At 72.5% G+C, this 229,389-nt stretch carries 191 protein-coding genes, 3 tRNA genes, 1 pseudogene and 1 riboswitch (2 of these 196 running past the window's edge); of the genes and pseudogenes, 105 read left to right on the top strand and 90 right to left on the bottom strand.

Features of this window, described 5'->3' with window-relative positions; all coding sequences use genetic code 11:
* Both ACIGXO_RS19320 and ACIGXO_RS19315 read left to right on the top strand, forming a co-directional pair.
* A protein-coding gene (locus ACIGXO_RS19320) for a serine/threonine-protein kinase (protein ID WP_399787923.1) crosses the window boundary here: on the top strand, positions 1 to 1,348 show its 3' portion. Its footprint begins 521 nt before the window's first position; the window shows 1,348 of its 1,869 coding nt (coding positions 522-1,869); its start codon lies beyond the left edge, outside the window; the stop codon is at positions 1,346 to 1,348.
* Positions 1,349 to 1,653: 305 nt separating this feature from the next.
* Entirely contained in the window at positions 1,654 to 4,695 is a 3,042-nt protein-coding gene (locus tag ACIGXO_RS19315; protein WP_399787920.1) for a serine/threonine protein kinase, read from the top strand.
* Here ACIGXO_RS19315 and ACIGXO_RS19310 read toward each other — a convergent pair.
* A complete protein-coding gene (locus tag ACIGXO_RS19310) occupies positions 4,662 to 6,266 on the bottom strand; it encodes a class I adenylate-forming enzyme family protein (RefSeq protein WP_399787917.1) in 1,605 nt (534 codons plus the stop codon). The two genes, ACIGXO_RS19315 and ACIGXO_RS19310, sit on opposite strands and share 34 nt — an antisense overlap.
* Positions 6,267 to 6,423: 157 nt before the next feature.
* On the opposite strand from ACIGXO_RS19310, the gene ACIGXO_RS19305 reads away from it, so the two are divergent.
* The 4 genes from ACIGXO_RS19305 to ACIGXO_RS19290 all read left to right on the top strand — a co-directional run bounded on the left by ACIGXO_RS19305 (position 6,424) and on the right by ACIGXO_RS19290 (position 10,650).
* Entirely contained in the window at positions 6,424 to 7,614 is a 1,191-nt protein-coding gene (locus tag ACIGXO_RS19305; protein ID WP_399787914.1) for an amidohydrolase family protein, read from the top strand.
* A 7-nt stretch (positions 7,615 to 7,621) separates the two neighbouring features.
* Positions 7,622 to 8,776 (top strand): acyl-CoA dehydrogenase, encoded by a 1,155-nt coding sequence (locus tag ACIGXO_RS19300; RefSeq protein ID WP_399787911.1) that lies wholly within the window; start codon positions 7,622 to 7,624, stop codon positions 8,774 to 8,776.
* A gap of 2 nt (positions 8,777 to 8,778) precedes the next feature.
* On the top strand, positions 8,779 to 9,753 hold the full coding sequence (locus ACIGXO_RS19295; protein ID WP_399787908.1) for an acyl-CoA dehydrogenase family protein: 975 nt from the start codon (positions 8,779 to 8,781) through the stop codon (positions 9,751 to 9,753).
* Positions 9,754 to 10,167: 414 nt separating this feature from the next.
* Positions 10,168 to 10,650 carry an ATP-binding protein gene (locus ACIGXO_RS19290; RefSeq protein WP_399787905.1) on the top strand — a complete coding sequence of 161 codons (483 nt, stop codon included), beginning with the start codon at positions 10,168 to 10,170 and terminating at the stop codon, positions 10,648 to 10,650.
* Positions 10,651 to 10,908: 258 nt separating this feature from the next.
* On the opposite strand, the gene ACIGXO_RS19285 is transcribed toward ACIGXO_RS19290, so the two are convergent.
* Positions 10,909 to 11,844 carry a cyclase family protein gene (locus ACIGXO_RS19285; protein ID WP_399787902.1) on the bottom strand — a complete coding sequence of 312 codons (936 nt, stop codon included), beginning with the start codon at positions 11,842 to 11,844 and terminating at the stop codon, positions 10,909 to 10,911.
* 102 nt (positions 11,845 to 11,946) lie between these two features.
* On the opposite strand from ACIGXO_RS19285, the gene ACIGXO_RS19280 reads away from it, so the two are divergent.
* The 3 genes from ACIGXO_RS19280 to ACIGXO_RS19270 all read left to right on the top strand — a co-directional run bounded on the left by ACIGXO_RS19280 (position 11,947) and on the right by ACIGXO_RS19270 (position 15,379).
* Positions 11,947 to 12,858 (top strand): SDR family oxidoreductase, encoded by a 912-nt coding sequence (locus ACIGXO_RS19280; RefSeq protein WP_399787899.1) that lies wholly within the window; start codon positions 11,947 to 11,949, stop codon positions 12,856 to 12,858.
* 60 nt (positions 12,859 to 12,918) lie between these two features.
* A complete protein-coding gene (locus ACIGXO_RS19275) occupies positions 12,919 to 13,986 on the top strand; it encodes a Zn-dependent alcohol dehydrogenase (RefSeq protein WP_399787896.1) in 1,068 nt (355 codons plus the stop codon).
* An 88-nt stretch (positions 13,987 to 14,074) separates the two neighbouring features.
* A complete protein-coding gene (locus ACIGXO_RS19270; protein ID WP_399787892.1) occupies positions 14,075 to 15,379 on the top strand; it encodes an MFS transporter in 1,305 nt (434 codons plus the stop codon).
* Here the strand turns inward: ACIGXO_RS19270 and ACIGXO_RS19265 are convergent.
* Positions 15,369 to 16,079 (bottom strand): flavin reductase family protein, encoded by a 711-nt coding sequence (locus ACIGXO_RS19265; RefSeq protein ID WP_399787889.1) that lies wholly within the window; start codon positions 16,077 to 16,079, stop codon positions 15,369 to 15,371. The two genes, ACIGXO_RS19270 and ACIGXO_RS19265, sit on opposite strands and share 11 nt — an antisense overlap.
* A 212-nt stretch (positions 16,080 to 16,291) precedes the next feature.
* Between ACIGXO_RS19265 and ACIGXO_RS19260 the strand changes: the two genes are divergently transcribed.
* On the top strand, positions 16,292 to 16,861 hold the full coding sequence (locus ACIGXO_RS19260; protein WP_399787886.1) for an RNA polymerase sigma factor: 570 nt from the start codon (positions 16,292 to 16,294) through the stop codon (positions 16,859 to 16,861).
* 220 nt (positions 16,862 to 17,081) lie between these two features.
* Complete coding sequence (locus ACIGXO_RS19255) at positions 17,082 to 17,633, top strand: hypothetical protein (protein WP_399787883.1); 552 nt, start codon at positions 17,082 to 17,084, stop codon at positions 17,631 to 17,633.
* A gap of 73 nt (positions 17,634 to 17,706) precedes the next feature.
* Here the strand turns inward: ACIGXO_RS19255 and ACIGXO_RS19250 are convergent, their stop codons facing one another.
* Positions 17,707 to 18,576, bottom strand: coding sequence for an enoyl-CoA hydratase/isomerase family protein (locus tag ACIGXO_RS19250; protein WP_399787880.1), 870 nt, complete (start codon positions 18,574 to 18,576; stop codon positions 17,707 to 17,709).
* Positions 18,577 to 18,649: 73 nt separating this feature from the next.
* Positions 18,650 to 20,920 carry an acetate--CoA ligase family protein gene (locus tag ACIGXO_RS19245; protein ID WP_399787876.1) on the bottom strand — a complete coding sequence of 757 codons (2,271 nt, stop codon included), beginning with the start codon at positions 20,918 to 20,920 and terminating at the stop codon, positions 18,650 to 18,652.
* Between the two features lie 234 nt (positions 20,921 to 21,154).
* On the opposite strand from ACIGXO_RS19245, the gene ACIGXO_RS19240 reads away from it, so the two are divergent.
* The 3 genes from ACIGXO_RS19240 (at position 21,155) to ACIGXO_RS19230 (ending at position 22,696) form a co-directional block, all read left to right on the top strand.
* Positions 21,155 to 21,607, top strand: a complete 453-nt coding sequence (locus ACIGXO_RS19240; protein ID WP_399787874.1) for a DoxX family protein — start codon at positions 21,155 to 21,157, stop codon at positions 21,605 to 21,607.
* Entirely contained in the window at positions 21,604 to 22,128 is a 525-nt protein-coding gene (locus ACIGXO_RS19235; RefSeq protein ID WP_399787871.1) for a Zn-ribbon domain-containing OB-fold protein, read from the top strand. Before ACIGXO_RS19240 ends, ACIGXO_RS19235 begins: the two co-directional genes overlap by 4 nt.
* Before the next feature lie 79 nt (positions 22,129 to 22,207).
* Positions 22,208 to 22,696 carry a GNAT family N-acetyltransferase gene (locus ACIGXO_RS19230; RefSeq protein ID WP_399787868.1) on the top strand — a complete coding sequence of 163 codons (489 nt, stop codon included), beginning with the start codon at positions 22,208 to 22,210 and terminating at the stop codon, positions 22,694 to 22,696.
* Positions 22,697 to 22,794: 98 nt separating this feature from the next.
* Here the strand turns inward: ACIGXO_RS19230 and ACIGXO_RS19225 are convergent, their stop codons facing one another.
* Positions 22,795 to 23,499, bottom strand: a complete 705-nt coding sequence (locus ACIGXO_RS19225; RefSeq protein ID WP_399787864.1) for a pyridoxal 5'-phosphate synthase — start codon at positions 23,497 to 23,499, stop codon at positions 22,795 to 22,797.
* Between the two features lie 95 nt (positions 23,500 to 23,594).
* Here ACIGXO_RS19225 and ACIGXO_RS19220 point away from each other — a divergent pair, with 95 nt between their 5' ends.
* Positions 23,595 to 24,485, top strand: coding sequence for an alpha/beta fold hydrolase (locus ACIGXO_RS19220; protein WP_399787862.1), 891 nt, complete (start codon positions 23,595 to 23,597; stop codon positions 24,483 to 24,485).
* Between the two features lie 20 nt (positions 24,486 to 24,505).
* On the opposite strand, the gene ACIGXO_RS19215 is transcribed toward ACIGXO_RS19220, so the two are convergent.
* The 3 genes from ACIGXO_RS19215 to ACIGXO_RS19205 all read right to left on the bottom strand — a co-directional run bounded on the left by ACIGXO_RS19215 (position 24,506) and on the right by ACIGXO_RS19205 (position 27,814).
* Positions 24,506 to 25,576, bottom strand: a complete 1,071-nt coding sequence (locus ACIGXO_RS19215; protein WP_399787859.1) for an aldo/keto reductase — start codon at positions 25,574 to 25,576, stop codon at positions 24,506 to 24,508.
* Positions 25,577 to 25,690: 114 nt separating this feature from the next.
* On the bottom strand, positions 25,691 to 26,887 hold the full coding sequence (locus tag ACIGXO_RS19210) for a thiolase C-terminal domain-containing protein (RefSeq protein ID WP_399787856.1): 1,197 nt from the start codon (positions 26,885 to 26,887) through the stop codon (positions 25,691 to 25,693).
* 279 nt (positions 26,888 to 27,166) lie between these two features.
* Positions 27,167 to 27,814: a TetR family transcriptional regulator gene (locus tag ACIGXO_RS19205; protein ID WP_399787853.1), complete on the bottom strand. Its 648-nt coding sequence runs from the start codon at positions 27,812 to 27,814 to the stop codon at positions 27,167 to 27,169.
* Between the two features lie 297 nt (positions 27,815 to 28,111).
* On the opposite strand from ACIGXO_RS19205, the gene ACIGXO_RS19200 reads away from it, so the two are divergent.
* Both ACIGXO_RS19200 and ACIGXO_RS19195 read left to right on the top strand, forming a co-directional pair.
* Positions 28,112 to 28,876: a VOC family protein gene (locus ACIGXO_RS19200; protein ID WP_399787850.1), complete on the top strand. Its 765-nt coding sequence runs from the start codon at positions 28,112 to 28,114 to the stop codon at positions 28,874 to 28,876.
* A gap of 619 nt (positions 28,877 to 29,495) precedes the next feature.
* Positions 29,496 to 32,126, top strand: a complete 2,631-nt coding sequence (locus tag ACIGXO_RS19195; protein ID WP_399787846.1) for a PQQ-binding-like beta-propeller repeat protein — start codon at positions 29,496 to 29,498, stop codon at positions 32,124 to 32,126.
* Positions 32,127 to 32,169: 43 nt separating this feature from the next.
* Here ACIGXO_RS19195 and ACIGXO_RS19190 read toward each other — a convergent pair whose 3' ends face one another.
* Positions 32,170 to 33,126 carry a hypothetical protein gene (locus tag ACIGXO_RS19190; RefSeq protein ID WP_399787843.1) on the bottom strand — a complete coding sequence of 319 codons (957 nt, stop codon included), beginning with the start codon at positions 33,124 to 33,126 and terminating at the stop codon, positions 32,170 to 32,172.
* Positions 33,127 to 33,253: 127 nt separating this feature from the next.
* On the opposite strand from ACIGXO_RS19190, the gene ACIGXO_RS19185 reads away from it, so the two are divergent.
* Complete coding sequence (locus ACIGXO_RS19185; RefSeq protein ID WP_399787840.1) at positions 33,254 to 33,769, top strand: hypothetical protein; 516 nt, start codon at positions 33,254 to 33,256, stop codon at positions 33,767 to 33,769.
* Between the two features lie 4 nt (positions 33,770 to 33,773).
* On the opposite strand, the gene ACIGXO_RS19180 is transcribed toward ACIGXO_RS19185, so the two are convergent.
* The 3 genes from ACIGXO_RS19180 to ACIGXO_RS19170 form a co-directional block, all read right to left on the bottom strand.
* Complete coding sequence (locus tag ACIGXO_RS19180; RefSeq protein WP_399787837.1) at positions 33,774 to 34,544, bottom strand: enoyl-CoA hydratase/isomerase family protein; 771 nt, start codon at positions 34,542 to 34,544, stop codon at positions 33,774 to 33,776.
* Complete coding sequence (locus tag ACIGXO_RS19175; protein WP_399788498.1) at positions 34,541 to 35,005, bottom strand: Zn-ribbon domain-containing OB-fold protein; 465 nt, start codon at positions 35,003 to 35,005, stop codon at positions 34,541 to 34,543. The genes ACIGXO_RS19180 and ACIGXO_RS19175 overlap by 4 nt, the downstream gene beginning before the upstream one ends.
* Before the next feature lie 135 nt (positions 35,006 to 35,140).
* Positions 35,141 to 36,292: a lipid-transfer protein gene (locus ACIGXO_RS19170; RefSeq protein ID WP_399787833.1), complete on the bottom strand. Its 1,152-nt coding sequence runs from the start codon at positions 36,290 to 36,292 to the stop codon at positions 35,141 to 35,143.
* 189 nt (positions 36,293 to 36,481) lie between these two features.
* On the opposite strand from ACIGXO_RS19170, the gene ACIGXO_RS19165 reads away from it, so the two are divergent.
* Positions 36,482 to 38,179 (top strand): FadD3 family acyl-CoA ligase, encoded by a 1,698-nt coding sequence (locus ACIGXO_RS19165; protein WP_399787830.1) that lies wholly within the window; start codon positions 36,482 to 36,484, stop codon positions 38,177 to 38,179.
* On the opposite strand, the gene ACIGXO_RS19160 is transcribed toward ACIGXO_RS19165, so the two are convergent.
* From ACIGXO_RS19160 to ACIGXO_RS19120, 9 genes are all read right to left on the bottom strand, one after another.
* The gene (locus tag ACIGXO_RS19160; RefSeq protein ID WP_399787827.1) at positions 38,166 to 39,389 is read right to left on the bottom strand and encodes a cytochrome P450; all 1,224 of its coding nucleotides are present in this window, start codon (positions 39,387 to 39,389) and stop codon (positions 38,166 to 38,168) included. The genes ACIGXO_RS19165 and ACIGXO_RS19160 overlap by 14 nt on opposite strands.
* Positions 39,314 to 40,744: a cytochrome P450 gene (locus tag ACIGXO_RS19155; protein WP_399787824.1), complete on the bottom strand. Its 1,431-nt coding sequence runs from the start codon at positions 40,742 to 40,744 to the stop codon at positions 39,314 to 39,316. The genes ACIGXO_RS19160 and ACIGXO_RS19155 overlap by 76 nt, the downstream gene beginning before the upstream one ends.
* A complete protein-coding gene (locus tag ACIGXO_RS19150; RefSeq protein ID WP_031051120.1) occupies positions 40,741 to 41,313 on the bottom strand; it encodes an ATP/GTP-binding protein in 573 nt (190 codons plus the stop codon). Before ACIGXO_RS19150 ends, ACIGXO_RS19155 begins: the two co-directional genes overlap by 4 nt.
* A 70-nt stretch (positions 41,314 to 41,383) precedes the next feature.
* Positions 41,384 to 41,743 (bottom strand): DUF742 domain-containing protein, encoded by a 360-nt coding sequence (locus ACIGXO_RS19145; RefSeq protein ID WP_031051121.1) that lies wholly within the window; start codon positions 41,741 to 41,743, stop codon positions 41,384 to 41,386.
* On the bottom strand, positions 41,740 to 42,168 hold the full coding sequence (locus tag ACIGXO_RS19140; RefSeq protein WP_223734894.1) for a roadblock/LC7 domain-containing protein: 429 nt from the start codon (positions 42,166 to 42,168) through the stop codon (positions 41,740 to 41,742). The genes ACIGXO_RS19145 and ACIGXO_RS19140 overlap by 4 nt, the downstream gene beginning before the upstream one ends.
* Positions 42,165 to 43,724: an ATP-binding protein gene (locus ACIGXO_RS19135; protein ID WP_399787819.1), complete on the bottom strand. Its 1,560-nt coding sequence runs from the start codon at positions 43,722 to 43,724 to the stop codon at positions 42,165 to 42,167. The genes ACIGXO_RS19140 and ACIGXO_RS19135 overlap by 4 nt, the downstream gene beginning before the upstream one ends.
* Before the next feature lie 215 nt (positions 43,725 to 43,939).
* On the bottom strand, positions 43,940 to 45,577 hold the full coding sequence (locus tag ACIGXO_RS19130; protein WP_399787816.1) for a class I adenylate-forming enzyme family protein: 1,638 nt from the start codon (positions 45,575 to 45,577) through the stop codon (positions 43,940 to 43,942).
* Positions 45,578 to 45,784: 207 nt separating this feature from the next.
* Positions 45,785 to 46,015: a hypothetical protein gene (locus ACIGXO_RS19125; protein WP_399787813.1), complete on the bottom strand. Its 231-nt coding sequence runs from the start codon at positions 46,013 to 46,015 to the stop codon at positions 45,785 to 45,787.
* 287 nt (positions 46,016 to 46,302) lie between these two features.
* Positions 46,303 to 49,248 (bottom strand): BTAD domain-containing putative transcriptional regulator, encoded by a 2,946-nt coding sequence (locus ACIGXO_RS19120; protein WP_399787810.1) that lies wholly within the window; start codon positions 49,246 to 49,248, stop codon positions 46,303 to 46,305.
* A 208-nt stretch (positions 49,249 to 49,456) separates the two neighbouring features.
* Here ACIGXO_RS19120 and ACIGXO_RS19115 point away from each other — a divergent pair, with 208 nt between their 5' ends.
* From ACIGXO_RS19115 to ACIGXO_RS19085, 7 genes are all read left to right on the top strand, one after another.
* Entirely contained in the window at positions 49,457 to 50,728 is a 1,272-nt protein-coding gene (locus tag ACIGXO_RS19115) for an amidohydrolase family protein (RefSeq protein WP_399788496.1), read from the top strand.
* 38 nt (positions 50,729 to 50,766) lie between these two features.
* A complete protein-coding gene (locus tag ACIGXO_RS19110; protein ID WP_399787807.1) occupies positions 50,767 to 51,678 on the top strand; it encodes an LLM class F420-dependent oxidoreductase in 912 nt (303 codons plus the stop codon).
* A 72-nt stretch (positions 51,679 to 51,750) separates the two neighbouring features.
* Positions 51,751 to 52,536, top strand: coding sequence for an SDR family NAD(P)-dependent oxidoreductase (locus ACIGXO_RS19105; protein ID WP_399787804.1), 786 nt, complete (start codon positions 51,751 to 51,753; stop codon positions 52,534 to 52,536).
* A 129-nt stretch (positions 52,537 to 52,665) separates the two neighbouring features.
* Positions 52,666 to 53,790 carry an LLM class flavin-dependent oxidoreductase gene (locus ACIGXO_RS19100; protein WP_399787801.1) on the top strand — a complete coding sequence of 375 codons (1,125 nt, stop codon included), beginning with the start codon at positions 52,666 to 52,668 and terminating at the stop codon, positions 53,788 to 53,790.
* A gap of 31 nt (positions 53,791 to 53,821) precedes the next feature.
* Positions 53,822 to 55,561 carry an amidohydrolase family protein gene (locus ACIGXO_RS19095; protein ID WP_399787798.1) on the top strand — a complete coding sequence of 580 codons (1,740 nt, stop codon included), beginning with the start codon at positions 53,822 to 53,824 and terminating at the stop codon, positions 55,559 to 55,561.
* On the top strand, positions 55,558 to 57,045 hold the full coding sequence (locus ACIGXO_RS19090; RefSeq protein ID WP_399787795.1) for an aldehyde dehydrogenase family protein: 1,488 nt from the start codon (positions 55,558 to 55,560) through the stop codon (positions 57,043 to 57,045). Before ACIGXO_RS19095 ends, ACIGXO_RS19090 begins: the two co-directional genes overlap by 4 nt.
* A gap of 270 nt (positions 57,046 to 57,315) precedes the next feature.
* Positions 57,316 to 58,884, top strand: coding sequence for an APC family permease (locus ACIGXO_RS19085; RefSeq protein WP_399787792.1), 1,569 nt, complete (start codon positions 57,316 to 57,318; stop codon positions 58,882 to 58,884).
* Between the two features lie 65 nt (positions 58,885 to 58,949).
* Here the strand turns inward: ACIGXO_RS19085 and ACIGXO_RS19080 are convergent, their stop codons facing one another.
* The gene (locus tag ACIGXO_RS19080; RefSeq protein ID WP_399787789.1) at positions 58,950 to 60,464 is read right to left on the bottom strand and encodes a CehA/McbA family metallohydrolase; all 1,515 of its coding nucleotides are present in this window, start codon (positions 60,462 to 60,464) and stop codon (positions 58,950 to 58,952) included.
* Between the two features lie 109 nt (positions 60,465 to 60,573).
* Positions 60,574 to 60,936, bottom strand: coding sequence for a hypothetical protein (locus tag ACIGXO_RS19075; RefSeq protein WP_399787786.1), 363 nt, complete (start codon positions 60,934 to 60,936; stop codon positions 60,574 to 60,576).
* A 96-nt stretch (positions 60,937 to 61,032) separates the two neighbouring features.
* Here ACIGXO_RS19075 and ACIGXO_RS19070 point away from each other — a divergent pair, with 96 nt between their 5' ends.
* Together ACIGXO_RS19070 and ACIGXO_RS19065 are read left to right on the top strand one after the other, a co-directional pair.
* Positions 61,033 to 61,857, top strand: a complete 825-nt coding sequence (locus ACIGXO_RS19070) for a TIGR03619 family F420-dependent LLM class oxidoreductase (protein ID WP_399787783.1) — start codon at positions 61,033 to 61,035, stop codon at positions 61,855 to 61,857.
* 158 nt (positions 61,858 to 62,015) lie between these two features.
* Positions 62,016 to 64,670: a bifunctional FO biosynthesis protein CofGH gene (locus ACIGXO_RS19065; RefSeq protein WP_399787780.1), complete on the top strand. Its 2,655-nt coding sequence runs from the start codon at positions 62,016 to 62,018 to the stop codon at positions 64,668 to 64,670.
* A 74-nt stretch (positions 64,671 to 64,744) separates the two neighbouring features.
* Here the strand turns inward: ACIGXO_RS19065 and ACIGXO_RS19060 are convergent, their stop codons facing one another.
* Positions 64,745 to 65,002 (bottom strand): hypothetical protein, encoded by a 258-nt coding sequence (locus tag ACIGXO_RS19060; RefSeq protein WP_399787777.1) that lies wholly within the window; start codon positions 65,000 to 65,002, stop codon positions 64,745 to 64,747.
* A gap of 235 nt (positions 65,003 to 65,237) precedes the next feature.
* Between ACIGXO_RS19060 and ACIGXO_RS19055 the strand changes: the two genes are divergently transcribed.
* Entirely contained in the window at positions 65,238 to 66,359 is a 1,122-nt protein-coding gene (locus tag ACIGXO_RS19055; protein WP_399787774.1) for an ADP-ribosylglycohydrolase family protein, read from the top strand.
* 116 nt (positions 66,360 to 66,475) lie between these two features.
* On the opposite strand, the gene ACIGXO_RS19050 is transcribed toward ACIGXO_RS19055, so the two are convergent.
* The 5 genes from ACIGXO_RS19050 to ACIGXO_RS19030 form a co-directional block, all read right to left on the bottom strand.
* Positions 66,476 to 68,029: a sodium:solute symporter family protein gene (locus ACIGXO_RS19050; protein ID WP_399787770.1), complete on the bottom strand. Its 1,554-nt coding sequence runs from the start codon at positions 68,027 to 68,029 to the stop codon at positions 66,476 to 66,478.
* A gap of 371 nt (positions 68,030 to 68,400) precedes the next feature.
* Positions 68,401 to 69,669 carry a PLP-dependent aminotransferase family protein gene (locus ACIGXO_RS19045; RefSeq protein ID WP_399787767.1) on the bottom strand — a complete coding sequence of 423 codons (1,269 nt, stop codon included), beginning with the start codon at positions 69,667 to 69,669 and terminating at the stop codon, positions 68,401 to 68,403.
* Positions 69,670 to 70,035: 366 nt separating this feature from the next.
* The gene (locus ACIGXO_RS19040; protein ID WP_399787765.1) at positions 70,036 to 70,245 is read right to left on the bottom strand and encodes a DUF397 domain-containing protein; all 210 of its coding nucleotides are present in this window, start codon (positions 70,243 to 70,245) and stop codon (positions 70,036 to 70,038) included.
* Between the two features lie 190 nt (positions 70,246 to 70,435).
* Positions 70,436 to 71,302, bottom strand: a complete 867-nt coding sequence (locus ACIGXO_RS19035) for a helix-turn-helix domain-containing protein (RefSeq protein WP_399787762.1) — start codon at positions 71,300 to 71,302, stop codon at positions 70,436 to 70,438.
* 799 nt (positions 71,303 to 72,101) lie between these two features.
* Complete coding sequence (locus ACIGXO_RS19030; protein ID WP_223734875.1) at positions 72,102 to 72,863, bottom strand: GPP34 family phosphoprotein; 762 nt, start codon at positions 72,861 to 72,863, stop codon at positions 72,102 to 72,104.
* Positions 72,864 to 73,087: 224 nt separating this feature from the next.
* Between ACIGXO_RS19030 and ACIGXO_RS19025 the strand changes: the two genes are divergently transcribed.
* Both ACIGXO_RS19025 and ACIGXO_RS19020 read left to right on the top strand, forming a co-directional pair.
* Entirely contained in the window at positions 73,088 to 75,751 is a 2,664-nt protein-coding gene (locus tag ACIGXO_RS19025) for a hypothetical protein (protein ID WP_399787758.1), read from the top strand.
* A gap of 192 nt (positions 75,752 to 75,943) precedes the next feature.
* Positions 75,944 to 77,524, top strand: coding sequence for a hypothetical protein (locus ACIGXO_RS19020; protein ID WP_399787755.1), 1,581 nt, complete (start codon positions 75,944 to 75,946; stop codon positions 77,522 to 77,524).
* Between the two features lie 59 nt (positions 77,525 to 77,583).
* Here ACIGXO_RS19020 and recQ read toward each other — a convergent pair whose 3' ends face one another.
* The 3 genes from recQ to ACIGXO_RS19005 all read right to left on the bottom strand — a co-directional run bounded on the left by recQ (position 77,584) and on the right by ACIGXO_RS19005 (position 81,479).
* On the bottom strand, positions 77,584 to 79,677 hold the full coding sequence (gene recQ / locus ACIGXO_RS19015) for a DNA helicase RecQ (RefSeq protein ID WP_399787752.1): 2,094 nt from the start codon (positions 79,675 to 79,677) through the stop codon (positions 77,584 to 77,586).
* Positions 79,678 to 79,847: 170 nt separating this feature from the next.
* A complete protein-coding gene (locus ACIGXO_RS19010) occupies positions 79,848 to 80,525 on the bottom strand; it encodes an excalibur calcium-binding domain-containing protein (RefSeq protein WP_399787749.1) in 678 nt (225 codons plus the stop codon).
* A gap of 183 nt (positions 80,526 to 80,708) precedes the next feature.
* Positions 80,709 to 81,479 carry a VC0807 family protein gene (locus ACIGXO_RS19005; protein WP_399787746.1) on the bottom strand — a complete coding sequence of 257 codons (771 nt, stop codon included), beginning with the start codon at positions 81,477 to 81,479 and terminating at the stop codon, positions 80,709 to 80,711.
* Between the two features lie 147 nt (positions 81,480 to 81,626).
* Between ACIGXO_RS19005 and ACIGXO_RS19000 the strand changes: the two genes are divergently transcribed.
* Positions 81,627 to 82,223: a helix-turn-helix transcriptional regulator gene (locus ACIGXO_RS19000; protein WP_399787743.1), complete on the top strand. Its 597-nt coding sequence runs from the start codon at positions 81,627 to 81,629 to the stop codon at positions 82,221 to 82,223.
* A gap of 127 nt (positions 82,224 to 82,350) precedes the next feature.
* A pseudogene (locus ACIGXO_RS18995) lies at positions 82,351 to 82,509 on the top strand (terpene synthase family protein); the annotation flags it as partial.
* A gap of 10 nt (positions 82,510 to 82,519) precedes the next feature.
* Here ACIGXO_RS18995 and ACIGXO_RS18990 read toward each other — a convergent pair.
* The 4 genes from ACIGXO_RS18990 to ACIGXO_RS18975 all read right to left on the bottom strand — a co-directional run bounded on the left by ACIGXO_RS18990 (position 82,520) and on the right by ACIGXO_RS18975 (position 84,059).
* Entirely contained in the window at positions 82,520 to 83,173 is a 654-nt protein-coding gene (locus tag ACIGXO_RS18990) for a GPP34 family phosphoprotein (protein ID WP_399787740.1), read from the bottom strand.
* A gap of 243 nt (positions 83,174 to 83,416) precedes the next feature.
* Positions 83,417 to 83,489, bottom strand: a tRNA-Arg gene (locus ACIGXO_RS18985).
* Between the two features lie 121 nt (positions 83,490 to 83,610).
* A complete protein-coding gene (locus ACIGXO_RS18980) occupies positions 83,611 to 83,904 on the bottom strand; it encodes a hypothetical protein (RefSeq protein ID WP_399787737.1) in 294 nt (97 codons plus the stop codon).
* The gene (locus ACIGXO_RS18975; RefSeq protein WP_399787734.1) at positions 83,901 to 84,059 is read right to left on the bottom strand and encodes a hypothetical protein; all 159 of its coding nucleotides are present in this window, start codon (positions 84,057 to 84,059) and stop codon (positions 83,901 to 83,903) included. Before ACIGXO_RS18975 ends, ACIGXO_RS18980 begins: the two co-directional genes overlap by 4 nt.
* Positions 84,060 to 84,197: 138 nt before the next feature.
* On the opposite strand from ACIGXO_RS18975, the gene ACIGXO_RS18970 reads away from it, so the two are divergent.
* Complete coding sequence (locus ACIGXO_RS18970; RefSeq protein ID WP_399787731.1) at positions 84,198 to 84,827, top strand: TetR family transcriptional regulator; 630 nt, start codon at positions 84,198 to 84,200, stop codon at positions 84,825 to 84,827.
* A gap of 148 nt (positions 84,828 to 84,975) precedes the next feature.
* Here the strand turns inward: ACIGXO_RS18970 and ACIGXO_RS18965 are convergent, their stop codons facing one another.
* The gene (locus tag ACIGXO_RS18965) at positions 84,976 to 86,427 is read right to left on the bottom strand and encodes a M6 family metalloprotease domain-containing protein (RefSeq protein WP_399787728.1); all 1,452 of its coding nucleotides are present in this window, start codon (positions 86,425 to 86,427) and stop codon (positions 84,976 to 84,978) included.
* 317 nt (positions 86,428 to 86,744) lie between these two features.
* On the opposite strand from ACIGXO_RS18965, the gene ACIGXO_RS18960 reads away from it, so the two are divergent.
* Both ACIGXO_RS18960 and ACIGXO_RS18955 read left to right on the top strand, forming a co-directional pair.
* Positions 86,745 to 87,398, top strand: coding sequence for a TetR/AcrR family transcriptional regulator (locus ACIGXO_RS18960; protein WP_399787725.1), 654 nt, complete (start codon positions 86,745 to 86,747; stop codon positions 87,396 to 87,398).
* Positions 87,399 to 87,583: 185 nt separating this feature from the next.
* Complete coding sequence (locus ACIGXO_RS18955) at positions 87,584 to 89,110, top strand: MFS transporter (protein WP_399787722.1); 1,527 nt, start codon at positions 87,584 to 87,586, stop codon at positions 89,108 to 89,110.
* A gap of 231 nt (positions 89,111 to 89,341) precedes the next feature.
* Here ACIGXO_RS18955 and ACIGXO_RS18950 read toward each other — a convergent pair whose 3' ends face one another.
* Positions 89,342 to 89,839: a MarR family winged helix-turn-helix transcriptional regulator gene (locus ACIGXO_RS18950; RefSeq protein WP_399787720.1), complete on the bottom strand. Its 498-nt coding sequence runs from the start codon at positions 89,837 to 89,839 to the stop codon at positions 89,342 to 89,344.
* Between the two features lie 188 nt (positions 89,840 to 90,027).
* Here ACIGXO_RS18950 and ACIGXO_RS18945 point away from each other — a divergent pair, with 188 nt between their 5' ends.
* On the top strand, positions 90,028 to 90,453 hold the full coding sequence (locus ACIGXO_RS18945; protein WP_399787717.1) for a pyridoxamine 5'-phosphate oxidase family protein: 426 nt from the start codon (positions 90,028 to 90,030) through the stop codon (positions 90,451 to 90,453).
* A gap of 138 nt (positions 90,454 to 90,591) precedes the next feature.
* Entirely contained in the window at positions 90,592 to 91,035 is a 444-nt protein-coding gene (locus ACIGXO_RS18940; RefSeq protein ID WP_399787714.1) for a pyridoxamine 5'-phosphate oxidase family protein, read from the top strand.
* Between the two features lie 53 nt (positions 91,036 to 91,088).
* On the opposite strand, the gene ACIGXO_RS18935 is transcribed toward ACIGXO_RS18940, so the two are convergent.
* Positions 91,089 to 91,508, bottom strand: coding sequence for a hypothetical protein (locus tag ACIGXO_RS18935; protein ID WP_399787711.1), 420 nt, complete (start codon positions 91,506 to 91,508; stop codon positions 91,089 to 91,091).
* A gap of 53 nt (positions 91,509 to 91,561) precedes the next feature.
* A complete protein-coding gene (locus tag ACIGXO_RS18930) occupies positions 91,562 to 92,176 on the bottom strand; it encodes a GNAT family N-acetyltransferase (protein WP_399787709.1) in 615 nt (204 codons plus the stop codon).
* Positions 92,177 to 92,363: 187 nt separating this feature from the next.
* Here ACIGXO_RS18930 and ACIGXO_RS18925 point away from each other — a divergent pair, with 187 nt between their 5' ends.
* The 4 genes from ACIGXO_RS18925 to ACIGXO_RS18910 all read left to right on the top strand — a co-directional run bounded on the left by ACIGXO_RS18925 (position 92,364) and on the right by ACIGXO_RS18910 (position 97,582).
* Positions 92,364 to 93,365 (top strand): RNA polymerase sigma factor RpoD/SigA, encoded by a 1,002-nt coding sequence (locus tag ACIGXO_RS18925; protein WP_399787706.1) that lies wholly within the window; start codon positions 92,364 to 92,366, stop codon positions 93,363 to 93,365.
* A 300-nt stretch (positions 93,366 to 93,665) separates the two neighbouring features.
* Positions 93,666 to 94,427, top strand: a complete 762-nt coding sequence (locus ACIGXO_RS18920) for a DeoR/GlpR family DNA-binding transcription regulator (RefSeq protein WP_399787703.1) — start codon at positions 93,666 to 93,668, stop codon at positions 94,425 to 94,427.
* Entirely contained in the window at positions 94,424 to 95,371 is a 948-nt protein-coding gene (gene pfkB / locus ACIGXO_RS18915; protein WP_399787700.1) for a 1-phosphofructokinase, read from the top strand. The genes ACIGXO_RS18920 and pfkB overlap by 4 nt, the downstream gene beginning before the upstream one ends.
* 123 nt (positions 95,372 to 95,494) lie before the next feature.
* Positions 95,495 to 97,582, top strand: a complete 2,088-nt coding sequence (locus tag ACIGXO_RS18910) for a fructose-specific PTS transporter subunit EIIC (RefSeq protein WP_399787697.1) — start codon at positions 95,495 to 95,497, stop codon at positions 97,580 to 97,582.
* A gap of 127 nt (positions 97,583 to 97,709) precedes the next feature.
* Here ACIGXO_RS18910 and ACIGXO_RS18905 read toward each other — a convergent pair whose 3' ends face one another.
* On the bottom strand, positions 97,710 to 98,993 hold the full coding sequence (locus ACIGXO_RS18905; protein WP_399788493.1) for an Ig-like domain-containing protein: 1,284 nt from the start codon (positions 98,991 to 98,993) through the stop codon (positions 97,710 to 97,712).
* 79 nt (positions 98,994 to 99,072) lie between these two features.
* Positions 99,073 to 100,260 (bottom strand): CaiB/BaiF CoA transferase family protein, encoded by a 1,188-nt coding sequence (locus ACIGXO_RS18900; protein ID WP_399787694.1) that lies wholly within the window; start codon positions 100,258 to 100,260, stop codon positions 99,073 to 99,075.
* A 505-nt stretch (positions 100,261 to 100,765) separates the two neighbouring features.
* Here ACIGXO_RS18900 and ACIGXO_RS18895 point away from each other — a divergent pair.
* On the top strand, positions 100,766 to 101,023 hold the full coding sequence (locus ACIGXO_RS18895; RefSeq protein ID WP_399787692.1) for a hypothetical protein: 258 nt from the start codon (positions 100,766 to 100,768) through the stop codon (positions 101,021 to 101,023).
* Positions 101,024 to 101,138: 115 nt separating this feature from the next.
* Here the strand turns inward: ACIGXO_RS18895 and ACIGXO_RS18890 are convergent, their stop codons facing one another.
* From ACIGXO_RS18890 to ACIGXO_RS18880, 3 genes are all read right to left on the bottom strand, one after another.
* Positions 101,139 to 101,744, bottom strand: a complete 606-nt coding sequence (locus ACIGXO_RS18890) for a YIP1 family protein (protein ID WP_399787689.1) — start codon at positions 101,742 to 101,744, stop codon at positions 101,139 to 101,141.
* A gap of 97 nt (positions 101,745 to 101,841) precedes the next feature.
* Positions 101,842 to 103,002 carry a P1 family peptidase gene (locus ACIGXO_RS18885; RefSeq protein WP_399787686.1) on the bottom strand — a complete coding sequence of 387 codons (1,161 nt, stop codon included), beginning with the start codon at positions 103,000 to 103,002 and terminating at the stop codon, positions 101,842 to 101,844.
* Between the two features lie 54 nt (positions 103,003 to 103,056).
* Complete coding sequence (locus tag ACIGXO_RS18880; RefSeq protein WP_399787683.1) at positions 103,057 to 103,881, bottom strand: hypothetical protein; 825 nt, start codon at positions 103,879 to 103,881, stop codon at positions 103,057 to 103,059.
* Positions 103,882 to 104,211: 330 nt separating this feature from the next.
* Between ACIGXO_RS18880 and ACIGXO_RS18875 the strand changes: the two genes are divergently transcribed.
* On the top strand, positions 104,212 to 104,847 hold the full coding sequence (locus tag ACIGXO_RS18875) for a group III truncated hemoglobin (protein ID WP_399787680.1): 636 nt from the start codon (positions 104,212 to 104,214) through the stop codon (positions 104,845 to 104,847).
* 43 nt (positions 104,848 to 104,890) lie between these two features.
* Here the strand turns inward: ACIGXO_RS18875 and ACIGXO_RS18870 are convergent, their stop codons facing one another.
* The gene (locus tag ACIGXO_RS18870) at positions 104,891 to 105,988 is read right to left on the bottom strand and encodes a methyltransferase (protein ID WP_399787677.1); all 1,098 of its coding nucleotides are present in this window, start codon (positions 105,986 to 105,988) and stop codon (positions 104,891 to 104,893) included.
* 271 nt (positions 105,989 to 106,259) lie between these two features.
* On the opposite strand from ACIGXO_RS18870, the gene ACIGXO_RS18865 reads away from it, so the two are divergent.
* Positions 106,260 to 107,510: an amidohydrolase gene (locus ACIGXO_RS18865; RefSeq protein WP_399787674.1), complete on the top strand. Its 1,251-nt coding sequence runs from the start codon at positions 106,260 to 106,262 to the stop codon at positions 107,508 to 107,510.
* A gap of 138 nt (positions 107,511 to 107,648) precedes the next feature.
* Positions 107,649 to 108,746, top strand: coding sequence for a MerR family transcriptional regulator (locus ACIGXO_RS18860; RefSeq protein WP_399787671.1), 1,098 nt, complete (start codon positions 107,649 to 107,651; stop codon positions 108,744 to 108,746).
* 139 nt (positions 108,747 to 108,885) lie between these two features.
* Here the strand turns inward: ACIGXO_RS18860 and ACIGXO_RS18855 are convergent, their stop codons facing one another.
* Positions 108,886 to 110,127, bottom strand: coding sequence for an FAD-dependent oxidoreductase (locus tag ACIGXO_RS18855; RefSeq protein WP_399787668.1), 1,242 nt, complete (start codon positions 110,125 to 110,127; stop codon positions 108,886 to 108,888).
* 297 nt (positions 110,128 to 110,424) lie between these two features.
* Here ACIGXO_RS18855 and ACIGXO_RS18850 point away from each other — a divergent pair, with 297 nt between their 5' ends.
* Both ACIGXO_RS18850 and ACIGXO_RS18845 read left to right on the top strand, forming a co-directional pair.
* Positions 110,425 to 110,937, top strand: a complete 513-nt coding sequence (locus ACIGXO_RS18850; RefSeq protein WP_399787665.1) for an AMP-binding protein — start codon at positions 110,425 to 110,427, stop codon at positions 110,935 to 110,937.
* A 111-nt stretch (positions 110,938 to 111,048) separates the two neighbouring features.
* The gene (locus tag ACIGXO_RS18845; RefSeq protein ID WP_399787662.1) at positions 111,049 to 111,267 is read left to right on the top strand and encodes a hypothetical protein; all 219 of its coding nucleotides are present in this window, start codon (positions 111,049 to 111,051) and stop codon (positions 111,265 to 111,267) included.
* Between the two features lie 44 nt (positions 111,268 to 111,311).
* On the opposite strand, the gene mscL is transcribed toward ACIGXO_RS18845, so the two are convergent.
* The 5 genes from mscL to ACIGXO_RS18820 all read right to left on the bottom strand — a co-directional run bounded on the left by mscL (position 111,312) and on the right by ACIGXO_RS18820 (position 117,061).
* Positions 111,312 to 111,854, bottom strand: coding sequence for a large conductance mechanosensitive channel protein MscL (gene mscL / locus ACIGXO_RS18840; RefSeq protein WP_399787659.1), 543 nt, complete (start codon positions 111,852 to 111,854; stop codon positions 111,312 to 111,314).
* A gap of 757 nt (positions 111,855 to 112,611) precedes the next feature.
* Positions 112,612 to 113,445, bottom strand: a complete 834-nt coding sequence (locus ACIGXO_RS18835; RefSeq protein WP_399787656.1) for an S-methyl-5'-thioadenosine phosphorylase — start codon at positions 113,443 to 113,445, stop codon at positions 112,612 to 112,614.
* A gap of 98 nt (positions 113,446 to 113,543) precedes the next feature.
* On the bottom strand, positions 113,544 to 113,873 hold the full coding sequence (locus ACIGXO_RS18830) for an FmdB family zinc ribbon protein (protein ID WP_399787654.1): 330 nt from the start codon (positions 113,871 to 113,873) through the stop codon (positions 113,544 to 113,546).
* A 68-nt stretch (positions 113,874 to 113,941) separates the two neighbouring features.
* Entirely contained in the window at positions 113,942 to 115,162 is a 1,221-nt protein-coding gene (locus ACIGXO_RS18825; protein ID WP_399788490.1) for an MFS transporter, read from the bottom strand.
* Between the two features lie 393 nt (positions 115,163 to 115,555).
* Positions 115,556 to 117,061, bottom strand: coding sequence for a potassium/proton antiporter (locus ACIGXO_RS18820; protein ID WP_399788487.1), 1,506 nt, complete (start codon positions 117,059 to 117,061; stop codon positions 115,556 to 115,558).
* A gap of 195 nt (positions 117,062 to 117,256) precedes the next feature.
* Here ACIGXO_RS18820 and ACIGXO_RS18815 point away from each other — a divergent pair, with 195 nt between their 5' ends.
* Positions 117,257 to 119,971, top strand: coding sequence for a penicillin acylase family protein (locus ACIGXO_RS18815; RefSeq protein ID WP_399787651.1), 2,715 nt, complete (start codon positions 117,257 to 117,259; stop codon positions 119,969 to 119,971).
* Between the two features lie 68 nt (positions 119,972 to 120,039).
* Here the strand turns inward: ACIGXO_RS18815 and ACIGXO_RS18810 are convergent, their stop codons facing one another.
* On the bottom strand, positions 120,040 to 120,672 hold the full coding sequence (locus ACIGXO_RS18810) for a 5-formyltetrahydrofolate cyclo-ligase (protein WP_399787648.1): 633 nt from the start codon (positions 120,670 to 120,672) through the stop codon (positions 120,040 to 120,042).
* Between the two features lie 56 nt (positions 120,673 to 120,728).
* On the opposite strand from ACIGXO_RS18810, the gene galU reads away from it, so the two are divergent.
* The 7 genes from galU to ACIGXO_RS18775 all read left to right on the top strand — a co-directional run bounded on the left by galU (position 120,729) and on the right by ACIGXO_RS18775 (position 126,208).
* Positions 120,729 to 121,631, top strand: a complete 903-nt coding sequence (gene galU, locus ACIGXO_RS18805; protein ID WP_399787645.1) for a UTP--glucose-1-phosphate uridylyltransferase GalU — start codon at positions 120,729 to 120,731, stop codon at positions 121,629 to 121,631.
* A 4-nt stretch (positions 121,632 to 121,635) separates the two neighbouring features.
* Positions 121,636 to 122,952, top strand: coding sequence for a gephyrin-like molybdotransferase Glp (gene glp / locus ACIGXO_RS18800; protein ID WP_399787642.1), 1,317 nt, complete (start codon positions 121,636 to 121,638; stop codon positions 122,950 to 122,952).
* 130 nt (positions 122,953 to 123,082) lie between these two features.
* Positions 123,083 to 123,586 (top strand): cyclic pyranopterin monophosphate synthase MoaC, encoded by a 504-nt coding sequence (gene moaC, locus ACIGXO_RS18795; protein WP_399787639.1) that lies wholly within the window; start codon positions 123,083 to 123,085, stop codon positions 123,584 to 123,586.
* Positions 123,583 to 124,113 carry a molybdenum cofactor biosynthesis protein B gene (locus ACIGXO_RS18790; RefSeq protein WP_399787636.1) on the top strand — a complete coding sequence of 177 codons (531 nt, stop codon included), beginning with the start codon at positions 123,583 to 123,585 and terminating at the stop codon, positions 124,111 to 124,113. The genes moaC and ACIGXO_RS18790 overlap by 4 nt, the downstream gene beginning before the upstream one ends.
* A gap of 14 nt (positions 124,114 to 124,127) precedes the next feature.
* Complete coding sequence (locus ACIGXO_RS18785) at positions 124,128 to 124,742, top strand: GNAT family N-acetyltransferase (RefSeq protein ID WP_399787633.1); 615 nt, start codon at positions 124,128 to 124,130, stop codon at positions 124,740 to 124,742.
* 151 nt (positions 124,743 to 124,893) lie between these two features.
* The gene (gene glpR, locus ACIGXO_RS18780; RefSeq protein ID WP_399787630.1) at positions 124,894 to 126,060 is read left to right on the top strand and encodes a gephyrin-like molybdotransferase receptor GlpR; all 1,167 of its coding nucleotides are present in this window, start codon (positions 124,894 to 124,896) and stop codon (positions 126,058 to 126,060) included.
* 75 nt (positions 126,061 to 126,135) lie between these two features.
* Positions 126,136 to 126,208: transfer RNA gene (locus ACIGXO_RS18775), tRNA-Ala, on the top strand.
* Between the two features lie 98 nt (positions 126,209 to 126,306).
* Here the strand turns inward: ACIGXO_RS18775 and ACIGXO_RS18770 are convergent.
* The 3 genes from ACIGXO_RS18770 to ACIGXO_RS18760 form a co-directional block, all read right to left on the bottom strand.
* Complete coding sequence (locus ACIGXO_RS18770; protein WP_399787627.1) at positions 126,307 to 127,179, bottom strand: DUF2637 domain-containing protein; 873 nt, start codon at positions 127,177 to 127,179, stop codon at positions 126,307 to 126,309.
* A gap of 76 nt (positions 127,180 to 127,255) precedes the next feature.
* Positions 127,256 to 127,456 (bottom strand): hypothetical protein, encoded by a 201-nt coding sequence (locus ACIGXO_RS18765; protein ID WP_399787624.1) that lies wholly within the window; start codon positions 127,454 to 127,456, stop codon positions 127,256 to 127,258.
* Positions 127,457 to 127,899: 443 nt separating this feature from the next.
* Positions 127,900 to 128,445, bottom strand: a complete 546-nt coding sequence (locus ACIGXO_RS18760) for a M23 family metallopeptidase (protein ID WP_399787621.1) — start codon at positions 128,443 to 128,445, stop codon at positions 127,900 to 127,902.
* A 199-nt stretch (positions 128,446 to 128,644) separates the two neighbouring features.
* Between ACIGXO_RS18760 and ACIGXO_RS18755 the strand changes: the two genes are divergently transcribed.
* Positions 128,645 to 131,692: an alpha-mannosidase gene (locus ACIGXO_RS18755; protein WP_399787618.1), complete on the top strand. Its 3,048-nt coding sequence runs from the start codon at positions 128,645 to 128,647 to the stop codon at positions 131,690 to 131,692.
* Here ACIGXO_RS18755 and ACIGXO_RS18750 read toward each other — a convergent pair.
* Positions 131,689 to 132,129, bottom strand: a complete 441-nt coding sequence (locus ACIGXO_RS18750; RefSeq protein ID WP_399787615.1) for a hypothetical protein — start codon at positions 132,127 to 132,129, stop codon at positions 131,689 to 131,691. The two genes, ACIGXO_RS18755 and ACIGXO_RS18750, sit on opposite strands and share 4 nt — an antisense overlap.
* On the opposite strand from ACIGXO_RS18750, the gene ACIGXO_RS18745 reads away from it, so the two are divergent.
* Positions 132,128 to 133,192, top strand: coding sequence for a helix-turn-helix domain-containing protein (locus ACIGXO_RS18745; protein WP_399787612.1), 1,065 nt, complete (start codon positions 132,128 to 132,130; stop codon positions 133,190 to 133,192). The two genes, ACIGXO_RS18750 and ACIGXO_RS18745, sit on opposite strands and share 2 nt — an antisense overlap.
* Here the strand turns inward: ACIGXO_RS18745 and ACIGXO_RS18740 are convergent.
* The 6 genes from ACIGXO_RS18740 to ACIGXO_RS18715 form a co-directional block, all read right to left on the bottom strand.
* Positions 133,189 to 134,457 (bottom strand): glycosyltransferase, encoded by a 1,269-nt coding sequence (locus tag ACIGXO_RS18740; protein ID WP_399787609.1) that lies wholly within the window; start codon positions 134,455 to 134,457, stop codon positions 133,189 to 133,191. The genes ACIGXO_RS18745 and ACIGXO_RS18740 overlap by 4 nt on opposite strands.
* Positions 134,454 to 135,245 carry a MerR family transcriptional regulator gene (locus ACIGXO_RS18735; protein WP_399787606.1) on the bottom strand — a complete coding sequence of 264 codons (792 nt, stop codon included), beginning with the start codon at positions 135,243 to 135,245 and terminating at the stop codon, positions 134,454 to 134,456. Before ACIGXO_RS18735 ends, ACIGXO_RS18740 begins: the two co-directional genes overlap by 4 nt.
* A 119-nt stretch (positions 135,246 to 135,364) precedes the next feature.
* Entirely contained in the window at positions 135,365 to 135,751 is a 387-nt protein-coding gene (locus ACIGXO_RS18730) for a GntR family transcriptional regulator (RefSeq protein WP_399787603.1), read from the bottom strand.
* A 61-nt stretch (positions 135,752 to 135,812) separates the two neighbouring features.
* Positions 135,813 to 136,778, bottom strand: coding sequence for an ABC transporter permease subunit (locus tag ACIGXO_RS18725; protein WP_399787600.1), 966 nt, complete (start codon positions 136,776 to 136,778; stop codon positions 135,813 to 135,815).
* Positions 136,775 to 137,704 carry an ABC transporter ATP-binding protein gene (locus ACIGXO_RS18720; protein ID WP_399787597.1) on the bottom strand — a complete coding sequence of 310 codons (930 nt, stop codon included), beginning with the start codon at positions 137,702 to 137,704 and terminating at the stop codon, positions 136,775 to 136,777. Before ACIGXO_RS18720 ends, ACIGXO_RS18725 begins: the two co-directional genes overlap by 4 nt.
* A 100-nt stretch (positions 137,705 to 137,804) precedes the next feature.
* The gene (locus ACIGXO_RS18715) at positions 137,805 to 138,281 is read right to left on the bottom strand and encodes a GNAT family N-acetyltransferase (RefSeq protein ID WP_399787594.1); all 477 of its coding nucleotides are present in this window, start codon (positions 138,279 to 138,281) and stop codon (positions 137,805 to 137,807) included.
* Between the two features lie 68 nt (positions 138,282 to 138,349).
* Here ACIGXO_RS18715 and ACIGXO_RS18710 point away from each other — a divergent pair, with 68 nt between their 5' ends.
* Together ACIGXO_RS18710 and ACIGXO_RS18705 are read left to right on the top strand one after the other, a co-directional pair.
* Complete coding sequence (locus tag ACIGXO_RS18710; RefSeq protein WP_399787591.1) at positions 138,350 to 139,147, top strand: exodeoxyribonuclease III; 798 nt, start codon at positions 138,350 to 138,352, stop codon at positions 139,145 to 139,147.
* 212 nt (positions 139,148 to 139,359) lie between these two features.
* Positions 139,360 to 140,301, top strand: a complete 942-nt coding sequence (locus ACIGXO_RS18705) for a hypothetical protein (RefSeq protein ID WP_399787589.1) — start codon at positions 139,360 to 139,362, stop codon at positions 140,299 to 140,301.
* A 52-nt stretch (positions 140,302 to 140,353) separates the two neighbouring features.
* On the opposite strand, the gene ACIGXO_RS18700 is transcribed toward ACIGXO_RS18705, so the two are convergent.
* Positions 140,354 to 141,196, bottom strand: a complete 843-nt coding sequence (locus tag ACIGXO_RS18700) for a MerR family transcriptional regulator (RefSeq protein WP_399788484.1) — start codon at positions 141,194 to 141,196, stop codon at positions 140,354 to 140,356.
* Positions 141,197 to 141,408: 212 nt separating this feature from the next.
* Here ACIGXO_RS18700 and ACIGXO_RS18695 point away from each other — a divergent pair, with 212 nt between their 5' ends.
* The 4 genes from ACIGXO_RS18695 to ACIGXO_RS18680 all read left to right on the top strand — a co-directional run bounded on the left by ACIGXO_RS18695 (position 141,409) and on the right by ACIGXO_RS18680 (position 145,046).
* The gene (locus ACIGXO_RS18695) at positions 141,409 to 142,944 is read left to right on the top strand and encodes a flavin-containing monooxygenase (RefSeq protein WP_399787587.1); all 1,536 of its coding nucleotides are present in this window, start codon (positions 141,409 to 141,411) and stop codon (positions 142,942 to 142,944) included.
* On the top strand, positions 142,941 to 143,933 hold the full coding sequence (locus ACIGXO_RS18690) for an alpha/beta fold hydrolase (protein ID WP_399787584.1): 993 nt from the start codon (positions 142,941 to 142,943) through the stop codon (positions 143,931 to 143,933). Before ACIGXO_RS18695 ends, ACIGXO_RS18690 begins: the two co-directional genes overlap by 4 nt.
* Entirely contained in the window at positions 143,930 to 144,811 is an 882-nt protein-coding gene (locus tag ACIGXO_RS18685; protein WP_399787581.1) for an SDR family oxidoreductase, read from the top strand. The genes ACIGXO_RS18690 and ACIGXO_RS18685 overlap by 4 nt, the downstream gene beginning before the upstream one ends.
* A gap of 88 nt (positions 144,812 to 144,899) precedes the next feature.
* Positions 144,900 to 145,046, top strand: coding sequence for a hypothetical protein (locus ACIGXO_RS18680; protein WP_399787578.1), 147 nt, complete (start codon positions 144,900 to 144,902; stop codon positions 145,044 to 145,046).
* A 56-nt stretch (positions 145,047 to 145,102) separates the two neighbouring features.
* Here the strand turns inward: ACIGXO_RS18680 and ACIGXO_RS18675 are convergent, their stop codons facing one another.
* Complete coding sequence (locus ACIGXO_RS18675) at positions 145,103 to 148,378, bottom strand: S41 family peptidase (RefSeq protein WP_399788481.1); 3,276 nt, start codon at positions 148,376 to 148,378, stop codon at positions 145,103 to 145,105.
* A 436-nt stretch (positions 148,379 to 148,814) separates the two neighbouring features.
* Here ACIGXO_RS18675 and ACIGXO_RS18670 point away from each other — a divergent pair, with 436 nt between their 5' ends.
* From ACIGXO_RS18670 to ACIGXO_RS18655, 4 genes are all read left to right on the top strand, one after another.
* Complete coding sequence (locus tag ACIGXO_RS18670; RefSeq protein WP_399787575.1) at positions 148,815 to 149,969, top strand: energy-coupling factor ABC transporter permease; 1,155 nt, start codon at positions 148,815 to 148,817, stop codon at positions 149,967 to 149,969.
* A gap of 1 nt (position 149,970) precedes the next feature.
* Complete coding sequence (cbiQ, locus tag ACIGXO_RS18665; protein WP_399787572.1) at positions 149,971 to 150,732, top strand: cobalt ECF transporter T component CbiQ; 762 nt, start codon at positions 149,971 to 149,973, stop codon at positions 150,730 to 150,732.
* A complete protein-coding gene (locus tag ACIGXO_RS18660; RefSeq protein ID WP_399787569.1) occupies positions 150,729 to 151,487 on the top strand; it encodes an energy-coupling factor ABC transporter ATP-binding protein in 759 nt (252 codons plus the stop codon). The genes cbiQ and ACIGXO_RS18660 overlap by 4 nt, the downstream gene beginning before the upstream one ends.
* A gap of 102 nt (positions 151,488 to 151,589) precedes the next feature.
* Entirely contained in the window at positions 151,590 to 152,798 is a 1,209-nt protein-coding gene (locus ACIGXO_RS18655) for a serine hydrolase domain-containing protein (protein WP_399787566.1), read from the top strand.
* A 25-nt stretch (positions 152,799 to 152,823) separates the two neighbouring features.
* Here the strand turns inward: ACIGXO_RS18655 and ACIGXO_RS18650 are convergent, their stop codons facing one another.
* The 4 genes from ACIGXO_RS18650 to ACIGXO_RS18635 all read right to left on the bottom strand — a co-directional run bounded on the left by ACIGXO_RS18650 (position 152,824) and on the right by ACIGXO_RS18635 (position 157,884).
* Positions 152,824 to 153,675, bottom strand: coding sequence for an EamA family transporter (locus tag ACIGXO_RS18650; protein ID WP_399787563.1), 852 nt, complete (start codon positions 153,673 to 153,675; stop codon positions 152,824 to 152,826).
* Complete coding sequence (locus ACIGXO_RS18645; protein ID WP_399787561.1) at positions 153,672 to 154,160, bottom strand: YbaK/EbsC family protein; 489 nt, start codon at positions 154,158 to 154,160, stop codon at positions 153,672 to 153,674. Before ACIGXO_RS18645 ends, ACIGXO_RS18650 begins: the two co-directional genes overlap by 4 nt.
* 90 nt (positions 154,161 to 154,250) lie before the next feature.
* Positions 154,251 to 155,906, bottom strand: a complete 1,656-nt coding sequence (locus tag ACIGXO_RS18640) for a penicillin-binding transpeptidase domain-containing protein (protein ID WP_399787558.1) — start codon at positions 155,904 to 155,906, stop codon at positions 154,251 to 154,253.
* 196 nt (positions 155,907 to 156,102) lie between these two features.
* Positions 156,103 to 157,884 (bottom strand): dolichyl-phosphate-mannose--protein mannosyltransferase, encoded by a 1,782-nt coding sequence (locus ACIGXO_RS18635; protein WP_399787555.1) that lies wholly within the window; start codon positions 157,882 to 157,884, stop codon positions 156,103 to 156,105.
* A gap of 98 nt (positions 157,885 to 157,982) precedes the next feature.
* Between ACIGXO_RS18635 and rsmI the strand changes: the two genes are divergently transcribed.
* The 9 genes from rsmI to ACIGXO_RS18590 all read left to right on the top strand — a co-directional run bounded on the left by rsmI (position 157,983) and on the right by ACIGXO_RS18590 (position 168,686).
* Positions 157,983 to 158,852 carry a 16S rRNA (cytidine(1402)-2'-O)-methyltransferase gene (gene rsmI, locus ACIGXO_RS18630; RefSeq protein ID WP_399787552.1) on the top strand — a complete coding sequence of 290 codons (870 nt, stop codon included), beginning with the start codon at positions 157,983 to 157,985 and terminating at the stop codon, positions 158,850 to 158,852.
* Between the two features lie 168 nt (positions 158,853 to 159,020).
* On the top strand, positions 159,021 to 159,452 hold the full coding sequence (locus ACIGXO_RS18625; RefSeq protein WP_399787548.1) for a hypothetical protein: 432 nt from the start codon (positions 159,021 to 159,023) through the stop codon (positions 159,450 to 159,452).
* 31 nt (positions 159,453 to 159,483) lie between these two features.
* Positions 159,484 to 160,353, top strand: coding sequence for a TatD family hydrolase (locus tag ACIGXO_RS18620; RefSeq protein WP_399787545.1), 870 nt, complete (start codon positions 159,484 to 159,486; stop codon positions 160,351 to 160,353).
* Positions 160,354 to 160,455: 102 nt separating this feature from the next.
* Positions 160,456 to 161,913 (top strand): ubiquitin-like domain-containing protein, encoded by a 1,458-nt coding sequence (locus ACIGXO_RS18615; RefSeq protein WP_399787542.1) that lies wholly within the window; start codon positions 160,456 to 160,458, stop codon positions 161,911 to 161,913.
* On the top strand, positions 161,910 to 162,791 hold the full coding sequence (gene rsmA, locus ACIGXO_RS18610) for a 16S rRNA (adenine(1518)-N(6)/adenine(1519)-N(6))-dimethyltransferase RsmA (protein ID WP_399787539.1): 882 nt from the start codon (positions 161,910 to 161,912) through the stop codon (positions 162,789 to 162,791). The genes ACIGXO_RS18615 and rsmA overlap by 4 nt, the downstream gene beginning before the upstream one ends.
* Positions 162,788 to 163,702: a 4-(cytidine 5'-diphospho)-2-C-methyl-D-erythritol kinase gene (locus ACIGXO_RS18605; RefSeq protein ID WP_399787536.1), complete on the top strand. Its 915-nt coding sequence runs from the start codon at positions 162,788 to 162,790 to the stop codon at positions 163,700 to 163,702. Before rsmA ends, ACIGXO_RS18605 begins: the two co-directional genes overlap by 4 nt.
* A 96-nt stretch (positions 163,703 to 163,798) precedes the next feature.
* The gene (locus tag ACIGXO_RS18600) at positions 163,799 to 165,595 is read left to right on the top strand and encodes an ABC-F family ATP-binding cassette domain-containing protein (RefSeq protein ID WP_399787533.1); all 1,797 of its coding nucleotides are present in this window, start codon (positions 163,799 to 163,801) and stop codon (positions 165,593 to 165,595) included.
* A gap of 257 nt (positions 165,596 to 165,852) precedes the next feature.
* A complete protein-coding gene (locus ACIGXO_RS18595) occupies positions 165,853 to 167,712 on the top strand; it encodes a PQQ-binding-like beta-propeller repeat protein (protein ID WP_399787530.1) in 1,860 nt (619 codons plus the stop codon).
* A 266-nt stretch (positions 167,713 to 167,978) separates the two neighbouring features.
* On the top strand, positions 167,979 to 168,686 hold the full coding sequence (locus ACIGXO_RS18590) for a LuxR C-terminal-related transcriptional regulator (protein WP_030617335.1): 708 nt from the start codon (positions 167,979 to 167,981) through the stop codon (positions 168,684 to 168,686).
* A 12-nt stretch (positions 168,687 to 168,698) separates the two neighbouring features.
* On the opposite strand, the gene ACIGXO_RS18585 is transcribed toward ACIGXO_RS18590, so the two are convergent.
* Together ACIGXO_RS18585 and ACIGXO_RS18580 are read right to left on the bottom strand one after the other, a co-directional pair.
* A complete protein-coding gene (locus ACIGXO_RS18585; RefSeq protein WP_399787527.1) occupies positions 168,699 to 169,010 on the bottom strand; it encodes a hypothetical protein in 312 nt (103 codons plus the stop codon).
* Between the two features lie 19 nt (positions 169,011 to 169,029).
* Complete coding sequence (locus tag ACIGXO_RS18580) at positions 169,030 to 170,700, bottom strand: sodium:solute symporter family protein (RefSeq protein WP_399787524.1); 1,671 nt, start codon at positions 170,698 to 170,700, stop codon at positions 169,030 to 169,032.
* A 249-nt stretch (positions 170,701 to 170,949) separates the two neighbouring features.
* Between ACIGXO_RS18580 and galT the strand changes: the two genes are divergently transcribed.
* From galT to ACIGXO_RS18560, 4 genes are all read left to right on the top strand, one after another.
* On the top strand, positions 170,950 to 171,996 hold the full coding sequence (gene galT, locus ACIGXO_RS18575; RefSeq protein WP_399787521.1) for a galactose-1-phosphate uridylyltransferase: 1,047 nt from the start codon (positions 170,950 to 170,952) through the stop codon (positions 171,994 to 171,996).
* Positions 171,993 to 172,964: a UDP-glucose 4-epimerase GalE gene (gene galE / locus ACIGXO_RS18570; protein ID WP_399787517.1), complete on the top strand. Its 972-nt coding sequence runs from the start codon at positions 171,993 to 171,995 to the stop codon at positions 172,962 to 172,964. The genes galT and galE overlap by 4 nt, the downstream gene beginning before the upstream one ends.
* Positions 172,965 to 173,039: 75 nt before the next feature.
* Complete coding sequence (gene galK, locus ACIGXO_RS18565; protein ID WP_399787514.1) at positions 173,040 to 174,239, top strand: galactokinase; 1,200 nt, start codon at positions 173,040 to 173,042, stop codon at positions 174,237 to 174,239.
* 447 nt (positions 174,240 to 174,686) lie between these two features.
* Positions 174,687 to 175,493 (top strand): LuxR C-terminal-related transcriptional regulator, encoded by an 807-nt coding sequence (locus tag ACIGXO_RS18560; RefSeq protein WP_399787512.1) that lies wholly within the window; start codon positions 174,687 to 174,689, stop codon positions 175,491 to 175,493.
* Between the two features lie 105 nt (positions 175,494 to 175,598).
* Here ACIGXO_RS18560 and ACIGXO_RS18555 read toward each other — a convergent pair whose 3' ends face one another.
* From ACIGXO_RS18555 to ACIGXO_RS18545, 3 genes are all read right to left on the bottom strand, one after another.
* Complete coding sequence (locus tag ACIGXO_RS18555; RefSeq protein WP_399787509.1) at positions 175,599 to 177,602, bottom strand: beta-galactosidase; 2,004 nt, start codon at positions 177,600 to 177,602, stop codon at positions 175,599 to 175,601.
* Positions 177,603 to 177,699: 97 nt separating this feature from the next.
* The gene (locus ACIGXO_RS18550; protein WP_399787505.1) at positions 177,700 to 178,503 is read right to left on the bottom strand and encodes an SDR family NAD(P)-dependent oxidoreductase; all 804 of its coding nucleotides are present in this window, start codon (positions 178,501 to 178,503) and stop codon (positions 177,700 to 177,702) included.
* Between the two features lie 138 nt (positions 178,504 to 178,641).
* Positions 178,642 to 179,139 (bottom strand): MarR family winged helix-turn-helix transcriptional regulator, encoded by a 498-nt coding sequence (locus ACIGXO_RS18545; RefSeq protein ID WP_223734037.1) that lies wholly within the window; start codon positions 179,137 to 179,139, stop codon positions 178,642 to 178,644.
* Positions 179,140 to 179,272: 133 nt separating this feature from the next.
* On the opposite strand from ACIGXO_RS18545, the gene ACIGXO_RS18540 reads away from it, so the two are divergent.
* Together ACIGXO_RS18540 and ACIGXO_RS18535 are read left to right on the top strand one after the other, a co-directional pair.
* Positions 179,273 to 180,097 carry a trans-aconitate 2-methyltransferase gene (locus ACIGXO_RS18540; RefSeq protein WP_399787501.1) on the top strand — a complete coding sequence of 275 codons (825 nt, stop codon included), beginning with the start codon at positions 179,273 to 179,275 and terminating at the stop codon, positions 180,095 to 180,097.
* 4 nt (positions 180,098 to 180,101) lie between these two features.
* Positions 180,102 to 180,464 (top strand): VOC family protein, encoded by a 363-nt coding sequence (locus ACIGXO_RS18535; protein ID WP_399787498.1) that lies wholly within the window; start codon positions 180,102 to 180,104, stop codon positions 180,462 to 180,464.
* A gap of 70 nt (positions 180,465 to 180,534) precedes the next feature.
* On the opposite strand, the gene ACIGXO_RS18530 is transcribed toward ACIGXO_RS18535, so the two are convergent.
* Positions 180,535 to 181,221 carry a TetR/AcrR family transcriptional regulator gene (locus tag ACIGXO_RS18530; protein WP_031051412.1) on the bottom strand — a complete coding sequence of 229 codons (687 nt, stop codon included), beginning with the start codon at positions 181,219 to 181,221 and terminating at the stop codon, positions 180,535 to 180,537.
* 7 nt (positions 181,222 to 181,228) lie between these two features.
* The gene (locus ACIGXO_RS18525; RefSeq protein ID WP_399787493.1) at positions 181,229 to 182,230 is read right to left on the bottom strand and encodes an acyl-CoA desaturase; all 1,002 of its coding nucleotides are present in this window, start codon (positions 182,228 to 182,230) and stop codon (positions 181,229 to 181,231) included.
* 344 nt (positions 182,231 to 182,574) lie between these two features.
* Here ACIGXO_RS18525 and ppc point away from each other — a divergent pair, with 344 nt between their 5' ends.
* Positions 182,575 to 185,262 carry a phosphoenolpyruvate carboxylase gene (gene ppc / locus ACIGXO_RS18520; protein ID WP_399788478.1) on the top strand — a complete coding sequence of 896 codons (2,688 nt, stop codon included), beginning with the start codon at positions 182,575 to 182,577 and terminating at the stop codon, positions 185,260 to 185,262.
* Positions 185,263 to 185,364: 102 nt separating this feature from the next.
* Here ppc and ACIGXO_RS18515 read toward each other — a convergent pair whose 3' ends face one another.
* From ACIGXO_RS18515 to ACIGXO_RS18490, 6 genes are all read right to left on the bottom strand, one after another.
* Positions 185,365 to 185,886, bottom strand: a complete 522-nt coding sequence (locus ACIGXO_RS18515) for a hypothetical protein (protein WP_399787490.1) — start codon at positions 185,884 to 185,886, stop codon at positions 185,365 to 185,367.
* 81 nt (positions 185,887 to 185,967) lie between these two features.
* Complete coding sequence (gene pth / locus ACIGXO_RS18510; RefSeq protein WP_399787487.1) at positions 185,968 to 186,561, bottom strand: aminoacyl-tRNA hydrolase; 594 nt, start codon at positions 186,559 to 186,561, stop codon at positions 185,968 to 185,970.
* A 128-nt stretch (positions 186,562 to 186,689) separates the two neighbouring features.
* Positions 186,690 to 187,283, bottom strand: a complete 594-nt coding sequence (locus ACIGXO_RS18505) for a 50S ribosomal protein L25/general stress protein Ctc (protein ID WP_399787484.1) — start codon at positions 187,281 to 187,283, stop codon at positions 186,690 to 186,692.
* A gap of 267 nt (positions 187,284 to 187,550) precedes the next feature.
* Complete coding sequence (locus tag ACIGXO_RS18500; protein ID WP_399787481.1) at positions 187,551 to 188,525, bottom strand: ribose-phosphate diphosphokinase; 975 nt, start codon at positions 188,523 to 188,525, stop codon at positions 187,551 to 187,553.
* Between the two features lie 106 nt (positions 188,526 to 188,631).
* Positions 188,632 to 190,113 (bottom strand): bifunctional UDP-N-acetylglucosamine diphosphorylase/glucosamine-1-phosphate N-acetyltransferase GlmU, encoded by a 1,482-nt coding sequence (gene glmU / locus ACIGXO_RS18495; protein WP_399787479.1) that lies wholly within the window; start codon positions 190,111 to 190,113, stop codon positions 188,632 to 188,634.
* 129 nt (positions 190,114 to 190,242) lie between these two features.
* Positions 190,243 to 190,317: transfer RNA gene (locus ACIGXO_RS18490), tRNA-Gln, on the bottom strand.
* Between the two features lie 197 nt (positions 190,318 to 190,514).
* Here ACIGXO_RS18490 and ACIGXO_RS18485 point away from each other — a divergent pair.
* Positions 190,515 to 191,876: a sensor histidine kinase gene (locus ACIGXO_RS18485; RefSeq protein ID WP_399787476.1), complete on the top strand. Its 1,362-nt coding sequence runs from the start codon at positions 190,515 to 190,517 to the stop codon at positions 191,874 to 191,876.
* Positions 191,877 to 191,928: 52 nt separating this feature from the next.
* Here ACIGXO_RS18485 and ACIGXO_RS18480 read toward each other — a convergent pair whose 3' ends face one another.
* Positions 191,929 to 192,450, bottom strand: coding sequence for an SUKH-3 domain-containing protein (locus ACIGXO_RS18480; RefSeq protein ID WP_399787473.1), 522 nt, complete (start codon positions 192,448 to 192,450; stop codon positions 191,929 to 191,931).
* A gap of 8 nt (positions 192,451 to 192,458) precedes the next feature.
* On the bottom strand, positions 192,459 to 193,034 hold the full coding sequence (locus ACIGXO_RS18475) for a YwqJ-related putative deaminase (protein ID WP_399787470.1): 576 nt from the start codon (positions 193,032 to 193,034) through the stop codon (positions 192,459 to 192,461).
* A 328-nt stretch (positions 193,035 to 193,362) separates the two neighbouring features.
* Between ACIGXO_RS18475 and ACIGXO_RS18470 the strand changes: the two genes are divergently transcribed.
* The 4 genes from ACIGXO_RS18470 (at position 193,363) to ACIGXO_RS18455 (ending at position 199,396) form a co-directional block, all read left to right on the top strand.
* Positions 193,363 to 194,340, top strand: a complete 978-nt coding sequence (locus tag ACIGXO_RS18470) for an SMI1/KNR4 family protein (protein WP_399787467.1) — start codon at positions 193,363 to 193,365, stop codon at positions 194,338 to 194,340.
* Between the two features lie 5 nt (positions 194,341 to 194,345).
* Positions 194,346 to 196,892: an SUKH-4 family immunity protein gene (locus tag ACIGXO_RS18465; RefSeq protein WP_399787464.1), complete on the top strand. Its 2,547-nt coding sequence runs from the start codon at positions 194,346 to 194,348 to the stop codon at positions 196,890 to 196,892.
* Positions 196,893 to 197,128: 236 nt separating this feature from the next.
* Positions 197,129 to 198,064, top strand: coding sequence for an LCP family protein (locus ACIGXO_RS18460; RefSeq protein WP_399788475.1), 936 nt, complete (start codon positions 197,129 to 197,131; stop codon positions 198,062 to 198,064).
* A 174-nt stretch (positions 198,065 to 198,238) separates the two neighbouring features.
* Entirely contained in the window at positions 198,239 to 199,396 is a 1,158-nt protein-coding gene (locus tag ACIGXO_RS18455; RefSeq protein ID WP_399787461.1) for a cellulose-binding protein, read from the top strand.
* A 10-nt stretch (positions 199,397 to 199,406) separates the two neighbouring features.
* Here ACIGXO_RS18455 and ACIGXO_RS18450 read toward each other — a convergent pair whose 3' ends face one another.
* A complete protein-coding gene (locus ACIGXO_RS18450) occupies positions 199,407 to 200,909 on the bottom strand; it encodes an MFS transporter (RefSeq protein ID WP_399788472.1) in 1,503 nt (500 codons plus the stop codon).
* Between the two features lie 447 nt (positions 200,910 to 201,356).
* Between ACIGXO_RS18450 and mfd the strand changes: the two genes are divergently transcribed.
* The gene (gene mfd / locus ACIGXO_RS18445; RefSeq protein ID WP_399787458.1) at positions 201,357 to 204,893 is read left to right on the top strand and encodes a transcription-repair coupling factor; all 3,537 of its coding nucleotides are present in this window, start codon (positions 201,357 to 201,359) and stop codon (positions 204,891 to 204,893) included.
* Between the two features lie 53 nt (positions 204,894 to 204,946).
* On the opposite strand, the gene ACIGXO_RS18440 is transcribed toward mfd, so the two are convergent.
* Positions 204,947 to 206,413, bottom strand: a complete 1,467-nt coding sequence (locus ACIGXO_RS18440) for a DUF2079 domain-containing protein (protein WP_399787456.1) — start codon at positions 206,411 to 206,413, stop codon at positions 204,947 to 204,949.
* A 350-nt stretch (positions 206,414 to 206,763) separates the two neighbouring features.
* Here ACIGXO_RS18440 and ACIGXO_RS18435 point away from each other — a divergent pair, with 350 nt between their 5' ends.
* Positions 206,764 to 207,477 carry an HNH endonuclease family protein gene (locus ACIGXO_RS18435; RefSeq protein ID WP_399787453.1) on the top strand — a complete coding sequence of 238 codons (714 nt, stop codon included), beginning with the start codon at positions 206,764 to 206,766 and terminating at the stop codon, positions 207,475 to 207,477.
* Positions 207,478 to 207,673: 196 nt separating this feature from the next.
* Here the strand turns inward: ACIGXO_RS18435 and ACIGXO_RS18430 are convergent, their stop codons facing one another.
* Positions 207,674 to 208,498 (bottom strand): DUF4190 domain-containing protein, encoded by an 825-nt coding sequence (locus tag ACIGXO_RS18430; protein ID WP_399787450.1) that lies wholly within the window; start codon positions 208,496 to 208,498, stop codon positions 207,674 to 207,676.
* 263 nt (positions 208,499 to 208,761) lie between these two features.
* Between ACIGXO_RS18430 and ACIGXO_RS18425 the strand changes: the two genes are divergently transcribed.
* From ACIGXO_RS18425 to ACIGXO_RS18360, 14 genes are all read left to right on the top strand, one after another.
* Positions 208,762 to 210,969, top strand: coding sequence for an N-6 DNA methylase (locus ACIGXO_RS18425; protein WP_399787447.1), 2,208 nt, complete (start codon positions 208,762 to 208,764; stop codon positions 210,967 to 210,969).
* A gap of 243 nt (positions 210,970 to 211,212) precedes the next feature.
* Complete coding sequence (locus ACIGXO_RS18420; protein WP_399787444.1) at positions 211,213 to 211,932, top strand: hypothetical protein; 720 nt, start codon at positions 211,213 to 211,215, stop codon at positions 211,930 to 211,932.
* Positions 211,929 to 213,665 carry a protein kinase gene (locus ACIGXO_RS18415; protein WP_399787441.1) on the top strand — a complete coding sequence of 579 codons (1,737 nt, stop codon included), beginning with the start codon at positions 211,929 to 211,931 and terminating at the stop codon, positions 213,663 to 213,665. Before ACIGXO_RS18420 ends, ACIGXO_RS18415 begins: the two co-directional genes overlap by 4 nt.
* A gap of 190 nt (positions 213,666 to 213,855) precedes the next feature.
* Entirely contained in the window at positions 213,856 to 214,485 is a 630-nt protein-coding gene (locus ACIGXO_RS18410; protein ID WP_399787438.1) for a SurA N-terminal domain-containing protein, read from the top strand.
* Positions 214,486 to 214,556: 71 nt separating this feature from the next.
* Positions 214,557 to 215,522, top strand: coding sequence for a nucleoside triphosphate pyrophosphohydrolase (locus ACIGXO_RS18405; protein ID WP_399787435.1), 966 nt, complete (start codon positions 214,557 to 214,559; stop codon positions 215,520 to 215,522).
* Between the two features lie 159 nt (positions 215,523 to 215,681).
* Positions 215,682 to 217,013, top strand: a complete 1,332-nt coding sequence (locus tag ACIGXO_RS18400; RefSeq protein ID WP_399787432.1) for a cytochrome P450 — start codon at positions 215,682 to 215,684, stop codon at positions 217,011 to 217,013.
* A 275-nt stretch (positions 217,014 to 217,288) separates the two neighbouring features.
* Positions 217,289 to 218,215 carry a transglycosylase family protein gene (locus ACIGXO_RS18395; protein ID WP_399787430.1) on the top strand — a complete coding sequence of 309 codons (927 nt, stop codon included), beginning with the start codon at positions 217,289 to 217,291 and terminating at the stop codon, positions 218,213 to 218,215.
* A 233-nt stretch (positions 218,216 to 218,448) separates the two neighbouring features.
* Positions 218,449 to 218,661: riboswitch (cyclic di-AMP (ydaO/yuaA leader) on the top strand.
* Between the two features lie 3 nt (positions 218,662 to 218,664).
* The gene (locus ACIGXO_RS18390; protein WP_399787427.1) at positions 218,665 to 219,336 is read left to right on the top strand and encodes a transglycosylase family protein; all 672 of its coding nucleotides are present in this window, start codon (positions 218,665 to 218,667) and stop codon (positions 219,334 to 219,336) included.
* Between the two features lie 356 nt (positions 219,337 to 219,692).
* Complete coding sequence (eno, locus tag ACIGXO_RS18385) at positions 219,693 to 220,973, top strand: phosphopyruvate hydratase (protein ID WP_399787424.1); 1,281 nt, start codon at positions 219,693 to 219,695, stop codon at positions 220,971 to 220,973.
* A 132-nt stretch (positions 220,974 to 221,105) separates the two neighbouring features.
* Positions 221,106 to 221,495, top strand: a complete 390-nt coding sequence (locus ACIGXO_RS18380; protein WP_399787421.1) for a septum formation initiator family protein — start codon at positions 221,106 to 221,108, stop codon at positions 221,493 to 221,495.
* 43 nt (positions 221,496 to 221,538) lie between these two features.
* A complete protein-coding gene (locus ACIGXO_RS18375) occupies positions 221,539 to 222,084 on the top strand; it encodes a DUF501 domain-containing protein (protein WP_399787418.1) in 546 nt (181 codons plus the stop codon).
* Positions 222,081 to 223,022 carry an exopolyphosphatase gene (locus ACIGXO_RS18370; RefSeq protein WP_399787415.1) on the top strand — a complete coding sequence of 314 codons (942 nt, stop codon included), beginning with the start codon at positions 222,081 to 222,083 and terminating at the stop codon, positions 223,020 to 223,022. Before ACIGXO_RS18375 ends, ACIGXO_RS18370 begins: the two co-directional genes overlap by 4 nt.
* A 422-nt stretch (positions 223,023 to 223,444) precedes the next feature.
* A complete protein-coding gene (locus tag ACIGXO_RS18365; protein ID WP_399787412.1) occupies positions 223,445 to 224,827 on the top strand; it encodes an NAD(P)/FAD-dependent oxidoreductase in 1,383 nt (460 codons plus the stop codon).
* 268 nt (positions 224,828 to 225,095) lie between these two features.
* On the top strand, positions 225,096 to 226,409 hold the full coding sequence (locus ACIGXO_RS18360; protein ID WP_399787409.1) for a class I SAM-dependent methyltransferase: 1,314 nt from the start codon (positions 225,096 to 225,098) through the stop codon (positions 226,407 to 226,409).
* A 65-nt stretch (positions 226,410 to 226,474) separates the two neighbouring features.
* Here the strand turns inward: ACIGXO_RS18360 and ACIGXO_RS18355 are convergent, their stop codons facing one another.
* Both ACIGXO_RS18355 and ACIGXO_RS18350 read right to left on the bottom strand, forming a co-directional pair.
* A complete protein-coding gene (locus ACIGXO_RS18355; protein ID WP_399787406.1) occupies positions 226,475 to 229,006 on the bottom strand; it encodes an ABC transporter permease in 2,532 nt (843 codons plus the stop codon).
* A gap of 57 nt (positions 229,007 to 229,063) precedes the next feature.
* Positions 229,064 to 229,389, bottom strand: the 3' portion of a protein-coding gene (locus ACIGXO_RS18350; RefSeq protein WP_399787404.1) for an ABC transporter ATP-binding protein. Its footprint extends 457 nt past the window's final position; 326 of the gene's 783 nt are visible here — the last part of the coding sequence; the start codon falls outside the window, past its right edge; it ends in the stop codon at positions 229,064 to 229,066.

Genomic DNA, 229,389 nt, shown 5'->3' with positions numbered 1-229,389 from the left:
CTCGGTCACCTCCACCGGCATGCTCGTCGGCGCGCCCTCGTACATCTCCCCCGAGCGGGCCCGCGGCCAGAAGCCCGGCCCGCCGTCCGACCTGTGGTCGCTGGGCGGCCTGCTGTACGCCTGCGTCGAGGGCGTGCCCCCGTACGACAAGGGCTCCGCGATCGCCACCCTGACCGCGGTGATGACCGAGCCGGTGGACCCGCCCAAGAGCGCCGGCGCCCTCGAAGAGGTCATCTACGGCCTGCTGGTGAAGGACCCGGCCGGGCGGCTGAGCGACGAGGCCGCCCGCGCGCTGCTGACGGCCGCGGTCAACGCGCCCGAGGAGACCGCCGAGCCGGCCGAGAAGCCCGCCGAGGCCACCCGCATGATGGCGCTGCCGGCCCTGCCGCCGGAGCCTGCGGCGCCGCCAAGACCCTCCGCCGCCACCGCGGGCGCGGCCGCCGAGCCGGCCAGGGAGCGGATGCGCGGCGCCCTGAATTCCGTACGCAACGCCGCGGCGGCCGCCGCGGCCGCCCGCTCCGCGCCGAAGCCGGGCGGCACGCCGGCGTCCGGCCGGCCGGCCTCGGACACGACCCGGGCCTCGCTGACCGACGTCGTACCGAAGCGCACGCTCGTCATCGTCGCGGTGGTCGCCGTCCTCGTGGTCCTCGGCGCGGTGCTGGCCTTCGCGCTGAGCGCCGGGGACGACACCCCGGGCAAGGACACGGCCAAGGAGGCCGGGCCGAGCGCCGACGCGGCCCCCGCGTCCGACAAGCCGCAGGGCGAGCGGAACGCGAGCCCGCAGGCGAGCGACGGGACACCGGCCGAGCGGACGAGCGCGCCGTCCGAGGGCGACGCGAGCGACGGCAAGGACGACGCGGAGAAGGGCGACGACAAGGGCGGTGACGCCCTCCCGGACGGCTTCAAGAAGATCTCCAACGGCCGGTTCCACTTCACGATGGCGATGCCCGAGGGCTGGAAGCAGACCGGCACGGCGGGGCAGAACTCGGGCGGCATCTACAGCGCGTCCGGCGGGTTCCCGCGCATTCAGGTCGACTTCAACTCCAAGCCGAGCAACGACGCCGCCGCGGCCTGGCGCAGCCTGGAGCCCGCGGTGCGCGGCAGCAGCTCCGGCTACCACCTCATCGGCATCAAGAAGGCCGACTGGCGGGACTACCCGACCGTCGCCGACTGGTCGTTCACCCGTGAGCAGCGCGGGCAGAAGGTGCGCATACTGAACCGCGGCTTCAAGGTCGACGGCGGCCACGGTTACGCGATCATGATCACCTGCAAGGCGGGGACCTGGCCGGACAAGGAGTGCCGCCAGCTCCGGGAGACGGCGTTCCGCACGTTTGCTGTGAAGGACTGACGGGCTTCGGCCTTGGGGGAGAGCCGGCCTCTGATTCCGGCACCCGCGTAACTGCTGTCCCGCGCGTCCGTATGAGGGACTGATCATTCCGCCCGCTCCGGTGGCAGAAAGCCGCCGGGGCGGGTGATTGCTGTTGCGCCGAGCGGTCCCCAGGTGGACCCGGGACACGTATCGTGGCCTCACATAGACCGTACGCGGCCGCATTTCGGCAGTATTGCGACTGGAACCGACCACGGACCGCTGTGCCGGGGGGAAAGAACGGTCCAGCGGTTGGCCGCGGGCATCGCGCGCACTGGGGAGGCGTCGTGGACGAGTACGCGGGGCGAGTGCTCGCCGAGCGCTATCGCCTTCCTGTGCCGCCGCCGGACGCGCCCGAGCCGCTCCTGACCCGCGCGCTGGACACGCGCAGCGGGCAGCAGGTGCTGGTCCGTCAGGTGCCGCTCCCGGAGGTCGTGGACGCGGAACTGGTCGACGAGTACGACACGGGGGCCGGGGGCGGCCAGGGGTACGGCGGTGAGGGGCGTGGGCGGCGTACGGGTGCCGGTGCCGGTGCCGGTTTCGGGGCCGGTTCGGGCGGGGGCTCGCGGGCCGACCGCGATCCGTCCGATCCCGTGGTGCGGCGCGCCCTGGAGGCCGCGAAGGCCGCCGCGCGCATCCCGGACCACCCTCGGCTCGACCAGGTTTTCGACGTCTTCGCGCAGGACGGCAGCCTGTGGATCGTCAGCGAACTGATCCCGGCCCGGCCGCTGTCGGCGCTGCTCGCCGACCGCACGCTGTCCCCGCACCGCGCTGCGGAGATCGCCGCCGACCTCCTCACCGCCCTGCGCACCGTGCACGCGCACGGCTGGACGCACCGCAACATCACCCCGCGCACGGTCCTGGTCTGCGACGACGGCCGCGTCGTCCTCACGGGCCTGGCCGCCGGCGCCGCGGAGGAGGCCCTGTGCGGCTACGACCCGGTCCCCCGCGAGTCGGAGCCGCCACCGGGGGCGGTACGCCCGGGCGTCGTACGGGAGTGGCGCGCGGGAGGCGGGGCTGCGTCCGGTGGGGGCGTGCCGGGTTCGGCTGCGCCTGGTGGGGCTGTGTCGGGAGGGGCTGCTCCTGGTGGGGCTGCTCCTGGTGGGGCTGCGCTGGGAAGGGCTGTGCCCGGTGGGGCTGCGCCGCAGGGTGCGGCGCCCGGTGGGGCTGCATCGCAGGGTGCGGCGCCCGGTGGGGCTGCGCTGGGAAGGGCTGTGCCCGGTGGGGCTGCATCGCAGGGTGCGGCGCCCGGTGGGGCTGCATCGCACGGTGCGGCGCCCGGTGGGGCTGCATCGCACGGTGCGGCGCCCGGTGGGGCCGTGCGTGGCGGCTCTGCTGGGGTGCCCGGGGCGCGTACGCCTTCGGAGGCGGGGCCGCGGGTGTCCGCCGCGTCCGGTGGGGGACGCGGTGGGGTGACGCAGGCGGTGCCGGGGCCCTCCGGGGGGCCTGAGCGCGATGACTCGGGGCGCGGCGCCGCGGGGGCCGGTGCGGCGGAGGACGATCCGCGGCGGGCGCGTGCCGGGGCGATCGCCGCGTACCGGGCGGGGGCCAGGGCCGCGGCGGCGCGCACGGCCGGTCCGGGGAACCGTTCCGCCTTGCCGCCGGGGCCGCCGGGCGTACCGGGCCGCCCCGGCCCGTCCCAGGGCCAGCCCGCCGCAACGCAGGGCCGCACCGCCGTCCCGCCGGGCCCGCCGGGCGTGCCGCCGAGGCCCGCGGGCGCGCCGCAGCACGGGCGGCCCGGTGCCGTGCCGCCCGCTCCCCGGCAGCCGGCCGCGCCGGGCAGTGCCGCGTACGGAGGCGGGCTGCCGGGCCCGGTGCGCAGGCCGCAGGGCGGCACGCACGCGCTGCCGACCGGTCCGCAGAACCGCCCCGCGGGCTCGGCCGTGCCGCCGCAGAACCGTCCCGCCGGTACGGCGACCGGCGTGAAGGGCGTGGAGGGAGGGCCGGGCACCGGTGTGCACCCCGGCGCGGCGCCGGGGAACGCGCTGGAGGCCGAGCGGGCGCGCCAGGCGCGGATCACGATGGTCGGCGCGGTCACCGAGCGCTGGGCGCCCGAACAGGCCGGCCCCGTCCACGCGAACTGGCAGCTCGCGCCGCCCGTCGGCCCGCCCGCCGATCTCTGGGCACTCGGCGCCCTGCTCTTCCGCAGCGTGCAGGGCCACGCCCCGTACGCCGAGGAGAGCGCCGCCGAACTGGTCCAACTGGTGTGCGCCCGCCCGCCCGCGCACGCGGAGGAGTGCGGCGCGCTGCGCCCGGTCGTGGAATCGCTGCTGCGCCAGGACCCCACCGAACGTCCCGACTTCGAGGAGCTGCGCGGCTGGCTGCGCTCCCTGGTACGCGCGGCACCGGAGCCGGAGGCCGGCCGCGCGGTCGTGACCGTACCGGCCTTGGAGCGGGGCGCCGACCCGCGCCGGCTGCCGATCGTGCGCCGCCGCGGCGAGCTCGTACGACGCGGCCGGCACAAGAAGCCGCGCCCGCGCCGCGAGCGCCCGCACGGTACCGCGGCGCCCACCGCCCACCCGGCGCCACCACCTCCCGCGCGCCCGGCACGGCCCCCACGCGCCTACGACGACGCCCGTGACCACGACCGCACCCGGCAGCGCGAGCCGCGGCCGGACCGCGACCGGACGCCCCGCGGCGGCCCGCGCCGCCTCGGCATGCTGCTGCTCGGCCTCGTGCTCCTGCTGGTCGTCGGCGCGGTGGTGGTCGCCGCGGTCTTCCTGCCCAGCAACGGCACGGACCCGGAGGGCGCGGGGAACACGCGGAGCAGCGTGCCCAGCGGTACTGATACCGGCGCGCCCGCGCCCGACCCGGCGCAGTCGCAGCCGGACAGCGCGGACCCGAGCAGTACCCACCCCCGGACCACCGCACCGGACGGCCTGGCCGACGGCTTCAAGATGCGCGACGACCCCGAGGGCTTCCGGATCGCCGTGCACGAGGGCTGGCAGCGGCACGCCAAGAACTCCGAGGGCCAGGTGCGCTACACGAAGGGCGCCTTCACGCTTCTGGTGGTGCCGGGCCGGGACACCGCGAAGCGGTTCGGGTCCGACCCGATGGCGTACCAGCAGGACAAGGAGGCCGAGCTGGCGCCGTTCCGCGACGCGAACTGGACCTCGTCCTCGGGGCTGCGGCGCACCGACGTCGGCCGGACGGCCATGGCGGAGGGCACCTTCACCTGGGGCGAGGACAGCGGCTCCGCCACGTACGCGCGCAACATGGCGCTCCTGGAGGGCGGCCGCTACCACCTTGTCCTGGTGATCGGCCCGGACCGCGACCGGGCCGAGGTGGACCGCTTCTACGAACAGGCGTCGACGTCCTTCCGCCCCTGAGCACCGGAGCCGGAGCCGGAGCCGGAGCTGGACCCGGAGTCGGCGCAGGCGGCACCGTGCGCGCCCGGTGCGAACCGGGCGCGCAGCTCGCCCTTCAACACCTTGCGCAGCGTCGCGCCCCGGGGGAGCGCGTCCACCCGCTCCACCCGTTCGGGCACCTTGTGCGGCGCCAGCCCGCGCTCTCGTAGCCACGCGCCCAGCGCCTCCGCCGTTACCGGGAGCGCGCCGTCCCGCTGTTCCACCACCGCGCACACCAGTTCCCCGCGCTCGGCGTCCGGAAGCCCGATGACCGCGGCGTCCCGGATGTCCGGATGCGGCTGCAGCAGGTCCTCGATCTCCCGGGCCGAGACGTTCTCGCCCTTGCGGATGATGATGTCCTTGAGCCGCCCTGTGACGACGAGCCGCCCCTCGGGGGTGAGCCGCCCGAGGTCGCCGGTGGGCAGGAACCCGTCGGCGTCGAACGGGTCCGGCTCGCCGAGGTACCCCTGGCACACGGCGGGGCCGCGCAGCCGTATCTCGCCGTCCGCGCCGATGCGGATCTCCATGCCGGCCGGCGGCCGCCCGTCGGCCGTGGCCAGGTCCGCGTCGTCGTCGAGCGGGTCGCCCATGGTCACCATCGGGGCCTCGGTCAGCGCGTACCCGTGGGTGAGGGCGCAGCCCAGCTCGCGGACCACCTCGTAGTACAGCCCGGGAGGTTTGGGCGCCCCGCCGCCCGCCAACAGACGCAGGTCGGGGAGGAGCGGTCCGGAGCCGGCGGCCCGGCGCCGCTGTTCGGCGAGGAAGAGCTGGTAGAAGGCGGTGGAGCCGCCCGCGATGGTGACGCCGTGCCGGCGGTACGCGCCCAGCGCTTCGGGCAGCGCGAAGTGTTCGAAGAGGACGGCCGGGATGCCGTGCCGCAGCAGCATGACGGTGTAATCGGGGCCCGCGACGTGCGCGTACGGGAACGCCATCGAGCCCACGTCGCGCGCCCGCACGCGCAGCGCGCGCCCGAGGTCGGTGCCGGCGGTGAGCAGCGCCCGGTCGCAGTGCAGGACGCCCTTCGGGCCCGCGGTGGTGCCCGAGGTCCAGTAGATCCAGCGGGTCTCCCCGGGGTCGGCGGGCGGCGGCGGCAGGCTGCCGGGGTCGCCGTCGGGCAGCACGTCGTACACGTCGGCGACCGTGAGCGGTCCGGGGCGCCGGGCGGCGATCCGGTGGCCCATGGCGGTGTGGTCGAAGCCGCGCCAGGTGCCGGGCGTGAGGAAGAACTCCGCTTCGGTGCGGCGCAGTACGTGTGCCACCTCGTGGTCGCGGTAGAGCGGGACGACCGGGCTCTGGACGGCGCCCAGCCTGGCCAGGGCGAGGGTGAGCAGCACCGTTTCGATACGGGTCGGCAGCTGCCAGACGACCCGGGTGCCGGCGCGCACGCCGCGCGCGTTCAGCCCGGCCGCGACCCGTTCCGCGCGGGCGCGCAGCGCGCCGAAGCCGATGGATACCTCGCTTTCCGGAACGTCCCTCGCCTGTATGAGCGCGGTGGCCTCCGGAGTGCGGTCGGCCCGGTCCACGACCAGCCCCCACAGGGTCTCGCCCGCCATACGCCCTCCAGGTGTACCGGTAACTGACGCTCCATCAGATTCTGGCCGGAGCGTAAGGGCGTGTGCCTTGTCGGTCCAGGGGGCGGGGGCTAGCCTGCGTCCAGTAACTGACTACCCGTCAGATATTCGTCGGGTGACGAGGGGACAGGGGACTCCCATGGAGCTACCGCGCATCATCAGCGTCGACGACCACGTGATCGAGCCCGCGCACCTCTTCGAGACCTGGCTGCCGGCGAAGTACCGGGACCGCGGGCCCAGGCCGCTCACCGCCGGCATCGGCGAGCTGGCGTACGTGGGCGGCAAGTACGTCATCACCATGGACCCGGACGGCCCGCCCACCGACTGGTGGATCTACGAGGACCTGAAGTTCCCGTACAAGCGCAACATCGCCGCCGTCGGCTTCGACCGCGACGAGATGACGCTGGAGGGCATCACCCGCGCGCAGATGCGCCCCGGCTGCTGGGACCCGGCCGAGCGCCTGAAGGACATGGACCTCAACCACGTCGAGGCGTCCCTGTGCTTCCCGACCTTCCCCCGTTTCTGCGGCCAGACCTTTGCGGAGGCGCACGACAAGGAGGTCGCGCTGGCGTGCGTGCGGGCGTACAACGACTGGATGGTCGAGGAGTGGTGCGGCGACAGCGGCGGCCGGCTGATCCCGCTGTGCATCGTGCCCCTGTGGGACATCGGCCTCGCCGTCCAAGAGGTGCGGCGCAACGCCGCGCGCGGGGTGCGGGCGGTGACGTTCAGCGAGATCCCCACCCACCTCGGACTGCCGTCCATCCACAGTGGCTACTGGGACCCCTTCTTCGCGGCCTGCGAGGAGACCGGCACGGTCGTCAACATGCACATCGGGTCCAGCTCCCAGATGCCGGCCGCGTCCCCCGACGCGCCGCCCGCCGTGCAGGCCGCCCTCTCGTTCAACAATGCGATGGCGTCGATGATGGACTTCTTGTTCAGCGGCGTCCTGGTGAAGTTCCCGCTGCTGAAACTCGCGTACTCCGAGGGGCAGATGGGCTGGATCCCGTATGCGCTGGAACGGGCGGACGACGTGTGGGAGGAGCACCGGGCCTGGGGCGGGGTGCGCGACCTGATCCCCGAGCCGCCCTCGACGTACTACTACCGGCAGATCTTCTGCTGCTTCTTCCGGGACAAGCACGGCGTCGCCTCACTGGACGCGGTCGGCCGGGACAACGCGACCTTCGAGACGGACTACCCGCACGTGGACTCGACCTTCCCGCACACCAAGGAGGTGGCGCTCGACCACGTGAAGGGGCTGGACGAGGAGACCGTGTACAAGCTGATGCGGGGCAACGCGATCCGGATGCTCGGCCTCGGCCTGGACAAGTGAGGCCCGGGTGGACCTCACGTACACGGACGAGGAGGAGGACTTCCGGGCCCGGCTGCGCGCGTGGCTGCGCGAGGTGCTGCCGAAGCTCCCCGCCCGGCCCGCCGCCGCCGACTGGCCCGGCCGCAGGGCCTACGACACGGCCTGGCAGCGGCTGCTGTACGACGCGGGGTACGCGGGGCTGCACTGGCCCGCGGACGCCGGCGGGCAGGGCGCGACGCCCACCCAGCACCTGATCTTCCTGGAGGAGACCGAGCGGGCGGGCGCTCCCTACGTAGGCGCGAACTTCGTCGGGCTGCTGCACGCCGGGCCCACCATCGCCGCCGAGGGCACCGAAGAGCAGCGCGCCCGCTGGCTGCCCCCGATACTGCGCGGCGAGGAGATCTGGTGCCAGGGCTTCAGTGAGCCGGACGCCGGTTCGGATCTGGCGGCGCTGCGTACGAAGGCGGTGCGGGACGGCGACGCCTACGTGGTCAGCGGCAGCAAGATATGGACCTCGCACGCCGAGGTCGCCGACTGGTGCGAGCTGCTGGTGCGCACCGACCCCGAGGCGCCGCGGCACAGGGGCATCAGCTGGCTCGCGATGCCCATGGACGCGCCCGGCATCACGGTACGGCCGCTGCGCACGCTCACGGGGACCGCCGAGTTCGCGGAGGTCTTCCTCGACGAGGTGCGGGTGCCGGTGGCGAACCGCCTCGGGGCCGAGCACGACGGCTGGCGGGTGACGATGGTGACGCTCTCCTTCGAGCGCGGCACCGCCTTCGTGGGCGAGGTGGTGGCGTGCCGCCGGGTGCTGGCGGAACTGGCCCGCGCAGCGCGGCAGAACGGCCGCTGGGACGATCCGGTACTGCGGCGCAGGCTGGGGCGGCTGGCCGCGGAGTTCGCCGCGCTGTGGCGGCTCACGCAGTGGAACGTCAGCGAGGCACAGCGCAGCGGCGGTGTGCCCGGCGCCGGCGGCTCCGTCTTCAAGCTGCGGTACTCGCACGCCCGGCAGGAGCTGTACGACGCGGCCGCCGAGGTGCTGGGCGCCGGGTCGCTCGACGCGGACCAGGAGTGGATCGCCGACCGGCTCTCGGCCCTCTCGTACACGATCGCCGCCGGCACCTCCCAGATCCAGCAGAACATCGTGGCCGAGCGGCTCCTCGGCCTCCCGAAGGGACGCTGACCGTGGACTTCCACCTCACCGACGACCAACGGGCGCTGCGCGCGGGCGTGCACGAAGTGCTGGCCCGGCGCTTCCCCCGGGAGCGGCTGCGCGCGGCGGTGGACGCCTGCGAAGCGGCGGACGGCGGACCTGTACTGGACCGCGCCCTGTGGCGCGAGCTGGCGGCCGCGGGCTTCTTCTCGCTGCTGCTGCCCGAGGCGGACGGCGGCGCGGGGCTCGGGCTGCCGGAAGCGGTCCTGGTGCTGGAGGAGGCCGGGCGGGCGCTGCTGCCGGGGCCCTTGGTGGCCGGGGTGCTGCTGGCCGGTGCGGTGGACGGGGCGGCGGCCGGCGAGCGGGTCGCCGGGCTGTGCGACGCGGCGTCGGCCCCGGCGCTGTGGGAACACCCGTCCGACTGCGATGAGGTCATCGTGGTGGCGGAGCGCGCTGCGTACCGGTGTGCGCCGGACGGTCTGCGGACGGCTCCGGTGCGCTCGGTGGACCCACTGACGCCGCTCGCCCGGCTCCTCGATGGCCCGTCCGGCGCACCGTACGCGGCGGACGTCCCCCGCTTGCGCCGCGAGGCGGTGCTGCTGACCGCCGCGCAGCAGCTGGGCGGGGCCGCGCAGGCCCTGGAGGCGGCGGTGGCGTACGCGCGGCAGCGGGAGCAGTTCGGGGCCCCGATCGGCTCCTTCCAGGCGGTCAAGCACCTGTGTGCGCAGATGCTGGTACGGGTGGAGCTCGCCCGAAGTGCCGTCTATGCGGCCTCTGTCACCGAAGATCCGGCCGAGGTGTCCGGTGCGAAGCTGCTCGCCGACGACGCCGCCGTACGCAACGCCCGCGACTGCCTTCAGGTGCACGGCGGCATGGGATTCACCTGGGAGGCGGACGTGCACCTGCTCCTGAAGCGGGCCTGGCTGCGCGCGGAGAGCTGGCAGTCGGCGGCCGCGGGGGAGGAAGCGCTGGCGACGGCGTTGGCCGACGGTCATATCGCTGTGTGACGGCCGTTGAGCGGAATGTCGGACTCCGCACGGATGAGCGGTCACGCTGCGTCGATATCGGGTTGTGTCCTTCGCGTGACTCGTTACGCGGGGGAGTCGGTGCGGCGCTCGGGTACGCTCGCTCGGGTGCGAGTGGTTCTGAGGCGCAACTGTCCCGGCGTTGCCTGCGAGGCATCTCCGGGGCGCGGGATGCGTACCGCTCGTGCCGGGCAGGGGCCCGCGAATCCCCTGCGTTCGACTCCCCGCACTGCGCGTCGCACAGTATGCAGCACGCATACTCCCTTCCGCTGGAATATGCCTGAAGCGCTTGTTGGGGTGACTGAACGTCAACCATGCTGTGCTTCATCGGGATCACGCACCGTGATCCCGTGGAGGCGCGAGGCGATGTTTCCGCCGGTTCGGATGGTGTGAGCGGTGCAGGTGCTTCAGGTGCAGTTGGAGGTGCGGCCCGACCCCGCTGAGGTGGGGCGGGCCCGCAGGTGGGCCCGGTCGCGGCTGGCCGGGTCCGGCATAAGGGCCGACGAGCCGCTGGCGGAGACGCTGATCCTGCTGGTCTCCGAGCTCGTCACCAACGCCGTGGTGCATGCCGGCTCGCACGCCGAGCTGCGGCTGCGCTTCTCCGGCGCGGGGCCCGTGGTCGGGACGGTGCGGCTGGAGGTCGTGGACGGCAGCGCCCGCCCGCCGAGGCCGCGGCGTGCGGAGGGCGACGACACCAACGGCCGCGGCCTGGAGCTGGTCGACGGGCTGGCCGACCGCTGGGGCTGGCAGCCCGAAGGGCCGGGCAAGCGCATCTGGTGCGAGGTGGACCGCGGCCGGTCGCTGCTGATGGCGACGGGGTCCGAGCCGGGCGCGTTGGGGGCGTACGAGCAGCCGTGTGCCGTCACAAACAGGATGTAACGGAAAAAGTCCAGACCAGGTGTTGACGAGACGTGGCACCTTGATCACGCTTGGGGCAGCGATTCGCCGCGAGGGGACGCCGAGGGTACGGGGGAGACGCCCCCTTGGCGAGTGCGGGTCGCGCCCGGAGCCGGGTGGCGGTCCGCGGTGCCGCGCTCGGGGTGCGCATGAGCGCACCGCCACCTTGGCCGGGCGGCCCTTCCGCGGGCCCGCCGCGGACGGCTCCCGCTGGAGCACCGCTACGGGGCCGGGCTCCCGCTAGAGCACCGCTACGGGGGCGACCGGCGCCCCGGAGCCGCCGACGAATGGCTCCGCCACCGCCGAGAGCAGGAAGGCGTAGCGCCCCTCTGTGGCGCAGGCCGCCGACAGCTCCTCCAGGTTCCAGTTCTGGCCCTGCAGCAGACCCATCTCCACGAGGTGCAGCGCGTGCACGGGCATCCACAGGTCCGCGATCTCCGGCGGGAAGATCTCGAAGGTGAGGGTGTCGTTGGCGACCGCGGCCACGTCGCGGGCGTGGAACCACTCAGGAGTACGGACCGACAGCCCCGGTGAGGGGAACGCGTACCCCTGCTTGTCGCCCGCCAGGTAGCGCCGCAGCTGCCCGGTGCGTACGAGGACGACGTCACCGGCGCGTACGGCCGTGCCGGCCAGCTCCTCGGCGGCCTCCAGGTCCTCGGGGGTGACGGCGTGCGCGCCGTCCAGCGGCCGGTCGCCGCCGCCGTCCCGTACGCGCGCCACGTCCAGCAGCACGCCGCGGGAAAGCACCGGAGGGGCCTTCTCGATGCCGAGCGCGGTGGCGCCGGCGTGGGCGGTCACGGCGGTGGCCGGGCGGCCGTTGTAGAGCTTCCCCGAGTGCGAGACGTGCGTGAGGCCGTCCCAGTGGGTGGCTGCCTGCAGGCCCATGGTCACCACGTCGTCGCTGGTCGCGACCGTGTCCGGGCCGAAGATCTCATGGTTGACCGCCACCATCGTGTGCAGCGGGTTGACCCGCCCCGGTATGGCGCCGGTCTGCACGCCGTCCTGCAGAAGCGGCAGCGCGAGCGGGATGCGCAGGCCGCTGCGGACGGTCGCGGCGGCGGCGCGCACCACGTCCGCGGTGATCAGGTTCAGCGTGCCGATCTCGTCGTCCGGCCCCCACCGCCCCCAATTGTTCACACGTCGGGCGATCTCGTGGAACTCCGGCGGCAGGGGCATGTGCCCTCCTCGGGGGATTCGGTCGGGTCGTGGGGCTTGTCTTCGTACCGCGCCTGCTCAAAAATCTAACGGTCCGTCAGAAACTGCGGGAAGGGGCGCGGCATGGGGAACTTCTTGACCGGCAAGGTGGTCGCCGTCACGGGGGCGGGCCGCGGCATTGGGCGGGCCGTGGCGCTGGCGGCCGCGGCCGAGGGCGCCAGGGTGATCGTCAACGACTACGGCGTCTCGGTGGACGGCAGCGAGCCCGGCAGCGAGGTCGCCGCCGGGGTGGTGAAGGAGATCGAGGCGGCCGGCGGCGAGGCCGTCGCGGTCGCCGACGACGTCGCCACGATGGACGGCGGACAGCGCATCGTGGACACGGCCCTCGCGCGCTACGGGCGCATCGACGGCGTGGTGTGCGTGGCCGGCATCCTGCGTGAACGGATGCTGTTCAACATGTCCGAGGCGGAGTGGGACCCGGTGATCGCGACGCACCTCAAGGGCACGTTCACGGTCTTCCGGGCGGCCGCCGCGGTGATGCGGCGCCAGAAGGCGGGCACCCTCATCGGCTTCACCAGCGGCAACCACCAGGGCAGCGTCTCCCAGGCCAACTACGCCTCGGCCAAGGGCGGCGTCATCTCCCTCGTACGCAGCGCGGCGCTGGGGCTGCACAAGTACGGCGTGACCGCGAACGCCGTGGCGCCCGTCGCGCGCACCCGTATGTCCGCCGGCGTCCCCATGGAGCTCAAGGAGATCGGCGAGCCCGAGGACGTCGCTGCGCTCGTCGTCTACTTGCTGAGCGAGCGCGCCAAGGGGGAGGGGATCACCGGTCAGGTGTACACGGTGGCCGGGCCGAAGATCGCGGTCTGGGCACAGCCCCGGGAGCTGCGCGCGGCGTACAACGAAGGCCCGTGGACGCCCGAACGGATCGCCGACTTCCTCCCGGGGACGGTCGGCACCGACCCCATGCCGCTGCTGGACCGCCTGGAGGCGATGGCGGCCGCCGCGGCCGCGAAGGAACGCCCGAATGCGTAGCCGGGCCACGGCGGCCCAGAACAGCTTTCCGGGGGACTTGGCGGGGGAGAGGCGGGCGTCGTGCGGGGTGTGATCTTCGATGGCGAGGCGCCGCGGTTCGTGACCGACCTGGAGGTGCGCGCTCCGGGGCCGGGCGAGGTCCTGGTCGGCATCCGCGCGGCGGGGCTGTGCCACAGCGATGTGTCAGTGGTCGATGGGACGATTCCCTTTCCGGTGCCGGTCGTGCTGGGGCACGAGGGCGCCGGGGTCGTCGAGGCCGTGGGGGAAGGGGTTTCGCATGTGGTGCCGGGGGATCATGTGGCGCTGTCCACGCTCGCCAACTGCGGGGCGTGCGCGGAGTGCGACCGGGGACGGCCGACGATGTGCCGGAAGGCGATCGGCATGCCGGGCCAGCCCTTCCGGCGCGGTGATACGCGGCTGTACAGCTTCGCCTCCAACTCCGCGTTCGCCGAGCGCACGGTGGTCAAGGCCGTCCAGGCGGTGAAGATCCCCGCCGGCCTCCCGATGGCCTCCGCCGCGCTCCTGGGGTGCGGCGTGCTGACGGGCGTCGGGGCGGTGCTCAACCGCGCCCGGGTCGGCCATGGCGAGTCGGTGGTGGTGATCGGGTCCGGCGGCATCGGGCTGAACGTCCTGCAGGGGGCCCGTATCGCGGGTGCGTCGACGATCGTCGCGGTGGACGCGAACGCGGCGAAGGAGGCGGTGGCACGGCAGTTCGGCGCGACGCACTTCGTGGACGCGTCGGCGCCGGCCGGCACCGTGGCGGCGGTGCGCGACATCCTGCCCACGGGCGCCGACCACGCCTTCGAGTGCGTGGGCAGCGCCCGGCTGATCCGGCAGGCGGTCGACCTGCTGGACCGGCACGGCCAGGCGGTGCTGCTCGGCGTCCCGCCGGCCGACGCGGAGGCGTCCTTCCTGGTGTCGTCGATGTACCTGGACAAGGCGATCCTGGGCTGCCGGTACGGCTCGTCGCGGCCGCAGCGGGACATCGCGCTGTACGCGGAGCTGTACCGCACGGGGCGGCTGCTCCTGGACGAGCTGGTCACCCGGACGTACCCGGTGGAGGACTTCGCGAAGGCGGCGGCGGACGCGGTGGAGGGGAGGCTGGCGCGGGGAGTGCTCCTCTTCTGATCCTTGAGTGGCGTGCCTGGCCCGATCCTGATGGATCGTGGCCATCTGGCCACTCGAGGGTGGCGGGTCGCTGCCCGAAACTGATCGGGTGACGCAGACTCCTCCCGAGCTCCGAGAAGCCATTCCGGCGGCGACGCCTCCCACGCGCCGCCGCCCGCACCGCGCGTGGTCCGTCGCCGCGGTCACCTTCCTCACCCTCATCGGCGCCGCCGGCTTCGCCTCGTTGCCGGGCCTGCTCATCGAGCCGCTGCACGAGGAGTTCCACTGGTCGCGCGGCACCATCGGGTTCGCGGTATCGGTGAACCTCGCGCTGTACGGGCTCACCGCCCCCTTCGCGGCCGCGCTCATGGACCGGTTCGGCATCCGCCGGGTCGTCGCCGCGGCGCTCGCCGTGATCGCGGCCGGCGCCGGGCTCACCGTGGTGATGACCGCCTCCTGGCAGCTGATCCTCTACTGGGGCGTCCTCGTCGGCCTGGGCAGCGGCTCCATGGCGCTGGCCTTCGCCGCCACCGTCACCGGGCGCTGGTTCGTCCAGCGGCGCGGCCTGGTCACCGGCATCCTCACCGCCGCGGGCGCGTCCGGCCAGCTGATCTTCCTCCCGCTGCTCTCCTGGATCGTCGAGGGCCACGGCTGGCGGCCCGCGGCCGTCACGGTGGCGCTGACCGCCGTGGCCGTCGTGCCGCTGGTGTGGCTGCTGCTGCGCGACCACCCTGCGGACGTGGGCGTGGCACCGTACGGCGCGACGGAGCTCGTACCGCGCCCCGCTCCGCAACGAGGCGCCGCCCGGCGCGCGCTCGGCGCGCTCGCCAACGCCGCGCGCACGGGCCCCTTCTGGCTCCTCGCCGGTACCTTCGCGATCTGCGGCGCCACCACGAACGGCCTGGTCAAGACGCACTTCGTGCCCGCGGCCCACGATCACGGCATGCCGATGACGCTCGCCGCCTCGCTGCTCGCCGTCATCGGGATCTTCGACATCCTCGGGACGGTCGCCTCCGGCTGGTTCACCGACCGCTTCGACAGCCGCCGGCTGCTCGCCGCGTACTACGGGCTGCGCGGCGTCTCCCTGATGTTCCTGCCCATGCTGCTCTCGGACGCGGTCCACCCGCCGATGCTCTTCTTCATCGTCTTCTACGGCCTGGACTGGGTCGCGACCGTGCCGCCCACAATTGCGCTGTGCCGCGAGCACTACGGGGACGACGCCGCGATCGTCTTCGGCTGGGTGCTGGCCTCCCACCAAGTGGGCGCCGCCCTCATCGCCTTCGCCGGCGGCCTCGCCCGGGACGCGCTCGGCACGTACGACCCGGTCTGGTACGCCTCCGGAGCCCTGTGCGCCCTGGCGGTCCTGATGGCACTGGTGATCCGGCGGCGCACGGAGCCGCAGATCAGCCCCTGAACTCGCGGAACTCCCCGAACATCCCCCGGTGGAACAGCAACGGCCCCGCGGCGGCCGCCGCCTCGTCCGTGCCGAGCGCGTCCACCCGGCCCACGACGACGAGGTGGTCGCCACCCGTGTGGACGGCCTGGACGGTGCAGTCGATCCAGGCCGGTACGTCCTCAAGCCGCGGGGAGCCGCTCACCGGCGCCGGCACGTGCCGTACCCCGGCGAACTTGTCGGCGCCGCTGACCGCGAAGCCGCGGCACAGCGCGCTCTGGCCCGCGCCCAGGATGTTGACGCAGAAGACCCCGGCCCGGGCGATCCGCGGCCAGGTCGTGGACGTGCGCGCCACCATGAAGGCCACCAGCGGCGGGTCCAGGGAGAGCGAGGCGAACGACTGGCAGGCGAAGCCGGCGGGCGCGGGACGGTCCGGGTCGCCGGGTGCGAGGCCGGCCGCGTCACACGGTTCGGGTCCGGTCGCGTCGCCCGGCGCCGTGATGACCGTGACGCCGCTCGCGAAGTGGCCCAGCACGCGCCGGAATTCGTCCCGGCCGACCGGGGCCCGCTCGTCCTCGCGTACGGCCCGCAGAGGCGCCCTGGAAGCCGTTCCCTGGGCATCGGGCACAGCGGACCCGGACGCCGCCGTGGCCGAGGCCGTGGCGCCGGCCGCACGCAGATAACGCACCGCTGTGGCCGCCATGCCGGCATGTCCCATCATGCTGCGCTCCCTTCCACGCCCTCATTGAATCTGATGGGCCGTCAGATAGGAAGGGTGGGGCGCGCGGGGCCGGGCGGGCTGCGCGGGCGGCGCCCGGTGGCGGATCACCGGCGGATCGAATAATTGTCGGTATTCGGTCGGTTGGCGGCGGATCATGCCGGGTATCTCCCTCACGGCCGCACCCGTATCGGATCCGGGGAGAGTTCCGCCGCATGACCGATGCGATGGCGTCGTCGTCCCTCCCGTCGCCGTCCTTCGACGACGTCTTCTGCGGGCTGCTGCCGCGGCTCTACCGCAGGGCGGTGCTGCTTGCCGGGTCCCGGCAGGCGGCGGAGGACATCGTGCACGAGGCGTACTTGAAGCTCGCCGGGCGTCCATACCGCTTCCTGGACCATCCGGAGCCGTACGCCCGGGCCTTCACGGCCCTGCTGAGCGTCGCCCGGGAGGCGCACCGCAGGGAGCGCCGGCAGGCGCTGATCGGCGAGGGCGGCCCGGAGGACGGGCCCGGCAGCGGCGCCCTCATGCGGGAGCTGCCCGGCGCCGGCTGGGACGGCGCACGGGAGCGCCGTCAGGCCGAGCTGGAAGCGGTACGGATGCTGAGCCGGCTCTCGCACCGCCAGGCCGGCCTGGTCATCCTCGTCGACCTGGACGGATACACCATCGGCAAGGCCGCCAGGATCATGAAGGTGCAGCGGTGCACGGCGGCCCGGCACCGGGCCCGCGCCCTGGACCGGCTGCGCGACTACCTCGCCGCTTCGCCGTACGACCTCACGGGGAGGTGAACACGCCGTGGAGAGAGACGACTTCGGGAACACGCACGTGGCCCCTGGGGACGGGCGGGACGAATCCGGGGACGGCCGGGGATGCTCCGGGGACGGGCAGTGGTGCCCCGGGGGCGGGCAGGGACATCCCCGCAGTGACCGCGCGCGCCTCCGGGGCGGGCGGCGGAACCCCCGCAGCGGTTACCGGAACGGGCCGGGACGCCGGAGTGCCGAAACGATATTGCGGGAACGTCTCCGGGCGGCCGACGCGGAAATCCAGCCACCGCCCGGGCTGTGGACCCGGATAGCCGAGTCCGCGCCCGCACCCGGCGCGCCCCGCAGCCCCCTGTCGTTCCTGCGCCGCCGGCCGCAGCTGATGACGGTGCTCTTCGCCGTGGCGGCGCTCGCCCTGGGCCTCGGCGTGTGGCGGCTCGTGGGAACGGGCAGCGAGCGCCCGGCGCCGCCCGGTCCCGGGACGGGGCTGGAGGTCACGGTGTACAACAGTGAGCCGGCGTGCGAGAAGTCGCGCACCGTACGGTGCGCGCTGCGCCTGGCCCGGGACCCGCACCAGGCGTACGCCGCCCCGGGGAACGCCGCGGGCCGCGTCTGGAACGGCGACCGGCTGGCCACGGAGTGCGTCCTCACCAACGGACGCCTCGTGCGGGACAAGGCGGGCACGGTATCCCACCGCTGGTACCGGGTGACCTCCGCGGAGGGCGCCGAGGGCTGGCTGCCGGGCGTCCACACCCGCGACGTCCACCAGGTACCGCTCTGCCCCAGTGGGGAGTCCTAGGCGCCCGCCCCGGTGGTGAGCGCTGGGCGGCTGCCTCAGTGGTGAGTTCCGGCGGGAAGCGGGCCCCTCGGGGTCAGCGGCCGCGGTACTCCGGTGTGCGGCGTGCCACGAAGGCCGCCACCCCCTCCTGCGCGTCCGCCGTCGTCATGTTGATCTCCTGAGCGGCGGCCTCGGCGGCGAAGGCCGCGCCGCGGTCGGTGTCCAACGAGGCGTTGACCAGCTGCTTGGTGAGGGCCAGCGCGCGTGTCGGGCCGGCCGCCAGCCGGTCGGCCCAGGCGGCCGCGGTCTTCGCCAGTTCGCCGTCCGGTACCACCCTGTTGACCAGCCCGAGCCGCTCGGCCTCGGCGGCGGGCAGCGCGTCGCCGAAGAACATCAGCTCCTTCGCGCGCTGCGGACCGATCAGCCGGGGCAGCAGATACGCGCCGCCGGCGTCGGGGACCAGGCCACGGCGCACGAACACCTCGATGAACGTGGCCGATTCGGCGGCCAGTACGAGGTCGCAGGCGAGGGCGAGGTGCGCGCCGAGTCCCGCGGCGGTGCCGTTGACGGCCGCGATCACCGGTTTCTCGCAGTCCATGACCGCGGTGATCAGCCGCTGGGCGCCCTGCCGGATCATCCGTGCGACATCGCCGGCGATCCGCTCGCTGCCGGTGCCGGTGCCGGTGCCGCTGCCGGTGCCAGTGCCGCTGCCGTTGTCGCCGGGCCGGGGCCGCAGGTCCGCGCCCGCGCAGAACGCGCGGCCGGCCGCGGTGATCACCACGGCGCGCACGGCCGGGTCGCCGGAGACTTCCGCGAGCCGCGAAATGATGCGTTCGCGCTGGTCGGGGGTGAGAGCGTGCATCGCCTGCGGGCGGTTGAGAGTGATCCACGCCACGCCATTGTCAGTGGTGTGGAGTATCAAGGATTCGGAGGTCCCGTCGGGACCGTCGGGGGAGGTCGTCATGGTCAAGCTGCTCCAGCTTCTGGCGTCGGCGTGGACACGGCTGCCGGTGCGGCAGGGAAGCGGACGCCGGCGTTCAATGGCAGACGGCGAGCGCGTCGAGGGCCACGGCGCCCTGGCCCTTGGGGAGGACGACCAGCGGGTTGATGTCGAGCTCGGCCAGCTGACCGTCCAGCTCCAGCGCCATCCGCTGGACCCGCAGCATGACCTCGACCAGCGCGTCGGTGTCGGCCGGCGGCGCCCCCCTGACCCCCTCCAGCAGTGCGTGGCCCCGCAGCCGGCCGAGCGCCGCGCGCGCCTGGTCCTCACCGAAGGGCGGCACGGCCACCGCGGTGTCCCGCAGTACTTCGACGAGGACGCCGCCCAGCCCGACGGTCACGGTCGGCCCGAAGAGCGGATCGGGCGTGACGCCGACGACCATCTCCACACCCGGCTCGACCAGTTGGCACACGAGTACCCCGTCCAGCGTGACGTCTTCGTAGCGCGCGATGTCCGTCAGCTCGCGGTAGGCGTCCCTGACCTGGCTGGCCGAGGTCAGACCGATCCTGACCAGGCCCAGTTCGCTTTTGTGGGCCAGCCGCGGCCCGGATGCCTTCATGACGAGGGGGTAGCCGACCTGGGCCGCCGCCCGGACGGCCCCCGCCGCGCTGGTCACGAGCTGTTCGCGGGGCACGCGGATGCCGTAGGCGCGCAGCAGCTGCTTCCCGGCGTGCTCGCTGAGCTGTTCGCCCGGGCGCAGCAGCGCCTGCGCCTTGCGCGCGGACGGCGAGGGGGTGCGCGGCGCCTCGTCGAAGGGGGAGCGGTAGGAAGCCGTGAAGCGGTGGTGTTCGAGATGGGCGCGGACGGCCGTGACGCAGTTGGCGAAGGTACGGAAGGTGGCCACCCGCGAGGAGCCGAGCAGGGTCCGCCGGTAGGCGTCCTCGGTGCCGACCGGCGAGCCCCACACCACGCACACCAGCTTGTCCGTGCGCTCCGCCGCGTCCACCAGGTCCTGCGCGAGCTTGTCGCTCATCGGCGGGAAGGGCCCGGTGATCGGGCAGATCAGGACGCCCACGGACGGGTCGGCGAGGATCGCGTCGATGATCTTCCGGCCGCGCCAGTCACCCACGGGGTGCCCGCCGTTGTCGATCGGGTTGGCGACGTTGAGGTAGTCCGGTATCCACTGGTGCAGCTCGCGCTGCCGGTCCTCGCCGAGCGTCGGCAGGTGCAGGCCGGCCGCCGTCGCCAGGTCGGCGAAGTGCGCGCCGGTGCCGCCCGATATCGAATAGACGGCGACGCCCTCGGCGGCCGGCGGGCGGGCCCTGGCCAGCAGCGCCGCGGTGTCCTGCAGCTCGTCCAGCCCGTCGACGCGGACCACGCCGAACTGCCGCATCGCCGCGTCCACCACCTCGTCGGCGCCGGTGAGCTTGCCGGTGTGCGAGGCGGCGGTGCGGGCGCCGGTCTCGGTGCGGCCGACCTTGACCGCGACGACCGGGACCTTGTTGCGGGCCGCGCGGTCGGCGGCGAGCAGGAAGCCGCGGCCGTCCTTGAGCCCTTCCACATAAGCGGCGATGGCGCCGACCTCGGGACGGGAGGCGAAGTAGGAGAGGAAGTCCGCGGTCTCCAGGTCGGCCTCGTTGCCGGTCGGGGCCCAGTGCGAGAGGCGGATGCCCAGCTCCTGGAGGGCGAAGACGGGGCGGCCCTGGTGGCCTGACTGCGTGATCAGCGCGATCGCCGGCCCGTCCAGGTCCTCGCGGAACGTCTCGAACGCGTTGAGGTTGGTGTTCGGGCCGAGCAGCCGGATGCCGGAGCGGGCGACGGCCGCGGCCAGCCGCTCCTGCGCGGCCGCGCCGTCGGCGCCGGTCTCCGCGAAGCCGGCGGCGAAGGCGACCGCGAACTTCACCTTGACGTCGGCCAGTTCCTCGATGACCGGCAGTGGATCGGCGACCAGCAGTACGGCGAGATCGACCTGTTCCGGCAGGTCGGAGACGGAGGTGTGACAGGCCAGCCCGAAGACGGAGGTGCGGCCGGGGTTGACCGGGTGCAGCCGGGCGCCGACCCGCTCGGCCCAGTCGATCAGTCGGCGGGTGATGCCGGTATGGGGCCGTCCCTCGCCGTCCGAGGCGCCGATGACGGCCACGGACCGGGGGCGGAAGAAGCGGTCCAGGTCCGGCACGGCCGCGGACAGCGGTCGCCCGCTCACGTCCAGGTCGCCGGTGCCGTCCCGGCCGCCGCCCGCGCCGGGGCCGCCGCCGACCTGCTCCGGGCCGGCCGTCCCGTGCACGGCCTGCGGTGTCGGGCCTCCGCAAGCCACGACCCGGGCGGGCCGCGAGTGAGTGGTGAGGGTGCCATGAGTGGATCCCAGCATCGCTACGCCGCTCCCGTCTGACCGCCGATTGGTACCTGACGCTCAGTCAGGTTACAGAACTGACGGCCAGTCAGGAATGGCCTGTGCTGGCCTTACTGGTCGTGCGCCACGGAGTTGCGCGGTAAGGGGAGCGCCTCCCGCCCCTTGCGCGCCGGCCGCTCTCTCCGCTGAACTGGCTCGTGTGACTGACGCACCGTCAGAAACGGTCAGCGGTCAGCGGCCCGGGAGGACGCGATGCAGACGATCTGGCTCGGCGGGCCCGAATGGCTCGCCGTACTCCGTATCGGCCTGGGGCTGTGGTGGCTGGAGAGCTGGCGGCACAAGGACAAGAAGGGATGGTTCGAGCGGGGTACGGGCATCGCGTGGGCCGCCGGTGTGGCGGCGGAACACCGCTGGGCCGGGGTGCGCCGCGGCTTCGACCTGGTCGTACGGCCGCGCCCGAAGGCGATGGCGTACGTCGTCGTGTACGCAGAGCTCGCCCTCGGGGCCGGTCTCGTCCTCGGCTTCCTCACGCCGGTCGCGCTGGCCGGCGGCCTGCTGCTCAACCTGCTCTACCTCGTACTGATGATCCACGACTGGGCCGAGCAGGGGCAGAACGCGATGATGGCCCTGATCTCGCTCGTCGCGCTGGGCGCGATGAGCTGGCAGACCTGGTCGCTCGACGCCGCGATGGGACTGTTCCGATGACGACGACTTCGGGAACCACGACTTCGGGGACCACGACTCCGAGTACTGCGACTGCGAGGACCGCGACTGCGAGGACCGCGACTCCCGGGACCGCGGCCGAGGCCCGGTACGACCTGCCCGAGGCCGACGCCTTCACCCGCCCGTACTGGGACGCGGCGGCGGAGGGGCGGCTGCTGATCCGGCGCTGCCGGTCCGCCGGCTGCGGAGCCGCGCATCACTACCCCCGGGAGTTCTGCCCGCGCTGCTGGAGCGAGGACGTGGTCTGGGAGGCGGCGAGCGGCCGCGCCACGCTGTACACGTGGTCCGTGATGCACCGGAACGACCTGCCGCCGTTCGGTGGCCGCGTCCCGTACACGGCCGCCGTCGTGGACCTCGCCGAGGGCCCCCGGATGATGACCGAGGTCGTCGACTGCCCCGAGGCGGAGTTGCGCATCGGCATGGACCTGCGCGTCTGCTTCCGCGCCGACGACGAGGGCGGGCCCGCCGTCCCGGTCTTCCGGCCCGCCGCCGGCGCGCCCTGACCCACCGCACGCCCCGGGCCCCACCCCCCCGCAGCAAAATCCGGTGGCGACGCGCGGAGCCCGGAGGCACCCTGGGCGGGTGCTGATCAGAGAAGCCACCACCGAGGACTGGGACGCCATCTGGCCGTTCTTCCGCGCGATCGTCGCCGCCGGGGAGACGTACACCTACCCGCGCGACCTCGACAAGGAGGCGGGCCGCGCGCTGTGGATGCTCAGCCCGCCGGGCCGCACCGTCGTCGCGGTCGACGGGGACGGCACGGTCCTGGGCACGGCCAAGATGAACCCCAACCACATGGGCGGCGCGGCGCACATCGCCGGGGCCAGCTTCATGGTCGACCCGTCGCACGGCGGCAAGGGCGTAGGCCGCGCCCTGGGCGAGTACGCACTGCGCTGGGCCCGCTCCGAGAGCTACCGGGCGATGCAGTTCAACGCCGTCGTGGAGACCAACACCCGTGCCGTCGCGCTCTGGCGGTCACTCGGCTTCGAGATCATGACGACCCTGCCGGAGGCGTTCCTGCACCCGGAGAAGGGCTACGTCGGGCTGCACATCATGTACCAGCGGTTCTGAAGCCGGTGCCGGGACCGGCCCGGAGCCCGAACCGGCCCGGTGCCGGGACCGGCCGGTGCCTGAACCGGCCCGGTGCCCGAAGGCCCGGCCCGTCGGCGTCACGGCCACAGCAGTTCCCGCTGCCACCGCTCGCCCGCCCGGTCGCCCGCCGGCTCGTCCGACAGCCGGTAGCGCAGCCGTACGTGCCGGCGGCGCGCGTCGCCCTGGAAGAACTCCACCTCCGTGGGGCGCAGCACGTACGCCGTCCAGCTCTCCACCTCCGCCTCCGGCTCGCGCTGCGCCCGCTCCCACGACGCGTCCGCCGCCCGCTCCAGCTCCGCGTACGAGTCCAGTACCTCGCTCTGGTGACCCACGAGCGCGGCGGCCAGCGCGCCCGGTGAACGGCGGTGCAGATCGGCCGAGCTCTCCTCCGGGGTGCCCGTCATGACCTCGCCGCCGACCCGGACCTGGCGCGCCACCAGCGGCCAGTAGAAGCACAGCGAGGCGCGCGGCCGGGCGGCCAGCTCGCGGCCCTTGCGGCTGCCGCGGTGGGAGGCGAAGTGCCAGCCGTTCTCGTCGGCGTCGTGCAGCATCACGATGCGCACGGACGGGTTGCCCGCCGCGTCCGCGGTCGCCAGCGCCATCGTGTGCGGCTCCGGCACGCCCGCGGCGGCCGCCTCGCCCAGCCACTGCCGGAACAGCGGCAGCGGCGCCTCGGGGACGGCGTACGGATCGAACGCGGGCAGTTCGCCCGTCCAGACCCGCAGGCTGCGCAGCAGGTCACGGAAGGCGTGGGCTTCGGGGGAGTCGTCCGTCGTGGTCATGCCGGGCAGCGTACGTCCGCCGCGCCGCCCGCGTCCCTCGCGCCCCGTCGGCAATTCGGTTGCGGTGGGCGGCACCGGGGACGGAGGCTGGTGCCATGTCTGCGATCTCGGCCGGAGCGGCCGTCGCCGTGCCCGCGCCTGCCCGGCGAGGGGCCGTCCGGCTGGCCGACGGGCGACGGCTGGCCTGGGGCGAGTGGGGGGCCGAGGACGGGACGCCGGTACTGCTCTGCCCCGGTGCGGCCACGTCCCGGCGGCTCGGTTTCGGCGCGGCGGCGGTCGAGGAGCTGGGCGTACGGCTGATCTCCGTGGACCGCCCCGGGCTGGGCGCCTCCGACCCGTCGCCCGGCCGGACGCTCACCGGCTGGGCCGCGGACGTACGGGAGTTCGTCGCACTGCGCGGGCTCTCGGGGCTGCGCGGCGTCGGCTTCTCCCAGGGCGCGCCGTTCGCGCTGGCCTGCGCCGCCGCCGGGCTGTTCACCCGGCTCGCGGTGGTCTCCGGTACGGACGAGCTCGCGGCGCCCGCGTTCGACGCGCTGCTGCCGGACGAGGTGCGGTACCTCACCGAGCGGGCCGCGGCCGACCCGGTGGCCGCCGAGCGCTCGTTCGCCGGCTTCGGCAGCCCGGAGGTGCTGTACGAGCTGGTCGCCGCGGGCAGCGGAGCGCCCGACCGCGCCCTTCTGGAACAGCCCGCGTTCGCCGCTGCCTTCAAGGAGGCGATGACCGAGGGCTTCGCGCCGGGTCCGGCGGGGTATGCGCGCGACACGCTGCTGGCCATGAGCCACTGGCCGTTCGATCCCGGGGTGATCCGGGTGCCGGTCGACCTCTGGTACGGCGCGCTGGACACCGCCCCCACGCACTCACCGGACCACGGCGCCCGGCTCGCCACCCGTATACGCACCGCGCGACGACACCTCGTACCGGACGCGGGCGGCATGCTCCTGTGGACACATGCCCGTCCCGTCCTCCGGGCGCTGCTCGAGGACTGACGCCGCGGAGCGGCGGACCGCTAGCGGACCTCGTGCGCCGTGCGCCGGTAGGTGGAGCGCCGGTCGTCGATGTCGGCCCAGCGGTCGCCGTACACGTTCTCGGTGATCGCCGGTTCGCGCAGGAACTCGTGCGGGAAGCCGAGCGGTACCGCGCTCACCTCGTCCAGCCGCGCCATCGCGTCGGCGTCCAGTGCCACGTCGACCGCGGCGAGGTTGTCCAGGAGCTGGCTCTCCTTGGTGGCGCCGACGAGCGGGACGATGTTGCCGGGCCGCTGCCGCAGCCAGGCCAGCGCCACCTGGGCCGGGCTCCAGCCGCCCTGTTCGGCGATCTCCAGGACGGCGCTGATGATCGCCTCTTCCTGCTGGCCCGTGCCGTTCTCCGCACTGTTCTCCGTGCCGAGGACGCGCAGTCGGCCGGATTCGCCGCGGCGGTACTTGCCGGTGAGCTTGCCGGCGGCCAGTGGCGCCCATGCGAGTACGGCCAGGTCGAAAGCGCGGGCTTGCGGGAGCAGTTCGCGCTCCGGCGTGCGCTCCAACAGGTTGTAGCGCAGCTGCGACCCGGCGAAGGCGGTCCAACCGCGCAGCTCGGCAAGGGTGTTCGCCTGCGCGATCTCCCAGGCCGGCCAGTCGGACACCCCGACGTAGAGCACCTTGCCGGCCCGCACGATGTCGTCCAGGGCCCGCATGACCTCCTCGACCGGGGTGAAGTTGTCGCGCGCGTGCACCCAGAGGATGTCCAGGCGGTCGGTGCGCAGCCGGTCCAGGCTCGCCTCCACCGACTGCACCAGGTTCTTGCGGTGGCTGCCGCCGGCGTTCACGTCCCCCTTGCGGATGGCGCAGGTGTACTTGCCGGCCAGGACGTACTGGTCGCGGCGGCCGGCGAGCAGCTCGCCGAGGATCCGCTCCGAGCTGCCGTCCGTGTAGTTGTTGGCGGTGTCGAGGAAGTTGCCGCCCGCGTCGGTGTACGTGTCGAGGATCCGCCGGCTGGTGTCCTTGCCGGCGCCCCACCCCCAGTCTTCGCCGAACGTCATGGTGCCCAGGCTCAGTTCGCTCACCCGGAGACCGGTCCTGCCGAACAGTGTGTACCGCATGGCTCCCCCTTTGGTCGGGTCGTGAGCCCGACGCTAGGAGCTGGAGCGCGCTCCAACGCAACCTTCACGCGCCGTGCGGTACGGCGCCCACGCCTTCACTCCGCTCCCGGTCGCTCACTCCGCCCCCAGCACCACCGTTCCGGACGAGCAGAACCACCCACCGGTGCCCGAGGCGACCGCGAGACGCGGCAGCCGGCCGCCCGCCTTCCGTACCTGACGGCCCTCGCCGGCCTCGCCGCGCAGCTGCCGCACCGCTTCGACCAGCAGAAACAGCCCGCGCATACCGGGATGGCAGGCGGCGAGGCCGCCGCCGTCGGTGTTCGTCGGCAGCGCGCCGTCCCGGAGCAGCCGCCCCTTCTCGACGAACGCGCCGCCCTCGCCCTTCGCGCAGAAGCCGAGGTCCTCCAGCGTCACCAGCGTCATGTAGGTGAACGCGTCGTAGATCTGGGCGAGGTCGATCTCGTCCGGGCGCACGCCCGCCCGCTCAAAGGCCAGCCGCCCGGAGACGGCGGCCGGCGAGACGGTGAAGTCGTCCCACTCCGACATCGCGGTGTGCGAGACGGCGCTGCCCGAGCCGAGCACCCAGACCGGCGGCCGGGCCAGGTCCGGTACCCGGTCCTCGGCGACCAGCAGGACCGCGCAGCCGCCGTCGGAGCGGACGCAGCAGTGCAGCTTGGTGAACGGATCGGCGATCATCGGCCCGGACAGCACGTCGTCGGTGGTGATCGGGTCCCGGTACATCGCGTCAGGATTGGCCGCCGCGTTGGCGCGCGCCTGAACGGCGACCTCGGCGAGCTGTTCCAGTGTCGTGCCGTACTGGTGCATGTGGCGGCGCGCGGCCATCGCGTACTTGGCTATCAGGGTGTGGCCGTAGGGCACTTCGAACTGCAGGGGGCCGCGGGCCCCGAAGGAGAGGTCGGCGGTGCGGCGCCGCGCCTTGAGGTCGGCGCGCGCGGTCGAGCCGTACACCAGCAGGACCGCGTTGGCATGGCCCGCGGCGATCGCGTCGGCGGCGTGCGCGGCCATGACCTCCCAGGTGGAGCCGCCGACGGAGGTGGAGTCCACCCAGGTGGGGCGGAGTCCCAGGTACTCCGCGACCTCGATCGGGGTGAGCGTGCCGAGCCCGGCGGAGGCGAAGCCGTCGATCACCGAGCGGTCCAGCCCGGAGTCGGCCAGCGCGCGGCGGGCGGACTGTGCGTGCAGGGCGTAGGGGGTGGCGTCGTCGACGCGTCCGCAGTCGGCCAGCGCCACTCCGGCGACGGCGACCCTGCGCGTGCCTGACGGAGGAGTCGTACCGGTCCCGGTAGTCATGAATCTGACGGTACATCAGATAAACGCGTAGGGGCAGGGCGTATCCGTGGTCGGAGGCAAGCCGTATCCCGTAGTGACGAGCCGCCCTACGGGGAGCGCACCCTGTCCGGATACGCCTCGGGCACCGTCCGGCTCTCCGTGGGAGTCCGGGCGGTGCCCGAGGCGTATGCAGATATGGCAGGACGAAGGGCGGGCCGGCAGGGGGCGCGAGCGCGGCAGGACGTGTGCGGTCCTGGCGGCGCGTCGTACCGGGGGCGGCGGTCGCTCGCCGCGCCCCGGCTACTTGGCGGGCTTCTTGCCCGTCACGCCGAGATGGACGAGCAGCGCGAGGTTCGGCTTGAGCTCGGCCTGCTTGACGCCCCAGCTGGTGAAGCCCTTCTGGTGACCGGCGACCGCGGCGAGCATGGCGACCAGCGAGCCGGCCATCGCCGCGGGGCTGACCTCCTTGTCCACCTTGTTCTTGGCCTGGAGCTCCTTGATGGAGTCCGTAAGGGAGTTGGTGACGGCGTTGAGGATCTTCATGCGGATCTTGTAGAACCGCTTGTCGCCCTCCGCCGCGCCGAGGTCGACGACGCGCAGGATCGCGTCGTGCTTCCGCCAGAAGGAGAGGAAGCCGTCGACCAGCTCCTCGGCCGTCTGCCGGCCCGACTTGCCGACCCAGGAGCGCCCGGCGACCAGTTCGGTCAGGCTCGCGCCCTCCTTGGCCATCTCCTCGGCGATCTCGAGAACGGCGCCTTCGACGTCGGGGAAGTACTGGTAGAACGTCGCGGGGGAAGTGCCCGCCTTGCGTGCGACGTCGATGACCTTGACGTCCCGGTAGGGGGACGAACTGAGCATCTCGCTGAGGCAGTCGAGGAGCTTCTGCCGGGTCGCCTGCCCGCGGCGGCCGGCGACTCTGCCGTCGACGGTTCGAACTTGTCCTGTCATGCCGTCAGCTTACCGAGGGGTGATCGGAGCGCGATTTGGCTGCCTGCAAATGGGGATGGGGCGAATCGGGCCGGAAATGGGCTTTCGCCGCACGGTTTCGGGGGCTCTGATCCATCTCGGCGGCACTGGCCTGATCAAGTGAATCATCTTATCAACAGCCTGTGGACAACTTCGGTGGACAACCGCCCGGGGGTATGTGCGAGGGGTCTGCGCAGGGCTGCGTGGGGAGGTCGGTACGGAGGCGTGCGCGGCGGTACGCGCCGGGCGCGCGCCGGAAAGCCCGGCTACTTTGTCCGTATGACGGCTTTTGCGGAGGGTGCCCCCTGCTGGGCGGACGCGATGCTGCCGGACCTCGAAGCGGGCAAGCGCTTCTATGGGGAGCTGTTCGGCTGGACCTTCTCGGACAGCGCCCCCGAGTTCGGCGACTACACGACGGCCCTGCTCGACGGGCGCAAGGCCGCCGGCCTGCTGCCCAAGAAGGACGGCCGGATGCCCACCGTATGGGGCGTCTACTTCGCGACGTCCGACCTCAACGGGACCGTCGCCAAGGTCCGGGAGGTGGGCGGCCAGGTGATCTCCGACGGCACGCCGCTCGGTGACCTGGGCACGATGATGCTGGGCGTCGACCCCGGTGGCGCGGTCTTCGGCGCCTGGCAGGCCGGCCGGCACCAGGGCTTCGAGGTGCAGGCCGAGCCCGGCGCGTACGCATGGATGGGGCTCAGCACGCGCGCCCCGGAGGCGGTCGACGCCTTCTATGGGGACGTCTTCGGCTTCGAAGGGGTGACCGAGGGGCCGATGACGAGTCCCACGTTTCTGCCGTGGCGGATCGCCGGGGTGGAGCGCGAGATCGGCTGCCGGATCGTGCTGGACGCGCGGGCGCCGGCCGAGCTGCCGGCGCACTTCACCGTCTTCTTCCTGGCCGAGGAGATGGAGGCGGCCCTGCGGACGGCGGTCCGGCAGGGCGGCAAGGTCCTCAGCGAGCCCCAGGGGACGCCCGGCGGCCCCCTCGCGCTGGTCGTCGACAATCAGGGGGCGGCCTTCGGGCTGATGGCGCCGAAGTAGGGACGGAAGTAGGGACAGGGGAGACGGGCATAAGTCGTCACCTCGGCCCAAAACGGTCCTCCTCTTGCGAAGTAGGCGTACCGATCCGCCAATTAGTTCGTGGTCATGGCCCCCGAATGCCGTTCGGCACAGCAGAATTGGGAAGAGGCTGCTCCCGCTGCCGGGCCGCGGGCGGCGCGGCCCGGCAACGGGTCCGCGGGCTCGGCGGCAGGCCGGTGAGCGCGCGGGACAGAACAGTACATACGGGGATGGGAATGGCGACGACGGACCGCACACCGGGGCACGGACCGGCGTCCGAGGAGGGCCGGCAGGTGCGCCGGGCCGTGACGTCGGCCACCCGGTGGTCATCGGACATATGTGCGGTCGGCGCATGAACGGGACCCGACGTGCTCCCGTATGCGGGGTGTAACGGCAGGTAACGAGCCCTGCGTGTACCGCCCGGCGGGACACGGGACACGACGGGAAGCCCCCGGGTTCGCAACCGTCGGCTTCGCCAGGAAGAATCAGCATGCGTACGGCCGAATCGGCCAGGCGGTGAGACGCTGCTCGGGGCAGTGGCTCTCGGCGGCTCTTGGCTTTTGAGGGTCTCTTTGACGCCCCACGGGGAGGTGGCAGGCAAGTGGTGGAGCAGCTGACGCAGCACGATCCCCGGCGGATCGGCCCGTTCGAGGTGCTCGGCCGTCTCGGTGCCGGCGGTATGGGGCTGGTGTATCTCGCGCGTTCGGCGTCCGGCCGGCGGGTGGCGATCAAGACGGTCCGTACCGAGCTCGCCGAGGACCAGCTGTTCCGGGTCCGCTTCACGCGCGAGGTGGAGGCGGCGCGCGCGGTCAGCGGCTTCTACACCGCCGCGGTGGTCGACGCCGATCCGCGCGCCGCGGTGCCCTGGCTGGCGACCGCGTACGTCCCCGCTCCCTCCCTGGAAGAAATAGTCAATGAGTGCGGGCCGCTGCCGGCCCAGGCGGTGCGCTGGCTGGCGGCCGGCGTCGCCGAGGCCCTGCAGTCCATCCACGGCGCGGGCCTGGTGCACCGCGATCTGAAGCCGTCGAACGTGCTGGTCGTCGAGGACGGTCCGCGCGTGATCGACTTCGGCATCGCCAGCGGTGTATCGAACACGCGTTTGACGATGACGAACGTCGCCGTCGGCACGCCGGCGTACATGTCGCCCGAGCAGGCGCGTGACTCGCGCAGCGTCACGGGGGCCAGCGACATCTTCTCGCTCGGCTCCACCCTGGTCTTCGCCGCCACCGGACACGCCCCCTTCCACGGTGCCAACCCGGTCGAGACGGTCTTCATGCTGCTGCGCGAGGGCCCGGACCTGGAGGGCCTGCCGGACGAGCTGCGGCCGCTGATCGAGGCCACGATGCAGATGGCGGCCGAGAACCGCCCCAGCCCCGCGGACCTGCAGTCCCAGCTGGCGCCGCACCTCTTCGGCTCCGGTACCGACGACAGTGGCACGGCCTCGGCCTGGCTCCCGGGGAACGCCGTGGGCCTGATCGAGAGCCGGCGCGGCGGCCGGGTGACGGCCGCCCGGCAGCCCGCCCAGCGCGCCGCGGCCTCCTCGGGGCGCGCAGCCAGGGGCGGGTACTCCGCACAGCCGGAGCGGCCGCCCGCCGCCCCGCCCGTACCGTCCGCGCCGCCCCCGGCGCCGCCCGCCTCCCGGCCCGCGCCGCAGCACCAGGAGAGCGCGCCGATGCCCGCGCCCACCGGAGACCCCGGCTGGGCCGCTTCCGCGGCGGTCGGACCGGGTGCACGCCGGATGGGCGACCCGCGCGGCGGCGCACCGCTCGCGCAGACGGCGCCCACCGGCCCGGTCGCGCCCGCGCCCACCGGTCCCGTCGCGCCCGCGCCGCCCCAGGAGGTGGAGGGCCCGGACGGCTCCGTACGGCTCGGCGGCGCGGTGGCCCCGATAAGGCCCGGTCCCCGGGCGGCGGAAGGTCACGCCCCGCAGGCGCAGCCCGCTCCGACGACGAACTGGGTACGGCCGCCGGCCGGAGTGCAGGCGCCGGGGCCCGCGGGTCCGCCGCCCGCCGTGCCTCCGCAGCCCGCACCGGGCGCGCAGGGCGCCCACGGCGCGGCCGCGGCCGGCGGGCCGGGCGACCCCGCGGCGCAGGGCGGCCCCGGCCGCTGGCGCCCCTGGCGCTTCCGCATGTCCAACGATGTGTGGGGCACCCCGGTCGTCTCCGGTGACCTGCTGTACGTCACGTCCTTTGAGGTGCACGCGCTCGACGTGGCCAGCGGGCGGCGCCAGTTCAAGACCCGCGAGGTCGCCTGGGCGATGGCCGTCTCGGACGGCCGGATCCACGCCTCGGACGGCCCGAGCCTGTACGCGCTGGACGCCGCCGACGGCTCCGAGCTGTGGCGGCTGAACACCGAGGGCTGGGTCTACAGCCTCGGAGTCGACCGCGGCACGGTCGTCACCGGCACCCGCGGCGGCGGCGTACAGGCGTGGGAGGCGGCCAACGGCGAGCTGCTGTGGGAGATCGGCGGCGCGCAGACCGACTTCGAGACCGCCGAGTCCGGCCCCGTCGTCCACGAGGGCACGGTGTACGTCTGGGCGGACGCCCGGCTGAAGGCGCTGGAGGCCCGTACGGGCGCCGAGCGCTGGTCGTACCCGGTCGGGGACGCGGCGTCCTGCGGCGGGGTGCCCGTGCGGCTGCTGACCGCCCCGGACGGCGTGGTCTACGTCGCGGCCGGCACGCGCGTCCTGGCCATCGACAGCAACCGCGGCGACGTCCGCTGGCACTTCGAGGCGCCGGCGGTCTTCCTGGCGCCGCCCGCCTACGCCCCCGGGCCCGCCGTCACCGGCGGCGGCATCTACCTCGCGGACTACCTCGGCACGGTCTACGCGCTGGACGCGAACGACGGCCGGGACCGCTGGCGGATCGCCACCGAGGCGCGCCAGTCGACCGAGCCGGTACTGGTCGCCGACGGCGCGGTACACCTGGGCAGCGGCAACGCCCTGTACACGCTGGACGCGGTCTCGGGCACGCCCCGCTGGCGCTTCCAGGCGGGCGGCGAGGTCATCGGTGCGCCGGTGGCCGCGGACGGCCGGGTGCACTTCGGGTCCGCCGACCACTGCCTGTACACGCTGGACGCGATGGGCGGCCAGCTGCGCTGGAAGCTGGCGACCGGCGGCGAGATCACCGGTACCCCGGTGGCCGCGGCCGGCGTCGTCTACGCCTGCAGCAAGGACCGCTGCGTGTACGCGCTGGACGCCGCGAAGGGCACGGGGCAGGCGCGGCGCTCCTAGGGCCGCGCCTGTGTTCCGGCCGAGAGGCTGAGCCTGCGTTCCGTTAGCGCTCCTCGGGCGGGCGGTCCCGTCCGGGCTTCCGGTCGCCGCCGAGCACGGGCGGCAGCGGCTGCGTACGGTCGGCCGGCGCGGGCGGGTGAGGGTGCGCGTCCTCGGTCGGCGGCTCGTTCCGGTACGGGTCCTGGCCCTGGTCCTGGCCCTGGTACGGGCCCTCGTTCCGGTACGGACCCTGGGGCGGGGCCGTCGGCGTACCGGCCGGCGGGGTCGTGCCGTCGTGCGTCGTCGGGGGCCACGGCTCGCGTCCGGGGTCGTCGGCCGAGGACCCGCCGGCGCCCGGCCACTGGACGGTCTGCTGAGCGGGCTGCTGTTCGTACGGAATGTGCGGCGGCTGTCCGTAGGGGCCGTTCGGCTGCTGTCCGTAAGGGGCGTCCGGACGCGTCGCATACGGGGGCTGGTCCGGCTGTCCCTCATAGGCGTACGGCGCGCCTCCGGGCTCGCCGTCGTACGCGTACCGCTCGTCGGGCTCTGCTCCATACGGGGCGGGCGCGTACTCCTCCTCGCGCTCCCGCGCCTTGCGGCGCCGTACGGCCCGGCGGCCCCTCATCAGCAGCGCGCCCAGCAACAGCAGGACGCCACCGCCCAGCGCCACCGCCACTCCGAGGCCCAGGCCGCGGCCCCCGCTCCCCACGGTGAGGCTGCCGGCCGCCTGCCCCTGCCGGACCATCCACAGGACGGTGAAGCCCAGCACGACCAGCCCTGCCAGCGTGATCACCAGGCGGGACCGCAGCACCACGCCGATCAGTGTCAGCACGGCCGCGGCCAGCATCGGCAGCAGGAGTGAGCGCATGACGTCGGCGCCGCTGCCGGTGATCCCGTTGAAGAGGTCCGCGATGCGGATGTCCGCACCGTGACGGCCGTCGTACCAAGGACGGAAGGGGCTCCATACGGCGGCCGCCGCTCCGATGAGGGCGATCAGAGAGCCGATTACGTTGCGCACCACAAGCGTTGCCTCGCTTCGCATCGTCCTGATGCCTCCACAGCCGACGCTACGCCGTGCCGCCGCGGGCCGCCACGGCAATCCGGGCCCGGTATCGTGACGTGCGCTCGTCAACGAATCGGGGGATCTCATGGCACGCCGTCATCTGCGGCTCACGGCCGTCGTGGCCTTTGTTCTGCTCTCGCTCACCGGCTTCCGCCCGCACGGCCACAGCAGCCACGGGGGCAGCAGCGGTGGCGGCGGCTGCAGCGCCCACTCCAGCAGCAGCGGCTACCACGGCAGCAGCAATCACTACGACGACGATGACGATGACGACGACTACTCGGGCAGTGGCGACTCGACGTACGACCCGTATGCCGAGCGGCGGGGCAAAGTCGTCGGCTGTGTCAGCGACGACCGGGACGCGGCGAAGCCCGGGGCCAAGGTGGAGCTGGTGGTCGAGGACCCGAACGAGGACGTGACGGTCACGGTCGAGTTCCGCGGCGCCGACCGCACGACTGTGGACACCGCGCGCGTCACCGTCAATCCGTATATGGATGCCCTCTACGGGTACGACTCGTCGGAGGACACCGTGGTCGCCATTCCGATGGCCCACCCCGCCCGTGCCGGCAAGGTCACCGACTGCGTGCTCACCGGCCTGCGCTGAGCCATCACCGCATCCGGTACTCCTTTCCGCGCTCTCCGAAGAGCTCCGCCTGTCGCTCCGTCGGCAGGTTGCCCAGCGCGATGAGGTGCGGGGCGTGTGCCAGGGCCTGGCTGCGGGCCGCCTCCTTCGCCGACCACAGGGCCCGTACGGTGCCCTGTACGGCCTCCGTGGGCTGCGCCGCCACGGTCTCGGCCGCGCGCAGGGCGGCCGGCAGCGCCTCGCCCGCCGGCGTCAGTTCGGAGACCAGTCCCACCTCATGCGCGCGACGGGCGCCGAGCCGCTCGGCGGTGCCCATCAGAGCGAGCCGGGCGATCTCTCCGTACGGCATCCGCTGCGCCATGAGGACCGACTCGTACGCACTGACCATCCCGTAGGTCGTGTGCGGGTCGAAGAACGTCGAGGTCTCGGAGGCCACGATGAACTCGCACTCGCCCAGCAGGTAGAACGCGCCGCCGCAGGCCATGCCGTCGACCGCGGCGAGCACCGGCTTCCACAGATCGGCCGCCTTGGGGCCGATGCGGAGCAGCGGGTCGTCGAGGGAGTACGGGGATGCGGGCTGCGGCACGTCCACCGAGCGGTCCACGCCGGTGCAGAAGGCGCGGCCGCCAGCGCCGGTGACGACCGCCGCGCGCACGGTGTCGTCGAAGCGCAGGGCACGCCAGGCGCCCGCCAGTTCCCCGGCGGTCGCCAGGTCGATGGCGTTGAGGCGGCCGGGCCGGTCGAGGGTGATCAGGGCGACGCCCTCGGCGGCCCGGGTGTCGACGCGTACGGTCACGGGCGCTCCAGCAGCCACCGGGGCACGGTCACGCCGTCCGCCATCTCGTGGAACGTCACCTTCACCGCCGCGCCGATGCGGATCCGTTCCGGGGGTACGGAGTTCAGCGCGGCGTCCGGCGCGCTGACGAGGTTGCCGACCAGCCGGATGCGCGGCGCTTCGGCCAGCTCCACGACGATGGCGTTGTACGGCGCGAGGGCGGCGTACGCGGGCAGCAGCGGCGGGTGCGGCAGGACGTAGGACCAGATGCGGCCGCGGCCGGACATCCGCCGCCACTCGCTCGCGAAGGACTGGCAGTGCGGGCAGCAGGGGCGGGGCGGAAAGCGCGGTTCGCCGCAGTCGGCGCAGGCTTGGACGCGCAGTTCGCCGCGTGCCGCGTACGCCCAGAACGGCGCGCCGTCGTCGTCGGGGACGGGGAGCAGGAAGCCGTCGGCGGGGTCGGGGCGGCCGTTGCCGGGGATCGGCCGGCCGTCGGCGGGGGCCGAGTCCGCGGCGGGTTCCGCGGCGGTCGTCGCGGAGTTATCCACAGGCGTGGCGGACGCGGTGCGGTTGTCAGTGGCGGCTGTCACACTCGGTTTCATGAATTTCACGGACGGTCAACTCCTCAGCAAAAGCGCGGAAGTCGGGACGCCCTCGCCCGCGGTGACGAGGCAGGTCGTGGCGTCGGGCACCTGCGCGGTGCTGGTGCCGCGCAGCTGCTTGACGCCCTCGGTGATCAGGTTGAAACCGTGGACGTATGCCTCGGAGAGGCCACCGCCGCCGGTGTTCAGCGGGAGGCGGCCGCCGATCTCCAGGGCGCCCTTCTCGGTGAAGGCCGCGCCCTCGCCCCGCCCGCAGAAGCCGTAACCCTCCAGGGAGAGCGGTATGAGCGGGGTGAAGGCGTCGTAGATCTGCGCGACGTGCACGTCCTGCGGGCCGAAGTCGGCGGACTTCCACAGGTGCCGGGCGGCGGTCCAGGCGGGCCCGGTGAGCGGGTCGTCGTTCCAGTAGTTGACCATGCCGTGGTGCTGGGCGGGCAGGCCCTGGGCGGCGGCGTGGACGTAGACGGGGGTGCGGCGGCAGTCGCGGGCGCGCTCGGCGGAGACCAGGACGCAGGCCAGCGCGCCGTCGGTCTCCAGGCAGTTGTCGAAGAGGCAGAGCGGCTCGCTGATCCAGCGGGAGGTCATGTACATCTCGCGGGTCAGCGGCCGGTCGTACATGACCGCCGCCGGGTTCTGGTTGGCGCGGTTGCGGCAGGCCAGCGCGACGTTGAAGAAGTGGTCGCGGGTGGCTCCGTACTGATGCATGTAGCGACGGGCGAGCATCCCGATCTCGTCGGCCGGGCGGAGCAGGCCGAAGGGGCGGGTCCATTGAGCGGGGGTGGGGAGTTGAACGGCGGTGTTCTTCCAGGGGCGGGGGCCGGAGCCGCGCTTGCGCGAGCGCCAGGCGACGCCGACGGTGGCCTGACCGGTGGCGATGGCGGCGGCCAGATGCGCCACGGTGGCGCAGGAACCGCCGCCGCCGTAGCCGGCCTTGGCGAAGAAGGTGACGTCGCCCGCGCCGATGGCCTTGGCGACCTCGACCTCGTCGGTCTCCTCCATGGTGTAGGAGGCGAAGGCGTCGACCTCCGAGGGGGCGATGCCGGCGTCGGCCAGGGCGGCCGTGATCGCGCGGCAGGCCAGCGTCTTCTCGGACTCGGGAAGGCGTTTGGCGAAGGGTGTCTGTCCGATGCCGGCTATCGCCGTAGCGTCCTTGAGGGTCGCCCCCATCGCCACCTCCGTGGTCGGTCGTCCGGCCGGTCGTCCGTACTGACAGCCGAGGAGGCTACCGCTAATCTGACGACCAGTCAGCTAACTGGCACAGGGTTCTCCCGGCCGGTACGCGCCGCACGGCCCCCGGGCGGGCTCCCGGACACCGCCTGCGGCCCGCCCCGGCGCCGGGGGAGAAAGGCAGGCGCGATGCCCGGCGAGGTGCGGCGGCAGAGTGACGGCATGGAGGGCGAGCCGTCCGATCCGCGGGCTGATCTGGAGTTCGGGTCCATTCCGCGGTTGGTGCGGGCGGCGGCCGCTCGGTACGGCGGGCGGGAGGCGGTGGTCGAGGGGCGGGCCCGCGTCTCGTACGAAGAGCTCGGCGCGCGGGTCGAGCGCGCGGCCGCGGCCTGCGTCGCCGCCGGTGTCGCGCCCGGCGACCGGGTGGCGGTCTGGGCGCCGAACACCGCGGACTGGATCGTCGCCGCGCTCGGCGCGGTGTCGGCGGGCGCGGTCCTGGTGCCGGTCAACACCCGCTTCAAGGGCGCCGAGGCCGCCGACGTCCTGCGCCGCACCCGCGCCCGGCTGCTCTTCGTCACCGGCACCTTCCTCGGCACGTCGTACGTCGCCTCGCTGCGCCGGGCCACCGCGGACGGCACGGGGCGCGGCCCGTTGCCGGGCCTGCCGGACCTGCGGGACGCGGTGGTGCTGGCCGACGACGCGCCCGTCGGGTTCCGCACATGGCGGGAGTTCCTGGCCGGGGGCGACCAGGTGCCGGCCGCGGCCGTACGGGAGCGCGCGGACGCCGTGGCGCCCGACGCCCCCTCGGACATCGTCTTCACCTCGGGCACCACGGGGCGGCCCAAGGGCGCCGTGATCACCCACGCCCAGACGCTGCGCGCGTACGGCGTCTGGAGCGAGCTGGCGGGGCTGCGGGAGGGGGACCGCTATCTGATCGTCAACCCGTTCTTCCACACCTTCGGCTACAAGGCGGGCGTGCTGGCCTGTCTGCTGCGCGGCGCGACGATGGTCCCGCAGCCGGTGTTCAGCGCCGACACCGCGCTCGCCAACATCGCCGCCGAGCGGATCACCGTGCTGCCGGGGCCGCCGTCCCTGCACCAGCAGCTGCTGGACCATCCCGCGCGCGCTCGGCACGACCTCTCGTCGCTGCGGCTGGTGGTGACCGGCGCCGCGGTGGTGCCGCTGCAGCTGGTCGAGCGGCTGCGCGGGGAGCTGGGGATCGCCACGGTACTGACCGCGTACGGCCTGTCGGAGAGCTCCGGGGTGGTCACGATGTGCCGGCGCGGCGATCCGCCCGAGGTGATCGCCGGTACGTCGGGCCGGGCGATACCGGACACCGAGGTGCGGGTGGTCGACGCCGAGGGCCGCGTGGTGCCCCCGGGCCGGCCCGGCGAGGTGCGGGTGCGCGGCTATCACGTGATGACGGGCTACTTCGAGGATCCCGAGGGCACCGCCCGCGCTGTCACTCCGGACGGCTGGCTGTGCACGGGGGACGTGGGGGTGCTGGACGAGGCGGGCAATCTGCGGATCACCGACCGGATCAAGGACATGTTCATCGTCGGCGGGTTCAACGCCTACCCGGCCGAGATCGAGCAACTGCTCCTGCGCCACCCGGACATCGCCGACGCCGCCGTGATCGGGATACCGGACGCCCGGCTGGGCGAGGTCGGCCGGGCGTATGTGGTGCGGCGTCCCGGCGCGACCGTGTCGGCGGACGAAGTGCTCGTCTGGTCGCGCCGGGAGATGGCCAACTACAAGGTGCCCAGGGAGGTGATGTTCCTGCCCGAGCTGCCGCGGAACGCCGGCGGCAAGGTCCTCAAGGAGAGCCTGCGCTCAGTGGCCACCGGCGCCAGCCCGGCCACCGGCAGTCCGTTCACCGGTCGTTGAGGCGGACCGGGAGGGACTGCAGGCCGTTGCCGATGAACGAGCCGGTGGCCCGCAGTTCGGACGCGGGCACGGCCAGTTCCAGGTCCGGGAAGCGGTCGAAGAGCGCCGGCAGCGCGGTGCGGGCCTCCATACGGGCCAGCGGCGCGCCCAGGCAGAAGTGCACCCCGTGCCCGAAGGCGAGGTGCTCCCGGTCGGGACGGCGCAGCTCGAAGGAGTCGGCGTCCGCTCCGTGCCGCTCGGGGTCCCGGCCGGCCGCGGCGTAGGCGGCGAGGATCGGGTCGCCCTGCCGGATGACCGTGCCGTCCGCCAGCGGGATGTCCTCGACGGCGTACCGCAGCGGCAGGTTGGCGATGCTGGGCGCCCAGCGCAGCGTCTCCTCGATGACGTCGTCCCAGCCGGCCTGCCCGGAGGCCAGCAGGGCGCGCTGCTCGGGGTGGGTGAGCAGGGCGTGGACGGCGTTGCCGATGAGGTTGACGGTCGTCTCGTAACCGGCGCCGATGACCAGCAGGAGGGTGTCGAGCAGTTCCCGTTCCTCCAGCCGGGAGCCGTCGTCGTCCCGGGCGGAGACCAGCACGCTGGTCATGTCGTCGCCGGGCTCCCGCCGCTTCAGGGCGATCAGGTCGCCCAGTACCGCGGCGATCTTCGCGGCGGTCGCGGACGCCTGCTCCGGGGTGGCGGAGGTGTCCATGACCTCGTCGATGACCGCGCCGACCTCGACCCGGGACTCCTCGGGAATGCCGAAGAGTTCGCAGATCATCCGCATCGGAAGGGGGTGCGCATAGGAAGAGATCAGATCGACCGGCTCGCCGGCGGGCGCCGCCTCCAGGTCCGCCATCAGCTCCTTGGTGATCCGCTCGACGCGCGGGGCCATCGCCTCGGTGCGCCGACCGGTGAACGCCGGTGCCACGAGCTTGCGCAGCCTGCGGTGGTCGGCGCCGTAGGCGGTGAACATGTTCGTGACGCCGACCCAGGACTGCAGCCAGCTGTCGTGGTGTTCGCCGTTCCGCCAGGCGGGCCAGTGCTGCCGCGGGTCCTTGCTCACCCGGTCGTCGGCGAGCAGCCGCTTGAGCAGGCCGTGGCCGCCCACCGACCAGGCCCGTATGCCGCCGGGCAGTTCGACGAGCGCTGCGGGGCCTATCGCGCGGAGGCGGGCGGCCTCGCCGGGGAGGTCGGTGCCGGCCGGGTCGATGGCGACGGGCTGCTGTCCCATGGAGTAGCTCCTGCCTGGTCGGGAGTGAGGGGGGTGAAGCGGGCCGGGAGCGCGGCCAGCGCGCGGTGGAAGGCGCCGACCCGCCACTCCAGCTGATCGAAGGGCACGGTGAGTTCGATGTCGGAGAGCCAAGCGGTGAGCCGCTCGATGGCGGTGGTCGCGATGAGCAGCGCGGTGTTGCGTACGGGGCAGGCGTGCGGCCCCGCTGCCCAGGACAGGTGCGCGCCGCCGCCCGCGCCGGGCTGCTCCAGCGGGACGGTGCCGAACTGCGCGTTGGCCGCGGCGTACGAGACCATCGTGAGCTGGCCCGCGCGGATCCAGGTGCCGTGGAAGAAGACGTCCCGGCGGGGGAAGTGGGCCGAGTAATTGCCGAGCGGCGGGTCGTTCCACAGCACGTCGTTGATGGCGTCGCGCGCGGTGAGCGCGCCGCCGGACAGGGTGCTGTAGTAACGGTCGTCGGAGAGCATGCGGGCGAGCGCGTTGCCGATGAGGTTGGTCGTCGGCTCGTGCCCGGCGCCCATGGTGAGGACGATCTGGTGGATCAGTTCCTCGTCGGTGAGGCCCGCGGGGTGGTCCATGAACCAGGAGGTGAGGTCGGGGCCGCGGCGCTCCTTCTTGGCGGCGACCAGCTCCATGACGTAGCGCGTGAAGTCCTCGTTGGCCCTGGCCGCTTCCTCGGGGCTGCGGCCCTCCAGCATCCCGGCGAGCGCGGAGATCAGCCGGTCGCTGTAGGAGTCGGGGAGCCCGAAGACCCGGTTGAAGATCATCAGCGGCAGCACGCGCGCGTACTGGGTGATCAGGTCGGCCCGGCCCTCGGCGCCGAACCGGCTGATCAGCGTGTCGGCCGCGCCCTGCACGTAGCCGCGCAGCTCGTACGGTTCGAGCAGGGCGAAGCTGTCGGTGATCACCTTGCGGTAGCGGTCGTGCGCCTCGCCGTCGCTGAAGAACACGTTGGGCCGCCAGGCGAGCATCGGCATGACCGGGGAGTCCTGGCGCACGGTCGGCATCCAGGCGCGGGAGTCCTTGGACCAGGTGGCGTCGTCGTTCAGCAGTTCCAGCGCCGCGCGGTAGTCGGTGACCAGCATCGCGGGCACGCCCGGCGCGATCTCGACCTGCGCGACGGGCCCCTGGCGCCGCAGCACGGCGTAGATGCCGTGCGGATCGGCCGCGAAGTCCGGCCCGTACAGCCGCACGGCATCCTGCGCCGGTGCGTAGGGCGCGGCGTGCGGGGAAGCCGGCGGAGCCGGTTCCTGTGCGGCGTGCGCGGACGGCGGAGGAGCCGGTTCGGTGGCCGGGTGGGCATGGGCGGGGCAGCCCGGGGGCGGCATGGCCCCGGGCCGGTGGGGGGAGGTCACGGGTTCTCCATGGGCGTGTGGTCCAGGACGTGTCCGACGAGGGCGATCAGCGCGTCGAGCGACTGGTCGCGGTCGCGGGCGTCGCACAGCACCAGCGGGGTGTCCTCGTGCAGATCGAGGTGGTCGCGCAGGGTCTCGACGGAGTGGTCGGGAGCGTCGGGGAAGGTGTTGACCGCCACCGCGTAGCGCAGCCCGGCCTCCTCGATGATGTCCATGACCTCGAAGGAGTCGGCCAGCCGCCGGGTGTCGGCCAGTACCAGCGCGCCGACCGCGCCGCGCGCGATGTCCTGCCACAGCGGCCGGAACCGCTTCTGGCCGGGCGTGCCGAAGAGGTACAGCACGAGGTCGCCCGCGAGCGTGATCCGCCCGAAGTCGATGGCGACGGTGGTCGTGGTCTTCTCGCGGACCCCGGCGAGGTCGTCGACGAACGCGCCGGTCTGCGTCATCACCTCTTCGGTGTGCAGCGGCGGGGTCTCCGACAGGGCCCGGATGAACGTGGTCTTGCCGACCCCGAAGGGCCCCGCGACCAGCAGCTTCACCAGGGTCTGGTCGGTACCGGACAGGTACATGGCGCCGGCGTCGGCGCCCTCGGCGGTGCTGTGCGTGCCGCCCGCCGCGCCGGGGCCCGAGAGTGCTGCGCTAGGACTTGAGAGTGCGGAGTCCATCGAGGACCCTCTCCAGAATCTGCCGGTCGATCTGCTCGGCTTCGGGGATGGGGGAACGGGCGTGCAGGTGCCCGGCGTCGACCAGGTCGGCCACCAGTACCTTCACGACGCTGACCGGCAGCCGCAGGTGGGACGCGGTCTCGGCGACGGTCAGCGCGCCCGGCCGCAGCAGCGCGAGGACGCGGAGCGCCTCGGGGCGCAGCCCGGCGGGCGCGGTGACGGTCGCGCCGTACAGGACGGTGAGCCGGTCCAGGGTGTTGCGGCTGGGGCGGGCGCGGCCGCCGGTCGCCAGATAGGCCGGTACGAGACGCCGGTTGCTCTGGCGGGGCGTCATGCGGGCGAACCCGCTTCCCGCGGCGGCGAGCCCATCGCCTTCGCGCCCAGCGTGGCGACCTGGACCTGCATCTGGTGGGAGACCACGCCCATGTTGACGTCGGGTCCCGCGAAGACCGCGAGGCAGGTGTTCTCGCCGGCCGGGATGGCGATCACCCAGCCCTCCGCCGACTCCACGACGGTCTGCCGCAGCCGGGCGTCGTCCTGGCCGGCGAACGCGGCGGTCACGGCGCGGCCCGCACCCTGCAGCGCCGACATCATGGCGGCCACGCCCTCGGCGGCCTCGCGGGCGAGGCCGGGGGAGGAGCCTTCGATGAAGCCGTCGCCGGAGATGACGGCCGCGTGCAGGACGTGCGGCAGCTCCAGCAGCGGTGCCAGCACCCAGGACTGGTCCTGTGTGACGCGGCGGCGGACAGGGGTGCTCATCCTTGGTCGTTCCCTTCGGGGCGCGGGGTTCGGTACTCGGCTTCGGCCCGCCCGGAGAGGGTGCCGCTCTGCAGGGCGGCCCAGCGGGTGGCGGACTCCTCTGGACTGCGCTCGGCGACGGGTTCCGTACGGGGGAGGGGGCGCTCGGGCTCACCGACGGGCCGGCGCCGCCGGCGACGCGGGAGCCCGTCGTCGGACGCGGAATCGGGCGCGTGCGCGGGCTCGGCCTCCGGCGTGTAAGCGGGCGCGGGCTCCGGCGTACGGGCAGGCTCGGCCTCGGGCGCGCGAGCGGGCGTGTGCCCCGCGCCAGCCGCCGGAGCCGCGGCCGCTGGCCCCACAGCCGTCGGCGTCGCGGCCACGGGCTCCGGCGACGGCGCGCCCCCCGACAGGCTCTGCGACATGCCCCCCGACACGCCCGTCGGCACCCCCAGCGGTGTCGAGTGCGCGTGCAGCATCTGCGGCGGCAGCGGGGCCATGGCCGACATCGGCTGTGCGGTCTCGTCCAGCAGTGTCAGGAGCGGATCGCCCGGGATGTAGATGACGGCCCGGACGCCGCCGTACGGCGAGGACTCGACGTGCACCGTGAAGCCGTACTGGCGCACCAGCTGCCCGACGGCGGCGAATCCGGACCGCGGCGGGTCGCCCAGCTCCGTGAGCAGCACCTGCTCCCCGCCGCTCAGCAGCCGCGTCGCGTACGCGATCTCGTCGGCGTGCATGCCGATGCCGTAGTCGTCGACGATGACGGACGCGCCGCGGTTGCCCTGCTGGAGCGTGACGGCGACGGGCAGTTCGTGGTGGGAGTGGTGGAGCGCGTTGGCCAGCAGCTCGGTGAGCGCGATCGCGACCGGCTCGACGGCGCGCGCGACCACGCCCACCGGGTCCCGCAGCAGATTGCTGACCTGGACGCGCTCGTACCCGCGCAGCCGCGACATCGCGCCGACGACGAGGTCGGCGAGGTGCGAGTCCTCGCGGGTCAGTCCCGGCCAGGCGCCGCAGACCACGCCGGTGGTCTGCACCCGGCGCAGCGCCTGTTCGTTGAGGAAGTCGGCCTGCAGCAGGTCCTGGGCGACGGCCTGGTCGTCGTACCGGTGCTGCATCTCCTGGAGCAGCGTCTGCAGCCGGTACAGCAGCGCCTGGATGGTGGTCGTGGCGCCGCGCATCGTGGCCTGCGCCGCCTCGTCGACCCGGGTCCGTTCCTTTCCGACCGCCTGCGTGAGCTGGTCCATCGCCGCGGTCAGCGCACGGTCCACGTCGGTCCCCGTGAAGCGGGGGTCGCGCAGGCCGCGGACGGTGACGTGCGGGTGGGCCAGCGAGGTGGCGAGGTCGGGGAGCCGGGCCTCGGCGAGGTGGCGGAGTTCGTCCTCCGTGGCGCGCAGTTGGGCGGCGAGCTCGGTGTGGCCGCGTTCGGCGGCGGAGCTGCGGGCCTCGGCCGTGGCCAGGTGCCGACGCAGGGCCTGGGTGCCCTGCCGCATCCGGACCAGGAAGAAGATCATCACCACCGCGGCGGCCGTTCCCGCGCTCAGGCACCACAACAGTGTCGCCGGTATGGAAGTCATCGAGGTCCTCGTGTGGGGGGTGAACATGGCGACGGCGTACGAACACCTGCTCGCCGCCGCGATGTTACCCACGAAGTGACCTTTTGCGCGGCCGAGTGGGAAAGCGGCATTCCGTGTGGACAAGATCACTCCGTTTCGCCGGCGATCACGTCGGATACACCCGGAATGTCATGTCCCAGTTGTGAACTCCCTTTGCACAGCCGCCAGTTGACACGTCAGTCCGCGTACCACTCCCGCAGTGCGCCCTTCAGTACCTTGCCCAGCGGCCCGCCGCGCGGCAGCTCGGCCGCGATCTCCAGCTGCTCCGGGAGCTTCTGCGTCATCAGTCCGGCCCGGCGCAGATGGTCCGCCAACTCCCCCAGCGTGAGCGCCGATCCGCCCGGATCGGCGAGCGTGACCACCGCGCACACCCGCTCCCCGCGTTCCCGGTCCGGCAGCCCGATCACTGCCGCGTCCGCCACGGCCGGATGGCCCCGCACCAGGTCCTCGACCTCCTGCGCCGAGATGTTCTCGCCCTTGCGGATGATGATGTCCTTCAGTCGTCCGGTCAGCACGAGATGCCCGTCCGCACGCAGAAACCCCAGGTCACCGGTGTGGAACCAGCCGTCCGCGTCGAACGCGGCGGCCGTCAGCGCCGGGTCCGTGTACCCCTGGCAGACCATCGGCCCCTTGAGCGTCACCTCGCCCGGCTCCCCGGCCGGCAGCGCCCGCCCGTCCGGCCCGGCGATCCGCACCTCGGCACCGGCCACCGGCCGCCCCACCGTCCGCGACAGCTGCTCGTCGGTGTCGTACGGGGTGCCCATCGCGATCATCGGGCACTCGGTCATGCCGTACCCGTGCAGCACCTCGCACTCCAGCTCGCGGCCCGCTTCGAAGTACAGCTCCGGCGGCAGCGGCGCGCCCCCGCCGGACAGCAGCCGCAGCGAGGGGATCAGCTTCCCGCCGTGCGCGCGCCGCAGTTTCCCGCCGTCCGCGCATCGCTTGTCGTCGTCCGCACGCCGTTTCCCGTCGTCCGCGCGCCGCCGCGACTCCTCCAGGAACGCCTGGTAGAAGGCGGTGCTGCCGCCCGCCATGGTGACGCCGAGCCGCGCGTACGTGTCCGCGGCCGCGCCCGGCGCGAACGTCTCCAGCACCACCGCCGGAAAGCCGCTCACCAGCATCGCGATGACGTAGTCGGGGCCGGCGATGTGCGCGTACGGGAAGGCGATCGACCCGATGTCCGCCGCCGACATCTCCAGCGCGGTCGCCAGGCCCACACCGCCCGCGATCAGCGACGCGTCCGTGTGCCGCACGCCCTTCGGGTCGGCCGTCGTCCCGGAGGTGTAGTAGATCCACGAGGTGTGCTCCCGCTCGTGGGAGCTCGCCCGCTCCCGCGCGTGCCCCGGCGCGAACTCCGGCAGCCCGGCCGGGTCCCCGTCCGGAAGCCCCGCCCCGCCCCGCACGGTGACCACCCGCGTCCCGTCCGGCGCCGCCTTGCGGGCCATCGCCGTGAAGTCGACGTCCCGCCACACCCCCGGTACCAGCACGAACTCCGCCTCGGAAGCGGCGAGTACGTACCCGACCTCGCGCTCCCGGTGCAGATGGACGATGGGTATCTGCACGGCGCCCAGGCGGGCCAGCGCGAGCGAGGCGAGCACCGTGGAGACCCGGGTGGGCAGCTGCCACGCGACCCGCGTCCCGGCCCCGATGCCCAGCTCCCGGAAGCCGGCCGCGGCGCGCAGCGCCCGCTCGCGCGCCTCCCCGAAGGTGACGGTCCGCCCGTCCGGCTCGTAGAACATGACCGAATCCGCCGACGCGGCGGCCCGGTACTCCACCAGTTCCCAGAGCGTACGTATCCGACCGGACTCATACACGGCGCGCCTCCCGGCAATGGGCGGGACGGGACGGAACGGGATGTGGCGCGACTGTAGCACCGTACCTGACGAAGCGTCAGGTACTACGTCCCGGTCGGTCGTCTCCCGAACACGCCGCAGGGACCGGCCCCGACGGCATCCCCTCCGTGCCGTCGACGCCGGCCCCTGCGATCCCCCGGATGGTGGCTCAGCGGGCCGTGCGCGCGCTCAGTGCTCCAGCTTCGGCTCGGCGATCGGCCGGTGGCTGTCCTGCGGCGCGATCGTGCCGTCGCCGGCGACCGGCCGCTGCCCCTCCTGCGCGGCCAGCACCTCGTCGCCGATGACGGGCCGGTGGCTGTCCATGGTGACGATCTCGTCACCGATGATCGGCCGGTGGCTGTCGAGCGGCCTGATGATGTCCTGGTCGTCGGTCTGCGGAGCCTTCTTCTCGGTGCTCACAGTGATCAACTCCTGTGTGTGGGCGCTTGCGGTCCACCGCCCGGCGACTCCCCCGTGGGTCGCCGGACGGGTGAACCAGGGCCGGACACCATGACGGTGGGGCCGCGTCACCGAGCCGCTTGCCCCCCGAGGCGGCGGTTCGGTACGTAGAAGAGTGACGCGCCGCGATGAACGATCGATAAACGGCGACGATTACCTCGCCGACCTGCGGCGATAACAGGCCGAGCTGCCGGTGGCGGCGCTGCCGAATCCTGGCGCCGGCCTCGCCGGCCCCCGGTGATGTCCGGTCAGGCGACGGCGGCGGGCGAGAGCAGCTGCTGCACCTGGGCGCTCTCCGCCGCTCCGAGGCGCTCGTAGCTGGACAGCGCCTCCTGCCAGCACACCCGGGCCCGCCCGGTGTGCCCGACCTGGCTGAGCGCACGCCCCAGCGTGGTCAGCGCGTTGGCCCGCCAGAGCTCGCCGCCGACGCCGCGCAGCGCGGTCAGGGCCTGCTCGGCATAGTTGGCGGCGCGCGCCGGACGCTGACCCGCGAGGTCGACCTCGGCCAGCCGGAAGTACGTCATGCCCTCCCAGAACGGCTGCCGGCTGTCCTGGAAGATGGTGAGCGCGGCGTTCAGCTGCTGCGCCGCGTCCTCCAGGCGCCCGGCCGCGGTGAAGGCGAGCGCCAGCGCGTACATCCCGTTGGCCAGCCGCCGGGTGGCGCCGATTCTGCGGTAGATCGCGACGCCTTCCTCGGCCAGCTCGATGGCGCTGTCCACCCGGCCGGTGTCCAGGTGGACCCGCGAGAGGTTGCACAGCGCGCTCGCCTCGGACTGCTGGTTGCGGTCGTCGCGGAACGCGGTCAGCGCCTGGCTGAGGTACGCCTCGGCGTCCGCGTGCCGCCCCTGGGCGCCCGCGATGATGCCGCGGTCGTTGGGCGCGTAGGACGAGGAGATCGGGTCGTTCGTCGCGAGCCCGAGGAGCATCGCCGACTTGGCGTGCTCGTCGGCGTCGTCCAGCCGCCCGGCCAGGGTGCGGATGTAGGCGAGCGAGGTGTGGATACGGGCCTGGGCGTGCTGGTCGCCGAGGGCGCGGGCGGCGGCGAGCAGCGTCGTATTGGCCTGGTCGTGCTGGCGCGCGTCGGCGCCGGACTCGGCCAGGTCCTTGGTGAGCAGGAGCAGGTCGGCGGCGCGGCGCACGGTGTCGGCGCCGGTGGACTGCTGGGCGCAGGCCAGCAGACAGCCCGCCTCGCTGAACAGCCACTCCAGCGCCACCGCGCGGTCCTCGAACTCCAGCCCGGGATAGCGCGTGCTCTCCATGTGGTCCACGAGGCGGTCGCCCGGGCGCTCCAGGGCGTACATCCGGGCCGCCGAGGCCAGGTAGAAGTCCAGCAGGCGGGAGAGGGCCGCGGTGCGCTCGGAGGGCGGGTGCTCGTCGCGCTCGGCGCAGGCACGCGCGTAGAGCCGGACCAGGTCGTGGAAGCGGTAGCGGCCGGGGGCCGCCGATTCGAGGAGCGAGGCGTCGACCAGGGACTCGATCAGCTCTTCGGCCTCGTCCACGTCCATGTCCAGCAGCGCGGCGGCCGCGCAGAGCGAGATGTCGGGCCCGTCGGCCAGCCCCAGCAGCCGGAACGCGCGGGCCTGCGCCGGCTCCAGCTGCCCGTATCCCAGCTCGAAGGTGGCCTTCACCGCCAGGTCGCCGGCGCGCAGCTCGTCCAGCCTGCGCCGCTCGTCGGCGAGCTTGCGGGCCAGTACGGACACGGTCCACGTGCGGCGGGAGGCGAGCCGGGAGGCGGCGATGCGGATGGCCAGCGGCAGGAAGCCGCAGGCGCCGACGACGTCCATGGCGGCCTTGCGCTCGGCGCCGACCCGCTCCTCGCCGACGATGCGGGTGAAGAGCGTCAGCGCTTCCTCGGGGCTCATCACGTCGAGGTCGATGAGGTGCGCGCCGGCCAGGTCGATCATGCGGGCGCGGCTGGTGATCAGCGCGGCGCAGCCCTCCGTACCGGGCAGCAGCGGCCGTACCTGGGCGGCGTCCCGCGCGTTGTCCAGCAGCGCGAGCACCCGGCGCCCGGCGAGCGTGGAGCGGTACAGCGCGGCCCGCTCCTCCGTGCCGTCCGGGATGGAGGAGTCCGGTGTGCCGAGCGCACGGAGGAACGCGCCGAGCACGGCCTCCGGCTCGGCGGGGGTGTGGCCCGCGCCCTGCAGGTCGACGTAGAGCTGGCCGTCGGGGAAGTGCTCGCGCGCCGCGTGCGCCACATGGACGGCCAGCGTGGTCTTGCCGACGCCGCCGATGCCGGTGAGCGCGGAGACCGCCATGACGCTGCCCTCGGCCGTGGCGAGCTGCTCGCCGAGCTCCGCGACGAACGCGGCGCGCCCGGTGAAGTCCGCGACGGTGGCCGGGAGCTGCCGGGGGCGCAACACGGTGGGGCCCGCGCCGGCGTGCTCCTCCTCCGGCGGCGGGCTCGGCGCCTCCAGGCCGGCGTCGGCCCGCAGGATGCGCTGGTGCAGTTCGGCGAGCGAGGCGCACGGGTCGACGCCCAGCTCGTCGTCGAGCAGACGGCGGGTATCGGCATAGACGGCCAGCGCCTCGGCCTGCCGTCCAGAGCGGTACAGCGCGAGCATGAGGAGCTCGCGGAGCCGTTCACGCAAGGGGTGGGCGGCCGTGAGGGCAGTCAGCTCGGAGACCGCCTCGGCGTGGTTCCCGAGGTCCAGGTCGAGGTCGAGGCGGGTCTCGGTGAGGGAGAGCCGCCATTCCTCCAGGCGGGTGCGCTGATTCTCGGCGTACGGGCCGGGGACGTTCGCCAGCGGTTCGCCGTTCCACAGGACGAGGGCGGCGTCCAGCAGGTCGCGGGCGCGGCAGCGGTCGCCGCTCGCGCGGGCCTTCTCGGCCTCGGCGGCGAGCGCCTCGGCGCGGTCCAGGTCGAGGTCGAGCGCGCCCGGCAGCGCGGTCCGCAGGGCGTAGCCGCCGGACTCGCTGACCAGCGCGTCCGCGTCCTCGCCCAGCGCCTTGCGCAGCCGGGAGGCGTAGGTCCGCAGGGCCGCGAGCGCGGCGTGCGGGGGCTCGTCGCCCCAGATGGCGTCGACCAGTTCGGCGGCGGTGGCGGTGCGGCCGCCGCGCAGCAGCAGGGCGGCGAGCAGGGCACGCTGCTGCGGGGTGCCGGCCGCGAGCGGGGTGCCGTCCCGCCAGGCCCGTACGGGACCGAGCACGGTGAAGCGGAGCTGCCGCGGCCCCTGCCCCGGACTCTCGTCCATGGTGTCCCCCTGCCTGTGCATCTCGTTCGCATCGGCCAGTCTGCCTTGTCGGCGGCCCCTGCGTCAGTAGGGGTCTGGTCTGTGCACAATCCCTCCTCTTGTGATCCAGCGGGCCGTACCGCGGCCCCGGAGGGAAACAGTCCGCTTCTGTGTGGCCGACAGGTAGCTGACGGTTCGTCAGATAGGCGCTACCGTCAGGGACATGGCGATGCACACGGAGACGCAGCCGTCGGAGGCGCTGGTGCCGGACGCAGCGGAGACCTTTCCCAGGATCATCTCGGTGGACGACCACACGGTGGAGCCGCCGCACGTCTGGCGGGACCGGCTGCCCGCCAAGTACCACGACACCGGACCGCGCGTGGTGCGTGCGCCCCTGAAGGAGATGACCTTCGTGGGCGGGAAGTTCGCCCCGAAGATGGGCACACCGGGCGACGACGGACCACTCGCCGACTGGTGGGTGTACGAGGACCTGCACCGCCCCCTCACCCGCCTGGACACCGCGGTCGGCTACTCCCGGGACGAGATCAGGCTGGAGGGGATCACGTACGAACAGATGCGCCCCGGTTCGTACCGCGTCCCGGACCGGCTGGCGGACATGGACGTCAACCATGTCCAGTCGGCGCTGTGCTTCCCCACCTTCCCGCGCTTCTGCGGCCAGACGTTCACCGAGGCCAAGGACCATGAGCTGGGGCTGCTGGGCGTGCGCGCGTACAACGACTGGATGGTGGAGGAGTGGTGCGGCCCCGAGGCGCGCGGCCGGCTCATACCGCTCACCCTCATCCCCCTGTGGGACGCGGAGCTGGCGGCCGAGGAGGTACGGCGCAACGCGGCCCGTGGCGTGCGCGCCGTCTGCTTCAGCGAGATCCCGCCGCACCTCGGCCTGCCCAGCATCCACACCGATTACTGGGACCCCTTCCTGCGGGCCTGCGACGAGACCGGCACGGTCATCGCCATGCACATCGGCTCGTCCTCGAGGATGCCGTCCACCTCGGCGGACGCGCCGCCCGCCGTCGGCTCCACGATCACCTTCGCCAACTGCTGCTTCTCGATGACCGACTGGCTGATGAGCGGCAAGTTCGACCGCTTCCCCAACCTCCGGATCATGTACGCGGAGGGCCAGATCGGCTGGATCCCGTACATCCTGGAACGCGCCGACGTGGTCTGGGAGGAGAACCGCGCCTGGGGCGGCGTCGCCGACAAGGTCCATCGGCCGCCCTCCGAGCTCTTCGCCGAGCACGTCTACGGCTGCTTCTTCGACGACGCGTTCGGCCTGAAGAACCTCGACGCGATCGGCGTGGCCAACGTCCTGTACGAGACGGACTACCCGCACTCCGACTCCACCTGGCCGAAGTCGAGAGAGGTCGGCGAGAGCCAGATGGGCCACCTCGCCCCGGACGTTATCGAGCGGATCGTGCGCGGCAACGCCATCGACCTGCTGGGACTCACGGCGGACGGACTGTGGGCGGGGGCGGGCGGCTGATGGTGTGGGCGCCCGAGGCGGGGCGGCTCGTGTGTGGCATGCAGTTGCCCGTGCAGTCGCAGAGCACGCTGTACGCCGAGTCCTGGGAGGCGGGGGCCGGGCCGCGTGATCTGGTGGAGATCGCCAGGGCTGCCGACCGGCACGGCTTCGCGTATGTGGCGTGCTGCGAGCACGTCGCGATCCCGCGCCGGCTGGCCGGGGCGATGAGCACGGTCTGGTACGACCCGGTGGCCACGCTCGCACACCTCGCGGCCGTGACGGAGCACGTACGGCTGCTGAGCCATGTCGCCGTGGTCGGGCTGCGGCACCCGCTGCTCACGGCGAAGCAGTACGCCACGCTGGACGCGCTGTCCGGCGGGCGGCTGATCCTCGGGGTGGGCGCCGGGCACGTACGGGAGGAGTTCGAGGCGCTGGGGGTGGACTTCGAGCGGCGGGGAGCCGTACTGGACGAGACGGTGGACGCCTTGAAAACGGCCCTCGGGCCCGAGGAGTTCCCGGAGTTCGCGGGGGAACGATTCTCCTTCGAGGGGCTGGGCCAGGCGCCGCGGCCCGTGCAGACGCCCCGCCCGCCGCTCTGGGTCGGCGGCTCCTCACCCGCCGCCGTACGCCGGGCCGCCGAGCGCGGTGACGGCTGGCTCCCGCAGGGCGACCGCAGGGACCGGCTGCCCGGGCAGATCGCCAAGTTGCGGGCGCTGCGCGAGAAGGCCGGCGTGCGCGAGCCGCTGGTGATCGGCGCGATCGCCGAGCCGCTGTACGTGGGCGAGCCCGGCTGGGACACCGGCAAGTGGACGCTCACCGGCTCCCCGGAGCGCATCGCGGCCTCGCTGCGGGAGTACGCGGCCATCGGCGTGCACCAGCTCCAGGTCCGTTTCCGCAGCCGCAGCCGGGCCGAGCTGACCGATCAGATGGCGGCCTTCGGGACGGACGTGGCACCGCTGCTCACCGGCTGACCCGATCCGGCCGCGGCGTACCGATTCCGACGGGGCGTACCGATTCCGGCGAGGCGTACGAGGAGTGCACGCATGGGCAAGCTCGACGGGCGGGTCATCATGATCACCGGCGCCGCACGCGGACAGGGCGAGCAGGAGGCGCGGCTGTTCGTGGCCGAGGGCGCCCGGGTCGTCCTCGGTGACGTACGGGACGAGCAGGGGCGGGCGCTGGCGGACGAGCTGGGCGGGGACGCCGCGCGCTACGTCCATCTGGACGTGGCCAGTGAGGAGGACTGGACGGCCGCCGCGGCCGCCGCCGAGGACGCCTTCGGCGGGATCGACGGCCTGGTCAACAACGCCGGGATCCTCCGCTTCAATGAGCTGGCGAAGACGCCACTGGCGGAGTTCCAGCAGGTCGTGCAGGTCAACCAGGTCGGCTGCTTCCTCGGGATACGTACCGTCGCGCCACGGATCGCGGCGGCCGGCGGCGGCACGATCGTCAACACCGCCTCGTACACCGGCCTCACCGGCATGGCGCTCGTCGGCGCCTACGCGGCGAGCAAGCACGCCGTACTCGGGCTGACCCGGGTCGCCGCGCTGGAGCTGGCGCCCCGCAACATCCGGGTGAACGCGGTGTGCCCGGGCGCCGTGGACACCCCGATGACCAACCCGGCCGCGCTCGACCCGGCGGCCGACCCGGTCGCGTCCCAGCAGGCGGTGGACGAGCTGTACCGGAAGCTCGTGCCACTGGGGCGCGCCGGCCGGCCCGAGGAGGTCGCGGCCCTGGCGCTCTTCCTGTCCTGCGCGGACTCCTCGTACATCACGGGGCAGCCGTTCGTGGTGGACGGCGGGTGGCTGGCGGGCGTCAGCCTCTTCTGACGCCGGGCTGACACCGGGACCGGCACGTGGGCTGACGGGTCATCAGGTATTGACCGGTCCGGCCGCCGGTGGGACAGTCGGCTCCATCCGATCTGACGGTACGTCAGATAATCAGGGAGGGCAGACCCCTTGGAATTCGGGCTCTTTGTACAGGGATACGTACCGGCGGCGCGCGCCAAGGCCGACCCCGAGGCGGAGCACAAGGCGCTGATCGAGGAGACCGAGTACGTCATCCAGGCGGACCGCTCCGGCTTCAAGTACGCCTGGGCCTCCGAGCACCACTTCCTGGAGGAGTACTCGCACCTCTCCGCCAACGACGTCTTCCTCGGCTACCTCGCGCACGCCACCGACCGCATCCACCTCGGCTCCGGCATCTTCAACCCGCTCGCCCCGGTCAACCACCCCGTCAAGGTCGCCGAGAAGGTCGCCATGCTCGACCATCTCTCCGGCGGCCGCTTCGAGTTCGGCTCCGGGCGGGGCGCCGGCAGCCACGAGATCCTGGGCTTCATGCCGGGCGTCACCGACATGAACCACACCAAGGAGATCTGGGAAGAGACCATCGCGGAGTTCCCCAAGATGTGGCTCCAGGACGAGTACGTGGGCTTCAAGGGCAAGCACTGGGAGCTGCCGCCGCGCAAGGTCCTGCCCAAGCCGTACGGGAAGGCCCACCCGCCCATGTGGTACGCGGCGGGCTCCCCCTCCTCGTACGCCATGGCCGCCAAGAAGGGCCTCGGCGTCCTCGGCTTCAGCGTGCAGAAGGTCTCCGACATGGAGTGGGTCCTGGAGTCCTACAAGTCGGCGGTCAAGGACGCCGAGCCGGTCGGCGCGTTCGTCAACGACAACGTGATGGTGACCTCCACGGCGATCTGCGCCGAGACGCACCAGAAGGCCGTCGAGATCGCCGTGCACGGCGGCCTCAACTACCTCCAGTCCCTGCTCTTCCGCTACCACGACACCTTCCCGCGGCCCGAGGGCATACCGGAGTGGCCCGAGCTCCTCCCCGAGTACACCGAGGAGCTCATCGAGCTGCTGATCGCCGAGGAGCTGATGATCTGCGGCGACCCGGACGAGGTGCTGCGGCAGTGCAAGCGCTGGGAGCAGGCCGGCGCCGACCAGCTCTCCTTCGGCCTGCCCGTCGGCGTCTCCCGCGAGGACACCCTCACCACGATCGAGCTGATCGGCGAGCACGTCATCCCGAAGATCGACACGGACCCCGTGCACCGCACCACGCGCTTCCGCCGGGCGGCCGGCTGACCACCCCACGTCCGAGAGGAGTACCGGCACCATGCTCGACCACCTGATCAAGGGCGCGACCGTCGTGGACGGCACGGGCGCGCCCTCGTACGCCGCGGACGTCGGCATCCGGGACGGCCGCATCGCCGTACTCGCCGAACCGGGCGCGGTCGCCGAACCGGCCCGGACGAGCGAGGACGCCGAAGGACTCGTCCTCGCACCGGGTTTCATCGACCCGCACACGCACTACGACGCGCAGCTCTTCTGGGACCCGTACGCCACCCCGTCCATGCACCACGGCGTGACGACGGTCGTGGGCGGCAACTGCGGCTTCACCCTCGCTCCACTGCACCCCGACCGCCCCGGGGACGCCGACTACACCCGCCGGATGATGAGCAAGGTCGAGGGCATGTCCCTGGTCGCGCTGGAGGAGGGCGCGCCCTGGAACTGGCACACCTTCGGCGAGTACCTCGACGCGCTGGACGGGCGGACCGCCGTCAACGCCGGCTTCATGGTCGGCCACTGCGCGCTGCGCCGCCACGTCATGGGCGCCGACGCGATCGGCGGACAGCCCACTCCCGGGCAACTCCAGGACATGCTGCGCCTCTTCCACGAGGCGATGGACGCGGGCGCCTGGGGCCTCTCCACCACCCAGTCCTCCTCCCACTCCGACGGCGACGGGGCGCCCGTCGCCTCCCGGCACGCCGGCCCCGACGAACTGCTCGCCCTCTCCCGCGCGGTCGCCGACCACGAGGGCACCCAGCTGGAGGCCATCGTCGCCGGCTGCCTCGACCAGTTCTCGGACGCCGAGATCGACCTGTTCGTGGCCATGTCGGCGGCCGCCGGACGGCCGCTGAACTGGAACGTCCTCACCATCGACGCCGCCGTACCGGAACGGGTGCCGCGCCAGCTCCTCGCCAGTGAACGGGCCCGCAAGGAAGGCGGCCGGATCGTCGCCCTCACCATGCCCATCCTCACCCCCATGAACATGTCCCTGGGCACCTTCTGCGCCCTCAACCTCATCCCCGGCTGGGGCGAGATCCTCGGCCTCCCCGTGCCCGAACGCCTCGCCAAGCTGCGCGACCCGGCCGTACGCGAAGAAATGCTGCGCCGCGCGCACAGCAAGGAGGCGGGCGTCTTCCGGAGGCTGGCCCGCTTCGACCGGTACGTCATCGGCGACACCTACTCGGCGGCGAACGAGGGCCTCACCGGGCGGGTGGTGCGCGACATCGCCGCCGAGCGCGGTCAGGACCCCTTCCGCACGCTGGTCGAGATCTGCGCCGCAGACGACCTCCGTACCGTCCTGTGGCCCATGCCCACCGACAACGACCCCGCCAGCTGGGAACTGCGCCGGGAGACCTGGGAACACGAGGACGTCCTGCTCGGCGGCTCCGACGCGGGCGCCCACCTGGACAGGATGTGCGGCGCGCCGTACACCACCCGCTTCCTCGGCGACTGCCTGCGCGGCCGCAGGCTCGTCGGCCTGGAGCGGGCCGTGAAGATGCTCACCGACGACCCGGCGCGCCTCTTCGGGCTGCGCGACCGCGGCCGGATCGCCGAGGGGTACCACGCCGACCTGGTCCTCTTCGACCCCGAACGGATCGACGCGGGGCCCGCCACCCTCGTCCACGACCTGCCCGGCGACAGCCCCCGGCTCGACTCGCGGGCGCTGGGCGTGGTGAGCGTGCGCGTCAACGGCGTGCAGACGCTGCGCGACGACACACTGACCGGCGCCGTACCGGGGACCGTGCTGCGCTCCGGGCGGGACACCGAGACGGTGAGCACCCGGTGACGCGCGACGGTGACGGTGCGCACTCGGTGGCGCGCGGGGAGCGGCTGTTCATCGGGGGCCGGTGGGTGGCCCCCGAGCTGGGCCACTACGAGGTGACCGACCCGGCCACCGAGGAGGTCGTGGGGCTCGCTCCCGAGGCGAGTGAGGGACAGGTGTACGCGGCGGCAGCGGCGGCCCGCGAGGCGTTCGACGGCTGGTCGCGCACCGCCCCCGAGGAGCGCGCCCGCATCCTGGCCCGTACCGCGGAGATCATCCGGGACCGCGCCGGGCCGTACGCCGAACTGGCCCGCGCCGAGTCCGGCGCCACCACCGCCACCGCACGCGGCATGCAGGTCGCGGTGGGTGCCGCGCGCTTCGAGCGGTACGCGCGCGGCGCCCTGGAGCCGGTCGAGGAGGCGCTGCCGCCACAGATCAACGAGGCCGGGCCGATGGGCAGGGCGGGCGTCCTCGGCGCGCTCGCCGTCCGCCGCCCGGTCGGCGTCGTCACCTGCATCACCTCCTACAACAATCCTTGGGCCAACCCGGCGGGTAAGATCGCGCCCGCCCTCGCCATGGGCAACACCGTCGTGGTCAAGCCCGCGCCACAGGACCCGCTCTCCGTCTTCCGGATGGCGGAGGCGCTGGCCGAGGCCGGAGCGCCGCCGGGCGTGGTGAACGTGGTGACCGGCTCGCGCCCCGAAGTGGGCGAGGCGGCGGTCGAGGCGCCGGACGTCGACATGGTCAGCTTCACCGGCAGTACGGCGGTCGGCCGGGCCATCGCGGCGGCGTGCGGCCGCGGCATGAAACGCCAGCTTATGGAGCTGGGCGGAAAGGGCGCCGCGCTCGTCTTCGACGACGCCGACCTGGCGGCGGCCGTCACCGGCATCGGGACCACGTTCTCCTTCTACAGCGGCCAGATCTGCACCGCGCCCACCCGGGTGCTCGCCCAGCGCGGCGTGTACGAGCGGGTGGTCGAGGGGCTCGCGCGGTACGCGGGCGCCCTGAAGGTCGGCGACCCGCGCGCGAAGGACACGGTCGTCGGCCCGCTCATCTCCGCCGCCCACCGCGACCGCGTCGAGGCGTACGTCGCGCTCGGCCGCAAGGAAGGCGCCCGGCTGGTCACGGGCGGCGAGCGGCCGGCGCTCGACCGCGGCTGGTACGTCGCCCCCACCCTCTTCGCCGACTGCACCCCCGATATGCGCGTCGTCCGCGAGGAGATCTTCGGCCCGGTCGTCTCCGTCCTGCCCTTCGACGACGAGGAGGAAGGCATCGCGCTCGCCGACGACAGCGAGTACGGACTGATCGACTACGTCTGGTCCGGCGACGTGGCCCGCGCCTTCCGGGTCGCCCGCCGGCTGCGCGCGGGCGGCGTCGGCATCAACACCGTGGGCCGCAACATGGAGGCCCCCTTCGGCGGCTTCAAACAGAGCGGCGTGGGCCGCGACGTCGGCTCCTACGCCCTGCGCGCGTACGGCGAACTCCAGTCGCTCGTCTGGCCGGGGTGATCCGTAGGTGGTCCCCAGGTGATCCGTACGGCGGCGCGTCGAGTCCGGATAGCGGACACTCAAGGGAAAATTTTGAATCCCAACAAAACGGACACGGCTGCGGTTCCCGTAATTCGGATCTCAACTATTGGACCTTGCTGTTGTGTGGTGCCGCGGGCCTGACGCCTGTCTAATGACAGGCTTGTTCGCCGATTCCCCTTCATAAGTAAGGTTCAGGCGGCGGAGTTCGATCATCCGGATACGAATACAGCAGGGCTTAACGTCCTGTTCATGGTTCAGGTAGACCCCCGGCCCCCGGCCGGAGACACGGTGACGAGCGTCAACGGCGACGCATCGGGCGACACCCGCAGCAAGGGCCTCAGCGGCAACTCCGTCGGCCTGCTCGGCAGTGCCGTCATCGGTGTGTCCACCGTCGGGCCCGTCTACTGCCTGACCTCGACCCTCGGCCCCACCGTCGGCGAGGTCGGCCTCCAGATGCCCGCGGTCTTCCTCGCGGGCTTCCTGCCGATGCTGCTGGTCGCCTTCGCGTACCGCGAGCTCAACAAGGCCGTACCGGACTGCGGTACCTCCTTCACCTGGACGGTGAAGGCGTTCGGACCGCGCGTCGGGTGGATGTGCGGCTGGGGCCTGGTGATCGCGACGATCATCGTGCTCTCGAACCTCGCCGGCGTCGCCACCTCCTTCTTCTACCTCCTCCTCGGACAGCTCACGGGCAGCGACTCCATAGCGGCGCTGGACGGCAACAAACCCGTCCACGTCCTGACCTGCCTGGCCTTCGTCGCCATCGCCACCGCGATCAGCTACCGCGGCGTGACCACCACCAAGGGCCTGCAGTACGCGCTCGTCGGCCTCCAGCTCGCCGTCCTGGTCGTCTTCGTCGCCATGGCGGTCGGCAAGGCGCGGGCCGGTGACTTCGCCGGGTCCATCGACTTCCACTGGTCCTGGCTGAACCCCTTCGAGGTCAAGTCCTTCGCCTCCTTCACCGCGGGACTCTCCCTCTCGATCTTCATGTTCTGGGGCTGGGACACCTGCCTCACCGTGAACGAGGAGACCTCCGGCAGCGAGAAGACCCCCGGCCGCGCCGCGATGCTGGCCATGGTCGTGCTCATCGGCTCGTACCTGACCACCGCGGTGGCCGCGCAGATGTTCTCCGGCGTCGGCACCAAGGGCCTGGGCCTGGGCAACCCCGACACCTCCGACAACGTCTTCGCGACCCTCGCCGGGCCCGTCATGGGCTCAGCCCTCGGCGTGCTGCTCTTCGTCGCCGTGCTCGCCTCGGCCGCCGCCTCCCTGCAGACCACGTTCATCCCGGTCGCCCGCACGGTCCTGGCGATGTCGACGTACGAGGCGCTGCCCGCCTCCTTCGCCCGCATCCACCCGCGCTTCCAGTCGCCGGGCCGGGCCACCATCGCGGCGGGCGTCGCCACCGGCGTCTTCTACGCCGTGATGACCTTCCTCAGCGAGAACGTCCTCGTCGACACGATCTACGCGCTCGGCCTCATGATCTGCTTCTACTACGCGATCACGGCCTTCGCCTGCGCCTGGTACTTCCGCGCCGACCTGCGGAACTCCGCCCGCGACCTGATCTTCAAGGGCGTCTTCCCGTTCCTCGGCGGCCTCCTCCTGACCGGCGTCTTCGTGAAGACCCTCATCGACATCTGGGACCCGGCCTACGGCACCGGCAGCTCCGTCTTCGGCATCGGCTCGGTCTTCGTCATCGGCGTCGGCCTCCTCGTCCTGGGCCTGGTCATCATGCTCCTCATGCAGCGCCGCAGCCCGGCGTTCTTCCGGGGCGAGGTGCTCACCCGGAGCACCCCGGCCCTGGTCGTCGAGGACTGACCGGACGGACACCTGATCCGAGCGCACGGGGCCCTCCGGGGCCCCGTAGCGCCTTCCCGGGCCGGTCAGGGCCGGCCGAGGAACACCGGATTGGTGAGGGCCGCCATCGGGCCCGGCAGGCCCTCGGTGGTCGCCGGGTGCCGGACCTCGGCCCGTACGTACGCGGCGTTGTCGGGGGTGGTCACCCAGCTGACCGTGCCGGCGCCGGACGCGGGCAGCGCGGCCGTGTACCGCAGCCCCTGATCGGTCACGAAGCGGACCGTGCAGCCGGGGGCGCCCGACACCTCCAGGCGGGCGGTCACCGGGGACGCACGGTCCACCCGGAGGCGCTCGCCGATGCCCGCGTGCTCGCCGCGCCCGCCGGTGACCGAGAACGCGAGCGCCACCTCCGCGGACTCCGCGATCCACACCCGGCCCGCCCGGATGCCGGACTGGATGGCCTGCCGGGAGAGATCGTCGGCGAGGACGACCGTCTGCGGGAGGCCGACGACATCCGGGTCGCGGTGCGCGTCGCTGTGGCCGACGGCGGGGAGCCAGTCGCCGCGGCCCTGCGCATGGGCGACGAGGGTGTTGTCCCACTCGGCGAGCGTGACCTCGTCGTCGGGCGTGTACGGGCCGTTCCACACCTCCACCGCGTCCGCCTCGTTCAGCCCGAACTTCCAGTTGCAGCCGATGCAGGTGGCGTGCGGGTGCGCGGGGACGACCAGGCCGCCGGCCCGGCGGATCGCGCGGGCGTACCGGCCGAAGGCGTTGTCGCGGGCGCGGTAGCGCCAGTCGATGAAGACGCCGGGGTCCGTGCCCATCGCCACGACGTGCCCGTTACGGGTGGTGATCTCCTCGCCGGTGAGGATCAGGAGGTCGTCGCCCCACAGGCCCTCCCAGGCGCGGTGCGCGGAAGTGGTGTTGTGCTCGGTGGTGGTGAGGAAGTCCAGGCCCGCGGCGCGGGCCAGCGCGGCGATCTCGGCAGGGGTGCGCTTGCCGTCGGAGTGGATGCTGTGGAGGTGGCTGTCGCCGCGGTACCAGGCGCGGCCGCGGCCCTTGGCCCGCTGCGGCGGGTACACCGGCTTCGGAGCCTCGCCGGGCGCGCCGTACCGCAGGGTGACGGTGACCTCGTAGTCCATCCCCTGCGGGGCGACGGTGTACGGGCCGAGCGCGATGTGCCAGATGCCTGGCCCGACAGGCCCTGGAAGATAGCCGGGCGTCGCGTCGTCGGCCCGCACGAAGAACTCCGTGCGGGCGCCGCCGGACCAGCCGCGGAAGCCGGACCCGCCCGGGGTGGTGCCGCGCTGGTCGAAGAGCCCGATGTCGCAGGCGTTCCCGTTGGTCCCCGCGGGGACGGCCGGCTTGTCGTACGTGTAGGAGACGGCGAGTTCGCGCACGCCGTCCGGGACGTCGACGGGGAGGTACACGTAGTCGGGGGCGCCCGTGGGCAGGTGGCCCCGCACCGTACGGGTCTCCTCCCGGCGGGAGCCGTCCCCGTCCGGGCGGTCCGCTGCGCCGGCGAAGTTCACGGTATCGAGCGTAAGCACGCCCGCGGCCCCCGCGACAGCCGTCAGCCTCAGTACGTCACGCCGCTCCATCCGTGCCCCCTGCCTCCGGACGTCATCGCTTTAACGCGCGACACCGTTGTACGCCGCTGTGACGGTGAGGGGAACGGGTGCGGGCGGGTGAGTGGCCGCGGGCGGGCGGTCAGTCGCCGCTGCGGGCGCGGCCGCGGACGAAATGCCAGACGAGGCCGCCTCCGCCGACGATGAGGGCGATCACCCACCAGTAGGGCACCGAGCCGCCGTGGCCGGAGCTGTGCGAGCCGCTCCAGCTGCCGGAGGAGTGGTAGCCGCCGGAGCTGCTGCCCTTGGAACCGGACTTGGACACGCCACCGGAACTCGATCCGCCACTGCTGCTACTGCTGCCGTGCGAGCCGCCCGTGAGTGCCGGGGCCGCGTACGCCGCCGTGGGCGCCGCGACGACCGCGCCGATCAGCGCCATCGTGGCCAGCGCGTTCCGCGCGACCGTCTTCCGTGCGCCCGTGTTCCGTGCAGGTGTGGCACGCATATGAAATCCCCCGTACGTATGTGATCGGCCTCGCACGGTAGGGCATACGGTGACCGTGCGCCATGCGAGTGCCCGCCTTGCACGGAGGTGTTACGGATGCGAATCAGCACCACGATCTTCCTCACCGACGAGACGATCCGGCCGGTGCGGCTGGCCCGCGAGCTGGAACAGCGCGGGTTCGCCGGGCTGTATCTGCCCGAGCACACCCACATCCCGGCCTCCCGCGACACCCCGGCGCCGATGGGCGAGCCGCTGCCGCGCGAGTACGGCCGCACCCTCGATCCGTTCGTCGCGCTCGGCCAGGCCGCGGCCGTCACCGAACGGCTGGCGCTCGGCACGGGCATCACGCTGGTCGCCCAGCACGACCCGATCGGCCTCGCGAAGCAGGTCGCCACGCTGGACTTCCTCTCCGGCGGCCGGTTCACGCTCGGCGTCGGCTTCGGCTGGAACGTGGAGGAGGCCGCCGACCACGGCGTGGAGTGGTCCTCGCGGCGGGCGCTCGCCCGGGACCGGATCGCGCTGATGCGCGCGCTGTGGGCGGACGAACCGACCGCGTACGAGGGGCCGTTCGGCTCCGTACGGGCGAGCCATGCGCACCCGAAGCCGGCGAAGGGCGCGCCGCGCATCCTGGTGGGCGGCGGGGCCGGGCCCACGCTCTTCGCGCACGCGGCGGAGTACGCGGACGGCTGGCTGCCGATCGGCGGGCGGGGGCTCACGGAGGCGCTGCCGGAGCTGCACCGGGTGTGGGCCGAGGCCGGGCGCGAGGGGGAGCCGGTGGTCGTCCCGTACGGCGTGCGCCCCTCGGCCGGGAAGCTGGCGCACTTTCAGGAGCTGGGCATCGACGAGGTGGTGGTCCAGCTGCCGGCGGCGGGCGAGGGCGAGGTGCTGCGGGCGCTGGACGCGTACGCGGAGTACCTGTGAGGCGGGAGTGGCGCGAAGGCGCCCAAACGGTGCAGAGGTGCCCCGGATGTCTGCCCGGACGGTAGTCGGAGGGAACCTCCGTATGGCGTGATCATCCGCACACAAAACGGTCTCCGTGGCCCGTCGGCCGCCCTGGCACCCGCTCGTATGCTCGGAGGATGACTTCCAGCCCGCAGGGATCCGAGCAACTGCCGCAGGGACCCGAGCAGCCCCCGCAGGGAAACCGGCGCTCCGCGCCGACCGCGAACGCCATGCGCCGGGCGCTGAAGCGCGCGCGGGACGGCGTGGCGCTGGACGTGGCCGAGGCGGCCGTCCTCCTCCAGGCGCGCGGCGAGGACCTGGACGATCTGTGTGCCTCCGCCGCGCGGGTACGGGACGCGGGGCTCGACGCCGCGGGCCGCCCCGGCGTCATCACGTACTCCAAGAGCGTCTTCATCCCGCTCACCCGTCTGTGCCGCGACAAGTGCCACTACTGCACCTTCGCCACCGTGCCCGGCAAGCTGCGCCGTGACGGGCACGGGATGTTCATGTCCCCGGACGAGGTACTGGACATCGCCCGCCGGGGTGCCGAACTGGGCTGCAAGGAGGCCCTGATCACCCTCGGGGACAAGCCCGAGGACCGCTGGCCCGAGGCGCGCGAGTGGCTGGCGGCCGAGGGGTACGACGACACGCTCGCCTACGTGCGCGCGATGGCGATCCGCATCCTGGAGGAGACCGGGCTGCTGCCGCACCTGAACCCGGGCGTCATGTCCTGGACGGACTTCCAGCGGCTCAAGCCGGTCGCGCCCTCCATGGGCATGATGCTGGAGACCACCTCCGAGCGCCTGTGGAGCGAGCCCGGCAATCCGCACTACGGCTCGCCCGACAAGGAGCCCGCTGTACGGCTGCGCGTCCTGGAGGACGCCGGGCGCAGCTCCGTGCCCTTCACCAGCGGACTGCTGATCGGCATCGGGGAGACGTACGAGGAGCGCGCGGAGTCGCTGTTCGCGCTGCGCCGCGTCTCCCGTGCGTACCACGGCATCCAGGAGCTGATCATCCAGAACTTCCGCGCCAAGCCGGACACCGCGATGCGCGGCATGCCGGACGCGGAGCTGGACGACCTGGTCGCCACCGTGGCCGTCGCGCGGCACATCATGGGGCCGTCCGCGTGCCTTCAGGCGCCGCCCAACCTCGTGGACGCGGAGTACGGGCGGCTCATCGGGGCCGGCATCGACGACTGGGGCGGCGTCTCGCCGCTCACCCCGGACCACGTCAACCCCGAGCGCCCCTGGCCCCAGATCGAGGAGCTGGCCGCGCGGTCGGCGGAGAGCGGCTTCGCGCTCAAGGAACGCCTCGCCGTCTACCCGGAGTTCGTGCAGCGCGGTGAGCCCTGGCTGGACCCGCGGCTGCTGCCGCACGTCCGGGCGCTGGCCGACCCCGAGACGGGCCTCGCGCGCGAGGACGCGGTGGTCGAGGGGCACCCCTGGCAGGAGCCGGACGAGGAGTTCTCGCTGCACGGCTCGGGCCGGACGGACCTGCACCGCACCATCGACACCGAGGGCCGCACCGGCGACCGCCGGAACGACTTCGACGAGGTGTACGGCGACTGGGAGGCGCTCCGTGAGGCCGCGGCCCCCGGGATGGTGCCCCAGCGCATCGACACCGACGTACGGGCCGCCCTGAAGCAGGCGGCCGACGATCCGACCAAGCTCACGGACGACGAGGCGCTGGCCCTGCTGCACGCCGACGGGCCGGCCCTGGACGCGCTCTGCGGCATCGCCGACGACCTGCGGAAGGCCACGGTCGGCGACGACGTCACGTACATCGTCACGCGCAACATCAACTTCACCAACGTCTGCTACACCGGCTGCCGGTTCTGCGCCTTCGCGCAGCGCCGTACGGACGCCGACGCGTACACCCTCTCGCTGGACCAGGTGGCCGACCGCGCGCAGCAGGCGTGGGAGGTGGGCGCCACCGAGGTGTGCATGCAGGGCGGCATCCACCCCGACCTGCCCGGTACCGCGTACTTCGATATCGCGCGGGCGGTGAAGGAGCGCGTCCCGGGGATGCACGTCCACGCGTACTCGCCCATGGAGGTCGTCAACGGCGCGACCCGTACGGGGATGTCCATCCGTGAGTGGCTGACCGCCGCCAGGGAGGCGGGGCTGGACACCATCCCCGGTACGGCCGCCGAGATCCTCGACGACGAGGTGCGCTGGGTGCTGACCAAGGGGAAGCTGCCCACCGCCACCTGGGTCGAGGTCATCAAGACGGCGCACGAACTGGGCATCCGCTCGTCCTCGACGATGATGTACGGGCACGTGGACCAGCCGCGGCACTGGCTGGGCCACCTGCGGCTGCTGGCCGACATCCAGCGGTCCGCGCTGGACAAGAAGGTCGAGGGCTTCACGGAGTTCGTGACCCTGCCGTTCATCCACACCAACGCGCCGGTTTATCTCGCCGGCATCGCCCGGCCGGGGCCCACCTCGCGCGACAACCGTGCGGTGACCGCGATGGCGCGGCTGCTGCTGCACCCGTACATCCCGAACATCCAGACCAGCTGGGTCAAGCTCGGCACCGAGGGCGCGGCCGAGATGCTGCGCTCGGGCGCCAACGACCTGGGCGGCACGCTCATGGAGGAGACGATCTCCCGGATGGCCGGGTCGAGCTACGGCTCCTACCGGTCGGTGCGCGACCTGGTCGCCATCGCCGAGGCGGCCGGGCGCCCGGCCCGGGCCCGTACGACCACGTACGGGCCGGTGTCCGAGGAGCGCCAGGAGGCGGCGCTCCGCTCCGACGGACACCTGCCGGAGCTGCTGCCGGTACTGGAGTAGCGCACGGGGCCTCCAGGGCCTGCGGGCCTTGGAGGGGCTCCGGGGCGTCTCCGGAGGCCCCCGGTGGCTCGTTCTCATCCCTCCCCGCTGTGCTCCGTCTCGTGCTGGAGGATGCACTGCTGCCAGCGGGCGAGGGCCTCGGCCCGGTCGCCGCCGGCGTCCTCCGCCGCGGTGATGAGCGCGTCGGCGGTCATCGCCGCGAGCCGTACGGCGATATGGCAGGTGTCGCGCTGGGGGAGCGGGCGCAGCAGCTCCACCGCCCCCTCGCTGTCCCCGGCCAGCGCGCACGCGACGACGGCCATGGTCGTGCGGTCCCACTCGTACTCGGACATGGACGGAGCATGCCCACACCAGGGGCGGAGGATGACTCCTGGGCCGATATTGCCCAGGTGACCGGAAAGTTCCGGTAACGATCAAAAGCCGCCTCCTGGGCGCCTCTTCGCATTCCCTTCCTGCCCACTAGTGGCCGAAACCCTGTCGATTACAGTGCCCTGCGTCAGCGAGCGTCAGAAGGGCGTCGGGAGCGGCAGCACGGGTCCAGGAGGGCACAGTGCCAGGAGGGACACAGTGAGCGCAGCGGGCGGCGGGAACGCCATCTGGGGCCGCGCCGAGCAGCAGGACTTCCGCAGCCGGGTACGCGGCTGCCTGCTGGGCGGGGCGATCGGTGACGCGCTCGGTGCGGGCGCCGCGCACGCTTCGCTCGACGCCCTCCGCCAGGCACACGGCACTGAGGGGCTCACGGACTACGCGGTGGTCTTCGGCCACCGCGGCGCCATCACGGACGCCACCCAGCTCACCCTCTTCACCGTCGACGGCCTCATACGGGCCCAGGTGCGCCGCGACACCGGCGCCTGGCACCCGCCCACCGACCTGTACCGCGCCTACCGGCGCTGGGCCGTCACGCAGCACGACTGGGGCCCGGACGAGCGCCGTACCGACGACGGCTGGCTGGCCCGCGAGGAGTGGCTGTACGCCCGCCGCGACCCGGCCCGCGAGTGCCTCACCGGCCTCGGTGACGGCGTCATGGGCACCCTGGACGCGCCCCGCAACCCGCAGGCCAACGGAGGCGGCGCGGTGATGCGCTCGGCCCCCTTCGGGCTGCTGGTCGGCTGGGAGCCGCAGCTGGTCTTCCAACTCGCCGTGGAGTGCGCGGCGCAGACCCACGGCCACCCCACGGGCTACCTCGCGGCCGGCGCGCTCGCCGTCATCACCCACTCCCTCGCCCGCGGCGAGGACCTCGACAGCGCCGTCCAGAAGGCGCTGGCGCACCTGGCCACCCGTCCCGGCCACGACGAGACCACCGACGCGCTCAAGCGGGCGCTGGGCGCCGTACGGCAGGGCATGCCGACCCCCGCCCGGGTCGAGGCGCTGGGCGAGGCCGGACACGCCGCCGGCGCGCTGGCCATCGCCGTGTACTGCGCGCTGGTCGCCGAGGACATCCGGCACGGCCTGCTGCTCGCGGTCAACCACAGCGGCGCCTCCGACCTCACCGGCGCGATGTGCGGCAACCTGCTCGGCACGCTGCACGGGGAGACGGCGCTGCCGCCGGTCTGGCTGGTCGAGCTGGAGGGCCGCGCCACCGTCCTCCAGCTCGCCGACGACTTCGCCATGGAGATGACCCAGGGCCCCGCGCTCCACGGACCCGGCAACTCGGCACCGGGGTGGCTGGCGCGGTACCCGAGGGCGTGAGCCCCGTAGCGCCGCCGTGCCCGTAAGGCAGCGCTGCCCCTACGGGCACAGCGACGCCCCCCAGAGGCACAGCGCTGCCCTCACGGAGACAGCGCTGCCCCCCACGGACGCGGCGGCTACACCGGCTTCTTCAGGTCCTGCGGAGCGGCTTGCCCGGGTACGGCCAGTGCCGCCGCACCGGGACCGTCGTCGTCCCCGTCGGAGTTGATCCGGGCCAGTACCGCGTCCCGCTCCGGGGTGTCCTCCGGCTTGACCAGCCCGATCAGTACGAAGAGGACGAGCGAGACGGCGACCGGCGCGACGATCTGGATCTGCAGCGAGAGCCCGGCGATCCCGTAGTTCGTCAGCCAGAAGGCGAACAGGCCCGCCGCCCAGGACACCAGCGCCGCGACCGGCCCCGACCGGCGGAAGACCGGCAGCATGCCCAGCAGGAACGGGATCGAGATCGGCCCGACCAGCCCGGCCACCCACTTGATCACCACGGAGATGATGCCGGCGAAGGCCGGCGAGTCGACCTGCGTCGCGATCGCCATCGACAGGCCGAGGAAGGCCAGCGTGGACAGCCGCGCGGCCACCAGGCCCGCCCGGTGCGACCAACTGCGTGCCTTCGCCGAGACGGCCGGCGCGATGTCCCGCGTGAACACCGCCGAAATCGCGTTGGCGTCCGAGGAGCACATCGCCATCGTGTGCGAGAAGAAGCCCACGATGACCAGCCCCAGCAGCCCGTGCGGCAGCAGCCGTTCGGTAAGCAGCGCGTACGAGTCCGACGCGTCCGGCTTCTCCGCCTTCACGAGCAGCGGCGCGACCCACATCGGGAAGAACAGCACCGCCGGCCAGACGAACCACAGCACGGCCGACAGCCGCGCCGACCGCTTCGCCTCACGGGCGCTGCCGGTGGCCATGTAGCGCTGCGCCTGGTTCCACATCCCGCCGCTGTACTCGAAGGTCTTGATGAACAGGTACGCGAGCAGGAACGTCAGCGTGTACGGGCCGACCGTCGGCTGGGTGTGGGTGGCCGGCAGCCGGTCCCACACCGTCCACAGCGCGCTGACCCCGCCCAGTTCGGACAGCACGGTCACCAGCATCGCCAGGCCCGCCAGCAGCTGGATCACGAACTGCCCCAGCTCGGTGAGGGCGTCCGCCCACAGCCCGCCGACCGTGCAGTACACGGCCGTGACCACGCCCGTGATCAGGATGCCCTGGTTGAGCGACACCCCGGTGAAGACGGACAACAGGGTCGCGATCGCGGCCCACTTGGCGCCCACGTCCACGATCTTCAGCAGCACGCCGGACCAGGCGAGCGCCTGCTGAGTGGACAGGTTGTAACGGTTCTTCAGGTACTCCAGCGGCGAGGCGACGTGCAGCCGGGACCGCAGCCGGTTCAGCCGGGGCGCGAAGAGCTGCGCCCCGATGGCGATGCCGATCGCGATGGGGAAGGACCAGGTGACGTACGAGGTGATGCCGTACTGGTAGGAAATGCCCGCGTACCCGGTGAACATCACGGCGCTGTACCCGGACATGTGGTGCGAGATGCCGGACAGCCACCAGGGCATCCGGCCGCCCGCGGTGAAGAAGTCGCTCACGTCGTCGACGCGTTTGTGCGACCACACGCCGATGGCGACCATGACGCCGAAGTATCCGATGAGCACAGTCCAGTCGAGACCGTTCATGCCCCCTCCAAGGGGTCCGCCTTGTGAACGTGCAAGAACGCAAACGCACTTCGCCTCGGCGGCGCCCCCGTGCGGGAGTGGGGACTTCGGGGATTGAACCGTTGGCACGGTGGCTGGTCAAGGGGGTTCGTAGGTCATGGATGTGAACTCCAGTCACCTAATCGAACGATTTTACTCTCTCTTGACCACTCGCCTCGTTGTCGTGCCCGCGACGGCGCCCGCACCATGAGCGGACACTTCGCCAGGCTCAACTCAGCAAATCCGCACAGAAAAAAGCACCACACGGGAGCGGGATCCCGTGCGGTGCAGGAGGGGAGGCCGTATACGGAGTCACACGAGGGTCCGTACAGCGGGCCGCATACGGAAGGGGGTCAGCGAAGGGCCGCGCCCAGCCGCCCCAGACCTTCCCGGATCTCCTCCGGAGAGTGCGTCACGAAGGACAGCCGCATGGTCGCCGCGTCGGCCTCCCCCGCGAAGAACGGCGCCCCCGGGACGTACGCGACGTCGTGCTCGATCACCGACGGCAGCAGCTCCGCCGCGTCGTACCCGGCCGGCAGCTGCGCCCACACGAACATGCCGCCCGTGGGACGGTTCCAGCGCGAGCCCTCCGGGAGCGCGTCGCCCAGCCCCGCGAGCAGCGCGTCCCGCCGCTCGCGGTACGCGACCCGCACCCGGCCCAGGTGCGCGGCCAGGTCGGCGTGCGCCAGGTAGTGCGCCGTGGCCGCCTGGTCGACGGTCGAGGTGTGCAGGTCGGCGGCCTGCTTGGCGATCACGCAGGCGCGCCGCAGCGCGGCGGGCGCGCGCAGCCAGCCCAGCCGCAGCCCCGGCGCCATGATCTTGGAGAACGAGCCGAGCAGCGCCGTACGGTCCTCGGCGCCCGGGAAGGTCGCCACCCACGGCACCGGCTCGCCCTCGAAGCGCAGCTCGCCGTAGGGGTCGTCCTCCACGATCCACAGCCCGCGGCGCGCCGCCACCGCGCCGATCGCGGCGCGGCGCTCGGCGGGCAGCGTGCGCCCGGACGGGTTCTGGAACGTCGGCACCGTGTACAGCAGCTTCGGCCGCTCCTGCGCGACGATCTCGTCCAGCGCCTCGGGGTCCAGCCCGTCGTCGTCGCACGGCACGGACACCACCCGGGCGCCCGCGAACGAGAAGATCTGCAGGGCCGCGAGGTAACAGGGCGCCTCCACCACGACCGTGTCGCCCGGCTCCAGCAGCGCGGTCGCCAGCAGGGTGAGGCCCTGCTGCGAGCCGGTGGTGACCAGCAGGTCGTCCGGGGCGGTGGCCAGGCCGCGCGCGGTCGCCCGCTCGGCGACGATCCCGCGCAGCGCCGGGTCGCCCTCGGTGGTCGAGTACTGCAGCACCTGCTGCGGACGGTCCGCCAGTACGTGCCGGAAGGCGTCGGCGATGCCGTCCGCGTCGAACAGCTCCGGCGCCGGCAGCCCGCCGGCGAACGAGATGACCTCGGGCCGGGCGGTCAGCGCCAGGATCTCCCGCACGGGCGAGGCCCCGGTGCGCGACGCCCGCCCGGCGAGCCCGGGCACGGGCGCCGTGGTTACGGAACCGGCGGCGAATTCGGCGCCAGTGGCCTGGGATACGGCCGTGGAGGCGGTCGTGGCAGTGGCGGATGCGGCTCCGGGCATGGTGGCTGGCTCCAATCGCTCGTCTCGCGCTCGCCGTTAACCGGCGTTAGCTGCAGAGAGCACGGAGCTTATGTCTCCGGACGTGCCGCTCGCACAGATATCCGCATTGTGGGCACTCCTGGGTGCCTCTGCGGCTCCAACTCCCTCCGGGTGGGGCGGCGTCGGGGGAGGCGTGCCACCGGACGGGCGGGAAGGCCGAGCCCCCTCGGCCGGGACGGCGATCCAGTCGAGAGGGCTCGTTGCGGTGGTGCGGTGTGGTGAGGCAATGGAGTGGTGACGTTGTGCAGTTGTGGGGCTGTGCAGTTGTGCGGTGGTGCGGATCCGAGTGCGGAATGCGGACTTCTGAGGGGCTGGACGACGGGCCGCTCAGGCCACGTCGTACGTACCGGCGCCGACCTCCGCCACGAACGTGCTCCAGGCGGCGGTGTCGAACGTGAGGCGGGGACCGTCGGGGTCCTTGGAGTCGCGTACTGCGATGGCCTCGGTCGTGGGGACGGCGATCTCCACGCAGGCGCCGTTGCCACCGGAGTACGAGGACTTCGTCCAGGAAAATGCGGAATTGGGCTGGGTTGCCATGTTTACTCCGACTCACTCTGGGTTGCCGCGACTTGGCGCGGATTCGGTATGCATGACGCTACGCGCCAACATCACCGACGCCAGAGTGGTGTCACTCATTCGTATGGCATATTCCTTGATCTCTTTTCAGGGAAACCAGCGCAGGTGTACCGTGCCCGCTTCCTTTCCGGAGGGCCTCAACACGTGCTGTTCAACGCGTGCTGTCGGCGTGCTGCTTGGCGGCCTCGGCGATGAACTCCCGGCTCTGATCGGCGTTGAGCGCCTGGGCCCGCAGATGCTCGTACATGATCGTGTACTTGTGCACGTCGTTGGTCTTCTCCAGGTACAGGTCGCTCGTGACGCCCTCGATGTAGACCACGCTGGAGTCGGCCGCGTCGTCGAACTCCAGGATCGAGAACGTGCCGGACATCCCGGCGTGCGCGCCCGTGTCGTACGGCAGCACCTGGACCGTCACGTGCGGCAGCTTGCTGATCTCCACGAGGTGTTCCAGCTGCTCGCGCATGATGAGGTGGCTGCCGACGACGCGGCGCAGCGCGCTCTCGTCCAGCACGACCCACAGACGCAGCGGGTTGTGCGGATCGCTGACCCGCTCCTGGCGCCGCATGCGCACCTGGATGCGCTTCTCCAGCTGGTCCGGCGCCAGCTCCGGGACGGTCCCCGGGATCACCGCCTCCGCGTAACCGGGCGTCTGCAGCAGACCCGGCACGAGCAGCGATTCGTACACCCGCAGCGAGGCGGCCTCGGTCTCCAGGCCGATGTAGACGCTGTACGGGATGTCGCCGAAGGCGTGCCACCAGCCCTGCTGGCGCGAATCCTTCGCCATCTGCATCAGCGAATCGACGATGCGGTGATCCTCGACTTCGTACACCCCGCAGAGGTCTCGGACGTCGCGCTGGCTGATGCTGCGGCGGCCGTTCTCGAGCCTGCTGATCTTCGATTGCGAGACCAGCAGCCGCTCCGCGACCTCCTCCGCGGTCATGCCCTTGAGCTCCCGGAGCCTGCGCAGCTCCTGGCCCAACCGGCGTCGCCTGACGGTGGGATTCACATTGGACGCCACGGGACGTGCACCTCCGGCTCCGGACTGCTGTTTTTTCCTGTTCAGCAGATTGCCACCACCGGTCGGCGCCGCGCTGGGAAATGGCCGGACAAGGTGGGCACGGGTACGAGACGCCCTACGGGATGCGCGGGGCCGGACGGCGCTCGCTGCGACGTACGGGCGGATACCGGGAGCGCGTACGGAGACGTGTACGCGGGCGTGCACGAGGGGCGTGTACGGGGACGGAAGCGGAATCGGCGACCGGGGGACCGGGCGGGGGCCTGGAAGGCGGTGTACGGGCCGTACGCGCCTGCTGGGGGCCTTGCGGGAGCCCCGTTGGGGCGCCGTGGCCGGCACGCGGCGGAGCGGGCCGGAAGGGCCCGAAAAGGGACGCGGGGTGGTGGGCCCGCCGTCGTCCAGAACGGCTGGTCCACCACCCCGCGCTTGCTGCGGCTCCCGGACGGGACCTGGGGACGGTGCTGCGGTGTGGTGCCGGGTGCTGCGTCGCCGGCTGTTCGGCCGCCGGGTGCTGCGTGTCGACGGCCGGTTCGGCACCGGGCGCTACGTTGTCGGTACTGCGGTGGTGCGTGAGGGGTGCTGCTGCGGACGGGGCGGGTCCGTCGGGCAGTCGTCGCGCGCTGCCTGCCGCGCGAGCGCTGCTCGATCCGGTGCCGCCCTGGGGTCGGCGGCGTCCTGCTGCTGTCCCGTCCTGTGAAGTGCGTCCGGTTCCTGTCCGTCCCGGTCCTGTCCGCCCCGGGACGCTGTTCGTCCCAGGGTGCTGTCCGCCCGGTCCTGTCCGTCCCGGGTTCTGTCCGTCCGGCTAACGGGCGCCGACGCGGGCCATGCTGCCCCGCATTGGCTGGGCCGGAACGCCTGGCGTCCCGTCCGTGGCCCGGGCTGCCGGCTGCCGGCCGGCTCCGGGGCCCGGCCCCGCTGCCGTCGCGCGCCTCGGCTGCGCCGCGACGCCGTTCTGCACGTCCATGACGGCGTGCGCGACCAGGCCGCCCATGGGGTCGTGCCGGATGAGGTCCCGGAGGCGGGAGCGCGATGAACGCCCCTCGTTCCCGGGGTAGAGGTGCTTGCCGAGGCCGACCGCGTGGGCCAGTGCGGCGAGCGCCGCGGTCCGCGGGTCCGGTGGTACGCCGGTGCGGATCGCGTTGTCCAGCCGGGCCCTGATTTCCCGGCTGATGGCCGTGTCCGTCGCCTGGTAGCGAGTCGTCGGCAGTACCCCGCACATCTGACCCGCCACGGCATGCACCATGCCGCACCGCTCCAGATGCGTGAGGTAGGTCTGGCGCAGCCCCAGCCGGGGCCCGCCGATCCAGTGGACCGCGCGCACCGGGCTGCCGCGCCGTCGCAGCAACTCGAGCGCCGAATCCAGTGTCGGATCTCCAGTCGGCCGTGGCAGTACCACGGCGATACGATCCCCGTCAGGGGCTATCCGTCCCGCCAGAGCCAGCTCCACTAGCTGGGCCCCGGCCAGGCCGAGGTCGAGCGACTGCGGCTGCGCTGTGGTTCCCGTGGCCGGGTCCAAAGCGAGCAGCAGAAGCTCCTCCGGAATTGTTCTGCGGCTCCTGCCCATCCATGCCTCCCCGCGTGGATGAATGACAGGGTGACCCCTCTCACATTCATCTGTCGAGAGTGCCTGGGTGATTCGGGAGGGAACCGGTAGGTATGTCGTTCTCGTCTACTGCGTGGGCGACAGCCTCCGAGAGCGAGGCGCGAGCCCCGGACAGCGCGGCGGCGAGGCCGCGCTTCTCGTACACAGGACACTTGGCAACACTGGGCAGATCAACAGCGCGACGTATGAAGGAGACACCGGTGGCGGGCGAGTCCCCCGACAGGTCGGAGCAGAAGCAGTCGTCGGGGGAGACGGCGGAGAGCGAACGCGATCCGCGGCTCGCGGTCTTCCGTGATGCACCGACGGATACGGAGACGTCCGGGAAGGCATCCGAGTCCGAGGAGGCAGCCGAGGAAGCGTCCACGGAGACGCCCGCGGAGCCGGATTCGGTTGCGGTAGCCGGGGAGAAGAGCGATTCCGAGGGTGACCCGGACGGCCCCGAGGGTGGTTCGGACGCTCCCGAGGGTGGCGAGAGGGGCGATGCCCGGCTCAAGGCGGCGGTGGCGGCCTGGGTGGCGGGCAAGGACGCCTCTGGCGACGCGGAGGGCGCGGAGGGTGCCGAGGCGGGCGAGGGGACCTCCGAGGGCCCCTCTGGCGCCTCGAAGGCCCCGAAGAGCGACGAAGCCGAGGCCGCCAAGGGCGAGGCCCCCAAGGGCGAGGCCGACGCCGAAGCGGAGTCCGCGCTGCCCGTACGGAAGCCCGGCGGCAAGGCCAAGAAGGGCGCCGGCCAGACGGACCAGCCGACGGCCGTCTTCGGCACCGTGACGCCGAAGCCGGCTCCCGCGGACGACGCCACCCGAGTGTTTGCTGCCGTAAAGCCGAAGGGCGCGGAGAAGGCTCCCGCCAAGGACGCCAAGGACGCCGAGAAGGACGCGGAGAGCAGCGCCAAGAAGGACGCCGAGGCCCGGAAGGCCACGGCCGCGGCCATCCCCAAGCGGTCCGAGGCCGCGAAGAAGGCCGGAGCCGCCGCCACGCCCAAGGACGCCGAGCCCACCGGCAGCGAGTCCAAGAAGGACGCCAAGAAGGACACCGAGAAGGACGCCGAGAAGAGCGACGGAGGCGTCGCCAAGAAGGGCGCCGAGGACAGCAAGGCGTCCAAGGGCGGCGAGGAGGCCGAGGAGAGCAAGGACGCCAAGGCTCCTGCCAAGAGCACCGCGGCGGCCGCGGCGGCCGCGACCGCCGCGACCGCCGCGAAGAGCAGCAAGGACGGCAAGGGCGCCGAGAAGTCCAAGGACGCTGAGAAGCCCGGCACGGAAAAGGGCGACGCCGAGAAGCCCGCTTCCGGTAAGGAGAAGGGCGACGCCGAGAAGCCCGGCAAGCCGGCCGCAGAGCGGGACGCCGAGCGGACCAGTCAGTTCGTCGCGCTGAAGTCGGCGGACGAGCGGCCGGTCAAGCCGCCGAAGCCGGTCGGCAAGGCCGTCGTGAAGCCGGCCGTCGCACCCGGCGCCGCCGCCTCCACCCCGCTCCCGCCGGCCGCCGAGGCCCCGCAGCCGGCCGCCCAGCCGTCGTCCGCCGCCCCCGAAGCGGCCCCGCTGCCCGAATCCGAGCGTACGAAGCAGCAGCCGCTGCCCCCGCTCGACCTGCTCGCGCAGCTCACCAACACCCCGCCGCCGCCCGAGACCCCGATCCGCACCATCGTGCGGCGGTTCAAGATCTGGACCCCGCTGGTCCTGCTGCTCCTGCTGGTCTTCGTGATCGTGCAGGCCGTGCGCCCGCTCCCGGACCCGGCGCTCGCGCTGACCTCGGACGCGACGTACTCCTTCGACGGCGGCAAGCCGTCCCTGCCCTGGCCGAACGAGGGCCAGGCGTACGTCGAGGTGTCCGGCCTGGGCCCGATCGGCTCGTACGGCGCGCAGAAGCCGATCCCGATCGGCAGCGTCGCCAAGACGATGACCGCGTACATCATCATGCGCGACCACCCGCTCAAGCAGGGCAAGAAGGGCCCGATGATCCGGGTCGACAAGCAGGCCGAGGAGGACGGCAAGAAGGGCGCGGGCCACGGTGACGAGTCGGTCCTCGACACCGTCAAGGAGGGCGACCACATCTCGCAGAAGGACGCGCTGTCCGCGGTCATGATCCCCTCCGCGAACAACATCGCCCGGCTGCTGGCCCGTTGGGACGCCGGTTCCCAGGAGGCGTTCGTCAAGAAGATGAACGCCACCGCCAAGGAACTCGGCATGAAGAACACCACGTACACCGACCCCAGCGGTCTGATCGAGACCACCGTCAGCACCGCCCAGGACCAGGTGAAGCTGGGCAAGAAGGCGATGGAGATCCCCTCGCTGGTGGACATCACCAAGCTGCCGACGTGGACCGACCCCTCCGGCAAGACCTGGCGGAACTTCAACACCCTGCCGCCGTACAACAACGCGATCGGCCTCAAGACCGGCTCCACCTCGAAGGCGGGCGGCAACCTGCTCTTCGCCGGTACGCAGCAGGTCGGTGACACGAAGCAGCTGATCGTCGGCGCGGTGCTCGGCCAGCACCGGCCGCCGATCATCGACACCGCCAACGCCATCAGCAAGGACCTGCTCACGACCACCCAGGGCGTGCTGGAGGACCGTACGGTCGTGAAGAAGGGCGACGTCGTCGGCGTGGTGGACGACGGCCTCGGCGGTACCACGCCGGTCGTGGCGACCGAGGACCTCAAGGCGGTCGGCTGGAACGGCCTGACCGTCAAGCTGGGGCTGACGAACAAGGGCAAGGCCATCCCGCACACGGCGAAGGCCGGTACGGAGGTCGGCATGCTGACCGCGGGCAGCGGCCCGGGCCAGGCCGGCGTCCCCGTAGCGCTCCAGAAGGACCTCGCCGAACCGACCTTCGGCGCGAAGCTCACCCGCGTGGGCTGACCCGCCGGCCCGTCCCGTACGTACCGCAACGCCCCGGTTCCGCCGGGGCGTTGCGCGTACCGTAGGGCGGGCGGTCCGTCCGGGGCGCCAGACCCGATTCCGACCGCTCGGGAGCCCGCCATCGATACCGCGCTGAACGTCCGGACCGCCCCCGGACGGGTCCGCACCGAGTCCGCGGCCTGGACGAAGGCCGTGCCGGCGCCGTGCGCGCTGTCGCTGGCGCTGGGCCTGTGGGGCGTCCGCCGCCAGGACAGCATCTGGCGCGACGAGGTCGTCACCTACGACATGGCGCACCGCGGCCTGCCCGAGCTGTGGGACACGCTGCAGAACGCGGACGCCGTGCACGGCTTCTACTACCTCTTCATGCACGCCCTCTTCGACGTTTTCGGCGGTGGCGTGCTGACCCTGCGGCTCCCCTCCGTACTGGCGATGACCGCGGCCGCCGCGGGGGTCGCGCTCCTGGGGGCGCGGGTGGCCGGGGAGCGTGCGGGCCTGGCGGCGGGACTGGTCTTCCCGCTGCTGCCGCTCGTGCAGCAGTACGCGCAGGAGGGCCGGTCGTACGCGCTCGTCTGCGCGTTGGTCACGTGGTCCACGTACCTCCTCGTCCGGGCGCTCGCCGCGAGCCCCGCCACCGTGGACGCGCCGGGACCCGGGCTGTTCGGCGTGCCCGGTCCCGCGCGGCGCTGGTGGACCGCGTACGTGGTCGTGACGCTCGCGGCCTGTCTGCTGCACGAGTTCGCCGTGCTGGTGCTCGCGGCGCACGGCACGACGGTGGTGCTGGCCGACGTGCCGTGCGCGGTCCGCCATGCCGTCCGCCGTACCTGGCTCGTCGCCGCCGGGGTGGTGGCCGCCGGGCTCGCGCCGCTGGCGCTGTTCAGCGCGGGACAGTCGGCCCAGCTCAGCTGGGCCCTGTGGCCCGACCCCGTGCAGCTGGTGACCTTCGGGGTGCTGGCGGTGGTGGGCGTGACCTGCGCCCGAGTACCGGTTCGGGCGCGTGGGCCGGTCCGGACGTGTGGGCCGGTTTGGACGCGTGGGCCGGTCCGGACGTGTGAGTCGGTCCGGGCGCGTGAGCCGGTCCGGGCGCGTGGGCCGGTCGGGCTCGGGCCGCTCGCGGTGCCGCTGCTGATCGCGCCGCCGGCTGCGCTGATGCTGCTCTCCCAGCTCCAGCCGATGTTCGTCGACCGCTACGTCCTCTATTACGTTGTCGGCTTCGCCCTCCTGGCGGGCGCCGCGCTGGACCGGGTGTTCCGGCCGCTCGGGGACCACGGCGACCGGGCCGGTCGGGCCGACCGGGCCCGCAGGCGGCGCGCGGTATGGGCGCTGGTGGCCGTACTGGTGGCGCTGCTGCCCGCCGCCGTGTACCTGCGCAGCCCGCAGAGCCGTACGGACGACGCCACCGCCGTCGTCCGGGCTGTCCGGGCCGTGGCGGAGCCCGGTGACGGGCTGCTCTTCATGCCGGCCCGGCGGCGGGTGTGGACCCGGTCCGAGCCGGAGCGCTTCCGCGACCTGACCGACCTGGCCCTGTCCCGGGAGCCGGACTCCGCGCGCTCCCTGTACGGCACGGAGGTGCCCGCCGACCGCATCCGGGCCCGGATGCTCGGCAGCGAGCGCATCGTCGTGCTCAGCGACCCGCGCGACGAGCCGGAGGACGAGACCTCCGGGGAGATCACCAAGCGCACCACCCTCCGCGACGCCTTCACGCCGTGCCGCACCCAGGACGTCACCGGCGCCCGCATCACGGTGTACGCCCGCCCGGGCCACTGCGACGACTGACCCGACTGACGCCTGACCACGGTGTGGGCCTGTGGGCCCGCCCGAGGGGCCCTTCGCTTCTACCAGTCGTCCATAGGCGGCTCTTCCATGTCCCAGTCCCAGGGCGCGTCGGCACCCGGGGCGGCGACGGCAACGGCACTGGCTGGGGCGGCCCCGCCCGCAGCCGGGCCGCTACTCGCCGGGCCGCTGCTTGCCGGGCCGGTGCTTGCCGGGCCGCTGCTTGCCGGGTCTCCGGCCGCCGCCGGGCCCTCCGCGAGGACCTCGAGGATCGACTCGCCGTACTTCGCGAGCTTGTTCTCGCCGACGCCGTTGACCGTGCCCAGCTCGGCAACGGTGGACGGCCGGGCCGTGGCGATCTCGCGGAGCGTGGCGTCGTGGAAGATCACATACGCCGGGACGCCCTGCTCCTTCGCGGTCGCCCCGCGCCACGCCCGCAGCGCCTCGAACACCGGCAGCGCCTCCGCCGGCAGATCGACCGGCGCGCGCTTGCCCTTCGCGGCCTTCGCCCGGGCCGCCCGGGCCGGCTTCTCCGGCTCGCGCCGCAGCAGGACCTGGCGGTCCCCGCGCAGCACCTCGCCGCTCGTTTCGGTCAGCACCAGCGTGCCGTAGTCCCCCTCGACCGCCAGCAGCTGCTGCGCCAGCAACTGCCGTACGACGCCCCGCCAGTCGGCCTCCCGCAGGTCGGCGCCGATCCCGAACACGCTCAGCGCGTCATGGTCGAACTGGATGACCTTGGCGGTCTTCCGGCCCATCAGGATGTCGACGATCTGGCCCGTGCCGAACTTCTGCCCGCGCTCGCGCTGCAGCCGGACGACCGTCGACAGCAGCTTCTGCGCGGGCACCGTGCCGTCCCAGGACTGCGGAGGCGTCAGGCACGTGTCGCAGTTGCCGCAGGGCTTGCTCCCCTGGCCGAAGTACGCGAGCAGCCGCACCCGCCGGCACTCCACCGTCTCGCACAGCGCGAGCATCGCGTCGAGGTGCGCGGCCAGCCGCCGCCGGTGCGCCTCGTCGCCCTCGGAGCCGTCGATCATCTTCCGCTGCTGGACCACGTCCTGCAGGCCGTACGCCAGCCAGGCCGTGGACAGCAGGCCGTCCCGTCCGGCGCGGCCGGTCTCCTGGTAGTACCCCTCCACGGACTTCGGCAGGTCGAGGTGGGCCACGAAGCGCACGTCCGGCTTGTCGATGCCCATCCCGAACGCGATGGTGGCGACCACCACGAGGCCGTCCTCGCGGAGGAAACGCGACTGGTGATGCGCGCGCGTCCGCGGGTCGAGACCGGCGTGGTACGGCACGGCGGCGATGCCGTTGTCCACGAGGAACTGGGCGGTCTTCTCCACGGAGGCGCGGGAGAGGCAGTACACGATGCCCGCGTCCCCGGCGTGCTCCGTCCGCAGCAGATCCAGCAGCTGCTTCTTCGGCTCGCTCTTGCCGGCGATGCGGTACTGGATGTTCGGCCGGTCGAAGCTGGCGACGAAGTGCCGGGCCTGCTCCATCCGCAGCCGCGACGTGATCTCGGCGTGGGTGGCCTCGGTGGCCGTGGCGGTGAGCGCGATCCGGGGGACCTCGGGCCAGCGCTCGTGCAGCATGGACAGAGCGAGGTAATCGGGGCGGAAGTCGTGGCCCCACTGGGCGACGCAGTGCGCCTCGTCGATGGCGAAGAGGGAGATCTTCCCCCGGTCCAGCAGGCCGAGCGTCTGCTCGACGCGCAGCCGCTCCGGCGCGAGGTAGAGCAGGTCCAGCTCGCCGGCCAGGAACTCCGCCTCCACCAGGCGGCGCTCCTCCATGTCCTGGGTGGAATTCAGGAACCCGGCGCGCACGCCGACCGCGCGCAGCGCGTCGACCTGGTCCTGCATCAGCGCGATGAGGGGGGAGACGACGACGCCCGTGCCGGGGCGCACGAGCGAGGGGATCTGATAGCAGAGCGACTTGCCGCCGCCGGTCGGCATGAGGACGACGGCGTCGCCGCCGCCGATGACGTGCTCGACGATCTCCTGCTGGCTGCCGCGGAACGCGTCGTACCCGAAGACCCGGTGCAGCACCTCCAGGGCCTCACCGCCCGGCGCCCCACCGGTCCGCGCGTCACCGCCGCCCGGGCCGGGGCCTGCGCCCGCGTCGCCCGGGGCTTCGTCCAGCCCATCGTCCACGTCGTTCATGCCAGGCAGCTTACGAGCCCGGACCGCCCCGCCGCTGAGCCTGTGGATAACTCCCCCCGAGCGGGACCGTCAGGGAGCGGGCGCCCGCCGAACGGCGTGGGCGATGTCACGCGGAACAGCTCCCGACACCGGGCCACCGTGACGCCTTGCCACCGTGACATCGTCCGCGATCACGGCTCGTACGGCTCGCAGGCCGTCCCGTCGTGATCGCGGTCCAGATGGTCCGCGTAACCCGGTTCGCCGGACTGAATCGGGGCCGCGCCCGCCTCGCGGGCATCTGCGCAGACGTCGTAGTACGGCGACGGCCCGGAATCCCCGGGCGCCGACCCGGACTCCTCCGGCGTGGCCCCGGGCTCCTCCGGCGTCGATCCGCCGACGTCCCGTATCGATGCTCCCGTGATGACGCCGTCGGTCACGGTGTACGTACCGGCGAAGGAACGCACCGAGCCGTCCGTCTGCAGTGCGTCGAGATGGACGGTGACCACGCCGCCCTCGACGTCGAGGATCTGGACGGTGTCCTCCACCGTGTCGGCCAGACCGTCGGTGAACGCGCTGTACGAGCCGCCGAGGTTCTTGCCGCCCAGCGCCCACGCCTCCTCGTAGTCGCCCGCGTTGATGGCGTCGAAGTACGCCTCGACGGTGGCCGCGGCGTCGCGGACGGTCGCCGGAGCCGATGCCCCTGGCCCTTCCGAATGCTGCGACTGCGAGGTCGGGGCGGGGGAGGAGCCGGGAGCGGACGGTGGCGAGGAGCCGGGACGGGTGGTGACCGTCGCCGTGCTGGTCACCGTCTTGGAAGTGCCGCCGGACGACTCCCCCGAGGAGCAGCCGCCGAGGACCAGGGCGACCACGGCCGACCCTGCCAGCAGACCCGCGGCGCTCCGTGCGTGGGCTGTACCGAATGTGCGGGACCGGTGCCCCATAAAGATCACCCACCACCATGGGTACGGGCACCGCTCTCCGGGACCTTCTCCGGGAATTTCTCCGGGAACTCCATGGCGCGCCCCGTGCGCCGGTCCGCGTGCCCGTTGGGTTCATTGTCCGCTGTACGCGGCCGCTGCGCCTGGGGAGGGGGAAGAGGATGCGGTGCGGCGGGTGGCCAGCTTGCGGTGGATGACGGTGTAGAAGGTGAGCAGCACGAAGGTGGCGATCTGCAGCAGGCCGGAGAGGCCGGTGGCCGCGTCGACCGGCAGCAGGTAGATCATCGGAAGCCTGAGGACGGCCTCGGCCAGCATGCCGACGCCCCACACGCAGGTCATGACCGTCACCGTGCGCCGGAACGCGGGCTCACCGGCCCACCGCTGGTCGAGCTCCTCCCGGGCCTGTGCCGTGCGGCCCTGTGTGCGGCGAATGACGGCGAAGATCATCGGCCGCCGGGCCACCGCCGTACCGAGGAAGATCAGCCCCGCGAGGCCGGTCGGTACCGAGTCCTTGGCGAGAACGAACCGCGCGTCGCCGCTCACGAAGGACAGCAGCAGGCCGACGCCCCATACGGAGAGCATGAACGCCGCGAAGACATCGAAGCGGCGCGGGAGGAGCGCCACGTATGCCACGCGGAGCGCTGCCGCGAGCGTGGCGCCGAGCATCGACACGTACACGCTCGTGTCGAACGCCCGCAGGGCGTAGTACACGCCGATCGACAGCCCCACGTCCCAGACGAGGGTCGAGATCGTCTCCCACAGGCCGGTCGACCAGCGCTCGCCTGCTTTCTTCCCGCCCTGCCCGCCGGGCTCGGCCGCTTGCCCTGCTGCCGTCTTCGGCCCCGCTTCCGGTACCGGTTCCCTGCTCTCCGCCCCCGTAGGCACCGCGTCACTCCTTTGTTCGTCGCTGTGACATGTAGAAAGTGACACGTGGCGCGACACCTGTCAACTTCTACCTGTCGCTCGGCTAAGGTGATCGCAGTAGGGAGAAGGGGCCGAGAGGCGAAGAGGCGGAGAAGCGGAGAAGACGCGATGTCGCTGCGGTACGCGCTGCTGGGGCTGCTGGCCGACGAGGCCGGCAGCGGCTACGAGCTGACCAAGAAATTCGAGCGGAGCCTCGACCGGTACGCCTGGCACGCCAAGCACAACCAGGTCTACCAAGAGCTCAACCGGCTGGCCGTGGACGGCCTCGCCGAGGTCGTCGAGGAGGGCGCGCGCGGCCGCAAGACGTACGCGATCACCGAGGCCGGCCGCGCGGACCTGCGCCAATGGCTGCTGAACCCGCCCCGTAACCCGGTCGTACGCAATGAATTCGTACTCCGGCTCTTCCTCCTCTTCGCACTGGACCCGAAGGAGGCGCGCGCCGTGCTCGCCGAGTACGCCGCGGCCGCCCAGCGTGACCTCGACGCCCTGACCGCCCTGGTGGAGTCCGCGGACGTCGAACTGACCGACGGCAGACTGCCCGACCCCCTCGCCTTCGGCCACCTCGCGGCCGGCTTCGGCCTGCACATGCTCCCCGCCTCGCGCGACTGGGCCCACTGGGCCATCGCTCAGATCGACAACCGGATGGGGGAGGAGACGGGCGGCGAAGGCGAGCGGAGGGCGGTGGAGACGAGCGGAGGCGAGTAGAGGGCAGACAAGGCGAGCGGAGGCGAGGAGGCGCTGAACACGGCGGGCCGGGTACTGAACGGGCCGTTGCCGCACCGGTTGTCATCGAAGGCGAAGCCGCCTCCGGTCTTTCGGTACGCCCCTCCAGGTGCGGTTCGCTGCCGCCCACCGCGCCTGGCTCTCCGGCGTGACCTGGCAGATCGGCAATGCCGCGGCCGGCCGGATGCCGGGCCTGGACGAGTGCGTCGCCATGCGGTTGCTGTCGGCGGGCGGCGAACCGCCGTTCGCCGTGCTGGAGTTGGCCACCGGCGCTGACGTCAGATGCCGCCACGCCACACGTTGTCGAAGGCGGCGTCCTCGATGGCCCGCCGCTGCCGTACTGCCTCCAACTCCCGCAACGCATCACCGACAACGGCCAGCACGGTCGCCACCGCCTCGCCGCCCGCACCGCCGTCCACGCGCGGCGACTCCTCGCCCTCTCCTTCCCCCTCCTCTTCGTTCTCCCCTTCGCGAATTCCGACGGCCGAGGCGAGGGCGGCGAGTACGGGCTCCCCCGATGCCCACCGGTCCGCCGCCCGCCGTCGCTCGGGCGAATCGACCGGCACCACCTGACCGGCCCGGCCGAGCATCCAGCGGCCTCGCTCCCGGGCGACCTGCCCTTCCGCCTCGAGCGCGCCCAGATACGTCGAGTACAGCCCCCGCCCCCGCCGCCACAGCCACTCCTCGACCGACTCGTACGGCGCCTGCCGGACCAGCGCCGACGCGGCATCGTCCAACAGGCCGTCAGCTATCGCCGGCCGATACCCCGGCACGATGTCCTCGCCGTCCTCGCCGTTCAGCCCAACGGCCTCGGCGGCCAGCAGATCGATCAACTCGGCCCCCGCCAGCGCCAACGACAGCTCGCCTTGCTGAAGCGGACGACTGGACGGCACGTCCAGAGCGATGATCACCAGATCCCGTGCTGTGCTCATGGACGACTCCATCCCGGACGCACTCGCAAGCCAACGCTCGCCAACCCACCCAGGCTAGACAACAAACCACCCCAGAGCCCCCGAAAACAGCGCCTGGCCGGACGACACGGCCGAGTACAAGCCGAAGGGCCAGTCCACGTACAAGCCGAAGGGCCAGTCCACGCACAAGCCGAAGGGCAGCACACGCACAAGCCGAAGGGCCAGTCCAAGAGGCTGACGCCTCCGAACTGGCCCTTCTTCGTGTGCCCCCGGCAGGATTCGAACCTGCGACACCCGCTTTAGGAGAGCGGTGCTCTATCCCCTGAGCTACGGAGGCGGGGCGGTCAGTGGTGGTGCGGTGTCCCTTGGGGGCGCACCATCGGCTGGCCGTGAACAGGGTAGCGGATGGGGTCGTGCCCGGTCTCGCCGCTGGGTGATCAAGCCTTGTGGCCGGCGGGTCAGGCGGGGAAGTTCCAGCTGACGGTGCCGTCGGCGGTGACCAGGGCGGCCAGCACGATGAGGTCGGCGATGCCCAGGGCCATGCCGAGGAGGGCGCGGCCGCGGCGGTCGGTGCCGCGGAAGAGGGCGAGGGCGCCGAGGATCAGCGACAGCGGGCCCAGGACGACGTTCATGACGAGCAGGCCCACCAGGCCCAGGATGAAGGAGGCCACGGCCATGCCGTCGGCCTGGTTCCCCTTGCGGCGGGGCGTCTTTGAAGGCGTGGTCGCGGCGCGGTGGAGGAGCGTGGTCATCGACGGGCCCCCTTCGTGCGGTACTCGCGGATGGCGAAGATCAGCAGCCAGACGGCGATCGCGGCGGCCGCGGTCAGCGTCGCGCCGAGCGGGAGGTGTGCCGCGGTGCCCAGGAGGACTCCCAGGAGGAGCAAGGCTGCGACGAGGAAGATCATTTCTGGCCCTTCCGGGTGAGGTGAGTGGCCTTGATCGACGGTTAGGTGAACAGTTGGTGTGACAGTTGTTCACTGACTATCGAGTCTAGCGCGACTTCGGGGTGGATCGCGTCGGAGAACGGGTGTTTACTGAATGGCATGAGTCACACCATCGGCGTCCGGCAGGCCCAGAAGCAGAAGACCCGGCAGGCGCTCCTCGATGCCGGGCTGCGGCTGCTGGCGGAGCAGAGCCTGAGCAGCCTCGGGCTGCGCGAGGTGACGCGGGTGGTGGGGGTGGCGCCGGCGGCGTTCTACCGGCACTTCCGGGACATTCCCGATCTGGGCGTCGCGCTGGTCGAGGAGTCGCTCGGCAGCCTGCACGTCGTGATCCGCGCGATCCTCGCCGAGCAGCCCGGCGCCGAGGAGCGCATCGACCGTACGGTCGCGGTCGTCGAGAAGTACGTACGCGAGAACCCGGCGCACGTCCGCTTCATCGCGCGGGAGCGGCACGGGGGCGTGCGCGCCGTGCGGAAGGCGATAGCCGCCGAACTGGCGCGGTTCGCCGCGGAGGTGGCGGCGGGGCTCCGGGAGCAGCCGGTGTCGGACGCCTGGAGCGACGACGACGTGCTCATGCTCGCCGAGATGTACGTCGATCACCTGGTGATGACCGCTTCGGCGATCCTGGACGCCGCGGACGACGGTGACGCGGCCGCTTGCGACCGGATCGCCGAACGTGCCCGTCGGCAGCTCCGGCTGATCAGCTTGGGGCGCTTGCACTGGACGGATTGAGGGCAGGGCAGGCACGGCAGGGCAGGCCGCCCGTCTGGTGTGGCTGATGCCGGACGCCGGACGCCGGATGCCGGATGCCGGATGCCGGATGTCCTGGTGCCGTCAGCACCCTCAGCGCTGCCAGCGAGCGTCAGTGCCGTCAGTGCCGTCAGGGGCGTTCCGGCGTGGTGATGCGTACGCGGAAGGTGTCCGAGGGGCCGGTGTCCAGGACCGAGAGCGTGATGCCTTCCGCGCGGAAGGTCTGGCCGGGGCGGTACGTGGCGTCGGTCAGGCCCGCGCGGACGTTCGGGTCCTTGCGGTAGCAGCCGGCGCTCTTCGGGGTGGCGTCGGCGACGCGTACCGGGCCCCGGCCCGAAGGGGTGTCGGTGCTGACGCGGTAGACCAGGACGCCCGGGCGGCACGCGGTCGGGTCGAGCGGGCCGGTGCGGCGGGCCTCCACGACGTACGCGCGGTACCGGGAGACCGGTATGACGGCGATCTTCGTGCCGCCGGGGGCGGCGGCCGGGGTGAGCCGGTGGGTGGTGACGGAGCCGGGGCTGCGCACGCAGTCCACCTGGTCCGGGGCCAGCCAGCCGAGCTTCCACTTGTGCCAGCCCAGGAAGTCGTTCTCCGGGCCCCAGTCCACGTCCATGGGGTCCCAGTGGCCCACCGGGTGCGGATCGGCGCGCCCGTCGGTGAAGTACAGGTCCGGGAGGCCGAAGGAGTGGGCGTTCTCGTGGTTGAGGACGCGGTAGGCGCTCGGGCCGGTCTGCCGGCTCCAGATGAACGAGACGTTCCTGAGCTGCGTACCGTCGCCCGTGCGCAGGCCCAGCGGGCCGCCGCTGAAGGTGACGGACCAGACGTTCTTGGTCGCGGGCGGGCCGGCGTTCGGCGTGACCAGGACGTTGACCAGGTCGTACGCGCGGAAGTCCACCTCACGGTCGACGGCACTCACGATCTCCTTCGCCACCGCGTAATAGCCGTTCTTCGAAGCGGGGTTGAAGGAGGTGCCGCGCCCGATGTCGTACGAGGCCAGCGGGCGGGACATCCGTATCCACTTCAGGACGGGCGTCGAGCGGTAGTCGAGCCGGCCGTAGGAGCTCTGGCGGAAGAAGCGCGGCACGGCCGGGAAGAACTCGCCGTAGCGCGTGCGGGGGCTGATCCCGGCGCGTACGTCGGGGAAGTCGACGAGCACCGTGAGGGCCCGTACGCGGCCGGTGGCGCGGGTGAAACCCCGGGGAGTGGTGGCCGCCTCCGACACGCCCGTGATGGTGCCGGGGAAGGCACCGGGGAGGGCGCAGGGACCGGAGGGGAGGGCCGCGGAGGGGGCGCGAGGGGAGCGCTTCGGTGCCGTGCGGGAGTGCGGGGGAGGCGCTGAGGCCGTCTCGTGCGCGGTCGTCCCCGTCTTCGAGCCCGTCTTCGAGCCCGTCTTCGTTTCCGTGGGGCGGGCACCGGGGGCTTCCGTCCGTTCCCCGGCGTCCGGGGGCGGAGAGGTGGCCGGCCGGCTGTCGCCGTGCCGGGCGGTGCCGGCGGAGCGGGGCGCGGCGGGGATGAGGGCCGGTACGGCCAGCGTGGCCGCCAGCGCCGTGGTCGCGAGCAGGGCGGACGGTATCTGCCTCATGTGCTCACCCTGGGACGGCGGGCGGCGGCCTGCCCGTCGGGTTACGGCATCCGGGATCGGGGGCGGATTTCACGGGGCTGCGGGGGAGTGATGCAGGTCACAGAGGGTGCGGGAAATAACCGGGGAGCCGGTCCCCGTTTAACCAGGCGTCCGTACGAAACGGGGAGCCGCTCCCCGGTTTCGTCCACCAGGCCAGGAACCCCCAGGCCAGGAACCCACCGGGCCAGGAAGCACCCGGAAGTAACGGGCCGCGAGAGGCCGCCGCAAAGGACCGCAAGAGGTCCGCACGTACACGCACCCGGAAGGAGTGAGCCGACGTGACCGTCACCCCGAGCCCCGCCGCGAAGGCGGACCGGCCCCGACTGCGGGCCGACGCCCAGCGCAACCGGGAGCGGATCGTCGCGGCCGCTCGCGAGACCATGGTCGAGCACGGGGCCGAGGTCCCGCTCGACGAGGTCGCCCGCCGGGCCGGCGTCGGCAACGCCACCCTCTACCGGCACTTCCCGGACCGCGCCGACCTGATCCACCACGTCACGCTCTCCGTCATGGACCGCACGGCGGCCCGTGCGGAGTGCGCGCTCGCGGCGGAGGACGACGCGTTCCAGGCGCTCCGGGTCTTCGTGCACGCCGCCGTCGAGGAGCGCATCGGAGCGCTCTGCCCGCTCCTCTCCGACGGCGTCGACAAGGACCACCCCGACCTGCTCGCCGCGCGGGCCCGCCTGGAACGGTCCGTCGAGGCCCTCATGGGCGCCGCGCGCGAGAGCGGCCGACTGCGTGCCGACATCGCCGTCGGTGACCTGATGGTCGCGATCACCCAGCTCACGCGGCCGCTGCCGGGTTCGGGCTGCGTCGACTTCGACCGATTCGTGCACCGTCATCTCCAGCTGTTCCTGGACGGTTTGATGGCGCCGGCGCGCTCCGAACTGCCCGGGTGTGCGGCCACGTTGGAGGACCTCCGGCAAGGCCGGTGATCCCCGGCGTGCCGCCCGGCGCGACCGCCGGCCCGCACCACCTCGTACTGCGTCACCCGTAACCCGTACTGCGTCACTCGCAACTCGTACTGCGTCACCCGTAACTCGTACTGCGTCACCCGTAACTCGTACTCCGTAACCGTCCCCGGATCTTTTCCTCTCCGCGTCACTAGGTGGACCCACTCATGCCTGAAAAAGACAAAAACATCCCAAATGTCGACCCGAGGCGCTGGAAAGCGCTCATATTCATCGCCCTCGCGCAGCTCATGGTCGTGCTCGACGCGACGATCGTGAACATCGCGCTGCCCTCCGCCCAGGCGGACCTCGGGATCTCCGACGGGAACCGGCAGTGGGTCATCACCGCGTACGCCCTCGCCTTCGGCGGGCTGCTGCTCTTCGGGGGCCGCGTCGCCGACCTGTGGGGCCGTCGGCGCACCTTCGTCATCGGCCTGATCGGCTTCGCCCTCGCCTCCGCGCTCGGCGGTGCGGCGGGCAGCTCCGGGATGCTGCTCGGCGCCCGCGCGCTGCAGGGCGTGTTCGGCGCGCTGCTCGCCCCGGCCGCGCTCTCGCTGCTCGCGGTGACCTTCACCGAGGCCCGCGAACGCGCCAAGGCGTTCGGCATCTTCGGTGCCATCGCCGGTGGTGGCGGCGCCGTCGGGCTGATCCTCGGCGGCGTGCTGACCGAGTACATGGACTGGCGCTGGACCTTCTTCGTGAACATCCCCTTCGCCGTGGTCGCGGCGACCGGCGCGCTGCTGGTCATCCGGGAGCCCGCCGAGGGCCGTAACTCCTCCCGGCTCGACGTGCCCGGCGTCCTCCTCGCCACGGCCGGACTGGTCTCCCTCGTGTACGCGTTCACGCGTGCCGAGTCCGACGGCTGGAGCGCCGCGCCGACCATCGGCCTCTTCGTGGCGGCCGCCGTGCTGCTGCTGGCCTTCGTGATCGTGGAGTCGCGGGTGAAGGCGCCGCTGCTGCCGCTGCGCGTGGTCACCGACCGCAACCGTGGTGGCGTCTACGCCTCGCTCGGCCTCGCCGTGATCGGCATGTTCGGTCTCTTCCTCTTCCTGACCTACTACTTGCAGATCGTGAAGGGGTACACGCCGGTCACGACCGGTCTGGCCTTCCTCCCGATGATCGCGGGCATGATCACCGGTTCGACGCAGATCGGCGCCCGGCTGATGACCCGGGTCCGGCCGCGGCTGCTGATGGCCCCCGGCTTCCTGCTGGCCGCGATCGCCATGCTGTCGCTGACCCGGATCGACCTGGACACCTCGTACCCGGCGCTGATCCTGCCCTCGTTCCTGCTGCTCGGCCTGGGTATGGGCACGGCCTTCATGCCGGCCATGTCGCTGGCCACGCATGGTGTGCAGGCGCGGGACGCGGGTGTCGCCTCCGCGATGGTCAACACCTCGCAGCAGGTGGGCGGTGCGATCGGTACGGCGCTGCTGAACACCATCGCGGCCGGCGCGACCACGGCGTACGCGACGGCGCACGCGGCCGGTGCGCGCTCCGCCGACGTCCTCAAGCTGCAGTCGATGGTGCACGGTTACACGGCCGCCATCTGGTGGGCCGCGGGCATCCTGCTCCTCGCCTCGGCGATCGCGTTCGTCTTCGTCACCACGGGGCGGCCCGGTGTGGGTACGCCGGCGGCGAGCTCGGCGGACGGCGCGGACGCGACCGAGGACGTGCAGGTACCGGTCATGGCGCACTGACGCGGACGGTGCCGGTCATGGCGCACTGATGCGGACGGTGCCGGTCACGGCGCACTGATGCGGATGGTGCCGGTCACGGCGCGCTGACGCGGACGGTGCCGGTCACGGCGCACTGATGCGGATGGTGCCGGTCACGGCGCGCTGACGCGGACGGTGCCGGGCATGGCGCGCTGACGCGGACGTGAAAAAGGGGCGCCCCCTAGGGGGCGCCCCTTTCCTGTGCACGGGCGTTCAGCGCAGCCAGGGCAGGTCGGCGCCCTGCGGCTGCAGGCCGTCCGCCACGGTGCGGCAGATGTCCGCGAGTTGGCGTACCTGCTCCGGGGAGAGCCGGTCGAAGAGCGCGGCCCGTACGGTCTCGACGTGGCCCGGCGCGGACTCCTCCAGGACCTTCATGCCCTCGTCCGTGAGCACGGCGTTCTGGCCGCGCTTGTCGGAGGGGCACTCCTCGCGGCGGACCCAGCCGTTCTTCTCCAGGCGGGCGATCGCGTGCGAGAGCCGGGACCGGGTGATCTTGGCGTTCTGGGCCAGCTCGGTCATCCGCAGCCGCCGCCGCGGCGCCTGGGAGAGCTGGACGAGCAGGCCGTAATAGATGTGCGGCATGCCGGCATCACGCTGCAGCTGCCGGTCGAGGTGGTCTTCCAGCAGCGTGGTGGCGTGCAGGTACGACTGCCAGGCGTACTGTTCCTCGTCGCTGAGCCAGCGCGGCTCACCGGCCATGTCGTTGCTCATACCATCCACTGTCTCATTGCCCGGGACGTTCTTGAAGATTTAACGACGGAGTGGGCGGCCGTTATGCCCGCGCCGGAATGCCCCGCGGCCGCCCTTCGTTGTGGAGGAGGACGTGCGGGGTGCGGACCGCACGTCCTCGCAGGTTCACTCGATATCCCACGCACATCGACGCCCCAGGAGGCGCAGCGATGCCGCTCACCGTGGAAGAACGTGACCAGTTGCTCGCCGAGCCGCACGTCGCCGTGCTGGCCGTGGACTCGGGGAGCGCACGCGCTCCGCTGGCCGTGCCGGTCTGGTACAGCTACCGCCCCGGCGGCGACTTCCTGGTCTTCACCGGCCGTACGTCGCGCAAGGCGCGGCTCATCGAAGCGGCGGGGCGGTTCTCGCTGGTCGTGCAGCGCACCTCGCCGACGTACCGGTACGTCATGGCGGAGGGGCCGGCGAAGCTGGTGCCCGTCACCGCGGAGGACGTCGAGGAGGTGGCCGGGCGGTATGTGCCGCCGGAGGGCGTGGCCGAGTACGTACGACAGGCGCTCTCCGAGGGCGGTGACGAGATGGTCGCCGTCCTGCTCACCCCGGAGCACTGGATCTCGGCGGACGCGGGACCGTCCTGAAGACAGAACCACCGTCCTGAGACAGCCGAAAAGCCCGACAGAAGGTGTCGGGTATCCGCGTCAGCCTGGCGTCATGACGAATATGAAGGCGGCGGCTGGTCGGAGTTCTCCGCGGCCGAGCCCGCGCTCGCGGAGTGGGTGGAGCGGCGGTTCGGCGCGTACCGGCACCACGTGCTGGCGACGCTGCGCGCGGACGGCTCGCCGCGGCTGACCGGGCTGGAGGCCGACTTCCGGGGCGGGGAGCTGTGGCTCGGCATGATGCCCCGGTCCCGGAAGGCGCTGGACCTGCGGCGCGATCCCCGGTTCGCGCTGCACGCCAATCCGGGCGCCGGTGACGAGACGGGGGAGGGGGACGTGCGGGTCGCGGGGCGTGCCGTGGAGGTCACGGACGCGGACGTGCTCGCGCGGTACTCGGACGAGGTGGAGATGCCGCTGCCGTTCCACCTCTTCCGGGCGGAGCTGACCGAGGTGGTGCGGACGTACGTCGAGGACCCGCACATCGTGCTGGTGACCTGGCGCCCGGGGCACCCCGTACGCACCGTCCGGCGCGGCAACGACGACGCCCCGCCGACTGTCGACTGAGGACAGTTGGCGGGGCGGCGCGGGCGTGGCTGCCCGTGGGCGCGCGGCGGGGGCTACCGTCGCGCCCCCGGAGTGCCGTGCGTACGGAAGAGGTACAGGGCCACGATCAGCATGATCGCGCCGAAGAGGGCGCCCATGCCCGATGCCTTCAGCGCCGTCGACGTCCCCGCGAGGCTGTAGAGGAAGCCCATCGTGGCGCCGAACATCACGGCGTACGAGAGGGCCCGGACCTCGGTGATCATGCGGGACTGGCTGTGCATCAGGGCCAGCCCGAGGACCACGGTCACCGCGGTGGCGATCAGGCCGAGCACGAACGCGTGGACGCTGGACGAGCCGGTGCTGTGGTCGAGCAGTCCCGCGTAGATGCCGTAGGCGATGCCGCCCGCGACGGGGACCCCGGTCGTGACGGCCAGGTGGTGGCGGGGGGCCGCGGCCGTGGTGGCCGTGGAGCGGGTGCGAGCGTGCGTCTGCATGACGGCTCCTCTCTCTCGCCCTCCCTCCAGGCGACACCCGGGCACGCCCGGCGTCAACCGGAGCCGAGATCCTTCCCCTGCCCGGAGCCGAGCTCCTGCCCGGAGCCGAGCTCTTCCCCGGAGCCGAGCCCTTGTCCGGAGCCGAGCTCCTTCTCGTACCAGGCCACGTCCCAGTAGCGGCCGAATTTGTGGCCGACCTCCGCGAACGTACCGACGTGCCGGAAGCCGAAGCGGGCGTGCAGGGCGGCCGAGCCGGGGTTGGGCAGCGCGATGCCCGCGTACGCGCGGTGCACGTCCTCGCCCTCCAGGGCCTCGAAGAGCGCCTTGTACAGCAGGGTGCCGACGCCGCGGCCGGTCGCTTCGGGCGCGAGGTACACCGTCGTCTCCACGGACGTGCGGTACGCGGGCTTGGGGCGGAAGGGGCTGGTGGTCGCGTACCCGAGGAGGCGCCCCTGCCGTGCGCCCGCGCTCTCCCGGGCAACCAGAAGGCGGTGCGGGCCGTCTTCGGGGTGGGAGAGGAGCCAGGGTCTCCGCTCTTCGGGAGTGAAGGGCTCGGTGTCGAATGTGATCGCTGTCTCACGGACGTAGTGGTTGTAAAGCTCCGTGAGGGCCACGAGATCGGCCTCGATGCCCGGCCTGACCTGCACTTCCCCGCACTCCAGCGACATGGGACCTCCTTCGGTGGGGACGCAGGGTACTGCATGATCAGAAAAACGACGGGTCCCCGTGGGAATTCTGTCCGGTTTCCAGCCGTTGTTTCCATCAGACGGGGGCACCCGGCCCCGGAGACAGCAGGGATCAGGTGTCCCGGCCGCCACCATCCCGCGACCGACTCATCGCAGAGGGAGCACACGCATGGCAACCCGTGCCGTCGCCCGTCGTCAGCCCACGACCAGCGGTGCTGAGACGGCAAACAGCGTTCGCGCCGTAGGCGGGGAGATCGCCGACCGCGACCTGGTCGGCATGTACCTCGACGAGATCGCGCGCACGCCCTTGCTCGACGCCGCGAAGGAGGTCGAGCTGTCGCAGACCATCGAGGCGGGTGTCTATGCCCGGCAGATCCTGGACGGCGAGGTGACCGACGGCAACGCCGCCGGCGCGACGCCCGAGGAGCTGCAGACACTGGTCGACGAGGCCGAGAAGGCCAAGGACGTCTTCATCCGTTCCAACCTCCGTCTGGTCGTCGCGGTCGCCCGCCGCTACCCGCGCAGCGGTCTGCCGCTGCTGGACCTGATCCAGGAGGGGAACGCCGGCCTGGTGCGCGCGGTCGAGAAGTTCGACTACGCCAAGGGCTTCAAGTTCTCCACGTACGCGACGTGGTGGATCCGCCAGGCGATCACGCGGTCCATCGCCGACCAGTCCCGCACGATCCGGCTGCCCGTCCACCTGGTCGAGGAGCTGGGCCGGATTCGCCGCGTGCAGCGCGAGTTCAACCGCGAGCACGGCCGCGACCCGGAGCACGCGGAGATCGCCGCCGAGCTGGGCGCCAAGCCCGAGCGGATCAGCGACGTCCTGGACTGGGCCCGCGACCCCGTCAGCCTGAACATGTCGGTGGACGACGAGGGCGAGACGCAGTTCGGTGACCTGCTGGAGGACACCTCCGCGGCGTCGCCCGAGCAGTCCGTGCTCACGCTGCTGCGCAGCGAGGAGCTGGAGGACCTGATCGACCGCCTCGACGGCCGCACCGCCTCGATCATCAAGGCGCGGTACGGCATAGAGGACGGCCGCGAGCGGACCCTGACCGAGGTCGGCAAGCAGCACGGCCTGACCCGTGAGCGGATCCGCCAGATAGAGAAGCACGCGCTGCTGGAGCTGAAGCGCATGGCGCACGACACGGGCTTCGACGCCGCGGCCTGACGCCCGCGCGGCGGCGTAACGCTTCTCCGCCCCATCACAGGACCCCATAAGGGGACCTCATAACGGGACCTCGCCTCAAGGAGGTCCCCCCCGATACGAGCCCCGGCGCCCTCCCCCGAGCGCCGGGGCTCTTTGCTGCCCGCCGGTCGAAGGGGCCGGTAGGCCCGTCAGGCCCGTCATGCCCGTTTGTGTCTGTCCTTTGCCCGAGTCTGTTTACTTCGCAGAAATCCGGGCGTAGCCTGCGAGTGAAACCACACGTTCGGGCATCGCACGGACAGGAACGGAACGGACCCAGGTCGCATGTACGCAGCGGAACGACAGCAGGAGATCCTGCGCCTCGCCCGGGACAGTGGGCGGGTCGACGTCCTCTCCCTCGCCGAGGAATTCCAGGTCACCGCCGAGACCGTGCGGCGCGACCTGAAGGCGCTGGACCGCGCCGGGCTGGTCCGGCGGGTGCACGGCGGGGCGATACCGGCGGGCCGGCTGGACTTCGAGCCCGACCTCGCCGAGCGGGACACCGTCGCGGCCGACGAGAAGGACCGCATAGCGCGCGCCGCGCTCGCCGAGCTGCCCGACGACGGCAGCGTGATCCTGGACGCGGGCACCACCGCGGCCCGGCTGGCCGCCGAGTTCCCGCTGGAGTCCGACGTCACCGTCGTGACCCACGGTCTCCCGGTCGCCGCCCGCCTCGCCGACCACCCCGGACTCACCCTGCACCTCGTCGGCGGCCGCATCCGGCACCGTACGCGGGCCGCCGTCGACGACTGGGCGCTGCGCGCCTACCGCGAGATCAACGCCGACGTCCTCTTCCTCGCGACGAACGGCTTCTCGCTGGAAGGCGGCCTGACCACGCCCGACCTCGCCGAGGCCGCCGTGAAGCGGGCGGTGATCCGCGCCGCCCGGCGGGTCGTGCTGATCGCCGACTCCTCGAAGTTCGGGCAGCAGCACTTCGCCCGCTTCGGCGACCTCTCCGATGTCGACGTCCTGATCACCGACACCGGGCTCAGCCCCGAGAACGCCCTCGCCATCGAGCGCGCGGGCACGGAAGTAGTACGCGCATGATCCTCACCGTCACCCCCAACCCCAGCCTGGACCGCACGTACGAGGTGCCCGCTCTGGAGCGCGGCGCCGTGCTGCGGGCCGGCGCCGACCGGGTCGACCCCGGCGGCAAGGGCGTCAACGTCTCCCGGGCGGTCGCGGCCGCCGGGCACGAGACGCTCGCCGTGCTGCCGGTCGGCGGCCCGGCCGGGCAGGCGCTCGCCAACCTGCTGGTGGCCGAGGGGATAGAGGTCGCGCCGGTCCCGGTCGCCGGGGCCACCCGTTCGAACATCGCGGTCGCCGAGCCGGACGGCACCCTCACCAAGATCAACGCGTCCGGTCCCGAGCTGTCGGCGGCCGAGTCCGAAGCGCTGCTGGAGACCGTACGGGAGCGCTCGGCGGGCGCCGCCTGGATCGCCTGCTGCGGCAGCCTGCCGCGCGGGCTGGCGCCCGAGTGGTACGCCGACCTGGTCGCCCGCGCGCACCGGGCCGGGGCCCGGATCGCCCTGGACACCTCCGGACCGTCGCTGACGGCCGCGCTGCGCGAGCGCCCCGACGTGGTCAAGCCCAACGCCGAGGAGCTGGCGCAGGCCGTCGGCCGGCCGCTCGCCACGATCGGCGACGCGGTGAAGGCCGCGGAGGAACTGCGCGCGCTGGGTGCCGTGGCGGTGCTGGCCTCGCTGGGCGCGGACGGTCAGCTGCTGGTCGACGCCACCGGTACGTATTACGGCTGCTCCGAGGTGGATGCGGTGCGCAGCAACGTCGGCGCCGGGGATGCCTCGTTGGCCGGGTTCCTGGCCGCCGGGGGCGTGGGCGAGCGGGCGCTCGCCTCGGCCGTGGCGCACGGGGCCGCTGCTGTGCAGCTGCCGGGGAGCGTGATGCCGACGCCTGCCGACCTGCGGCCGTCGGATGTGACGGTGACGGATGCGGTGCCGATGGATCGGCCGCTTACGGAGGCCGTGTCATGAACGGTTCTGTGCGCCGGGGTTGCCCGGCAGACGTTTGTCCTCAATCGCCGGACGGGCTTGATTCGCTCGGCTCGGTACTGGAAGCACCCCCCTCTTCGTCCCCAGTCCACAAGGGAGCCCGCGATGAGTGAGCTGATCACCGCGGACCTGGTCGACCTCGACCTGTCCGCCGACACCAAGGAAGCGGCCGCCAGGTCGCTGGCCGAACGGATGGTGGCGGCAGGTCGCGTCACCGACCTGGAGGGTTTCCTCGCGGATGTCGCCGCGCGCGAGGCCCAGATGCCCACCGGCCTGGACGGCGGCATCGGCATCCCGCACTGCCGGAGTGCCCATGTCACCGAGCCGACGCTGGCCTTCGGGCGCAGCGCCGCCGGCATCGACTTCGGCGCCGCCGACGGCCCGGCCGATCTGGTCTTCCTGATCGCGGCGCCGACCGGCGGCGACGCCGACCATCTGTCGATCCTCTCGACGCTGGCCCGGCACCTGATGGACGCGGAGTTCACCGGCGCGCTGCGCTCGGCGGACGACCCGCAGCGGGCTGCCGCGCTGGTACGGGGCGACGAGCCCGAGGCCGGGGCGGAGACCGTTGAGCCCGCGGCCGGGACCGCCGAGCCCGAGGCTCCGGCGGCGGAAACCCCGGCAGCGGAGGCCCCGCAGACGACCGGGGCCCCGGCGGCGGAGCCCACCGCGGCCCCGGAGCCCGAGGCCGCCAGTACCTTCAAGATCGTCGCCGTGACCTCCTGTCCCACCGGCATCGCGCACACCTACATGGCCGCCGAGTCGCTGACGAAGGCGGGCGAGGAAGCCGGCGTCGAGCTGGTGGTCGAGACGCAGGGGTCGGCCGGGTTCACCCGCCTCGATCCCGCGCTGATCGCGGCCGCCGACGGCGTGATCTTCGCGCACGACGTGGAGGTCCGGGACCGGGAGCGGTTCGCGGGCAAGCCCGTCGTCGACGTCGGCGTGAAGGCGGGCATCAACCGCCCCGCCGAACTGATCGCCGAGGTACGGGAGAAGGCGGCGCGCGGCGAGGTCGGCGCGCCGGCCGCGCACGGTGACGCGCCCATGGACCGGGACGGCGAGCAGGGCGACGGCTACGCCACCCGGCTGCGCAAGTGGCTGATGACCGGCGTCAGTTACATGGTGCCGTTCGTCGCCGCCGGCGGTCTGCTGATGGCCCTGGCCTTCGCGATCGGCGGCTACACGATCAACAAGGCGCCGTCCGTCGCCGAGCACTTCGTCTGGACCGAGACCAGCAGCTGGGCCGCGCTGCTCTTCCAGATCGGCAACGTGGCCTTCACCTTCCTCGTGCCGGTACTGGCCGGGTTCATCGCGTACGGCATGGCCGACCGACCGGGTCTCGTACCGGGCTTCGTGGGCGGCTCGATCGCCCTGACCATCAACGCGGGCTTCCTCGGCGGCCTGATCGCCGGTCTGCTCGCGGGCGCGGTGGTGATGGCCATCCAGCGGGTCAGGGTGCCGGCGCCGCTGCGCGGCATCATGCCGGTGGTGGTGATCCCACTGGTCTCCTCGGCCGTGGTCGGGTTCCTGATGTTCCTGGTCATCGGCAAGCCGATCGCCGCGCTCCAGAAGGCGCTGACCGACTGGCTGTCCGGCCTGACCGGCGCCAACGCGATCATCCTGGGCGTCATCCTCGGCCTGATGATGTGCTTCGACCTGGGCGGCCCGCTGAACAAGGTCGCGTACGCCTTCGCGGTCGGCGGCCTGGCCAACCCCAACGAGGGCAGCCTGAAGGTCATGGCCGCGGTGATGGCGGCCGGCATGGTCCCGCCGCTGGCGATGGCGCTGGCCACGACGGTGCGCGGCAAGCTGTTCACCAAGGCCGAGCAGGAGAACGGCAAGGCCGCCTGGGTGCTGGGCGCTTCGTTCATCACCGAGGGCGCGATCCCGTTCGCGGCGGGCGACCCGCTGCGCGTCATCCCGTCGGCGATGGCGGGCGGCGCGGTGACCGGTGCCCTGTCGATGGCCTTCGGCTGCACCCTGCGCGCCCCGCACGGCGGCATCTTCGTGGTCCCGCTGATCGGCCAGCCGCTGCTGTACCTGGTGGCGATCGCCGCCGGCGTGGCCGTCAGCACGGCCCTGGTGGTCGTCCTGAAGGGGATGCGCAAGACCGGTACGGAGGCGGCGGTGCCCGCCGCGGAGGACGAGCCGCTGGCGACCGCCGAGGCGAAGAGGGAGCCGGTCGCCGCCTGAGAACCGGTGCCCCGCCCCTCCCCAGAACACACCACCCCGCTGCCAGTGCCCGGCAGCGGGGTGGTGTACGTCTGCGTACGGAGCTGCGTCTGCGTACAGGGAGAGTTCGGTGGTCAGGCCGCGCTGATCAGACCGCGCTGCCCGCCGTCCACTCGTCCCACGACATGTTCCAGCCGTTGAGGCCGTTGTCGGGCTGGATGGTCTTGTCCTTGGAGTTCTTCACCACGACCACGTCACCGATGAGCGAGTTGTCGTAGAACCACTTGCCGGGGGTGTCGCTGTTGGCGCCCTTCGCGTCCCGCAGGCCCACACAGCCGTGGCTGGTGCCGGACTGGCCGAAGATCGAGGGCGCGCCCCAGTAGTTGCCGTGGATGAAGGTGCCGGAGGCGGAGAGCCGCATGGCGTGCGGCACGTCCTTGATGTCGTACTCGCCCTTGCCGTCCTTCTTGGTGAAGCCGACCGTCGAGCCGTCCATCCGGGTCTCCTTGAACTTCTCCGAGATCACCATCTGACCGTTGTAGGTCGGGTTCTCGGGGCTGCCGCCGGAGATCGGGATCTTCTTGAGGGTCTTGCCGTCCCGCTCGACCGTCATCATCTGGGTGTTCATGTCGACGGTGGAGACCTGGGAGCGGCCGATGGTGAAGCTGACCGTCTTGTCCTGGACGCCGGTGACGCCGTTCGCGCCCTCCACGCCGTCCAGGTCGATCTTCATCGTGACCTTGGAGCCGGCCTTCCAGTAGTCCTTGGGACGGAAGTCCAGGCGCTGGTTGCCGAACCAGTGGCCGACGACCTGCTGGCCGCTGCTGGTGCTCACCGTGATGTGCGACTGCACGGCCTTCTGGTCAGTGATGGCCTTGTCGAAGTTGAAGGAGACCGGCATGCCCACGCCGACGGTCTTGCCGTCGTCCGGGGTGTAGGTGCCGATGAAGCTGTTGGCGGGCGACACCGTGGTGAAGGTGGAGTTCTCGGCCGCCGAGCGGCCTTCGGAGTCCTTGGCGCTGGCGGCCAGCTGGTACTTCGTACCGCGCTCCAGCTGCACGTCCGGCTTCCAGGCGGAGCCGTCGGCGGATATGGATCCGGCGACCTTCTCGCCGGTGTCCACCCGCGTCAGCGTCACCTTCGTCAGCTTGCCGCCGCTGACCTTCACGTTCGTACCGTTGATGCTGGCGCCGCTGGAGCCGTCCTTCGCCGACACCTTGATCTTGGCGTCGGAGGCGTCCTTGGCGGCCGCGGCGTCGGCGCCGGCCTGCCCGTCCTTGTTGTTCGCGCCCGAGGCGTCACCGCCGCAGGCGGTCAGGGCCAGGGCGCCGACTGCGAGCAGTGCCGCCGCCGCGAGGCCGCGCCGCCGCGAGCGCGAAGTGCGGGGCTGTGCGGGCGCTGCGTTGTCCGGCGTTGTCACGAGCTGCTCCAGGCAAGAGTGTTGGTCCACTGTTCTTAAACAGCGACTGTGAGCCGTTTTGGTTGCAGCTCTCCATATCTTGTGACGGATGTCACACGAGTGGGGGAAGGGGCTGGTCGGACGGTCCGGCCAGCCACTCCCGGAGCTGCGCTCCGTGTTCGTCCAGCCGCGGCGGCGCGGCCGGTTCGGCCACCGGAGTACGGGACAGTCGCAGGGGGCTGCGTACTTGGGGTATCCGGCCCTCGCCCACGGGAACGACCGGATCCAGCCCCAGTCCCGCCGCGAACTCCAGGGCCTCGCTCAGGGTGTTGACGGGCCCACAGGGCACCGACACCTTGCCGAGCCGCTCCGTCCAGCCCCGCGCCGTGTCGCCCGCCAGCCGCGCCTCCAGCTCCTTCACCAGCTCCGTGCGGTGCACCACCCGGTCCGGATTGGTCGCGAACCGCGCGTCCTCGGCCAGCTCCGGCGCGCCCAGCGCCGCCGCCAGCGCCCGGAACTGACGGTCATTCCCCACCGCCACCGCCAGCAGCCCGTCACGGCAGGCCAGCGTCTCGTACGGCGCGATGCTCGGGTGCCGGTTGCCCATCGGGCCCGGGTCGCGGCCGGTGGCCAGATGACCGGACGCCTGGTTGACCAGCGAACCCAGCAGGGAGGACAGCAGGTTCACCTCGACGTGCTGCCCCTCGCCCGTGCGGTCCCGGTGGCGCAGCGCCGCCAGGATGCCGGTCGTGGCGTCCTTCGCGGTCAGTACGTCCACCAGCGCCACGCCTGCCTTCAGGGGCGGGCCGCCGGGCTCGCCCGTGATGCTCATGAGCCCGCCGACGGCCTGCACGACGAAGTCGTATCCGGGCAGGTGGGCGCCCTCGCCCGAGCCGAAGCCGGTGATCGAGCAGTGCACCAGGCCCGGGTTGGCGGCGAGGGAGGAGACCGGGTCCAGGCCGTACTTGGCGAGCGCGCCGGGCCGGAAATTCTCGATCAGGACGTCGGCGCGCACGGCCAGTTCGCGGGCCGCCTCCGCGTCGTCCGGCGCGGAGAGGTCCAGGGCGAGGCCGTGCTTGGAGCGGTTGGCGGCGTCGAAGTACGCGGCCGTGCCGTCGGCCGCGAAGGGCGGCCCCCAGGCCCGGGTGTCATCGCCGGCGCCGGGCCGCTCCACCTTGACGACCTGGGCGCCCAGGTCCGCCAGGGTCGCGGCGGCCAGCGGCCCCGCCAGCACCCGGCTGAAGTCGGCGACGAGCACTCCGTCGAGCGGCTTCGGCTGGTCCGTACACTCCACGCGCACTCCTCCGTCATGGTGAACCGGTGCTCCGGTCACCCGTATCGGTGGTCCGGTTGTCGTATCGGGTGAGTGATGCGCCGCCATGCTCGCGGACGATCTTGGCTGGACGGAACCCGCCGATGCGTCCAACGTGTACCGCCCGACTCGGCCGTGCAGGAGTAGTGGGGAGGTACCGGCGAAATGGACGGAAGCCGGGACACCACGCCGTTGGCCGCTCGGTTCTTACGGACGCGGCGCGGAATTGTGGCGGAATTCTTTCGGTGTTTCCGGCGATTCTTGTGGGCCTCGCACCTGATGCGGTGGGATGAGGGATGGTTGCGGCGTGATGCGGGAAGAACCCTGAGTGATGCAGGAAGGTCCGGGAGTGGTGGGAGATGCGTCACTTCGGGGCCTTAAGTCCTATAAAAACCTGTCATAAAACCCGAGGCGTGGTGTCTACTGTTCCGCGTCAGCCGTCGGTGCCGAGCGCGCCGGCGCAGCGCCGCGCCCGTACGCCATGGAGGACTGGATGCTCCCCTCCGTCTCGACCCTGCAGCAGATCGGCCTGGCCGTACTGCTGCTCGCGACCCTCGCCTGGGCCTTCGGGCTGGTCCGGACCGTGCGCCGGGACCGTCGCGCGCCCCAGCCGCCGGGCGCGGTCGCGGCCCCGCGGCTGCTCAAGGCCGTACCGCGGCAGGTCGTCCCGCCGTCGGAGAGCGTCGAGCTGACCGCGGCCGAGCGCGAGGCGTTCGCCGGACTCGTACGGGAACTGACGCGCGGTCACTGACCTGGACCTGACACGCGATCACTGACCTGGGGACCTGACACGAGGTCAGTGGACCGGGGCCTGACGCGCGGTCACCCGCAGGCTCGGAGGGCTCAGGGCCGTCGGGCGCGGTCCCTCAGCCGATCGGGCCGAGCTTGAGCAGTGCCAGCGACGCCAGCATCTGTACCGCCACCGCACCCATCGACCGCAGCGTCGTCAGATGGTGCTGTCCCCGTATGAGCAGCACGGCCAGCGTGCAGCCGAACCCCCACGTCGTCAGCGCCACGGCCTGCGCGAAGGGATGACCCTCCGGCAGCAGGAACGACAGCGCGATACGCGGCAGGTCCGTCACCCAGAACACCACGATGAAAAGGCTGACCGTCGGCCGGAGCCGGCCGTTGCCGCCCAGGGTGCGCGCTATGGCGTGCGTGACCAGCCCGAGCCCCAGGCTCGCGACCAGTACGCCCGCCTCGGTGAGGCCCGCGAGCTGCCACACCACCTCCTGCGGCCCGGTCCCCCACTGCGAACGGAAGGACTTCGACGCCAGCAGTCCGAGCGCGCCGCCGAGCAGCGTCAGCAGCACCGCCGCGCTCCACGCCCCGCGGTCGCGCGCCTCGTCCAGTACCTCCACCGGCCGGTACCACAGCCCCAGGATCAGCCGGTGCCACCACAGCCGGCGCCGCTTGGCGGCGGGCTCGGGTGCGGAGGCCGGCTGGACGAGGGTGGGCGGAGGTACGGGCATATGGCCGTTTCTACCACCGGGATTCACGCGGCGACGAGGCAGGGACCGGTGCGCGCGGCAGGGCCGGTGCGGTACCGCCGAGCCGGTGCGGTGCCGCTCAGCCGGTCCCGTACAGGTCGGTGTACGAGGGGAAGACGCCGCCCGGGCCGTCCACGCCCTCCGCCGCCAGCATCGCCTTCACGACGGCGCGGGTCAGCGCGTCGGCGCCGGCCGCCAGGATCTCGTTGACCGCTCCGGCGTCGGCGTGCACGGCGAACGCCGGGTCGGCCTCCGCGCTCTCCGGCGCCGCGGGCCGGTCCCCGGTGGCCAGCGCGAAGACCGTGTCGCCGTCCGAGAGCAGGTGTACCGGCCTTATGGCGCGGGCCAGTCCGTCGTGCGCGGTGCCCGCGAGCTTCTGCGCCTGGGCACGGGTCAGCGCGGCGTCCGTGGCGACGACGGCGAGTGTGGTGTTCAGCGGCGGGCGCACGGAGGCCGCCGAGCGCGCCGCCGACTCCGCGCGGGCGGCGGCCAGCCGGCGCGTCGCCGCGGTGTGCGCCTCGGGCGCGGGCGGCCGCGCGGTGCCCTGGTAGAGCCGTCCGTACAGCAGCCCGGTCACCGGGTCGACCGCCGAGCCCGCCGCGTTGACCGCCGCGAGTACCGCGACGGTCACCCCCGACGGCAGGACGACGCTCGCCGTGCCGATGCCGCCCTTCAGGCCGCCGGCCACCGCGCCCGTACCGGCGCCCACGTTGCCCTGCGCCACCGCCGATCCGGGCGCGCTGCGGTGCGCCGCCTCGATCGCCGCGCGGCCGAGCGCCGCGTCCGGGCGGGCCCGCCAGTCGCCGCCCCGCCCCAGGTCGAAGAGGGCGGCTGCGGGCACCACCGGCACCACCTGCGCGGGATCGGGCCCCACCTGGAAGCCCCGGCCGTGGTCCTCCAGCCAGCCCGCCACACCGGAGGCCGCGTCCAGCCCGAAGGCGCTGCCGCCCGTCAGTACCACGGCGTCCACGCGCTGTACGAGGTTGCGCGGGTCCAGGGCGTCGGTCTCGCGGGTGCCGGGGCCGCCGCCCCGTACGTCGACGGCGGCGACCGCGCCGCCCTCGGGCGCGAGGACGACGGTCGTGCCGGTGAGGTGGCCCGCGTCCGTGCGCTGCGCGTGCCCGACCCGGAGACCCGGTACGTCCGTCAGCGCGTCGTGGGGGCCGTGCGGGGTGAGGGACTGCTCGGTGTCCGAGGTGCCCGCGTCGGGGGACTGTCCGGTACGTGTGGGGTCAGCCATGGCCCATGCGTACCACGCGCGCGCGGCCCCGGAGGGGATTGCCCGGAGCCGGTCTCAGCGGCCCGACGGGCCCATCACGATGACGGGGTGCTTGGCCGGATCCAGCGTCCGCAGCAGCTCGCGCATCACATCGGCCTTGAGGCTGATGCAGCCCTGGGTGGGGCCGTCGTGGTCGACGTGCAGCCAGACGCCGCCGCCCTTCGCCGCGCCTTCGGGGCGCCGCGGGTCCAGCGGCGAGGAGCCCGGCACGCGGTTGTAGTCGATCGCGATGACGTAGTCGAAGGAGCCGGCCAGCGGCTCGCCCTCCACGCCGGAGCCGTTGGCCACGAAGGCGGGGTTGTGGTCGTACGGGAGCTTCGTGCCGCGCGGCGGGGCCAGCTTGCCGCCCGCGTCGCTGAGCGAGAAGACGCCCTCGGGCGAGCGCAGGTCGCCGTAGTGGTGGTCCTTGGCCCAGCCCTTGGCGGCGTTGTGCGCGGCCCACGCCGTGCCCGCGCGCCACTTCTCGGAGTCCTTGGCGCGGGTGTAGAGCGTGACGGTCGAGTCGTGCGAGTCGACGTCCTCGCCCGTGACGACGAGGACCTGCTGGGAGTCGGCCGGGATGCGGTCCCGGGTGGCCGCGTCGAGGCCGGGGATGTGGCCCGGCTCCGTACGGACGGGGGAGCCCTGCTTGAGGCCGGTGGGGCGCTGCTTGGAGGAGGCGGTCGCGGTGGGCTCGTCCTGTGCCGTCACCGAGACGCCGGCTGTGCGGTGATCGTCCCCCGAGGCCGGCCAGGCGCACAGCGCGGCGCCCATCAGCACGACCACGGCCGCGCCGCCGACGGCCTTGCCCCGTCGGGACAGGCGTATTCGCTCACTGGGCTGGGCGTGCCGGCCTGCCATGTAGTGACAACTCCTCGCGCGACGGCGCTTCCTGGGCATAAAAGGGGGCAATACGTACCCTACCCTTCACAGGGTGGGTTTAGCCCCGCGGGTCCCTTGTTCCGCTTGTTCTGCACATCATGCCGTGTGGCGATCGGTGCCGGCGCGGAGTGGGTATCCACCGTTGCGGGGCGGACAGTTGGCGCGGCGTACTGTACGGCGGCCCGGTCGGCCGCTGCCTCCCGGTCAGCGGGGGTTGACCGGATTTGATGCCGGTGATGTGCGGGGCGATGCGGCGGAATCGGGCACTATGGGAAGCCGGGGAAGCGGTGAGCGGTGGAGACGGCGCGAGTGGCGGGAGCATCGGCGGTGACGGAGTCGTGCGACGGGGAAGTGCGGACCGGCACAGCGGATGTGCCGTCCGGTCCCGGGGTTGAGCAGCGGATATCCGAGGGGCCGGGGCCGGGGCGGGCCCCGGAGGGCGATGCCGCGGAGGGCCGTGGCCCGGCCTCGGCGGGCCGCGCGGACCTCGCCGGGCGTCCCGACCTCGACCGGCTGCTGCGCCGCTTCTACACCGCCGCCTTCGCCGATCCGCTGATCGGCCCGTTCTTCACCGATGTCGCGGGCACCGACCTGACGGCGCACCTGCCGGCGATCACCGACTTCTGGGAGCGGGCGCTGTTCCGCACCGCGGAGTACCGCGGCGACGTCTTCGCCGCGCACGCCGTCCTGCACGCCGTCCGGCCGCTGACCGCCGCGCACTTCGGGCGCTGGGTCCAGCTGTGGCACGCCACCGTGGACGGGCTGCACGCCGGGCCGCGCGCCGAACGCGCCAAGGCGCAGGGCGAACGGCTCGCGGTCGCGATGCTGCGCCGCCTGTACGGCCCGGCCGCCGACACCGGGGGCGGCCCCGGCGGCTTCGTACCGCTGGCGGCACTGCGGCTGCGGGCGCCGGGGCCGCGCGTACAGCCGGCGGCCGCGCTGTAACAGGCGGCGCAGCCGGTCACGCGTCAGCACGTACGGCAGCCGCCTAGCCGCCGCTCTCCGCGGCCCGGGGCGCCGTCCGCTCCGCCGGTACCGACTCCACGATCGAGGGGAAGGCGGGCGTGGACAGGACGCGGGTCAGCCGGAAGTCCGCCGCGGAGAGCAGCGTGGCGTACTCCTCGGCGGTCCGCTCCCGGCCCTCGAGGACCGCCATCATCGCCACGTCCATCGCCTTGCCGTAGTGCGGCGCGTTGCCCTCCGGCAGCACCGAGTCGACGATCAGCAGTCGTCCGTGCACCGGGATCGAGGCCCTGACCTGCCGCAGGATGTCCACGCAGGCCGCGTCCGGCCAGTCGTGCAGCACGTGCTTGAGTACATAGACGTCGCCGCCTTCCGGCACCGCGGTGAAGAAGTCGCCCGCCTCCGCCCGCCAGCGGCCCGCCAGCTCCGGTACGTCCAGCAGGTGCCGGGCGACCGCCGGCGCCTGGTCGTAGAGCACCCCGGACAGCGAGGGGTGGAGCTCCAGGACGGACCGCAGCAGGCCGCCCCGGCCGCCGCCGACGTCGACCACCGTGCTGCCCTCGGGGAACGGATAGCTCTCCGCGACCAGCCCGTCCACCGGGCCGGACAGCGACGCCATCCCCGAGTCGAACAGCTCGCGCATCCCGGAGTCGGCGGCCAGGAACTCGAAGAGCGGCGCCCCGAAGAGCCGGTCGAACGACGGCCCGGCGGACCGCACGGTCTCCGCCAGCGCGGCCGAGGACCGTCGGAACGTCTCGTCGGTCATCATCAGCACCGCGTCCCGCAGGGAGTGCGGCACGTCCGAGCGGAGCGGCTGCGCCGCCGGCGTCAGCCGGAAGGTGCCGGTCGCGTCCTCGCGGAAGATGTCCCGGGTGGCGAGGTAGCGCAGCACGCGCCGCAGGTGGGGGCCGTGCGTGCCGGTGGCCTCCGCGAGCTGGTCGGCCGTGCGCGGACCGGCCGCCAGGTGGTCCGCGACGCGGTACTCGACCGCGGTGCGCAGCGCGGCGGAGAACAGGTGCCCCAGCGCGTGCTCCATCAGGAAGGCGACCGGATCCTCCGGCGTCCGGCCGTCGGCGGATCGGTTCGCCGGGCGGCCCGCGAGGGGGGCCGTGGGCGGGTCCATGGGCCGCTCCGTGGACCGGCCGGCTGATGAAGTGGTCAACGTCCGCCTCCCGTCACTCACCTGAACCGTGCTGAGTCGTCCCGTACCGAGGGTCCACCGTGGCAGCGCCCGGCCCGCCTGTCACCGGCGCCTCCCGGACACCCGCGAACTCCGGCCACCGCGGCGGCTTTCCCGGCCGCTCCGCCGAGGCCGGGGCCCGTGCCCGGAGGGCGCCACCCGACGTGCCGCGTCCTCTGTCCCGGTACGAGCCCGCCGTGATCGAATGCGGTACATGAGCGATCGTGCGCGTGAGATGGTCCTGGCCCCGCTCGACGCCCGCATGGCGGACCTCGAAGCCCTCTACGAAGATCTGCACCGGCATCCCGAACTGTCCTTCCAGGAGACCCGCACCGCCGCCGAGGCCGCCCGTCGCCTGGAGGCCGACGGCTACGACGTCCTCACCGGCATCGGCCGCACCGGCGTGGTGGGCGTACTGCGCAACGGCGAGGGGCCGACGGTCCTGCTCCGCGCCGACTTGGACGCGCTGCCCGTGACCGAGCGGTCCGGCCTCCCGTACGCCTCCACCGAGCCGGGCGTGATGCACGCCTGCGGCCACGACGTGCACGTCACGTGCCTGGCCGGCGCGGCCGGCCTGCTCGCCGCCGGACGCGAGCACTGGTCCGGCACCCTCGTTGTCCTCTTCCAGCCCGCCGAGGAGGAGGGCGGCGGCGCGCAGAAGATGATCGACGACGGCCTCTACAGCAAGGTCCCGGTGCCGGACGTGGTCTTCGCGCAGCACGTCGCGCCGCTCGGAGCCGGCCTGATCGCGTACCACGACGGCGCCTGCATGGCCGCCGCCGACAGTCTGCGGATCACCTTCCACGGCACCGGCGGCCACGGCTCCCGCCCCGAGACCACGGTCGACCCGATCCTGATGGCCGCCTCGTTCGTACAGCGCGTGCAGTCCGTCGTCGCCCGCGAGACCGCGCCCAGGGAACAGGCCGTCGTCACCGTCGGCTCCTTCCACGCGGGCGACGCCCCGAACGTCATTCCCGACCACGCCACCGTGCAGCTCAGCATCCGCACCTTCGACGAGGAGGTACGCGCCCGGGTGCTGGCCGCCGTCGACCGGATCGCCCGCGCCGAGGCCGCCGCGTCCGGCGCGGCCCGCGCGCCCGAGACCGAAACCCTCGCCACCTTCCCCGTCACCCGCAACGACTCCGAGGCGCTGCGCGAGGTCAACACCGCCTTCGCCGGACTCTTCGGCGAGCAGGCGCTGTTCCCCTTCGACCCGGCCTCCGGCAGCGAGGACGCGGGCCTGCTCGCCACGGCGGCGGGCGCCCCGCTGTACTACTGGTGGCTCGGCGGCTGGGACCCGGCCGCCTTCCGCAAGGCGATGGAGGCCGGCCGGCTCTCCCAGGACATCCCCTCCAACCACTCGGCGTACTTCGCGCCGGTCCAGCAGCCGACGCTGTCCATGGGGACGCGGGCACTGGTGGCGGCGGCGCTGACGCGGCTGGGGAAGGACGGGTCGGGGGCCTGAGAGAGGGGAGCCGTTACCGGCGTTGACCTTGCCCTTGGGGCAGGCCCCAGCCTCGGTCCCGGAAGGCGGACCAGGGTCCGGTGTCCAGGCACCGGCTCGCGGGGCGCGGCGCTCCGGGCGGCCGGAAAGGGGTAACGCGTGGCGGAGGACGGTCTGCTGACGATCGGTGCGTTCGCCCGCGCCTCCCGGCTCTCACCCAAGGCGCTGCGGCTCTACGACGACCTGGGCCTGCTGCGCCCGGCCCGCGTCGATCCGTTCAACGGCTACCGCTTCTACGCCCGGGACCAGCTCGAACGGGCCCGGCTGGTCGCGTGGTTGCGCCGCCTGGACATGCCGCTGGCCCGCATCCGGACGGTGTGCGACCTGGCCCCGGCCGAGGCCGCCGCGGAGATCGCGGCGTACTGGGCCGGGGTCGAGGCGGACACCGCGGCGCGCCGGGACCTGGCCGCCTTCCTCATCGACCAGCTCAGCGGAGAGGAAACGGCCATGACCCACGAGACGATCACCGGCATCCGGTACGCGGCCCTGTCGGACACCGGCCTGGTGCGCGAGGGCAACCAGGACACGGCATACGCGGACAGCCGGCTGCTCGCGGTCGCCGACGGCTTCGGCGCGGACGGAGCAGCGGCCGGTACCGCCGCGATAGAGGCCCTGCGCACCCTGGAGAACGCCCCGGCCCCGCTCCCCGGCGACATCCTCAACACCCTCAGCGAGGCGGTGGGACGGGCGAACCGGGCCGTGGCGGAGCGGAGCACCGGCGAGGACAGCGGCACCACCCTCACCGCGATGCTGTGGACCGGCTCCCGGCTGGCACTCGTGCACGTCGGTGACTCCCGCGCCTACCTGCTGCGCGACGGCGGCTTCTTCCGCATCACGCACGACCACACCCTCGTCCAGTCCCTCGTCGACGAGGGCCGGATCACCCCCGAGGAGGCGTCCGCGCACCCGCAGCGGGCGCTGCTGCTGCGGGCGCTGGACGGCCGGGACGGCGACGGCTCCGTACCGGACGTGAAGCTGCACGACGCCCGGCCCGGCGACCGCTACCTGCTCTGCTCCGACGGCCTGTACGGCGTGGTCACGGACGCGGACCTGCGCCGCGTACTGGCCACGCGCGGCACCCCGGAAGAGGCGGTGCGCGACCTGATCGCGCTCGCCCACGAAGCCGGCGCCCCGGACAACGTCAGCTGCGTCGTCGCGGACACGGTCACGGCAACGGGATCGCACACCGGCCTCTGAGGCCCCTGTGCCTTGAGGGCCTGTGCCTTGAGCCCCCGTGCCTTGAGAGCCGCGGTCTCAGGAGCCGGTGCCAAAAGAGCCGCTGTCTTGAGAGCCGGTGTCTTGAGAGCCGGTGTCTTGAAAGTCGGCGCCTGCTGCCTCACCCCAGTCCCTTGAGCATCCCGTGCCAGTAGAACTGCGGGAGTCCGTACCGCTTGAGGAACCACATGTCCGTCCGCTCCCTCGTCGTGTCCAGCAAGGGCAGCGAGGGAGCGGGCTTCAGGTCGTAGTCGAACTCCGCCAGCAGCATCTTGTGCCGCGCCGTGACCAGCGGGCAGGAGGTGTACCCGTTGTAGCGGGCGCGGAGCGGGCGGCCGCGCAGCGTGTCCCGGAGGTTGGCGACGACCACCGGGGCCTGCTTGCGCACGGCGGCGCCGGTCTTCGAGGTCGGCAGGTTCGCGACGTCCCCGAGCGCGAACACCTCCGGATGGTCCGGGTGTTGCAGCGTCGCCGGGTCGGCCTTCACGTACCCGAAGGGCGAGGCCGGGTCGGCCAGCGGCCCGCCGGCGAGCCATTCGGGGGCGGCCTGCGGCGGCACCGCGTGCAACAGGTCGTAGGAAATCGTCTCCTTGTCGCCCGTCGCGTGGTTCACGATCACCGCCTCACGTGCGGCCCCGTCCACGGACACCATCTCCGACCGCAGCCGTACCTCGATGCCGTACCGCCGCGCCACGTCCTCCAGCACCCGGCCGAACTCCGGCACCTTGAACATCGCCGTCTCGGGCAGCACGAGGACGACCCGTATGCGGTCCAGCACGCCGCGCTTGCGCCAGTGGTCGGCGGCCAGGTACGCGATCTTCTGCGGCGCGCCGCCGCACTTCACCGGTCCGGCCGGCATCGTGAACAGCGCGGTCCCGCTCTTCATGCTACGGATCAGGTCCCAGGTGAGCGGGGCCAGTTCGGGCAGGTAGTTGCTGGTCACGCCCTCGTGACCGAGGGCCTGCGCGAGGCCGGGCACGCCGTCGGGGTCCAGCCGCAGCCCCGGCGCGAGCACCAGCCGGTCGTACGACACGGTCCGCCCCGATGCCGTACCGACCGTGCGCGCGCCCGGATCGACGGACACGGCGGCCTCCCGTAGCCAGTGCACGCCGGGCGGCATGACCTCGGCCTCGGTGCGTAACGACGCCCGCAGCGGCGCCTGGCCGCCGCCGACCAGCGTCCACAGCGGCTGGTACCAGTGCGTACCGGACGGCTCCAGCACCGCGACGTCCGGCGCCCCGGCCCGCCGCAGCCGCGCGGCCACGGTGATCCCGGCGGTACCGCCGCCGACGACGACTATGCGGTGGTGCACCCGCGTCGCCCGCTCCGCGGGCGCGACGGGCTGACTGGCTGACGTAGACATCCAAGCCTCCTGATCCGAAGGGCGCCGAGCGCCCGGGCGGGGTCGCGCCCAGCCTTCCAGGGGCGGGCGACCGGGGCGAGGGCGCGTAGGGGAGTCCGTACTGCCGGCCGTGAGATGGCGCCTCCCGTTCCGGCCGTGAGGCGGCGCCTCCCGTTCCGGCCGTGAGGTGGCGCCTCCCGTTCCGGCCTCGAGGCGGCGCCTCCAGTTCACGTCGCGAGGCGGCGGCTCCGCTTCCGTTGGCAGGCGCATCTATCGCACGTTCAACGAACGTTGATCCGTGATCTTCAAGCTGGGCGTATGTTGCGCCGCGTTCCCTCCGAGCCCATTGATCCGAGCCTCGCCCCGCACGTGCCGGAGATCGCCCTGAGCTGGACCGGTGAGCCGGGGCGAGTCGAGGAGCTGACCCACAGCCAGCTCATCGACCGGTCGTCCCGGGCCGCCGCCGCCCTGACCCGCTTCGGCGTACGCGCCGGCGACCGGGTGGCCGTCCATCTGCCGCTGGTGCCCGAGTCGGTGATCGCCACGCTCGCCTGCGGCCGTATCGATGCGGTGCGCAGCACCCTGCCGGTGTCGCTCACGGCACCCGAACTCGCCGCGCGAGTACGGGAGTCCGGTGCGCGGGTGCTGATCACCGCCGACGCCGCGTTCTGGGACGGGGCCGTCCGCCCGGTCAAGGCCACGATCGACCGGGCCCTGTCGGCCGGCGACACGGACGTGCGGGCCGTACTGGTCGTGCACCGCTGCCCCCGCCCCGTCGCCTGGCACCCGGACCGCGACCACTGGTGGCACGAGGCCCTCGCCGCGGACTGACCCCTACGGCGGACGCGCGCACGGACACGTGGGGGCAGGGGCACCTGGGGCGACGGCAGCGCCTCGTACAGCCGCGCGGGGGACCGTACCCGGTGGTCGTACCCTGGAGGAATGAGTGAGACCGCGGACGCCGCAGCCGAGAACGAGCCGGGAGAGGCCCCCCAGGCTCCGGTCAAGCCCGCGGCCGCCGCGTTGATCTTCGATGATCCGCTGGACCAGCAGTCGGCGGACGACACGGACCGGGGATGGGGCGAGCGGCCCGGGTCCGGGAACAGCAGCGCCGCCGACCTGGCGCGCTTTCTGGACGAGAAGCCGCCCCACCACATCTGACGGCTCCGGAGAGCCGCGAGAGAGGCGTGGGGCGGCGGCTCGCGTCAGCTCTGCGACTTCTCCGTCGAGACAGGGCCGGGGATCGCGCCCGCGGCCACGCCGGGCTCCGAGCCGTCGCGGGCCACGCCGGGCTCCGAGCCGTCGCGCTGGGTGACCAGCGCGTCGCGGATCTGCGCCAGCAGCTCGACCTCGGTCGGCGCCACGGGGGTCTCGTCCACCGGCTTCTTGGCGTCCTGGCGCGCCTTCCACTTGTTCATCGGAAGGATCATGAGGAAGTAGACGACCGCGGCGGTGATCACGAAGGTCAGCGCGGCGCTGAGCACCGAGCCCCAGAGGATGTAGATGCCGTCGGTGAACTCGCCGGTCTTGGGGTCCGGGTGGCAGGTGGCGCTGAGGCAGCTCTTGTAGTGGTCCAGGTTCTGCGAACCGAGCGCACCGACGAATGGGTTGATGACGCCCTTCACCACAGCGTTCACGATGTTGGTGAACGCGGCTCCGACCACGACGGCAACCGCAAGCTCGATGACGTTGCCGCGCATCAGGAATTCCTTGAATCCCTGCAGCACGCCGTTCTTCTCGTCGCTCACCTGACAGCCTCTTTCCACGCTTACTACGGACGCCGCGCCTTTCCGAGGCGCCGGCGCAACTTACGGCGAGGTGGGGCACAGCTGTCCATGAGGTCAAAAGGGACCGGGGGCTGGACGGAGTGTCAGTACGGATCAGCATGGCGTTACCGCCGTACGGGGTGAAATCGCCACATCGCGACATCGGGGCGTCGCCCCACCATCCGTCACAGTTTTGCGTGCCTGATGCGTATCGGCCAGTAGAACGGAATTGCTGAAACGGCCTTCGGCGCGTGTTTCACCACCCGGTGAGGCAATGGCGAGAGCGGCCGCCATGGCCGCCAGGCCAGCGGAAACGGCGTACCACCGGACCTTCGGCAGGGTCGGCGTGCGGCGCCGCGCACCGCGAATCCGGAATGGCTCGAAGTGTGGAACCTCACACAACGGGGGTGCGGGCAATGGGGGATTGGTGTATGAGGTGGTCGTCATCGTCGGTCACCGCCGGAAAGAGGGGAATTGCGCGCCTCCGCGTCGGTGCGCGGGGCGTCGGACGAGAACCACCTTGACCGAATCCGGCGAAACTCGCGGCGGCCTGTGGACAGCCGAGTCCGTTACCCGTCGGTTGTGTACAACTCCGTCACCCGAAAGGGGTTCACGGGGCGCCCGCGAGGACGGTCAAAGCCGCCCGCGAGAGTCACAGTCATCCGCGAACGCGAGAGTCACAGTCACCCGCGAAAGGGCCGCAATCGCCCGTGCGAGAGCCGCAAACGCCCGCAAGGCGTCACGGCAGCTCGATGCCCAGTTCCCGGTCCGCGTGGACCTCCGCGCAGGCGCAGCTGCGCGCCGTGGCCGCGGGAAGGGCGGCCACCGCGTCGAAAAGGACCTCGCGCAGCCGGCCCACGTTCTCGGCGAAGACCCGCAGGACGTCGTCGTGTGAGACGCCCTCGCCGGCCTCGGCCCCCGCGTCCAGGTCCGTGACGAGGGCGAGGGAGGTGTAGCAGAGGCCCAGCTCGCGGGCCAGGACGGCCTCGGGGTGGCCCGTCATGCCGACCACCGACCAGCCCTGCGCGGCGTGCCACCGCGACTCGGCGCGCGTGGAGAAGCGCGGCCCCTCGACGACCACGAGCGTGCCGCCGTCGGCCGGCTCCCACCCGCGCCCGCGGGCGGCCTCGACGGCGGTCCGGCGGCCGGCCGGGCAGTACGGGTCGGCGAAGGCCACGTGCAAAACGTCCGGGACGCTGCCGTCCGGCAGGGGCACCCCGTCGAAGTACGTCTGGACGCGGGTCTTCGTACGGTCCACGATCTGGTCCGGTACGAGGAGCGTGCCGGGGCCGTACTCCGGGCGCAGGCCGCCGACCGCGCACGGCCCGAGGACCTGGCGGACCCCGGCCGAGCGCAGTGCCCACAGGTTGGCGCGGTAGTTGATGCGGTGCGGCGGGAGGTGGTGGCCGCGGCCGTGCCGGGGCAGGAACGCGACCTGCCGGCCGGCGACCTCCCCGAGGAAGAGCGAGTCACTGGGTGGCCCGTACGGCGTCTCGACGGTGACCTCGGTCACCTCGTCGAGGAAGGAGTAGAAGCCCGAGCCGCCGATTACGCCAATCTCCGCATCCGCCATGCGGGTCACCCTAGCCGCCGAGGACCCGCCCGCGGAGGTGTGCGGCACAACGCCGTGGGCCCCGCCGTCGGTGACGGCGGGGCCCACGGGAAAGGCTGTCAGGCGGCGGAGCTGCTGCTCGACGTCGTCGAGGAGGAGCTGCTCCCGGACGTGCTCGAGGAGGAGCTCGACGACTTGCTGTCGGAGCTGCTCGACGTCGAGGAGGACGTGCTCGACGAGGAGGACGACGCGGGGCTGCTGCTCGACGAGGAGCCGCGGCTGTCGTTCCGGTAGAAGCCGGAGCCCTTGAAGACGATGCCGACCGCCGAGAAGACCTTTTTCAGACGGCCCTGGCAGCTCGGGCACTCGGTGAGTGCGTCGTCGGTGAACTTCTGGACGGCCTCAAGGCCCTCGCCGCACTCGGTGCACTGGTACTGGTAGGTCGGCACGTGTCTTCCTCCTGGCACTCTCACTCAATGAGTGCTAACGACGATCCATAGTGCAGTATTCCGGCGCGTCAGTCCACTGCGACCGGCGTACGGTGACCGACCCCACGTGCCGCGATCCGCCCTGTACCGGGCGGAATCAGGCGTCCCCGCAGCGCAGCGAGCACCAGGAAGGCCAGCGCCGTACCGCCCAGCGGCACGAAGAATCCGGCGCTGGGACCGAAGTGGTCGGTGAGCTGCCCCGCGGTCGTGGCGGCCGCGGCCTGGCCCAGGGCCACCGCGCCGGTCAGCCACGTGAACGCCTCCGTACGGGCCGAGGCCGGCACCAGGGACTCGACCAGGGTGTAGCCGGTGATCAGGGCCGGTGCGATGCACAGGCCGACCACCAGGCCGGTCAGGCCCAGCAGCGGTACCGCGGTGAGCGCCCACAGCGGGGTGGTGGCCAGCGCCAGCAGGCCGTAGGCGATGAGCAGCCGGCGGCGCGGGCCGACCTTCCAGGCGATCGCGCCGCACACGATGCCCGCGGTCATGTTGCCTCCCGCGAAGATCCCGTACAGCACGCCGTTGATGCCCGGCTGCCCGATGGACTCCGTGAACGCCGTCAGCGAGACCTGCATGCCGCCGAAGACCGAACCGATGCCCAGGAAGACGGCGATGAGGACCCGTACGCCGGGGACCGAGAGGGCCGAGGTGCGGGCCTCGCCGCCCTCCTTCGTACGGTGCGCGGCCGGCTGGCTCCGGTGCTGCGCCGCGAAGAGCAGGCCGCCGGCCAGCGTCAGGACGGCCTCGGCGATCAGACCTGCCGCCGGGTGGACGCTCGTGCACAGGGCGGTCGCCAGTACCGGGCCCACCACGAAGGTGAACTCGTCGGTCACGGACTCGAAGGCGGCGGCGGTCGGCATCAGGGGGCTGTCGCTCAGCCGCGCCGCCCACCGTGCGCGCACCATCGGGCCGACCTGCGGCGTCGAGGCTCCCGTGGGGACGGCGACGGCCAGCAGCGCCCACAGAGGTGCGTGCAGCAGCGCAAGGGTGAGCAGCGCCGCCACAGAGGCGGCGTGCACGGCCACTCCGGGGAGCAGGACGGCGCGCTGCCCGAAGCGGTCGGCGAGCTTGCCGCTCTGCGGGGCGAAGAGCGCCATCGAGATGCCGGTCGCCGCGGAGACCGCGCCCGCGGTCCCGAAGGAGCCGGTGGTGTGCTGGACGAGCAGGACGATGCCGATGGTGAGCATCGCGAAGGGCTGCCGGGCCAGGAAGCCGGGCAGGACGAAGGCCCACGCTCCCGGGGTGCGCAGGAGCTGTCCGTATCCGGGGCGCTTGCCGGAGGGGCCGCCCGCGGGAGCGCTCTCGGTGTGCTGCGACTCGTCGTGGGCCGTCGAAGGGTTCTGGACCGTGGATGCCACGGCCGGGCCTTTCCGCCGCCTGGTGACGCGCCCGTGAGGTGATCACGGAGAGCGCGCCGAGAGCTGTCCTCTCGCGCTGGACCGAGTGATACCGGGTCCGCACCTGAGAGGTGGCTGCGTACGCAGGGGACCGCGGCCGCCGAGCGGTCGCGCCAGCTCTGCATCAGGCAGAGTGGGTGTCGTGCATTGCTTCTTCAATGCTACAGGCGAGTGGGGGTCGTAACCTGCGATCGGCATGGTGAGATCTGTCCCACACCTGGGATCGAACGGGCTCCGGCCGCGCGGTCACCGCCGGGGCGCCGACGCCCCGCCCGTGCCCAGCCAGCCCGCCAGCTTGCCGCCCTGGGAGACCGCCTGGAGGCGCCGCTCGGCCGCGTCCCGCACCGGGTCGGTGGCCACGACCAGGAGCTCGTCGCCGCGCCGCAGGACGGTCGTGGGGGACGGTACGAAGCTCGTGCCGTCCCGTACGACCAGCGTGACCGCGGCGCCGGCCGGCAGCCGCAGTTCGGCGATCTCCACGCCGTGCATCCGCGACTTCGGACCGATCGCCGTCGACAGGAGATGACCGCGCAGACGCTCCAGGGGCGCGGACTCGATACCGAGGTCGGCCGCCTCCTCGTTGTCGCCGATCCGCAGCCGCCGTGCGAGCCAGGGCAGCGTCGGGCCCTGTACGAGCGTGTAGACGACCACGAGGACGAACACGATGTTGAAGACGCGCTCGCTCTCCGGGACCTCGCCGACCATCGGGATCGTCGCCAGCACGATGGGCACGGCGCCGCGCAGCCCCGCCCAGGAGAGCAGCGTCTGCTCCCGCCACGGCATACGGAACGGCCGCAGGGTGAGCACGACGGACAGGGGGCGGGCGATCAGCGTGAGTATCAGGCCGATGACGATCGCGGGCAGGATGTCGTCGCCCAGGTTGTGCGGCGTGACGAGCAGGCCGAGCAGGATGAACATGCCGATCTGGCCGAGCCAGCCCAGCCCCTCGGCGAAGCCGCGAGTGGCCGCGGAGTGCGGCAGCTTGGAGTTCCCGAGGACCATCGACGCCAGATAGACCGCGAGGAAGCCGGAGCCGTGCGCGAGAGCGCCCGCGGCGTACGCGGAGACCGCGATGGCCATGACGGCGATCGGGTACAGGCCGGAGGCCGGCAGGGCGACGTGCCGCATGCCGTACGCGCCGAGCCAGCCGATCGCCAGGCCGATCGCGGCGCCGATGGCCAGCTCCAGGGCGATCTCGCCGATCAGGACGTACCAGTGGTCGACGGGGCCCGCCGTGGAGAACGCGACGACCAGGATGACCACGGGGGCGTCGTTGAAGCCCGATTCGGCCTCCAGGACGCCCGTGAGGCGGGCCGGCAGCGGGACGCTGCGCAGCACCGAGAAGACCGCCGCGGCGTCGGTGGAGGAGACCACCGCGCCGATGAGGAGCGCCTGCCGCCACTCCAGCCCGACCAGATAGTGCGCGCCGGCCGCGGTGACCCCCACGCTCACCGCGACACCGAGGGTGGAGAGCAACGCGGCCTGGGGGAGCGCCGGTCGGATCTCTTTCCACTTCGTGCCGAGACCGCCTTCGGCGAGGATCACCACGAGCGCGGCATAGCCGAGGATCTGGGTCAGTTCGGCGTTGTCGAAGACGACGCCGATGCCGTCGGACCCGATGGCGACGCCGATCCCCAAGTAAACGAGCAGGCTGGGGAGCCCGCTGCGCGAGGAGATCCGTACGGCCGCCACGGCGATGAGCAGTACGAAAGAGCAGACCAGCAGGAGTTCATTGAGGCGGTCGACAGTCAGGGGCCGGGTCCTTCCACGTGGCTCTCCGGGTGAACGCTCCCCGGATTTTTTTACTTACCGTATCTAGTTACTGACCCTAACAATTTACCATTGCTTGAATGTCTGGGCGTCTGGTGGTGACTCCGCGTAGGGGTCGCCGAACCGGTGCGCCTATGGTTGCTCCAGCACTCCCACCCTGCCCCTCGAAGGACAGAGATGCCCGCCAACAAGTCCGGCCCCGCTCCGAAGAAAAAGGGGCGGCGCGCCCGCCTCGTCGTCATCTTGGTCGTGCTTCTGCTCGTGGCGGGCGTCGGCTACGGGACGTTCTGGGGCGTCAGCACCGTCCGTGCCTCTTACCCGGAGACCACCGGGTCCCTGAAGATGCCCGGACTGTCCAGCCCCGTGGACGTCATGCGGGACGGCAACGGCATCCCGCAGATCTACGCCGACACCGATGAGGACCTCTTCCGCGCCCAGGGCTACGTCCAGGCGCAGGACCGCTTCTGGGAGATGGACGTCCGCCGCCACATGACGGCCGGACGGCTCTCGGAGATGTTCGGCAAGAGCCAGGTGAAGACCGACTCGTTCCTGCGCACCCTCGGATGGCACGACACCGCGCAGAAGGAGTACGACACCAAGCTGTCGGCGAGCACGAAGAAGTACCTCGACGCCTACTCGGCCGGCGTCAACGCCTACCTCGGGGACCACGAAGGCTCGGCGCTGTCCCTCGAGTACGCGGCGCTCGGCCTGCAGAACGACTACAAGCCGGGCAAGTGGACGCCCGCCGACTCCGTGGCCTGGCTCAAGGCCATGGCCTGGGACCTGCGCGGCAACATGCAGGACGAGATCGACCGGTCCCTGATGACCAGCCGCTTCTCCCAGAAGCAGATCGCCGAGCTCTACCCGTCCTACCCGTACGACCGCAACAAGCCGATCGTGCAGGGCGGCGCCGTCGACCCGGGGACCGAGGAGTTCGACCCCAAGGCCACCGCGAGCGGCACGCAGTCCGGGAGCGCGGCCGGCGCGGCGCAGTCCCTCCAGAGCCAGCTCTCGTCGCTCTCGACCACCATGGAGGAAGTGCCCGCGCTGCTCGGCCCGAACGGCAACGGCATCGGCTCCAACTCCTGGGTCGTCTCCGGCAAGCACACCACCACCGGTAAGCCGCTGCTGGCCAACGACCCGCACCTGGCGCCGCAGATGCCCTCGCTCTGGTACCAGATGGGCCTGCACTGCCGTACGAAGAGCCCGCAGTGCAACTACGACGTCTCCGGCTTCACCTTCTCCGGCATGCCGGGCGTGGTCATCGGCCACAACCAGGACATCTCCTGGGGCATGACCAACCTCGGGGCCGACGTCTCGGACCTGTACCTGGAGAAGGTCGGCGAGAACGGCTACCTGTACGACGGCCGTGAGGTGCCCTTCACGACCCGCAGGGAGACCATCAAGGTCGCCGGCGGCGCCAGCCGCACCATCACCGTGCGGTCCACCAACAACGGGCCCGTGGTCTCCGACCGCGACGACGAGCTGACCAAGGTCGGCAAGGACGCCCCCGTGGGCAACTCCGCGCCCGACCGCGGTGACGGCTACGCGATCTCCCTGAAGTGGACCGCGCTCTCCCCCGGCCGCTCCATGGATGCCGTGTTCGAGCTGAACCGGGCCTCCGACTGGGACGAGTTCCGCAAGGCGGCGCACAACTTCGAGGTGCCGTCGCAGAACCTCATCTACGCCGACCGCAAGGGCAACATCGGCTACCAGGCGCCCGGCCGCATCCCCGTACGCGGCAAGGGCGACGGTTCGCTGCCCGCACCGGGCTGGGACCCGGCGTACCGGTGGACCGGCTACATCCCGCAGTCCGCGCTGCCCTGGGAGCTCAACCCCAAGAGCGGCTACATCGTCACCGCCAACCAGGCCGTGATCGACCAGGACAAGTACCCGTACCTGATCACCCGGGACTGGGGCTACGGAGCGCGCAGCCAGCGGATCAACGACCTGATCCAGTCCAAGATCAAGGACGGCGGCAAGATCTCCACGCACGACATGCAGACCATGCAGCTGGACAACAGCAGCGAGATCGCCGAACTGCTCACGCCGTACCTGCTGAAGCTCGACATCAAGGACCCGTACGTCCGCGAGGCCCAGCAGCTCCTGGAGGGCTGGAACTACACCCAGGAGTCCGACTCGGCGGCCGCCGCCTACTTCAACGCGGTCTGGCGCAACACCCTGAAGCTGGCCTTCGGCGACAAGATGCCCAAGGAGCTGCGCGTCGACGGCCAGTGCCTGACGGTGCACCCGGCCGACGAGACCGGGCCGGCCGACGACCTGCAGAAGTGGGTGCGCGAATGCGGTGAGCGCGCCAAGGACTCCGCCCAGCCCGATGGCGGTGACCGCTGGTACGAGGTCGTGCGGAAGATCCTCGACGACCCCGAGAACGACTGGTGGAAGACCGAGGACAAGCCGGGCCGCCCCGGTGACAAGAACCGCGACCAGCTCCTCGCGCACGCCATGCAGGACGCGCGCTACGAGCTGACCGCCAAGCTCGGCAAGAACATCAACACCTGGAGCTGGGGCCGTCTGCACCAGCTGACGCTGCAGAACCAGACGCTCGGCACGGACGGACCCGGCATGCTGCAGGGCCTGTTCAACCGCGGGCCCTGGAACCTCGGCGGCGGCGAGGCGGCCGTGGACGCCACCGGCTGGAACGCGGCCGGCGGCTACCAGGTCGTCTGGGTGCCCTCGATGCGGATGGTCGTCAACCTCGCGGACCTCGACAAGTCGCGCTGGATCAACCTCACCGGCGCCTCGGGGCACGCGTACAACGCGCACTACGACGACCAGACCGGCAAGTGGGTCAAGGGCGAACTGCTGCCGTGGGCCTTCTCGGAGAAGGCCGTCAAGGCCGCGACGAAGGACACGCTGACGCTCTCGCCGTGACGCGGCAGCCGGTGCGCAGTGATCGCCGGGCGGACCCCGAGGAGGGGACCGTCCGGCGATCGGCGTTCTCAGGCCCCCGCGGGGCGCGCCGTGAACCGGTGCACGCCCGACGGCGTCACCGCCGCCTGCACCGGCCGGTCGTGCGGATCGGCCGGTACCTCCTCCAGGACCTCGCCGTCGTACAGCAGCACCACCAGCGCGGGCGTGGCGCCGGCGCGTTCCAGCCGCGCCAGTACCCGGTCGTAACTGCCGCCTCCGCGGCCGAGCCGCAGGCCCCGCCGGTCCACCGCCAGACCCGGCAGGAACACCGCTCCCGCGTCCGTGACGGCCTCGGGACCGAGCCGTGGCCCCGCGGGCTCCAGCAGCCCCCGGCCGGCCTTCACGAGCCGCTCAGGGCCCTCGTACACCGCCCAGTCCAGGTCGTTGTCCGGCAGCAGGACCGGCAGCAGGACGCGCACGCCCGCCTCCCGCAGCCGGTCGAGCAGCGCGCGGGTGGACGGCTCGCGGCCCATCGACACGTAGGCGGCGACCGTCCGGGCCTCCGCCAACTCCCTGAGCTGCAGCGCCCGCTCGGAAAGAACCGGTCCGGCCGCCGATACGTCACTCAGGGGCAATGCGTTCCTCACCTCGATGAGGTCTTTCCGCAACCCGCGTTTCCTAGCGTCGTTCGTGGTCACTGTGCGCCCTTGCTCCACTCTCATGCGCTTTTCACCGGACAATCATGATCCGCCACAAAGCTCCGGTTATCGTGTGGCGCATGACTGAATCGCGTACTCGGATCCGTAAGGCTGTCATCCCGGCGGCCGGCCTCGGCACCCGCTTCCTGCCCGCCACCAAGGCGACCCCGAAGGAAATGCTGCCGGTCGTCGACAAGCCGGCCATCCAGTACGTGGTGGAGGAGGCCGTCACCGCCGGTCTCTCCGACGTCCTGATGGTCACCGGCCGCAACAAGCGCCCCCTGGAAGACCACTTCGACCGCAACTACGAGCTCGAAGAGGCGCTGAGCCGCAAGGGCGACCAGTCCCGGCTCGCCCGGGTGCAGGAGTCCAGCGACCTCGCGACCATGCACTACGTACGGCAGGGCGACCCGCGCGGTCTGGGCCACGCGGTCCTGTGCGCCGAGCCCCACGTGGGCGACCAACCCTTCGCCGTCCTCCTGGGCGACGACCTGATCGACCCCCGGGACCCGCTGCTGCAGCGCATGGTGCAGGTCCAGGAGGAGCACGGCGGCTCCGTCATCGCCCTCATGGAGGTCGACCCCGCCCAGATCGGCATGTACGGCTGCGCGGCCGCGGCCCCCACCGGCGACGACGACGTCGTGACCGTCTCCGACCTGGTCGAGAAGCCCGACCCGGCCGACGCGCCCAGCAACCTCGCCATCATCGGCCGGTACGTGCTGGATCCGGCCGTCTTCGAGGTGCTGCGCAAGACCGAGCCGGGGCGTGGCAATGAGATCCAGCTGACCGACGCCCTCCAGGTACTGGCCTCCGACCCCTCGATCGGCGGCCCCGTGCACGGTGTCGTCTTCAAGGGGCGCCGCTATGACACCGGAGACCGTGGCGACTACCTGCGTGCCATTGTCAGACTGGCATGCGAACGTGAGGACCTGGGCCCCGACTTCAGGACCTGGCTGCGCAGTTACGTCACCGAGGAGATGTAGGGATTTGAGCGCCACCACCGACCGGACCAGCCACCCCGACCGCGTCTGGTCGGTGGCCGACCACATCCAGGACGTCCTGTCCAAGATCCGCCTGCTGGAGCCGATCGAGCTGCAGCTGCTGGACGCCCAGGGCTGCGTCCTGGTCGAGGACGTCACGGTGCCGGTCGCGCTGCCCCCCTTCGACAACAGCTCCATGGACGGCTACGCGGTCCGCGTCGCCGACGTGGCGGGGGCCACCGAGGAGTACCCCGCCACCCTCACCGTGATCGGCGACGTCGCGGCCGGCAGCGGCGACCTGCCTCCTGTCGGGCCCGGCGAGGCCGCCCGCATCATGACGGGCGCCCCGCTGCCCCCGGGCGCCGAGGCCGTCGTCCCCGTGGAGTGGACCGACGGCGGCACCGGAGGCGGCCCCGCCACCACGATGCGCGCACGCAGCACCGACCCGGCCGGCGGGAGCGGCGAGGTCCGGGTGCACCGCCCCGTCGAGGCCGGCGCCCACGTGCGCACCCGGGGCAGCGACGTCTCCGCGGGCGAGCCGGCCCTCGCCGCCGGCACGGTCCTCGGGCCGCCGCAGATCGCCCTGCTCGCCGCCATCGGACGCGCGACCGTCAAGGTACGGCCGCGCCCCCGGGTCGTGGTCATGGGCACCGGCAGCGAGCTGGTCCAGCCCGGCGAGCCGCTGGGTCCCGGCCAGATCCACGATTCGAACAGCTTCGCGCTGACCGCCGCGGCCCGGGACGCCGGCGCGCTCGCCTACCGGGTCGGCGCGGTCGCCGACGACGCCGCCACGCTGCGCGCCGCCATCGAGGACCAGCTCATCCGCGCCGACATCGTCGTCACCAGCGGCGGCGTCAGCGTCGGCGCGTACGACGTGGTCAAGGAGACGCTGGCGGACTTCTCCGGCGAGGAGGGCAGCGTGGAGTTCCGGCGCCTCGCCATGCAGCCGGGCAAGCCGCAGGGCTTTGGGCTCATCGGCCCGGACCGCACCCCGCTGCTCGCGCTGCCCGGCAATCCGGTGAGCTCCTACGTGTCCTTCGAGCTCTTCGTCCGCCCGGCCATCCGCACCCTGATGGGCCTGCAGGACGTGCACCGGTACACCGAGCGGGCGCGCTGCACCGAGGACATCGCCTCCTCGCCCCAGGGCAAGCGGCAGTTCCTGCGCGGCCGCCACGACCCGGTGTCCGGCACGGTCACCCCGGTGGGCGGCGCGGGCTCGCACCTGGTCAAGGCGCTCGCGCACGCCAACTGCCTGATCGCGGTGCCCGAGGACGTCACGGAGGTCGCCGCGGGGGACGAGGTGGACGTGGTCCTGCTCGGATAGCCGCTCCTCCGGCGGCCGGCCGGCCCGGGTGGCGCGCTCTTCCCGTAGCGCCCGGCTGCCCGGGTGACGGTCCTCCGCTGCGGGTACGGTGTCGTCGCACAGGCGCGGCACGGTCCGGACCAGGAGAACGATGAGCAGCGGCCAGCAACACCTCACCCACATCGACGCGGCGGGCGCGGCCCGCATGGTCGACGTATCCGAGAAGGACGTCACCGCGCGCACGGCCCGCGCCAGTGGCCGGGTCCTGGTAGCGCCGCGGGTGATCGAACTGCTGCGCGGTGAGGGCGTCCCCAAGGGCGACGCCCTGGCCACCGCCCGCATCGCCGGCATCATGGGCGCCAAGCGCACCCCCGACCTGATCCCGCTGTGCCACCCGCTGGCCGTCTCCGGCGTGAAGGTGGAGCTGTCGGTGGCCGACGACGCCGTGGAGATTCTGGCGACGGTGAAGACCACCGACCGTACGGGCGTGGAGATGGAGGCGCTCACCGCGGTCAGCGTCGCCGCGCTGACCGTGATCGACATGGTCAAGGCCGTCGACAAGGGCGCGGTCATCACCGACGTACGGGTGGAGCAGAAGACCGGCGGCAAGTCGGGCGACTGGGTGCGCGAGGGCGGCGCGGAGGCGGGCGCATGAGCGCGCACTCCGCCGCGGCCGCCGCCGCACGCCCGTACCGGGCGATGGTCGTGACGGCGTCCAACAGGGCCGCCGCCGGGGTCTACGCCGACAAGGGCGGCCCGCTCATCGCCGAGGCGCTCAGCGCGCTCGGCTTCGAGGTCGAGGGCCCGCGCGTGGTCCCGGACGGCGACCCCGTGGAGGCCGCGCTGCGCGACGCGGTGGCCGGCGGCTTCGACGCGGTGGTCACCACCGGCGGTACGGGCATCTCGCCCACCGACGCCACCCCGGAGGCGACCCGCCGGGTGCTGGACTACGAAGTGCCCGGCATCCCCGAGGCGATCCGGGCCGAGGGCCTGGCCAAGGTGCCCACGGCGGCGCTCTCGCGGGGCCTGGCGGGCGTCGCGGGCCGCACCCTCGTCGTGAACCTCCCCGGCTCCACAGGGGGCGTCCGCGACGGCCTCGCCGTCCTGGAGCGGCTGCTCGTCCACGCCGTCGACCAGCTCCGCGGCGGCGACCACCCCAGACCGGCCGGGAGTACGCACTGAACGCCCCCTGGCCGGTGGAGCTGGCGGACGGCGACACGGCCCTCCGCCCGATAAGGCTGCGCGACCAGCGGGCCTGGCGTGAGGTCAACCGGCGCAACCGCGACTGGCTGCGCCCGTGGGAGGCCACCATCCCGCCCGCGCCGCCCGGTGCGCCGCCGGTCCAGCGGCCGACCTACCGTCAGATGGTGCGGCACCTGCGGGCGGAGGCGCACGCGGGCCGGATGCTGCCGTTCGTCGTGGAGTACCAGGGCCGGTTGGTCGGGCAGCTGACGGTCGCCGGGATCACCTGGGGATCGATGTGTTCGGGCCATATCGGCTACTGGGTCGACGAGGCCGTCGCGGGGCGCGGCGTCATGCCGACCGCGGTCGCGCTCGCCGTCGACCACTGCTTCCGTACGGTCGGACTGCACCGCATCGAGGTGTGTATTCGCCCGGAGAACGTGCCCAGCCGCCGGGTGGTGGAAAAGCTCGGTTTCCGCGAGGAGGGGCTGCGTCCGCGCTATCTGCACATCGACGGCGCCTGGCGTGACCACCTGGTTTTCGCGCTGACGGCGGAGGAGGTGCCGGGCGGGCTGCTGGCCCGGTGGCACCGCGAGAAGCCGGGCACCCCCGGGACATCCCACAAATAAAAAGTCTGTTCGAATTAATCCATCAATTCGGCACATTCACAGTGCGTTGATCGCAACAATCACAAAAAAAGTTCGAGATATCAGCCAGATCGTGCGACACACCGGCTCAATTGGCGGATGGCCCCGCTCAAACCCCTCTACCGTGTGAGGCGTGAGCAGCAGCGGCCTCATCTACGCAGTCATCGTCGGGGCCTGGGCCGCCTACTTGGTGCCGATGTGGCTCCGTAGGCAGGACGAACTCAATGAGGCCCGTCCTACGGAGCGTTTCAGTACCGCCATCCGGCTCCTGTCCGGGCGGGCGGCGATGGAACGCCGTTACGCCAAGGGGCAGGAAGGGCGTCCCGCCGACGATGCGAGCGGGGAACGGGACCCGGACGCCCCGGCCGACGCGGCCGGCGTCCGGTCGGCAAGCACGCCCGCGGACGAGGACCGCCCGCCAGGAGCGGACGCCCGCGTCCCCGAGGAGCGCGAGGCCGCACCCACGGCCGTCCAGCCGCACGGCCCGGTTCCGCCGCACGCCCCCGCGCCCCCGCGCCCCTCGTCCGCCGAGCGTACGAAGCGGGCCCGGGTCCTCGCGCGGCGCCGCCGCACGATCACGGTCCTCTTCCTCGTCTTCACCGTCGGCGCGGTCGTCGCCGGGGTGGGCGGCATCACCTTCCTGTGGGCCCCCGGCGTCCCCGCCCTCCTGCTGAGCGCGTACATCGTGTACCTCCGCCTCCAGGAGCGCCGCCGGTTCGCCTTCACGATGGACCAGCGGGGGGCCGAGGCCGCGGCCCAGCGGCTGCGGGAGGGCCGTGCCCGCCCTCCGCGGGCGGGCCACCAGCCGCCCGCCGAGGAGACCCCCGCCGAACAGGCAGGCCCCGCGCCTGAACCGATGCGCGCCGAGCCCGCCCCGAGTGCGGGCCGCCGCCCCCTTGTCGAGCAGGCCGGGCACACGGAGTGGGCCGAACCGCAGCGCCCCCGGGGCCGCCGCCACGGAGACGGCTGGGAGCCGGTCCCGGTACCGCTGCCGACGTACGTCACCGCCCCCGTGGCGCCGCGCGCCAACGGCCATGTCGACCTGGCCGCCGACGATGCCTGGAGCTCCGCGCGGTCCGGCACGGCGGGCGGCACGGGCGCGCCCGCCGACGGCGCCGCCGCGGCTCCGTCGGCCGGCGCCGGTCCGGTCGCGGGCGCCGGTGCCGCGGACGCGGATCCCCGCCCGGCGCCGGGCCGGGACCGCCCCGCCGGCGGCCGCCGCGGCCGTACCCCGCTCTTCGACCAGTTCGCCGTCCCGGCCGACGAGGGGCTGGACCGGCCGCGCGCCGCGAACGAGTGACCTGCCACTCCTGACCAGCGCCGGAAGCGATTTCCGAGCACGGCCACATGGATGCTAGAGTTTCACTCGTCGCAAGGGCCTGTGGCGCAGCTGGTAGCGCACCTCGTTCGCAACGAGGGGGTCAGGGGTTCGAATCCCCTCAGGTCCACAGACAAGAACCCCTGCCGGGAACTCCGGCAGGGGTTCTTTCGTATACCCGGCGGTGGCTGCCCGGCGGGCGGCGCGCTCGCGGCCGGGCGGGTGGGCTCAGGACCCCACGCGCTGACGGTGGCTGCCGCCCTTGGTGTTCTGGGCGTGGCGGGTGACGGCCTGGGGCGCGGGGGAGAGGTCCAGCTGGCGGACGAGCTGGTGGAAGCAGAGGAGGACGGTCACGGGCGGCAGTCCGGCCACGGTGATGCCGGCCGGCGTCGCCGGGGTGTGCGCGATGCACAGCAGCATGGCGACGGCCGCGAAGAAGATGACGACGAGCCAGGACTGCGCGGTGCGGCGGCGGTAGGCGCGCGCCCGCAGGATGGAGAGCGTGGCGGCGATCCAGGGGCCGTAGATCAGCAGCGGCCACAGGTCGGCGATGTGGCGCGGCGCGACGCCGCCGGCCAGGGCGCGCAGCGAGGGGTAGGACGCGAGGGCGCCCAGGATGCTCACCGCGATGACGATCAGGGCCGTCAGCGTCACGGACACCAGGCTCAGCACGCGCTGCCAGGTCCAGGTGGCGATGTGGGCGCGGAGGAACGAGGTCTTGCGGTGCCGGGTGGGCGGCACGGCCGGGGTCGGCTGCGGCGTCACCACGGGCTGCTCGGCCGTCTCCAGGAGCTGCGCCAGCTCGCCCTCCAGCTCCTCCACCACGGCGGCGTCCCAGCCGTCCGACGTGTGGCCGAGCGTCATGTCGTCGTGGCCGAGCACCATGTCGTCGCGGAAGAGCGGCATGCCGGTGAGGCCGGTGGGGGCGTCGAGCCCGTCGGCGGTCTGGCGCGGCATCCGGTGCCGTCCGGAGCCGTCGGGGTGTCCGGTGCCGCCGCCCGGGAATCCGGGGCCGTCCGGATAGCCGGTGCCTCCCGGATAGCCGGTGCCTCCCGGGTGCGCGGGACCGGACGGATAGGGGACCTGGGGAGTGTCGTACACGTCGGCTCTCGTGGGATCGATGGGACCGGGACGGGAGACCGGTGCGGGCCGCGTGGCGGCCGACCGGCGGCGGCTCCTACCGTCTGATGCGCGGCGGGCACTCCGCGCGGTCCCGCGGCCCCAGGGCGTCCTCGAGCCCGTCGAGGGCCGACAGCAGCACCTCCAGCAGGTCGCCGGTGTGCTCCAGCCGTACGCGCTGCCCGGCGCGCTCCAGATGTACGTCCGGGCGGCCGGCGGCGACTGCGGAACTCAGGTGCCAGCCACCGAGTTGCCGCATTCGCGGAATGGTTGTCTCAGGCATACTCCGTCAACGAAGAAAAAGCCGCAAAGAAACGTGGCATCCAGGTAATTCGAGTTTGATTTTCCGGCCGTCGGGAATGCCTACCGGTTCATGTTTTTCTGCAATAGAAGGCCCTTGGGTAAATATGCTGAGCTGCCGCGTCCCCGTGGCCGGCGGTGCTGTTGGCCAGGGGTGCGGCGGGTGGAGGGGCCTGGTCCGGCGGCCGCCCGGGCCGCCGGACCCGCCGGCGGTGATGACGGTATTACCTCGGAAATACCGCCGCCGGTCGGCATGGATGTTCCAGTGGTACCTCTCGTGATCGCGTTCCCCGGTGTAATAGTCGGAGAGGTGTATCTCCAATTGGCCAACCCGGAAGCACCGTCCGGACCGCGCATCACATCCGTTTCTCCGCGGGGTCCTGTCGGCGCCCTTCCGTCGCGTCAGCGCATGTGCACGCCGCGCCGGGACAGGTAGCGCAGCGGGTTGACGTCGTTTCCGTAGCCGCGTGCGTCGCGCACCTCGAAGTGCAGGTGCGGGCCGCTGGAGCGGCCGGTCGAGCCGCTGTACCCCAGCCGGGTGCCGGGGCCCACGTGACGGCCCTTGCGGACGGCGATCCGGGAGAGGTGGCCGTACACGATGTAGTGCCCGTCCCGCATGCGAACGGTCACCGCCTTCCCGTAGTCGCCGGAGCGGCGGGCCAGTACCACCGTCCCGGAGCCCACCGAGCGGACGCGGGTGCCGGTCGGCACGGCGAAGTCCACCCCTGGGTGGTGCCCGGCGGCCCAGTCGCCGGGCACCCCGTACCGTGCCGTCACGTGGTAGGGCGCGGTGATCGGCCGGGCGTAGCTGCCTGCCGCTTCGACGGCGGCGGCGTCTTGAGGGGCCGTCAGGGCCAGCGCCGATGCGGCGGCGACGGCGACCGGGACCGTACGCCGCAGGGTCGGATTCTTGAACGGACGCAGTGTCAGTTCCTTGAACGCTGTCATAGAGGCGACCCCACCGGTTCTGACGGCCCGTCGCAATGCGGAAACCCGCCGCTCGGCTTAATGGCGTGGACCACTCGGTGCGGCGGGCGTCGGCGCGCATGCGGCGGGCGCGCCGTGCATGGCCGCGCGCCTCCGCCGGGCAGGCTGGAGGCAGGGCCGTACTCGCAGGGTCTCCCCACGCACCCACCGGAGCCGCCGCATGCACGACGACCGCAGCATCGTGGAACACCGCCTCCGCCGCGTCCTCGAAGAACGCGTCAGGCCCGCTCTGTACAGCGCGTCCCTGCCGCTGACCGTGGGCCGCTGGGACGCGCCGGGCGAGCCGGTGCCGGTCGCCGAGGGGCTGGCCGCGCCGTACGCGCCGGCGGCGGCGGGCGAGGCGTGGGGGCCCGCCTGGGGCACCAGCTGGTTCAAGGTCACCGGGCAGGTGCCGCGGGAGTGGGCGGGCCGGACCGTGGAGGCCGTACTGGACCTGGGATTCGACCGGATGAGCCCCGGCTTCCAGAGCGAGGGGCTGGTGTACCGGGCGGACGGCGAGGCGGTGAAGGGGCTCCACCCGCGCAACGACTGGGTGCGGATCGGCGACCGGGTGGCGGGCGGCGAGGAGGTCGAGCTCTACGTGGAGGCCGCCGCCAATCCGGTGCTCAACGGTCAGCGCCCCACCTATGAAGGCGACCGGCTTACCTCGGGTGACGCGCCGCTCTACCGCCTGAACCGCCTGGACCTGGCCGTCTTCGAGCCCGTCGTCTGGGAGCTGATACAGGACCTGGAGGTGCTGGGCGGGCTGATGGAGCAGCTTCCGGCGGACAACGCGCGCCGGCACGAGATCCTGCGCGCCCTCGAACGTGCCCTGGACGCTCTGGACATCGACGACGTACCGGGTACGGCGGAGGACGCGCGTGCCGAGCTGGCCGCCGTACTCGCCGCACCCGCCCACGCCTCCGCGCACCGTCTCAGCGCCGTCGGCCACGCCCACATCGACTCCGCCTGGCTGTGGCCGCTGCGCGAGACCGTCCGCAAGGTCGCCCGCACCTGCGCCAACACGACCGCGCTCATGGACGACCATCCGGAGTTCGTCTTCGCCATGTCCCAGGCGCAGCAGCTCGCCTGGATCAAGGAGCACCGGCCCGAGGTCTTCGCACGGGTGAAGGAGAAGATCGCGGGCGGGCAGTTCGTGCCGGTCGGCGGGATGTGGGTGGAGTCGGACACCAACATGGTCGGCGGGGAGGCCATGGCCCGGCAGTTCCTCTACGGGAAGCGGTTCTTCCTGGAGGAGTTCGGGATCGAGACCGAGGAGGTCTGGCTGCCGGACTCCTTCGGGTACACCGCGGCCATGCCGCAGCTCGTGAAGCTCGCGGGCGCGCGGTGGTTCCTCACCCAGAAGATCTCCTGGAGCCAGACCAACGCCTTTCCGCACCACACCTTCTGGTGGGAGGGCATCGACGGCACTCGCGTCTTCACCCACTTCCCGCCCGTGGACACCTACAACTCCGAGCTGAGCGGCCGCGAACTGGCGCACGCGGCGCGCAACTACCGGGAGAAGGGCCGCGGCACCCGCTCCCTCGTCCCCTTCGGGCACGGCGACGGCGGGGGCGGCGCTACCCGCGAGATGCTGGCGCGCGCGGAACGGTGCCGCGACCTGGAGGGCTCGCCGCGCGTCGCGATCGAGCGGCCCGCCGCCTTCTTCGAGCAGGCCCACGAGGAGTACGCGGCCGCCGCGCCCGTGTGGGTCGGCGAGCTGTACCTGGAGCTGCACCGCGGCACGTACACCTCGCAGGCGAAGACCAAACAGGGGAACCGCTTCAGCGAGTCGCTGCTGCGCGAGGCGGAGCTGTGGGCGGCGACGGCCGCGGTCCGCGTACCGGAGTACGCGTATCCGTACGACGAACTGGAGCGGCTGTGGAAAACGGTCCTGCTGCACCAGTTCCACGACATCCTGCCCGGTTCGTCGATCGCCTGGGTGCACCGGGAGGCCCGGGAGACCTACGCACGGGTCCACGCCGAGCTGCGGGACATCGTCGACGGCGCGCAGCGGGCGCTCGCCGGGCCCGGCAGTGAGGAGATCGTCTTCAACGGGGCGCCGCACTCCCGGAACGGTGTACCGGCGGGCGGCTCGGCCCGCGCGGTCGACCGAGGCTCCGCGGAGGTCGGCGCGGCCGAGCGCCCCGGCGGCGGGTGGGTCCTCACCAATGGGGTGCTGCGCGCCGAGATCGACGGGCGCGGGCTGCTGGTCTCCGTGTACGACCTGCGCGCCCGCCGCGAGGCGCTGGCGCCGGGCCGGGCGGCGAACCTCCTCCAGCTCCACCCCGACCTGCCCAACTTCTGGGACGCCTGGGACATCGACGCCTTCTACCGGCACCGCGTCACCGACCTGACCGAGGTGGCGGGGCTGCGGCTGATCGCCGACGGGCCCGAAGCGGCCACGGTCGAAGTCCGTCGTGCCTTCGGGAACTCCACGGCCGTCCAGGCCGTTACTCTCCGTGAGGGTTCCGCCACCCTGGAAGTCACCGCCGATATCGACTGGCACGAAAAGGAGAAGATCCTCAAGGTCGCCTTCCCGCTGGACGTGAAGGCCGACCGGTCCGCGGCCGAGACGCAGTTCGGGCACGTCCACCGGCCCACCCACACCAACACCTCCTGGGAGGCCGCCAAGTTCGAGATCTGTGCGCACCGCTGGCTCCAGGTCGAGGAGCCCGGCTGGGGCGCCGCGCTGGTCAACGACTCCACGTACGGGCACGACGTCACCCGCGACGTACGCGCCGACGGGGGCCAGACCACGACCGTCCGGCTCTCCCTGCTGCGCGCCCCGCGCTATCCGGACCCGGAGACCGACCAGGGCCGGCACCGGCTGCGGTACGGACTGGTGCCCGGTGCGGGGACGCTGGACGCCGTGCGCGAGGGGCACTGGATCAACCTCCCCGAGCGGGTGGTGCCCGGCTCCCGGGAGGCCGAGCCGCTGGTCGGCGTGGACAACCACGCGGTGGTCGTCGAGGCGGTCAAGCTCGCCGAGGACCGCGGCGGGGACGTGGTCGTGCGGCTGTACGAGGCGGCCGGCGGGCGGGCTTCCGCCACGCTGAGGGCCGGCTTCCCGGTGGCCGAGGCGTACGCCACCGACCTGCTGGAACGGCCGCTGGCGGACGCGCCTCCGTACGCCGTGACGGACGGCGGGCGGGTGGCCGTCACGCTGCGGCCGTTCCAGATCCTGACGCTGCGGCTGGCGCGGGAGGCCCGGGGGACGCGCGGCTAGGGCGTGGCCGTACGGATGCGGCGCAGGCCCACGTACTCCAGGTCGGCGAAGACCGCGACGATCACCGCGCCCGCGCCGAGGAACACCCGCCCGAAGCCGGTCAGCGGGACGAGGTCGGTGCAGGCGAGGACGGCGAACGCGGCACCGCACACGGCGTTCAGCGCGATCGCTCCGGCCACGAGGCGGGGCGGCAGCACGGGCATCCGGGCGAGCAGCCAGAACGCCGCCGCGCCGCACAGCATCCCGCACCCGGAGACCACCGCGAGTCCGCGCGGCAGCCCGAGCGGGGTGGCGGTCAGCGAGGCGGCGGCCAGCATCAGTACGGCGAACGCGGCCGTGCTCGCGCTGTCGGTCCGCAGCACCGTCCGCAGCAGCCAGGACGCGTCACGGGCGGGGCGCCGCCCCTGGGCGGCGAGGGAAGAGGTCGAGGTGGTCATGCGGGCCTCCTTGGCCTGGGGCGGTGCGTGCGAGCGGCTGTACGGGGTGGTCAGTACGGGCAGTCAGCACGCGGTGGTCTGTACAGAGCGGTCCGTACGGGGCGGTCCGTACGCCGTGAACGGTGGCAAGGGGCGGGTGGGCCGGGCAATGACCTCCGAGGTCATGGACGGCGCGACCGGCGCCGTTAGGCTCAGCGCCATGTCCGCCGAACTCGCCGACGCAGCAGTACCGTTCGCCCGCGAAGCGCCGCCCGCCGCCGACCGGCCCCGCGTAGGCACCCTGCTGCGCGACTGGCGGCGCCGTCGTCGGCTCAGCCAGCTCGAACTGGCGCTGCGCGCCGGGAGTTCGGCCCGGCACCTGTCCTGCGTGGAGACCGGCCGGGCCCGCCCCAGCCGGGCCATGGTGCTGCGCCTCGCCGACCACCTCGACGTACCGCTCCGGGAGCGCAACAGCCTGCTGCTGGCGGCCGGTTACGCGCCCGCCTATCGGGAGAGCGCGCTGGAGGACGACGGGCTGCGGTCCGTGCGCGGCGCCCTGGACATGATGCTGACCAGTCATCTGCCGTACCCGGCGGTGGTCGTCGACCGCGGCTGGAACGTCGTCACCGGCAACCGCGCCATGGGCGTCCTCCTGGACGGCGTGCCCCCGGAGCTGCTCGCGCCCCCGGCCAACGTGGCTCGCATGGCGCTGCACCCCGAAGGGCTCGCCGCCCGTTGCACCAACCTCCACGAAGTACGCGGCCACTTCATGGAACGGCTGCAACGCGAGGCCGAGGCCACCGGCGATCCGGAACTGCGCGCGCTGTACGAAGAGGTGCGCGCCTACGGGCCTCCGGAGGCGGCGACCGCGCCCGCCGACGGGGACACCGGGCCGCGCACCCCGGAGGCCGTCCTCCCCCTCCGCTTCCGCACCCCGCACGGCGAGCTGGCCCTGTTCAGCACCATGGCCGTCATCGGCGCCCCCAACGACGTCACCCTCTCCGAACTGGCCATCGAGCTCTTCTTCCCCCTCGACGACCACACGGCGGAAGTGCTGCGCGCGCTCGACGACGCGGCCGGCTAGCCGAGCGCGGCGATGCGGGCGGGGCCGCCGTCGGCGATGCATGCCACCGCGCGTACCACCTGACCGGCGCCGTCCTCCGTGGCCAGCCGGGCGGCCGCGTCCCGGGCCCGGTCGCGCAGCCCTGTGTCGCGTACGGCCCTCTCGACGGCGGCCGCCAGCCGGTTCTCGGCATCCGTGCCGGCCAGGGCCTTGAAGGGGAGGGGAGCCGTTGCCGCGCCCAGGGCCGTCAGGCGGGTGGCCCAGAAGGGCTGGTCGGCGGTCACCGGGACCGGGACGGTGGGGACGCCGGCGCGCAGGGCGGCCGCGGTGGTGCCGGCGCCGCAGTGGTGGACGACCGCGGCGAGGCGCGGGAAGAGCAGGGCGTGCGGCACGTCCCCGACGGAGAGGACGCCGTCCGCCTGCTCGCCCGCCGCCAGCCCCGCCCAGCCCGCCTGGAGGATGCCCCTTACGCCGGCCCGGCGCAGGGCACGTACGGCCAGTTCGCCCAGTCGCGCGCCCTCTCCGGCGGCCATGCTGCCGAAGCCGACGAACACCGGTGGCGGGCCGGCCGCGAGGAAGTCCTCGACGGCGGGCGGCAGACGGTCGTCCGGCGCCGCGTACGGCCACCAGGTACCGGTCACCTCCAGGCCCGGCCGCCAGTCGCCGGGCCGGGGCACCAGCAGCGGGCTGACGCCGTGCAGCACCGGCCAGCGCGCCGCCTCCTTGCGGGCCCGCACCGCGGAGACGGAGACGGGAGGGAGGCCGAGCCGGGCGCGCAGGGCGCGTACGGGGCCGGCGTAGAGGCGGTCGACGACCTTCAGGGCCGCGGCGCCCGCGAGGCGGTTGCCCCAGCGGCCCAGCGGGCGCCCGCCGCCCATGGCCGGCGGGAACTCCCGCGTGGGGTGGGTGGGTTGGAGGTATGTGCCGAGGCTCGGGGTGCCGGTGGCCTCGGCGAGCTGCCAGCCGAGCGGGGCGGTGGTCGTGGACAGCAGCATCAGGTCGGCTCCGGGTGCCGCGGCGTCGGCGAGCCCGTCGCCGAGCTCCGCCAGGAAGGCGGCCGCCCGGGCCATCAGGCCCCGCCCGCTACCGGCCCCGCCCCCGGCGCCGGTCGTGCGCGGATCCGCCGGCAGCGGCCGGAACTCCAGGCCCGCGGCCCGTACCGGCACCGCGTACGCCTCGTGCGTGGCCAGCGCCACCTCGTGGCCGGCCGTCCGCAGCCGCGCGCCGAGTCCGGTGTACGGGACCACGTCCCCGCGCGAACCGGCCGCCGTGATCAGGATCCTCATCGCGCGCCGCCCTCCGCCGGGCCCCGGTGCACCGCGTTGGCCCGTACCGCCGTCAGCAGGTACGCGGCGAGACCGGGGCGCTGTTCGGACGGCGGGACGGTGAGCGCGAAGGCCCGCGGGTCGGCGGCGAAGTCCGCCGCGATCCGGCAGTGCATATCGGGCGGGCAGGGCGTGAACCAGCGGGTGATGTGCTGCCGGTGCTCCTCGGCGAGCTCCATGGCCCGCTCGCCCTCCGCCGGTTCGCCCGCGTCGAAGGCGGTGGTCAGCCGCTGCCGCCAGGCCGCCGACTCGGCCATCAGGCGCGCCCAGTCCTCCTTGCTGTGCGCGGCGGCGCGCGCCATCGAGCGCTGGTGGCCCTCGCTGTGCTGCCACTTCAGATGGGCCTCGGTGGCGTAGGTGAGGTCGAACGAGACCTCGCCGAAGACCGCGAACCGTTCCTCCGGCGTGAGCGCGACGCCGGTCTGCTGGACCTCCATGGCCCGTTCGGCGACCTCGACCAGGCGCTGCAGCTTCGCCAGCTGCTCGGTGAGCAGGCGGTGCCGGGCGCGCAGCTGCTCCAGCACGTTCGCCTGCGGGTCGGCGAGGATCGCCTTGATCTCTTCCAGGGAGAAGCCCAGTTCGCGGTAGAAGAGGATCTGCTGGAGGCGGGCCAGGTCGGCTTCGCCGTAGAGCCGGTAACCGGCCGGGCTGCGCTCGCTGGGCGAGAGCAGCCCGGTCCGGTCGTAGTGGTGCAGGGCCCGTACCGTCACGCCCGCGAAGCCGGAGACCTGCCCGACCGTGTAGCTCATGGAAACGCCTTCCCCCGTCCGTGTCCGTCCGCCGGACGTCCCTCACCCGTCCGCCGCTCCCGCTCAGCCTGCGGCCTGACGTGACGTGAGGGTCAAGCGATGTCCGGTACGGTCGACGCTCAGCTCCTCGGGAAGCGTTCCTCCAGCACCGCGCCGAACAGCGCCTCCACGTCCTCGCGGTCCAGGCCCGCCGCGCGGGCCCGGTCCAGCCAGCCCGCCAGCTCGGCCCGCAGTACGGCGTCGCCCTCGGACTCCGGGCGGGCCAGCGTGCGGCTCACGAAGGTGCCCAGGCCCGGGCGCGGCTCCACGAGGCCCTCGCGCTCCAGCTCGCGGTATGCCTTCAGCGTGGTGTTCGGATTGACCTTCGTCGTGGCGGCGACCTGCGCGGCGGTCGGCAGCCGGTCGCCCTCCACGAGCGTGCCCAGCCGCAGCGCCTGCCGGACCTGCTGGACGATCTGCTGGTACGTGGCGACGCCGCTGCGCCGGTCGATGCGGAATTCGACCATGGTCAGCGCCTTTCCGCTCGGTGTCCGCGCCGGTATGCGCCCCGGCGTCCGCGGTGGGTGTTCAGAGCGGCCGCCGACGGGTCCACTGCACGATGAAGGCCACGATCAGCGCGGTCAGGACGAGCAGCAGAGCGGCGCCGCGCCACTGCATCCCCGCCATCTGGTCGGAGCCGAAGTACTCGACGATCTTATGCACGATGCCCTGGTCGGCCTGGCACGCCGTCTCGCTCTTGGCGTCGACGCAGGTGCCCCAGCCCAGGAGCCGGCCGTCGGCGGTGCCCAGCCACTGGTCGAAGTTGAGCGCGCCGTCCGGGATGGCCGGGAAGTCGCCGGTGGCCGGGCCGGTCACGGTGCGCGGGGTGGCCAGGCGGACCCGGATCCAGTCCCAGACGACCGAGGTGCCGAACGAGACGACGAGCATCACCACCATCGCGGGGACCACACGGCGGACGACCATGCCCACGGCCATGCCGCAGCCGGTGAGGAACAGGGCCATGGCGACCGGCACCGGGCCCGTGATGTCGAAGATCGTTCCGCCGAGCCAGTCGCCGTAGTTCACGAGCCGGTTCGCCGGCGACCACAGGGCGGTGAAGGCGAGGGAGATCAGGGTGGTGCAGACGAGGACGGCCAGCAGGGGCAGCAGCACGGTCGCGGTGATCCATCGGGTACGCGCGACGGACTGCGTGGTGGCCAGCCGTACGGTGCCGTGCTCCTGCTCGCCCGCGATCAGCGGCGCGCCGAGGAACAGGCCGAGGAGCGCGGGCAGGCCGGACAGCGCGTACAGGTTGTCGAACACCGGCTTGTACGCCTCGTCGAACTTCTCGGCGTAGCGGGCGTCGTTGCCGTACCGCGCGACGAAGTCCAGCACGCCGGTGCGGTGATAGAGGCAGTACCCGCACACCACCACCGTGACGGCGGCCAGCAGCAGGAACGCCGTGCGATTGCGGCGCCAGACCAGCCAGGGCAGGCCGTGCAGCGGGCCGCGGCTCCGGGAAGTGGCGGGACGGTTGTCGGTCAGCGTGCTCACGCCGCCTCCTGGTGGGTCGAGGGCCGGGCGGCGGCGGTGATCAGGGGAGGGGCGTCGGGGGAGCGGAGGTAGCCGAGCAGGACCTCCTCCAGGCCGGGCGCGGCGGTCTCCCACGGGCCGTCGGGCAGCTCGGCCAGGGGCCCCTCGCTCCGTACGAGCGCGGTGAACTGCCGCCCCGTGACGCGGTGCTCCACGACGGTGTGGCGCTCGGTCAGCTCCCGGGGCAGGGCGCCGTCCTGCGTCGCGCCGGTGATCAGCGTGTGGGCGGGCAGCAGCGCGTCGGTGTCGCCCGCCATCCGCAGCCGGCCCCCGGCCAGTACGAGGAGGAAGTCGCACATCTCCTCCAGGTCGGAGAGCACGTGGGACGACATGAGGACGGTCGTGCCGTGCTCGGCGGCCTCGGCCAGCAGCAGGCCGGACAGCTCGTGCCGGGCGAGCGGGTCGAGGTCGGCCATCGGCTCGTCGAGCAGCAGCAGTTGCGGCCGCTTCCCGAAGGCCAGCGCGAACGCGACCCGGGTGCGCTGTCCTCCGGACAGCGTCCCAACCCTCGCGTCCAGCGCGATGTCCCCGGCCCGCACGATCCGCTCCGCCGCCGCCTGGTCCCAGCGGGGGTTCAGCTCGCGGCCCATGCGCAGCGTCTCGGCGACCGTGAACCGCTTGTACAGCGGCTTGTCCTGCGCCAGGAAGGCGAACCGGGGCAGCACGGCGGGGTCGGTGACGGGCACGCCGAACAGCTCCAGCGATCCGGTGGTCGGCCGGATGAGCCGGGTGGCGGCCCCGAGGAATGTGCTCTTGCCCGCGCCGTTCGGTCCGACGAGCGCGCAGACCCGGCCGGCGGGCAGCCGGAAGGACAGCTCCCGCAGCGCCCAGCCGCGGCGGTACTTCTTGCCCAGCTCCCGGGCTTCCATCGCGGTGGCTTCACTCATCCCGGTCCCCCCTTTCACTAGTTAATTAGTGGAATGAGTATGGGGAGCGGCCCGGTCCGCTGTCAATCAAGGTCCTGCGGAGAGCGGGCCGCCGCCGAGCTCAGCTCAGCAGGGACTTCCCGAGGTGCCGGCTGTCCTCGTAGCACCGGTAGTGCCCGAACTTCCGCACCGGGAGGTAGCCGCTGGACGCGTACAGCTCCAGCGCCTCCGGCTGCTTGATGCCCGTCTCCAGCACCATCCGCGTCCGCCCGGCGGCGCGCGCGTCGTCCTCCAGCGCGGCGAGGATGCGCCGCGCCAGCCCGCGCCCGCGCGCCTCGGCCGTCACGAACATCCGCTTGATCTCGGCGTCGCCGTCCTCGTACCCGTCGTCGCCCGCTTCCTGCGCGCGCCAGCCGCCGGTGGCCAGCGGCCGCCCGTCCTCGTACGCCAGGAGGTAGACGCCGTTCGGCGGTACGAACATCTCCGGATCGAGCGGCGTCACATCGGGGTCGCCGTAGCGCAGCACGTACTCCTGCTGGACGAGCCCGTCGAGCTCGACGGCGTCGGGGTGGTCATAACGAACCGGACGAATCTCCATTCCGGGAATCGTACGTGCGTCCGATGGGCAGGGGCGAGCGCGACTCCTGGGTCGGCTATCGTGCCCGGATGCTCACCGTGACTTCAGTAAACGTCAACGGCCTGCGGGCCGCCTCGAAGAAGGGCTTCGTGCCGTGGCTGGCGGAGACCGCCGCGGACGTGATCTGCCTGCAGGAAGTGCGTGCCGAGCTCGACCAGCTGCCGGCGGGGGTGCGGGCGCCCGAGGGCTGGTTCGCCACGTACGCGCCGGCCGCGGCCAAGGGGCGGGCCGGCGTGGCGCTGCTCACGCGCCGGGAGCCGGACGCGGTGCGGGTGGGCTTCGGGTCGGCGGAGTTCGACACCAGCGGCCGGTACGTCGAGGCCGACCTCCCGGGCGTCACGGTCGCCAGCCTCTACCTGCCCTCCGGCGAGGTCGGCACGGACCGGCAGGACGAGAAGGAACGCTTCATGGCGGAGTTCCTGCCGTACCTGGTGGAGCTGAAGGGCAAGGCGGCGGCGGACGGCCGCGAGGTCGTGGTCTGCGGTGACTGGAACATCGCCCACCAGGAAGCGGACCTGAAGAACTGGAAGGCCAACCAGAAGAAGGCCGGCTTCCTCCCCGAGGAGCGCGCCTGGCTCACCCGCGTCCTGGACGAGGCGGGCTACCGGGACGTCGTCCGCACCCTCCACCCGGACGTCGCGGGCCCGTACTCCTGGTGGTCCTACCGCGGCAAGGCATTCGACAACGACGCGGGCTGGCGCATCGACTACCAGATCGCCACCCCGGGGCTCGCGGACCGCGCCGTGAAGGCATACGTGGAACGCGCCGAGTCGTACGACCAGCGGTGGTCGGACCATGCTCCGGTGACGGCGGTCTACGACCTCTGAGCCGGCTCGGGGACTCCTCGGGGGCGAGTCCCGGGAGTCCTCGGCGCCGTTCACTCGCGTGTCCGAGTCGGGGACTCCAGCGCGACGTTTCTTTCACTCGTTCATGCGTGTTAGTCGGCATATCTCCTGGTTTCATGCTTTGTTGCGTTTTGTCGACATTGTCGCCGTGCGTCGTTTTCGGTCGTGCGGCAAGCCAGGAGAGGAAACGCAACATGCGGTACAGGATCAAGGCTGTGTCCGGCGCGGTGGCCGGAGCGGCGCTGCTGCTCGCCCAGGCGGGAACCGCCATGGGTGACCCCGGCGGCCGGCCCGCCGCTCCGGGGAAGGGGGACTTCCGCATCGCCAGCGCCGCCGACGGCCGCTGCCTGGCCCCCCGTGCGGCCAAGGGAATGCTGGACCTGTCGCTCATCACCTGCGGCAGCCAGGGCGCGACCGACGTGTTCGGGCTCAAGCCGCACGCCGAGCGGTTCCAGCTGCGGAGCGAGGCGAAGAAGGGCTGCCTCGGCATCAACCCCGGACGGAAGCTGATGTTCCCGTCCTGCTCGGTGAAGCAGATGACGGACTGGACGTTCACGAAGCACGGCGCGGGTTACCAGATCCGCAGACCCGGCACGGACCCCAGTCGGGGACAGCTGCGCGGTGAGGTCCGGCACGACTGCGTCACCGAGGTCCTCGACCGGAAGAAGGGCGACCGCGTCTCCCTGAAGCCGTGCGCCGACAACGACCCGCGGCAGATCTGGAAGCTGACGGAGGTCCGGCAGGCGGCGGCACAGCAGCAGGACCCGGTGCAGCAGCCGCAGAACGGGAAGGCGGGGCCGGCGAAGCCGGAGCCGGGTCACCATGACGCGGCCAAGCCGGACCCGGCCAAGCCGGACCCGGCCAAGCCGGACCCGGCCAAGCCGGACCCGGCCAAGCCGGACCCGATGAAGCCCGAGCCCGGTCACCACCAGGCCGGTCACCACGAGGGCGCGAAGCCGGAGCCCGCCAAGCAGCAGCCCGGTCACCACGACGCGGCCCAGCAGCAGCCCGGTCACCATGACGCTGCCCAGCAGCAGCCCGGTCACCACGAGGCGTCGCAGCCCGCGGCGGCCAAGCCCGAGGCGCCGAAGCCCGCGGACGCGCAGCCGCAGGTGGCGAAGCCCGCCGGTACGTAATCGGCAGTAGTGCGATGAGCCCGTTCCCGGCGCGCGCAGGCCGGGGGCGGGCTCAGCCCGTTTCCGGGCCGCCCGCCGGGCCCTGGCCCTCCGCCGCCTCCCGGCCCTCCGCCGCCTCCCGGCCTTCCGCCGGAGCCTCGGAGTCCTCTGCCGGGGCCTCGGAGTCCGTCACCGGTGCCGCGTCCGCCCAGGCGGACAGTTCCGTACCGATGCGGCGGTCCATGGCCATCGAGAGTTCGGCGTCGACGATGCTCTTGGAGAGCGGGCGGAGCTTGTCGATGGTCCCCGCGACCTTGGCCAGCTCGTCCGGGCCGAGCGTCCCGCCGGCCTCCGCGCGCGCCAGTACGTCCTGCAGGACGTGGGTGCGGATGACCGTGATGAACAGCTCGGCCAGCGCGTCGGCGTGCGCGCGCACCTGGCGCCCGGCCTCCAGTACGGCGGCCAGCGGCACGCCCTCGGCGACCAGGTCGGTCGAGGCGTCCAGCAGCCGGCGGCTGATGTGCACGAACTCGTCGCCGTCGACGGCGAGATAGCCGATGTCGAGGGAGGCGGCGAGGTTGTCGACCGTGACGTCGTTCTTGAAGTGGTCGGCCAGTTCCTCGGGGGTGAGGCGGACCGGGGTCTCCTCCGAGAAGGGGGCCACGGGGGAGGTGCTGTCCAGGCCGAGCAGCTCGCCGACGTCGCGGCCGCTCTCGAAGGCGGTGAGCAGCTGCGCGATGCCGCCGAGGTTGTGGCCGCGCTCCAGCAGGCCGGCGATCGTCCGGAGCCGGGCCAGATGGTGCTCGTTGTACCAGGCGATGCGGCCCTCGCGGCGGGGTGGCGGGATGAGCTTGCGCTCGCGGTAGAAGCGCAGCGTACGCACCGTGATGCCGGCCTCCTTGGCCAGCTCGGTCATGCGGAACTCGCGTTCCTTCGGGCCGTCCTCGGTGCCTGTCTTCGCTTCCACGGCTTCAGCCTATGCCGCGGGCCCGGTCGGCCTGCGAGGTGCAACCGCCGGTAACTTCCTCGTGCGCAACCCCTACCGCTCAGTACGTAGCTGGCCTACGCTCCGATCGTGCCAGTGATTGCTGGCGCAGTTCGGAGTCAGGGACGGACAGGAGGCGCGGCATGGCCGAGCGCGAGCACGAACACGTACGGGTGGCGGTGATCGGATCGGGATTCGGCGGCCTGGGGGCCGCCGTCCGGCTGCGCCGCCAGGGAATCACGGACTTCGTCGTCCTGGAGCGGGCCGACTCCGTGGGCGGCACCTGGCGCGACAACAGCTACCCGGGATGCGCCTGCGACGTCCCCTCGCACCTGTACTCCTTCTCCTTCGCGCCCAACCCCGAGTGGCCGCGGAACTTCTCCGGGCAGCCGCACATCCGGGCGTACCTGGAGAAGGTCACCGACACCTTCGGGCTGCGCCCGCACATCCGCTTCAACGCGGAGGTGCGCAGCGCGCGCTGGAACACCGACGAGCTGTACTGGGAGATCGAGACGGCGCAGGGGGCGCTCACCGCCGACATGCTCGTCTCGGCGACCGGGCCGCTCTCCGACCCGCAGATCCCCGACGTGCCGGGGCTCGACGGCTTCCAGGGCAAGGTCTTCCACTCGGCCCGCTGGGACCACGACTACGACCTGCGCGGCAAGCGCGTCGCGATGATCGGCACGGGCGCCTCGGCGATCCAGATCGTGCCCGCGATCCAGCCGACCGTGGACAGGCTCACCGTCTTCCAGCGGACGCCCCCGTGGGTCATGCCGCGCGCGGACCGCAAGATCTCCCGCGCCGAGCACTGGCTGCACACCAAGGTGCCCGCCACCCGGGCGCTCCGCCGTCAGCTGCTGTGGGGCATCCGCGAGCTCCAGGTCTCCGCGTTCACCAAGCGGCCCAAGGAGCTGGGCCTGGTCCAGGCGCTGGCCAAGGCGCATATGCACCGGGCGGTCAAGGACCCCGCGCTGCGCGCCAAGCTCACCCCCGACTACACCATCGGCTGCAAGCGCATCCTGTTGTCCAACAGCTACTACCCGGCGCTCGCCCAGCCCAATGTGGACGTCGTCGCCTCCGGTCTGAAGGAGGTGCGCGGCAACACCCTGGTCGCCACGGACGGCACCGAGACCGAGGTCGACGCGATCATCTTCGGTACCGGCTTCCACGTCACCGACATGCCCATCGCGGAGCGGGTGACCGGCGCCCACGGCACGACGCTGGCCGAGGAGTGGAAGGACGGCATGGAGGCGCTGCGCGGCAGCAGCGCGGCCGGCTTCCCCAACTTCCTCACCATCATCGGGCCCAACACCGGCCTCGGGAACAGCTCGATGATCCTCATCATCGAGGCCCAGCTGAACTACATGATCGACTACCTGCGCCAGCTCGACGTGCTCGGCGACCGGATAGCCCTGGACGCCCGCCCCTCCTCGGTGCACGCCTGGTCCGCCGCCATCCAGAAGCGGATGGAGCGCACCGTCTGGAAGACCGGCGGCTGCGACAGCTGGTACCTCGACGCCAACGGCCGCAACACCACCGTCTGGCCCGGCACCACCGCCGAGTTCCGCAAGGTCACCCGCCAGGTCGACCTCGCCGAGTACGAGGTGCTGCGGCCACAGCCGGGCAAGGCCACCGAGCACGCCGACAAGGCGGACAAGACCGTGGAGGCCGCCGCATGAGCCGCCCGCCGCACGTCACCAGCGGGCGCTACGCCCCGCCCGCCGCCCGCCGCGAGCTGACCGTCACCTCCGCCGACGGCTCCCGGCTGTACGCCGAGATCCACGGCCCCGAGGACGCGCCCGCCGTCGTCCTCGCGCACGGCTGGACCTGCTCGACCGCCTTCTGGGCCCCGGTCGTACGGGAGCTGGCCACCGACCACAAGGTCGTCGTCTACGACCAGCGCGGCCACGGCCGCAGCCCCGCGGCCGGCCCCGGCGGCTACAGCACCGAAGCGCTGGCCGACGACCTCGAAGCCGTACTGGCCACCGCGCTGGAGCCCGGCGAGAGAGCCGTGCTGGCCGGGCACTCCATGGGCGGCATGACCGCGATGGCCGCGGCCCGCAGGCCAGGGATGCGTGAGCGCGCCGCCGCGGTACTGCTGTGCAGCACCGGCGCCGCCGACCTCGCCGCCGAGTCCCGGGTGATACCGCTGCGCTCGCCCGGCGCGCGCCGCTTCGCGCACCGCGCCGTCCTCGGCTCGCGCGCCCCGCTGGGCCCCGTCACACCGCCCGGCAAGCGCGTCCTGAAGTACGCCACGATGGGTCCGCACGCGACGCCCGAACAGATCGAGGCGTGCGCCCGCATCGTGCATTCCTGCCCGGTCGGGGTACGTGCCCAGTGGGGCAAGGTCCTCGCGAGCCTGGAGCTGACCGGCGAGGTGGCCCGGCTGGACGTGCCCACCGCGATATTGCAGGGCACCGCCGACCGGCTCACCCCGGTCGTGCTCGCCCGCCGGCTGGCCTCCGTACTGCCGAACTGCCTGGGCCTGACGGAGCTGCCGGGCCTGGGCCACATGACGCCCATCGAGGCGCCGGACACGGTCGCGGGAAAGATCCGCGAGCTGGTCCGCGACCACCTGACCGCGGCCGCGCCCGAGCCGGCCGCGCTCGCCCCGCAGCAGAAGAAGAAGGCGCGGCGCGCCGGGGAAGCGAAGGAGAAGACGGCATGAGCGGACGCAGGACCCTGGAGGGCCAGGTCGTCGTCGTCACCGGTGCGGCCCGCGGCGTCGGCGAACTGCTGGCCCGCAAGCTGTCGGCGCGCGGCGCCACGCTCGCGCTGGTCGGCCTGGAGCCGGACGAGCTGAAGAAGGTAGCCGCCTCCCTGCACGGCGAGGCGCACAGCTGGTACGCCGACGTCACCGACCACGAGGCGCTCGCCCGGGTCGCGCAGGAGGTCAAGGAGCACTTCGGCAAGGTCGACGTGGTGGTCGCCAACGCGGGCGTCGCCACCGGCGGCCCGTTCGTCGACTCCGACCCCGTCGCCTGGAAGCGCGTCATCGAGGTCAACCTCATCGGCGGCGCGGTCACCGGACGCGCCTTCCTGCCCGTACTGATGGAGTCCCGCGGGTACTTCCTGCAGATCGCCTCGCTCGCCGCGATCACCCCGGCGCCGATGATGACCGCGTACTGCGCGTCGAAGTCGGGCGTCGAGGCGTTCGCGCACAGCCTGCGCGCCGAGGTCGGCTACAAGGGCGTGAAGGTCGGCGTGGGCTATCTGAGCTGGACGGACACCGACATGGTGCGCGGTGCCGACCAGGACGACGTGATGCGCGAGCTGCGCCAGCGGCTGCCCTGGCCGTCGAACAAGACGTATCCGCTGAGCCCCGCCGTCGACCGGATCGTGGCCGGCATCGAGCGCCGCTCCGCGCACGTGTACGGCCAGTGGTGGCTGCGCGGGATGCAGTCCATCCGCGGCTATCTGCCCGCGGTCATCGGGTCGGTGGGGCAGCGCGAGATGAAGCGCTTCGGCAGCCGGCTGGACGGCATGAAGGTCGGCCTGGTGGGGGCCGGCGGCGCGGCGGACGAGAGCGCGCGGTCGCAGCGGTAACCAGCCGGTATGCCGTCCGAAATGCGTAGTTAATTGCTCCATGCGAGGCTGGTGTGCATTCCGTCGTCATCACAACGGGAGTACACCCATGGGCCTCATAGACCAGTTCCGTGCCAAGCAGCAGGAGCTCGACGAGCGGGCGCGGCGTGCGTCCGGCAACGAGGATGTACCGGAGCGCGGCCAGGAGGCGGCGTCCCGCCCGCAGAAGACCTCGGAGGAGAGTCTGGAGGTCTGAGCCGGGCCGGACGTGTGAGGGGCGCACCCGAGCGGGTGCGCCCCTCACACGTGCCGTCAGCCGTTGCTCCGCGGCGGCAGCGCCGGCCGGCTGTTGTCGGGGACGTTGGCGAGCCCCGGCGGGTCCGTCGCCGGGTGCCGCTCCAGCAGCTCCAGCGCCGTACGGACCGCGACGCCCAGCTGCGGATTGCGGCCCTCCGCCCACTGGAGCGGCGAGCGCAGCGCCTGGATGTCGGCCTCCACGCCGTGGTTCTCCACGTCCCAGCCGTACGCGTCGAACCACGCGGCGTTCATCGGGACGGTGATCGACGTGCCGTCGCCGAGGCGGTGCCGGCCGGTCATGCCGACCACCCCGCCCCAGGTGCGCAGGCCCACCACCGGCCCGATGCCCTGCAGTTTGAAGGCTGCGATGATCATGTCGCCGTCGGAGGACGTCATCTCGTCCGCGACCGCGACGACCGGACCGCGCGGCGCGTTCGACACATACGTCACCGGCTGCGCGTCCCGGGTCAGGTCCCAGCCCACGATCGTGCGGGTCAGCTTCTCGATGACCAGCTCGGAGATGTTGCCGCCGGCGTTGCCCCGTACGTCGACGATCAGCGCCGGGTGCGAGACCTCCATCCGCAGGTCGCGGTTGAACTGCGCCCAGCCGGAGCCGCCCATGTCGGGGATGTGCAGATAGCCGCACTTGCCGCCGCTCAGCTCGCGCACCACCTCGCGGCGCTTGGCCACCCAGTCCTGGTACCGCAGCGGCCGCTCGTCGATCAGCGGCACGATGGCCACGCGGCGCGAGCGGCCGTCGCCGTCGGGGGACTCGAAGGTCAGCTCCACCGTCGTGCCGCCCGCCGCCGCCAGCAGCGGGAACGGGCCCGTCACCGGGTCGACCGCGCGGCCGTCGATGTGCGTGAGCACCGCACCCTCGCGGATGCCCGTACCGGCCAGCGGGGAGCGGGCCTTGGAGTCGGAGGAGTCGCCGGGCAGGATGCGCTTGAGGACCCAGCGGTCGTTGCGGCAGACGAAGTTGGCGCCCAGCAGGCCGATCGCGCGCTGGTAGTGCGGCGGGCCTTCATTGCGCCGCGCTCCGGTGACGTACGCGTGCGAGGTGCCCAGCTCGCCCATCACCTCGCGGAGCAGGTCGGCGAACTCGTCGGGGGAGGCGACCCGGTCGACCAGCGGGCGGTACTGGTCCAGCACGGCGCCCCAGTCGATGCCGCACATGCCCGGGTCCCAGAAGTAGGAGCGCACGATCCGGCCCGCCTCGTCGAACGCCTGCCGCCACTCGGCCGCGGGGTCCACGTCATGCAGGATGCGCCGCAGGTCCAGGAAGACCGTGGAGTCGGCGTCCGGGGTCTCCAGCGCGGGCACGGACCGGAGGTCGCCCTCGTCGTTGATCACGAGACGGGTGCCGTCGCCGCTGAGCGCGTACGAGTCGATCGAGCTGGTCAGCTCCGTGCGCTTGGCCTTGACCAGGTCGAAGTGCTCCAGCGTCGGCTGGCCCGAGGTGTTGTCGGGGTTGGCGAAGGTCTCGCCCAGCGCCCCGGAGATCGGCCAGCGCAGCCACACCAGGCCGCCGCCGGCCACCGGCGAGAGCGCGGAGTACTTCGAGGCCGCGACCGGGAAGGGTGTGACCCGGCTGGCCAGCCCCTCCACCTCCACCAGCACCATGCCCTCGGCCGCCGTGTCCACGGGGTCCAGCCCGCCCGCCGCCGGCCGGCCCTCGGGGGACAGCGCGAACGGCGAGGGCGTGGCCGAGTTGAGCGGGACCAGATACGGGCGGCAGCCCAGCGGGAAGGACAGGTCGCCGGTGTGCACGTCGTAGACCGGGTCGAAGCCGCGCCAGGACAGGAACGCCAGATAGCGGCCGTCGCGGGTGAAGACCGGCTGCTCGTCCTCGAAGCGCCCGTTGGTGACGTCCACGACCAGGCCGTCGCCCAGCTTGGCGATCTTGATCTTCCGCAGCGACCGGCCGATGCCCGGATGGGACCAGGTCAGCCACTTGGAATCGGGGGAGAACGCCAGGTCGCGCACCGGGCCGTTGTCCGAGCGCACCAGCTCGGTGACCTCGCCGTCGCCCTCCTCGGAGGCGTCCACCAGGAGCAGCCGCCCGTCGTTCGCGGCCACCGCCAGTCGCTCGCCGTCCGGCGCCGACACCAGCTCGTGCACCCGGCCGAGCTGCCCGGCGGCGAGCCGGCGCGGCTCCCCGGGTCCGGACGCCTTCGGCAGGTCCGAGATCTCGATGGCGTCCTCGCCCACCACGTCGGTGACGTAGGCGATCCGGCCCGTGTCGCCCAGCATCTCCGGCAGCCGGACCCGCACGCCCGGGATGTCGTGGATCGTGCGCGCCGGGCCGTCGCGGTGCGTGAGCCAGTACAGGCTGCCGCGCACCCCGACCGCGCTGGCCCGGCCCGTGGAGTCCACCGCGAGGGAGGTGACGTTGGCGGCGGCGGGCACCTGATGCGTCCGGCGGCCCGTGCGCGGCCCGCCGAGCCGGACCGGCAGCTTGCGCGGTCTGCCCGCCGGGCTCAGGTCGTCCACCAGCCACAGCTCGCCCGCGCACTGGTACACGATGCGCTCGCCGTCGCTCGCCGCATGCCGGGCGTAGAAGTCCGCGTGGTCGGTGTGGCGGCGCAGGTCCGTGCCGTCGGGGAGGCACGAATAGACGTTGCCGACGCCCTCGTGGTCGGAGAGGAAGGCGATGCGGCCGTCGACGAACATCGGGGTGTCCAGATGGCCGTTGATCTCCGGCACCAGCTGTGTGCCGTGCAGCCACAGCCGTCCCGTCGCGCCGCCGCGGTACCGCTTCCAGGCCGCGGGCTCATGCGGCGGAGTGCCGCTGAGCAGCAGCGTCTTGTGCTCGCCGTCGATGTCGGCGACCGCGATGTTCGACACCGGGCCCCACGGCAGCCGCCCGCCGGGGCTCCCGTCCGTCGGCACCTTGTACGCCCAGGAGTAGTACGAGAACGGCTGGCCGTGCGAGGAGACCGCCAGGATCTCGCCGTCCGGGGTCCAGCCGCACACCCGGGCGTCCGTGCTGCCCCAGTAGGTCAGCCGGCGGGCCGGGCCGCCCTCGGCCGGGACCAGATGGATCTCCGGGTCCAGGCTGCGCCACGTCATGAACGCGATCTCGCTGCCGTCCGGGGAGAAGCGCGGATGGCTCACGCGGGTGCGGTCCACGGTCAGCCGCCAGGCGCGGGGCGGCTCGGCGTCCTCCGGGACGACCGGTGCCACCCACAGGTCGTCCTCGGCGGCGAAGCACACCGTGTCCCCGTGGATATGGGGAAAGCGCAGATAGGACCCGCCGGTACTGCCTCCGTCCGGCTTGACCGGCCGCAGGCGGCCGCGGGCTCTTGCGGGGGCGGACTGCGTCTCCGAGGGCGGCTCGACAGCCTCCTGTGCGTCGCTCACCCGTACATCGTTTCGGCCTGGGCAGGCCGCGGCAACTCGACTCCCATAAGTCACCCCAAGGGGTGACGGAGCGTGGAGCCGTGCCCCACGCTTCCCTCCGGGCGTGCGCCGGGTGCCGTACGGGGTGGTGGCCGATGTCATACCGCGCCCCTTCCGGTACGGCACGGAACGTTCCACGGCCGCCGCAGTCCCGGTGAAAAGAGGGGGATTGTCGCTGTTTGTAGGTGTCGGCCGGAGGTGTCCTCGGCGGACGCAGGGGTGGTGACCTCCCCGAACGGGCAGTTCCGCGGTGCAGGCGCTCTTGCACATGATTTGCAGTACGACCACCATGAGTGGGTTACGACCACGAGCGGAGAGCCCAGCCATGCATGTCCCCGACGGATTCATCAATGCACCGGTCTCGGTGGCGACCGGTGCGGTCGCCGCGGCCGCCGTCGCGGTCAGCCTGCGCGGCGCCCGCCGCGAGCTGGGCGGCGACGGCCTCGGCGGGGAGCGCACCGCGCCGCTCGCCGGCCTCGTCGCCGCGTTCATCTTCGCCGTGCAGATGCTGAACTTCCCGGTCGCCGCCGGCACCAGCGGCCACCTCCTCGGCGGGGCGCTCGCGGCGATCCTCGTCGGCCCGTACACCGGCGTCCTCTGCGTCTCCGTCGTCCTCCTCATGCAGGGCGTCCTCTTCGCCGACGGCGGCCTCACCGCGCTCGGCGTCAACATCACGGACATGGCGGTGACCACGACGGTCGTCGCCTATCTGCTCTTCCGCGGGCTGGTGAAGGTGCTGCCGCGCAAGCGCCGCTCGATCACGGTCGCGAGCTTCGTCTCCGCGCTGGTCTCCGTGCCCGCCGCCGCCCTCGTCTTCACCCTGCTCTACGCCCTCGGCGGCACCGCCGACGTCTCCACCGGCAAGGTGCTGACCGCCATGGTCGGCGTGCACGTCCTCATCGGCATCGGCGAGGCCGTCATCACCGCCCTCACGGTCGGCGCGGTGATCGCCGTACGGCCCGACCTCGTGTACGGCGCCCGCGGCCTCAGCAAGCCGCTCGAACTGAAGGTCGCGCCCGTCGCCGCGCCCGCGGCACCGGGCGCGCCCCGCCCCGAGCCCGTCGCCGCCCCGGTGGCCGCGGCCGAGGCGGCCCCCACCGCCGAGGCCGAGCCCAAGACCCCCGCGCCGGCCCCCGGCCACCGCTCCACCAAGCGCGTCTGGCTCGCCGGCGTCGCCGCAGCCCTGGTCTGCGCCGGTGGCGTCAGCTACTACGCCTCCGCCAGTCCCGACGGCCTGGAGAAGGTCGCCCAGGACCAGGGCATCGACAAGAAGGCGAAGGACCACGCCGCCAAGGACTCCCCGCTCGCCGACTACAACGTCAAGGACATCACCGACGCCCGGCTCTCCGGCGGCCTGGCCGGCGTGATCGGCGTCGGCGCGACCCTGGCCGTCGGCACCGGCGTCTTCGTGGTCGTACGCCGCCGCCGCGACGCCGGGGAGACCGCCGCCACCGACGACCGCACCCCGCAGCAGGTCTGACATGGGTGCCGGACACGCACACAAGCTCTACCGGCACGGGCACTCGCCCGTGCACGCGCTCCCCGCGCACTGCAAGATCGCGGCCGTCTTCGGCTTCGTGCTGATCGTCGTCTCCACGCCCCGCGAGGCGGTCTGGGCCTTCGGCCTGTACGCCGTGCTGCTCGCGGCCGTGACCGCGGCCGCCCGCGTCCCCGCCGGGTTCGTCCTGAAGCGGCTCCTCATCGAGGTGCCGTTCGTCGCGTTCGCGCTGCTCATGCCGTTCGTCGCCGAGGGCCCGCGGGTGCACGCGCTCGGCATGTCGCTCAGCGAGTCCGGCCTGTGGGGCGCCTGGAACATCCTCGCCAAGGGCACCCTCGGCGTCGCGGCGTCGGTCCTCCTCGCCTCCACCACCGAACTCCGCGCGCTCCTCCTCGGCCTGCAGCGCCTGAAGATGCCCCCGATGCTCGTCCAGATCGCGTCCTTCATGATCCGCTACGGCGACGTGATCACCGACGAGATGCGGCGCATGCGCATCGCCCGCGTCTCGCGCGGCTTCGAAGCGCGCGGCGTCCGCCACTGGGGCGTCCTCGCCAAGTCCGCCGGCGCGCTCTTCATCCGCTCCTACGAGCGAGGTGAACGCGTCCACCTCGCGATGGTCAGCCGCGGTTACACCGGCACGATGCCGGTCACCGACGAGGTGACCGCCGGCCGCGCCCAGTGGACCTCCGCCGCGCTGCTCCCCCTCGCCGCCCTCGCCGTCTGCCTCCTCGGATGGACCCTATGAACACCACAGCCCCCTCCCTCGAGGTCGCCGGCCTCGCCTACGCCTACCCCGACGGCCACCAGGCCCTGTTCGGCGTCGACCTGACCGTCGCGCGCGGCGAGCGGGTGGCCCTGCTCGGCCCGAACGGCGCCGGCAAGACCACCCTCGTACTCCACCTCAACGGCATCCTCGAAGCGGGCGCCGGCACCGTCGCAGTCGCCGGCCTCTCCGTCGCCAAGCGCAACCTCGCGGAGATCCGCCGCCGCGTCGGCATCGTCTTCCAGGACCCCGACGACCAGCTCTTCATGCCGACCGTGCGCGAGGACGTCGCGTTCGGCCCCGCCGCCGCGGGCCTGCGCGGCGCGGAGCTGGAGGAACGGGTCATCGAGGCGCTCGACCGGGTCGGCATGGCCGGCTTCGCCGACCGTCCCCCGCACCACCTCTCCTTCGGGCAGCGGCGCCGGGTCGCGGTGGCCACCGTGCTCGCCATGCGCCCCGAGATCCTCGTCCTGGACGAGCCCTCCTCCAACCTCGACCCGGCCTCCCGCCGCGAACTCGCCGACGTACTGCGGTCCCTGGACGTCACGGTCCTGATGGTCACCCACGACCTGCCGTACGCGCTGGAGCTCTGCCCCCGCTCCGTCGTCCTCTCCGGCGGGGTCATCGCCGCCGACGGCCGCACCCAGGACCTGCTCTGCGACGCGGACCTGATGGCCGCCCACCGCCTCGAACTGCCTTTCGGCTTCGATCCCCGCTCGGTGACCGCGCCGGTGTGACATGCCCGCGGCGGTTCCTGTGACCCTCCCCACGGGCAGCGGGTTCCTGGTCATCAGCACTGATCGGCGCGTTGCACCATGGATGGGTCACAAACGCGACGGATGAGTGGGAAGCGGGAACCAGTGGTGGACGTCCACGGCACGGTCGAGGCCGGCTATGAGCCGGTCCGCGATGCCTTCGCGGCGAACTTCGCGCGGCGCGGCGAGCGGGGGGCGGCGGTCGCCGCCTATCGGGACGGGCGCAAGGTCGTCGATCTGTGGGCCGGTGACCGCGACGGCGACGCGGCCGCCGCCGGTACCGGAGCCCCCTGGGAAGAGGGCACCGCGCAGCTCGTCCGCTCCGCGACCAAGGGCGTCGCCGCCGTCGTCCCGCTCCTCCTCCACCAGCGCGGCCAGCTCGACCTGGACGCGCCGGTCGGCACGTACTGGCCCGAGTACAAGGCCGCGGGCAAGGAGCGCACGCTCGTCCGCCACCTGCTCTCGCACCGCGCGGGAGTACCGGTACTGGACACCCCGCTCACCCCCGCCGAGGCCGTCGACGGCGTCAGCGGCCCGGCCGCGGTGGCCGCGCAGGCCCCGGCGTGGGAGCCCGGCACGGACCACGGCTACCACGCCCAGACCTACAGCTGGCTCCTCTCGGAGCTGGTCCTGCGGGTCACCGGCCGCACGATCGGCGCGTTCGTCGCCGAGGAGATATCCGGGCCGCTCGGCCTGGACCTGTGGATCGGCCTTCCCGAAGCGGAGGCCGCACGCGGCCGGGTCGGCCGCCTCGCCGAGGTCTCCCCGCCGCCCGCCCCTGAGGGCGCGGGCCTGCGCGTACGGCCCAAGCGCGCCGTGGCCGAGGCGTACGAGGACCCCGCCTCCCTCACCCGCCGGGCCTTCGGGGCGATCTCCCCGCACGCCGACGAGAACGCCCCCGAGTTCCGCGCCGCCCAGCTCCCCGGCTCCAACGGCATCGCCACGGCGCGTTCCCTGGCCCGCCTGTACGCGGCGCTCATCGGCCCCGTCGACGGCCACCCCCGCCTCTTCGCGCCCGCGACCCTGACGCTGGCCCGTACCGAGGAGTCCGCGGGCCCGGACCGTACGCTCATCGCCTCCTCGCGCTTCGGCCTGGGCTACATGCTGCACGGCCCCGCGGCCCCGCTGCTCGCCCCCGGCTCGTTCGGCCACCCGGGCCGCGGCGGCGCCCTCGCCTTCGCCGACCCCGAATCGGGCCTCTCCTTCGGCTACATCACCAACGGCATGCAGAAGAACGTCACGGCGGACCCCCGGGCTCAGGCGCTGGTCCGCGCGCTGCGGACGACGGTCTGAGGGACCGCGGTACCGGCGCCGCGCGCTAGCTGGTGTGCAGCATCAGCCCGATGCCGACGACCATCAGCCCCGCCGCCGCGATCCGCGGTGCCCCGAAGCGTTCCTTCAGGAAGACCGCGCCGATCGCGGCGCCGACGATGATCGAGGACTCGCGGAGCGCCGCGATCGGCGCGAGCGGCGCGCGGGTCTGGGCCCACAGCACCAGCCCGTACGCGAAGACCGACAGCACGCCGCCGAGCAGCCCGCGGACGGCGAACGGGCGCAGCTCGGCGAAGAGCGCGCGGCGCCGCGTGGCCAGCGCGTACACGGGGATCGCCAGGCCCTCCAGGAGCATCAGCCAGCCGATGTAGCCCAGCGGCGTGCCGGAGGCGCGGACGCCCACGCCGTCGACCGTCGTGTACGAGGCGATCGCCAGGCCCGTGGCGACCGCGGCGATGATCGCGGGCCAGTGCGGCCGGGTACCGGAGCCGCGGATGCCCCACAGCGCGACGCCGAGCAGGCCGGCGGAGGCCAGCGCGACGCCGGTCAGCGCCCAGGCGTCGGGCAGTTCGTTGACGAAGACCGCGGCGAGGACGGTGACCACGAGCGGCGCGGTGCCGCGCGCGATCGGGTACATCTGTCCGAAGTCGCCGAGCCGGAAGGACCGCATGAGCAGCGCCTGGTAGACGACGTGCAGCAGCGCGGAGGCGATGAGGAGCGGCCAGGCGCCGGCGGCGGGGAGCGGCGCGAGCGCGGCGAGCACCGCACCGCAGACGGTGCCGCCGGAGCCGACGAGGGTGAAGGCGAGCAGCTGGTCCTTGATGCCGTGGGCGATCGCGTTCCAGGCGGCGTGGGTGATGGCCGCGGCCAGTACCGCGGCGACGACGAGCGGGGTCACGACGGGGTGTGCTCGCGCACGTCCACGACGCGGCCGCCCGCGTACTCGACGATCGCCTTGGGGTCGAGCGGGAAGACGGTGTGCGGGGTGCCGGCGGCGGCCCAGACCGTGCCGTGGGCCAGCAGGCCCTGGTCGGCGAGGACGGTGGTGCGGGTGCGGTGCCCGAAGGGCGGTACGCCGCCGATCGCGTAGCCGGTCGTCTCGCGGACGAGGTCGGCGTCGGCCCGGCCGACGTGCTGCGCGCCCAGCTCGGCCCGTACCTTGTCGAGATCGACGCGGGACGCGCCGTCCACGAGGACGAGCACCGGCACGCCGTCCGCCTCGAAGACCAGGGACTTGACGATCTCCGCCGGCTCGCAGCCGACAGCGGCGGCGGCCTGCGCCGCCGTGCGGGTGGCGTCCGGGAAGCGGCGTACCGGGACTTCGAGGCCCAGCTCGCGCAGCGCCGCGGCGAACAGGGGATGAGCGTCGGCTGAAGTACTCATGGCCCGCACGCTAGCGAAAGCTGTACGGGCCATGCGACCGGGAAAAGGGGGCCGTCCGCGATGTGGACGGCCCCCTTCCGGGGAGGGCGGTCAGCCCTGGTTGAGAATGGCGCGGACCACCGGGCCCGCGTTGTCGCCGCCGTGGCCGCTGGCCGGGACGACGGCCGAGGCCGCGAGGTCACCGTTGTACGCGGTGAACCAGGCGTTCGGCTTCTTCTGGTTGTCGACCTCGGCGGAGCCGGTCTTGGCGCCGATGTCACCGCTGAGGCCGGACATCGCCTTGGCGCCCGTACCGGACGTGGCGGTCAGCTTCATCAGGTACTTCATCGCCGACGCGGTCGCCGGCTTCATGTTCCGGGACGCCTTGGCGAGCGACCGGTGGTCGACGTCCGGGGAGACGATGTACGGCTGGTGGAAGCTGCCGGACTGGACGGTCGCCGCGATGGAGGCGACGTTCAGCGGGTTCATCCGGACCCCGCCCTGGCCGATGAGCGAGGCGGCCATCTGCGCGTCGCTCTGCACCGGGACGTTGCCGTCGAAGCTGGGGATGCCGGTGTTCCAGGTCTGGCCGAGGCCGAAGACGTCCCGGGCCTGCTTGGTCAGGTCGTCGTCCTTCAGCTTCTCGGCCTGCGAGATGAAGGCGTTGTTGCAGGAGGCCGCGAAGCTCTGCGCGAAGGTGCCGTCCTTGATCTCGGACTTGTTGAGGTTCTGGAACTTCCAGCCGCCGTACGTCACGTACTTCGGGCACGGGTGCTTCTTGTTCGGCGAGGTCATGCCCTTGTCGATGAGCATCGACGAGGTGACGACCTTCATCGTGGAGCCGGGGGCCAGCGAGCCCTGCGTGGCGACGTTGAAGCCCTTGGTGGGCGCGTTGGCGATGGCCAGGATCTCGCCGGTGCTGGGCTTGACCGCGACCGCCGACGCCTTGCTCTTCCCGGCGACCGCCTTCTGGGCCGCGGCCTGGATCTTGGCGTCCAGCGTGGTCTTCAGCGTGCCGGGGGTGCCCTTGGAGAGCACCTTCAGGGTCTGGTCAGGCTTCTGGGTGGCCTTGTCGCCGCTCTTGGCGCGCTGGATGAAGAACTCCACGCCCGGGGTGCCGCCGGCCTTGTCGCCGTAGCGGTCCCGCAGGCTGTCCAGGATGCCGGCCAGCTCCGGGTTGCTGTCCTTGGTGATCGCGGTGCCGTTGCGGTCCACCGCCTTGATGGGCGGCGCCTCGCTCTCGCCCGTGCGCAGCGTGTCGCCCTCGCCGAGCCCCGGGTGCACGATCGTGGGCCGCCAGTCGACGACCGGCTTGCCGGTGGCCTTGTCCCGCTCGACGGTGAGAGAGGTCGCGTACGAGACGGACGCGCTCTTGCCCTGGTACGAGATCTGCCCGGAGACCTGGTACGGCACCTCGTCGCCCTTGCGGGTCCCGGGGGTGAGCTTCAGCTGACTGATGTGGGCCTGCTTGGCGACACCGGTCAGCGCGGTGCCGGCCGCCTTCGTGTCGTCGGTCAGCTTCGCCGCCTCGGCGACCTGTCCCGACTGCCAGGCATTCAGGAAGCCGGTGGCGGCGGTCTTCACTTCCTTCGCGGAGAGCGGCCCGGTCTTCACCGTCGCGCCGCCGTCGGCGGACTTGCCGTCCGCCGCCGTGACCTCCTGCTGCGGGGCCTCATCGGAACTTCCCATCAGGGTGTACCCGCCGACGCCTCCCGCGATCAGGGCGATCGCCCCGCCGATCAGCCCGTACCTCACCTCGCGGCGCATGACTTACCGTTCCCCTCCTGAAGCAGCGTGGTCGTCCCTGGAAACCCGACACAAGAACGTGCAGCGCACTCTATGGGACACGGGGTATTGGAGTGACCCTCGCGCGTCTCGTTACGGCATCGGTACGGTGACACTCAGTCGATGCGACCGTCACGGAATGGTCACATGCGGGGCCGCCCATTCCCCGCCGCACCCCTCATACCCAGGTGTCCAGCCACATCCGTGCCTGCCATGCGCTCTTGGGGATCGGTAGCCCTGTGTATACGGGATAGAAATAAATGAAGTTCCACACAATGAGCAGGACCAGGATGCCCGCCGCTACGATGCCCGCCGCGCGGCGCCGGTCGCCGGTGAGGAGCTGGCCCGGTTCCGCGACGGTGCCGTCGTGCGGCCGTCCGATGACCGCGCCGAGCGTCATGGCCAGCGCCAGGCAGAGGAACGGCACGAAGACGACCGCGTAGAAGAGGAAGATCGTGCGCTCCTGGTAGAGGAACCAGGGGAGATAGCCGGCCGCGATGCCGCAGGCGATCGCGCCGGCCCGCCAGTCCCGCTTGAACAGCCAGCGGTAGAGGACGTAGAGCAGCGCGAAGCAGCCGGCCCACCACAGGAGCGGGGTGCCGAGCGCGAGGACCTCGCGGGCGCAGCCCTCGGCCGCGGTGCAGCCGTCCTGGCCGGCCTTGGGGTCCTCGTAGAAGTAGGAGACCGGGCGGCCCAGGACCAGCCAGCTCCAGGGGTTGGACTGGTAGGTGTGGGTCGAGGTCAGGTGGGTGTGGAACTCGTAGACCTCGTGCTGGTAGTGCCAGAGGCTGCGCAGCCAGTCGGGGAGCCAGGTCCAGCCGCCGGTGCGGCCTTCGGGGGTGGTGGCCCAGTCGCGGTAGTAGCCGCCCTTGGTGACGATCCAGCCGGTCCAGGACGCGAGGTAGGCGGCCGCCGCGAGGACGACGGTGGAGAGGAACGCGGGGACGACGTCGCGGCGGAGGACCGAGCGGTACGGGTGGCGGGCGCCCGCCGTGCGCCGGGCGCCGGCGTCCCACAGGACCGACATGAGGGCGAAGGCGGCGAGGAAGTAGAGACCGTTCCACTTGGTCGCGGCGGAGAGGCCGAGGCAGAGCCCGGCCGCCAGCCGCCAGGGACGCCAGCCGAGGCCCAGCCGGTCGCCGACCCCGTCGTCCGGGCGGGCCAGGCCGTCCTCACCCACGGGCAGCGCGGCGGCGAGCCGGGCGCGGGTGCGGTCCCGGTCGACGAGGAGACAGCCGAAGGCGGCCACGACCCAGAACATGACGATGAGGTCGAGGAGGGCCGTGCGGCTCATCACGAAGTGCAGGCCGTCCACGGCCAGCAGCAGGCCCGCCAGGCAGCCCAGGACGGTGGAGCGCAGCAGGCGGCGGCCGATGCGGCAGAGCATCAGTACCGACAGGGTGCCGAGCAGGGCCGTCATGAAGCGCCAGCCGAAGGGGCTCATGCCGAACGCCCACTCGCCCAGCGCGATCATCCACTTCCCGAGGGGCGGGTGGACGACGTAGGAGTGCTCGGGGCTGAGCAGGAGGTGCGGCGGGTTGCCGACCAGCGCGTCGTTGGCGCTCTTCGCCCAGGTGCCCTCATAGCCGTACTGCAGCAGCGACCAGGCGTCCTTCGGGTAGTACGTCTCGTCGAATATCACCTTGTCCGGGCTGCCGAGGCGCCAGAAGCGCAGGATGCCGGCGAGCAGCGCGACCAGTACGGGCAGGCCCCACGCGGCGAGCCGGGCCGCGCGGGGGGAGAGGCGCGACGCGGGGAAGGGTGCGAGGAGCCGGGTCCGCACGTCCCGCTCCGGGCGCGCGGTGTAGCCGAAGCGGCGCAGCCGCCGCAGCCAGGCGGTCGGCGCCGGGACGCCGCCCTGCGGCGCCTGCGCGGCGCGCGCCGCGGCCCCGGCGGCCACCGGGGCCGCCCTGCCGTGATCGCCGGCGCGCCGGTCGTTGGTCGCGGTGTCACTCGTCACCGGGCCATCGTAGGGAAGCGGCCTGTGAGAGGCCCGTCTCTCCGGCCCGTCTTCCGGCGCGGCGGGAAGGATGCGGGCGCGCCTGAAAGGATGGGGCCGTGACTGGAACGCTCGTACTCGCAGGGACCCCCATCGGTGACACCGAGGACGCGCCGCCGCGGCTGGCGGCCGAGCTGCTCGCCGCCGACGTGATCGCGGCCGAGGACACCCGCAGGCTGCGCCGCCTGACGACCGCGCTGGGCGTGCACACCACGGGCCGGGTGGTGTCGTACTTCGAGGGGAACGAGTCGGCGCGCACCCCGGAGCTGGCCGAGGCGCTCGAAGGCGGCGCCCGGGTGCTGCTGGTCACCGACGCGGGCATGCCCTCGGTCTCCGACCCCGGCTACCGCCTGGTGGCCGCCGCGGTGGAGCGCGGCGTGAAGGTGACGGCCGTGCCGGGCCCGTCCGCGGTGCTCACCGCGCTCGCCGTCTCCGGGCTCCCGGTGGACCGCTTCTGCTTCGAGGGCTTCCTGCCCAGGAAGGCGGGGGAGCGGACCGGCCGGCTGAAGGAGGTCGCCGACGAGCGGCGCACGCTCGTCTACTTCGAGGCGCCGCACCGGCTGGCCGACTCCCTCGCCGCGATGGCCGAGGTCTTCGGCGCCGACCGGCGCGCCGCCGTCTGCCGCGAGCTGACGAAGACGTACGAGGAGGTGCGCCGCGGCCCGCTGGAGGAGCTGGCCGGGTGGGCGGCCGACGGCGTACGCGGCGAGATCACCATCGTGGTGGAAGGGGCGCCCGAGCCGGGGCCCGGCGATCTGGGCCCCGAGGAGCTGGTGCGCCGGGTGCGGGTCCGTGAGGAGGCCGGTGAGCGGCGCAAGGAGGCCATCGCGGGGGTCGCGGCCGAGGCCGGCGTACCCAAGCGGGAGGTCTTCGACGCGGTGGTGGCGGCAAAGAATGCGGAGCGTGGTGATTCTCGTGCGGGTAAATGACCGGTCGAGAAGGTAAAGAGCAGGTCGGCCCGGTGCGGTTCTTTTCCTCGGCCCGCTCAAATCTGGGCCAATAGGAAGAACCTTTGCTGCATCGCAGCTCGGAAAGGCGTCCACTGGAACTGGGGCGTTCAACCCCGAGAGCTTGTCCGGCGGACAAGAGGAGCTGCGATGACTGAACCTGTGGGAACCACGAGCGGGACCCCGCACACGCCCGGGACCGAACCTGCCGCGCACGAGGCGTACTCCTTCGCCTGTATGAAGTGCGGGCACGGCTGGGAGCAGTCCTACGACATCGAGCACCACGTGGACGTGTCCGGCGAGCCGCGCGTCGTCTACTACACGGACGGCGAGCGCGTCCCGTCACCTCTGACCAGGCCCACCTGCCGCCAGTGCGGCGGGCACATAGTCCGGATCATGCGGGCAGGTCAGGTTTCCATGGTCTCGGCGGCCGCCGAGCGGCTCTACTCGCCGCGCAAGCCGCAGCCCACGACCGGCCCGGCCGGTGACCCCGGCGACTCCGGCGGTGACGCGTCCGCGCGGCGCGGCCACCACTGGCACCTGTCCGACCTGCTGCACCCCTTCCAGCACCACCGCAGGTAGCCCGGTGCCGCGGGGCTCATAGGATCGAGGTATGAGCTCGAAGGACGCACCGCCGCCGCTGCCCGAACCGCTCGGGGTCTCCGTAGCGGACTCGCACACCCACCTGGACATGCAGGAGGGCTCGGTCGAGGAAGCGCTCACCAAGGCCGCCGCCGTCGGCGTGACGACGGTGGTGCAGGTGGGCTGCGACGTGAAGGGCTCGCGCTGGGCCGCGGAGACCGCCGCGGCCCATGAGGCGGTGCACGCGGCGGTGGCGCTGCATCCGAACGAGGCGCCGCGCATCGTGCTCGGCGACCCCGACGGCTGGTCCCGGCAGGGCGCCCGGGAGCCGGGTGGTGACGCGGCGCTGGACGAGGCGCTCGCGGAGATCGACGCGCTGGCCGCGCTGCCGCACGTCCGCGGCGTCGGCGAGACGGGCCTGGACTACTTCCGTACCGGCCCCGAGGGCATGGCCGCGCAGGAACGGTCCTTCCGTGCACACATCGAGATCGCCAAGCGGCACGGCAAGGCCCTGGTCATCCACGACCGGGAGGCGCACGACGACGTGCTGCGGGTGCTGCGCGAGGAGGGCGCGCCCGAGCGGACCGTCTTCCACTGCTACTCCGGCGACGCGGCGATGGCGAAGGTGTGCGCCGAGGCCGGGTACTTCATGTCCTTCGCCGGGAACGTCACGTTCAAGAACGCCCAGCCGCTGCGGGACGCGCTGGCCGTCGCCCCGGCCGAGCTGGTGCTCGTCGAGACCGACGCCCCCTTCCTGACCCCGGCGCCGTACCGCGGTCGGCCTAACGCGCCGTACCTCATTCCGGTCACGCTGCGGGCCATGGCCGAGGTCAAGGGCATGAGTGAGGACGCGCTGGCCACGGCCGTCGCGGCCAACACGACCCGCGCTTTCGATTACTGAGCCACCGTCAGTAAGCACCCTGCGTAGTCGCGCGACTTTGGGGAGTGATCCCCCTCTCCGCTACATTCCGGCCGTCAACCGGTCCCGGGCACGTGGAGCGTCGTGAGTCATTCGCAGGGATACGGATACGGATTCGGATACGGGCTGCCGCAGTCGTACGACGGGACGGAGGGCCCCCGGACCCAGGGCTACGGTCCGTACGGACCGCCGGACGAGCCCCAGGTGTACGACACGTATGTCGCGCAGTCGTACGCACCGTCGCCGCCGCAGTCGTACGCACCGTGGCTGCCCGAGCAGCAGTCGTACGAGCCGTCGCAGTCGTACGAAACGCAGGCCCCCGAGCCGCAGTCGTACGACCAGCCGCCGGAGCCGGAGCTGGAGCCGGAGCCGGAGCCGGTCACCCGGGGCCGGACCGCGGGCCGGGCCGCCGCCCGGCGTGCCGCCCGCCGCAAGCGGTTCGTCGAGCGGCCCGAGGGGCTGCGCAGGCTGGTCCCGCAGGCGCTGGTCGTCGCGTTCCTCGCGGGCGGCACCACCGCGTTCGTCGCGCACGACAAGGCCGTACGCCTCAGCGTCGACGGCGATCCGCGCCGGCTGCACACCTTCGCCGGGGACGTCGGCGACATGCTGGCCTCCGAAGGCGTGCCGATCGGCCCGCACGACATCGTCGCGCCCGGCCCGGACGCCCCGCTGGCCAGCGGCGACGAGGTGGCCGTGCGGTACGGCCGGCCCGTCGTGCTCACCGTGGACGGCCACCGCCGCCGGGTGTGGACCACCGCCCGCACCGTCGAGGGCGCGCTGCGCCAGCTCGGCGTGCGGGCCGAGGGCGCGTACATCTCCGCCTCGCGGTCGCTGCCCATCGCCCGGCACGGCATCGAGCTGGCCGTACGCACCGAACGCACGGTGACCTTCATGGCCGACGGCCGCGCGCGCAGCATCCGTACCAACGCCGCCACCGTACGCGCGGCGCTCGCCCGGGCCGGTATCGCGCTGCACGGCCAGGACACCACCTCCGTACCGCTGGACAGCTTCCCGCGCGAGGGACAGACCGTCTCCGTGCTGCGCGTCACCGGCTCCCGCGAGGTCCGCGAGGAGCCGATCGCCTACGAGACCCGGCGGGTCCCCGACGCGTCCCTCTTCAAGGGCACCGAGTCGGTGGTCCAGCAGGGCCACCAGGGCGTGCGCCGGGTCACCTACCAGCTGCGTACCGTCAACGGCGTCCGGCAGCGGCCGCGGCTGCTGAGCCAGGAGGTGATCACCGCGCCCAGGACCGAGATCGTGCACGTGGGCACCGCGCCCGTGCCCACCAGCGTGGCGGGCGCCGACCATCTGAACTGGCAGGGCCTCGCGCAGTGCGAGACCGGCGGCCGGGCCGACGCGGTCGATCCCTCGGGCACGTACGGCGGGCTGTACCAGTTCGACCGCGCCACCTGGCACTCGCTCGGCGGGACCGGCGCCCCGCAGGACGCGCCGCCCGCCGAGCAGACCTACCGCGCCAAGAAGCTGTACGTCAGCCGGGGGGCGAGCCCGTGGCCCGTGTGCGGCCGTAAGCTTCACCAGTGACCAACAGCAGCACCGATGAGCCCGGCCCGCTCCTGGGCCCCGCCGACATCCGAGAACTGGCCGCGACGCTGGGCGTCCGCCCCACCAAGCAGAAGGGCCAGAACTTCGTCATCGACGCCAACACCGTCCGCCGGATCGTGCGGACGGCCGAGGTGCGTCCCGATGATGTGGTCGTCGAGGTGGGACCCGGCCTCGGCTCGCTGACCCTGGCGCTGCTGGAGGCCGCCGACCGGGTCACGGCCGTGGAGATCGACGACGTACTGGCGGCCGCGCTGCCCGCGACCGTCGAGGCCCGGATGCCGGAGCGCGCCGACCGGTTCGCGCTCGTGCACTCCGACGCGATGAAGGTCACCGAGCTGCCGGGCCCGCCGCCCACCGCCCTGGTCGCCAACCTCCCGTACAACGTCGCCGTCCCGGTCCTGCTCCACATGATGGCGACCTTCCCGACCATCGAGCGCACGCTCGTCATGGTCCAGTCCGAGGTCGCCGACCGGCTCGCGGCCCGCCCCGGCAACAAGGTCTACGGTGTGCCGTCGGTCAAGGCGAACTGGTACGCCGAGGTCAAGCGGGCGGGCGCGATCGGCCGGAACGTCTTCTGGCCCGCGCCCAACGTGGACTCCGGACTGGTCTCCCTCGTACGCCGCGACAAGCCGCTGGAGACCACCGCCAGCCGCGACGAGGTCTTCGCCGCCGTGGACGCGGCCTTCGCGCAGCGCCGCAAGACGCTGCGCTCCGCGCTCGCCGGCTGGGCGGGCTCGGCCGCCGCCGCCGAGGCCGCGCTGGTCGCGGCGGGCGTCTCCCCGCAGGCCCGCGGCGAGGCCCTGACCGTCGAAGAATTCGCCCGCATCGCCGAGCACAAGGAAGCCGCAGCCCAGTGACCCCGTCCAGCCCCCGCACCGTCACCGTCCGCGTCCCCGCCAAGGTCAACGTCCAGCTGGCGGTCGGCGCCGCCCGCGCCGACGGCTTCCACGACCTGGCCAACGTCTTCCTCGCCGTCGGCCTGTACGACGAGGTCACCGCGGCGCCCGCCGACACCCTGACGATCACCTGCGAGGGCCCGGACGCCGGGCAGGTCCCGCTGGACCGGACGAACCTCGCGGCCCGCGCCGCCGAGCTTCTTGCCGCCCGGCACGGCATCGAGCCGCGCGTCCAGCTGCACATCGCCAAGGACATCCCGGTCGCGGGCGGCATGGCCGGCGGCAGCGCGGACGGCGCGGGCGCGCTGCTCGCCTGCGACGCGCTGTGGGGGACCGGCGCGAGCCGCGAGGAGCTGCTCGACATCTGCGCCGAGCTGGGCAGCGACGTGCCGTTCAGCCTGGTCGGCGGGGCCGCGCTGGGCACGGGGCGGGGCGAGCGGCTGACTCCCCTGGAGGTCGGCGGTACGTTCCACTGGGTCTTCGCGGTGGCCGACGGCGGGCTGTCCACGCCCGCGGTCTACCGGGAGTTCGACCGCCTCACCGAGGGCACCGACGTGCCCGCCCCCGAGGCGTCCCCGGCGCTGCTGGACGCGCTGCGCTCGGGCGACGCCGCGGCCCTGGCCAAGGCGGTCTCCAACGACCTGCAGCCCGCGGCCCTCTCGCTCTTCCCCTCGCTCGCCGCGACCCTGGAGGCGGGCACGAAGGCGGGCGCGCTCGCCGCCCTGGTCTCCGGCTCCGGCCCGACCACGGCCTTCCTCGCCGCGGACGGGGAGGCCGCGGACCGGGTCGCCGAAGCGCTCCTGGCGTCCGGCACCTGCCGGTCGGCCCGCGTCGCGGCCGGCCCGGCCCTGGGCGCCACGGTCATCGGCTGAGCAGCGGTCCCCGGTACCGGCACCCACGCGATGCGGGTGTGACGGGCGTGCCGCACTAGGCTGGAAGGCCGACCGATGTGAAGTCCCAGGAGTGAGATGGCCGCGAACCTCGTCAATCTGGAAGCCGTCAGCAAGGCGTACGCACTGCGCGCGCTGCTCGACGGCGTCTCCCTCGGCGTCAACGAGGGCGACCGGATCGGCGTCGTCGGCCGCAACGGTGACGGCAAGACGACCCTGATCCGTATCCTCGCGCAGCTGGAGTCCCCGGACGACGGCCGCGTCACGCACGTGAACGGGCTGCGCCTCGGTGTGCTGACCCAGCACGACTCGCTGGACCCGGAGGCGACCGTCCGGCACGAGGTGATCGGCGACCTCGCCGACCACGAGTGGGCGGGCAGCGCCAAGATCCGTGACGTGCTGACCGGCCTCTTCGGCGGCCTGGACCTGCCGGGCTTCCCGCAGGGCCTGGACACCGTGATCGGCCCGCTCTCCGGCGGTGAGCGGCGCCGCATCGCGCTCGCGAAGCTGCTCATCGCCGAGCAGGACCTGATCGTCCTCGACGAGCCGACCAACCACCTGGACGTGGAAGGCATCTCGTGGCTGGCGCGGCACCTCCGGGCGCGGCGCTCCGCGCTCGTCGTCGTCACCCACGACCGGTGGTTCCTGGACCAGGTCTGTACGCGCATGTGGGACGTGCAGCGCGGCGACGTGCACGAGTACGAGGGCGGCTACAGCGACTACGTGTTCGCGCGCGCCGAGCGGGAGCGCATCGCCGCCTCCGAGGAGGCCAAGCGGCAGAACCTGATGCGCAAGGAGCTGGCCTGGCTGCGGCGCGGCGCCCCGGCCCGTACGAGCAAGCCCCGCTTCCGCATCGAGGCCGCCAACGAGCTGATCGCGGACGTGCCGCCGCCCCGGGACAGCGCCGAGCTGATGAAGTTCGCGAGCTCCCGGCTGGGCAAGACGGTCTTCGACCTGGAGGACGTGACCGTACAGGCCGGGCCCAAGGTGCTGCTGAAGCACCTCACCTGGCAGCTCGGCCCCGGCGAGCGGGTCGGCCTGGTGGGCGTGAACGGCGCGGGCAAGACCTCGCTGCTGCGGGCGCTGGCCGACGCGGCGCGCACCCAGGGCGACGCGCAGCCGGCCGGCGGGAAGATCATCGTCGGGAAGACCGTGAAGCTGGCCTACCTCTCGCAGGAGGTCGCGGAGCTGAAGCCCACCCTGCGGGTGCTGGAGGCCGTGCAGCAGGTCCGGGAGCGGGTGGACCTCGGCAAGGGCCGGGAGATGACCGCGGGCCAGCTCTGCGAGAAGTTCGGGTTCACGAAGGAGAAGCAGTGGACGCCGGTCGGCGACCTCTCCGGCGGTGAGCGACGCCGGCTGCAGATCCTGCGGCTGCTGATGGACGAGCCGAACGTGCTCTTCCTCGACGAGCCCACCAACGACCTGGACATCGAGACCCTGACGCAGCTGGAGGACCTGCTCGACGGCTGGCCCGGCTCGCTGATCGTCATCAGTCACGACCGGTACTTCGTCGAGCGGACCACCGACCGGGTGTTCGCGCTGCTGGGCGACGCCAGCCTGCGGATGCTGCCGCGCGGCCTCGACGAGTACATCGAGCGGCGCGAGCGGATGGCGCAGGCCGCGGCCCCGGCGCCGGCGGCCGCGGCGCCCAAGCAGAAGTCCGCCGCGGTGGACCGGGCGACGCAGAAGGAGCTGCAGAAGATCGAGCGGCAGCTGGACAAGATCGGTACGAAGGAGGCGAAGCTGCACACGCAGATCGCCGACAACGCCACCGACTTCGCCAAGGTCGCCGAGCTGGACGCGCAGCTGCGGGAGCTGTCCGACGAGAAGGACGAGCTGGAGATGCGCTGGCTGGAGCTGGCGGAGGACGCGTAGCGGGCGCCGCGGGCCCGCGGCGGCGGCGTGCGTAACGGGTGCGTCGCGGGAGTGTCCCGGGCCGGTCTCGCCCCTCTGGTGGCGGCATACCGCACCGGTGCGATGTCGGTGCCGAGTGGTACAAAGAACTCCCGCTCAACTGCCGTTAATTGCCGAGCCTTATGTCTGATTCACTCCATCCCGGGGGGCTTTGCCGCTCGGGGTCGCGGGGGAGGCCGATTCGGAGCCATGGGCCGGCGTGAAGAGGTAACGACCCGATGACCCAGCCGCCGCAGCCGCCACCACCGCCCGGTCAGCCGCCGTCCGGCGGCTTCGGCGCGCCCAAGGACCCGTCGTACGGCTACCCGCAGCAGCCGAGCCAGCCGCCGCAGGCTCCGGACGCTCCGCCGCAGCCGCCCCAGGCCCCGCCGCAGCCGCAGCAGGCCCCCGGCCAGCCGCCGCAGGCTCCGGGGCAGCCGCCGCAGGGGCCCCCGCCCCCGCCCGGCCCGTACGGCGCGCAGCCGGCGTACGGCTACCCGGCCCAGGGCCCGGGCTACGGCTACCCGCAGCAGCCCGGCCAGCCCGGCCAGCCCGGTGCCCCCGGCCCGTACGGCGCCCCCGGCCCCTACGGCGCGCAGTACCCCGGCGGCGGCATGCCCCCGCAGGGCGGCGGCAATCAGCAGCGCACCCGCATCATGATCGTCGTCGCCGCGGTGGTCGCGATCGCGCTGATCGTCGGTGGCGGCGTGTGGTTCGCCAACAGCGGTGGCGACGACCCGGCGCCGAACGCCCAGGGCTCCAGCGAGGGCACCGACGGCGGCGGCAAGGGCGGGGACGCGCCGACGGCGCTCAAGGGCGGCAAGGTCGCGCTGAACGAGGAGACCAAGCCCGGCAGTTCCACGGGCAAGCTGCTCTTCAACGTGCCGCTGCCCTCGCCGGAGAAGTCGGTGGTGACGCTGAACGGCGCCTGGGCGACGGCGAAGACGTACGCCAAGGTCAGCAAGGCCGAGATCGTCGGCTACGACCTGGACGCGAAGAAGCCGAAGTACAAGCTCCCCATGGACGGCATCATCTGCGGCGCCTCGAACTACGCCACCGAGGAGGGCAAGGCCGCGGTGGTCTTCGAGGCCGGCCCGCGCAAGGGCGAGAACGACCGGGAGCCCTGCAGCCAGATGGCGCTGCTGGACATCGACTCCGGCAAGTTCGACTGGCAGAAGACGATGCCGGGCGGCCGGCAGGCGTCCAGCCTCGGCATGGGCGTCACCTTCAGCCAGGGCGCGGTCGTCGCCTCCTGGCCGGGCGGCGGCGAGGTCGCGTACGACATCTCCGGCAAGGAGCTGTGGCACCAGCGCGACAGCGGCAACGACGCCTCGATGCAGTGCCTGGACCGGGGCATCGGCGGCGGCAAGAAGCTCGTCGCGGTGCTGCGCTGCGGTGAGTACGGCTCGCAGACCACGCAGGTCCAGGAGATCGACCCGGCCACCGGCAAGCCCAAGTGGACCTACGACGCGCCCAAGGGCGTGGAGAGCGCCGAGGTCGTCTCCACGAACGGCCCGGTCGTCATCGGCATCTCCGCGGGCGAGGCCGGTATCACGGACATGGTCGTCATCGACGACTCCGGCAAGCGGCAGGCACAGATCTCGCTGCAGGACGACAAGTACAAGCCCAACTGCGGCATCACCGGCGGCGTGGAGCGGTGCGTCACCGCGACGGCGGACGACAAGTACCTCTACATGCCCTCCAAGTCGCACGACGCGGTGGGCGGCAAGTCCTTCGACAACCAGAACGAGATCGTCGCCTTCGACCTGAAGACCGGCTCCGCGACCTGGAAGGCGTCCTCGGAGGTCAACCAGGAGATCGTGCCGCTGCGCATGGCGGGCGACCAGCTCATCGCCTACCAGGACGGATACAGCGACAAGGGCGGCCAGGTCGTCAGCATCGACCCGGCACAGCAGGGCAAGAAGACGGTCTTCCTCAACCTCCCGAAGGAGACCGCCGACGCGGCCCGCTCGCTGCGCCCCGGTATGACCCGCGCGGTGTACGAGCACGGCCGGCTGTTCCTGAACCAGGACATCATGTCCGGCACGAAGTACGGCCTGGGCGACGGCAAGTACCTGGGCCTGGCCTTCGGCAGCTGAGAAACCCGCAGGCCCGAGGGCCTGTCCGGCGGCCCCGTCCTACGCACTGTAGGGCGGGGCCGCCGCCGTACCGAGTCCGTCCGCCTCTGGAAATAAATGATCGGCGCCTGACGGCAAGTGGCCCAGAATGGCCGGGATTTCAGCATTCCGACGGGCTTCTGCCCGGTAGGGGGCGCGCGATGTCGAACAAGCGTGTAGCTTCCGGATGCAAAGGGGCCCGGCGGAGATCGGGGGGCTGACACCGCCGGGGAATGGGGGGTTGCTGAATGGGCGTGCGGCTCATGGTGGTCGACGACCACCGCCTGCTCGCCGAGGCGCTCGCCTCGGCACTGAAGTTGCGCGGGCACAGGGTGCTCGCGGCGGCCGCGCCGAGTGCCGGGGCGGCGGATCTGGTGGTGAGCAGAGCGCCGGAGGTGTGCCTCCTGGGGACGGCAGCGCCCGCCGAGCCGGGGGTGTTCGACCCGGTGGTACGGATCAAGAAGGAGCGGCCCCAGGTGGCGGTCGTGGTGCTCGGCCCGGTGCCCAATCCGCGGGGCATCGCGGCGGCGTTCGCGGCCGGTGCGTCCGGTTACGTCCGCCACGACGAGCGGATCGAGGGCGTGGAGCGGGCGATGATGAAGGCCAGGGCGGGGGAGGCGGCGATCGCCCCGGCCCTGCTCCAGCAGGCGTTCGAGGAGCTGCTGCATCCGGCGGCGCAGCCCGACGACGAGGGCGCCCGGCTGCTGCAGATGCTGACCCCGCGCGAGGTGGAGGTGCTCGTCCGGGTCGCCGAGGGCGAGGACACCCGGCTCATCGCGGCCGGTATGGGCATTGCGCCGAGCACGGCCCGTACGCATGTGCAGCGGGTGCTGATGAAGCTGGGGGTGGGGTCGCGGCTGGAGGCGGCGGCGCTGGCGGCCCGTACGGGCCTGCTGGACCGGGCCGCGGTCAGCAACGCGAACGCGGCGGGGCCGCAACAGGCCCCGCCGCAGTGAACGCGCTCCGCGTCAGTCCGCCGAGCCGCCCGTGCCGCCGGCCGTGGCGCCGGTCTCCTCGGGGGCCGGTGCCTCGGCCGGGCGCAGCTTCATCCACGCCAGGAAGAAGAGCCCGAGGACGAGCATCCCGAGGCCGGTCCAGAGGTTGATGTTGATGTCCTGGGCCTTCTTCAGGTCCGCGTCGGACGCCGTGATGCCGGCGATCGTGACGATCACGCCGTAGACGACGAAGAGTCCGCCGATGATGCGGCGTACATCGAAGAGCCGGGCCGCCGTCGCGGACTTGCGCTCCAGCTCCTCGACCTCGTGCTGGTAGTCACTCATGGTGTGCTCCTTACGGCCCTTAGAAGGAGAAGGGGATGTAGCAGACGGCGGCGAGGACGACCGCGCTCCAGCCCAGCAGGGCGGGCTTGCGGTACCACGCGTCGTCGCCCTCGGCGGGCAGCTCCTCCATGCCGGGCGAGGTGGTGCCGTAGACCAGGCCGGCCAGCGACTCGGCGGACTTGGGCTTGGTCACCAGGGTGATCACGAACATCACGACCGCGCCGACGACGAACGCCACGATCGAGGAGACGAAGTTGGCGCCCTGGTCGGAGGGGATCGAGATGATGCCCTGCTTGTAGAACCAGAAGTAGTTGACCATCGCGGCGACGGTGCCCGAGAGCAGGCCCCAGAAGCCGGCCGCTGCGCTGGTCCGCTTCCAGAACATGCCGATGATGAACACCACGAACAGCGGGACGTTGAAGAACGAGAACAGCGTCTGCAGGTAGTTCATGATGTTGCTGAACGAGGACGCGATGAACGCGGTCCCCATGCCGATCAGCACGCCCACCGCGGTGACCACCCGGCCGGTCTTCAGGTAGTACGCGTCCTCGCGGCCCTTCTTCAGGTACGCCGCCCAGATGTCGTTGGTGAAGACCGTGTTGAACGAGGAGACGTTCGCCGCCATACCGGCCATGAACGCGGCGAGCAGGCCGGTCACCGCGATGCCCAGCACGCCGTTGGGCAGCAGGTCCCGCATCAGTACCGGAATGGCGTCGTTGTACTGCAGGCCGTCCTTGGTCTTGCCCAGCGAGGGCTCCATGACCAGCGCGATCAGGCCCGGCACGACCACGACCAGCGGGATGAAGATCTTGGGGAAGGCGGCGATGAGCGGGGTGCGCTTGGCGGCGGAGCCGTTCTTCGCGGACAGCGCGCGCTGCACCTCGGCGAAGTTGGTGGTCCAGTACCCGAAGCTCATCACGAAGCCGAGGCCGAGCACGATGGTCAGCCAGTTGGCGCCCAGCGGGTTGGACTCGCCGATGCCGGTGCCGCCCCAGGCGGTGAGGAAGTCACCGCCGTGGGAGTCGGTGAGGCTGCTGGTCAGCCCGTCCCAGCCGCCGACGCGCTTGAGGCCGACGACGGTCAGCGGGATCAGCGCGGCGAGGATGACGAAGAACTGCAGGACCTCGTTGTAGATCGCGGAGGACAGGCCGCCGATGGTGATGTACGCGAGCACGAAGAAGCCGGCGACGACGATGGCCACCCACTCCGGCCAGCCCAGCAGCGCCTCCAGCACGATCGCCATCGCGTAGAGGTTCACGCCCGCGATCAGCACGGAGGAGACCGCGAAGATGATCGAGGACAGCAGGTGCGAGGACGGCCCGAAGCGGTGCAGCAGGAACTCCGGTACGGAGCGGACCTTGGAGCCGTAGTAGAAGGGCATCATCACCAGGCCGAGGAAGACCATGGCGGGGATGGCGCCGATCCAGTACCAGTGCACCGTGTACGCGCCGTACTGCGCGCCGTTGGCGGCCATGCCGAGGATCTCGGTGGCGCCGAGGTTGGCGGCGACGAACGCGAGACCGGTCACCCACGCGGGCAGCGACCGGCCGGAGAGAAAGAAGTCCAGGCTGGTCTTCACGCTGCGTTTGGCGGCGAAGCCGATGCCCAGGACGACGGCGAAGTAGATCGCCAGGATGCTGTAGTCGAGCCCGTTGGTAGGGAGGCGTAGCCCTTCGGCCATCGTGATCATGGGGTCTCGCTTCGTTGCGTGGCGCCGGTGGCTTGAACGAGGAGCAAGTTACGCGCGGTCGCTCGGAAACTGAACACTTTTGTTGGTTTTTTTTGTTGGATCGTGATCGAGTGCCTTCCTTGGTGACGCTGGGTGTGGCGGGCGCACCGCTCCGTCTCCGGATGCCTGCGCCGTTCCCGGCGTTGACGGAAGTGTTGGCTCGTGGTTCATTATGTTTGTTTCTGTTTGGTCGTCTGCCGAGGAGCACCAGTGAAGAAGACGTCCACGCGGCTCGCGGACGGCCGGGAGCTCATCTACTACGACTCCCGCGACGACGTCGTGCGCGACGCCGTCGACGAGCGCCCCCTGCCGCGGGTCACCACCGCCTCCGAGATCCGGCACGACCGCCTCCTCGGCGACTCCGTCGCCGTCGCCTCGCACCGCCAGGGCCGGACCTACCACCCGCCGGCCGACGAATGCCCGCTGTGCCCCTCGCGCGAGGGCCGGCTCTCGGAGATCCCCGCCGCCGACTACGACGTCGTGGTGTTCGAGAACCGCTTCCCCTCGCTCGCCGGCTCCACCGGCCGCTGCGAGGTCGTCTGCTTCACCTCCGACCACCGCGCCTCCTTCGCCGACCTCACCGAGGAGCAGGCCGCGCTGGTCCTGGAGGCGTGGACCGACCGCACCGCCGAGCTGACCCAGCTCCCGGACGTCGAGCAGGTCTTCTGCTTCGAGAACCGCGGTGCCGAGATCGGCGTGACCCTGGGCCACCCGCACGGGCAGATCTACGCCTACCCCTTCGTCACGCCGCGCACCGAGCGGATGCTGGCCTCGGCGACCGAGCACGCCGAGCGCACCGGCGGCCGCAACCTCTTCGACGACGTCGTCGCCGACGAGCTCGCCGACGGCAGCCGGGTGGTCCTGGAGGGCGAGCACTGGGTGGCCTTCGTCCCGTACGCGGCGCACTGGCCGTACGAGGTGCACCTCTACCCGCGGCGCCGGGTCCCCGACCTGCTCGCGCTGGACGAGGACGCGCGCACAGAGTTCCCACAGCTCTACCTGGAAGTCTTGCGACGGTTCGACCGGATCTTCGGGGACGGGGAGCCGCCGACGCCGTACATCGCCGCATGGCACCAGGCGCCGGTGCGCGCCCCGCACCGCGACGGCTTCGCCCTCCATCTGGAGCTCTTCACCATCCGACGCACTCCCGGCAAGCTGAAGTTTCTCGCGGGTTCCGAATCCGGCATGAATGTGTTCATCAACGATGTGCCGCCGGAAGCCGCGGCGCAGCGACTGCGAGAGGTAGCGAGCACGTGAGCAAGAAATACCTGGTCACCGGCGGAGCGGGATACGTCGGCAGCGTCGTGGCGGCACACCTTCTGGAGGCCGGCCACCAGGTGGTCGTCCTGGACGACCTGTCCACCGGCCACCGTGTGGGCGTCCCCGAGGGCGCGGAGTTCATCGAGGGCCGGGTCCAGGACGCGGGCAAGTGGCTGGACCGCTCCTTCGACGCCGTGCTGCACTTCGCCGCGTTCTCGCAGGTCGGCGAGTCCGTCGTGGACCCGGAGAAGTACTGGCGCAACAACGTCGGCGGCACCATGGACCTGCTCGCGGCGATGCGCGTCGCGGGCGTGCGCACGCTGGTGTTCTCCTCGACGGCGGCGACGTACGGCGAGCCCGTGAACACCCCCATCACGGAGACCGACCCCACCGTCCCCACCTCCCCGTACGGCGCCTCGAAGCTGGCCGTGGACCACATGATCAGCGGCGAGTGCGCGGCGCACGGCCTGGCGGCGGTCTCGCTGCGGTACTTCAACGTGGCCGGCGCGTACGGTGACTGCGGCGAGCGGCACGACCCCGAGTCGCACCTCATCCCGCTCGTCCTCCAGGTGGCCCAGGGCCGCCGCGAGTCGATCTCCGTCTTCGGTGACGACTACCCCACCCCGGACGGCACCTGCGTCCGCGACTACATCCACGTCGCCGACCTCGCCGACGCGCATCTGCTGGCGCTGGACGCCGCCGTCGCGGGCGAGCACCTGATCTGCAACCTCGGCAACGGCAACGGCTTCTCCGTCCGCGAGGTCATCGAGACCGTCCGCACGGTCACCGGCCACCCGATCCCCGAGGTCGTCGCCCCCCGCCGCGGCGGCGACCCCGCGGTCCTGGTCGCTTCGGCACAGACGGCCATCGACCGCCTCGGCTGGCAGCCGAAGCGCGCGGACCTGGCGGAGATCGTCGCGGACGCGTGGGCCTTCGCCCAGGAGGGCCGGGCGGCAACCCGGTAGGGGCCGTAGCACCGCAGCCGGGCGCACCACCGTCGTGGTCGCTCGCGCAGTTCCCCGGGCCCGGGCATTCGCACAATGAGCTGGACGAAGGAGTCCGAGTTGAACAACGACACGGCACACGGCGCGAGCCGCACCGCCGCCGCCTTCCGCGAGGTCTTCGGAACCGCCCCTGCGGGGACCTGGGCCGCGCCCGGCCGGGTCAATCTCATCGGTGAGCACACCGATTACAACGACGGCTTCGTGATGCCGCTGGCCCTCCCGCACACCACGATCGCCGCCGCCGCGCCCCGTACCGACGGCGTGCTGCGCCTGCACTCCGGCAACGTCAAGGGCGGCATCGTCGAGCTGCGTACCGAGGGGCTGCGGCCGGCCCCCGACGGCGGCTGGGCGGCGTATCCGGCGGGCGTCCTGTGGGCGATGCGGGAGGCCGGGCTCCCGGTGGACGGCGGTGCCGACCTGCACTTCGACTCCGTCGTCCCCACCGGCGCCGGGCTCTCCTCCTCCGCCGCCCTGGAGGTCGCCACAGCGCTCGCGCTGAACGACCTGTACGGCCTGGGCCTGGACGGCCAGGAGCTGGCCCGGCTGGCCCAGCGCGCCGAGAACGCCTTCGTCGGCGTGCCCTGCGGAATCATGGACCAGACCGCCTCGGCCTGCTGCACCGAAGGCCATGCGCTCCTCCTGGACACCCGCGACCTCACCCGCCGCCAGGTCCCCTTCGACCTCGCGGCGGCCGGGCTGCGCCTCCTCGTCGTCGACACCCGCGTCCAGCACGAGCTGGGTGACGGCGCCTACGCCGAACGCCGCGCGGGCTGTGAGCGGGCCGCGCGGGCACTGGGCGTACGCGCCCTGCGCGACGTGGCGTACGACGGACTGCGCCAGACGCTGGAGTCGCTGGCGGACGAGCCCGCCGTACGGCCCCTGGTACGGCACATCGTGACCGAGAACCGGCGGGTGCAGGACGTCATGGCGCGCCTCGACGCGGGCGACCCGCGCGGCATCGGCCCGCTGCTGACGGCCGGCCATGCCTCGCTCCGCGACGACTTCGCGGTGTCCTGCGCCGAGCTGGACCTCGTGGTGGACGCCGCGAACGAGGCCGGCGCGCTGGGCGCCCGGATGACCGGCGGCGGCTTCGGCGGATCGGCGATCGTGCTGGTGGCAGAGGCGGACGCGGAGGCCGTGGGCAAGGCGGTCACCGAAGCGTTCGCGGCGGCCGGGCACGCCGCGCCGCGGATCTTCACCGCCGTCCCGAGCGCGGGGGCCCGGCGGCTGGCGTGAACCGGACAGCGGCGGGGGCGCGAAAGCCCGCGGCGGGGGCGCGAAAGCGCGCCCCCGCACACCCCCGACGCGCTGTCAGCCGGTCCGTGCGACTGGCCGATTGCCCCGCCGGCGTCCGGCGGTAACCGGTCGGAATGAGCCGATCACCCGCTACTGGTGTCTCGTGGTGAGCCGGCTGCCCCACCCTGAACACATGGGTCGGGCAGTTTTGCCAATCGGCTTCCGTTGCCGGACCCCGTACGTACGCTGAACAGAGCACCGGTGGGGGCCGGTGCCGATCAGGGGGCGAGCTGGACCCTCTCCGCCGAACGCGGCGCGGGGAGGTGAGGGTACGGCGCCCGGGACGGGACAGCGACGCAGCACGGCGGCGGCCGTGCCGCTGCGGCGACCCCGTCCCCGGGCGCACGTACCCGTTTCTGCCCGTTTCCCCGAGACAGGGGGTCCTCAGTGCAACGCATCCGGGTCTTGGTGGTCGACGACCACCGCATTTTTGCCGAGTCCCTGGCGGCAGCCCTCGCGGCCGAACAGGACGTGGACGTGGCGGCGGCCGGGAGCGGACCGGCGGCCCTGCGCAGTCTGGAGCGGGCGGCCTCCGAAGGCCGGCGCTTCGACGTCATGCTCGTCGACGCCGACCTCGGCGCCGCCGTCGCACCGCTCGCGGCCGTCCCGATACGGCCGCAGGGCCACCGCGACGGCGCGGCCGACGGCGCGCCCGTGGACGGAATTTCGCTGGTCACCTCGGTCCGCACCACGCACCCGATGGTGCGCGCCGTGGTGCTCGCGGAGAAGGACGACCCGCGCAGGGCCGCGTCCGCGCTGCAGGCCGGGGCCGGCGGCTGGGTCGCGAAGGACTGCTCGCTCTCCCGCCTGCTGGCCGTGATCCGCGGCGTGCTGCGGGACGAGACGCATCTGCCGCCCGCGCTCCTCACCGGCGTGCTGCGGGAGCTGACGGCGGCCCGCAAGCACCGTACGGAGAGCGAGCGGCTGGTGGAGTCGCTGACGCCGCGCGAGCGCGAGGTGCTGCGCTGCATGGTCGCGGGGCTCGGCCGCAAGGCGGTCGCGGAGCGGCTGTTCCTCTCGCCGCACACGGTCCGTACGCACATGCAGAACGTCCTGGGCAAGCTCGGCGTGCACTCCACGCTCGCGGCGGTGGCGCTGGCGCGCCGGGCCGGGGTGGGGCCGGTCGAGCTGGAGCCGCCCCCGTCGTCCCCGGCGGCGCAGCCGGTGCCGTCGGCGTCGGTCTCGGTGCCGTGAGGCGCGCATGGACCGGCGGCCGCGCCCCGGCCGGTACGGCGGCCGGCGGCCGCCCGGGTACGGCCGCCGGCAGACCCTGACCGCCCCGCCGTCCGGGGCCGCGGTTCAGGAGCCGGCCCGCGGGCCGGACTCCGTCAGGACGGCCGCGCCGCGGGCGGGCAGGGTGAGGTGATGCACGGTTGCCGCCCGCGGCGCGGCCTGCGCGAGCGCGTCGGTCATGGGCCGGGGCAGTGTCACCTCGGCCGGCTCCTGCCCGTGGTTGAGCAGGAAGAGGTACCGCGCGCGGGCATCGGCGCGCACGGTGGCCTGCACGCCGGGCGGCAGCCCCGGCAGTACGGGCGCCACGCCCGCCGCCTCCCGTACGTCGTCCATCAGGGCCCGCATCAGCGCCGGGTCGGGACGCGTGCCGACGTACCAGGCGGTGCCCCGGCCGTAGGTGTGCCGGGTGATGGCGGGCCGTAGCCCGTCGTACAGGAAGTCCACGACGGAACCCGCGCCTTCGAGGACGATGTCCTCCGCCCAGAGGTCGGCGCGCCCGGCGTAGCGCCCGCGCAGCGGGACGGCCGCGCGCTCGTCCAGCGGCCAGAACTCCTCGACCCGCAGGCCCAGTACCTCGCGCAGCGGCGCCGGGTAGCCGCCGGGGTGCACCCGGTCATGGGCGTCCACGATGCCGGAGAAGAACGACACCAGCAGGTGCCCGCCGTCGCGTACGTACGCGGCCAGCCGCTCGGCGTCCTCGGTGCGCAGCAGGTACAGGTTGGGCACGACGACCAGGCGGTACGAGGACAGGTCCCGGTCCGGGGGCACGACGTCGCAGGCGACGCCCGCCTCGAACAGCGGGCGGTAGTGGGCCAGCGACCGTTCGGGCGCCTGGAGGGCCGTGGAGGGGCGGGAGTCCAGCTCCAGCGCGCGCCGGCTGTCCCAGTCGGCGAGCAGCGCGACCGGCGCCTCGGAGCGGGTGCCCTCGATGCCCGGGACGGCGGCCAGCTCCCGCCCCAGCTCGGTGACCTCGCGGAAGATCCGGGTGCCGGTGCCGCCGTGCGGGACCATCGCGGAGTGGAACTTCTCGGCGCCGCCGAGCGACTGCCGCCACTGGAAGAAGAGCACCGCGTCGGCGCCCTGGGCGACGGCCTGCCAGCTCCACAGCCGCATCGCGCCGGGCGGCTTGGGGCCGTTGCGGGGGCGCCAGTTGACGGCGCCGGGGGCCTGTTCGAGCAGCAGCCAGGGCTGTCCGTCGCGCGCCGAGCGCATCAGGTCGAAGTTGTACGCGGCGCGGATGTGGTCGTCGGGGTCGTAGGGGTCCTGGTAGAAGTCCAGCGCCATGACGTCCATGTCGCGGGCCCAGGCGAAGGCATCGACGGGCTTGTGGTCCGGCATCAGGTTGGTGGTGACCGGCACGTCCGGGGTGATGCGGTGCAGTACCTCCTTCTCGGCGAGGTAGCAGGCGCGCAGCGCGTCGTCGCTGAAGCGGAGGTAGTCCAGCTGCTGCGCCGGATTGGCGGCGGCGGGTGCGGCGCGCGGCGGCAGCACTTCCTCGAAGTCGCTGTAACCCTGCGACCAGAAGGCGGTGGACCAGGCGTCGTTGAGCGCGTCGATCGTGCCGTAGCGCTCGCGCAGCCAGCGGCGGAAGTCGCGGGCCGAGACGTCGCAGTAGCACTGCCGGGTGTGGCAGCCGTACTCGTTGCCGATGTGCCACAGGGCGAGGGCGGGGTGGCCGGCGTAGCGGTCGGCGAGGCGTTCGACGAGGCGGACGGCGTGCTCGCGGTAGACCGGGCTGGAGGGGCAGTAGTGCTGGCGGGCGCCCGGCCAGCGGCGGGTGCCGTCGGCGTCCTCGGGGAGGATCTCCGGGTGCCGGTGGGCGAGCCAGGGCGGTGGTGAGGCGGTCATGGTGGCCAGGCAGACCGCGATGCCGGCCTGGCCGAGGCCGTCCATGACGCGGTCGAACCAGCCGAAGTCGTAGGTGCCCGGCCGGGGTTCGACCCCCGCCCAGGAGAAGATCCCGGCGGTCACCATCGTGACGTGCGCCTGCTTCATGAGGACGAGGTCCTCGGCCCGTACGTCCTCGGGCCACTGCTCGGGGTTGTAGTCCCCGCCGAACCGGATTCCCATCGCGCGCTCCCCCCTGGGGGCTTGTCGGATCGCGTGGTCGCTGGTCGCTGCTGTGGTGCTTGCTACGGGTTCGCTGGAGTCCGCTGGAGTTCGCTGGTCAGGAGGAGTTCTTCAGGACGCTCCAGCCGCCGTCGACGACGAGGCTCGCGCCGGTGACGAAGGAGGCGTCCGCGGAGAGCAGGAAGGCGATCGTGGCGGCGACCTCCTCGGGGCGGCCGAGCCGGGCCGCGGCGGTCTCGGCGGCGGTCACCTCGCGGTCCTCCTCGGAGACGCCTTCCCAGGCGGGCGTGAGGACCGGCCCGGGCAGCACGGAGTTCACCCGTACGTCGGGCCCGTACTCCACGGCCAGCTGGCGGGCGAGGCCGGTCAGGCCCGCCTTGGACGCGGCGTACGCGGGCCGCCCCGGCAGCCCGAAGAGGGCGTGCACGGAGGAGGTCAGCACGACGGCGCCCCGCTGGGCGCGCAGGTCGTCCAGGGCCGCCCGTACGCCGAGGAACGCGCCGGTGAGGTTCACCGCGAGCTGGTGGTCCCAGTCGGCGCGCGGGGTGCGGTCGGCGGGCGCGGCGTAGTGGGTGAAGGCGTTGGAGACCAGGCCGTCGACCGGCCCGTACCGGCCTCTGGCCGCGGCCACGGCACGCTCCCAGGCGGCCTCGTCGGTGACGTCGCAGTGCTCGTAGGAGGCGGTGCCGCCGGCGGCGCGGATACGGCGCGCGGTGCGCTCTCCTCGATCGTCGTCGACGTCGAGGAGAAGGACACGGGCACCCTCGGCGGCCAGCCGGTCGGCGGTGGCGGCGCCGATGCCGGAGGCTGCGCCGGTGACGAGGTGGGTGCGGCCGTGGAAACGCTGCGCCGGTCCCGGCGCGGTCGGCGCATCACGCTGCGCGTTGCGCTGCTCGCTCATGGCCGCGATCCAAGTGGACGTGGCCCTTGCGGGCAAGGGGGCGCGACTGGCGGGGCACCGCCGTGGGGCTGTGGTTCGGCCGCCGAGTGCGGCGCCGTCGTGGCCGTTCGCGCAGTTCCCCACGCCCCTGACGGGGCGCTAGCCCGGAATGTTGTCGAACGGGGCCGTCAACTGGCGCAGCAGGCCCGCCAGTTCCCCGCGCTCCGCGCGGGAAAGCTCCGCGAGGATCGCCCGCTCCTGGGTGAGCAGCCCGGCCAGGGACTGGTCCGCGCGGTCGCGCCCTTCCGTCGTGAGCCGGACGAGGACGCCGCGCCGGTCGCTGGGGTCGGGCAGCCGCTCGACGAGGCCCTTCTTGGCGAGCCGGTCGATACGGTTGGTCATGGTGCCGGAGGTGACCAGGGTCTGGGTGAGCAGCTGGCCGGGGGAGAGCTGGTACGGGGAGCCGGCCCGGCGCAGCGCGGTGAGCACGTCGAATTCCCAGGGCTCCAGGCCGACCTCGGAGAAGGCCAGCCGGCGCGCGCGGTCGAGATGCCGGGCGAGCCGGCTGATACGGCTGAGCACCTCGAGTGGTTCCACATCGAGGTCGGGGCGCTCGCGGCGCCATGCTGCGACCAGTCGGTCGACCTCGTCCTCCATGACGATCAGTGTAGTGGTTGTGTCGACGTGAAGTCTCTTGACGTCAAGATATATTTTGCTGGACGATTGGGCAGCGTCGGCAGACAGTTCCTGCTCCACCGGCCTTGGCCCGTACCAGCAGAGGGGTTCGACCATGCACGACACGCACGTTGCGCCGACCTGGGACCCACAGCAGTACCTCCGCCACGCGACCCACCGCACCCGCCCCTTCCTCGACCTGCTCGCCCGGATACCGGAGCTGCCCGCGCCCCGCCGCCCGCGCATCGCCGACCTGGGCTGCGGCCCCGGCAACGTCACCGCCCTGATAGCGGACCGCTGGCCCGACGCGCACATCACCGGCTTCGACAGCTCCGCCGACATGCTGGCCAGGGCCCAGTCGTACGCGGGCCCCACGCCCGGCGGCGGCCGCCTGGACTTCGCCCCCGCCGACGCCGCCACGTGGATCCCCGAGGAACCCTTCGACCTCATCGTCTCCAACGCGGCACTGCAGTGGGTCCCCGGCCACGCCGACTCGTTCGCCCCCTGGATCGACTCCCTCGCCCCCGGCGGCACCCTCGCCTTCCAGGTCCCCGGCAACTTCACCTCGCCCAGCCACGCCCTCCTCGGCGAGCTGTGCGAGAGCCCCCAGTGGCGCGCCCGCCTCGGCGGCAAGGGCCGGCGCTTCGTGCACATCCTGCAGCCGGACGAGTACCTCAAGCGGCTGATCGACCTGGGCTGCTCGGCGGACGCGTGGGAGACCACGTACGTGCAGGTCCTGCAGGGCGAGGACCCGGTGCTGGACTGGGTGAAGGGCACCGCGCTGCGGCCCGTCCTCACTGCCCTGGAGGGCGACCCCGAAGCCGTCGAGGAGTTCCTCGACCAGTACCGCGACCTGCTGCGCAAGGCGTATCCGGCCGGCCCGCACGGCACGGTCTTCCCCTTCCGGCGGATCTTCGCCGTGGCCCGCAAGGAGATCTGATCGCATGATCACCGGCCTCGACCACGTCCAGCTCGCCGCGCCACCCGGCTCGGAGGAAGCGCTGTGCCGCTACTACGAGGACGCGCTGGGCATGGTCCGGGCCCCCAAGCCCGCCGCGCTCGCGGGTCGTGGGGGCTGCTGGTTCGAGGCCGGCGCGGTCCGGCTGCACCTCGGCATCGAGGACGGCTTCCGGCCATCGGCCAAGGCCCACCCGGGCCTCCGCGTCGACGGCATCGACGCCCTCGCCGCCCGGCTGGCGGCCCACGGCGCCGACGTCACCTGGGACGAGGAGCTCCCGGGCCACCGCCGCTTCTACTCCCACGACCCCGTCGGCAACCGGCTGGAATTTCTCGAACCCCTGTCCTAGCCGGAGCGCTCTGAGTCCTCGCGCGCCGCTCACTCTTTCGGGTGATTTTTGTGACTGGTGTGACCAGAGGTCACGCCTTCCGGTGGCCTATCAGACGCGGCTTCGGCTCCAGGCCGTCCAGGCCGTGCCAGGCGAGGTTCACCAGATGCGCGGCGACTTCCGCCTTCTTCGGCTTGCGCACGTCCAGCCACCACTGGCCCGTCAGCGCCACCATCCCGACCAGCGCTTGCGCGTACAGCGGCGCCAGCTTCGGGTCAAAGCCGCGGGCCTTGAACTCCAGGCCCAGGATGTCCTCGACCTGAGTGGCGATGTCGCTGATCAGCGACGCGAACGTACCCGTCGACTGCGCCACGGGGGAGTCCCGCACCAGGATGCGGAAGCCGTCGGTGTAGGTCTCGATGTAGTCGAGCAGCGCGAAAGCCGCCTGTTCCAGCAGCTCACGCGGGTGCCCCGCGGTCAGGGCACCCGTCACCATGTCCAGCAGCTGCCGCATCTCCCGGTCCACGACAACCGCGTACAGCCCTTCCTTCCCGCCGAAGTGCTCGTACACCACCGGTTTGGACACCCCGGCCTTCGCCGCGATCTCCTCCACCGACGTGCCCTCGAAGCCACGCTCGGCGAACACCGTGCGCCCGATGTCCAGCAGCTGCTCCCGGCGCTCCTTGCCGGTCATGCGGACCCGCCGCGCACGCCGCGCGCCCGCACCGGAAGACGCTCTGTCCTTACTGCCACTCACGCTGCTGCCATCGATCGCCACCCGTCAATCATGCCGCCTGTTCGGCCTTGTCCTTGCGGCGGGAGTCGTTCTCCTGGCGGCGGGAGTCGAGCCGGGAGGCGTTCGGCCAGCGCACGTCGTACGCCCACCCCAGCTGCTCGAACCAGCGGATCAGCCGGGCGCTGGAGTCCAGCTGCCCCTTCAGCACGCCGTGCCGCGCCGAGGTCGGGTCCGCGTGGTGCAGGTTGTGCCAGGACTCGCCGCAGGACAGGATCGCCAGCCACCACACGTTCCCGGAGCGGTCACGGGACTTGAAGGGGCGCTTGCCCACCGCGTGGCAGATGGAGTTGATCGACCACGTGACGTGGTGGAGCAGGGCGACGCGCACCAGGGAGCCCCAGAAGAACGCGGTGAACGCGCCCCACCAGGACATCGTCGCGAGCCCGCCGACCAGCGGCGGGATCAGCAGCGACACGGACGTCCACAGGACGAACTGGCGGGAGATCCGGCGGATCGCCGAGTCCTTGATCAGATCCGGTGCGAACTTGTGCTGCGGCGTCTGCTCCTCGTCGAACATCCACGCCATGTGCGCCCACCACAGGCCCTTCAGCAGGGCCGGCACGGTCTCGCCGTAACGCCACGGCGAATGCGGGTCACCCTCCGCATCGGAGAACTTGTGGTGCCGGCGGTGATCCGCGACCCACCGCACCAGCGGACCCTCCACCGCCAGCGACCCCATGATCGCCAGCGCGATCCGCAGCGGCCGCTTCGCCTTGAAGGACCCGTGCGTGAAATAGCGGTGGAAACCGATCGTGATGCCGTGGCAGCCAATGAAGTACATCGCCACCAGCAGCCCCAGATCGAGCCAGCTCACACCCCATCCCCAGGCCAGTGGCACCGCGGCCACCAGCGCCACGAACGGCACGATGATGAACATCAGGAGCGCGAGCTGCTCCACGGAACGTTTGCTGTCGCCGCCCAGCGTCGCGGGCGGCAGCGCGCTCTCGGCGGTCTTCGGTGTTTTCTCGACGACTTCAGGGCCAGCGGTCATGTGGTGTCCCTCGCTGGGGTCGGAGGCAAGGCTACGGTTCCGTAACCTACGGTCTCGTAAGTATGGCAGTGCGGCCACACCGTACAAGGGTGTGACCGGCCCGACAGCCCCTCTCACAGAGCGGACGGTATGACCGCCCGAAAAGCGGAGATCTATTCTTGAGGCGTCGGACAGCGCGGTCCGCAACCCGCCACCAGGGAGTGTCCACAAGACACCCACCAGCCCAGACGTGCTCAACACTGCAAGGAGCCGCACCTGTGAGCAGTGCCGACATCTCTCCCGACGCCGCACAGCAGACCCCGCGCCCCGGGGCCCCCGACACGGCGGACGCCGGCAATGGAGCCCTGCGCGCCGACATCCGCCGCCTCGGCGACCTCCTCGGCGAGACGCTCGTACGCCAGGAAGGCCCCGAGCTCCTCGATCTGGTGGAACGCGTACGCGCCTTGACGCGCACCGACGGCGAGGCCGCCGCCGAGCTCCTCGGCGACACCGACCTGATCACCGCCGGCAAGCTCGTGCGGGCCTTCTCCACGTACTTCCACCTCGCAAACGTCACCGAGCAGGTGCACCGCGGCCGCGAGCTGCGCGCCCGGCGCGCCGCCGAGGGCGGCATCCTCGCCCGGACCGCCGACATGCTCAAGGACGCCGACCCCGAGCACCTCCGCGAGACCGCGGCCCACCTCGGCGTACGTCCCGTCTTCACGGCCCACCCCACCGAGGCCGCCCGGCGCTCCGTCCTCACCAAGCTCCGCAAGGTCGCCGAGCTGCTGGAGACCACCGACGCCGGCGACCGCCGCCGCGCCGACCTCCGCCTCGCCGAGAACATTGACCTGATCTGGCAGACCGACGAGCTGCGCGTGGCGCGCCCGGAGCCCACCGACGAGGCCCGGAACGCCATCTACTACCTCGACGAGCTCGGCCGCGGCGCCGTCGGCGACGTCCTGGAGGACCTCGCCGCCGAGCTGGAGCGGGCCGGCGTGCAGCTGCCGCCCGGCACCCGCCCCCTCACCTTCGGCACCTGGATCGGCGGCGACCGCGACGGCAACCCCAACGTCACCCCCCAGGTGACCTGGGACGTCCTCATCCTCCAGCACGAGCACGGCATCACCGACGCGCTGGAGCACATCGACGAGCTGCGCGGTGCCCTGTCGAACTCCATCCGGAACTGCGGCGCCACCGAGGAGCTCCTGTCGTCGTTGCAGCGCGACCTGGAGCTGCTCCCCGAGATCAGCCCCCGCTACAAGCGGCTGAACTCCGAGGAGCCCTACCGCCTCAAGGCCACCTGCATCCGCCAGAAGCTCGTCAACACCCGCGAGCGCCTGGCCAACGACACCCCGCACGTCGCCGGGCGTGACTACCTCGGCACCGGCGAGCTCCTCGACGACCTCGCCCTGCTGCAGAGCTCGCTGCGCGAGCACCGCGGCGGCCTGGTCGCCGACGGCCGCCTGGAGCGCACGATCCGTACGATCGCCGCGTTCGGCCTCCAGCTCGCCACCATGGACGTCCGCGAGCACGCCGACGCCCACCACCACGCCCTCGGCCAGCTCTTCGACCGCCTCGGCGAGGAGTCCTGGCGGTACGTGGACATGCCGCGCGACTACCGCCGCAAGCTCCTCGCCAAGGAGCTGCGCTCGCGCCGCCCGCTGGCCTCCACCCCCGCCCCGCTGGACGAGGCCGGAGCCAAGACCCTCGGCGTCTTCGAGACCATCCGCAAGGCCAAGGCCACCTTCGGCCCCGAGGTCGTCGAGTCCTACATCATCTCGATGTGCCAGGGCTCCGACGACGTCTTCGCCGCCGCCGTCCTCGCCCGCGAGGCCGGCCTCATCGACCTGCACGCGGGCTGGGCCAAGATCGGCATCGTCCCGCTCCTGGAGACCACCGACGAGCTGAAGATCGCGGACAAGCTCCTGGACGAGATGCTGTCCGACCCCTCCTACCGGCGCCTCGTCGCCCTGCGCGACGACGTCCAGGAGGTCATGCTCGGCTACTCGGACTCCTCCAAGTTCGGCGGCATCACGACCTCCCAGTGGGAGATCCACCGCGCCCAGCGGCTCCTCCGGGACGTCGCCCACCGGCACGGCGTACGGCTGCGCCTCTTCCACGGCCGCGGCGGCACCGTCGGCCGCGGCGGCGGCCCCTCCCACGACGCGATCCTCGCCCAGCCCTACGGCACCCTCGAAGGCGAGATCAAGGTCACCGAGCAGGGCGAGGTCATCTCCGACAAGTACCTCGTGCCGTCCCTGGCCCGCGAAAACCTGGAACTGACCGTCGCGGCCACCCTGCAGGCATCAGCGCTGCACACCGCGCCGCGCCAGTCCGACGAGGCGCTGGCCCGCTGGGACGCCACGATGGAGACCGTCTCCGAGGCCGCGCACGGCGCCTACCGCCGCCTGGTCGAGGACCCGGACCTCCCGGCGTACTTCCTCGCGTCGACCCCGGTCGATCAGCTCGCCGAACTCCACCTCGGCTCCCGGCCCTCCCGCCGCCCCGGCTCGGGCGTCTCGCTCGACGGCCTCCGGGCCATCCCGTGGGTCTTCGGCTGGACCCAGTCCCGCCAGATCGTCCCCGGCTGGTTCGGCGTCGGCACCGGCCTGAAGGCCGCGCGCGAAGCCGGCTCGGAGGCCGTCCTCGCCGAGATGCACGAGCACTGGCACTTCTTCCGCAACTTCCTGTCCAACGTCGAGATGACGCTGGCCAAGACCGACCTGCGGATCGCCCAGCACTACGTCGACACCCTCGTCCCCGACGAGCTCAAGCACGTCTTCGACGTCATCAAGGCCGAGCACGACCTCACCGTCCAGGAAGTCCTGCGGGTCACGCAGGAGGCCGAGCTGCTGGAGGCCAACCCGGTCCTCCAGCAGACCTTCCGCATCCGCGACGCCTACCTGGACCCGCTGTCCTACCTCCAGGTCTCGCTCCTCGCCCGCCAGCGCGAGGCCGCCAAGCGCGGCGAGGAAGCGGATCCGGTGCTGGCCCGGGCCCTGCTGCTGACCGTCAACGGTGTGGCCGCGGGCCTGCGTAACACCGGCTGATCAACCCGCGAGCCGGACGGGCTCAACAATCAAGCGCCGGACGGGCCGAAAATCCAGCCCGTCCGGCGCTTGAGGACCGGGGTCCGGGGCAGAGCCCCGGGGCTAGAGCGTGAAGAACGCCGCCATCAGCAGAGCGGTGCCGAGAAGACCGACGGCCCATGCCGTCCTCCGCATCCGCAGGCCCCCGGCCACCACCAGCGAAGCCAGCAGCATCGCGCCGCCCAGCGGGGCCCACGCGTACAGGATGCCGCCCGGCCCCGTGCGCACCGCACGGTCCGAAGCGGGCTCCACCGTCACCTCGACCAGCTGCCCCTTCTCCGGGGCCGCCGCCTCCGCGAGCACGACCTTCGCCCGCCGCTCACCGTCCCCGCCCGTCGGCACGTACGGGCCCCAGCAGCGCTCCTCGCCGCACGACGCGACCGTCATCGTGCCGCGCTCCTTCGCCTGCACCAGCATCGCGTACTGCGCCGTACCCCACGACGTCCACGCACCGGCCACCAGCAACAGCAACGCGAGCAGCGTCATCAGCAGATTCTTCAAGACGAGCAGCAGCCCGAAGGCACTCTCACCCGCTCGCTTGGTACGGCTGCGCTTCTTGGAACCTGTCGTACCTGTCCTGGACATGGCGGCGATCCTTGGCCATCGCGGTATGCCCGGTCAACTCGATCAGAACGCTTCGTCAGGCGTCGTCCCGCGCTGTCCCGCTCAGGAGTTGTAGGCGGATTGCGCCCGTTCCAACCCCTCTGTGACCAGCGCCTCCACCGCGTCCGCCGCCCGGTCGACGAAGTAGTCCAGCTCCTTGCGCTCCGCCGCGGAGAAGTCCTTCAGCACGAAGTCCGCCACCTGCATCCGCCCCGGCGGCCGCCCGATCCCGAACCGCACCCGGTGGTACTCGGCGCCCAGCGACTTCGTCATCGACTTCAGCCCGTTGTGACCGTTGTCCCCGCCGCCCAGCTTCAGCCGCAGCGCCCCGTAATCGATGTCCAGTTCGTCGTGGATCGCCACGATGCGCTCCACGGGCACCTTGTAGAAGTCCCGCAGCGCCGTCACCGGACCGCCCGACAGGTTCATGTACGACGACGGCTTCGCCACCACCACCCGCCGGCTGCCCGGCCCCGGGGGACCGATCCGGCCCTCCACGACCTGCGCCCTGGCCTTGTGCGCCTTGAACCGGCCGCCCATCCGCTCCGCCAGCAGATCGGCCACCATGAACCCCACGTTGTGACGGTTGGCGGCGTACTCGGGACCGGGATTCCCCAGCCCCACCACCAGCCACGGGCTCGCCGCGTCCTCACTCACCGCTGCACTCCTGCACGTAAGAAACAGTACGTAAAAAGACCGCCGCCCCGCTCGCAACGAACGGGACGGCGGCGGAAAAACCGATGACGGTGACCGCCCGGGGGCGACCGTCAGAGGTGGTCCGGGGCTCAGCCCTCGGCGCCCTCCTCGGCCTCGCCCTCGCCCTCGGCGGGGGCCTCGGCCTGCGCGGCCACGACCTGCAGGACGACCGCGTCGTCCTCGACGTCCAGGGAGACACCGGCGGGCAGCTTGATGTCCTTGGCGAGCACCGACTGACCGGCGTCCAGGCCCGAGATGTCGGCGGTGACCGACTCGGGGATGTGGGTGGCCTCGGCCTCGACCGGGAGGGAGTTCAGCACGTGCTCGAGCAGGTTGCCGCCCGGGGCCAGCTCGCCCTCGGTGTGGATCGGCAGCTCGACGGAGACCTTCTCGCCCTGGCGGACCAGCAGCAGGTCGACGTGCTCGATGATGCCGAGGCGGATGGTGGCGCGCTGCACGGCCTTCGGGATCACCAGCTCGCGCTTGCCCTCGATGTCCAGGCTGATCAGGACGTTCGAGTTCTTGAGCGCCATCAGGGTGTCGTGGTGCGGCAGGGCCACGTGGCGCGGCTCCGAGCCGTGACCGTAAATGACCGCGGGAACCTTGTCCTCGCGACGCAGACGGCGGGCGCTGCCCTTGCCGAACTCGGTACGCAGCTCGGCGGAAATCTTGACCTCGGCCATGATGCACTCCTCGTAGTACTTCTCAATGGATCTGACGGCCGTCACCCGGCCCACGACAGACCTGCTACGAAGAGCGCGTCGATAACGGACAGCCGTACGTACGAGTACGGCCTCCCTCGCCGAGCAACTCGGTGAGTCTACCCGGCGGGGAGGCCGCCTCGAAAATCGATCTTCAGCGCCCTCCGGGCGCGGGTGATCTTCAGCGCCTTACAGGCGCGGGATCTGGGGAAGCTCCCGATCGGAGCCCCGGCTAAGCAGGGAATCAGCTCACTGCTCCTCGAACAGGCTCGTCACCGAGCCGTCCTCGAAGACCTCGCGGATCGCACGCGCGATCGTCGGGGCCATCGACAGCACCGTGATCTTGTCGAGCTCCAGCTCGCCCGGGGTCGGCAGCGTGTTCGTGAACACGAACTCGCTCACCTTGGAGTTCTTCAGGCGGTCGGCCGCCGGGCCGGACAGGATGCCGTGCGTGGCGGTGACGATGACGTCCGCCGCACCGTTCGCGAACAGCGCGTCGGCAGCGGCGCAGATCGTGCCGCCGGTGTCCACCATGTCGTCGACCAGGACGCAGACGCGGTCCTTCACGTCACCGACGACCTCGTGGACGGTGACCTGGTTCGCCACGTCCTTGTCGCGCCGCTTGTGCACGATGGCGAGGGGCGCGTCCAGCCGGTCGCACCAGCGGTCGGCGACGCGCACGCGGCCGGCGTCGGGGGAGACGACGGTCAGCTTGTTGCGGTCGACCTTCGCGCCCACGTAGTCCGCGAGGACCGGCAGCGCGAACAGGTGGTCCACCGGGCCGTCGAAGAAGCCCTGGATCTGGTCGGTGTGCAGGTCCACCGTGACGATGCGGTCCGCACCCGCCGTCTTCAGCAGATCCGCCACCAGGCGGGCCGAGATGGGCTCACGGCCGCGGTGCTTCTTGTCCTGACGGGCGTACCCGTAGGAGGGGATGACCACGGTGATGCTCCGCGCCGAGGCGCGCTTGAGAGCATCGATCATGATCAGCTGCTCCATGATCCACTTATTGATGGGAGCCGTGTGGCTCTGCATCAAGAAGCAGTCCGCACCACGTGCCGACTCCTGGTAGCGGACGTAGATCTCACCGTTCGCGAAGTCGAACGCCTTCGTCGGGACCAGGCCGACACCCAGCTGGTGAGCAACCTCCTCCGCCAGCTCGGGGTGGGCGCGGCCGGAGAAGAGCATCAGCTTCTTCTCGCCGGTCGTCTTGATCCCGGTCACAGCAAATCTCCTTGCCAAGCTCTCAAACATGAGGGCGCCTTGCCTGCGCCGACCACGTTGCGTGCGCTTATCACGGTACGCCCCGCACGGCGCACCCGTTGCCCGGTCACTGCTCGCCCTCGTCCTTCTGACGAGCAGCCGAAGCGGCCTGCGCGGCGGCGCTTCCCGGTCGCTTGCGAGCGACCCAGCCCTCGATATTCCGCTGCTGACCACGCGCGACAGCCAGCGAACCCGGGGGCACATCCTTGGTGATCACGGAGCCGGCCGCGGTGTACGCGCCGTCCCCGACCGTGACAGGAGCCACAAACATGTTGTCCGACCCCGTCTTGCAGTGAGACCCCACCGTCGTGTGGTGCTTCGCCTCACCGTCGTAGTTCACAAAGACGCTCGCAGCACCGATGTTGGTGTACTCGCCAATCGTCGCATCCCCCACGTAGGAGAGATGCGGCACCTTCGTGCCCTCACCGATCGAAGCGTTCTTCATCTCGACGTACGTGCCGGCCTTCGACTTCGGGCCCAGCTGCGTACCCGGCCGCAGATACGCGTACGGACCCACGCTCGCCCCCGGCCCGACCTTCGCGCCGTCGGACACCGTGAAAGACACCACAGCGCCCTCGCCGACCACCGTGTCCGCCAGCCGCGACTGCGGTCCCACCTCGGCGAACGACGCCACATGCGTGCTGCCCAGCAGCTGCGTGCCCGGCTGCACCACCGCGTCCGGCTCGAACGTCACCGTCGCGTCCACCCACGTCGTCGCCGGGTCCACGACGGTCACACCGCTCAGCATCGCGGCTTCCAGCAGCCGGTCGTTCAGCAGCCGGCGCGCCTCCGCCAGCTGCACGCGGTTGTTGATGCCCAGGATCTCCCGGTGGTCGCCGGCGACGGCCGCACCCACCCGGTGCCCGGCCTCCCGCACGATCCCCAGCACGTCCGTGAGGTACTCCTCACCCTGGCTGTTGTCCGTCCGCACCTTGCCCAGCGCCTCGATCAGCAGCCGCGCGTCGAACGCGAACACGCCGCTGTTGATCTCCCGGATCGCGCGCTGCGCGTCGCTCGCGTCCTTGTGCTCCACGATCGCGGTGACGGCCCCCGTGGCCTCGTCCCGCACGATCCGGCCGTACCCGGTCGCGTCCGGCACCTCGGCCGACAGCACGGTGACGGCGTTGCCCTCGGCGGCGTGCGTCTCGGCCAGCTTCTTGAGGGTCTCCCCGGTCAGCAGCGGCGTGTCGCCGCACACGACGACCACGGTGCCGTCCAGCTCCACGCCGGGGGCGCCGGCCTCACCGGAACCACCGGTGGTCAGCTCCTCCAGCCCCATCCGGACGGCGTGCCCGGTGCCGTTCTGCTCGTGCTGCACCGCCGTGCGGACGCCCGCGTCGATCTCGGCGAGGTGCGCGGTCACCTGCTCACGGGCATGGCCCACGACCACGACGAGGTGCTCGGGGTCCAGCTCACGGGAGGCGGCGACGACGTGGCCGACGAGGGAGCGGCCGCAGATCGCGTGCAGGACCTTCGGGGTCGCCGACTTCATGCGGGTGCCCTCACCCGCTGCGAGAACGACGACGGCTGCCGGGCGGTTGGCGCTCACGGGGATGCCCTTCGGCTTCTTGGCTACTTCGGGTGGTGGACACCCGAAGGATACCGGTGCGTATTGCAGCCGAAACGCGGACGGGTCCCGACGTGTACGCCGGAACCCGAACTGAGCAGTTGTGCGGTATGGCTCCCCTGCCAGGACTCGAACCCGGACATAAGGCACCAAAAGCCTCAGTGCTGCCAATTACACCACAGGGGATGGCAAACGGGGTCAAGACGGACATTCACCCGGGTGATCCCGTTCAGCACCCAACACTATGCCGCACCACCCGCCTTCGATGCGACGGTACGGGTCGGCGCCTTGTTCGAAGCCGCAGGTACCGGTCCGTAACGGACGGGCCGCGGCGTGGTGGGCGTGGCCGGAAATCGAGGGCGGGCGCCCGTAGGGTGGGCGGTATGACCGCGACGGGGGTAAGGGACGCCGGGGGCATCAGGGGTGCGCCGGGTGGCGGGCCGTGGTGGTGGGAGCACCGCCGCAGCGCCGTGTTGGACGTGTGTCTGGCGCTCGCCTCGACGGTGGAGTGCGTGCTGGAGGGGGTGCAGTTCGCGCAGGAGTCCCGGCTGCCGGAGGCGGTGGGGATCGTCCTCGGTCTGCTGGTCGGCCCGGTGCTGCTGCTGCGGCGCAAGTGGCCGATTGTCGTCGTCCTGGTGTCGATCGCGGTGACCCCGGCGGAGCTGGGCGCGCTGCTGGGGATCGTGGGCCTGTACACGCTGGCGGCGTCGGACGTGCCGCGGCGGTTCACGGTGCTGCTCGCGGGGATGTCCGTCATCGGCACGCTGATCGTCACGATCTTGAAGATGCAGCAGGACGTGGCGTCGCAGGAGGACTTCAACCCGCCGTGGTGGTTCGTCCCGCTGGTGTCGGTGGCGCTGGGCCTGGTGCTGACGGCGCCGCCGGTGCTGCTGGGGCTGTACGTGGGGGCGCGGCGGCGGCTGGTGGAGAGCCTGCGGGAGCGCAACGACGGCCTGGAGCGGGAGCTGATGCTGCTCGCCGAGCGCGCGGAGGAGCGTGCGGAGTGGGCGCGCAACGAGGAGCGCACGCGGATCGCGCGGGAGATGCACGACGTGGTGGCGCACCGGGTGAGCCTGATGGTGGTGCACGCGGCGGCATTGCAGGCGGTGGCGCTGAAGGACCCGGAGAAGGCGGCGCGGAACGCGGGCCTGGTGGGGGACATGGGCCGGCAGGCGCTGACGGAGCTGCGGGAGATGCTGGGGGTGCTGCGCACGGGCGAGGGTTCGGGGGCGTCGGCGCGGGTGTCGGACGAGCCGGAGCGGCTGGTGGCGGTGGCGTCGAAGGTGTCCAAGGTGGCGCGGGTGCCGGAGTCGGCCGAGTCCCCGAACAGGGGTGCCGCGGCAGGGGGCGTACTGGCGGACGTGGCGGGGCTGGTGGATCAGTCGCGCGCCGCGGGCACGGTGGTGGAACTGTCCGTGGAGGGAGAGGCCCGGCCGTATGGGCCGGGGGTCGAGCAGACCGCGTTCCGGGTGGTGCAGGAAGCGCTGACGAACGTGCACAAGCACGCGCCGGGGGCGCGGGTGCGGGTGCGGCTGGCGCACCGTGACGGGGAGGTCGCGGTGCAGGTGGAGAACGGCCCGTCGGAGCGCGGCGCGGCGGACGCGGGGCTGCCGAGCGGGGGGAACGGCCTGGTGGGGATGCGGGAGCGGGTGACCGGGCTCGGCGGGGTGTTCGTCTCGGGCGCGACGGAGACGGGCGGCTTCCGGGTGTCGGCGGTGCTGCCGGCGGGCGCGGGCGGGGAGTGACGACGCGGTCGTACCCGGTCCCGCCCGCGGGCTCGGCCCGGTGCGGGCCCGGTCAGTCCGCCGCCACCGTCAGGCGGGTCGGCCGGGTGCCCAGTACGAGTGTGGCGAACGCCTGGTCGATGTCGCGGCCCAGGTACCAGTCGCCGGTGTGGTCGAGGCTGTAGACGCGGCCTTCGGCGTCGATGGCGAGGGTGGCCTGGCTGTCGGCCTCGCGGCCGAGCGGTGCGACCTGGGTGTCCAGGGCGCGACCGAGGTCGCCGAGGGTGCGGGCGAGATGGATGCCGTACAGCGGGTCGATCTCGAACGGCGTGGGGGCGATGTGCCGGCCGGGCCCGGGTGCGCTGATGCGCAGGGTGCCGAATTCGGCCCAGGCTTCGACGGCGGCGGGGAAGACGGTGTGCCGGTGGCCGCCGGGGGAGGCGTACTCGCGGAGCGCGTCGGCCCAGTGTTCGGCCTGCTTGATGTCCCAGTGGCCGGGCTGCCAGCCGGCTTCCTGCAGGGCTGCGTCGACGGCGACGGGGAAGCGGGTGGTGGCGCCGGCGGCGCGGTCGTACGCGGTGGTGGGTGGGGTCATGGTGCGGTTCAGCTCCCTGCCGCGGAGAGGCCGACGGGCATGACGCCGAAGAAGGCCAGGAGTGCGTCGCAGGAGCGGCAGGGCGCGGCGTAGTGGCCGTGCTGGGGGTCGCCGTCCTCGCGGATGTGGCGGGCGGTGAGTTTGGAGTGCTTGAGGGAGCGGCGGGCTTCGCCGTTGGTGAGCGGTTTCTTGGACTGGCGTTTGGAGCGGCCCGCTTCGACGGCGGTGAGGTGCCGGGAGAGCAGGACGGCTTCGGGGCAGCGGCCCGTGAAGCGCTCGCGCTGTGCGGTGTTCAGGGTGTCGAGGAAGTCCTGGACGAGCGGGTGGAGCGCGGGGGGCTGTTCGGACTTGCTCGCGGTGCAGGTGAGGGTTTCGCCGCGGACGGAGAGGGCGGCGGCGACGGTGGGGAGGATGCCGTCGCGGCGGTGCCGGAGCGTGGGCGGCCCGTCGGTGTCGGCGGTGGCGCTCCAGCCGATCCGGGGGTCGCCGGCGGGGTGCGCGGACGACGGCGCGGTGCCCTGGCCGGCGCTCCCCGCGCCGGTGCCGTTGGCGGTCCGTGCGGCGGACTGTGCGGTGGTGCTCATGCGGTGCTTTCCCTCCCTGCATCCCCCCGTCTGCGGGGGTCAGCCTGCCAAACGCGCTGGGTGTTGCGGAAGTCGGGCATGCCCTGCGGGTGTCACGGGTCTGTGCCGGTCCTTGTCACCGGTCCGTGACAGTCGACCGGTCGGGGGTGTCGTGGCACAGATGTACGAGGGTGTGGTGGTGCGGGTGGGACGTCCCGAAAAGCCGCTCGACGCGCGGCCGGAGGGTGGCCGGTGGACGGCCTGTGGGCGCGGGCGCGGGCGGGTGCGGTGGTTGCCGTACCGCTTAGGCTGTGCGGCAGTAGCCAGTTCCAGCCAGGGGGCAACCGCCATGACGACAGGTCGGCTCGGGCAGAGCGCCGCGCCACCGAACACGGCCTACGCCGGGCAGGTCGTGCATTTCCCGGACCCGGTCCGGGCCGCGCGCTTTCCGAGAGGCGTACGGGTGGACGGTTCGGGTTTTCCGGACTTTTCCCCGTACGCGCGGGCGGCGGCGGAGATCGCCGAGCCGCCGGAGGGCTTCGGGGTCGACGAGCTGCGGCTGACGGACTTCGTGTCGGCCAACGCCGCCCTGCACGCGGCGGGCCACGAGCTGTGGGAGGACGTGCCCTCGGTGGCGACGCCGCACGGCTGGACGTGGCACCACGTGGCGGGGACCCGGCGCATGGAGCTGGTGCCGGTCGAGGTGAAGGCGCTGCTGCGGCACCACGGCGGGCTGGCGACGGCGGCGGTGGACCACGAGAAGCGCGGCACGCGGCCGTTGCAGGAGACGCGCCCTGCGCACTTCGGGCTGCCGCACCGTGACGTGTCGGTGCCGGAGGACGCGGTACTGCAGGCCGAGGAGGCGCTGGGGTACCGGCTGCCGGGCGCGTACCGGGCGTTCCTGAAGGCGGCGGGCGGCTGCGCGCCGGTGGGCGCGGCGCTCGACCCGGAGCTGGGGCTGCTGGTGGACCAGCCGTTCTTCACGGTGCGGGACGACGCGGCCGTGAACGACCTGGTGTACGTGAACAAGTGTCTGCGGGACCACTTCACGAAGGACTACCTGGGCGTCGGCTTCGTCCAGGGCGGTGTGATCGCGGTGAAGGTACGGGGGGACGCGGCCGGGTCGGTGTGGTTCTGCGCGTACGACGACGCGCGCGACCGGGACGGCTGGTCGGTCCAGGAGCGGGTGGAGCGGCTGCTGTTGCCGTGCGGCGGGGACTTCGACGAGTTCCTGGAGCGGCTCGCGGGCAATCCGCCGGAGCTTACGACCGTGGCCAACCTGATGGTGGACGGTGGCTTCGCGTGCGCCGTTCCGGTGGAGGGGTGAGCGCGATGGTGACGTTCGCGCAGGCGCAGGAGCGCGCGGAGCGCTGGGTCAACGGCGAGGTGCCGGCGTACCAGCAGCGTGAGGTGCGGGTACGGGAGTTCGGGCTGGGCTTTGTGGCCTGGGCGGAGGACCGCGAGGGCGGGCCGGCGGTCGGCGGCGGCCGGCAGCGGATGGTGATCGCCCGGGACAGCGGGGAGACGACGCTGTGGCCGGGGCTGCCGGTGGGCGAGGTGATCCGGCGGTACGAGGAGGAGTACGGCGTGGTGCCGGAGGCGGCGCCCGCGCCTGAGGTGCCGCGGCAGCGGATCGATCTGGAGCAGACCTCGTTCCTGCTGACGCCGCCGGAGTGGCTGCAGGAGGCGGCGGACGCGGCCGGCATTCCGGACCGGGCTTCGGGGGCACAGGCTCCCGATGAGCAGCCGTCCGCTGTGCCCGCCGCTGCCGTGCCCGCCTCTGCCGCCGCGCCGGAGCCGCAGCCGGAGCCGGAGGAGACGCCGGAGCCGGAGCCCGAGGAGAAGCGGCCGGAGGAGAAGAAGGACACCGGCGCATCCGTTTCGACCGCGGCCCCCTCCTGGGAGGGCACGGACATCACCGTGGACGACGACGGTGACGACCGGTCCGTGGGGCTGCCGGCGACCGTGTTCGCGCCGCCGCTGAGCTTCGACGAGGACGCGGAGCAGGGTTCGGTGCGCCCGGACGCCAAGACCGAGCTGCTCCAGGGGGGCAGCCGGCTGCCGGCCACGGCGGTCGCGCCGGCCGTCGAGGAACCGGCCGCCGGTCCGCCTTCGGGCGCCGCGGCTCCGGCCGCTGCCGCGCCCGGTCTGTCGGACCTGCCGCCGCCGTCCGGCCCGCCCGTCACGCATCTGCCGCCGCCCCCGGGTGCCGCCGGTACGCCGCCCGCGGCACCCGGTACGCCCGCGGAGCCCGGTCCGCCGCCCGCGGCACCCAGTACGCCCGCGCCGTCCGGTGCCCCGGGGAGCGGCGGTTACGTACCGACGCAGATGATCTCCCAGCTGGACTCGGACACTGCCGCCCCGTCCGGCATCCCGGCCGCGGCCGAGGGCGCGCCGCCCCCGCCGCCCGGCCCCCCGGCAGCACCCGGTGCGCCGGGTACTCCCGGCACTCCCGGCACTCCCGCCGGTGGCGTGCACGCGGCCGCCACGATGCTGGCCGACGGCTCGTCGCTGCCCGGCAACGCCGGTGCGGCGAAGAGCGGTGGCGACGGGCCGCCGCCCCCGTCCCCGCCCGGTGTGCCCGGCGCCGCGGGCCCCGCTGCGCCTCCGCCGCCGCCAGGCCCCCCGGCCACCCCGCCGCCGGGAGCCCCCGGCGCTCCCGGTGGCGGCGTGCACGCCGCGGCGACGATGCTCGCGGGCCCCGGTACGCCGCCGCCCGCGGGCCCTGGTGCGCCGCCTCCGGCTGCCCCCAGTGCGCAGCCGCCTGCTGCCCCCGGTGCGCAGCCTCCCCCCGGCCCCGGTATGCCGCCGCCCGCCGCTCCTATGGGGCAGCCCGGCGCCCCGGGCGGGGCGCCGCAGGCATACGGCTCTCCGCAGGCGCCGCCGACCGGTCAGCCGACCGTCGGCCCCGGCTACATGGCCGTACTGCGGTACCGCGCGCCCGACGGCTCCGAGCAGCAGATCATCCGGCGCTCGGCGCCCGGCACGCCGCATCCCGAGTGGCAGATCCTGCACGAGCTGCGCGGGCTCAACGTGCCGCCGCAGCAGGTGCTGGAGCTCCACACCGAGCTGGAGTCCTGCGATCTGCCGGGCGGTTACTGCGCCCGGATGATCCGCGAGACCTGGCCGCAGGTGCGGATCAGCCACACCGCCGCGTACGGTCACGACCACGCCTCGCGGCAGCAGGGCGTACGGCATCTGGTGGAGCATCAGGGCGAGCTGCACCAGGTGGCGGACGGGCCGGCCCGTCCGGCGCCGGTGCGCGTGCCGCTGCCGCACCCGTCGCAGATCCAGCTCGCGCCGCCGGCCCCGCCGCAGGCGATCGGGCAGGAGCTGGAGCAGGCGTTCGGGCCGCAGGGCGTCTTCCGCTTCGACCAGCGCGCGGTCTCCCGGCAGGGCGTGCCCGACGTGGTGGGCCAGACCCTGGTCTGGGCCGGTGTACCGGTCGATTTCGGCCCGTTCTTCTGGGGCCAGGCGCAGCCGGGCCGCCCGGTGCCGACGCTGGCGGAGCTGGCCCAGGAGCGCGGTGTGCAGCCGGCTCCCGACGCGGGCTCGTACCTGGTCATGGGCTCGGACTTCGGCCGTCAGCTGTGCGTGCAGTACGGCACGGCGCACATCGTGGCGGTGCCGCTGGAGGCCGGCCCCGGTGGGCAGGCGGCGACGCCGCAGTTCGTGAACACCGGGCTGCCGGAGTTCGTGCGCTGCATGGCCATGCTGGGCCGGATGTGGCGGCTGCGGTACGGGCTGAACCCGGAGCAGGCGGGCCGCTGGACCACCGACTTCCAGGTGCAGCTGGCGGCGCTGGACCCGGCGGCGCTCGGCTCCCCGGAAAACTGGTGGTCGGTCCTGCTGGAGCAGATGTGGGACGGCCTGCTGTAGCGGCCTGCGGCAGCCGTGGGGCGGCCGCGCTGAGCGCGGTGTCGCCCGTACGGCCCTGACGGTGTGTCATACGTGGCGCTCGACCTGCGGAACGGGTCGGGCGCCACGATCATGCCGGTATGGCCCCACCGTCCCCGTCCTCCCCACCGTCCCCGCCGCAGCCGAGTTCGACGGCGCTGTACCGCGCGGGGCGCGGCCGGGGCCGCCGCGGGTGGTCCTGGCCGCGCCGGATCGCGCTGCTGGTGACCGTGCTGGTGCTGCTGGCCCTGGCGCTGGCGGCCGCGCTGTTCTTCTGGGCGGGCGGACAGCTGCGCCAGATGGACGCACTGAGCGGCTATCCGGGCCGGCCGGCCGCGGGCAAGGGCACGAACTGGCTCCTGGTGGGCTCCGACAGCCGGCGCGATCTGACCCCTCGCCAGCAGCAGGAGCTGCATGTGGGCCATGAGGCGGTGCGCAACACCGATACGGTGATGCTGCTGCACTACGGGGACAGCGGCCCGTCTCTGGTGAGCCTGCCGCGGGACAGTTACGTCGCGGTGCCGGGACACGGCAAGAACAAGATCAACGCGGCGTACGGCCTGGGCGGCGCGAAACTCCTCTCGCGCACCGTCGAACAGGCGACGGGCCTGCGCGTGGACCACTACGCCGAGGTCGACTTCCTCGGCCTGGTACGTGTGGTGGACGCGCTCGGCGGGGTACGGCTGTGCCTGGACGCGCCGTTGAAGGACGAGAAGTCCGGCGCCGACTTCCCGGCGGGCTGCTCGCACATGAACGGCGCGCGGGCGCTGGCGTACGTACGGGCCCGTTACAGCGACCCGAAGGGCGACCTGGGACGGGTGCAGCGGCAGCGGGCGCTCATCAGCGCGGTGTCGGAGCGGATGCTCGGCCCCGCGACGCTGCTGAACCCGTTCCGGACGGTGCCGGCGCTGGACGCGGCGCTGGCGGCGCTGCGCGTGGACGGCCGGACCGGCGTGGTGGATCTGACGCAGATGGGACTGTCGATGAAACAGGTGGCGAAGGGCTCGGGGACGGCCACGACGGTGCCGGTCACCGGCCCGGGAACGGCGGTCGCCGGCGCGGGCGACGTGCTCGTGTGGGACGCGGAGCGGGCGCGGCGGCTGTTCCGTGCCCTGCGTACCGACGAGCCGATTCCGACTTCTGCGGAAAAGTAACGCATCCTTGGGCAGTGATAGGTGCGGAGTGTCGCGTTATGGGCGCTTCGGAACAATCAACAAAGATGTGCGCCGGACCACGTCACTGTCGGAGAGGGGCTTTGAGGGATGAGTGCATCGGTGTCGCCTCACGGATTCGAGGTCGTACGAGGGCGTGGTTACCGTCCGGCGGACGTGGACCGCAGAGTCGAAGGGCTCTCCCTGGACCGCGACTCCTGCTGGGAACGGGCGGCCCGCCTCACCGTGCTGGCCAACGAGATGACCGCGGAGCTGGAGCGGCTGCGCGAGTACCTCGCCCATATGCCGCCCCAGACGTACGAATCCCTGGGCGAGCAGGCCCGGCTGATCCTGACCACGGTCGAGTCCGAGGCGGAGCGGCTGCGCACCGAGGCCGCGGCGGACGCCGAGCGGCTGCGGGAGGAGGCGGCGGACTACGGGCGGGAGCAGGGCGACGCCGCCGACGCGTACGCGCTGAAGCTCTGTCAGGACGCCGAGGACGCCGCCGTACGCATGGAGGAGGCGGCGGAGGCCGAGGCGCGGACGATGGTCGAGGAGGCCGCCAGGGCCGCCGAGGAGGCGCGCCAGGAGGCGGAGGAGGGGCTCCGCGAGATGCGCCGGCGCACCGCGGAGGTCCTGGAGGACCAGGAGAAGAGCCTGGCCGAGCAGTGGACGGCGGCGGAGCAGGAGCTGGCCGACCGCGAGCTGGCCATACAGCAGCGGATCGCGGAGATGGAGGAGCGCGGCGAGGCGCGCATCGTGGAGGTGCAGCGCCACTACGCCAGGATGGAGGAGTCCGCGCGGCACATCGACGAGGAGGCCGCGGACCGTGCCTCCGAACTGATCGCGGAGGCCGAGGCGGAGGCGGCCCGCGTCGAGCGCGCCACGGAGCGCGTCCTGCGCGAGCACGAGGAGCGCCGCGAGGAGCTGCGCTCCCACATGGCCCACGTACGCAGCAGCCTGGCCACCCTCATGGGCAAGGACCCGGACGCGACCGACCAGGAACACGAGTACGAGCAGGAGCGGGAGCAGGCGTACGAGAAGCAGTACGGGCAGGAGTACGCACAGGAGCCTGACGCCGGACACGTGTACGACGTGAAGGCGGAGGACGGGGAAGGCGTACGGGGGCACACGGAGGCGCGCTACGAAGAGGCGCCTGCCCCAGAGGCCGCGCCCGCCTCTGAAGCTGTGCCTGTCCCTGAAGCGGTGCCCGCCCCTGAAGCTGTGCCCGTCTCCGAAGCCGTGCCTGTCCCCGAAGAGGCCCCCGCCAAGCGTGGTGTGGACCCCGATGAGGAGGACACGCTCGAAACCAAGCTGCCGCGTACGGAGGGCTGAGCCGCCCGCCTCAGCCCTTCTCGGCGGGAGCGGGCCCGGCCTCGCCCTCGCCCCGCGCGTCCGCGTGGACGGGGAAGCGGCGCGGCGCGAAGAGCAGCGCGGCCAGGGCGAGCAGCCCGGCCACGGCGGCGCCGTAGTAGACGTGCTCGACCGTGGCGTCCACGGCGCGCCGCAGGTAGTCGGCGGCCTGCTCGGAGAGCGTGCCCGCGTGTTCCAGCGCGCGGGAGACGGCGTCCAGGTCGTCCGGCAGGCCGGCACGGATGCCGGCGGGCGCGTCGGCCAGCCGCCCGGCCAGGGTGGCGTTGGCGACGGCCCCGAAGAGCGCGGCCCCGACGGACTGGCCGACCTGGCGGCAGAACAGGATCGAGGCGGTGGCCGTACCCCGTTCGGCGTACCCGACGGAGGACTGCACTCCGATGATCAGCGGCAGCTGGAACAGCCCGAGAGCGGCGCCCAGCGCGAGCATGAGCAGCGCCGGCTGCCACGCCGCACCGGGGTAGGGCAGCTGCGGGAAGGCCAGCAGCACCAGCGTGGCGGCACCGATGCCGAGGAGCGCGCAGCCCCGGATGCCGACGCGGTTGTAGACGTGGCTGCTGAGCGCGGCCGCCACCGGCCAGCTCATGGTCATGGTGGACAGTACGAACCCGGCCGCGATCGGGCCGAGGCCCAGTACGGCCTGGGCGTAGGTGGGCAGGAAGACGGTCGGGGCGACCATCAGGAGCCCGAGGGCGCCGAGCGCGAGGTTGACGGTGGAGATGGTGCGGCGGCGCCAGACCCAGCCGGGGATGATCGGTTCGGCGGCGCGGCGCTCGATCAGTACGGTGGCGGCCGCGCACACGGCGCTGCCGCCCAGCAGGAGCAGCGAGGGCGCGGACAGCCAGGGCCAGGCGACGCCGCCCTGGACGAGCGCGGTCAGCAGCAGCCCGCCGCAGGCGAAGATGGCCAGCGCGCCGGGCCAGTCGATGACCGGGCGCTCGGCACGGGAGCGGTGCGCCGGGTCTTCAAAGAAGTGGCGCAGGACGAGCCAGAGGGCGAGCGCGCCGACCGGCAGGTTGACGAGGAAGATCCAGCGCCAGTCCGCGTACGCCGCGAGCAGGCCGCCGAGCGCGGGCCCGGCCACGGAGGAGGTGGCCCAGACGGTGGAGAGCTTCGCCTGTATGCGCGGCCGCTCCTTCATGGGGTACAGGTCGGCGGCGATGGTCTGCACGGTGCCCTGGAGGGCGCCGCCGCCGAGTCCCTGCAGGACGCGGAAGGCGATCAGCGAGGCCATGTTCCAGGCGCCCGCGCACAGCAGCGAGCCGACGAGGAAGATCACGATGCCGGCGACGAGGACGGGCTTGCGGCCGAAGGTGTCGGAGAGCTTGCCGTAGACGGGCAGGGTGACGGTGACGGCCAGCAGGTAGCCGGAGAAGAGCCAGGAGAAGACCGAGAAGCCGCCGAGGTCACCGACGATCTGCGGGACGGCGGTGGCGATGATCGTGGAATCCAGCGCGGCCAGCGCCATGCCGAGCATGAGGGCGGCGACGACGGGGCCGCGGCGGGTGGCCGGAGCCCCGGCGGATGCGGCCCCCGGCGCCTTCGCTGCTTCCGGCGCCGCCGGGGCCTGTGGTGCGGCGCCTGCCGTCCGTTCCGGTTCCGTCCGTCCGCCGGTGCCGCTCACCGTGCCCCCTCCGCCGTCGTTTACGTGTACGCGACACCATTCCACGCGCGGCCGGGACGCGGTACGGGGCTTCTCGCCCGTCGAGACGGCGCCGCGCCGTCGTGGCCGAGCGCGCGGAGAGCCGCGCGACCGGCCACACCGGCGGTGCACCGGTGCGCGCTCCCGGAACCACCCCGTTGACCCCATCCGCCACGCGGCCCGGCGTACGCTGGGAGATCCTGGCCCGCCCGCGGTGCCGGCCGTCGAGCCGCCGCAGGGCGGCACCCGCGTTGTCCGACTCCCTGGGACGGAAGCCTTTTCATGAGCCTGACAGGACTGCTCGACGCCGTCGTACGGGACCCGGCGCTGGCCGAAGCGGTCGAGGCCGCCACCGACGGGCACCGCCCCCACGTGGACCTGGTCGGCCCGCCGGCCGCCCGCCCCTTCGCCGTCGCCGCGCTGGCCCGCGACGCCCAGCGCCCGGTGCTCGCGGTCACCGCGACCGGCCGGGAGGCCGAGGACCTGACCGCCGCGCTGCGCTCGCTGCTCCCCGAGGACAGCGTCGTGGAGTACCCCTCCTGGGAGACCCTGCCGCACGAGCGCCTCTCGCCCCGCTCGGACACCGTCGGCCGCCGCCTCGCCGTGCTGCGCCGGCTCGCCCACCCCAGCAAGGACGACCCGGCGACCGGCCCGGTCTCGGTCGTCGTCGCGCCCGTCCGGTCCGTGCTGCAGCCGCAGGTCAAGGGGCTGGGCGACCTGGAGCCCGTCGCGCTGCGCAGCGGCGAGAGCGCCGACCTCGGCGAGATCGTGGACGGCCTGGCGGCCGCCGCGTACAGCCGGGTGGAACTGGTCGAGAAGCGCGGCGAGTTCGCGGTCCGCGGCGGCATCCTGGACGTCTTCCCGCCCACCGAGGAACACCCCCTGCGGATCGAGTTCTGGGGCGACGACGTCGAGGAGATCCGGTACTTCAAGGTCGCCGACCAGCGCTCCCTGGAGATCGCCGAGCACGGCCTGTGGGCGCCGCCCTGCCGAGAGCTGCTGCTCACCGCCTCCGTACGGGAGCGGGCCGCGGCCCTCGCCGAGCAGCACCCGGAGCTGGGCGAGCTGCTCGGCAAGATCGCCGAGGGCATCGCGGTGGAGGGCATGGAGTCCCTCGCGCCGGTCCTCGTGGACGAGATGGAGCTGCTGCTGGACGTGCTGCCGGCGGGCTCCATGGCGGTGGTCTGCGACCCGGAGCGGGTGCGCACGCGCGCCGCCGACCTGGTCGCCACCAGCCAGGAATTCCTCCAGGCCAGCTGGGCGGCAACGGCCGGCGGCGGGGAGGCCCCCATCGATGTCGGCGCGGCCTCCCTGTGGGGCATCGCGGACGTCCGGGACCGCGCCCGCGAGCTGGGCATGATGTGGTGGTCGGTCTCGCAGTTCGCCGCCGACGAGGCGGGCGAGACGGACGGGGACACCCTCAAGCTGGGCATGCACGCCCCCGAGACGTACAGAGGCGACACCCAGCGCGCCCTCGCCGACACCAAGCAGTGGCTGGCCGACGGCTGGCGCACGGTCTACCTCACCGAGGGCCACGGCCCCGCGGCCCGTACGGTCGAGGTGCTCGGCGGCGAGGGCATCGCGGCGCGTCTGGACCCGGAGCTGACGGAGATCTCCCCGTCCCTCGTGCACGTCTCCTGCGGCTCGATCGACAACGGCTTCGTCGACCCGCAGCTCAAGCTGGCGGTGCTCACCGAGACCGACCTCTCGGGCCAGAAGGCCGCCGGCAAGGACGCCACGCGGATGCCGGCCCGCCGCCGCAAGACCATCGACCCGCTGACCCTCGAAGCGGGCGACTACATCGTGCACGAACAGCACGGCGTGGGCCGGTACATCGAAATGGTGCAGCGCACGGTCCAGGGCGCCACCCGCGAGTACCTCCTCGTCGAGTACGCGCCCGCCAAGCGCGGCCAGCCCGGCGACCGCCTCTACATCCCCACCGACCAGCTGGAGCAGGTCACCAAGTACGTCGGCGGCGAGGCCCCGACGCTGCACCGCCTCGGCGGCGCCGACTGGACGAAGACCAAGGCGCGCGCCAAGAAGGCCGTCAAGGAGATCGCGGCCGACCTGATCAAGCTGTACTCGGCCCGGATGGCGGCGCCCGGCCACACGTTCGGCCCGGACACCCCCTGGCAGCGCGAGCTGGAGGACGCGTTCCCGTACGCGGAGACGCCCGACCAGCTCACCACCATCGCCGAGGTCAAGGAGGACATGGAGAAGTCGGTCCCGATGGACCGGCTGATCTGCGGCGACGTCGGCTACGGCAAGACCGAGATCGCGGTGCGCGCCGCCTTCAAGGCGGTCCAGGACGGCAAGCAGGTCGCCGTGCTGGTCCCGACGACGCTCCTCGTGCAGCAGCACTTCGGCACCTTCACGGAGCGCTACGGCCAGTTCCCCGTCAACGTCCGCGCCCTCTCCCGCTTCCAGACGGAGACCGAGTCCAAGGCCACCCTGGAGGGCCTCAAGGACGGCTCGGTCGACATCGTCATCGGCACCCACCGGCTGTTCTCCTCCGAGACCAAGTTCAAGGACCTGGGCCTGGTCATCGTCGACGAGGAGCAGCGCTTCGGCGTCGAGCACAAGGAGCAGCTGAAGAAGCTCCGCGCCAACGTGGACGTGCTGACGATGTCCGCGACGCCCATCCCCCGCACCCTGGAGATGGCGGTGACCGGCATCCGCGAGATGTCGACCATCACCACCCCGCCCGAGGAGCGGCACCCGGTCCTCACCTTCGTCGGGCCGTACGAGGAGAAGCAGATCGGCGCCGCCATCCGCCGCGAACTGCTCCGCGAGGGCCAGGTCTTCTACATCCACAACCGTGTGGAGTCCATCGACCGGGCCGCGGCCCGCCTCCGCGAGATCGTCCCCGAGGCGCGCATCGCGACCGCCCACGGCCAGATGTCGGAATCGGCCCTCGAACAGGTCGTGGTCGACTTCTGGGAGAAGAAGTCCGACGTGCTGGTCGCCACGACCATCGTCGAGTCCGGCATCGACATCTCCAACGCCAACACCCTGATCGTTGAACGAGGCGACAATTTCGGCCTCTCCCAGCTCCACCAGCTGCGCGGCCGGGTCGGCCGTGGCCGCGAGCGCGGCTACGCCTACTTCCTCTACCCGCCCGAGAAGCCGCTCACGGAGACCGCGCACGAGCGGCTGGCCACCATCGCCCAGCACACCGAGATGGGCGCCGGCATGTACGTCGCGATGAAGGACCTGGAGATCCGCGGCGCGGGCAACCTCCTCGGCGGCGAGCAGTCGGGCCACATCGCGGGCGTCGGCTTCGACCTGTACGTCCGCATGGTCGGCGAGGCCGTGGCGGACTACCGCGCCTCCCTGGAAGGCGGCGCGGAGGAGGAGCCGCCGCTCGAGGTCAAGATCGAGCTGCCCGTGGACGCGCACGTCCCGCACGACTACGCCCCCGGCGAGCGCCTGCGCCTCCAGGCGTACCGCGCGATCGCCGCCGCCAACACCGAGGAGGACATCGCCTCGGTACGCGAGGAGCTGACCGACCGCTACGGCAAGCTCCCCGAGCCGGTGGAGAACCTCCTGCTGGTCGCGGGCCTGCGGATGCTCGCCCGCGCCTGCGGCGTCACCGACATCACCCTGCAGGGCTCCAACATCCGCTTCGGCCCGGTCGAGCTGCGCGAGTCCCAGGAGCTGCGCCTGAAGCGGCTGTACCCGCGTACGGTCATCAAGCCCGCCACCCACCAGGTCCTGGTGCCCCGCCCCACCACCGGCAAGATCGGCGGCAAGCCGCTGGTCGGCCGTGAACTGCTGGCCTGGGTGGGAGAGTTCCTGACCTCGGTACTGGGGTCGTGACGTCGGTACTGGGGTCGTGACGTCGGCTCTGGGGGCCTGGCGGGGGCCGCGCCTCAGTCCTTCGTGGCGCGTTTGAGGAGGGTGAGGCCGCCGGCCTCGCCGTCCGGTACGTACACCGCGCCGGGATGGCGGTGGCCGGCGTCCGCGAGGGCCTGCGGGGTGGTCCGGCCGTCGCGGAGCTGGACGGCGATGTAGTCGGGGGCGATGCCGCGGGTGTCGCCTATCCAGTACACCGTCGTACGGCCGGTGAGCCGGCTGATGGGCCAGACGTCGGCCTCGACCGTGGCACCGTCGGGGATGCGGCCGAGCAGCGCCTCGGCCTGGCCGACGGAGGGCTCCGTGCGGTAGGTGTCCGCTTCGGTGAGCCGGGCGACGGGCAGCGTCGTGGTCAGCGCGAGGGCAGCGGCGAGCGCGGCGGCCGGGAGGTGCGTGGCGTAACTGCGCAGCCAGGGGCGGCCGCTCGTACGGAACCGGGGCAGCGCGTCGACCAGCGCGAGGAAGACCACCGGCATCAGGACGGCGCTGTAGTGCCAGTCGGTGCCCCAGTAGTGGTCGTCGTGCGAGGCGAAGCGCCAGCCGATGGTCGGCACCGCGGCGAGCAGCAGCGGTGAACGCAGGGCCAGCAGGCCGGTGGTGGGCAGCAGGATCCACAGCATCGTACGGACGGCCGTGTCCACGGGGATGAGCGGTGCCGGGCCGCCGTCGCCGCTGAGCTTGCTCCAGTAGTCGTACGAGCCGGTGCCGTTGAAGGCGGGGATGATCACGGCGAGGGTGAGCGCGGTGGCGGCCAGGCCGAAGAGGGTCAGCGCGACGGCCGCGGGCACCGCGCGCCGGGCCCGGATCAGGACGATCACGCCGATGGCCGCCGCGGTCACCCCCAGGTCCTCCTTGACCAGGACCAGCGGGGCCGCCCAGCACACCGCGGCGGTCCAGCGCCCGCCGATGACCGCCTCCAGCGCGAAGGCGATCATCGGCAGCGCGAACGCGATCTCGTGGAAGTCGAAGTCGACCGCGCGCTGCAGCCCCCAGGACAGCCCGTACGCCATGCCGACGGCGAGCCCCGCACGGCGGCCGAGCAGCCGGGCCGCGCATCGGGTGACGGGCACGGCGGACAGCGCGAAGAGCGCCGCCTGCGCGACGAGCAGGGTCACCGGCGAGGGCAGTAACCGGTAGAGCGGGGCGAGCAGGGCGAGTACCGGACTGAAGTGGTCGCCGAGGATGTTCGCGCCGGGGCCCTTGAGGTCGGCGACGGGTGCCTGGACATGCGCGTAGGACCGGACCACCTGCTCGAATATCCCGAGGTCCCAGGAGATCGTGCCCATGGTGCGGTACCGCTGCACGGACAACGCGGCGAACAGGGCGAAGAGGGCGGCGGCCGTCCAGTACGGATCCAGGCGCGGGGCGCGCAACGCGGCGGCCCGGACAGCGAGGCGGCCCGGCCTCCGTCCGGTACGGCCGGGCGCCGCGGCCGGGGTCCGTGCGCCGGCCTCGTCCGTCGCGGTTGCTTCGGCCGTGTCCATGCGGATCCTTACTCTTCCTCGCTCGCCGAGCGCTGTACTTGCTCTCTCTGCCGTATCGGCGTCTGCCGTATCGGCCTCTGTCGTCTCAGCTTCCGAAAGGTACTCGAAACCATCGAATCGGACGCCCCGTCATACAAGGTGGCCGATGAGACGTACGGTCGCCAGGGGGCGGACACCCGCCCCGACCGCCCGCCCGACCTGGCCGCTTGTCCCGGCCGCACGCCGAACCGAAGACCGCCGTGCCCCCGAAGACCGCCGTGACGCAATCAAAAATCGCCGCGACGCAACCGAAGATTGGATGTCCCCCCTTGATACGGTCACCGCTTCCCGTACGCCGTGCCGCGCTCTCCGTGACGGCCCTGGCCGCGACCCTCGCCCTGGCCGGCTGCAACCCGCTCGGCGGCAGCACTCAAGGAGACGGCAAGCGGAGCCCGGACGTTCCCACGGCGACGGGTGAACCGGGCAGCGCGCTCGCGGCGCTCGGCTCGCTCACGGTCAAGGGCCGGGCCCCGAAGACCGGATACGAGCGGGACCGCTTCGGCACCGCCTGGGCCGACACCGACAGCAACGGCTGCCCGACCCGCGAGGACATCCTCAAGCGCGACCTGACGCAGGTGCAGTACCAGGACGGCCACTGCAAGGTCTCCAGGGGAGAACTGGCGAAGGACCCCTACACCGGACAGCGGGTGATCTTCCGCCGCGGCAGCAGCCTCGTCGACATCGACCACGTCGTGGCCCTGTCGGACGCCTGGCAGAAGGGCGCCCAGCAGTGGCCGGCCGGCAAGCGGATCGCGTTGGCCAACGATCCGCTGAACCTCATCGCGGTCGGCGCCTCCGCCAATCGCCAGAAGAGCGACGGCGACGCGGCCACCTGGCTGCCCGCCAACAAGGGCTACCGCTGCGACTACATCGCCCAGCAGGTCGCGGTGAAGAAGAAGTACGGCCTGTGGGTGACGCGCGCGGAGAAGGCGGCGATGGGGAAGGTGCTGAACACCTGCCCGTCCGAAAAGCTCCCCACCGGCGGCAACCCGACCGAGGCCCCGTCCCGCTTCCACGCCGACTAGCCGGCCAAGGGCCCGCACTTCTTCCGCGCGCACTGGCCGACAGGCCGGGCGGGGCCGGCCGCCGCCGAGCGAAGCGGGCTACCGCGGCGTTCTCCCGGGCGGTGCGGGGGAGAGGCGCGAGCACGGCGGCCGTGCCCGTCAGCCTGGGTGGCTGGCCGGGCACGGCGCCGGTGGTCACTGGGTGGTCAGTGGCAGGTCACAGACCCAGGTCCCACTGGGACGCCTCGTGGTCCAGGCCCGGCGTCACCTCGACGTCGAGGTTCTTCGCCCCCGCCGGGGTGTCGAAGGCGAACTCCACGCTCGCGCTCTTGCCCGGCAGGATCTTCCCGTTGAAGCCCTCGCCGACCGTGCCGTCGAATATCTGCTCCGCGGCCTTGCCGTCCTTGCCCGCGCGCGCCTCGACCAGGGTCAGGGTGCTGTCGAACTTCTCCTTGCCCTTGTTCTGCAGCTGCACCGTGACCTTGTAAGCCTTCTGGCCCTCCTTGTGGCCCACGGCGAACTCGCCGACGTTGTACGCCGATGCCTTGGACACCGTGACGCTCAGGCCGGTGTCGTACTCGGCGGTGTCGCCGGCGTGCAGCGCCTCGCCCGCGGCGTCCTTCGTGTCGCCGCCCGTGTCGGCCGCGTCCTCGCCCTTCGCGTCGCCGCCCTTGGGCTGCGCGGTGGAGGTGTCCAGCGACTTGTTGATCTCGTCGACCGTGTCCTTGACCGCGGTGAAGGTGATGACCGCACCGACCACCGACAGGATCAGGCCGGCGATGCCCAGCAGCACGCCCGCCAGCGCGACCCCCTTATTGGTGGCCTGACCGCGCTTGGCGCGGCCGCGGCCGACCAGGCCGAAGATCAGGGCCAGCAGGCCGAGCGTGCCGGCGAACCAGAACAAGAGCGGTATCAGACCGGACAGGACGCCGATCACGCCGAGCACGAGGGCCGCGATGCCCAGGCCGTTGCGCGCGGCCTGCGGAGCCGGGACGCCCGTCGGAACCGGGGCGCCGGGCGGGAACTGCATCTGCTGGGACATGGCTGTGGGTCCCTTCCGGGAGTCTCGATCGGTTCTGACGAAACGACCTGAAGTAAGAGAGAGGAGAAGAACGAGGAGAAAGCTGAGAAACGTGAAGCTCGTGTCGCGATGGCTCAATAACAGCAGAGGCTGTGAACCGAGTCAACACGGTTCACAGGAAAGAGTTAATTCACGGCGTGAAGGGGTTCGGGGCTGTGTCGTGGGTATGCTCGCTGACACAGGCGACACAGACGCGACGGAGCGATCGGACGGGAGCCAGTCAGGTGCCGGAGAACGCAACACCGGAGACCCCAGCGCAGACCGCGGTGGAAGCCGCGGTCGCGGCGGAGGTGACCGCCGCGGGTATCGCGCGCCTCGCCGGCGTGGGCCGGGCCGCGGTCAGCAACTGGCGCCGCCGGCACGCCGACTTCCCCAGGCCCGTAGGGGGGACGGAGACCAGCCCTTCCTTCGCGCTGACCGCCGTCGAGCAGTGGCTGCGCGACCAGGGCAAGCTCGCCGAAGTGCCGCTGCGCGAGCGGGTGTGGCAGCAGGTCGTGGGCCACCCGGCCGGCGCCGCCACGGCCCTGCGGCACGTCGGAGCCGTCCTCCTCCTCGTCCGCGACCGCCCCGCCGTCTGGCGCGGACTCGCCCGCGCCGACGACGACGCCGAGCTGACCGGTCTGCTGCCGCCCGCGCTCGACGCCGTCCTCACCGCCCGCCTCGGCCCCGCCCACCCCGTCACGGGCCTCACCCGCGAGAGCCTCGCCCCGTCCAGCGCCCTCGTCCGGGCGGCCGCCGAGCTCGCCGAGGACGCGGAAGGCGCTCCGTATGCGTACGAGTTCCTGCTCGGCCGCCATCTGGACGCCAACCCCCGGCAATACACCCTCACCCCGCCCGGCCTCGCCGCCCTCATGGCCGAGCTGGCCGGCCCCGCCGCCACCGTCCTGGACCCCGCCGCCGGCACCGGCACCCTGCTCTACCCCGCGCAGGAGCCGGCCCCCGCGCAAGCGCCGCACGCCAAGAACGGACCCCAGGGAGAAAAGGACGGACCCCAGGGAGAAGGGGACGGCCCCGACCCTCAGGCCCGGCCCGGGCCCGCCGAGCTCTACGGCCAGGAGGCCGACGCCGACCTCGCCGCGCTCACCGCCCTGCGCCTGGCCCTGCGTTCGCCGGAGACCCAGGTCCGGATCCAGGCCGCCGACACCCTGCGGGACGACGCCTTCCCCGACCTCGCGGTCGACGCCGTCCTCACCCACCCGCCCTTCAACGAGCGCAACTGGGGCCACGACACCCTGGCCTACGACCCCCGCTGGGAGTACGGCTTCCCGGCCCGTACGGAATCGGAGCTGGCCTGGGTCCAGCACGCGCTGGCCCGCCTCAAGACGGGCGGTACGGCCGTCCTGCTCATGCCGCCCGCCGCCGCCTCCCGCCGCTCCGGCCGCCGGATCCGCGCCGACCTGCTGCGCCGCGGCGCGCTGCGGGCCGTCATCGCACTGCCCGCCGGCGCCGCCCCGCCGTACGGCATCCCGCTGCACCTGTGGGTGCTGCACCGCCCGGGCAGCGCCCCGCCGCCCGCCCCCCACCTCCTGGTCGTCGACACCGCCGAACTGGCCCCGGGCGGCCGGGACAAGCTCGACTGGCAGACCGTGCGCGCCACCGTCCTGGACGCCTGGCGGACCTTCGACCACGAGGGCGGCATCGAGGAACAGCCGGGCGTGCGGCGCTCGCTGGCCGCCATCGACCTGCTGGACGACGACGTCGACCTCGCCCCGGCCCGGCACCTCCCGCCGCCCGCGGCGGGCGGCGGCCCCGCCGAACTGGCCCGCGCGCACGAGGAGCTGACCGCCGCCCTCGCTCGTACCACCGATCTCGCGCCGGCCCCCGCGCCCACCGGCCGGGCGGCGCCCGCCCGCTGGCCGCTGACCACCGTCGGCGAGCTGGCCCGGGCCGGCGCGCTGCTGCTGCGGGCCGGCGGGCCCGGCACGGCCGCCCCGGGAGAGGGCCCCGTCCAGCTCACCGAGCACGACGTCATCGGCGGCACGCCGCCGTCCGGCACCCTGCCCGAACCGGCCACCGGGGACGCCCCCGAAGAGCCCGTCCTCCTCCAGGCGGGCGATGTCGTCGTGCCGGTCCTGGGCGGTGGCGCCATCGCCCGGGTCGTCGACGCCGCCACCGAGGGTGCCGCGCTCGGCCGCAACCTCTTCCTGCTGCGGCCGGACCCGGCCGCGCTGGACCCCTGGTTCCTCGCCGGATTCCTGCGCGGCACCGCCAACAACCGCCAGGCCAGCAGCTACGCCTCCACCGCCACCCGGCTCGACGTCCGCCGCCTCCAACTGCCCCGGCTGCCCCCGGCCGAGCAGCGCGGCTACGGCGAACGCTTCCGGGCGCTCGCCGCCTTCGAGGAGGCGCTGCGCGAATCGGCCCGGCTGGGCGAGCGCTTGGCGCAGGGCCTGTACGACGGACTGACGGACGGGTCCATACCGCCTGGGTGACCGGGGGTGACCGGGGCGACTGGGGGACCGGGGTGCGGTCGGGATGACCGCTGTACGGCCGGGGTGAGCCGGTGCCGGGGTTTCGGAAGTGGCACCGTGGGCACTCGGCGGCTCCGGCCCGTGGTCGGGCGGCGGTTGTGACCGGACCGCGATGCGGTTCCGTACAACCCCGGCGGCATTGTCGGTGTCGGTATATACGCTCGAAAAAAACCGCCACGACGGCCATACCGACCAGGAGCAGCAATGCACGGCCCTGCCCCGGCTCCGCCACCGCCCCGCCTTCCCAAGGCGGGCACGGTCGTGCTGCTGCGAGTGGTCTTCGTGGCGATCGCCGTGCTCAGTATCGGGATGCTCGCCTGGGTGACGCTGCTGCGTGCGGCGCTGGTGCACCGGCGGCCGGTGGGCTGGTGGATCTTCGGGGTGGACGCGGCGCTGACCATCCCGCTGCTGGCCGTGGTGGGTTCGGTGCCCGAGAGCGACTGGCGGGGGGACGTCGCGCTGGCCCTGATACTGCTGCAGATGGCGGGTGCGGTCGCGTACTACCTCGTGGTCGACATCCGGGCCCGTGCCCGTGCGCTCGCGGCGAGCCCGGCCGGCCACGGCCGGACCACCCAGCCGTACGGGACCCCTGCGTACGAAGGTTCCGCGTACGAAGGCCCCGCGTATGGAGTCCCCACCTACGGAGGCTCCACCTACGGAAGCCCCGCTTACGGAAGCCCCGCGTACGGAGGACCCGCGTACGGAGGCTCCGGAGCTGCTCCGGCCGGATACGCGCAGCCCAACCCGTACGCCGCTCCGGCCTCCACTCCCGCCCCCGCCCCCACGCGTCCGCAGTCGCCGCAGGCGCAGCCGCGGCCGCAGCGCATCGAGCGGGTGCGGGCCGAGCTGGATGAGCTCAGCGAGTACCTCCGCCGGGGTGAGGGCGCCGGGGGCGACGGGCGGCATGAGGGGGAAGGACGGTGAACGGCAGAGTCATCGCCGAGCGGTACGAACTCTCCGCGCTGCTCGGCCAGGGCGGCATGGGCCAGGTCTGGATCGCGTACGACCGGCGCCTGGACCGCCGGGTCGGCGTCAAGCTGCTCCGCCCCGACCGGCTGGCCGGCGCGCCCGACGCGGAGGAGCTGCGCCACCGTTTCGCGCGCGAGTGCCGGGTGACCGCGCAGGTCGACCACCCCGGCCTGGTCACCGTGCACGACGCGGGCAGCGACGGCGACGACCTCTACCTGGTCATGCAGTACGTCGAGGGGGCCGACCTCGCCGACCACCTCGCCGAGCACGACCCGTACCCCTGGGCCTGGGCCGTGTGCGTGGCGGCGCAGCTGTGCGCGGTGCTGGCGTCCGTGCACGCGGTGCCGATCGTGCACCGCGACCTCAAGCCGCGGAACGTCATGGTCAAGGCGGACGGCACGGTCACCGTCCTGGACCTCGGCATCGCCTCCGCGCTGGACACCGACACCACGCGCCTCACCCACACCGGCTCGCCCATCGGCAGCCCCGCCTACATGGCGCCCGAGCAGGCCATGGGCGGAACGGTCGGCCCGTACACCGACCTGTACGCGCTGGGCGTGCTGCTGCACGAACTGCTCAGCGGGTCCGTGCCGTTCGCCGGATCGACGGCGCTGGGCGTGCTGCACCGCCATCTGTACGAGATGCCGGTGCCGGTGCGGCAGTTGCGCCCCGACGTGCCCGAGGCGCTGGAAGCGCTGGTGCTGCGGCTGCTGGCCAAGGACCCCGAACACCGCCCGGCCGACGCGCAGGAGGTGTACCAGGCGCTGGCCCCGCTGCTCCCGCACGCCGGCTCCGGAAGAGGGGGAGAGGGAGCGGGCACGGGAGCGCCCATGGACCCGACCCGGCCGTTCCTGCTGCCGCACGCACCGTGGCCCAGCCGCGCGGCGCGGCCGGCCGCCGCGGGGCCGACGGTGACGGCCGTACCGATGACGGCAGCCGTACCGGTGGCTGCTGGGGCGATTTCGGAGATACGGGCACCGGCTGCACCGCCCGTGTCCGTACCGCCCATATCCGTTCAGTCCGTGCCGGTACAGCCCGTGCACGTACCGGCCGTTGCCGCATCGCAGGTGCCCGTGCCGCCGGGTACGGACCCTCGTACGCCGGCCTCGGTACCGTCACCCGCTCCCCTCGGGCTGGACGTCGCCGCCGCTGTGGAAGAGGTCAAGCGGCTGCTGGACCACGGGCGGATCACCCGGGCCGTCGACATCCTGGGCGGCATCCTGCCGGCCGCCGCCGCGCGGCACGGCGAGCACTCGCCGGTCGTGCGTACGCTGCGCAAGCAGTACGCGGCCACGCTGATGGACGACGGGCAGTACCGGCGTGCGCTGCCGGAACTGCGGCTCCTGGCCGAGGAGTTCGCGCGCGGCTCCGGTCCGCGGGCGGCCCACCAGGCGCTCCAGTTCCGTTTCGAGGCGGCGCAGTGCCTGGAGCAGCTGGGCGAGGCCGCGGCGGCCCTGGAGGAGTACCGCACGCTGCTGCCGCACTTCGAGGCGGCGTCCGACGACCCGGTACGGCCGCTGGAGATCCGGCGTTCCATCGGCCACTTGCTGCTCGCGCTGGGCGAGCGCGGTGCGGCGCAGGAGACGCTGGCCCGGCTGCTGTACGACGCGGAGCGGGTGCACGGCGCGCATCACGCCTTCCCCGCGGAGGTGCGCCGGACGCTGGAGTGGCTGGCCCGCGTCCGCTGAGCGGCAGCGGGGCCGCCGCGCCCGGGCCACCGGCCCTGCGGCACGAAACACAAAAGTGCCGCAATCGTTGGTCGAATTGCTGGTCCGCGCCGCGCGGACTCCATACCATCGATCAACGCCAGGACTGATACGCCCGCGAGGTGCTGTGGAAGGCCCCCGCTGTCGTTCATGATCTTCGCCGGGAGGCCGAATGCTCCGCCGTAGGACTGCGCTCTCCGTTTCCGCCGCCGTGATCGTGGCGGCCCCGCTCCTGTCCGCCTGCGGCAGTGACGCGCACCCAGGTGCCGCGGCCGTCGTGGGAGGCGAGCGGATCACCGTGGCGCAGCTCCAGGCGCGGGTGAAGAACGTCCGTACCGCCCAGGAAGGCGCCCCGCAGGGCGCGCAGCTCATCGAGAACACCGGCCGGCTCAGCCTGGCCACGCTCAACAGCATGATCTTCGACCGGGTACTGGCGCGCAGCGCGAAGGACGCCGGCGTCGAGGCCAGCCGTTCCGACGTGCAGAAGTGGCGGTCCGCCGCCGAGCGGCGGGCCGGTGGCGCCGACCGGCTGAAGACGATGTGGCTGCAGCAGGCCATCGCGCCGGGCGAGATCGACGGGGTGGTGCGCAACCAGATCCTGATGGACGGGATCGCGAAGAAGCTGGGCGTGAACCGCCAGTCGCCGCAGGGGCAGCAGCGGCTGGCCCAGGCGCTGGCCAAGACCTCGCGCGACCTCGGGATCGAGGTGAACCCGCGCTTCGGCAAGTGGGACGACCGCCAGGTCATGCTCGGCGAGGCGAAGACCCCGTGGGTGCGGACGGAGCAGAAGCAGCAGGTGTGAGGCCCGCGCGGGCGGGTGCGGGAGGGCAGGGCCGTCCCGCACCCGGTCCGGCGGTGCGTTACGTTCGACGGGTGAACGCTTCCGCCACCGGCCGCCTGGTCCTGCTCACCACCAGCCACCGGGTCGCACCCGGCCTGCTGTCCTGGCCCGCGTGGCAGACGCTGCGCGACGCCGACCGCGTGCTGTGCGCCGACCCGGACCACCCGCAGCTGCCGTACCTCGCCGAGGCGGGCATCGCCGTCGAGACCGCGTCCGTACCGAGCGCTCGTGAGCTGGTCGACTACTGCGTCGCGGAGGCCCGTACCGCCGTCGTGCTGACCTCCGCCGACGGCGAGAGCGCGCTGACCGACGGGCTGGCCCGGCTCGCCGGGTCGGGCCGCGAGGCGATGCCCGACCTGGAGCTGCTGCCCGGTTCGTACGATCTGCCGGGCGCCCGGCTGCTGGACCTCGTACAGGTCATGGACCAGATCCGCGTCGCGTGCCCGTGGAGCGGCATCCGGACCCACGAGGACCTGGCGAAGTACGGCCTGGAGGAGGCGTACGAGCTGGTCGAGGCGATCGAGGAGGGGGACCGGGAGGCGCTCGCCGAGGAGCTGGGCGATGTGCTGCTCCAGGTCGTCTTCCACTCCCGGATCGCCCAGGACGACCCTGACGAGCCGTTCTCGATCGACGATGTCGCGGGCATCATCGTCGACAAGCTGATCCACCGGCATCCGCACGTCTTCGGCGACGCGGAGGCCGCGACGCCGGAGGACGTCAGGGCGCACTGGCTGCGGACGAAGGCCGTCGAGAAGCAGCGCGAGTCGGTGACGGAGGGCGTACCGCTGGGTCAGCCGGCGCTGGCGCTGGCCGCGAAGCTGGCCTCGCGGGCCCGTACGGCCGGGCTCGACGTGCCGGTCGCGGGCGAGGGCATCGGGTACGAGCTGCTGACGCTGGCCGTACGGGCCCAGGCGGAGGGCACCGACCCGGAGACGGCGCTGCGGGCGGCGGCGCGGACGTACCGGGATGCGATCTTGGCGGCGGAGCGGGCGGGGTAGGCGGCCAGCTGTTTCCTGGCAGGGCCCCTCCCTCTCCCAACCACGAAGACCCGGGATCCACGGCAAAGGCCCCTCCCCCACCTCCACCGCACTACCCAAAAGCTACCGCCCGCCACTGACAGTCACCGGCGCCTGTGGACAACCGGTTACGGTCGAGAGGTGCACGAGACCACCGCCTCCGCCTCCGCCTGTCCCGAGCTCTTCACCTGGGAGTTCGCCGCCGACCCCTATCCCGCGTACGCCTGGCTGCGGGAGCACGCGCCCGTCCACCGCACCGCGCTGCCCAGCGGGGTCGAGGCGTGGCTGGTCACCCGGTACGCGGACGCGCGCGAGGCGCTGGCCGACCCCCGGCTCTCCAAGAACCCGCAGCACCACAGCGAGGCCGCGCACGGCAAGGGCAAGGTCGGCATCCCCGGCGAGCGCAGCGCCAACCTGATGACGCACCTGCTCAACATCGACCCGCCGGACCACACCCGGCTGCGCCGGCTCGTCTCCAAGGCGTTCACGCCGCGTACGGTGGCGCGCTTCGCGCCGCGCGTACAGGAGCTGACCGACCAGCTGATCGACGGCTTCGCCGAGCGCGGCGAGGCGGACCTCATCCACGAGTTCGCCTTCCCGCTCCCCATCTACGCGATCTGCGACCTGCTGGGCGTGCCCCGCGAGGACCAGGACGACTTCCGGGACTGGGCCGGGATGATGATCCGGCACGGGGGAGGGCCGCGCGGCGGGGTCGCCCGGTCCGTGAAGAAGATGCGGGCATATCTGGCCGATCTGATCCACCGCAAGCGCGAGTCGCTGGCGGCCGAGGAGACCGGGGACGAGGACCTGATCTCGGCCCTCATCCGGGCCTCCGACCACGGCGAGCACCTCACCGAGAACGAGGCCGCCGCGATGGCCTTCATCCTGCTGTTCGCCGGGTTCGAGACGACGGTCAACCTGATCGGAAACGGTACTTACGCGCTGCTGCGCAACCCGGAGCAGCGGGCGCGGCTGCAGGCCGCGCTGGCCGCGGGCGACGAGGAGCTGCTCGCCACCGGGATCGAGGAACTGCTGCGCTACGACGGCCCGGTGGAGCTGGCGACCTGGCGGTTCGCGACGCAGGAGCTGACGATCGGCGGGCAGCGGATCGCCGCGGGCGACCCGGTGCTGGTGGTACTGGCGGCCGCCGACCGGGACCCGGAGCGGTTCGACGCGCCGGACACGCTGGACCTCGGGCGCCGCGACAACCAGCACCTCGGGTACGGGCACGGCATCCACTACTGCCTGGGCGCGCCGCTCGCCCGCCTCGAAGGCCGTGCGGCGCTGGCGACCCTGCTGACCCGGCTGCCCGACCTCCGGCTGGCCGCCGACCCCGATGACCTGCGGTGGCGCGGCGGCCTCATCATGCGCGGGCTGCGGGCGCTGCCGGTGGGATTCACGCCGGAGAGCGCGCGGGAGACGCCGCCCGGGGCTCCGGACGGCGCGTCGTCCGACGCCCCAAAAGGCGCATAGCGCAACGTCCCGGGCGGAGTGCCGGGCCGCGTCCCGACGACCTGTCAGAAAGGGCATTCGCGTACGTACCGGAATGCGCCAAGGGCGCCGGGGCCGGGCCGGATTGATCCGGCGTCAGCAGCGTGACCCGGGCGTGATCTCGGCTACACCGGGTTGAGACCGGAGCGGGCCCCCGTTACTTTGCCTGCGACAACTCAAGCCGCCGCTCGAAAGGCACTCGCATGCGCTCCGGCAACGGTAGACACCGCCGACCCCGTCAGGCTCCCGCCCTCCTGGTGGCGGCCTCCGTCACGGGGGCCGGGCTGGCGTTGCCGCTGCTCACCGCGGGCGGCGCCCAGGCCGCCGACACCGCCACCTGGGACCGTGTCGCGCTGTGCGAGAGCGGCGGCATCTGGAGTGCCAACTCCGGCAACGGCTTCTACGGCGGGCTGCAGCTGACCCTGGAGATGTGGAAGGACTACGGCGGCGAGTCCTACGCCGAGCGCCCGGACCTGGCCAGCCGCTCCCAGCAGATTGCGGTCGCCGAGTCGATCCTGAACGACCGCGGCCCGGACGCCTGGCCGAGCTGCTCGGTCAACGCCGGCCTCGACCTGGACGGGCTGATACCGGACGTGGACCCGGGCGGCACGCAGACGCCGGCGCCGGAGCCCTCGGACGGCGGCATCGGCGACGGGCTCGAGGGCGGCACGGACACCGGCGACACCCAGCCGTCCGACGGCGCCACGGACGGCGCCACCGACGAGCCGTCGGCCACGCCCTCCGGTGACGCCGATGCCGGCTCCGGCGACGCGCAGCCCTCCGAAGACGCCTCCGAGAGCCCCTCCGAGCAGCCCACCGCCGAGCCCTCGGACCCCTCGGCCGAACAGCCCTCCGACGGGGCCACCGAGCCGCCCGCGTCGTCCGACGGCGGCGCCTCCGCGCCCGGTACCGGCCGGCACCGTGGCGGCGCCGACGACGGCAAGGGCGACGGCAAGGACGGGCGCCCCCAGGGGCGGCACGCCTCGCGCGGCGGTGACGGTCACCGCGGTACCGGGGAGGGCGACGGCGTGTACACGGTGCGGCCCGGCGACAACCTCTCCGCGATCGCGGCGGAGCACGGACTCGCCGAGGGGTGGACCGGGCTGTACGACGCCAACGAGGGCGTCATCGGAGCTGATCCGGACCTTATCCGGCCAGGTCAGCGACTCGACCTCGGGCAGTGACCGGGGGCCGCAGGCCCTAAGTGCGCGATGGTTGCCCTCAATTGGGGAAAGTGAGACATGGGTCTCGTCCCGCGGCATTCCGTCCGGCCTGTCCCGTTCTTTCCATACCGTGTTCGACCTGCGCAAATGGATGTCTCCGGTGATCAAAAACCGCCAACTGTCCTACGAAAAGGTGGTTTGAACCGTCGAAGGGTGTGTGTTTACGTTCTTCACCGCTCGCACCAAGCGAGCCCGCCGATCATTCGCCGAATCCTGCCGGTGATCGGTCGGACAACCGTCGCGCAAGCGCCGTAGGCAGGAGCGGGGGACCCAAGGTAAGTGCCGTACCGCAGCGGAAACGCAGCGGCCGGCTTGGGGTGAAGCCGGATGTGCGGACAGCGCATCCGGCCGGGCCACTCACAGCCCGAACCCGACAGCTCACCTCGCAGGCGTCGGTGAGGAAGAACAACATGCTCAAGGGCAAGCACCGCCGCCCCTCGAAGGCCGTCCGCGTCGTCACGCTCGCCGGTGTCGCCGGCGCCGCCGTGGCCGTCCCGCTGATGACGGCCGGTTCCGCCAACGCCGCCTCGGTCGCCACCTGGGACAAGGTCGCCCAGTGCGAGTCCGGTGGCAACTGGTCGATCAACACCGGTAACGGCTACTACGGTGGCCTGCAGTTCTCGAACTCCTCCTGGGCCGCCGCCGGCGGTACCAAGTACGCGGCCCGTGCCGACCTGGCCACCAAGGACCAGCAGATCGCCACCGCCGAGAAGCTGCTCGCCATGCAGGGCCCGGGTGCCTGGGGCTGCGCCGGTGCCGGCGGCCTGACCGCCGGTGGCCCGTCCGCGCAGGTCAACACCGGTGGCTCCGGCCAGGCCCAGCAGCAGGCCGCCCCGAAGCAGGAGGCCCCGAAGCAGCAGGCCGCGCCGCAGCAGCAGGCCGCGAAGCCGCAGCCCGTGCAGCCCAAGGCCGACCCGAAGCCGGTGACCGGCCACGGCAACTACACCGTGAAGTCCGGCGACACCCTGGGCAAGATCGCCAAGGCGCACGGCAAGAACTGGAAGGCCGTCTACGAGGCCAACAAGTCGACGGTCGGCGGCAACCCGAACCTGATCTTCCCGGGCCAGAAGCTGAGCATCTGATTTGCGGCTAAACCGCCGCCGCTCTCGCGGACCCCGCTGGGCGCCGTGGGGGTTGCTCAATTGATGGTTGCGGTTGTGTCGTGAGACTGCCCCGCCAGGCGCGAACCCCCGAGCGCGCCCGGCGGGGCTTTCCCGTTTCCGCGCCCGCCCGGACGGCCATCCGGGCGGGCGCCCGCTCAGATGCGTACGGACCGATTCATCCCATACGTCCGCTGCAAATCGTGGACGTTACCTCCCGTATTGCGGGCCTTTGGGTCCTTTTTCGTCTCACAGACGGGGCTAGGGGCAGGCGGACGGTCCCCGGGCCGTTAGGCTCGTGCTGCAGAACTCCAGATGACACCCATGAAGGAGACAACGTGCCGTCGATCGACGTCGTCGTAGCTCGCGAGATCCTCGACTCGCGAGGCAACCCCACGGTCGAGGTCGAGGTCGGCCTCGACGACGGCAGCACCGGCCGCGCGGCCGTGCCGTCGGGCGCCTCCACCGGCGCCTTCGAGGCCATCGAGCTGCGTGACGGCGACCCGAACCGTTACCTCGGCAAGGGCGTCGAGAAGGCCGTGCTGGCCGTCATCGAGCAGATCGGCCCCGAGCTGGTCGGTTACGACGCCACCGAGCAGCGCCTCATCGACCAGGCGATGTTCGACCTGGACGCCACCGACAACAAGGGCTCCCTGGGAGCCAACGCGATCCTGGGCGTCTCCCTGGCCGTCGCGCACGCCGCGTCCGAGGCCAGCGACCTGCCGCTGTTCCGCTACCTCGGTGGCCCGAACGCGCACGTCCTGCCCGTCCCGATGATGAACATCCTGAACGGCGGCTCGCACGCCGACTCCAACGTGGACATCCAGGAGTTCATGATCGCGCCGATCGGCGCGGAGTCCTTCTCCGAGGCGCTGCGCTGGGGCGCCGAGGTCTACCACACCCTCAAGAAGGTCCTGAAGAGCAAGGGCCTGGCCACCGGCCTGGGCGACGAGGGCGGCTTCGCCCCGAACCTCGGCTCGAACCGTGAGGCCCTCGACCTCATCCTCGAGGCCATCAAGGAGGCCGGCTACGCCCCCGGCCAGGACATCGCGCTCGCGCTGGACGTCGCCGCCTCCGAGTTCTACAAGGACGGCAAGTACCAGTTCGAGGGCAAGGAGCGCTCGGCCGCCGAGATGACCGAGTACTACGAGGAGCTCGTCGCCTCGTACCCGCTCGTCTCCATCGAGGACCCGCTCTTCGAGGACGACTGGGCCGGCTGGAACGTCATCACCGAGAAGCTCGGCAACAAGGTGCAGCTCGTGGGCGACGACCTGTTCGTCACCAACCCCGAGCGGCTGGCCCGCGGCATCGAGGAGAACTCGGCCAACGCCCTCCTGGTCAAGGTCAACCAGATCGGTTCGCTGACCGAGACCCTGGACGCCGTCGAGCTGGCCCAGCGCAACGGCTTCAAGTGCATGATGTCGCACCGCTCGGGCGAGACCGAGGACGTCACCATCGCCGACCTGGCCGTCGCCACCAACTGCGGCCAGATCAAGACCGGCGCCCCGGCCCGCTCCGAGCGCGTCGCCAAGTACAACCAGCTGCTGCGCATCGAGGAGATCCTCGACGACGCGGCGGTGTACGCGGGCCGCAGCGCGTTTCCGCGTTTCAAGGGCTGAGAACCGGCCTAACGGCTGATACAGCCCCGGCCGAGACTCTCTCGGCTTCCGTACGTCCCCGGCAGCGGTCCCGTACCGTTGCCGGGGACGTACGTACGCCGTCGTGTACGCAGCCATCCAGGGGAGGCCACCGTGTTCCGCCGCAGCCGGCTCACCGGGCGCGCCGCGCTCCTCGTGCTCGTGCTGTGCTCGCTGGTCGTGGCCCTCGCGTATCCGATAAGGGCGTACGTCTCCCAGCGCTCGGACATCGCCGAGCAGCGCCGTGAGGCCGAGACGGCCCGCGAGGCGGTGCAGCGGCTGCGCCAGGAGAAGGCGCGCTGGCAGGACCCCGCCTACGTACGCCAGCAGGCCCGCCGCCACCTGCACTACGTGCTGCCGGGCGAGACCGGCTACACCGTCGTGGACGGCACCGGCGCGAGCCGGCCGCGGGCCGGCGGGAGTGCCGTGCAGCGCCCCTGGTACCAAGCCATCTGGTCCGGCCTGGACTCCGCCGACGCGCGCCACAGGGCCGCCGGGGGATGATGGGGCGGCCGACCGTTCAACCCTGACGACAAGAGAAGCCTGCATGGACACGCCGCCTCCCCAGACCGAGCCCACCGAGCCCACCGACGCGGACGTCGCGGCGTTCCGGGAGCAGCTGGGCCGCCCGCCGCGCGGCCTGCGCGCCATCGCGCACCGCTGCCCCTGTGGCAACCCCGACGTGGTCGAGACGGCCCCGCGCCTGGAGGACGGCACGCCCTTCCCCACGCTGTACTACCTCACCTGCCCGCGCGCGGCCTCCGCGATCGGCACGCTGGAGGCGAACGGCGTGATGAAGGAGATGACCGACCGGCTGGCCACGGACCCGGAGCTGGCCGCCGCCTACCGCGCGGCGCACGAGGACTACATCCGCCGCCGGGACGCCATCGAGGTGCTGCAGGGCTTCCCGAGCGCGGGCGGCATGCCGGACCGCGTGAAGTGCCTGCACGTGCTCGTCGGGCACTCGCTGGCGGCCGGTCCCGGCGTGAACCCGCTGGGCGACGAGGCCATCGCGATGCTGCCGGAGTGGTGGAAGAAGGGGCCGTGCGTGAGCCCGTGCGGCGCCGGTGACGGAGAAGGAGACGCCAAGTGACCCGGGTCGCGGCCATCGACTGCGGTACGAACTCCATCCGCCTGCTGGTGGCGGACGCCGACCCGGAGACGGGCGAGCTGAAGGACCTGGACCGCCGGATGAAGATCGTCCGGCTCGGCCAGGGCGTGGACCGTACCGGCCGGCTGGCGCCGGAGGCGCTGGAGCGGACCTTCGCGGCCTGCCGCGAGTACGCCACGGTGATCGAGGAGCTGGGCGCCGAGAAGCTGCGCTTCGTGGCGACCTCGGCCTCGCGCGACGCGGAGAACCGCGAGGACTTCGTGCGCGGGGTGGTCGACATCCTGGGCGTCGAGCCCGAGGTGATCACCGGTGACCAGGAGGCGGAGTTCTCCTTCACGGGGGCGACCAAGGAGCTGACCGGGCGCGACGACCTGGAGAAGCCGTACTTGGTCGTCGACATCGGCGGCGGCTCCACGGAGTTCGTGCTCGGCGCGGACTCGGTGCGGGCGGCGCGCTCCGTGGACGTCGGCTGTGTGCGGATGACCGAGCGGCACCTCGTGCACGACGGCGAGGTCACGGACCCGCCGACGGCCGAGCAGATCGCCGCCATAAAGGCGGACGTCGCCGCGGCGCTGGACGAGGCCGCGGAGACCGTGCCGCTGGGCGAGGCGCACACGCTGGTCGGCCTCGCGGGGTCGGTGACGACGCTCGCCGGGATCGCGCTGCGCCTGGAGGAGTACGACTCGGCCGCGATCCACCACGCGCGGATCCCGTTGGCCAAGGTCCGCGAGATCACCGACCGGCTGCTCGCCTCCACGCACGACGAGCGCGCGGCGATCCCGGTGATGCATCCGGGCCGGGTGGACGTGATCGCCGCGGGCGCCCTCGTACTGCTGTCGATCATGGAGCGTACGGGCGCTCAGGAGGTCGTCGTCTCCGAGCACGACATCTTGGACGGGATCGGCTGGAGCCTCGCCTGAGAGGGCCGTTGAGGGCCTCTGAGAGGTGTCCGGGAGGGGCCTCGGAGCGGGCGAATGCCGCGTTCCGGGACCCCTTCGCGAGGTGTCGCCGAGAAAGTTCGTGAAACTCTTCACATGAAAAAAGAGCTCGCCGGGCGAACAAACCGCCCGTCGGGACGCCGTACGGAGCTCACTTGGGCGGCCGGCCCGGGGAATGTGCGCTTTCGGCGGTGTTAAAGAAGCGCTTATGCGGCCAGTGGTCCAGCCTCACAGAGGCGTGCAACCGCTGATGAGAAGGGGTGTCCAACGCTCGGCCGTGGATTGTGGTTCCCCTGTGGCGCTATGGCGTCGATCACGAAGGCGCGGAGTGTAGCAGACCCCTCTTCCGTGCTTGTGAAGGCCCTCACGAGCGACCCCCCAAGTGGGGGTGGATACTCGATGACATGAGCACCACGGAGCGTCCCAGGATCCTCGTTGTAGGCGGTGGGTACGTAGGTCTGTACGCGGCACGCCGCATCCTCAAGAAGATGCGGTACGGCGAGGCGACCGTCACGGTCGTCGACCCGCGCTCGTACATGACGTACCAGCCCTTCCTCCCCGAAGCTGCGGCCGGCAGCATTTCTCCGCGCCACGTCGTGGTTCCGCTGCGGCGTGTGCTTCCCAAGGCGGAGGTCCTCACCGGCCGCGTCACGACCATTGACCAGGACCGCAAGGTCGCCACCGTCGCGCCGCTCGTCGGCGAGGCGTACGAGCTGCCCTTCGACTACCTGGTCATCGCGATGGGCGCGGTCTCGCGCACCTTCCCGATCCCCGGCCTGGCCGAGAACGGCATCGGCATGAAGGGCGTCGAGGAGGCCATCGGCCTGCGCAACCACGTTCTCGAGCAGCTGGACAAGGCCGACTCCACGACGGACGAGGAGGTCCGCCGCAAGGCGCTGACCTTCGTCTTCGTCGGCGGCGGCTTCGCCGGCGCGGAGACCGTCGGCGAGGTCGAGGACATGGCCCGCGACGCCGCGAAGTACTACACGAACGTGAAGCGCGAGGACATGCGCTTCCTCCTGGTCGACGTCGCCGACAAGATCCTCCCCGAGGTCGGCCCGAAGCTCGGCGCCTACGGCAAGGAGCACCTCGAGGGCCGCGGCGTCGAGGTCTACCTCAAGACCGGCATGGACTCCTGCGTCGACGGCCACGTGGTCCTGAACAACGGCCTCGAGGTCGACGCCAACACCATCGTGTGGACCGCGGGCGTCAAGCCGAACCCGGCGCTGTCCCGCTTCGGCCTGCCGCTGGGCCCGCGCGGCCACGTCGACACCGCCGCCACCCTCCAGGTGCAGGGCACCGACTACATCTGGGCCGCGGGCGACAACGCCCAGGTCCCGGACCTCGTCGGCCGCGCCAACGGCAACGAGAACGCCTGGTGCCCGCCGAACGCCCAGCACGCGCTGCGCCAGGCCAAGGTCCTCGGCGACAACGTGGTCTCCGGCATGCGGGGCTTCCCGCAGAAGGAGTACAGCCACGCCAACAAGGGCGCGGTCGCGGGCCTCGGTCTGCACAAGGGCGTCGCGATGATCGTCCTGGGCAAGACCAAGATCAAGCTGAAGGGCCGGCTGGCCTGGTACATGCACCGCGCGTACCACGGCATGGCGATGCCGACCTTCAACCGCAAGATCCGCGTCTTCGCCGACTGGACCCTGGCGATGTTCCTCAAGCGCGAGGTCGTCTCGCTCGGCGCCATGGAGAACCCCCGCGAGGAGTTCTACGAGGCCGCCAAGCCCGCGCCGAAGCCGGCCGCCGCCGAGGACAAGAAGACCGCCAAGGCTTCCTGAACACCGGCTTCCTGACCACACGTCGGGAAGCCACGCAGTACACACGCCGAAGGGCGCCTGCCATCCGTGGGGCAGGCGCCCTTCGGCGTATCCGTGTGCCGGTGCGCACGCCGGTCGTACGAGCCGTCCCTTCGGCGTATTCACAATGGCGCCCGTAACGGGCTTTGCTGTTCCCTTACGAACGAACGGGACTACCGGGACCCCATCAGGCGTTTACGTGGTGGGTGAATCTATCTCGCCCCGACTCGTCATAACGGAGGTGTGCGACATGGCCGACGCCGCTGGACGGCTCACCAAGCTCGCGGAGGAGGTACTGGGTGCCCCGCTCCCCGTACGCATCCGGGCCTGGGACCGCAGCGAGTCCGGTCCGCCAGGAGCCCCGGCCCTCGTCTTCCGCAGCCGTCGCGCGCTGCGCCACCTGCTCTTCAAGCCCGGCGAACTGGGCCTGGCGCGCGCCTGGGTGGCCGGCGACCTCGATGTCGACGGGGACCTCTACGCCGCCCTGGACGGTCTCGCCGAAATGATCTGGGAGCGCGGCCCGGAGGACCAGGGCAAGCCGCGGCGCGCCGCCGTGCTGCGCGCCCTGGCCCGCCCCGAGATCCGCAGCGCGGTCCGCGAACTCCTCTCGCTCGCCGGCGCCCCGATCCCGCCCCGCCCGCCCGCCGAAGAGGCCCCGAAGTCCCACGGCCCGCTGCACACCCTGCGCCGCGACAAGCAGGCCATCAGCCACCACTACGACGTCGGCAACGACTTCTACGAGCTGGTCCTCGGCCCGTCGATGGTCTACTCCTGCGCGTACTGGGAGAGCCCCGAGGCGACGCTGGAGGAGGCCCAGCGCGACAAGCTCGACCTCATCTGCCGGAAGCTGAACCTCAAGGAGGGCGAGCGGCTGCTGGACGTGGGGTGCGGCTGGGGCTCGATGGTGCTGCACGCCGCCGAGCACTACGGCGTGCGCGCGGTCGGCGTCACGCTCTCCGAGGAGCAGGCCGCGTACGCCCGCAAGCGGGTGGCCGACGCCGGGCTCGCCGACCGCATCGAGATCCGCGTGCAGGACTACCGCCTGGTCAAGGACGGCCCGTACGACGCGATCTCCTCCATCGGCATGGCCGAGCACGTCGGCCGGGCCCGGTACGCCGAGTACGCCGCCGACCTGTTCGCCCTGCTCAAGCCCGGCGGGCGGCTGCTCAACCACCAGATCGCGCGGCGGCCGATGCCCGACGAGGACAGCTACCGCGTCGACGAGTTCATTGACCGCTACGTCTTCCCCGACGGCGAGCTGGCCCCGGTCGGGCGGACGGTCGGGGCGCTGGAGGACGCCGGCTTCGAGGTGCGCGACGTGGAGGCCATCCGCGAGCACTACGCGCTGACGCTGCGCCAGTGGGTGGCCAACCTGGAGCGCCACTGGGACCGCGCCACCCGCCTGACGACGCCGGGCCGGGCGCGCGTCTGGCGGCTGTACATGGCCGCCTCGGCGCTCTCCTTCGAGCGCAACCGCATCGGCGTGAACCAGGTCCTCGCGGTCCGTACGCCGGAGGGCGGGGCGTCCGGCATGCCGCTGCGGGCACGGGAGTGGCGCGGCTGAGACGCGCGGACGCGACAGCCCCGGTCCGCGCGGACCGGGGCTGTCGCGTGCTCAGCGGCGCGGGCTCACTCCGCCTTGATTGCGGTCAGCATGTTCAGCCGGGCGGCGCGGCGCGCGGGCCACAGCGCGGCCGCCACGCCGACCAGCGCGGCGAGTGCCAGGAAGAGCCCCAGCCGGCCCCAGGGCAGCACCATCTCGTACGTGTCCAGGCTGCCCGAGATGAGCCTGCCGCCGGCCCAGCCGAAGAAGACGCCGAGGCCGATGCCCAGCACCCCGCCGAAGAGCGAGATCACCAGGGACTCCAGGCGGACCATCCGCTTGATGCCGCGCCGGTCCAGGCCGATCGCGCGCAGCATGCCGATCTCCTGGGAGCGTTCGAACACCGACATCGCGAGGGTGTTGATCACACCGAGCACCGCGACGATCACGGCCATGCCGAGCAGCCCGTAGAGCATGTTCAGCATCAGGGTGACCGACTTGGCGATGCCCTCGGAGATGTCCTGCTTGTCCTGGACCTGGATGGCCGGGTTGTCGCCGAGCGCCTTGGTCAGCCCGGTCTGCGCGGCGTCCGAGGTGCCGCCCGCGGTCTTCACCATGACCTGCATGTCGGACGGGTCACTGATGTGCGGGGTGAGGGTGGCGTTGTCCAGCAGGATGCCGCTGATCAGCTCGTTGCCCTCGTAGATGCCCGCGACGTTGAGCCGCTCCTTGCTGCCGTCCTCGTACGCCACCGTGAAGGCGGAGCCGGCCTTCCAGCCCTTGTCCTCGGCGGTGGCGTCGTCGACCACGACGTCCTTGCCGCCCACGGTGAAGGCACCGTTCTTCAGGGGGAGGTCGGTGAGGTCGCCGATGGTGTGCCCGTTGACGCCGGTCAGGTAGTCGGTCGAGCCGGCGATCCGGGCGGGGGCGTTGCGCAGGCCGCTGACCGCGGTGACGCCGTCGGCCCCGTCGAGCTTCTTCTCGACCTCGGGCGAGAGGGAGCTGCCGTTCGCCATGGAGACCACGTAGTCCGCCTTCAGCGCGGAGGTGGCCATCTTGTCGACCGCCTGCTGCGAGCTGCCCGCGATCACGGTCATGCCGGTGATCAGGGTGAGGCCGATCATCAGCGCCGCGGAGGTGGCGGCGGTGCGGCGCGGGTTGCGTACCGCGTTCAGCCGGGCGAGCTTGCCGGAGACCCCGAAGGCGCGGAGCAGCGGCCCGGCGGCCGCGATCAGCGGGCGGGACAGCAGCGGCGTGAGCACGAAGACGCCGATCACCAGCAGCGCGGCGCCCAGCCCCATCGGGAGCTGCCCGGACTCCATGTCCTCGACGCTCGTGGCGTACAGGACGACGGCGGTGCCCGCGGCGGTGAGCAGGGCGCCGAGGGTGTTCCGCAGCACCAGGGACTTGGTCGTGGCGGTGGCGTGCACGCTGTTCATCGCGGCCACCGGCGGGATCTTGGCGGCTCGGCGGCCCGGCAGCCAGGCGGCGAGCATGGTGACCAGGATGCCGACGGCCAGGGAGGCGCCGACGGTACCGGGCGAGACCACCAGGGGGCCGTCGGGCAGGGTCACGCCCGTCGCGCCCAGGGCGGCCCGCAGCCCGGCGCCGATGCCGATGCCGGCGGCCAGCCCGGCCACGGCGGCGAGGGCGCCGACGACGAACGCCTCGAAGAGCACCGAGCGGGTGACCTGCTTGCGGGACGCGCCGACGGCGCGCAGCAGGGCCAGCTCCTTGGTGCGCTGGGCGACCAGCATGGTGAAGGTGTTGGCGATGAGGAAGATGCCGACGAAGAGCGCGATGCCGGCGAACATCAGCAGCGTGGTGCGGAAGCTGTCCATCGACGAGGCGATCGTCTCGGCCTGGTCGTCGGCCAGCTGCCGTGCGGTGGTCGTGGACGTCCGGTCCTTCGGCAGCGCGTCGTTCAGCTGCGTCTGCAGCGCGTGCTGCGAGACGCCGGCCGCCGCCTTGACGTCGATCCGGTCGTACGCGCCTTCCTTGTGGAAGAGCCGCTGGGCGGTGGGGGTGTCGAAGAGGGTGAGCGAGCCGCCGGCCGCGACGGTGCCGTCGTCGGTGGTGAAGATGCCGGAGACCTTCGGGGTCAGCACCGGGCCGTCGACGGAGACGCGGACGGTGTCGCCGACCTTGTAGCCGGTCCGCTCGGCGGTCTTCGCGTCGATGGCGACCTCGTGCGGGCCGTGCGGGGCGCGGCCGCTCTTGAGCGGGTGGCGGGGGTCGTGGCTGCCCCAGTAGTTGCCGCCCTGGGTGGAGAAGCCGGTGCCGACGAGCTTGCCGTCCTTGCCGGCGAGCGCGGTGAAGCCCTGTACGGAGCCGATCGCGGAGTCGGCGCCGGGCACCTGCGCGGCCTTCTTCAGCAGGGCCTCGGACAGCTGGGGCGGCGGCGCGAGCCGGTCGCCGCGGTCGGGCTGCGACTCGGGCTCGACGGCGACGTCGACATGGTCGAAGCCCTTGGCGGAGCTGCTCTGCTGGGCCTGGGAGATGCTGTTGGTGAAGACCAGGGTGCCGGACACGAAGGCGACGCCGAGCATGACGGCGAGCACGGTCATCAGCAACCGGGCCTTGTGCGCGAGGACGTTGCGCACGGCGGTACGGAACATGAGTGGGTCAGTCCTGACGGTGAAGGGTGCGGTGGGGGAGGGACGCGTACGGGCCGGTCAGCTCGTACGGCCCTTGGCGTCGAAGCCCTTCATGCGTTCGAGGACCTTGTCGGCGGTCGGGGCTGCCATGTCGTCGACGATCCGGCCGTCGGCGAGGAAGACCACGCGGTCCGCGTAGGCCGCGGCCACCGGGTCGTGCGTGACCATCACCACGGTCTGGCCGAGCTCGCGCACGGAGTTCCGCAGGAAGCCCAGTACCTCGGCGCCGGAGCGGGAGTCGAGGTTGCCGGTGGGCTCGTCGGCGAAGATGATCTCGGGCTTGGAGGCCAGCGCGCGGGCCACCGCGACGCGCTGCTGCTGGCCGCCGGAGAGCTCGCTCGGGC

Source organism: Streptomyces sp. NPDC053542, from assembly GCF_044544685.1.
Classification (GTDB): Bacteria; Actinomycetota; Actinomycetes; order Streptomycetales; family Streptomycetaceae; genus Streptomyces.
The sequence above is the reverse complement of the archived record's forward strand: the minus strand, read 5'-3'. Positions and strand labels throughout refer to the sequence as shown.

Coding starts and splice junctions, on each gene's coding strand:
- galU (WP_399787645.1), top strand. CDS start 120,729: ATGACTGAATCGCGTACTCGGATCCGTAAGGCTGTCATCCCGGCGGCC.
- ACIGXO_RS19135 (WP_399787819.1), bottom strand. CDS start 43,724: ATGACTTCCATACCGGCGACACTGTTGTGGTGCCTGAGCGCGGGAACG.
- ACIGXO_RS19285 (WP_399787902.1), bottom strand. CDS start 11,844: ATGCCCCTGCCGCCGGAGTTCCACGAGATCGCCCGACGTGTGAACAAT.
- ACIGXO_RS19030 (WP_223734875.1), bottom strand. CDS start 72,863: ATGGGCAGGAGCCGCAGAACAATTCCGGAGGAGCTTCTGCTGCTCGCT.
- ACIGXO_RS19040 (WP_399787765.1), bottom strand. CDS start 70,245: ATGGCAACCCAGCCCAATTCCGCATTTTCCTGGACGAAGTCCTCGTAC.
- ACIGXO_RS18910 (WP_399787697.1), top strand. CDS start 95,495: ATGAGTGAGCTGATCACCGCGGACCTGGTCGACCTCGACCTGTCCGCC.
- ACIGXO_RS18365 (WP_399787412.1), top strand. CDS start 223,445: ATGAGCACCACGGAGCGTCCCAGGATCCTCGTTGTAGGCGGTGGGTAC.
- ACIGXO_RS18700 (WP_399788484.1), bottom strand. CDS start 141,196: ATGACCGAGCTGGCCAAGGAGGCCGGCATCACGGTGCGTACGCTGCGC.
- ACIGXO_RS19070 (WP_399787783.1), top strand. CDS start 61,033: ATGCGAATCAGCACCACGATCTTCCTCACCGACGAGACGATCCGGCCG.
- ACIGXO_RS18955 (WP_399787722.1), top strand. CDS start 87,584: ATGCCTGAAAAAGACAAAAACATCCCAAATGTCGACCCGAGGCGCTGG.
- ACIGXO_RS18625 (WP_399787548.1), top strand. CDS start 159,021: ATGACTGAACCTGTGGGAACCACGAGCGGGACCCCGCACACGCCCGGG.
- ACIGXO_RS18890 (WP_399787689.1), bottom strand. CDS start 101,744: ATGCCCGTACCTCCGCCCACCCTCGTCCAGCCGGCCTCCGCACCCGAG.
- ACIGXO_RS19120 (WP_399787810.1), bottom strand. CDS start 49,248: ATGGACGAGAGTCCGGGGCAGGGGCCGCGGCAGCTCCGCTTCACCGTG.
- ACIGXO_RS18735 (WP_399787606.1), bottom strand. CDS start 135,245: ATGAGCTACACGGTCGGGCAGGTCTCCGGCTTCGCGGGCGTGACGGTA.
- ACIGXO_RS19220 (WP_399787862.1), top strand. CDS start 23,595: ATGTCTGCGATCTCGGCCGGAGCGGCCGTCGCCGTGCCCGCGCCTGCC.
- ACIGXO_RS19200 (WP_399787850.1), top strand. CDS start 28,112: ATGACGGCTTTTGCGGAGGGTGCCCCCTGCTGGGCGGACGCGATGCTG.
- ACIGXO_RS19205 (WP_399787853.1), bottom strand. CDS start 27,814: ATGACAGGACAAGTTCGAACCGTCGACGGCAGAGTCGCCGGCCGCCGC.
- ACIGXO_RS18545 (WP_223734037.1), bottom strand. CDS start 179,139: ATGGAGGACGAGGTCGACCGACTGGTCGCAGCATGGCGCCGCGAGCGC.
- galK (WP_399787514.1), top strand. CDS start 173,040: ATGAGCTGGACGAAGGAGTCCGAGTTGAACAACGACACGGCACACGGC.
- ACIGXO_RS19085 (WP_399787792.1), top strand. CDS start 57,316: ATGGTTCAGGTAGACCCCCGGCCCCCGGCCGGAGACACGGTGACGAGC.
- ACIGXO_RS18975 (WP_399787734.1), bottom strand. CDS start 84,059: ATGATCTTCCTCGTCGCAGCCTTGCTCCTCCTGGGAGTCCTCCTGGGC.
- ACIGXO_RS19025 (WP_399787758.1), top strand. CDS start 73,088: ATGAAGGAGACACCGGTGGCGGGCGAGTCCCCCGACAGGTCGGAGCAG.
- ACIGXO_RS18730 (WP_399787603.1), bottom strand. CDS start 135,751: ATGGTCGAATTCCGCATCGACCGGCGCAGCGGCGTCGCCACGTACCAG.
- ACIGXO_RS18710 (WP_399787591.1), top strand. CDS start 138,350: ATGCTCACCGTGACTTCAGTAAACGTCAACGGCCTGCGGGCCGCCTCG.
- ACIGXO_RS18505 (WP_399787484.1), bottom strand. CDS start 187,283: ATGGCCGAGGTCAAGATTTCCGCCGAGCTGCGTACCGAGTTCGGCAAG.
- ACIGXO_RS18685 (WP_399787581.1), top strand. CDS start 143,930: ATGAGCGGACGCAGGACCCTGGAGGGCCAGGTCGTCGTCGTCACCGGT.
- ACIGXO_RS18720 (WP_399787597.1), bottom strand. CDS start 137,704: ATGAGTGAAGCCACCGCGATGGAAGCCCGGGAGCTGGGCAAGAAGTAC.
- ACIGXO_RS18950 (WP_399787720.1), bottom strand. CDS start 89,839: ATGAGCAACGACATGGCCGGTGAGCCGCGCTGGCTCAGCGACGAGGAA.
- mfd (WP_399787458.1), top strand. CDS start 201,357: ATGAGCCTGACAGGACTGCTCGACGCCGTCGTACGGGACCCGGCGCTG.
- ACIGXO_RS19105 (WP_399787804.1), top strand. CDS start 51,751: ATGGGCAAGCTCGACGGGCGGGTCATCATGATCACCGGCGCCGCACGC.
- ACIGXO_RS19240 (WP_399787874.1), top strand. CDS start 21,155: ATGCAGACGATCTGGCTCGGCGGGCCCGAATGGCTCGCCGTACTCCGT.
- ACIGXO_RS18990 (WP_399787740.1), bottom strand. CDS start 83,173: ATGAGCACAGCACGGGATCTGGTGATCATCGCTCTGGACGTGCCGTCC.
- ACIGXO_RS18695 (WP_399787587.1), top strand. CDS start 141,409: ATGGCCGAGCGCGAGCACGAACACGTACGGGTGGCGGTGATCGGATCG.
- ACIGXO_RS18965 (WP_399787728.1), bottom strand. CDS start 86,427: ATGAGGCAGATACCGTCCGCCCTGCTCGCGACCACGGCGCTGGCGGCC.
- ACIGXO_RS18430 (WP_399787450.1), bottom strand. CDS start 208,498: ATGTCCCAGCAGATGCAGTTCCCGCCCGGCGCCCCGGTTCCGACGGGC.
- ACIGXO_RS18925 (WP_399787706.1), top strand. CDS start 92,364: ATGGCAACCCGTGCCGTCGCCCGTCGTCAGCCCACGACCAGCGGTGCT.
- ACIGXO_RS18450 (WP_399788472.1), bottom strand. CDS start 200,909: ATGCTCGGCATGGCGCTGGCCGCGCTGGATTCCACGATCATCGCCACC.
- ACIGXO_RS18690 (WP_399787584.1), top strand. CDS start 142,941: ATGAGCCGCCCGCCGCACGTCACCAGCGGGCGCTACGCCCCGCCCGCC.
- ACIGXO_RS19110 (WP_399787807.1), top strand. CDS start 50,767: ATGCAGTTGCCCGTGCAGTCGCAGAGCACGCTGTACGCCGAGTCCTGG.
- ACIGXO_RS19250 (WP_399787880.1), bottom strand. CDS start 18,576: ATGACGACCTCCCCCGACGGTCCCGACGGGACCTCCGAATCCTTGATA.
- ACIGXO_RS18640 (WP_399787558.1), bottom strand. CDS start 155,906: ATGCGCCGCGAGGTGAGGTACGGGCTGATCGGCGGGGCGATCGCCCTG.
- ACIGXO_RS18645 (WP_399787561.1), bottom strand. CDS start 154,160: ATGAGTACTTCAGCCGACGCTCATCCCCTGTTCGCCGCGGCGCTGCGC.
- ACIGXO_RS19145 (WP_031051121.1), bottom strand. CDS start 41,743: ATGACGCCCCGCCAGAGCAACCGGCGTCTCGTACCGGCCTATCTGGCG.
- ACIGXO_RS19065 (WP_399787780.1), top strand. CDS start 62,016: ATGACTTCCAGCCCGCAGGGATCCGAGCAACTGCCGCAGGGACCCGAG.
- ACIGXO_RS19050 (WP_399787770.1), bottom strand. CDS start 68,029: ATGAACGGTCTCGACTGGACTGTGCTCATCGGATACTTCGGCGTCATG.
- ACIGXO_RS19225 (WP_399787864.1), bottom strand. CDS start 23,499: ATGACCACGACGGACGACTCCCCCGAAGCCCACGCCTTCCGTGACCTG.
- ACIGXO_RS18920 (WP_399787703.1), top strand. CDS start 93,666: ATGTACGCAGCGGAACGACAGCAGGAGATCCTGCGCCTCGCCCGGGAC.
- ACIGXO_RS18740 (WP_399787609.1), bottom strand. CDS start 134,457: ATGAGGATCCTGATCACGGCGGCCGGTTCGCGCGGGGACGTGGTCCCG.
- ACIGXO_RS18535 (WP_399787498.1), top strand. CDS start 180,102: ATGATCACCGGCCTCGACCACGTCCAGCTCGCCGCGCCACCCGGCTCG.
- ACIGXO_RS19140 (WP_223734894.1), bottom strand. CDS start 42,168: ATGAGCACCCCTGTCCGCCGCCGCGTCACACAGGACCAGTCCTGGGTG.
- ACIGXO_RS18855 (WP_399787668.1), bottom strand. CDS start 110,127: ATGTCTACGTCAGCCAGTCAGCCCGTCGCGCCCGCGGAGCGGGCGACG.
- ACIGXO_RS19170 (WP_399787833.1), bottom strand. CDS start 36,292: ATGGGGGCGACCCTCAAGGACGCTACGGCGATAGCCGGCATCGGACAG.
- ACIGXO_RS18515 (WP_399787490.1), bottom strand. CDS start 185,886: ATGTCCAGGACAGGTACGACAGGTTCCAAGAAGCGCAGCCGTACCAAG.
- ACIGXO_RS18585 (WP_399787527.1), bottom strand. CDS start 169,010: ATGAGTGACTACCAGCACGAGGTCGAGGAGCTGGAGCGCAAGTCCGCG.
- ACIGXO_RS18870 (WP_399787677.1), bottom strand. CDS start 105,988: ATGGACCCGCCCACGGCCCCCCTCGCGGGCCGCCCGGCGAACCGATCC.
- ACIGXO_RS18810 (WP_399787648.1), bottom strand. CDS start 120,672: ATGAGAGTGGAGCAAGGGCGCACAGTGACCACGAACGACGCTAGGAAA.
- ACIGXO_RS18410 (WP_399787438.1), top strand. CDS start 213,856: ATGCTCCGCCGTAGGACTGCGCTCTCCGTTTCCGCCGCCGTGATCGTG.
- ACIGXO_RS18845 (WP_399787662.1), top strand. CDS start 111,049: ATGAGTGAGACCGCGGACGCCGCAGCCGAGAACGAGCCGGGAGAGGCC.
- ACIGXO_RS18765 (WP_399787624.1), bottom strand. CDS start 127,456: ATGCGGCAACTCGGTGGCTGGCACCTGAGTTCCGCAGTCGCCGCCGGC.
- ACIGXO_RS18935 (WP_399787711.1), bottom strand. CDS start 91,508: ATGCAGACGCACGCTCGCACCCGCTCCACGGCCACCACGGCCGCGGCC.
- ACIGXO_RS18470 (WP_399787467.1), top strand. CDS start 193,363: ATGACGACAGGTCGGCTCGGGCAGAGCGCCGCGCCACCGAACACGGCC.
- moaC (WP_399787639.1), top strand. CDS start 123,083: ATGAGCAGCGGCCAGCAACACCTCACCCACATCGACGCGGCGGGCGCG.
- ACIGXO_RS19060 (WP_399787777.1), bottom strand. CDS start 65,002: ATGTCCGAGTACGAGTGGGACCGCACGACCATGGCCGTCGTCGCGTGC.
- ACIGXO_RS18760 (WP_399787621.1), bottom strand. CDS start 128,445: ATGACAGCGTTCAAGGAACTGACACTGCGTCCGTTCAAGAATCCGACC.
- ACIGXO_RS19045 (WP_399787767.1), bottom strand. CDS start 69,669: ATGCCCGGAGCCGCATCCGCCACTGCCACGACCGCCTCCACGGCCGTA.
- ACIGXO_RS19160 (WP_399787827.1), bottom strand. CDS start 39,389: ATGGGACAGCAGCCCGTCGCCATCGACCCGGCCGGCACCGACCTCCCC.
- ACIGXO_RS18555 (WP_399787509.1), bottom strand. CDS start 177,602: ATGGGAATCCGGTTCGGCGGGGACTACAACCCCGAGCAGTGGCCCGAG.
- ACIGXO_RS18480 (WP_399787473.1), bottom strand. CDS start 192,450: ATGACCCCACCCACCACCGCGTACGACCGCGCCGCCGGCGCCACCACC.
- cbiQ (WP_399787572.1), top strand. CDS start 149,971: ATGGGTGCCGGACACGCACACAAGCTCTACCGGCACGGGCACTCGCCC.
- ACIGXO_RS19215 (WP_399787859.1), bottom strand. CDS start 25,576: ATGCGGTACACACTGTTCGGCAGGACCGGTCTCCGGGTGAGCGAACTG.
- ACIGXO_RS19265 (WP_399787889.1), bottom strand. CDS start 16,079: ATGATGGGACATGCCGGCATGGCGGCCACAGCGGTGCGTTATCTGCGT.
- ACIGXO_RS19095 (WP_399787798.1), top strand. CDS start 53,822: ATGCTCGACCACCTGATCAAGGGCGCGACCGTCGTGGACGGCACGGGC.
- ACIGXO_RS19080 (WP_399787789.1), bottom strand. CDS start 60,464: ATGGAGCGGCGTGACGTACTGAGGCTGACGGCTGTCGCGGGGGCCGCG.
- ACIGXO_RS18885 (WP_399787686.1), bottom strand. CDS start 103,002: ATGGCTGACCCCACACGTACCGGACAGTCCCCCGACGCGGGCACCTCG.
- ACIGXO_RS18595 (WP_399787530.1), top strand. CDS start 165,853: ATGACCCAGCCGCCGCAGCCGCCACCACCGCCCGGTCAGCCGCCGTCC.
- pfkB (WP_399787700.1), top strand. CDS start 94,424: ATGATCCTCACCGTCACCCCCAACCCCAGCCTGGACCGCACGTACGAG.
- ACIGXO_RS18670 (WP_399787575.1), top strand. CDS start 148,815: ATGCATGTCCCCGACGGATTCATCAATGCACCGGTCTCGGTGGCGACC.
- ACIGXO_RS18580 (WP_399787524.1), bottom strand. CDS start 170,700: ATGATCACGATGGCCGAAGGGCTACGCCTCCCTACCAACGGGCTCGAC.
- ACIGXO_RS18620 (WP_399787545.1), top strand. CDS start 159,484: ATGAGCTCGAAGGACGCACCGCCGCCGCTGCCCGAACCGCTCGGGGTC.
- ACIGXO_RS18420 (WP_399787444.1), top strand. CDS start 211,213: ATGCACGGCCCTGCCCCGGCTCCGCCACCGCCCCGCCTTCCCAAGGCG.
- ACIGXO_RS18360 (WP_399787409.1), top strand. CDS start 225,096: ATGGCCGACGCCGCTGGACGGCTCACCAAGCTCGCGGAGGAGGTACTG.
- ACIGXO_RS18590 (WP_030617335.1), top strand. CDS start 167,979: ATGGGCGTGCGGCTCATGGTGGTCGACGACCACCGCCTGCTCGCCGAG.
- ACIGXO_RS18790 (WP_399787636.1), top strand. CDS start 123,583: ATGAGCGCGCACTCCGCCGCGGCCGCCGCCGCACGCCCGTACCGGGCG.
- ACIGXO_RS18745 (WP_399787612.1), top strand. CDS start 132,128: ATGCGGGCCTCCTTGGCCTGGGGCGGTGCGTGCGAGCGGCTGTACGGG.
- ACIGXO_RS19235 (WP_399787871.1), top strand. CDS start 21,604: ATGACGACGACTTCGGGAACCACGACTTCGGGGACCACGACTCCGAGT.
- ACIGXO_RS18550 (WP_399787505.1), bottom strand. CDS start 178,503: ATGAGCGAGCAGCGCAACGCGCAGCGTGATGCGCCGACCGCGCCGGGA.
- ACIGXO_RS18755 (WP_399787618.1), top strand. CDS start 128,645: ATGCACGACGACCGCAGCATCGTGGAACACCGCCTCCGCCGCGTCCTC.
- ACIGXO_RS19245 (WP_399787876.1), bottom strand. CDS start 20,920: ATGCTGGGATCCACTCATGGCACCCTCACCACTCACTCGCGGCCCGCC.
- ACIGXO_RS19075 (WP_399787786.1), bottom strand. CDS start 60,936: ATGCGTGCCACACCTGCACGGAACACGGGCGCACGGAAGACGGTCGCG.
- ACIGXO_RS19165 (WP_399787830.1), top strand. CDS start 36,482: ATGCCCGGCGAGGTGCGGCGGCAGAGTGACGGCATGGAGGGCGAGCCG.
- ACIGXO_RS18895 (WP_399787692.1), top strand. CDS start 100,766: ATGCTCCCCTCCGTCTCGACCCTGCAGCAGATCGGCCTGGCCGTACTG.
- ACIGXO_RS19305 (WP_399787914.1), top strand. CDS start 6,424: ATGGAGCTACCGCGCATCATCAGCGTCGACGACCACGTGATCGAGCCC.
- ACIGXO_RS18865 (WP_399787674.1), top strand. CDS start 106,260: ATGAGCGATCGTGCGCGTGAGATGGTCCTGGCCCCGCTCGACGCCCGC.
- ACIGXO_RS19210 (WP_399787856.1), bottom strand. CDS start 26,887: ATGACTACCGGGACCGGTACGACTCCTCCGTCAGGCACGCGCAGGGTC.
- ACIGXO_RS19260 (WP_399787886.1), top strand. CDS start 16,292: ATGACCGATGCGATGGCGTCGTCGTCCCTCCCGTCGCCGTCCTTCGAC.
- ACIGXO_RS18540 (WP_399787501.1), top strand. CDS start 179,273: ATGCACGACACGCACGTTGCGCCGACCTGGGACCCACAGCAGTACCTC.
- ACIGXO_RS18600 (WP_399787533.1), top strand. CDS start 163,799: ATGGCCGCGAACCTCGTCAATCTGGAAGCCGTCAGCAAGGCGTACGCA.
- recQ (WP_399787752.1), bottom strand. CDS start 79,677: ATGAACGACGTGGACGATGGGCTGGACGAAGCCCCGGGCGACGCGGGC.
- ACIGXO_RS18465 (WP_399787464.1), top strand. CDS start 194,346: ATGGTGACGTTCGCGCAGGCGCAGGAGCGCGCGGAGCGCTGGGTCAAC.
- ACIGXO_RS18355 (WP_399787406.1), bottom strand. CDS start 229,006: ATGTTCCGTACCGCCGTGCGCAACGTCCTCGCGCACAAGGCCCGGTTG.
- ACIGXO_RS18945 (WP_399787717.1), top strand. CDS start 90,028: ATGCCGCTCACCGTGGAAGAACGTGACCAGTTGCTCGCCGAGCCGCAC.
- ACIGXO_RS18815 (WP_399787651.1), top strand. CDS start 117,257: ATGCCCGCCAACAAGTCCGGCCCCGCTCCGAAGAAAAAGGGGCGGCGC.
- ACIGXO_RS18660 (WP_399787569.1), top strand. CDS start 150,729: ATGAACACCACAGCCCCCTCCCTCGAGGTCGCCGGCCTCGCCTACGCC.
- ACIGXO_RS18525 (WP_399787493.1), bottom strand. CDS start 182,230: ATGACCGCTGGCCCTGAAGTCGTCGAGAAAACACCGAAGACCGCCGAG.
- ACIGXO_RS19150 (WP_031051120.1), bottom strand. CDS start 41,313: ATGTACCTGTCCGGTACCGACCAGACCCTGGTGAAGCTGCTGGTCGCG.
- ACIGXO_RS19000 (WP_399787743.1), top strand. CDS start 81,627: ATGTCGCTGCGGTACGCGCTGCTGGGGCTGCTGGCCGACGAGGCCGGC.
- ACIGXO_RS18440 (WP_399787456.1), bottom strand. CDS start 206,413: ATGGACACGGCCGAAGCAACCGCGACGGACGAGGCCGGCGCACGGACC.
- ACIGXO_RS18880 (WP_399787683.1), bottom strand. CDS start 103,881: ATGGCAGGCCGGCACGCCCAGCCCAGTGAGCGAATACGCCTGTCCCGA.
- ACIGXO_RS18930 (WP_399787709.1), bottom strand. CDS start 92,176: ATGTCGCTGGAGTGCGGGGAAGTGCAGGTCAGGCCGGGCATCGAGGCC.
- ACIGXO_RS18970 (WP_399787731.1), top strand. CDS start 84,198: ATGAGTCACACCATCGGCGTCCGGCAGGCCCAGAAGCAGAAGACCCGG.
- ACIGXO_RS19115 (WP_399788496.1), top strand. CDS start 49,457: ATGCACACGGAGACGCAGCCGTCGGAGGCGCTGGTGCCGGACGCAGCG.
- ACIGXO_RS18375 (WP_399787418.1), top strand. CDS start 221,539: ATGGACACGCCGCCTCCCCAGACCGAGCCCACCGAGCCCACCGACGCG.
- ACIGXO_RS18715 (WP_399787594.1), bottom strand. CDS start 138,281: ATGGAGATTCGTCCGGTTCGTTATGACCACCCCGACGCCGTCGAGCTC.
- ACIGXO_RS18980 (WP_399787737.1), bottom strand. CDS start 83,904: ATGACCACGCTCCTCCACCGCGCCGCGACCACGCCTTCAAAGACGCCC.
- ACIGXO_RS18705 (WP_399787589.1), top strand. CDS start 139,360: ATGCGGTACAGGATCAAGGCTGTGTCCGGCGCGGTGGCCGGAGCGGCG.
- ACIGXO_RS18655 (WP_399787566.1), top strand. CDS start 151,590: ATGAGTGGGAAGCGGGAACCAGTGGTGGACGTCCACGGCACGGTCGAG.
- ACIGXO_RS18750 (WP_399787615.1), bottom strand. CDS start 132,129: ATGACCACCTCGACCTCTTCCCTCGCCGCCCAGGGGCGGCGCCCCGCC.
- ACIGXO_RS18485 (WP_399787476.1), top strand. CDS start 190,515: ATGACCGCGACGGGGGTAAGGGACGCCGGGGGCATCAGGGGTGCGCCG.
- ACIGXO_RS18850 (WP_399787665.1), top strand. CDS start 110,425: ATGTTGCGCCGCGTTCCCTCCGAGCCCATTGATCCGAGCCTCGCCCCG.
- ACIGXO_RS18680 (WP_399787578.1), top strand. CDS start 144,900: ATGGGCCTCATAGACCAGTTCCGTGCCAAGCAGCAGGAGCTCGACGAG.
- ACIGXO_RS18835 (WP_399787656.1), bottom strand. CDS start 113,445: ATGGCGGATGCGGAGATTGGCGTAATCGGCGGCTCGGGCTTCTACTCC.
- ACIGXO_RS19280 (WP_399787899.1), top strand. CDS start 11,947: ATGGGGAACTTCTTGACCGGCAAGGTGGTCGCCGTCACGGGGGCGGGC.
- ACIGXO_RS19310 (WP_399787917.1), bottom strand. CDS start 6,266: ATGGCGGGCGAGACCCTGTGGGGGCTGGTCGTGGACCGGGCCGACCGC.
- ACIGXO_RS18475 (WP_399787470.1), bottom strand. CDS start 193,034: ATGAGCACCACCGCACAGTCCGCCGCACGGACCGCCAACGGCACCGGC.
- ACIGXO_RS18390 (WP_399787427.1), top strand. CDS start 218,665: ATGCTCAAGGGCAAGCACCGCCGCCCCTCGAAGGCCGTCCGCGTCGTC.
- ACIGXO_RS19185 (WP_399787840.1), top strand. CDS start 33,254: ATGGCACGCCGTCATCTGCGGCTCACGGCCGTCGTGGCCTTTGTTCTG.